Source organism: Alicyclobacillus sp. ALC3 (genome assembly GCF_028751195.1).
GTDB lineage: Bacteria > Bacillota > Bacilli > Alicyclobacillales > Alicyclobacillaceae > Alicyclobacillus_L.
Window position 1 is genome coordinate 576715 of record NZ_CP066784.1, and the last position, 230686, is coordinate 807400.

Consider the following 230686-nt stretch of genomic DNA (forward strand, 5'->3'; position numbering starts at 1 on the left):
CACGTCATGGCGTTGTCACTTCGAAGGCAGGGTATAAAACCGTGATCAGACACAGTCAACCTAACCATGCTACTCTCTTCGCAGAGTTAAGACCGTACCGTTGTTCGGGTTGCGCCAGCCTAAGTAACCGAAAGACGCTGGCGTTTGGAAGTCCTCGGTACAACCTTGACTCTTACAAAACTCATTATAGGCTTCATAGATTTCATCAAGCGTATCAGCATTAAGTTTCCTTAGCCTGCGTCCACCCATATAGACTCCAAACCGAAGCTTCGCCTTAGAGAACTTGAACAACACAGAAATCCCCTCTCGACGCCGTTGTCGAAATCAGAATACACCTCAACAACACATAATGGCGATGGCTTTTCCCCCTACAGGCCTCTCATAGTGTTGGCACGCGTTCCGCGTTGCGCCGCAACTCCAGCAGTGCCGACTCCGCGGCACGGACAACCGTCGTCTGTGACTTGACCTTCACGTGTTTCCACACGTACTGTCCTGCTTTCGCCAGTTCCCTGACTCGCCAAAACGCCCGATGACCCATCTTGGTTTCGATCGTGATAACACATGCTGCGCGACGAAGCAGGTTCTCCAACTTCTCTTGCTGCTCAAATCCGTTGTGCCAATGCACCCGCACACCTGGGCGCTCCAGCGCCATTTGATACCGGGTCGGTGAGTCTCCTCCGACAATCACGATGTCACACCCGTCCTCTCCCCGCTCAAGCGCAGTCCTACCCCCTTCTCGATTCGGATCCACTTGTGCAGTCCGCACCCGGCGCAGCGCTCGTCGGCCAGGGACTCTACGAATCGATGCGGTCCGCCCAGCAGGCCGACAGTCGAGCGGTGTGATGGCGATACTACCGTCCGACCTGTGGGTCAGTCGCACAGCGTCTCCGTCTGACACGACCATCTCCACGTCGGTTGAAACGCGGTAGACAACGTCCGTGTCGTTGATGTCCTGAAACCAGTAGTGCTCACCTTCTTGTCGCACGTACCCAAGACCCTCGTAGTCGACAGTACGGTCGTCGAAGGATGTAGCGACTTGCCCGGATGATTCAAACGTTGCTTCTCCCGCACCTGTTGAGGTCTCAGAACTGAGTCGCTCCAATGAATTTTCCGAAGCAGCTTCCGGCACCACGTCAACAGCAGTTTGGGTCAGTACGCTGCGCGCCGGTTGTTTCGCACGCAGTTCAACCACAGTCGTTTCGGCCTTAATGACCCGTACACGCATGTCCTCAAGCTCTCTCTGCAAGGCCGCAACGTGTTGCTCCGACACGAGCAGTTGCAGACGGTATTGCGCCGCGGTCTTGTCGGCCCGCTTCAGCTTACGGTTCATCGTGTCCAGTTCTCGTTGTGTCTTAGACTGCTGCTCGCGAAGAGAGAGGAGTTCTTGTTCATGATGTCGATTGATTCGGCTCAACTTGCGAATCTCCACGTCTTTGGCACTGCGCTCCTCTTGCAGCGATTCGACCGACGTTTCCAAGCTCCGAATTCGCTTCTCCAACTTTTTGACATGTTTAATGGGAACGTCTCTGCTCGCCGACTCAACCGTACTGGGCCGGTTCGATGCTTCTCGCGGTCGACATTCTTCCTCAGTTTCCTTCTGCGTACCCGTAGTTGCGTCTTGTTGCGAGATGTCCACGGCCTCGCCCCAATCCAACGCCCTCTTCCGATCGCGCCATTCCCCTCGTCCCGTTCGTGAAGTTGTGAAATTTGGTGCAGCTACGCTCAACAGGTGTGCCACCTGACGCCGGTCGTTCGCTGTCATTGTCGTTTTCATCAACCATCACCATCCTCGTAGTAGCAACATACACCCCTTGGGTGACAGCCTATGTCACCCACTTTGCGCATTGGACCGCTAACCGAAAGAAGCAGAAAGGCGCCCCACCCGCGCCTTTCTGCTTCAAGCTTGCATGCTTGATTCTACGAATGATCCCGCTATTGCCCCATGTTGCCTCCGACCTGGTCCGAAATGACCTTACCCGCGCGGGCGATGAGGACGCGGTTGTACCTCTCTCCGAGCGAGTTTGAGTAGCGGGCATAGGCAGTCGTGGACCCGAGAGCGACCTGCTTCGAGCCCGCCCCAGTCTGCATCACCGCGTAGCCTTGTATGTTTTCGTACTCACTGCTGCTGTAGAGGACGCTACCTCCCCAGGTTACCCTCTGTTTCTCCTGCATGGTCTGTGTTACGTTTGCTGGCAGCGTGAAGTTGCTCGATGTCGTGTCCTGGATGTACCCATCCGCGGCGTCCAGTGTGTACATGCTCATCGTGTGCCAATCCATCGTCGCCACGTGCTGGCCGCTGACACGCGAATCGGTGGTGACAACCTGATTCCCGTGGACGAGCCCAAAGTAATTTGCGGTCGTATTCGTCTGGTCATTTGAGAACTGCAGAGACTGCTGCACTTGCGCGGTCCACGTGCTGTGACCGGTAGTGATGGTGCCAGCGATTGTGTAGTTGCGGTTGGCTGTTTGACTGGTCAGCACGTTGCCGCTGCCGTACGCAGGAGTGTTGGTGGTCGGTGCGTTCGCTGGGAACGTGAGCGTGTCCTTTGTGACGCTGCCACTCGTCGTCACACCGGGTGCTTCTGTCAAGAACAACGACCCAGAGACCAGCCAGTAATCCGCGTTGTTCTGCACCGTCATCGTAATCGTGTGTGTCCCGCCGCTCAGCATGCCGGCAAACGGGCCCAGGTCAACTTGATAGGCGGGAATGTCCATCGTGTGGATGCCGGTGACAGGTCGCCACAACATCGGGTTCACACCGCCTGTGTAGATGTACGGTTTCGGCCAGACTATGCCTGCCGGTTTGCCGTCAATCGAAACCTCGATCTCCCGAAACGCCGGCACTTCGCCCCACCAGAACTCATCGTTAATCTGCGGAATCAAGTTGACCTTGAGGTTTGCTGCCACCAAGTCACTCGGCAGACTGACGGTGCTCGTGAAGGTGGTGTTGCCATTGCTTGGCGAGTGCAGTGTGGTCATGCTAGGGCTGGACTGCAGTGGCAGGATTTGTGTCTGAAGACCGTGAGCGAACAGAGCGCGCGGATGAATCTGAAGCGGGACGCCTACCGCGGGGACCTGCGCCCTCGCCGAGCGGTTCCATGCAGCCGGGTAAAAGTCCAGGGTGATGGAGACATCCGGTATCCCATTGTAGGTGCTGTTCGGGTAGTTGTCGACCTGGCTTGTAAACACCTGATTGCCCTGCAAAATGGGCAGGTAACTGGTGACGTCCTTTTCGACCCTCCATGCGATCCCGGCCTTCGTCGGCTCGGGAGTCACTCCGGTGAAAATTTGTGTGTTCCCAGCGATTGGGGCAGTCATTCCTACTCCGTGCCGCGCACGCTGCCGGCCCGCACCTCGTCCTGTACCTCCGTCTGTGCGCCGTTTATCCAAACAATGTTCTGAAACGGAGGCTTTAACGCACCAGTAGCAAAACGTTCCTGGAGTTTCTTATAAGCCAAGCGCTGGACCGAAAATTCACCGTAGGGCTTGCAGCTAACCGTCGCCTCGATGGTGTAATCGGACTGGTTGAGCGCATTGACACCCAGCACCTGGATGTCCCCCAACGCATTTCCGTCCTCACGCACCACTTCTTCCAACACTTCTTGCAGCGTTTCAAGAGCTTCTTCAGCGGCGGTACTGTAACTGACATTGAAACTGATAACCGCCAATGAAGGGGCTTTTGAAATGTTGATCACTTGGGAAATCGTCCCGTTGCGAATGTAGACGGTCTGCCCTGTCCACTCCTGAATCGCCGTGATGCGAGCGCCGACAATGGTCACGCTGCCTGTAATGCCGTTGATCTCCACCCAGTCACCAATGCCATATTGGTCTTCCAACAGGATGAAGAACCCCGTGAAGAAATCCTGGATCAAATTCTGAGCTCCAAAACTGATCGCGAGTCCAGCCACACCTGCACCCGCGAGTAAAGCAGCAATTTTGACGCCAAACAAGGGTAGAATGGTCATGATCAAGATGAAATAGATTGTGTATTTCACAACGTTCGTCAGCAGTGACTCGAGGGTTTTCCGCCTGCGGTCGTCGACGCTTTTACGAACCGCCAAGACCTGCCTAATCATTCGACTGGCGACGCGAATTCCAATCCACGCCGCAAGATAGATCAGAAATGCTAAAACAATGTGCCACCCAATGTGTACGAGCTGTGCTTTGTCACTGAACAAATAGTCAACAACCTGTCCCAATAACCATTTCTCCTCTCCCAGTTATGATTTAGTACATCACTAGAGAACAGCCCAAATGGTCCCGCGAGGACATCTGCCGCGTTGGCTTGGCAGTCCGAAAGGGGGGAGTTACTCCCCCGCCCGCACGTAGTTCACGCCTTCCAGGCGTACGCGGCCACTCTTCTGCAGCGAAGCAAAGACGTGCGCCAGGATGTCCCGCATGTCCTGCGTCACCCGCAAAAATCCAAGTGCACGGCCCGTGTCAGCAATGAGGTCTTCCTCCGAGTAGCCATAGGCGCGGTCGATCAGCGCCATCATAGCCGCGGCGATCTCGCTCTGTGCAATGAACTTGATCTGCTTCTCGTACGAGGGTACATCGGCCCGTGAGCGCATAGGCGTGCTGCTTTGGTTGGGAACGGACAGGATGTCGCCGTCTACCTTCACGAGCTGTTGGCGTGTCGCGTACCGCACGGCTTTGTCATAGGCCGCCCGGATGCGGTTGCCGATGCGTTTAATCCCGCACGCGTCGGCGATTCGCCGCACTACCACGTCCGTGTGAACGGGGCTTTCGGCCGCAACAACCTGAGCAATCCAGTTTGCCCACTGACCGACTGCAACCTCGTGCAACTCAACGCCGAGCGGCGGAATCTGAAGCGTCGCAGCGACGTACGGCTGCGTGACAGCGCTGACAGCTGGCGCTGCCATGACCTGCGCGACTCCCGAGCCACTTGGCAGTGACGCCGCACCTGCCTCCGCCGTGTCTCCGGCCAGCCGACGAACTTCAGCCTCTGCCGGCCCGCGGCGTTGTGGCCGTTCTGTTTGCTCCAGGCTCTCCCGCTGTGCCCACTCCTTCGCTTCATCAATTGCGGCTACCAGTTTCTCGAGTGCCTTCTTGCGATCGTGGAACCAGTCTGTGCTCCAGATTCGGTGCAGGGTCCAGCCGAGCCCCTCCAGCACCTGCTGGCGCAGCCTGTCGCGGTCGCGCGCGCTGCGTGAACTGTGGTAGGTAGCGCCGTCGCACTCAATGCCGAGGAGGTAGCGGCCGGGGGCATCCGGATGGACCACCGCCAGGTCGATGAAGAACCCGGCGGAACCGACCTGCACGTCGACCTGGTAGCCGAGCCGCACGAGTTCGTCGCGCACCGCTTCTTCAAACGGAGAGTCCATCTCCCGCCCCGTGCTATGTGGCATGTCTAATAACCCGGTCTCGCAGTAGCGCAGGAACTCTTTGAACACGCGCGTACCTTCGCCTTTCGTCCGGTGCAAATCGATGTCGTCCGAGTGCAGGTTCGTGAACACCTCGCAGCGCACACGCGCACGCGTGATGAGCACGTTCAGTCGTCGTTCGCCGCCCGCTTTCCCAAGTGGCCCAAAGCTCATCGCCAGGTAGCCGTCTTTGTCACGGCCGTAACCGACGCTGATAAAAATGACGTCGCGCTCGTCGCCCTGCACGGTCTCTAGGTTTTTGACGAAGAACTTTTCACCGGACACTGCAAAGAACGACTCGCACGAAGATTCCGCCCGGCGTAAGCGGTCGACCTCGTCTTCGATCGCGTCCGCCTGCGCGCTGCTAAACGCCACGACGCCAAGGGTTTCGTCCGTCTCGCCGTGTACGTAGGCACGCGCGTGCTCCATGACGGCCTCTGCGACTGCGCGGGCTTCGAGACGGTTGGTGCGGGACTTGCCGCGGTCGTACGCGGTGTCGTCGAGTCGGTGCAACACCAAGCCCTTAGCGGTCGACTGCCGGTCGGGACTCGGGAACACGACCAGCCGCCCGTCGTAAAACTCCGCGTTCGACAGCGCAACGAGAGACTCGTGCCGACTGCGGTAATGCCACCGCAGCATCCGCTCCGGCATCCCTTGGCTGACGCACAGGCCAAGGATGCTCTCCATGTCATTCGTGTGCACATCCGTGTCCTCGGCGTCTTCGTCGTCGTCCACTGCCGCGTCGAAGAAGTTGGTCGGCGGCAACTGCTTGCTGTCGCCAACGACCACCAACTGACGGCCGCGCAAAATGGCGCTGAAAGCATCGACCGGCTGCACTTGACTCGCTTCGTCGAACACGACGAGGTCAAAGTGCAGGCTCCCTGGCGGGAAAAAGGTCGCGACCGACATCGGGCTCGCCATAAACACCGGCTTCAGCCCCTGCACAGCGTGACCCGCGTTTGCGAGCAACCGGCGGATCGGGATGTGCCGCGCTTTCTTCTGCATCTCGCGGCGCAGGATGCCAAGTTCGCCGCCGCTCGATTCACGCGGCGGGACACGCCGCAGGTGCGCCGCTGCCGCGAGCTTCTGCGTGATCTGCGTCATTTCCTCGTCGAGCGCTCGAAACCGCTCCACTGTGCCCCATTGCGCGTTGCCCGCGAACTCCGCGAGGTTCGGGTGCCGTTTGAACACCACCTGTAGCAGTGCTTCGTACCAGCGGTACGTCACGGCATCCACGAGACTATTTCCGGCATGCCCCCACGAAGCTGCCGTGCGAACGACTGACCCCAGGCCCGCTTGGTCACAGCGAGCGGTCAACAAATTCCATCGGACCATCCCGGACAGAGTCCCCAACGCATCTTGCCATTGGCGCAACCGCTCGCTGTCCGCCGCAATGTCGCCGGTCAGCCCACCGGTCCCCGCACCGCCGGTCGGCACGCCACTCGTGGGCCCGCCGCTGCCGATGTCTGTCTGCCGGTACTGCAGCGCCTCGACGACAGACTGCACAGACGTGCGTGCCTGCTTGAGCGCTGGTTCGAGCGACGCCAACGTGCCAGTCGCAGCCGTGCGAATATCCGCCCGAGCGAGCAGGCCCAGTGTCCACGCTGGGATTTCTTCGCGCACGCGCAGTTGCTGCAGATTGACCATCCACTCGATGAGCGCAGCACACGTCAGCCAGTCCGTATCTGTTCCTCGCCACTTGTTGCCGAGCAGCTTTGTCAACGTTTCGTCGTGCCGCATCACGCGTTCCAGCGTTTGCTGGACGTAGATCACGTTGTTCAGCCACGCCAACATCTCCGCTTCCGGCTGCTTTTGCGGTACGCGCAAGCAAGCCATCGCTTGTGCACGTGCGCCTTTGTACTCACCAGACATCCGGCCAAACAATGACTGGTGCGCGACCAACTGCGCACGTACAGTGGCGAGGTCCTTTGTCCATGTGTCGGCGAGAAGGAGCGCGTCGTATTCCACCTTGAACTCGTGCACGCTGCGCATCGCTTTGATGACGTCCCGCCAAGTCGCGAAGTCGGTCCACGCAGTGTCGCGTACGTCGACGCCTGCCAAGTCTGGCGCCGTCGACAACAGGCGCAACACCTTGACCGCACCATCGATGCTAACCCAGGTGTCCTCGACCGGGATCGACAGGGACGCTTTCGCACCTTCCCACAGCGCGGCGAGGTCAGCGACGGTGTCCACAGCCTGCGCCAGAGCGCGCACCAGGGCCTCGTAGTTTGCGCCAGTCACGGTCTCAGTCAGCGCACAGCCCCAAAACGGGTGCTGCTCCGGTACGCCAAGTTCCTTCAAGAACGCCTGCACGTCGCGCAGCACGTCCCGGTGCGTGACGAACGCCTCCCGCGTCCAACCGGTGTCCACGTCAAACACCGGCCAATTCTGCGCAGTCGCGCGCTCCTGCCACTGCACGAGCTTACCCATCGCCGTGTACGGCGTCACACCCGCGTCGCCCATCGGCTGGTGGAGCACATCGATGTACTCGTTAAGCTTGCTGCGCTGCATCTTGTACTCTTGTTCGTTCGTCTCAGGCGCTCCCGCCGTTCCGCGCAACTGCCACGTACGGTCGAGTTCGGTCAGGAGCTGGCGCTTGTTCGTCTTGTTGCTGTGTAGTTCAAGGCACGCCGCGCCGAGGCCTACCTTCTCAAGGCGGCTCTTCACCACGTCCAGCGCAGCCATCTTTTCGGCCACGAAGAGGACGTTTTTGCCATCGAGGACAGCCCTTGCGATCACGTTCGTGATTGTCTGCGACTTCCCCGTTCCGGGCGGACCCTGGATGACCAAGTTACGCCCGCGCGCCACATCGACGACGGCAGTCAGCTGTGAGCTGTCCGCGTCCATGACCGTCTGCATGTCGGCGAGTGGCAGGACGTCGTCGAGGCGTGCATCCTCGCCGACGTCCGATGGTTCCTCCCGAAATCCCCCGACGAGGAGGGACGCGAGGATATCGTTGTCGAGCGGATTCGCGTCGTCCGGCCAGAGGTCCGCCTCCAGGTCGCGGAACATCAGGTACTTGCCAAACGAGAAGAAGCCGATGAGCAGGCGGTCCGCATGCACGGCCCAGCGCTTCTGCTTTGCCACAGTGTGCGAGATGGCTTCGGTGTAAGCAGACAGGCTGCTCTCGTCTGCGTCATCTAATTCCAACGCTGGCAACAGAAGCCCAAAGTCGGTCTTCAACTTGTATTGAAGCGAGAGGTTCTCGACGACCTCTTCGTCAGAGTACTTGACTGTAAAATTGTCCCGAGCCGTGTCCCGTTCTAGCGTCACGGGCACGAGCACCAGCGGCGCCATGAGCGGCTTATCGCTCGACTCCGCCTCATACCACTCAAGAAACCCCATAGCGAGAAACAACGTGTTCGCGCCTTGTTCCTCCATGGAGGTTCTCGCCGTGCGATAGCTGTGGAGCAAGCGGTTCTTCAGTTGATCCGCTGTGTACGGGGCAGACAGAATGCGCTTGCCATCGCCATTCGCCGCTCTCGCTGTGCCTCGGTCTTGCGATAAGTTGTCCGATGCCATCGCCCGAGTGCGGTGTGATTCCCCCGAAATCCCATCTTCCCCGTCGGTCTCCGCGTCATCCGCAGCCTCTTTCTCCACGGTGGTCGCAAGGAAAGTGATACTCGCGTGGTGGCGCACCAAGTGGTTGTAAACTTCGCTAATCGACTGGTCCTCGAGGTTCACACCCAAGCTTTTGGGCATGCGAAAGTTGAGCATGTTGTTGCGCAGGGTCAAATCCAACAGATCCCGCCTAGCCTCCCGCAATTTCTCCTCGACCGCGGTGCGACGGACGGGATTGGCCCCAAGAGGCCCACCGCGTCTCACGGAATCTACGCCGTGAATCGCTGATTGTCGGGCAGTAGCGCGCCGATCCGCCTCGTCCCTGATGGACTCACTTGGCACTGAACTCATCTCACCCAACGCCCCCATCCCTCTCGTCTCTCAGCAGTCTACGTTCGGTCCTTGATACGGTATGACCGATAGCGCCAAAATCCGACATTATTTGTTCCTACGCTACATGAGATTACAAGAATGGGCAAGGAGGTTGCGGAGTCACTTATTGACACAGGAGGGAGCTATCTCTTGTGGAGGGTGTTCGGCCTTTGAACAATGATTTAGCTGCATCTCTACTTTTCCAGAGCAACGCACATGCCTGTAGAAGAAGCGCAAAGGCACCCACAACTGCATGGGTGCCTTTTCATCACCTGGTTGGCATTATTGTGCTGAAGATGCTCGCAAGGCGGCAATGACGCTCTGATATGATTCTGGTAGTCGCCCCTCAAATCGTGTATTGGCTCCAAGCGACGCTGACCAGGTGAGTCTTTGAGCAGCCCCTAGTGTTGCCATGGGTTCGAGCCCCAAATCTGCAACCATATCTGCTGCCTCCAAGAGTTCGTGCGCGCGACGCTCCCCATGCATCATGTTTCTCGTGATCAAATAGTTAGCAAGCTCAGATATCGTCATGTTTCTAAAGGAAGCATCCGCGGATTCCAACACCTGTTCTGCGACACCCAATTGATCTGCAGCCAAGAGAGCCTCGAGGAACAACGCTTCATGCCTTTAATGATCACGCTGCGACACATTTTAATCCCCGCAGCAGACCCGATTTCACCGTTCACTACTTCGATGTTCATACCGAACGGCATTAATTGAGCAGCAAAGTCATCGGCGCCTGGTCCATCGGAGAGCATCGGGACTTTATGGCGTAAGGGCGGCACCGCAGACATCACAGCGACGCTTGCAAATTTGACCTTACCCTGCCCAAACACTTCCGCAATTTGCTGTTTCGTTTTCGGCGAACACGAGTTCAGATCAGCATAAACTACGTCATGTGTGACATAGGTTGCGAATTCTCTCGCGACTGGCAGAGCAGATTTTGCCGTGACCAAGGAAAGGACAAGCTCACTCAAGTCTGCCAGTCCCTGTAAGCTATCCACCAAAATTGCGCTTGCTTGTTGAACTCTATGTTGCAGTGCGTCACTTCGGTACGCGTCGTACGCATAGACCTGGTCTACTCCGGATTCACGCAACCCCGTAGCAATCGCGGAGGCTGCTTCTCCAAATCCGATGAACCCAATTCTCACGATAGTTTCCCCCATCCTAACGCGGAGTCACAACACCGCCGTCAGTTCAATCTGGACCCTCAATCCATCCCTGAGGTCCTGAACCGTGGTATGTCTTGCGGGGCGGTCATTCGCATCAGGGAACATCTTCTCCCACTCGACGTTGACGAGCCTTTTATATTCTCGATGGGTCATCAGGACGCTCAAGTGGGCAATATCACCCACGCTACCACCGGCGAGATCCATAATTTCCCTAATGTAGTGAAAGAGATTCGCAATTTCCTCTTCGACCGTCCGCGGCATTTCACCCGTGTCCGGGTCAGATCCGATGATAGCCGACGTATATACCATGTTCCCAATCTTGATTGCAGTCGGAATTGGATTTTGGTGGTTAGAGCCTTTCACATGTAAAACTTCCCTCTTCGCCATTGATCATTGCACCTTCTTCATGTGAATGGCACCAAGACCATGTTGCTTCATTCGTTCGATTCCTCGACGTAGACTACGCCGAGAGCTTTAAGCGTTGGCCTCAGATTGTAAATGTCTAATCCAAGTTCCCCAGCCGCCAAGCGAGCCCGTGTCATGTTCTCCTTCTCTACCCGCGCCTGCCCTTTCTCCACGGCTTGGGGAACGTACGCCTTTGGCACACAGACAACTCCGTCCGCGTCTGCGATGATAACGTCCCCGGGATTGATAAGAGTACCGGCACAGACAACCGGTACATTCACCGACCCTGGTGTTGCTTTGACTGTCCCCTTCGCGCTGATGGCCTTCGACCAAACGGGAAAGTTCATATCCGTAATTTCGGCTGTATCACGCACACCCGCGTCAATGACTAGGCCCCTGACTCCGTGTGCCCTAGCGGAGACGGCCAGTAGCTCACCGAACATGCCATCCGTATTGTTAGACGTCACAGTGACAACTAGTACGTCACCTGGCTGGCAGACCTCAATGGCGGCGTGAATCATCAAGTTGTCCCCAGGGTGACTCGAGATGGTCACAGCCGTTCCACACACTCTCATCTTCGGATCAACTGGCCGCAGGTACGGTGACAACAACCCTGTCCGTCCCATGGCCTCATGGACAGTTGCCACCCCGAGCTCGCCCAATTTCTCAATATCCACTTGGTTCGGTCGCGTAATGTTTTTTACAATTCTATGGCTCATACCAATTCACTTCCCACAGTTGGGTAGATGCGCTGATAAGCCTCCGCGTGCACAATGGACTTGTCGCCGCCGTTGCGCACTGCTTGGGAGCCCCGCCGCTTAGCAACGTCCGTGTAGTAGTTCCACAAGTGCTCCTGCGCCTCCATGCATTCCATCGCCTGACGCTTGAGTTCGAAAACTGACGTAATGTCGAGGAACGCTTGGATTTTGAAGTCGCACTGTTCGGGCTGATGTGGTTCATACAGAAACACCGGAGGCGCACCGATAATCGGGTGCTCGGACGGATAACCTTCCGCCTGGGCCAAAATGCGGCATTCAAGCACAAAGTTCGTTGTACGAGGGTGGTCAGCGTTGTACGGGTCTTCGAGGGAGTGCGTTAAAATAAACTTTGGCCGGTGCTGGCGAAACTCCTGAACAATGGCGTCCTGCAGTTCCTTCGTAGGTTCAAGCGGATAGTCCCCAACGTCAAAAAAGCGAATTTCAGCACCGAGTATTTCAGCTGCTTTTCGCGCCTCAGCTTCACGCTTTGCTTTGATTTCTTCCAACGTTTTTCCTAGTTTCCACAGTTTTGCGGACTCACCGCGTTCTCCATAAGAGAGACACAACACCCTGACTCGGTATCCCTTTTGATGATACAGCGCAATGGCTCCGCCTGCCCGCCATACAAAATCTGCGGAATGAGCGCTGATGACAAATACCGTCTCTTGTTGCTGGGTCATAACTTGTTCTCTCCCATCTGAAGTCAGGTAACATTGACGTTACACAATCAAGTAAATAATATAATATACTATATTGTCAACAATTTAGTACACAATGTGCCGTCCGTTGTTTTTGCACGTATCGGGACCTATTACTTCCTGTGTTATGTGATTTGCCTGAGCGTATCTGTCACATGCGACAAATGAAGTCTCATGGCTGTCTCAGCAGCCTCTCCATCCTTGTTCGCAATAGCCTCCACAATAGCGCTGTGTTCAGAAAATGACCGCTCGGGCCGACCTGGTGCCAAGATGGTCCGAAACTGAAATCGCACATTCTGCGAATTCAACATTTCCAACAACCTACTCGCCGTTGGATGCTTAGCGATTTTTACAATTTTCTTGTGCAAGGCGCTGTTGGTCTCCGAATACTTAAGCAGGTCATTGCCTTCATAGTATTTTTTCATTGTGGCCACAATCTGGCGAAGCTCACTGATATCCTCGTCAGTCGCTCTATTCGCCGCGTGACGGGCAATCATACCCTCCAGAGCTACTCGCGTCTCCAGAATCTCAACGGCTTCCTCTTGCGTGACTAGACGAACCCGTGCGCCGCGGTAACGCTCGCGTTCAACCAAGCCCTCGTGCTCCAACCTAGCTAACGCAGTGCGAATCGAAACCCGATTTACATGAAAGGCGCTCGCCAAGTCATTTTCAATAAGGTGTTGGTTTGGCAGGTACGTACCATTAATGATCAATTCTCGAAGGCGAGCGTAACACTCGTCTTCTGTCAATTTCTCTTGTCCGATTGTGTTCATGAGACCACCTTTGCCCAGACAGCTTTCGCAACGCTCGCCTACATCATACCATCAGTATGGTTAATCGACGATTGATTTACCACGCGTCTCCGGACCAAGCAGGCTACCCACTAAAATCAGCACACCGCTTACTACAAGAAGCACGATTCCCGTGTCAGCATAGGGCATGAAAGACTTTAGCCCGAGCATGTAGAACGATGAAAAGGATGGAATGACAATCCCAAGGCTATAGCCAATACCGTACCCAGAGGACCTCACCCGTGTGCTGAATCTCTCTGTGATATAGGCGCTCAGCACCCCGAATACGGAGTTAGTCAGAATGAATAGCACCGGAAGAATCACCCAAAGCGTGTCTGGCGAACTCTTCGCTGCAGACAGCATCCACAGAAATATGAACGGTGCAATAACAATATTGATTCCACCCATGATCGAAAGCATTTTCTTTCGACCAATTTTATCACTCAGATATCCTGCTAGAATGAAGGATCCGAGCATTAACATGTTCGCTACAATCTCTATCGATGTAACAAGGCTGCTAGAAACGTTGAAATCCTTTTCAAGCAAACCAGGAATCGGGACTTCAGTAGAGTTCGTCACAAACCAAACCCCCGTCATGACGATGAATACTTCGACAAGGCGGCGAAAGTGCGCGCCAGAGAACAGTTCCTTAAGAGGATACTTAATTTTCTCAGTCTCCCTCCACAGCGGGGACTCTTCGATTGTCTTATAGTAGTACGTCCAAAGGATGAGAGCTAAAATCACTTCAACAGCAAATGGTATTCTCCATCCCCACACGCTATACTGTCCGGTCGACTCCGGGAAAATGTGTAAACTGATGAGGGTGACTACCGAGATTGCTGCGAACGCAACTCCAGTCCCGCCATTAATAAATCCGCCTAACATGCCTCTTCTGCGAGAAGGAGAATTCTCCATCGCCAAAGGCGTAGCCCCCGTGTATTCCCCACCTAAAAATACACCGTCAATAAACCTCAGAACCGCCAAAAGCGCAAGTGATGCCATGCCGATGCTTCGATATCCTGGCAGGAGAGTCATGAGTAAAGTAACAATTCCAAACCCACCAACTGCCCAAAGTGTTGTTTTGCGCCTACCCCACCGATCACCCATATGGCCAAAAATAAACGAACCTAAGGGCCTTCCTAGCAGGGACGCGGCAAAAGTAACATAGAACCATGTTAACGCCGTGGAGGCAGGCATACTTTTAGCTTCGAAGTATGTCAAAGCGGGTCCAAGCGCTATCGTAGGTAGGTAGACATCAAAGATATCCACGGTAAAGCCAAAGAATGCAGCCCAAACTGTTCTACGCCCTTCTGGGGTCAGGGACTGATTTTCAGTCACTGTCGCAACAACAGAAGCCACTATTTTCACTCCTTATCAAGGTTATGTATTTTGTGAATGATATCGTTTTCACACAAAGCTATTCTAGGCTGCCCCTAGACAATCACTACCCTTTCAACGTGGCTCCACAGCATGATTCGCGGTCTGCATCATGTGGAGCAAAGCGATGGCTGAGCCGGTTTCCGACGAAGTGCGCAGCGCGAGCACCGGCTACGCCTGACAACTCCTTACCTATGAAAATCGACGCGGGACGAGGTCAGGTTCAACCATTCTCATAGTGTTTTCGACCATCATTGTCCTCACATCATCCAGAGTAAAACCCACGTCCAAAAACCGATTCGCATAGTCTACCAAGCCTGCGGAAACAGGTGGATTGATCGTCTGTCCCAAGTCAGTGGATAAAATACAATGACTCGAACCCACGGCCTTGACGGATTCGAACAACAGGTCCCACGAAGCCTTATTTGTGTAAAAGGTCGTGTAACTGTGCTCAATAAATGCCCCCATTTCGCTAAGTGCGACCTGGTCAGGTACAGACAAATTTTCCGCAGGGTAGAGGGCGTGGGTTATGATGATTCGCCGCACACCGAGGTCAACGGCGACAGGAACTAAGGCGAATATTTCGTCACGACTCAGGTGGCCAGTTGCCAGAATCATGTCGTACTCAGCGATTAACTCCAAGCAAGTTTTCACGTCTGTTCGAATATCGCCATTTTGATCGACCACTGTCAGAGGAGCTGGCGCGATGCCCCTGGAGTTAATTTGTCGCTGTATTTTGGCCCAAAATGGAAGTTTGTCCGTTACCGGCGTGTCAATTCTCCCTGCTTTTTCGTTCTCCGCATCAAAAGTCGGCATCCAAACAATTCTTCCCTTTGATCTTCCAGCGATATCTACCAAGACAGGATTAAAGCCACCCACTGTGTGGTTTAAGACCACAGAGCCGAAAACCGATATGCCGGGAACGGCCTTATTCACCACTTGGGCACGCTCCACCGTAGGGTAGTAATGAGACTTTAATACAAAACCCTTAAAGTCATTGTCCAAAAATTCCTTTGCGAGACTAATATCGTCGATGCGTCGTTCAACCAAATCAGGTGCAACATGTAGATGAAGATCATAAGCACCCTTTAGTAACTGCAGTGTCTTGTTAGAGCCATTCACGGACATCAACAACATCCTCCTCCTAAGATGGGTCCCATCATTGCCAAACAAATGTGTCCTGCTCTTATGTCACCGTTTACACTCGGGAATTGTCACACAATTGCCGGCGGATTCATTATCATATTAGTTATCTATATTGTCAACAATAAAAATAACAATTTAATTAACTTAAACAGACAACTGTACACAGAACGATTGCGTTTTCAGAGGCTCCGTTATGATCACCTATTAATAGACAACCTCCCTAGGTTCTATAAGCCCTCTTCGAGGCACCTATTGTGTAGTTGGAACCACCAATCATATACCGGCACCGGGGCTGTAACTCGTCCAATTGATTTAGTTGGAACTGAACTCCATTCTTCTTACCTGTATGGGATTGTCAGAATGGGCAAGGCAGTTGCGGAGTTACTTAATGGTACAGGAGGAAGCTATCTCGCAGGGGTTGTTTTGCCTTTGAACAATGCTGCCGCCGCATCTCTGCTTTTCCAAAGGAGGATGAGGAAGTTCCCAAGCCAAATCCAAAAGAATGCCGTGGGAGATTTCGCAATCAGTAGGTAGAGGGATAACAGCAGAAACCCGAAGGTGGTTTGCATCCCATCCTCCGTACTCGTCGCGGCCTTTCCCTTGTGGACCCTGACCACGAGGAACATCAGGGCCAAGATGATTGCGAAGCAGATAGAAGCCCGAAACATTGTGAGAGCACTCCACACGCCAAACGTGACAGCCAGGCTCTTTCCTCCCTTGAAGCGCAAAAACGGTGAAAATGCGTGGCCGATGACGGGTGCGAGGGCAATCGCGACAAGCTGATATCCCGAAGCGAGTCCAGCATGCAAAATGAGGAAGATTGGTAGATACCCCTTGACGAAGTCGAGCGCAACGCCGAGGAGACCCAACTTGAAACCGGCGCCTCTCCAGAGATTAAAGGCACCCGGATTCCCGTCTCCAACCCCACGCAGATTGACTTTCGCCAGCAAACCCAACCAGTACGAAAACATGAGTGATCCCGAAAGCAGACAGATGCAGGTCAGCACCACGGTCATAATCTGCCACCCCCGACGTGTATGTACCTGCCTTTCCAGACGACCCGCTTGCGAAACACGGCCTGGTAGGTGGAGTATCCGACAACGACGAGAAAAAACATTGTCGATAGCAAGTGGCAGACGGGATGCAAGAGACCGAAACGCCCCGCGCTCCGGTTAAAGTACAGAAATTGAATCGCATATAGCACATAGCCGACGAGCAAAAGCGGATAGTGAGCGATGTGTATAAACAGCAACGACAGTTGCGAGACAAGCAGACCGATAATCCACAAGATAACGAACAGCAGGGTGAACCCATGGAGGGAAGCCGTGCTTAAGATGGCACCCTTCGAGAATCCCTCGACCTCACTTCTCATTCCGCCGGAATACATGCGAAAGGAAACCAATCCACGACCGATATAATTCGTGACTGGAATGCCTGCGTTTTGAAACCGCGCGCCTAAATTCAAGTCATCAAGCATTTCCGACCGAATACTCTCGTGCCCGCCGATTGTCTCATAGTCCTTCCTCGAGACCACGATGCAGGCACCGTACACACCTTTCTTCGTACTTCGTCTTTCAAAGGGCGAGCCAAAAGCAAAGATGCCAAGCACATTGAATACCATAGCGAACTTCTCGTAGAACTTTTCTGCCAAATGGTATGGAACGACAGATACGACTCCCCCTTCCCGGCTTTGTCCTAACAGCAAGGACTCAACGGCCCGAGGAGCCAAGCGGACATCCGCGTCCAAAAAGACCAAAATATCTCCGTCAGCATGGAGATATCCGTTCCACAAGGCCCAGTTCTTCCCTGTCCATCCCGTTGGGAGCTCTGGTGCACGATACACTTCAACGCCGTACCTTTCGCCAATCGTAGACGTGCCATCGCTAGAGTGGTCATCCACCAAAACCGCTTGGTCAGGACGCGTTGTCTGAGTTGCCAGCGATTCAAATAGCCGAGGGAGGTTTTGTTCCTCGTTCCTCGCAGGAATGATGACGGATATTCTACCACGCGGCACAGGTCTTTCGTCGGGAATCGGCAACGACTTTCCCCTGAATAGAACCAGGCCACAAATGAGGCCCACCAAAGGCACCAGCAGTAGCGTTACGAACATATCGACCACTTCCTACTGAGAGGACATCCGGAACCACTACCGCGTTTCAAACCCGGCCTGTTCTCTATACGTTTGTATGCACCACTGCAGAAAAAGCCACGGACAATGTGGCCCGTGGTTTCAAAATTGTGGGGTGTATCCGTGGTGCGGTACTAAAACCATTATCGTTTCTTCGCCGCAGGACAAGAAGGCTCAATCGGGTCATTACCGCATGCAATGTGGACTAGTCAGTTTGTGCCATGGGATCCTTTGATCAGGTTAAGACACCTTTGATGCCCATCACCCACAGCACGATATACAGCGTCTGAAACACCGCTGACATGGAATACACCGGATATTTTAACTTGAATTTCTCTGTGAAGAGCGCCATCCCAATGTAGATGGGCACGCATTCTGCGACAAATCTTGGAACGCCCTGGTATGTCGTGTAACAGTTCGCCAGAATCGAGGTCAGTAAGAGGTATACACCCAGATATCTCAGTTGTTTATCTTTTAATATATATATGGAAACGATAACGGCAAACAGGGATGACAGGATGCTAAGAAACGGTATGGACCATCCTCCGTCTGATGTCAGGACAGGGTGACGAAACCAGTCGTAGGTTGAATGAAACGGGTACGTCAGAAACCTTCCCCATGTCGCCTGTATCTTGATAAAGGCCAAAGCATACCCAGTTGACAGGTAGCTGATGACGGTCATGGTTGCATATCCTACGGCAAACAGCGGAAGCAGGCAAGACCGTACGATTTTCCTTGCTGTTGACCACCCGGAGTCCATCCACAAGCGGTACAAAAAGGGGACAGCGAGCAACACGCCAACAGGCCGTTCCAAACTCGCGATTCCACCAACAACTGCAGCCCAAGCCCATTTTTCCTTGTCAATCAGAATGAGGCAGACCACGCTCAGAAGCATGAACAAACTCGCAGCACGATACGCCATGAAAAATGGCAAGAGTGGAACCAACCCGACGATGATGACTGACGTCATGGCGACCCGCTCCGACAACGTATCCTTCATCCACTTGTACAGCAACACCATAAATGCGAAGAAGGAGATATTGCTGATGGCCATGCCAATGGCAACCATGTGCACGGCTGGAACGAATACATGGATGAACTTTGTCAGCCATGGATAAAGCGGGAAGAAGGGCCAATTGGCTTGTTGAGCGAGTGTAAAGTGCCCGTGGTCATATCCGGATGACGCAATGGAGTAATACCACAATGAGTCGGAGACAAATAGCGTGCGGTGCAAATCATGATATAGACCGGCAGAGTCATGAGTCAGATATCCGATGAGCCAGGCGATTAGAGCATAGGAAATGCGCGGAACCATGAATATAAGGAACAGCTTATGCAAAGCATGTTTGTGCACATAGGTTAACATCGAATGAAACAACTGTTCACCTCTTCTTGAGGAGGCACTCTGTAGCTCTATGGACAAGATGGCACTTTTGGCGCCAATTCGCAAGGTCTCCCTTGGGGATGGGGATGGGGTTTGAACAGGTTGCGGACTTTCCTCGGCGAGGCTGAAAGTCCGCGTTGAAACAGTGACGTCGGCGGAGCGGGGCGCTGTCACAGACGACAGCGAGACCTCATCGGCACCTGCTGAGTCAAGTCCTTTTCTGGTTCATCCTCGCCGGCAATGGGCGTTTCATTTAAGATTGCTCGCTCAACACGCCGCTCCTCTCACACCGCGCGAAAGCGTATTCATAGCTCCGAAGATTTTAGCGTTCTCCTTGCTTCAACAGTGCCATGAAAAATTGCAGATGAAACTCGATGTACTGCTCCAGTGACAGCCATTTTCTGAGACGGTTGGAGTTCTTCAACGCCCACATGTGACCGAGACTCACCACATCAAACGCGAGTACGTCAGCGTCGACGCCCGAGTAGAACCTTCCCTGCTCTTGACCGCCACGAATGATCTGAGCAATCGCGTTCGAGGTTTCACGTTCCATGTTGAGGACTTGACGCAAGGTGTCCTTGTCGAGTGTCCCATAGTCCTCGTACATAATAATGAAGAGCTCCCAAACTTGGTCAATGGACCGATAGAGTTCACGAACCGTGTACTTGAACTGCTCAAGTGGGTCTGGAATCGCACTGCCTAGCTTGAACACTTCCTGGTAAACGCCGTTCAGGTCATCGAAGAAGCTGAGCAAAATGTCTTCCTTGTCCTTGAACACTAAAATTCTCGCGCATAGCTTGTTTGCGTAGCTAAAATGAAGAACGCTGTGCGGGCCGGCCTTCGCCATCATCAAAACGGTACCGAAAATGAGTCCAATGGTATAGGTAAACTAATCGGCCCATTCTCCGTCATGTGGAAGTCGATCGTAGTCATCCGGGTCATGCGAAAATACTACTTCCACCTGCGCAAGAGACAACTGTCGAATCCGATGATACGTTTCTGTCGCACTCTCTATACTCCAATCAAACGGCATGCAACTGAACGTGCGGTACGCGTCTTGAAGATGGGCTGCATCTGCCCCAAGTAACAATGGACCCCGGTTCTTCAATTGCAAAAGCATGGACTGGTGCCCTGGGCTATGACCAGGTGTTGCAATCAGTCGCACGGTTCCATCATGAAACAGGTCAACATCGCCATTTAGCTGGACAAATCGATAGTTACGTGTCTCCCTGTAATCATTATAGAAATAAACACCTTTCGAGAATTCATCCGGCCACCAGGCGTACTGCAACTCCTTTTTCTGTATCACGAAGGTAGCATTCGGAAAATGGCACATGCCTCCAGCATGATCAAAGTGCATGTGTGACAGTACGACCACCCTCACGTCTGCCAATTGATACCCAAGCTTGTCCAGTTGTCTGTCAATAGCCTGATCACGTTCCATTGAGCAACCCAGCGCGTCACGCAGTCCTCGTCCCCAGTAAACATCAGCTTCTTCAGGGTCCGCACCGTGGTAGTTTAAGCCCGTATCAAATAGGATGAGTCCGTGACGAGGATGCTCGATAATGTAGGCGGCAGTTGGGATGGTGATGTCCCCGCTTGCCCCTGTCATGACTACACTTCTGTCGAAGGTCATTGAACCACAGTTTACGACTGTTACTCGAAGCGTGTTCCCCACAGTGAATCGCCTCCCTTACCTTGGTCAACATGATGTTGGAATGCGCGTTAACTCCCTAGTGTATTTGCGGGTCAAGCTTATGCGACATCTTATGTAGCATAGAATTTTGGTTGATGCCCGACGCATTGTTTATTCAACCCAGATGATTGCTCCTGCACCTTGAGTCAAACCTCCGCAAATGCCACATGCGGCATAACCACCGCCGTGATTCAACAAGTTATATGCGGCCGTCATCATGATGCGAGCTCCGCTAGAGGTGTTCGGATGGCCAACAGCAATGGCACCTCCATTCACATTCAGTCTGGATTTCAAATCCTCATAGACCGCTTCGTCATTATCAAGGATTGGATTCGACGATGCCTCACTGACCATTTCCCTGTAATCGCTCTCCAGAAATCTGGGATTGGATAACAATTTAGTTGAAACCAATGGTACACAGGCAAATGCTTCATTGATCTCAATGAATTTCATATCGCTGATCGTCAACTTAGAATCGTCCAAACACCTCTTTATGGCGAATGCCGGAGATACAGGCATGATTCTCGGCTGAAGAGCCATGGTTGAAATAGACACTAAGGTATAGAGAACATCGAGCCCCAATTTCTCCGCATGTTCTCTTGTGGTCATAATTTGTGTGGCAGCCCCATCATTCAAGCCTGGCGAATTTCCTGCAGTGCAGGTTTGATTTCCAAAAATGGGTTGCAATTTGGCTAATTGTTCTGCGCTGATATCGGCTCGATATTGCTCATCTATATCTAAGGTCTCTCGTGAGATGGTGTTCCCCCTCTTGTCCGTCCGCACTATGTCAAGCGGCATCATCTCGCGTTGAAAGAAACCTGTCTGCCAAGCTTGACCATATTTCTTGTGACTCGCCAAAGCTAACTCATCCTGTTCTTCTCTGGAGACACCATACTCGATGGCAACATCACCGGAGTCAACTGCTACTGGTGCATAGTCCGCGTAGCCGAGTGGAATGATTGGGTCTTCCACAATAAAGGAAGAGTGCTTTTTCCCTTCCCACCGAAGACCGCGCAAGAAAAATGGAACTGTGCTGAAGCTAGTAGAACCACCTGTCAAAACTACCTGGGCCTCTCCGAGTCTGATACTTCGGGCACCGTACTTGACAGAACTCATGGCTGACGTGCAAGCCTGGTCAATGGTTACTGAGGGAGTTTCAGGAGCGATTCCTGCCTTCAACATGGTTTGACGGGCGACAACTGGTGTAAACGGATCTTTCGTGCTGCTGGTGTCGCCGTTCCCCCACCACACTTCATCAATGACACTTGGGTCGAGTTTAATTCTTTCCATAGCATTGTTCATGGCTATGGCACCGAGGTCATAAATATCCATGTCTTTCAATGACCCACCGAAACGGCCAAATGGAGTCCTGACTGCACTGACACAAACAATGTCATCCTTGCTCTTACGAAATTGCAACAGTTACAACTCCCTTCAGCAGCCCATCTTGATGATGTTCTGTTTGGCACATAGAAACCGTCATTTCAAACGATTAGACCGGAGCACTGCGAGCTTCGACGCGAATTATATTGTTCATCTCCAAATCTTTGATCTCCATTTCCGAAAATCCTAAATCAGCTAATATCTCTTCTGAATGCTCCCCTAGGGACGGAGGTAAGGTGGGTTCTTTGATATTACTTCCCGCGATCTTTATCGCCGTGCCTGGAACAGCAACAGCTAAGCCGTCATGCATCAATAGCGTTTGAACCATACCTCTGTGCTCAATTTGAGGATTGCTTAATACCTCCCCAAGATTATTGACCGGACTACTTGCAATGCCACTTTGCTGCAGAAGTACAAAGGCCTGTTCCTTTGTGTGTTGGAGGGTCCATTTGGAAATTTCCGAGTCCAGTACTTCCCTGTTCTCTCTTCTGCCTTGTTCGGTATAGAATTGAGAATGACTCTGAGCCCAATCACTTTTCCCGATTAACTCAGCAAATGCAGCCCATTTATTGTCAGGGGCATTGAGATATGCACCTAAAAATACATAACCGTCCTGAGTCGGAAATGCCTTCGAGACCTGAAAGCGGTCGCTCAACCCCCATCTCTGCTTGATGACTCCGTCTAGCTGTGCTTCAGCAACACTGAAACCTAGCAACGATACCAGCCCGTCAAGCATACTAATATCAACAAAGCGACCCTTTCCTGTTCGCTCCCTATGAAATAAAGCCAACATGGCACCGAGGGCACCTTGCAATCCAGCTAAGTGATCGGCGACAAAAAAACCGACGTAGGTAGGCGGTCCATCAGGGTGCCCGGATAGTTCCGCCAGTCCACTCATGGACTGAATAACGCCGTCATACGCTCCGTAGTCTTTATAAGGTCCAGTTGCCCCAAATCCAGTTATGTGCACCATGCTGATTCTTGGGTTGATCGCTGAGATTGTGTCATAGTCAAATCCTAATTTCTGAGGCACGCTTGAACCATAATTCGTCACTACAACGTCCGCCGTTTCTACCAATCGGTAAAAAATCTCCCGCCCCTTGACAGTCTTCATATCCAAAGACAGCCCTCTTTTGTTCCGGTTCTCAGAAACAAAATACAAACTAATATCGTCGTGTAGTGGCGCCGATGTGCGCCCAATTTCCCCTTCTATTCGTTCAATTTTTATGACGTCTGCGCCGTAGTCGGCGAGTATCTGACTACAATAAGGCCCAGCGATATAATGTGTTAAGTCCAACACTCGTATTCCCGACAAAATCGACATTCATCTCACCTCATTCATGTAGGATTCTGGTTGATCAGTCGCTTCCGTGTGACAATATCTATACATCGCTCCTTGCCTTCTGAGCTGGAATCGTCGCAATCGCCCTGACATTGGAACTCACAAGAGCGTTACCACTGAGTTCATTCTTCCTGAAGTTACCAGGTGAGGTACCAACAATTTTCTTAAACGAATTGATAAAATGCGAAATATTGTTATAGCCCACGGCCTGACTAATCTTTGATATGCCCCAATTCGTGTTGACCAGTAACTCTGCAGCTTTGTCAATACGTACTTTATTTAGGTAGAGATTAATGGTCATACCTGTAGTCTGTTTGAATGTTCTACAAATCCAATTTTTACTTCGACCCGCTATCTCGGATAATTGATCCAATGTGACGTCGTCTTTATAACTGTCCTGTATGTTCTGCCGAATCGTATCCACTATCTCAGACGTCCGCTTATTAGTGGCGAGCTCAATTTTTTGATAGCGAATCATGTGGTAAAGCGCGGCAATGAACGTGTGTGTAGCGACTTCCAAATACCAGGGAAGCGTCTCAATTGCTTCAGTGAACACAAGATCCAGCATTTGCTCAATATCGTCCGAGCCTTGGCATACGAGCGGGATTTGATTCAGATTTTCCTGAAGCTCAGTATCAAAGACCACATACTTCACTTCGAGCATTCGTAGAGAATCCCCGTCTACATCTCTCGTGGTAGAAATGCCGTGAATATCATCAGGTTTAGTGAAGATGTATTCTCCCTTGGTTAGGGTCATATGGTCTTTACCTATGATGAAATCTCCTTCTCCACTAATGACATAGTAAATCTGATAATAATCATGGGAATGAGGTTCAAGACTGCTCCCGGATGGGTACTCACTTTTGGCAAGCCACAGTAGGTTTACAATTTTGCCGTCCAATTATGCATTCACCTTTGGATTGAGTATTTTTTGTTCTGCCTGTTGATAAACCTTCGATACGTAAATTTCTACACGTCTGTCAAAGGCGGTTCATTGAAACCCAAGGACAAACCGCAATCGGCAGTGCTTGCCCCGACTCTAGTGCGCTATAGAGCCGACACACCTCCACTTACAATGAGGCACTGCCCTGATATGAAACTAGCCTCATCGCTGGCAAGAAACGCTACAGCATTTGCTACTTCGCTTGCCTGGCCAAGTCTTCTCATTGGTATTTGCTTTATGTGCTCAGCTACAATTTCTTGAGGTACACCTTCGTACATCTCTGTTTCAATGAAAGCAGGAGCGACACAATTTACACGAATATTTTTCGGCCCGCCCTCCTTAGCGAGCGTTTTTGAGAACCCAATTAACGCTGCCTTTGAGGCAGCGTAATTTGCTTGACCAACATTTCCAAACGCAGAAATGGATGAGATGTTGACAATCTTCCCGTAAGACTGATTACGCATGATAGGTACGACGTATTTACAGAGGTGGTATGCCCCCTTGAGGTTTACATTCAAAACTGCATCCCAAGACTCATCTGACATCTTGTGAAACATGCTATCCCGGGTGATGCCGGCATTGTTGACGAGGATGTCAATTGATCCGAATGTACTTACAGCGTGGGACACGGCCTCCTCTACTTGTTTGTCATTGGATACATCACATGGAATCGCGAGTACTTCGCTGCTTGCATGACCCAGCGTCGACACCATTGTCTCCATAGTATTCCTGTCGTAATCAAGTATCGCTACTCCTTCGAGTCCATCCGCCAAGAAGCGCTTCACAATCGCTTCGCCAATCCCTTTTCCTCCACCGGTAACAATGGCATATTTGCCAGACAATTTCCCCATGATAGTAACCTCCAAGCAGATGAGATGATTCCCCTCTATTTCACACATTACTTCATTGTTTATGTTCGTTGTGCGTTGTGTAACAGACAAGCCGTCCATCTGTCCTCTGCGATTTGAAGGAGCGTTGGATCGGTGGTCTTACATTTTTCCATCACAACTGGGCAACGTGTGTGAAAACGGCATCCGGTTGGAGGATTTGCAGGGCTGGGTAAATCTCCTTTTAAGATAATACGTTCCCTATCCCTGAGCTTTGGATCAGGCAAAGGTACGGCTGACAGTAGTGCCTTTGTATAGGGATGCTGCGGATTCTCAAAGAGCTCCTCCTTCCTTGCAAATTCGGCGACTCTACCCAAATACATAACAGCAACCTTATCGCTGACGTGTTTGACTACTTGCATCCCGTGGGCAATAAATAAATAGGAAAGTCCCATATCCCTCTGGATTTCCTTTAACAAATTCAAAATCTGAGCTTGAATTGAGACGTCTAATGCAGATACAGGTTCATCACAAATAATTAGTTTTGGCTGTAAGGCGAGAGCACGCGCTATCCCGATTCTTTGCCGCTGTCCGCCTGAAAACTCAATCGGATAGCGGCTACTGTGATAGCTAGCCAGTCCAACTCTCTCAAGCAGTTCATCCACTCTCTTCTTTCTCTCTATTTTTGTTCCGAATTTGTGAAGAACAAGCGGCTCGGCAACAATATCGGAAACGGTCATTCGCGGATCAAGCGAAGAGTACGAATCCTGGAAAATCATTTGTAGATCTCTTCCGAAGTCTTTCCCTCTTTTGTAATCAGACAGTTTTTTGCCATCGAAATAAATTTCCCCACCCGTCGGATCCGTAAGTCCAACAACCATTCTCCCTATTGTGGATTTACCGCATCCAGACTCACCGACCAGACCCACTGTCTCACCGGGATAAATATCAAGTTCCACGCCATCCACAGCTTTTATAAAGTGATTCCTCTTACCAAAAAGCCCACTACCTACGGGAAAGTACTTTTTAATGCCTCTCAGTGACAATAGTGGCTGATTCCCTGTCATGTTCCCTCTCCCTCTCCCCCTGCCGTCGTATTGGATTCCAGCATGAAACTCGGTTTCCAAAGCCTTCCTCTTGCAAACTCGGAGCAGCTTCACTGCACTTGTCCGTTGCAAAAGCACAGCGCGTGACGAAGTTGCACCCTTTGGGTAGTTCTAGCGGATTCGGAACAACCCCAGAAATTGCATTCAGACTCTCTTTGGAAGGCCCGTATAGAGGAGGAATGCTCTCCATTAACCCTTTCGTATAAGGGTGCTTGGGATTTTCAAAGACATCGCCAACGGAGCCTTCCTCCACTATTTTTCCGCAATACATGACAAGAACGCGGTCAGCAGTTTCAGCTACAACTCCGAGGTCATGAGTAATCAACAGAATGGAAATGCCAAATTCCTTCTGTAAATCTCTTAGGAGATTCAAGATTTGCGCCTGAATGGTGACATCGAGCGCAGTTGTCGGCTCATCAGCAATGAGCAGTTTTGGATTACATGCAAGTGCTGTTGCAATCATGACCCTCTGCCTCATCCCACCCGACAATTGATGAGGATAGTCATCGAGCCGTCTCTCAGCATCCGAAATGCCTACTTTATTCAATAACTCCAGAGCCGTCTTTTTTGCTCGCACGTAATTTATTTTCTTATGAAGGACCAGAGATTCTGCAATTTGTCTTCCAATTGAATGGACGGGGTTTAGGGAAGACATCGGATCTTGGAAAATCATCGCGATATCATTACCGCGAATTTTCCTAAGTTCCCGTTCTCTTGATTTAAGTAAATCTTGGCCTTCAAACAAAATAGAACTCTCCGCCTGATATTTGATGGCACTTGCATTCAACCCCATAATGGATAGAGAGGTGACACTTTTTCCACTTCCTGACTCACCGACTAACGCTACTATCTCACCTTTGCGAATGGAAAATGAAACATCATCCACAGGCTTTATCACGCCCTTCGATGACGGGATATACGCTTGTAAGTTTCTCACTTCCAGTAGTGGTGCATCGGTACTCAAATTGTCCCCTCCCATCTTCACAGCTTGCGGTATTTAGGGTCCAGCGCTACCCGAAGACCGTCCCCGAGAAAGTTTCCCGCCAAGATTGTCAGCATGATGGCAATCCCCGGATACACCATCATCCATGGGTCTACGTCCATCATTGTGTAGCCTTGCTGAATCAGGCTGCCCCAACTCACGTCAGGTGGTTGAGCACCCATACCAAGGAAGCTCAGCGTGGTCTCAATGAGAATCGCGATACTGAGATTAAACGAAGCCTGAACAATAATTGGAGGAGAAATATTAGGAATAATATGCTTGCTAATAATCCACAGAGGTCCGGAGCCCGAAATCTTCGCCACTTCTACATAAGGTTCTGACCGTATCTGCAGAGTCTGTCCCCGCGCGAGTCGAGCGAATTGCGGGGTGAATATGATACCAATCGCCATCATGGCGTTCCAAAGGTTAACTCCCAATGCACTTGTAATCCCCAAGGCCAGAATAATGGCAGGTACCGCAATGACTCCGTCCACGATTCTCATAAAAATGTCATCCATGATGCCACCAAAATAACCGCTCATAACCCCCAGCGGCACACCGATTAAGAGCGGAAACACAATGGAGAACAGTCCTGCCTTAATCGCGGTCCGGGAACCCATGATTAGTTGACTAAAAATGTCGCGCCCCAATGAATCTGTGCCTAGCCAATGCCTGGCACTTGGCGGCGACATGACCTGAGATAAGTCTTGTTGGAATGGTCCATAAGGGATAATATCAGGAGCCAGTATTGCGATGATGACGAGAATGACAAGAAAAATCAGGCTGACAAAGGCAAGTTTTTCTGCCATTAATCGCTTAAAAACAATTTTAAAACTCATGACTACGGCTCCTCTCTAGAAATCAATCCGCGGGTCCAACAGGGCATAGACAACGTCTGTAATGAAGTTGATAGCAACCACCATGACAATCATGACAAGCACTACACCTTGCACAATTGGAAAGTCGCGTTGACCAATCGCGTTGACGATGAGTTGGCCCATACCTGGAATAGCAAATATGTTTTCTACTACAACAGTCGCTCCCAACATGGTTCCGAACAAGAGACCGATTGTGGTTACTACTGGCAACATGGCATTCTGAAGACTGTGTTTGAAAATCACTCGGTAGCGACTTGCACCCTTGGAATAGGCAGTGCGAACATAGTCTGCATCCATGGTCTCCATTAACGATGATCTCAAGTGCCTTGTGATGACAGCAATGCCAACCAGGCTCAGTGAAAACCCAGGTAATAGAATTTCTTTCAAAAAGGATATCGGTCCAGCCGTAACATTCGTAAAGCCAGTCGCCGGAAGCCAATTCAGCTTCAAACTGAAAACGATGATTAGTATCATCGCAAGCAGGAAATTTGGTATGGCTGTACCTAACGTTCCAAAAAAGCGTGCGACGTAGTCCATCCAGCTGTTGGGGAAGTAAATGGACATAATAGCAAAAAACAGACCGCCCGCAACGGAAAAAATCATCCCTACGACGACCAGTTGCATCGTCACAAAAAATGTCTGTGAGACAGCCTGACTCACAAGTTCCCCGGTAAAGACAGACCTACCTAGGTTTCCGTGAATCGCATTGATCAGCCAATGGAAATACTGGATAATCACTGGTTGATTGAGTCCCAATTGACGTCGTAATTCTAAAACTTTTGAATGCGTGGCCGTCTGACCAAGCATGGCCAAAACCGGGTCGCCAGGGATTAGTAATGTTAAGGAGAATACAACCAGCGTCGAGACCAACAGCAGTGGTATGACGTACAGTAAACGCCTTAGGAGAAATTTCAAAAACATCATAACCCCACCTTAGTAGCATGGTGAAGCAGGATATCAATTCCGCTTCACCATGCAGCGTAATTTCAGTTCACCCAGAGGTTAGCAAACATTGTGGCACCTAAACTGGGCGTGAAGCCATGAATCCTCTGGTCCATCGCGTTAATATTGAGAGTCGTGAATAGAGGGATTATGAACCCCTGCTTTACAATCGCCTCGTTGTCAATTTGTCCGTACAATTTTGCAAGCTTGGCTTGATTGTAGGTAGAATTCACCTCTGACAACAGTGACTTTAGTTTTGGAGTCATGCTCTTTCCTGTATTGTAAAGACTGGTGGTCGAGAACAGTCCATCAATTGTCATTTGTGGGTCAGGTGTACCTCCCCAGTTTCCTGTCAATGAACTGTAATTCTTGTTCACAAGGAACTGCTGAACAGCCGCGTTTGGCTCCATCGTTTGCACAGTCACATTTATCCCAATATTGGCCAATTGCCCCTTGATAGCATTCGCTAAGTTTTCCCAAATGGCGATTGGGTAAGTCAGTAATGTGAACGATACATGCGTCAGACCGGCAGTTTTAAGCAATTGCTTCGATTTCTGAGGGTCATATGGAATGTTGATATTTTTATCGTACGCCCAGTATCCCTTTGGAAAGGGCTGAGATGTAGGTACCCCGAGCCCAAAGTTAATCGCATTCACAAGTTGTGACCGATTAATTCCGTACAATACAGCTAATCTAACCGCCTTGTTATTAAACGGTTTCTTGCCTGTGTCCAAGTAGAGCATCTGAAACCCTAATGAATTAGTTTCGCTCAAAACAATATTTGACTTCTTCTTCAATGCTGCAACCATTTGCGGTGCGACACCGGGAACAAAGTCAACCTGGCCTGTCATCAAGGCGTTGATTTCAGAATTGGCATCCGGTATTACTTTGACTGTGATTTGGTGAAGATACGGATGACCCTTGTCCCAGTAATGTTTGTAAGCAGTGTAAACAATTTCTCCGTTAGGAATGTGTTTAGTGACCTCGAACGGGCCAGCTCCCACAGGGTGCTGAGGATAATTATTACCATATTTTTTGATTGCTGTCGGAGAAACCATCATGCCAGCACGCTCTCCCAAGGAGAGCAAGATGGAGGAATCGGGCTGCGATAAATGAAGCTCCACAGTGTAATTATTGATAATTTGCACACTTTTTACATCATTCAATTCTGTGTCTAGGGATTGCGGTGAATTAGCACGGTCAATATTGAACTTTACTGCAGCTGCATTGAAGGGCGTTCCATCTTGAAACGTAACTCCCTTTCTGAGGTTCAGGATAATCGTCTTGCTGTTGGGCATGCTCCAGGATGTCGCAAGCTCGGGCTCTGGTTTCAACTTTGCACTCAGTTTAATGAGCGTATCATAGACCGGATAAAGCAGAGCGAAGTCATTGCCCGTAGTCCCTTTGAGCGGGTCAAAGTTAGTAATATCCACGGGATAAGCAATCGTAATTGCGCCGCCATGTTGGGGCTTGCCTGGGGAGGATTGCGTACTGTTACTTGAGGTCGAACTTGTAGAGTTGCCACATCCGGCCAACACGAACGTCAATGAGGTTATGACCAGTCCGAGCGCCAATAAACTGTTTTTCATCCTCATATACTAATTCCCCCTTGTATAGCTGGTATTTTGCAGTTCCAGACTAGGTACGTATGTAAATGTGTAGCCACTAGGCTGCCCTGTACCCTCCAGTTCATGGTTTCTCCAACCTCACCCCCTTCAAATTTCATCCGATCTGCGTACAAACGGTTACCGGTCGTCACGGTGAGCACTTCATCTATGTCTAAATACCTGTTCCCAACTCAAACGTTTCTGACAATCAGGGTCCATCACAACACCACTATTTACATCGAAAATCATTGTGGACCTGTATTGCGGGTCGTACTGCGGCCAGCTTGGCAACCCAGGCACATTAGGATCGCCATGATGCGCAAAGGCGATCCACCGTCTATGCATGTGTTCCGCAACGATGAAGCGATTCGCATCACTGCCTGTCATCCGTTCTGTCTCAGGATTACGTATTGTATTCCACACAAACGGGATCTCCAGTGCGTGATAAGCTCTAGGACTTCCATCAAGAGCAGTGCTCTCATAATCGAAGCGGTACATCCAAACCTGACCACCATTTCTCGCTTGACTTTCGCCGAAGAATATAGCCGGGTAGGTAAACACATAGTGCGTCATTGCGTCCTCATAATTTTTCCTTGTGAGTTCTCCATTTTGCATCACGGATTGATATACGGCTTCCCACAAGGATTGAAAGGAAGATTCTAATATTTTCTTCACGTTTTGTTCGTCAGTCTGGCCTTTCCATACGGGATCAAAATTAGTAAAGAGCCGCGACTCATCTAAATTTGTCCCAACTATGACAGGTATATTTGATGCGACGCCCTCAGCGAGTACTAAGTCCGGTCGCTCGGGCATGACGACACCGTCTCCGACAGGACCGAAGACCCTGCGTGGAAAAATTCCAATAGCATTCATAATGGTTTCTGCAGGCAAGTGCTCTAATTTCGATAAATTTCCCGTGTTCAACTGAAGTTCATCCAGAAGTTTCCTTGTCAGTTCGTTCGCCGTTTCGCGAGTTACATTCGCTCTCGCTGTCCCGCTCTGTAGGATTGCTTTATGGAACAGCCCTTTTGCACTTGCCATTGATAGAAGGTTGCCAACACTAACGGCTCCCGCAGATTCTCCAAAGATCGTTACATTGTCCGGGTCGCCACCAAATGCGTCGATATTCCCATTTACCCACTTCAATGCAGCCACTTGATCGAGGAGGCCACAATTTACCGAATCACGATAGTCTTCATCGCCAACCTCACCGAGGTACAGGAAGCCAAATACACCAACGCGGTAATTAATCGTTACTACAACGACGCCTTGTTCCGCAAAAAATCTCCCATCATACATGCAGCTTGAACCCGAACCATAATTGAATGACCCACCATGTATCCAGACCATCACAGGGCGTCTGTGACTATCCGCGCACGGCGACCAAACGTTCAGATATAGACAGTCCTCAGCTTGGCTTACTGGAGAGTCGAGTAAAAATTCCATCGAAGGGCTCTTCGACTGGAGAGACGCCGGTCCGAACTCCTTTGTCTCTCTCACACCCGTCCATGATTCAGGATTTTGTGGTGGATGAAACCGACGAGAATTTATGGGAGGCGCTGCATACGGTATACCTCTCCAAACACAGACGTCCCCTTCTCTTAAACCTTCCACCAAACCGAACTGAGTTCTTGCCAAGGTTCCCGACATTCCACTACCCCCATTTCTCCTTCGATGGAATGGACAATCCTGTGCTCTCATTAGAGCGCTTTCACAAATTGTAAATCGCTTTCAAGACCCACTCTCAGGTATGTAAATATAGAATAATTATTTGTAAGTAATTGAACTATCATGATGCAAACGAAATTAGAGATAATGCGGTAATTGAGCGATGTACTGCCTATTTATGCGCAAATTCTACCATCACAAACGGACTATAGTCAATATTCCGACTGAAATAATTAATGTATCATAATCATCATTATCGGATGCATATCGCTCGACAAACACCCTTACTGGACTATCCTCAAGGTTGTCCACATTCCACGAAAGCGTTGCTCAGTCACCCGCTCCCTCCTTCACAAGCTCTAGCGTCCGGCGAGTGTTGAGATGAGTCAGGCTGAAACAGCGGTAATTTCATTCCACCAATGTCCAGGAACACCACCTCTACTGGCATCTCACAATACAACTCATCGACGGCCACTTTAATCACATTGGACAGAACACGTACTCCCTCTTCCAACTCAATTAGAGCGACAATGTATGGGCAGTCATCGGTGAAGGCGGGATGAGCAGGACGGTAAGCGACAGTATATGAATACACTCTCCCATGACCCGAGGACTCAACCCAACTGATGTCACTCGACATACACCTCGGGCAGACTGCGCGTGGATAAAAGATATAATTTTCACAATGCTGGCAGCGTTGAATGACAAGTTTTTCTTGATTGCATGCGTCCCAAAATACGACCGTGTCTCCATCCGGTACAGGTAACGGTCTGGTACTAGGCGTCACACTAATCCCTCCCCAAAATGCAGGTTGAGGCTGATGACAACTGGAGACCCGTTCCGTTTACAAGAGCGATTTTGGCGTTCGGAACCTGCCTCGTACCGCACTCACCCCTCAGCTGTCTGACGGCCTCGATAATCAAGAATATTCCATACATTCCTGGATGAGCGTATGACAGACCACCACCATTCGTATTCATCGGCAGTTCCCCGCCAGGCGCCGTTCTACCTCCAGTGACAAATGGGCCCCCTTCACCAAGGCCGCAAAACCCGAGCATTTCCAAGGTTAGGAGTGCCGTGATTGTGAAGGAGTCATATATTTCGACTAAATCGACATCTTCGTGCATCACCCCGGCCATCTGGAAAGCGTTTCTTCCAGATAACTTTGCAGCTGTCTGAGTGATGTCAGGAGCGGCCTGGATGGAAGAGTGGGAGTGAGATTCCCCGTGCCCGAGTACCCATATTGGTGCTCTTCTACACGTCCTAGCTCTAGTACTCGTCGTGACCACAACTGCTCCAGCTCCATCAGTCACCAAACAGCAGTCATACAGATGGAGTGGGTCTGCAATCAGTGGAGAACTCAATACATCGGACACGCTTAGTGGCTCACGTTTCGTGGCCTGGGGATTCAAGAGCGCCCACTTACGAGTTGATACTGCAACTTCAGCTAACTGTTCGCTGGTTGTGCCATACTGATACATGTGCCGTCTGGCTGCCAGTGCATACGCTCCAATTGGTAGTGGCATTCCAAATGGAGTAACAAATTGGTCCGTTAACCCTGAGAACTTTGCCCCTAATGTGCGAGTGCGTTCGGTGAGTTGCGTACTGCCGTACAGAATTAATGCCACTTCGCACAGCCCAGCCGAAATGGCTGCCGCAGCATGTCCAACGTGTGCTTCGAAGGAAGCCCCACCTATATTGGTGGAATCAGAAAATTTGGGCTGGATGCCAAGGTATTCAGCCATTAGCATTGAAGGGAATGTGCCGGGCCCTGGAATCCCCCACATTCCCGTGGTGAGGATACCGTCCACATCCTTCAAACTAAGTCCGGCATCTTCTAAAGCGACTTTAGCGGCCATCGCTTGAATTTGTAGAACGGATTTACCAGCAGGGACCCGACCACCCTGCAAGCCTATGTCGCCGACTCCGACTATCGCCGCCATGTGTTTCAGTGTCATGACCTCTCCTCGCTCACTGTTGGTTCCATCAGCAATTCAACTTGTATCGAATCTATCAGTCTATTATTGGCGGCCGGATTGGTTTCCACCCGTCGAGTTCTACGCCTATCCCCGTGGTCCACCTGCGACATATATGACTTGCCCCGATACAAAACTTGAGTCATCACCACACAGAAATGACGCAACGCCAGCGATATCGTCAGGGTTGCCTGTTCTACGAAGTGGAATCTCATTGGCTCTACGTGACTGTAATTCATTAAAGTCGACACCCATACGCGCTGCGGTTTGTCTTGTCATATCTGTCACAATGAATCCAGGCGCGATGGCATTCACATTGATATTGTAGGGGCCTAATTCCATCGCTAGTGTCCTCGTAAAACCCTGCACTCCTGCCTTGGCAGCCGAGTAGTTTGCTTGACCGCGATTACCTAGGGCTGACGTACTACTCAAGTTAACGATTCTGCCGAACTTCCCCTCAACCATGTATCTTTGGGCAGCACGACTACAGAGGAAGTGCCCTTTGAGGTGTACGTCCATTACCGCGTCCCAATCTGCCTCCGTCATCCGAAACAATAAATTGTCCCGAATGACCCCCGCATTGTTAACGAGAATATCCAAACGCCCAAACCGCTCAACAACTGTCTCAAATGCACTGTCTACTTGTTCGGCAACGGACACATTACAGGCAATCCCCACAGCATCTCCCAATGCGTCTCTAATCTCACCCACAGTAGAACCTGCTGAGACTTCAGTCACATCCAAGACCGCGACCTTTGCCCCGTCAGCCGCAAGTCGCTTTGCGATGGCTGCTCCGATTCCGCGCCCTGCGCCCGTTACAACTGCCACACGTCCATTCAAATTCCCCATCCGACGTCTCTCCCCGTTCGATTTCATTTCAGTAATCTATAGGAACAATCACAAGCACATACAATATGAGTAGAGGAAACCAACAAATATACGATATCCATATTATGTATTATGTCTTCTGTACCGTCGCTTTCCCGAAGTTTTAGATTCGCACCACTCCCGTCGCTCCTAACTGCCGAATGGAAGTCTCGGTGTACCCCAACTCTTCCAACACTGCGCGGGTACTCTGCCCCAGTGATTCGGCAAGGGAGTGAATGTTCCCAGGAGTCTTTGAAAGTCTTGGAACAACTCCTTGAATCAACGGCGCCTCCCCTAACTCCTCGTCAAACACGCGAATCAGGTTGCCTCGCTCGTGAATGTGTTCATCTCCAATGATGTCCTGAATCGAATACACCTCTGTCGCTGCGACGCCATGCTGTTGAAGTCTGGTGCAGACCTCATTTGCCTCGAAGCGGATAAAGAAGTCCTGAAGAACCGAGTCTAGCTCACTCCGATTCTCGACTCTGACACTGTTCGTGATAAACCGCGCATCATTGGCGAGTTCCTGCTTACCGATTGCTACGCAAAGCCGTCTGAACATGTTCGGTGTTGAAGCCGGTAGCACAACCCACTTTCCATCCTTGCATCTATATAGGTCATTTGGGGCAATGTCACGATGTCTGGTACCAATCCGCTCAGGTACAAGCCCAACTTGGTCATAGCTGATGACCTGGCCCTCCATCATCTTTAGCATCGGTTCGTACAAACCGAGGTCTATCAGTTGCCCCTGCCCTGACTGACTCCTTTCATACAAAGCAAGCATCAAACTGAACGCTCCGAACACTCCCCCTACACCATCGGCAATCGGGTAACCTGAAAACATGGGTGTTCGGTCCGGGTAGCCGGTCATATAGGCCAGACCACTGTACGCTTCGGCAACCCTCGCGAACCCCGGCCTCTCACGGTACGGGCCTGTTCTACCAAACGCGGACAAGTGAAGCATCACGATATCCTGCTTTACACTACATAGTTGCTCGTAGTCCAATCCCCATTCTTTCAGTGTGGGAACCCTAAAATTCGTAACGACTGCATCGGCCTGCTTTGCAAGTCGTCGTATGATCTCTCTGCCCTGTTCATGCCGAAGGTCCACTGCCACGCTTCTCTTGTTTCGGTTGATCACCTTGTTTTGAAGGGAAATTCCACTTTTGGATGGAGCATACTGACGTACAGGGTCACCACCATCTGGTTCTTCGATTTTAATGACTGTTGCGCCGAAGTCACTCAACAGCGATGCAGTTAAGGGGGCAGCCAAGATAGTACTCATGTCAATTACCACGACATCCTTCAGTATTTGCTTCGTCATAGCTCCCACTCCTATGCGCTCACTCGTTCGGCTTCCTGATGACTTGAGTCTAGTGGTCCTTTGACATATTGATAGATTATTCCGTCTGCTCATTTACTATCATAAAAATGACTCGCATTTATGTCCAATAACAACTTTTAATACTTGCATGAATTGAATTCATTTATTATGATGGCTCAAGATGGAACATGTTGTATAATGTCAAATCATCATTTCCCAGGATATGATGTCCTCTCATGGGAGGTGCACAAGGTGCATATCGAACAACTCGAATACGTAATTGAGGTGTTAAAGACTCGTTCGTTTTCCGTTGCAGCCGAGAACCTGCACATCTCTCAGTCCGGAGTGAGTAAGGCAATTGCAAATCTTGAGGAGGAGTTAGATGTAAAGCTGTTCAATCGCTCGCGGCTAGGTACCGTACCGACCACTGAAGGCAAGATGGTCATCAAAAAAATATATGAAGCTATGGGCAAACTGGCGGAAATTAAGGAAGAGGCCCAAAGGCAGACCCCCCTGGAGAGTGGCGAATTACGGATATCAGCCATCCCGAGTATGTTTATGTCAGTATTAATAAAAGCAATATCTTCCTATAAAAATGACTATCCGAGGGTCAATGTTGAAATCACAGAACAGGGAGTACAAGACATCATCAAGGACGTAAACGACGAGAAAATCGATGTCGGACTCGTTTCCACCTTTGAAGACGGTTGGTCAGGCGATGACGAGGTGATATTTGAAAGACTGTTGCGGGGTGAAATGAACGTCTGTGTAAACCCACACTCTCCCCTAGCATTATATGAGTCAATCGCTCCCGAGGATGTAGTGAAACAGCCTGTAGTCATTTTCAATGGAAATAATATGAGGCGATTTTTGGCTGACTTTGTTTACAAATATGGACCCATGAACGTCCTATTCACATCCAATAATACGGATGTCATAAAAAGGGCCGTGGCGGAGGGATTAGCCATTACCTTCATGGTCGATCTGGGTCTACAGGACGACTACTACGTATCTAATGGCGAAATTGTTCCAATCCCTCTAGTCAACCACAATCTAACGAACATTACATTTGGCTCAATCCGCTCCCGCAAACGAGCCATGTCAAACGCCACGAGGGAATTTCTCACCTATGTCAGGCGACACGCCGCCAGCTACAACGCATAGACCCTGGGTTCGATCAACTCGAACGTAGGGTTCGTTATCTCCTCGCAATTGGGGGATATGTCCATGTAACAGTGTATACTGGTAGCAATAGCACATGGAGGGCAAAATGACACAGACCGATTCACACAATGCGGAAATACTAGAACAGATTATGGAGAACGATTGCTTGCTCCCTCCGGGGACCGACCCTTTGGCATTTTGTCTGGACCTGTTAGAGAACTTCGATTCAACGGATGCGCGCTTACGAGACGAGCTCTCTTATTCCCTTTTGGCTCGTCTACTGACAGAGTACCGCATACTACGCATCCAGGAGCGCGAAGCGTTATTGAAGGTGGCACTGGATGACCAACACTTGTTTTATCGAATTGGTGAATCAGGTACCGATTCAGTTCTTATGCGAGGTTTCTCAATTCTTGTTGTACCGTTGATTCTCGATCCCGATATAGAACACCCTCAACTGGACGCGGGTCTCGTCCACGAAACGATCGACAGGGTGTTGTCCTACGCGAGAGAGGAGAGAGACCGTCGCGGCTATGTTAACGGAAAAGGTTGGGCTCATACCATTGCACATACCTCGGATGCACTGGACAGTTGCGCTCTTCACCCACTCTGCACTGACGAGGAGCGCCTGGAAGTGCTCCATTGTATTGTTGATTTGGCGACGCTGTCCAGTCCAATCTACTTTCAAGAAGACGACAGGCTAGCATTTACAGTCAGTCGAATTCTCGAAAAGGGATGGGTCACCACCGAAGCACTAGAGGACTGGATGAACCGGTTGACTAAGCCAGAAGGCTCTGCACCGGACAGTGTCATTCGCCTGACGAACCTGGAACACTTCCTTCGCAGCCTGTACTTTCTGTTAAAGTGGAAGCACGTGGATGATGGACTGATTGAAGAACTCGAGAAACGATTGCATGCACTCAGTTGGGTAGTCCAAACTGGTTCACTCTGATGAATAAGGTGAGTACGCTTCACAATGGATACTGTCAACTAGTGTAACCTCGACAGACAAGTAGCTTACATTGAGCCGCAGTGATGAGCATCAGCGTTATCTTGCCTGCCCCATTGCGGCCTTGCGCCGATTCGGTCAGAAGGGCTGACATGTTATATTTGGAACGACCAGAGCAGTTCCCCTCTTCTAAAGGGTGACTACTACCCTAGAAACTGCCCCACTGTTTAATAGGTCAAAACCTGTATTGATGTCATTTAGTGAGATTGTCTGGGATACCAAGCGATCAATAGGCAAGAGTCCCCGCCGAAACATTGAAATGAACCTTGGGATGTCCCTCTTCGGTACACTGCTCCCCAAGTATGAGCCTTTCACGGTTCGCTCCTCCGCTGTCAGCGTGACCTGGGGTATCGAAAATTGCTCTTGGGGGTGAGGAAGGCCCGATGTAACCGTCATACCTCCCGGTCGGGTTACCGCATAGGCAACGTTCATAGCTGCAACACTTCCTGCAGTCTCAAAGGCGTACTCCACCCCTCCGCTGGATGCTTGCTTTATTTTGAGGATTACTTCGGGATCCCGAGCATCGAACACATGAGTCGCACCTAGGTTTCGCGCCAATTCCAGTTTGCTGGGATTGATATCTACAGCAAAGACTGTCTGTGCGCCACTAGCAACAGCGCCGAGAACGGCACTCAGTCCGACACCGCCCAGCCCAACAATTGCCACAGAACTCCCGAGACTCACTTTGGCAGCGTTAACGACAGCGCCAACTCCTGTAAGAACTGCGCATCCGAACAGAGCTAACTGTTCAAACGGAATGTCCTTCTCCACCTTTACGAGGGAACGGGTCGAAATTACCGCGTGCTCCGCAAAACCCGACACTCCAAGGTGATGATTGATGGTCCCGCCTTCAAAGTGAAGTCTGCTAGTGCCATCCAACAGCGTCCCCTGTTGATTCGCTTTGGCCCCGACGTCACACAAGGCAGGCCTCCCTTCCGAACAAGGAAGGCAGTGTCCACAGCTAGGAACGAAAGTACATACGACGTGATCTCCGACTTCAAATTCGTCGACACCTGGCCCGAGTTCAATGATCTCCCCGGCAGCTTCATGTCCAAGTGCCATTGGCATAGGACGGGGTCTCGTCCCGTTGATTACAGAGAGGTCCGAGTGACAAAGTCCTACGCTGCGAATCCGAACCAAAACCTCCCCCCTCGAGGGAGGATCTAAGTCGACCTCCATCAATTCAAGTGGCTGGCTATTCGCATACGGTTGGGACAGTCCCATCTGATGCAACACTGCTGCGATGGTCTTCACTGTGGCAAATCACCGACCTTTCCCGGATCAACCTCGTTCAATCCAAAGCCTTAGTTTCCATCCTATAATGTTTACGAAAGTTCTAGCCACTGCCCGTCTTTCGGCGCTTCCCAATTAGGTGCGAGATGGCGACAGCTATGATTAGCGCTCCACCGTAGAAGAGGTCTTGTACGAATGTTTGTACACCAGCCATCGTTAGACCTGTGATTCCGGTCACGAGAAAGTAAACGGCGATTAAGGCCCCCCACGGGTTAAACCGGCCTGGCGCAATTGCCGTAGAACCTAAAAATGCGGCCGCAAAGGCGGGCAATAGAAATGAAAAACCCGACGTAGGATCAGCGCCTCCGTTGGTGCCAGCGTAAAGGACTCCTGCCAGCGCACTGACGACTCCAGACAGCACCAACGAGGTAGCCCTTACTCGATTTACTCGAATGCCGCTGAGACGAGCCACTTCGCGACCTTGCCCCACAAACAGTAAACGACGTCCCCATGCTGTGTATTCAAATGTGTACCAAATGACAAAACACAGTATCAAACCGTAGTAGAATTCTAAAGGTATTTTTAGAAATTCATCGATAATCACCACATTGATTAGCCCCTGCGACACCCCGCTGATCGTTTGCGCATTGCTGATCCACGTGACCACACCTTGGAGAACTGTTCCGGTCCCCAAAGTCACAATAAACGGGTCGATGCCAATTTTAACAGCGAAGAACGCATTCACAGCGCCAATCACGGCGCCAGAAAGCAAGGCAATGAGAATTGTGAGCACAATAGGTACGTGATGCTGCGCATTCAAAATCGCAACGATCATACTTGACACCGTCAACGTACCCGCAATGGAAAGGTCATAGTCCCCCGCTCTAAGCGGAATCAATAGACCTAGCGTCAGTACGAGCAAGACCGCTTGCGACCCGAGGACCGATGACAGATTGGACATCGTGGGAAACGTTGACGGCTCAACGACTGAGAAAACGATGCATATCAATATCCAAGCTAGTACAAGCGCGGACTTCTCAAAGTACCCAGACAGACTTGCTTTGGTTTTCACAACATCATCATTCTGGGGATATTCCAATTCACTCGACGCGCGCCCCACGCATGATCCCCCCATTTTCGACAATCTTTACAACGCGTGCAGCCCACAATTGACACCCGCGGGACAACAGAGCCAAATCGTGCAATACTGTGCAGTACTCGTGAAGGGGGAATCGTTCAAACGCTCCCCCTTCTACGGAGAAATCTATTTCGAGAGACCCCAGAGTTTATTAAAGTCTTGCACATAGTTTGTTCCATACCCTTGGTTATCTTGAGCAGGTACACCAGCTTGGCTGACGTTACTCTTTGTCCAGATGTAGATCGGAATGTGCACGTTTGACGAGACCTTCAGCCCACCCAGCAGGCGCATTTCATCGTCAATGATCGTTCGGCCCATCCAATCTTCGCTTTGGCCAAGATCCATCTGAACCTTACCTTGGCTGACCATATCGAGTATCGATGGCGTCCCGTTGAACGTTGCGATATTCACTTGGTTTTGCTTGTGCTCGATGTCTATCGCCGGGACCACATACGTGCTCATACTGTCAAATACCGGAATCACATAATTGATATTAGGGTTCTGTGTTAATTCAGATTGGGTGATTGACTGAATTTTGGACGCCCACTCCGTGTTCAAGACGTCTTGATAGACAGCAGTCGCTTGCGGAAACTGAGCCATGATGTTTTTAATGCCCTGTTCCTCTGCTTGAGAAGCAGTAATTTGGTTGTCCGTAATCACCAAAATATGGGCCTTACCCTTGGTATGAACCAATGCCCATTTAGCTAGGAGTTCTCCCACCGTTTCATACTGGAACGGTATGTTGAACTTCACATCTGGAGGGGTAGGTTGGCTAGGGTCTGTTAATACAGACGTCACTACAGGGATTCCTGCAGATTTAGCCTGCTCCATTTGAGGTAGTAGATTGCTTGGATTTGGCCCCCCCAAAAGATCGATCAGATTGACATGTCTCGCAACCGCCTCGTTCATACCCTGCACATACTGAGTCTGCTGGCCCTGATTGTTGTATTCAATGAAATTGAATCCAACTTCCTTGGCAACTGCCTGCATAGCGACCTCAATGTTCTGGTCGAACGGAATTGTGCTTGCTGACGGTATGCTGAGAATCGTCTTCCCTTTCATAATTTTCTTGGCATTAAATGCAGGTCCATTCGCTACAAATTTTGGCTTTTGTGCATACGCATCCAACTGAGTCTGATATTCTGCCAGCAGTTTCGAGGTGTTAGAATTGCCTCCAGAAGCACTTGACGCCGAGTTTCCAGGGGTACTACTGCCGCCTCCGCCGGAAGAATTTGACGTCGTGTTACCACACCCAGAGACCAGCATGGCTAATCCCGCCACAGTCAGAACACCAAGCCCAATTTTCTTATACACCATCGCGACCCCCTCATATTATGCATACGTATTCATCAATGTTATCACTTATTATCTGAAATTTCAATAGCATACCAAGTATTGAAGTATTGCAAGTGTGTAGCCATCGCATCGGGACCTAAAAAACCTGCACTTTCTAACGCACACCCGCACTTACGTTGATGTCTTCGCCAGTAATCGCACTGGCATAATCAGAAGCAAGGAATAGAACCAGTTCCGCCACCTCTTCAGCCCGTACAAACCTCTTTAGGGGAGAAGCAGCCTCCATCTCCTGCCGAACCGCGTCATGACTTATCCCCCTGGCATGCCCCTGCCCATTTATAACCATTTCCATTCTATCTCCATCCACAAAACCAGGACAGATTGTGTTGACCGTTATTCCGTACGTCCCAAGCTCGGCCGCCAGACTTCTCGTGAATCCGATGAGTCCGGCTTTTGTGGCACAGTAACCCGCCCTGAATGGAAGTCCACGCTTTGCGGATATGGATGAGACGTTGATGATTCGTCCCCAACCGTTGGCTTGCATGTGCGGCACGGCGAATTTGCAGCATAGGAAAGCACTCGTCAAATTACTGTCTAACAACTCCGACCAGTCGTCTTCTGCAGTGTCTTGAATACTCCGCGTCGGACCAGCAATACCCGCATTGTTCACCAGGACATCCAAACTACCAAAGTGTTGCCGAGACACATCAATCAAGTTTTGAACATCCTTCGGCTGACTGAGGTCTGCAACGATAGGTAAGACTGAGAAGTCTTTCAGTTCTTCTCGTAGAGACTGCAAGCGACTTCCATCACGACCCGTGGCTACTACGTTGTCGCCTTTCCTGGCAAAGGCCAATGCAATGACCCGTCCAATTCCTCGAGTAGCCCCTGTGACAATGACTGTTTTGGGCTCCATGGCCGCCCCCTCGTCCGAGACCGTCAGTTTTCCGGCTCAATGTCGGAGACATCCGGTCCCAATTTGTACTGTTGTCTATGCGACATGATCTTCTTGTCCCTCCACTCCCTACGCAACTCCATTGACTTTGCTGGAAGCAATGCCCTCCTCTCTCGTTCTAACGTGGTTAGCAGTTCGTCTGAGAACGGTGACTCACAAATGGATTCACCAGCGATCTTGTACATGTCTGTAAATCTGGTCAGGTAATCTCGAATTCCTTCGGGCGCGTTCAGGTCGATGGTCTCAAACGGACCCATAAAAGCCCAACGATAGGCCAAACCGTCCTTCACAGCCAAGTCCACTTCCTCAACGGACGCAACACCACTTCTGACCAGTGATATAGCCTCGTTGACCAGCGCCACCTGGAGGCGATTGAGCACGAAACCTGCAATCTCTTTTCGAAGCAAGATTGGAGTCTGTCCAATTTCCTTCATGAGTCGCATGGCTTCCACAACAACCTCTTCCTTCGTCCAAGGAGAGGGAACCACCTCGACGAATGGAATGAGATAGGGCGGATTAACTGGATGACACACTAAACAGCGGTCGTTGAAATCTACGTCTTTGTACAATTGTGAAGGTAGAAGAGCGGACGTACTGCTTGCAACGATCGCGTTGGCCGGCAGGTCTCTGGAAACCTGACGCATCAACTCCTGCTTGACTGATAACCTTTCCGCGACACATTCCTGCACATACGCAGCACCGTGTAGTGCGTCTCCCAGCACGTTTGTGGTCACAATTCGGTTGACTAACTCTGCACCTTGAGACGCTGTCAGCAATCCGCTTGCGGCCAGCGATTCAACATTTGATTGGATTTCGTTCGAGGCACTTGTAAGTGCCGACTCCACAACGTCATATAGACGTACTTGGTACCCAGCTCTGGCAAAGGCGATAGCCCAACCACGGCCAACCAATCCTGCTCCCAATATGGAAATCATTCGGCGCACCACACCTCTCCCTGCTCTAAAGAATCAGTGGCTGACCAACCCTTCCGTAACAGCAAGGATGGCGTGTCTACTGTAGTCGAGTCTCTTACTCAACAGGATTCAAACCCTTCACTGAAGCCCGGACTACAAGTTCGCCGGGGATAAGAGATAAGGTCGGCGCCATTGGTTTTGACTGGGCGTTGGTAAGCAACTTCACTACACACTCTCGAATCATGGCATCCACAGGTTGTCGAATCGTAGTGAGAGAATATGCCGCCCAACTTGCTGCCTCGATGTCATCAAATCCGATCACTGACACATCATTTGGCACATCGAGGTTCAATGACCTAGCCGCATCAATGGTAGCCAGTGCCATGATGTCGTTTGCACAAAAGACTGCATCCGGCGCAATTTCTGAACCAAATAAACGCAAAGCTGCGCGGTATGCCTCTACGTACGAATAGTCACCATAAACGATGACTGGTATGTCTAGACCCTCAGCAACGATCCGTTTCTCAAATCCATACAGTCGGTCGGTACTCGTGGACGTGTTTTTCTTGCCGGCCATAAACGCGAGTCGAATATGCCTAGTACGGATGAGGACCTCGGCAGCCGCTTCACCACCCTGTTGATTATCACAGGTGACAGTGTTGCACGTCGTGCGGTCTAGTCTACGATTGAAAAGTACTACCGGAATGTCTTGCTCTCGCAACATCTCCACAATATCCGACGATAACTCCGCCGCCGTCACGATGACACCTTCCACCTTGTACTCTAGCAACGGCGTGATATCGTCTTCAGAAATCTCGCTGTCCCGCGCATTAATATAGAGCACAGAATAGCCTTCGTTCCTCAGTGCGGTCGCAAACTTTTCAACCACCTCTGGATAGAACGGATTTTTGATATCTGACGTAACGAGACCAACAATTCTCGACTTACCAGTAATGAGCCCACGCGCAATCACATTAGGTTGATAACTCATTTGCCTTGCAGCTTCTAGAATTACTTTGCGGGTCTTCGAAGACACCAACTCAGGGTTACTCAGGGCCCTTGACACTGTTGATTGGGAGAACCCGGTTAGTCTAGCGATATCTGTGGCAGTTACGTTTGGTTTCAAATGGCTCCCTCTTTCACGGCCTGTTCCGGTCAGCACGGATCCTATGAATGAAGCGGCCTCTCTTGACCTCCAAAACGGTTTAGTCTGATGATTGCCTGTGCCCGATGACCAGAAAAACCCTCGAGTTCACAAAGACGCTCAGCGTACTCACCGATCTGCACGCTGGCTTCGGGGGTACACCTTTGATATGTGCATGTCTTAATGAATTTACCAACCCACAATCCACCAGTGTACCTTGCAGCTGCCTTCGTCGGGAGAGTGTGATTGGTTCCTATCACCTTGTCCCCGTATGCAACGTTGGTCTCAGGGCCTAAGAATAGTGCACCATAATTGTACATGTAGTCCAGAAAATAACCAGGGTCCTCAGTTAGTACTTCGACATGCTCATAGGCCAACTCGTTGGCTACCTCAACGGCTTCCTCATAACTGTCCACCAAAATGATCTGTCCATAATCCGCCCATGACATTGACGCGATTGGAGCAGAAGGCAGCGTTTGGAGCTGCCTCTCGATCTCTTCCAGGACAGTTCTTGCAAGCTCAGCGCTTGTCGTGATGAGCGCGCTCGGAGATGTCGGACTGTGTTCAGCTTGACCCAAAATATCACATGCCACCATTTCAGCATCCGCTGTATGGTCAGCAATAATCAATACTTCTGTGGGTCCTGCCAAGAGGTCGATGCCAACCCTGCCATACAACTGCCTCTTTGCCTCAGCCACGAATGCGTTGCCCGGACCGACTAACATATCGACCGGGCGAATCGTCCCCGCCCCTAGGGCCATCGCCGCCATTGCCTGAATTCCACCTAGCAGATAAATCTCGTCTGCTCCAGCCATGGCCATCGCACATATGGTGGCGTCCGGCATCTCACCCCTGCTCGGTGGAGTGCATGCCACAATCCTCTTCACTCCGGCAACGCGAGCCGTCACAATGCTCATGTGGGCCGATGCCAACATGGGGTATCTGCCACCCGGAATATAACATCCCACACTTTCAACAGGGATGTTTTTATGCCCTAAGGTGATACCGGGCAAGGTCTCAACTTCCAATTCTTGAAGACAAGACAGTTGTTTCTCGGCAAATCCACGGATTTGGTCCTGAGCAAAGCGAATGTCTTGAATCGCCTGCTCTGAGACCCTAGAGAATGCCCCCTCAATCTCCTCATCTGAGAGACGGAACTGTGCTGGATTCCAGTTATCGAACTTTAGTGAAAGCTCCCTAATCGCTTCCTCCCCTCTTGTCTCCACATCAGCTAGAATACTTCTTACCTGGGCAGCTACATCCTCCTGTTGTTTTCGCAGATCGGACGCGTTCATACCCCGCTTGATATAAGTTCTCATAATCACCAATCCTCAGCATCAAGTGTCTACAGAATGTGTTCCAATAACTGGTGCGAAGTCATTAGATCGGCGTACTTTGCACCCAAGTCAAAGAGACTATTCTCGTGCAACACCGGATCTCTATCTCCCACGCAGTCTGTCAATACCACAGGTCTAAAACCGTACTGTAAGGCATCCACAGTTGTAGCTCGCACACATCCGCTCGTCGTGCAGCCAGTCACGACCACGGTGTCCACCCCTCTGCTCACGAGTATCGATGACAGAGATGTGCCGTAAAACGCACTTGCATACTTCTTGACAATTAAAATGTCATCGTTGTTGCGCGGGATTCGGCTGTCTAGTTCGACGGCCGGTGTCCCTTGCACGAGTTCAGCCAACGAAGGGACTTTTGCAATCCAGTATCCCGCATCAGAATAGTCACTTTGATAAGCGGTAGTCGTGAAAATGACGGGTACATTTGCGGCAACCGACTTACTCAGAAGCTGCGACACATTCTCAACTGGGTGGTCTAAGTCCCCGCCGAGTTGATACGAAGCATCCGTGAAGGCGTTGATAAAATCGACCACGAGGATCGCACACTGCTTCCCCACTCCAATGGGTTCAGAAAAACCTCGTGCCCTATACATGTCCGCGATAGACTGAAAGCGGTTCATGACTTTACCTCCTCAAACCATGGAGTATTGATCTGCGGCAAGGTCAAACATACATTCCATCTGTGCTGTCCTGGACGCCGCGTTGTTTCCTGTATTCATCGACCAGTGGGCCAAAGTGAAAGGCTGGTACATTCCCACGTTCTGCCCGCATTTCCCTCCGGAGAAGTTCCGTCTCTTCCACATCTACTTCGAAACTGCTTGCATCCATCACGACACCGTAATCTTCCTTGGCAGAATCCATGGAGACGATGCCGGCAATGACGTCAAAGCGGACTCGGTCCGCTGGGCGGTCAAGCGGGTCTCCCCATCCCCCAGCACCAGCAGTACGATAGACCAGTTGGTCTCCGGCGCTTACACGAACAAAATCCTTCTTGGACTCTAAAGACTCCTCGGTCCCATCATGCCGAACCAGTGTTTTCGATGACAGACCCCCGCATTTTCCACCAAAGATGCCCCACGGGTGGGAAACTGCGCGATCATCATTGATCGACACCTCTCCATCAGACAAGAATGTATAAACCTTCTCTATGCCCGCACCCCCACGGTGTTTCCCTGGGCCAGCAGTGTCCAAAGCGGTATCATATTTATCCACTCGAACCGGATAATAGCACTCGTTGTACTCCGCCGGTGTAGCCGTAAAGAGTGGCCACCAAGAGTGGCCATCCAGGCCATCACCGATCGGTCGTCCCGGAACCCCACCGTAGAGTAATTCCACCATTTGAAAGTATCTGCCTTCGGGGTCGTTCCCACTGTAGACAAAGTAGGGACTAGTTCCGTAGCCTGCGGCCATGGCCAGCTGTGGATTATTAATCCCTAATGCTCCGCTAATCACGTCGAACAATCTCGTATGCGTATTCAGTCGATTCCCAACCGCAGCTGGAAACTTTGGATTCAGAAGAGACCCTTCGGGGAGAACGACTTCAAACAGGTCGTAAAACCCATCGTTGAAAAGTATCTGTGGGTCGTACGCCATAATCATGTAGACGCCAATGAATAGTTTCGCCAATCCCTCATTGATGTGAAAGTTGATTGGGCCGAGTGCCTGTCCATCGGTGCCGGTGAAGTCAAAGAACGCCTTTTCACCTTCGCGCCAAATCGTCAGTTTCATCACGAACGGGCCATTGCCCAGGCCGTCGTCGTCCACGAAGTCGACAAACGATATCTTATTTTCCGGAATCATCTTGACAATGAGTTGCTTCATTGCATTTCGGGTTCTTTCAAGAAGCGAATCCAACGCGCTCAAATATCGTTCCTGACCGAACCGTTCACATAACTCAACAACTCGCTTTTCGGCCGTCCGACAACCGGCGATGAGCGCCATCAGGTCAGTCTCATTCATCTCCGGTGTACGAGTGTTGTTTAGAATGACGTCGAGGGCAGTGCGGTTCAGTTTACCACCCTCGTAGATTTTCACAGGTGGAATCTTAATGCCTTCACCAAAAATGGTGCGTGCGGCCGCAGGTTGAGACCCAGGCACCGGCCCGCCAACGTCCATCATGTGTCCAAACATAGACGTGTATCCTACCAAATCCCCGTGGAAATACACCGGTATAATCACGAGCCAGTCATTCACGTGGGATATGGAGCCCGCGCAGAGGTAGGGATCTGACAGCAGAACCACATCGCCTGGGAGTATGCCGTCCTTAAAATACTCCACAATTGACGGAATGTGCGAACCAAACTGCCCAACGACCATCCTGCCAAATCGGTCACAAATCATCGGGAACTCATCGTGTTGCTCACGTACAATAGGTGACATTGCGGCCCTATAGAGAACAGCATCCATTTCAAATCGCGCATTTTTAAGCGCATTTTCGATGATGTCCAGTGTAATTGTGTCTAAAGGTGCATGAGTTGTCATATGATTGATTACCCCCTTGGTTGAATCACGATATTTAAATACTCGTCAACGGAAGCAATGTGTTCCGGCAAAACCACCGTCGTGGTGTCGTATTGCGTTACGATTGCCGGCCCATCAATCTTGTCACCAGGTTGCAACAAAGACCGCCGATAGATAGGGGTGGACATGAATTCTCCATCGAAGTAAACTTCTTGTGTCTTTGCAATCGCTCGAGAGGCGTTGCCATCCCCGAACTCCAACTGCCTGACTGCAGGCTCTTCGACTCTCCCAACGCCAATCGCCCGCATATTCACCAATTCCAAGGCGACGCTCATCCGAAAATTGTAAAGGCGCTCGTGAGCCTCGTGAAATTCGTTCGCGATGGTATCAAATCCGTTCGCCTCTAGGTCACTCAGACTGACCTGCATAGGTAACTCAAACCCTTGCCGGTAATAGCGCAAGTCAACCTGATACTCGATGGTGCGGTCCGCCTCAGGCACTCCCTCCGATTCCAACCAGTTCATAGCGTCGTCACCGAGAGTCCGTAGTTCGCCAATGATGTCCGCGGGAGTTGTAGCATCAAGTGTGGAGATGAATGTCTTCGAGAACTCATTCTTGTGGTTCGATACATTGAATCCAAGAGCAGACAGCACACCTGGCTCAGGGGGAATAATGACGGGAAAGGCACCGCTCAAACGACCGAGTGCATTCGCATGCAGTGGACCCGCTCCTCCAAAGCCAATCAGAGCGAAGTCTCTGGGGTCATAACCCCGCTCAACTGAAACCACCCGAATCGCGCCGAACATATTCTCATTGACAATGTCGATAATTCCTTGCGCGGCCTCGTAGAGGTCCTTACCGAGGTGGTCCGCGATGCTCTGTACGGCACGCTTTGCCGCCTCGAGGTCAAGATGCATGCCTCCGTCTAGCAACTCAACGGGAAGTCTTCCTAAAACAATGTTCGCATCGCTGACTGTTGGTTCTGTACCTCCCCGTCCGTAGCATGCAGGGCCAGGTAACGCGCCTGCACTTTGAGGTCCGACACGCAACGCACCTGTAATTGCCGGAACGTGTGCGATTGAACCCCCTCCGGCCCCGATCGATACAACATCAACTGCGGGAGCCTTTACAGGGAAGAATCCAACCTGCGTGCTTCGGGTGATAGACGGTTGCCCAATAATGGTCGCCACATCTGTCGACGTCCCGCCCATATCGAACGTGATCAGGTTTCTATGTCCGCTTAGTCGGCCAATGAAGGCAGCTGCAGCCACACCCCCTGATGGTCCTGAAAGCATCGTGTGCACAGGTTGATCTGCAGCGGCTTGTACGCTCATGAGACCACCATCGGAGCGGACGATACTGAGCCTGGATTCCATCCCTGCATCCTTAATTCTCTTCTCGAAATTCGCAAGGTATCGTTGCATCTTCGGTTTCACGTACGAGTTCATCACTGTTGTCAGCGTACGCTCGTATTCCTTGAACTCCGAAAGAATCTCAGACGACACGGAAATGGGGAGCTCTGGATACAAGACACGTGCAATGTCCTTTACCATCTTCTCGTGACTCGAGTTCACATAGGAGTTTACGAGACATACAGTAAGGGACTCCGCTCCACGCTCCACCAAGCTGCGAATTTGTCTAACGACATCATCCGTATTCAGAGGCACAACAACGTCCCCATGTGAATCGATCCGCTCTGCCACGCCTACCGTCAAATCCAGCGGCGCAAGTGGGTCAGGCTTCTCGTAGATCATCCATCCGAAGAGCGGACCAGGGGTCCAGGAACGCGCGAGGTGTAGCGTCTTCTCGAAGCCTTTCGTCACAAGCAACCCAACTCGCGCGCCATCACCCTCCAAAGCGGCGTTGGTTGCAACTGTCGTGCCGTGCAGAATTTGTTCAAGTTCTGAGACGTTGATACCCGCCAGTTTACACGCCTCAAAAATCCCGTTTAGCACACCCTCAGACTGGTCATGCGGAGTGGAAGGAGTCTTAATCGGCATCATTCTGCCGCTTGAATCATCAATTAGAAGTACATCTGTAAAAGTTCCACCGACATCAATGCCCATACGATATGTCATAATTATCCTCCTATGCTAAAACCCTTCACAAGGACTTGGAAAAATTATTGTATTCGTCCAATTTCACAAACTCGAGAATCTCTTTGAAAGTATAGAATCTATCGTTTGAAAAATTCGAACTGCCCGTCCTTTTCAATTCAGCAAGTGCGTACTCCATCGCTTTCATTCCAGTTAACAGAGCCGTAATCGGCCAAATGACGAATCGAAAACCCAGTTGTCTAAGTTCGGCATTGGTCAGAACCGGTGTCTTCCCTGTCTCGGTCATGTTTACCATGAGAATGGAATCTTCCAATTCTCTGCCTATCGTCTCAAGTTCAGCCATCGACTGTGGAGCGTCTATAAACAGAATATCGGCACCCGCGTCCGCAAACATTTTCGCTCGTTCTACAGCTTCGTTCAGGTCATAAACTGCACGGGCGTCGGTTCGCGCGATGATCATAGTGTCAGACTGCCGTGCCCGTACTGCGGCTCGGATTTTTCTCACTGCGTCTTCCCTTGACACAACTTCCTTGTTCTCCATATGGCCACATTTCTTGGGCGTAACCTGATCTTCAAGCTGCAACGCTGCCACACCAGCACGCTCGTACATTTGTACTGTTCGCACCGTATTTAACTCGTTACCATATCCCGTATCAGCGTCCGCTATCACAGGGACAGACACAGTGCTAACCATATTTGCCAAGTGGTCAACCATCTCTGTTTGCGTGATCAACCCGAGATCCGGTCTGCCAATCCGAGAGGCGGAGACGCCAAATCCTGTCATATATACAGCATCGAACCCTTGCTTTTCAACCATGAGCGCAGATACACAGTCGTACGCTCCAGGCGCAACAACGATATCAGTCTCTTCAAACATTTTTCTTAGTACTGAAGCCTGTGTCACCACTTTGTTCCCCCATTTCAAGTTGTCTGTTGCCGAGAAGTCAACGCAGCGTGATATGCCTCCAACCCTCCATGCTCAAGTATCTCTTTTATAAAATCCGGAAGGGGTGCAATACTCTCGCTTTTGCCCCGCTCCGGCAAACTCACCATCCCAGTATCCAAATCAAACGCGACCTGGTCACCATCAGTTGCCTCTCCGGCTACTTCGTGACTCTCAATAAGTGGAAGACCGACATTTATCGCATTTCTGTAGAAAATCCGTGCAAATGATTGGGCCACCACGCACGATACGCCACAAGCCTTCAGTGCCATAGGCGCGTGTTCTCTGGAACTTCCACAACCAAAGTTCCGTCCGGCCACAAGTACGTCGCCGACCGAGATACGGCTGTGGAAGTTGTCAATCACGCCTTCCAAGCAATGCGCTGCTAACACGCTTTCATCTACTGTGTTGAGGTATTCGCCACTGATAATCAAGTCTGTGTCAACGTTGTCTCCCAGTCGCCACACTCTCCCAGTTCCGTTCATCATCTGGGTCTCCTCCGTTTAGTCAGTCGTAGACGGCGTGAGCCTTCCTGTTACAGCCGAGGCGGCCGCGACGGCCGGATTCGACAGCATGATTTCAGCGGTTTTATCCCCCATTCTGCCCACAAAATTCCGATTGGACGTGGACAATGCGCGCTCGCCAGGGCCTAAGACGCCGAAGTGCCCGCCAAAACAGGGTCCACATCCGGGAGAACCGACGACGGCTCCTGCATCAAGAAAGGTCTCTATCAGCCCTTCCTTCATAGCCTGCATATAAATTTCTCGAGAAGCTGGAATAACGACCATTTTGACGTCCTGATGAACTTTCTTACCTTCCAACTGCTTTGCCGCAACACGCAAATCCTCCAGCCATCCGTTCGTGCATGACCCAATGAACACTTGGTCAATCTTGTAACCAGACACCTCGCTTAAGTCACGAACATTGTCCGGAGAACTCGGCAGGGCAACCTGGGGCACAAGTTTTTCTACGTCAATTTCAATTTCAGCATCGTACACAGCTCCAGGGTCGCTCGTGTACGCCGTACCATTCTTGCCTCTCTGGCGTACGTAGTTCATTGTTTGTTCGTCGGGGTGGATATACCCATTTTTGGCTCCTGCTTCTATGGCCATGTTGCATAACGTAAACCTACCTTCAAACGGCAAATGAGCAATGGTTGAACCGGTAAATTCAATCGTCTCGTAGAGAGCACCGCTCGATCCGAGCTTCTTTAGAACTTGTAGCATGATGTCCTTCGGGTACACCCCGGGTGCGGGAACTCCGCTGAGGTTCACCTTAACTGTATTCGGAACTTTCAACCATATCTTACCTGTTGACAGTGCGACCGCTAAGTCAGCCGAACCAACACCGCATGAGAATGCACCCAACGCACCATAGGTACACGAGTGGGAATCTCCACCTACGATGAGCTCGCCCGGAACCACGTGCCCCTTCTGAGACATCACGACGTGCTCGATCCCTGTACCTTCCCGGTAGAGATACTTGACGCCTAGTTCTTCAGCCGCATGTTTGGCTTTTTTCAATAGGGTCGCAGCCTGCGGAGTGGCAGCAGGAGCAAAATGGTCAAGTACCACGACAACTCGTTCCTGATCAAACAGGGAATCGTACCCCATTTTCTTCATTCGTTGCGCAGCCAGAGGGAAAGTAATATCATTCCCCATCACCACATCCACCTGGCAATCGATAATCTCCCCGACCTCGACTTCCGACCGACCTGCATGAGCCGCAAGGATTTTTTGCGTTGCTGTCATCGGTCTCATAAACCGCACCTCCTTTGACAATCAAATACTTTGGGCGTCCATCCCATAGCACAGGGATAGCAGGTGATCCTTATTCAGGCTACTCCCTTTAGCCTCACCAGTAATTTGCCCCCTCGTAAAGACCAGAACCCGGTCGCAAATCTGGGCTAGTTGCTCAAGGTCGGCGCTCGCACACAGTACACTAACCCCACGTTTCGTCGCCTCGTCTATTAGTTCGTAGACCTGTTGACGAGCGCCGACATCAACCCCCTGGGTCGGTTCGTGCACGATTAAGACCGTTGGATCGGTCTGTAGCCACTTCCCGACCAGGACCTTTTGTTGGTTGCCACCGCTGAGCAAGCCGAGGAGGCGTTCTGGCGCATTGGGCCTGAGGTCCAATCGCTCGCCTAAACGAACCACGTCTGCAACCATCCGTTTGCGACTCAGCCCAATACCGCGTCGATACTTGGGCAACGTCAGGACGGTTGCATTATCTACGATGCTCAACGTCGCCACTCCGCTCAAAACCTGACGGTCCGCTGGTAACAGTGCAAGCCCGTGCTTCATGGCAACCGATGGAGACATCGTCGCCAACGACAAAGTTTCTCCGTTTAGTGAAATCTCACCACCCCGGGACTCTCCGGCGCCAAACAGAAGATATGGCACTTCATCGAATCCCGAACCCATCAGCCCTGTAATCCCCAAAACTTCTCCACGATGCACATCGAACCGTGTGTCTTTTAAGGTCACTCCGGATAGACCAGATACAGTAAGCGCTGTGTCTGGCCTCGAGTTATCTGACGGATGGATGACTGCAGTTTCAAGCCGTCTGCCTGCTATCGCCTCTACTAGATCTACTTTGGTAAGGTCTTGTGTACTGGCTCTCAGTGTTACGACACCGTCACGAAGGACTGTCACTCTGTCCGTTATCTCCATAACCTCGTCGAGGTCGTGCGAAACGAACAAGACACTGGTCCCATCCTTAACCACAGCTCTGATCAACTCGAAGAGTTGACGTTTTCCCTCCAGCGGGAGGAAGGCGGTTGGCTCGTCTAATACCAGTAGCCCGGTTTCTCGATTCAAGCGCACGTTTCTCTGTTGGTGAACGGCTCTGGCGATGGCTAGAAGCGCTCGTTCCGTTTGAGACAACTCTGACACTTTAGTTAGTGGGTTGATTTTCAATCCATAGCCTTCAAGTAACTTTCGAGCGGTTAGTTGTAGGTTCTTGTTCTTCAGAATGAGGTCATTCCGTGTGGCTACATCATAAACATTGAGATTGTCGGAGACCGTCATGGAAGGAACGAGCCCCAAGTCCTGATGAACAAAACTAATGCCCATCTGCAGGAATTCACCTGGAGCCAGAGGCAAGTGAATGCGCCGCCCCCCTACAAACAGTTCCGAACCGGCATCAGCCTGATGAAATCCAGCCAGGACTTTTATCAAAGTCGATTTTCCAGACCCGTTGTGTCCTAGCAACCCGTGTACTTCACCGGAAGCAACTTTCAACGACACATCTGAAAGTGCTTTTTGTCCTGAAAAGGTTTTTGAAAGGTGTTGGAACTCGAGAACGGGCGTAATGGGTGCTACCCTTGACAGGTCGGAAGAGAGCCCCTCACCATCACTCATCACGTATTCACCTCATCTTTGCATACGTATGCAAAGAATCTTATCATGTCAATTCTGAAAAATCAACCTGTTTAAATTGCGAGGCAGCGCGTAGGGGAGTACATCTTTTGCGGGAATATGATTAACATCTTAGCCAAGTACGAGGACACGAAACCTGGACCCTGCCGATTCCATCAGGATACGATTGCAAAGTATGAGACCACCTCAAGTCCATCTCCCATGGCCTTATGATGGTGAGCGCCTTCGAGGAACCCCAGACGTATATTTCTTCCACTGAATCACCCTCTTGCATGGCAGGGACGCCTCGCAGTCAACTACTCTAAATAGGGTAGGGCACCCCAAGGTGCCCTACCATCAGGAAAATATTACACGGCGTCAATCTGAGTGGAACTGTCACTCTGTCCCGAAGAGACACGGCTGCGGTTGCGTGTGAACAGCAGCAGGCCAACGCCGCTTAAGAGCGCCAAGACGATCATGACGACGAATCCACTGCTAAAACTCCCTGTCGCCTGCGAAATGAAGCCCATTACCGGAGGCGCTACAATTCCAGACAGGGCAAACGCCGCATCCACGAACCCAGCTGCAGCGGCCGGTTGTTCCGGGGCGGCGTCAATGGACACCACCCACCACAAAGGTCCTGTGACCATCCCAAAACCAATTCCCAAGGAGATGAAGGTGATTGAAGTTCCCAGCGTCGGAGACGCAATAATCGGAATGAGTGAAGCTCCGGCGAGTAGGATAGCGATGCCCATCGTGATGAATCGTGAACGAATACCTGCTCGCTTCTTGTAAAACACGTCGACCAGATAGCCTCCGACGATCGCACCGACCGTTCCTGCGGCCCAGGGCACGATGGAGAACGCGCCAACCGCGGCTAGATTTAGGTGGTACACTTGACCGAGGTATCCAGGTAGCCAGAACATGAAGGCCCAGAACATGAATCCCCAAGCGAAGTAGCCAAACGCGCTCCACCACAAGTTGCCGTTCTTAAAGATTCGACCCCATTCCGTTTTCTGCAGATGCGCCTCTTGCTCTTCGGCAATCTGCCCAGCTTCGATATAAGCCACTTCGGCTTGATTGACGCGCTTATGTTGTTGAGGCAGGTCTTTGAACACACCGATCCACAGCAACACCCACAACAAACCAACGGCACCGAGAATGATGAACGTTCCATGCCAACCAACGCCGCCTAACAAAGCGGTAATAACCGGCCCACCAATCATCAGGCTGAATGGCACACCGACACCAACAATCCACCCCAGTGCTTTGCCTCGCTCATGGCCTGGCAGCCAGCGACTCATGGCGCGAGTAACAGATGGAAATGCGGGACCTTCAGAGACGCCTAGCAGGACTCGGATGATGAACAATCCTGCAAACGATGCAGCAGCCGCGGTGATAATAGTCACAATCGACCAAACCGTTGCTGCACTGGTCCACACGCGCTTCACGCCGAACCGATCAACAATTGGGCCGCCAAGAAAAGCCAGTAACAAGTAGCCAATTGAGAACGCGCCGCCGATCAGTCCCCAACCAGCGTTGTTGATGTGCAGCGCCTGCGTGATGGGGGCCGTTGCGTAACCAACTGCTGAGCGGTCCAAGTAATTGATAAGAGTAATGAACGCGACAAACGCAACAATAACCCAACGGTACTTCGTCCGCACTTGTTTCCCCTCCTTTTCAGAAATCACAATGTTCTAACTTCACTGGTTGGAACGAGTGCTGTAGAGACTTTCATGTCTCACCCCCTACCCCCAAGGCATCGCGTTTTTTATAGGGAAGGGTCACTGCCAGTGTAGTAGTCAAAGTGGGTCCGGCAGTGACGCCAAGGCACTGTTCTACAGAGTTGCCAGCCATTCGTCGGTCGAGCGCACTGACGCAATTTCCCCCATGTCCGCCAAGGCTCTATACTTTAACTCGTCAGAAAATGCCGCAACCGCATCCGATAGGACGACGATTTCGAGGTCTCTCAGATAGGCATCACGAACTGTCGAGGCCACGCCGCCATTGGCGGTGATGCCACAAATCACGACTCTATGGATCGACATATCTCGCAACAGAATTTCGAGCGGTGTGCAATAAAACGCGCTGTGGCGCGGCTTTGTGATTTGATGTGATGGAGCCGTGACTTCTCTCGAGAATAACCGGCCGCAATCCCCGACGCGAAACCCATAATCCCGAAGAAACGGTCTGGTGTTCGCCAAGTGTGGCGCTAACAGCGCCTCTCCGTTCTCGTTTTCGAACACGGTAAACAGTGAAGCAATTTGCGGGAGGCCAGCGGCTTTCGCCCCCTGAATCGCTCGGTCCACTGTGGGGAGAATGGCGCGCGTCGCACCAATATCAAGGCCGCCACGAGCATAGGCGCCGTCTACCGCGCAGAAGTCGTCCTGGATATCGACAATAATGAGCGCTGTGGTCGCCACAAACCAACCTCCTCTACGGTAGTACCTTCCGTGAAAGTCCCTCGACGAATCCCATCCGCTCCGATAGCTCGTGCGCTGCGCGTAACAGGGCTCCAACAATGGTTCCCTCGGACTCCCGAATTCTCTCTACCGGCCCCGATACTGTGAGTCCGGCAATACAGCTCCCCTTGTGCCCAAAGATTGGAGCGGAGGCCCCAAAGGCACCCTCTACTCTGTTGCTGTAGGTCAACGCGTAGCCTTGTCTGCGGATTTGTTCGACTTCACTCAGCAAGTCGTCTCGTTGCGGTGTCTCCACGTTCGCCAAGACGCTGTCGATGCGCGGTTGTGGTAGGTGTGCAAGGAGCACCCGGCCAGAGGCACCGTGGAGCAGCGTGTTTCGTGTGCCAAGTTTTACAAAGTTTCGTATGCCGTGTGACCCCTCGACGAGTTCAATACAAATCCGTTCATCATCGTCGACAATATTGAGATTTACAGTCTCCTTAGTCTCTTTGGCCAGGCGTTCCATAACGGGCAAGGCGCCCTTGCGTAAGTCCGACGGTGCGCCCGCGATAATCCCCAGTGTGTATAAACGAAACCCGAGTCGATACAAGCCTGAGCGTTCGTCCTGCTCAATCCACTGATGGTTCCTCATCGCGGTGAGAAGTCTATAAACAGTCGGTTTCGGCAACCCCGTCGACGTTGCAATTTGCCCCAGAGACAGTTCTTCTACCTCGACCGAAAAGCAATTCAGAATAGCAATTGCCCGGTCAATGGACTGAACTCTCTCCTGCCAAGGAGAACCGTCGGCCATCTAAAACACCCCCTGACTCAGCGACAGTGGTCCGAATGATTAGATGCCCAATCTCGTCCACGGAACAGGTCATGTTGGGTTCAACGACCGTGGTCGTATCCGCTTGTTCGATGATGGCGGGACCAGTAATTGTATCGCCAAGTCGTAAACTGCTGCGTGCGTAAATGGGTGTATCTCGAAATGCCCCGTCGAAGTAGACTTGCCTTGTTTTAAATGGTTCAGGTTCGACGTTCGATACGCGATGCCCGTCTGACTGCACCAAACTGCGTAGGTCGAGGCGTGGCCGAACGCCTTTTACGGTCGCGCGCAGGGTTTGCAACCTTATCGGGATGTTCGCGAGTGTTTGAGAGAACTCGCGCTCGTACACTCTTGAGAAAGCGCTGTGAATACCTTCAACAGTGAAAGCAGTTGCGTCCAGGTCAACCAGCACCGTATGGGTCTGCCCCTCATACGCCATGTCAGCCTGATACGCGACCTGAATTTCGACGACGTCAACGTCACTTTGCTCGACGAGTGCTACTCCATCTGACCGGAACTGCTCCAAAATCCGCCGGCCCTCGTCGACGTCGAATTGATCTAATCGTTGATTGACAGTGCGTAAGAAGTCGAACTGTGCATCCGCGGCAACACAGCCGATGGCTGACGTGATGCCAGGGTAGTAAGGCACTACAGCGGTCGCGATTCCGCATTCGCGAATCAGTGCTGCTGCGTGTAACGGCCCGGCGCCTCCGAACGGAACAAGTGCAAAATTCCGTGGGTCGTGACCGCGTTCTACAGAAATCAAACGCAAAGCCCCTGCCATCTTGCTGGTTGCAACCGTTAAGATGGCCTCGGCCGCAGCGTAGACGTCCAAGCCGAGCGGTATTGCAACATCAGATTCAATCGTGCGCTTCGCCGCTTCTACGTCTAAGCGGCTACCTTTTGCACCAATCGGGTCGTCAGCGTCAATTCGTCCCAGGACGATGTTTGCATCAGTGACCGTCGGCCTCGTACCGCCTCGACCGAACGCAGCGGGCCCAGGAAACGAGCCTGCGGACTCAGGACCAATCTGGAGAAACCCAGCGCCGTCAATCCAAGCGATACTTCCTCCACCGGCGCCAATCGTCGTGATCTCAATCATGGGTGTACGCACAACCACACCAAACTCGATCTTCTGTTCGGCCTGCATGCTTGGCTTCCCATCGAGGACGAGGGATACGTCAAACGACGTTCCGCCCATATCCGCCGTGATGATATTCGGAAACCCGGAAACGGACCCGACCTGCGCAGCGGCAATGACCCCTGCTGCGGGCCCCGACAGGACGGTATTCACCGACTTGTCACGCGCAGACTGTGAAGACATGATGCCGCCGTTACTCTGGATGATGGAAACATCCTTGGTGTATCCGTGGTCAGCCAAACGGTTCCGAAGCAGACTCAGGTAGTGGTCCATTTTCGGTTGGACATAGGCATTCACAGCCGTTGTGGAAGTCCGTTCGAACTCCCTGATTTCCGGTAGGATATCGCTTGAACGGGAGACATAGCGATTTGGCCAAAACTCTCTCAACAACTGTACGGTGCGCTGTTCGTGAGCTGCGTTGGCGTAGGAATGGAGAAAGCACACAGCAATCGACTCGACCCCAGCCTCAAGCAGGGCCTTGGCAGCTGCCACAACCTCAGCCTCATTTAATGGCACACGCTCGGTTCCGTCTGCCAAGACTCTTTCGGTGACCTCATGTCGCCACTTGCGCGGTACAAGGGGTATATAATCACCCCACAGTCCCCACGTTTGAGCGCGTTCACGCCGACGCATCTCGAGGACATCTCGAAATCCCTTGGTAGTGATGAGTCCCACCTTTGCGCCCTTGCGTTCAAGGACTGCATTGGTGCCAACCGTCGTCCCGTGAATGATGCGCCTGATTTCCTTGATATCAACGCCAGATGACTGTAGGCCGCTCAAAAATCCAACGGATTGATCATCCGGTGTACTGGGTGTTTTCACAACTTTGGCAGAACCCGAACTCGTATCAAAAATCAAGATGTCTGTAAAGGTTCCACCCACGTCGACGCCCACGAGAATCGCCACGACAATCGCCCCTTTCGCATGCTGTTCTTACAGGTGGAAGCGTTCAGTTCGAAGTCAGGTACCCGTTCTCGATGTCGTTTGCCAGGGCGCTCTCGGACCGCTCCTCGACCGGGCCGTAGCCCCCGCCACCGGGTGTTTCCAGCCGAACGCGTTCGCCCTGCAGCAAATGGATATCTACAGCCTTAGAAACCATTAGCGGGATATGGTCACCGTCCTGCTTGCGGATGAGGAGACGGTTCAGCGCCGCGTTTTCCCCACCGAACAGCCCAAAGGGAGCGAATTTGCCACGGTCACCTAAAAAGAAGCCATATGCCTCGTCACCGAGAACTTCAATCTCGTAGTTCGCTCCAAGTCCGCCGCGATGCTTCCCGTTGCCTTGCGAATCCGGGCGAAGGGACCACTCCGTGAACATCAGCGGATACGCCGCTTCCACCAGCTCTAAGGGTGTAATTGCCGCCGTGGAGATTGGGTTGCTGCCGTGATTCAAGCCGTCAGACCGAGCATTTCCGCCCAGCCCGCCGCCGTAGTACATAAACATGATGTAGTTCTCTCCGGAAGCCTTTTCGCCACTGATTGCGAGGCAGTTCACGGTCCCATACGGCGCAGCGTAGCTCCTTTCCGGCGACGCTTTGCTCATGGCTCCAAACACCACACCAATCACACGCAGAATGACCTCTAAATACCCACCCACGGGTCTCGGAGGCTGCACGTTCAGTAGCGTAGTGTCCGGAATGTGGATAGTGACCGGGTCAAAGCAACCCGCGTTGGCAGGTGCTTCAGTGAACAGGTGCTTGAGCGCGACATAACAGCACGCGACCGCGGTCGAGTACGCGATATTGAGGGGCCCTCTGCACGGTCCCGACGTGCGAGAGAAGTCGAGTGTCATGCGCTCGCCGGAAATGGTCAGGTCGACAGCGATTTTGAGAGGCTCGTCGACAATGCCATCGTTGTCCAAGTAGTCTTCAAAGGAGTAGGTTCCATCCGGTATCTTCGCAATTTCGGAACGCATCAGCTGTGCAGAGCGGTTCCGCAGTTCCTTCATCACACCTGTCACGGTGTCTTTGCCATACTGCTCAAACAGTTCCCGCATCCGTCGTTCGCCAACGTCAACGGCATTCAGTTGAGCATGCAGGTCGCCATAGGCATAGCGTGGCAAGCGGCTGTTTGTGAGGAAGATGTCTGCAATGTCTTCATTGAAGACACCGGCGGACTTGATCTTTACAGGGCGCACCATAAAACCTTCTTGAAAAAACTCCGTTGCGGTTGCATTGAATCCACCCGGTACCGCGCCGCCGACATCCATCCAATGCCCCGTTCCAGCAATGTAGAAAAGGTGCTCTCCCTCGTAGAAGAAAGGCTTAACCAACTTCACATCCTGCAGGTGCGTGCCGCCAAGGTACGGATCGTTGAAGATAAACACGTCGCCTTCGTGCAAGTCGTCTCGCTGTGTCACTCGGTCAATCACAGCTTTGACTGCAAACTGCATGGAACCAACGAATATCGGCAGGCCGTTTTTGCCTTGGATGATAGTCCCGCCGCTGTCCTTCTCGTAAAAGCCATGACAAGCGTCATGTCCCTCAGCGATGACAGGGCAGAAGGCAGCGCGGTAGAGTGTGAGGTCCATTTCGTCCGCGATCTCTTCGAGTCGGCCTTTCACCACAGCTAGGGTAATCGCATCGATATCCATATCCGCTTCGCCTCCCGTCTACTTCGTCGCTACACCGTCAACGGCATACTGCTGCTGTAGCTTCGTAATCGCTTCCATACCCAGTAGCTCGTTTAGTTCTTTGAACAACATCATCTTCGGCATCAATTCTTGACTTGTTCCGTGCGACTTTAAGTGGTGCAGTCCGTCCAGCGCTTGACGGGCGATGATGCGCGTCAGCATGTTCGGGTAGATGACGAGGCCGTACCCGATGTCCTGTAACTCGGTATTGGACAGCAGAGGCGTGCGCCCACCTTCGACCATGTTGGCCAAGCAGGGAACGCAGACGCGTTCGCAAATCTTTTGCATCTGGTCGGAAGAGAGCGGCGCCTCGACAAAGACCACATCCGCACCGGCCTCTTCATACCGCAGCGCCCTGTCAAGTGCGTCTTCGAGACCAGTGACCGCAAGCGCATCTGTTCGGGCGACAATCATCGTGTTCGGGTCTTGCCGAGCTTCCACTGCGGCCTTTACTTTCATCGCCGCCTCGTCCGTAGGCAAAATCACCTTGTCGGACAGGTGCCCGCACTTCTTGGGCCAAGCCTGGTCCTCAATCTGAATCGCATAGGCCCCAGCAAGCTCGTACGCCTGTACGGTCCTACGAACATTTAATGGATTGCCATAGCCGTTATCAGCGTCGGCAATAATCGGGATGCCTACCGCAGACGCGACCTTTCGAACGCTTTCCACCATTTCTCCAAAGCTGACGAGTCCAACGTCAGGCTGCCCAAGTGTGCTGTACGAGACGCCAGCACCGCTAACATACACGGCTTCGAATCCGGAATGTTCGATGAGCTTGGCCGTCAAAGCGTCGTACGCACCCGGAGCCACCAAAATCGGTCGCCGATAGACTCGCTGCCGAAACTCCGCTCTAGTCACTGTGACCCCGGCATCATTCATGGCTCGCGCCCCCTCCCAGAAAGCGCTTTTCCAAGGCACTCACGAGTCCTCCAGCCTGAAGAATCTCCATCACAGTCGGTGGAAAGGGCTGAAAGCCGTAATTTTTTTGTTGTGTAACATCCTCAATGACCCCGTCTTCGAGGTGTACTATCAGTCGGTCCCCTTGCTCTATCTCCAAACACTCTGCACACTCGAGCACCGGCAAACCGAAATTGATGGCATTACGGTAGAAGATGCGAGCAAAGAACGGAGCAATCACTGCGGCAATGCCAGCGCCCTTCAAAACGCCCGGCGCAGTCTCACGGCTCGAGCCACAGCCAAAGTTCTTGCCAGCCACAATGAAGTCGCCGGCCTGTACGCGTTTGCCAAAGTCCGGGTCGACCCCTTCCATAGCATGCTGGACGAGGTCTGGAACGGAAAACTTGAGGTATCGCCCCGGAATGATCACGTCCGTATCAAGGTTGTCTCCATACTTCCACACTCGCCCGGATTCCGTCATGTCACCGACCCTCCATGGATATCGTGTTCGCAGGGCTCAGTCGACCGCCTTGACCGACCACCGTGTTCGGGTCGCAAATGTACCCTGCGGCCGCCGAAGCTGCAACTGTCGCGGGTGAACTTAGGTACACTTGTGATTCTCGATTGCCCATTCTGCCTGGAAAGTTCCGATTCGTAGATGATATACAAACCTCGCCCGACGCGAGAATACCGTGGCCAATGCCCGCACAAGCGCCACACCCTGAAGGAAGAAACGTCGCACCAGCGTCCATCAGTTGCGCCGCTGTCCCGTCTTCCATTGCCCGACGGAGAACCCTCACCGACGCAGGAGCGATGAGCAGCCGGACGCCAGGCGCGATTCTGCGATTCTTCAGCACATCAGCTGCAGCCCTGAGGTCGGTGTACTTCGCCCCGGTGCAAGCGCCAATGTATGCTTGATGAATCCGAACTCCTTCCTGTTCCACCGTCTTTGCCTCATCGACATTTTCAGGTGAGTGCGGCCGGGCGACGAGGGGTGTGAGCTTGGAAGCGTCAAGCTGGACTTCTTGCACGTACTCAGCATCCGGGTCAGCGTACACCGTCGAGTACTCCTCTTTGTTCACACCGCGCTCTGCCAAGTAATCAAAGACCACTTGGTTCGGAGCGATAATTCCGGCCTTTGCGCCCAACTCAATGGCCATGTTGGACAGCACCAGCCGCTCGTCCATGGACAGCGAATCTACCGTCTCACCGCCGTATTCAATCGTTTTGTAGGTTGCTCCGTCGCCACCAAGTTGAGCAATCAGTCCGAGTATCATGTCCTTCGCCATGACTTGTCGGGAGAGTGCACCCTTCCAAGCTACCTTGATGGTCTCAGGAACCTTAATCCACGTTTGTCCCGTCACCATGACGCCTAAGATGTCTGTGGAGCCAAGTCCAATCGCAAACGCCCCAAGCGCACCCGCTGTTGTACTGTGCGAGTCTCCTCCCACGTACATCATTCCTGGGCGTATGTAACCCATCTCAACCGGGACGATGTGGCAGATGCCCTCTGCTTCGTGAAACCTTTTGATGCCCTCTGCTGCGGCGAACTCACGCGTGACCCGAAGAATGTCGGCTTCAACCCCGTCATTGGCCGGGACAAAGTGGTCAGACACTAAGACAATCTTATCGGGATCCCACACGTTCCTACCAAGCCGACTCATCGTTTTGCCGATTCTGCGCGGACCACTCGAGTCATGCATCATCGCAATATCTACATTCACAAATACAATTTCGCCTGGACGTAAGCGCTCTGACCCGCTGGCTCTCGCCGCGATCTTTTGACTGATGGTTTCACCCAACGTCGCCACCTCCTACTTGAACACTGTCACCGCGCGAAAGTCTGGCGTGTGCGACTACTGTGAAGCGTGCAACCCTGCAATGTACCCCAACGTCACCGCCGAAAGCAGACCGTTGCCGGACAAATACCCTTTTGGATGCGGGCCAGACAGACCCTCAGCCGCTCCCCCGCCAGCGTACAAGTTTTTAAACACCCTGCCATCCCGTCTGATGACCTGCGCATGCTCGTTGGTCTTCAATCCACCTTGGGTGTGAAACAGTGCGGGTCCAATGCGAACGCCGTAGTACGGTGGCGCGAGCCTGCGCCGTTCCCGACGCTCAAACGGGTCGACCCCTGAAGTCGGGCGTCCATCACTGTCCAACCCATTTTGCAAAGAGGCATGATAGGCCGTGACCGTGGAACATACGGACCCGGGCGGCAAGTGAAACGCAGCTTCATACGCTTCCAGAGAGTCGAATTTTCGGACCGCCTTTGCCTCGACTGCTGTGCGAAAGTCAGAAATGGAAGAGGCGGCATCATAGCTCACCTGGTCGAACAGTTCAAAGGCCACGCTTCCGGGCAGCCTCTGAACTTCCAGCGCCATCTCCGAGTAGCCCTGTATCTCATTCGTAAATCGCTCTCCCGAGGCGTTTAGCAGGATTCCACCTGTCATGACAGTGCCCCACGTGATGAGGATTCCGTGGGGAACAGCCACGGAAGCATGACCCTGGAAACCGCTCATCGAGCCAACAGCCGCCCCAATCTCCGAAGCCATCAGGATTCCATCCCCCGTGTTCCCCGCATGGCCGAAATACAGTGCATCCGACATTGCCGGGATGTACCTCTGGACCATATCTCTGTTGCCGCCAAAGCCGTTGGAAGCAAGAATGGTAGCTTTTGCGCCGATCAACATCATCTCGTTGTTCTGAAGTATCTGAACCCCGTCGATACGAGTTCCATCGGCATCGGGCACAATCGACGTCAACGCCGCGCGCGTGGCAATGGACACGTTCTTCTGTTTTCCCACGTGTCGTTCCAAACTGATTAACAAGTCCCGCCCGGAGCGGGAAGGTGGTGCATGCATTCGGTAGTTCGAGAAACCAGGGTAGTTGAAATCAGTGCAGACAGAAAGGTCGACATGACAACCCTCGACAAGCCATTCAACGGCTCGCCATGCGTGCTCACTGACAGCCCGAGTTACCTGCTTGTCACTCGTCCCCCCGTTTTTCTTCATGATGTCTTCGAACAGAGTTTCCGGTCTGTCATCAATGCCCAAGTCCCTCTGGAAGCGCGTGCCTGCGGCAGGAATCATACCCTGGCTGAGCGACGTGTTGCCGCTTGGACTGCTCATCTTCTCAACCACAACCACGTCAAGACCCGCTTCAGCGAGTGCAGAGGCAGCAACCAATCCGCACGCCCCTGCGCCAACTATCACAACGTCAACCTCTACGTCCCACCGAGACATCGACTCACCCCCGTGTCGCACCGACAAGATGCTGAACCGGTGTAGTTGCTACAGATGACCAGACGTAGCGTGAAAGACCTCATTCCGTATTACGGAATGCGTTTTGTTTTATGGTATAAGCATAGGGGTGGCCTGTAAGCGGTGTCAACGGCTCGCGGAAAACATTCCACATCGTGAAATTTAAGTCCTGTTCGGAACCATCCTCGTCGGTACTAAGCGTTTCATTTGAGACTGCTCGCGCAACAGGCCGCTCATCGTCTCCCGGATGGCGTTCGTCTCTGCAGAGGCATACTTCGGGTCTGCGAGGTTTTTCTCCTCGAACGGGTCGTCGGTCAAATTGTACATCTCAAACTCATCGGGGACGGCCTCTGTTTTGATACGAATCACAGAACGGGAAGGCTCGGCCTCGTCGTCAACAGACGTTGCGAGCTCCGTGTACACGTCTTTGATGCCCGGATGACTCCAAAACTGCGGATTGTCGTAATAGCGGGCGTACTTCCAGGTCACGTCGCGGGTTCCCATCCGCACAACTGCTATGACACTCTCCACGTGGTTAGGCTGCTGTACCGACTCGTAAAACAGTCCCCGCGCGTTCACCTGGTGCAGACCTCGCGCCACTTCGTCGTCCGTCATGAAGTACACCGGGGCTGGCTCGGGCTGCTCGTTGTAAAGTACCAAACCTGACAAATCCCGCCCCACAAGCGAATACACATCGTTGAATCGCTGCTGCAACCCGGATTGGACTGCTTCTACGTCAATCGCGGCCATACCCAATATCGTCGGCAAAACATCCACGTGACTGGTTAGGAGTTGTGTAACACGGGCATGCGGGAAGAGGCGTGGGTTGTGGATGACGAGAGGGATGTGAATGGCCTCTTCGTAAGCGTTGTGCCACTTTTGGTGTAGACCGTGAGCGCCAAGAAGCTCGCCGTGATCGGACGTAAAGACCACGATGGTGTCCTCGTAGAAACTTGAGTTTTCCAGGGCCTCAAGCACCCGCATCATCTGCTCATCTACTCGTTTTTGAAGTGAATAGTAGACACGGCGATATAAGTCGCTGTCAAGAATCGGCTGGAACGCCTGCGGGTAAACGGATTGGTAACTAGCTTGGCAACTAGGCTTCGTGTCCAGTGCTTCATCTGCTGTTGGGGGAGCTGGGATGTGCGGTACATCGTCCGCGTGGAAGTGGAAGAGTGGGTTGTCCACAGTCATGGCACCAAACAGAGCGATATCATGTGGGTTGATGAAGGATGCCACAATCAGCCATGGCGCACTATCCCGTTCGTCCTCTGTCAACTGCTTTGCGCGGTCGAGTTGCGAAATGAGTTCGACCACCTGTCCGGCGTACACCTCATCGCGACCCTGTGAGCCTCTCCCAGAGGAAGACCCCGTGTTACGCGGATGTTTACCGTGAGGCTCGGGACCAACCCAACCATCAAACCCATATTTATCCAAGCGATTTGCCTGCTCATAGAGTTTTTCCAGTTCCGGGTCAGGAGCCCCTGTCGTCGAATCGTAGCTCGGCAGCGCAGCATGCGTGCCAGGAATCAGGATGTCCTCATCGGAAACGTGCCACTTCCCTTTGTAAAAGGTCTGGTAGCCTGCGGCCCGAAAGTAGTGCCCCATCGTGGGTACCGTGTTTGGATCGAGCCAAAACATGTTGTCATCGAAAGCCTCTTTGGCCACACCCGTCGTCTGGGAGACTCCGTGCAGCGATGGGTATTGTCCCGTAAAGAGGGTGCCTCGACTCGGACTGCACGCCGTCGCCCCCGCATAGTGGTTTTGGAACTCCAGCCCATGCTCCCGCAAGAACGTTTGAGCGGACAGGCTTTGTCTGCGCCACGCCCGCAATTCGTCATTGTCATATCCAGAGGGGTAACGCTCCTGGTCCACCACAATCACGAGAAAATTAAAGGGTTTGTCCACACTCGTCACTCCTTTAGATAGCCTAGCCTGTATAATGCCTGAATATGAGTTAAGGCCGTTCAGCTGTTACATGCGAAACCTGCGAAGCGTAGACTCATAGCGCCTGATTTGAACTCACACTTTCCAAAGACTGTGGGACTGGACGCCGCCAACTTCCTTTCATGAAGAGCAGTGCCGGAATGAACAGAAATTCCGAGATTGTCATCACGTACAGCCAAGGCGCCCAGGAATGTGCTTTTGCAGTCATCAGGGGTGCAGCGACGAGGAGGACGGTGACCATTACCCGCACGAACAGCCCAAACACACCCCACCCGCTCCCCTGCAAAGCGGGGCGAATCGACTCCATCGTCTCGGAGAACATGGCCATCCATGGTGTATAAGCCACTCCGAGGAAAATCCCCACACTGACTAGTCCCAACAGCAACGGACGATGTCCCACGTGGTGCTTCACGTCAGACGAAAGCACCAGCAGCGCGACAAACGCGCCAATTCCGCCAACCAGTGAAAAGACCTTGCGTAGCTGCAGTCGGTCTGACACATAGCTGGCGACAAATTTGAAAACAAAAAACATCAGCCACATGATGGAGAGCATGCCAGCCGCTTGTGCCGTCGAATACCGGAAGGTTTTTACGAGCATTGTCGGGCCATAGAGACTCAACGTGTAATAGGAGACCAGAAACATCGAAATACCAATTAAACTCGCCCACACGTGCGGGTACCTCAACAGCTCCGAAATGTTGTGCTTAACCGCGGGAGTAGACGCCACGTCCGCATGACGAATGGCTTTCAAACGGCTCACGTCGTCAATCACCTCTGCACGCAGGTTCGGTGAAAGGTCGGCGATGTTGAATGCGACAAGAATCGCCAGTACCAGCGAAATCGTGCCTTCAATATAAAACTGCGATTGCCAGGTATGCCACACAGGCAGTGTCCAGCCAGCCAGGCTCGTAGCCAGTAGTGCTGATCCGGTCGGCCCAAAGCCCCAAAATGCATATGCGATAGCACGACCTGACCGGGGCGAGAAGTCTCGAACAAGCCCCGCAGTTGCAGTAACTGCGCTGCCTTCCACGAGCGATAGGACGACCCGGATGACCAGCAAGCCGAGTGCAGAATGCACCAGTACCATTGCATAGACGCAAAATGCCGTGACGAATAAACTCGGCACCAGTGCAAAAACTCGCCCGCGCGAATCTGCCAGACGACCACTATAGTAGGCGCCGATTGCACCCGCAGCGGTGGACCCAGCACTGATCAAACCGTAGGTCGTCAGACTCATATGCAGTCCCGTCAGAATCAGTGGCAATACAGCGGACATTTGGCCTTCATAGTACGCGACCACGTTGGCAAGCAAGGCGATAACCAGGAGCCAGATACGATACCCACCGACCGGATAGGTGTTTAGCTCTTTAAATAATAATAATTTTCTATTTTTTCTCCCTGACACGCCCTTACCCCCTCATGAACTTGATGGCATAGACGGTTTCAAATCGGGCACCGCAACCACTGATATTGGGGATGGACTGCACAGCCTACTAACGCAACAATCAGTCTTGAAACACCGCAACCAGTTCTGCTAACACGGCCGAATCCCCAGCAAGGGCCACTCGTCCCTCCGTTACCGCGCTTTGCGGATCGACCACCCCGAGAATTAGCTCCTTCCAGTCTTGTGCCCGTACCTCCACCGTGATGAGAGGAGCGGCTTGTTGTCCTTGCCGGACTTCCGCGACGCCTTTACGTACGTTCACGATGAACCACTGGTCTACGTCCACCACGCAGACGTTCGCAGAGAGGTTTGCCATTGCACTGATATCGGGGTTGAGCCAGACCGGCATGGCAGCAAAGAAACGGTCGATGGGCATGGCTGCGGCATATGCCCGACGTGCGTTTCTGGCCACCCGTTTACCCTGAATCTGACCCGTCAACTCAAAGGCTTGGTAGAAGTAATACGACCGCGAATTGGAGTTGATGGACGCCTCACCCAACCGAAACAACGCTTCTGCCTTGAGGAACCTCACCTCCCGGCTGTCTGGAGTCAACTGGAGGATGATGTCGCTCAGTTCCGCTGCCCACTGAAAGTCGCGCCGATGCAATGCAGATGTGACCTCAGCCTCGAGGCTGGCTACTCCGCCGCTTAATTTCGCGATGCGTTGTGCCCGCTCTTTTGGTGCAAGCGGTTCCAAGTTTGTCGCATTGCCATCAAACCAGCCAAGATAACCGTCGTAAATGGCCCGCACGGCCTCCGACACTTTGCCGTACAGTTCAAGGAGTTCGGTCTGTTCAGCGAGGCTTGGTGGCAGGCGAATCTCTTCGACTAATTGGTCGGGAGTTTTACCCTGATTAGCGCCCCGAACGACGGCGTCATGGACGTATTCAATCGCGTCACGGTACCTAGTCAACAGTCCGACAATCTGGTCTCTTCCGTACAGTGGTTGAGTGTGACTTGGAACGAGGTACTCAGGCTCGAGATCCCGCATCTTGTCCAAGGATTGAATCCACTGTTGTACGGGGCGCGGCGTTGTACCTCGTATCGTATAAAGGTTAGGAAAAGCCGGGTAGTAGTTATCGGCACTCAATAGTACCTTCTCGTCAGGCACCCAGATGAAAATCTGGTCGTCCGTCTCACCGGGAGCCGCGTGCAGCACCATTTTGACGCCACCAATCTCCAATTCAAGAACATCGTCAAACACATCCGTGGGCGGCAACAAGATGGGCAACCGAGCGCGGTCAATTCGCAGGTGCGGCCCTAGACCGCTGCTCGGCACGTAGTCCGCTGGTAACAGCAGACCGAATTGTCGGCTGCCCCGCAGCGACAGAATCGGTTGCAATTGGCTGAACTGCTGTTCAAGAAACTCCTTGGTCTTACGGTGGGCGTAGATGCGGGTTTGATGGGTGGCAAACACGGCTGTTCCGTGCGTGTGGTCTTGATGTCCGTGTGTGTAAATCACGGCAGTAACGGGTTGTGGCGAGATTTTGTCAAACTCTGCTTTGACCTCCTCGGCTGCCTCTTGGCTTTCGGTTGTATCCACAATTACGTTCCCAGCGTCAGTGACAATCAGAATGCAGTTTCCGAGCGAGTAGCCAACAGCTGAATACACACGATTTGTGACTTGGTGAACCTTCTTCTCGAAATGCTGACGGTGCAACGTCAAAGCGCTGCATGGCTCAGGTGTGCCCCACAGGTCGACGGGATCAAACTCAGGACGGGATTCGCTCAACCCTCATTCTCCTCTCACTTTTTATGAAAGCGCATTCATAATACCGAAATTTTTATTGTTCTCCTTGCTTCAGCAGTGCCATGAAAAATTGTAGGTGTGACTCCGTGTACTGCTCCAGAGACAGCCATTTTCGGAGACGGTTGGACTTCTTCAAGGCCCACATGTGACCGAGACTCACCACATCAAAGGCGAGCACATCAGCGTCAACCCCTGCGTAGAACCGTCCTTGGTCTTGTCCGTCACGAATGATCTGAGCAATTGCGCTCGATGTTTCACGTTCCATGTTGAGGACCCGACGCAAGGTGTCCCTGTCGAGCGTTCCATAGTCTTTGTACATAATAATGAAGAGTTCCCAAGCCTGGTCAATGGAACGGTAGAGTTCGCGCACGGTGAACTTGAACTGCTCAAGCGGGTCTGATATCGCACTGCCTTGTTTGAACACTTCGTGGTAAACGCTGTTTAGGTCGTCGAAGAAGCTGAGCAAAATGTCTTCCTTGTCCTTGAACACGTAGTATATCGAACCGACACTCGCTTCTGAAGCGCGTGCGATATCGGGGATGGACACCCCGTGGTAGCCCTTCTCGCTAAATAACCGCTTCGCAGCATCCAGTATCTTCTGTCTTTTTCCGTCAACATCGCCACGCATGGTGTCACCTCCAACCAACTCAATTATACCTCGTATTGGAATGAACGTTCAATATGAATGTTCATTCTAAGATAAATTTGGTCAACCACGGGGCGAAGTTGAATCGTCAAAATCTCCAGCGGGACGTGACCTCGCGAGATTCAGACGTTGACAACGGGGCTACGCAGGACCTGTGGGCCTTCAGGTGTCGCGTCTCCCCAACGGGGTTCGAGCGTGATCTCGAGTTTGTTGTAGTGTTTTTGGATGTCGAGACCGATGGTGATAGCTCCATTGCCGTGGTTGCCTACAGTAAATTCCCCTAAACTGTGCCATTGTCCATTGGCTAGTCCCCAGACTCCGTAGCAACCCCATTGTGACTGAACCGGAACGTGATTCACATACACGATTAAGTTGTTGTTCTGCAGACGATGCACTTCCAGCGCCATACCCTGAGCGCGTGGATAAGTCGGGGCAGCGACCAGCCGCCACTGACCGAGCAGGTTGACCGGAGGTGTCGGCGCACGCTGCACGGAGGCATTGTGAACCAAGATGCCTGCCACCGCGAGGCATCCCACGAGTACGGCTGAAGAAACCAGCCATGTCCACCTACGCCCAATCCGCCGACTGCGCCCCAATTCACTAGACCTACTCATCGGACCGCCGTGGAACCTGGGCTTACGCCGCGAGAACGCATGGGCGAGAATTTGTGACTTTTGCTCACTAAGCCACTGGCTCGGTGCATCCGAAGACACATCTGTGAGCAGCAGCTTGTGCGATGACCACAAGGACTCGCATTCAGATTGACAGGAGTCGCATTCTGCCAGATGTTTCTCATACTCTCGCATTTGCGAATCGGTCAGTTCCCCGAGCACATACTCCGTAAGCAACGCACACATGTCATCTGTCTTGGCCACTGTTCTCCTCCTTTTCCCAAGATGCCATCGTGGCTCTCAGGTTCATGAGTCCCTGATGAAGCCTCGTTTTTACCGTGCCGACGGGAACCTGCAAGGAAGTTGCGATTTCACGTAGCGTGTATCCGAGAAAATAGGCCCGGTGAAGGATGACTTGTTGGTCTTCACGTAACTTTCCAATGGCACTGAGAAGTTCCTCTTTCAGTAGTTTTCGGTCAACGGCCATCTCTGTGGCCTCATATGTATCGGGACAGTCGCTGTAGGTCTCAACATTCGCTAGTTGGACATCCGCGTGACGTTTCTCTCTGCGCAGATGGTCAATCGCTATGCGGCGCGCGATGACGCACAACCACTGGTCGAACTCCCCATACGCAGGATACCTGGCTGACGTGGTCCACAGACGCGTAAAGACGTCCTGGACCACTTCTTGCACTTCTCGGTCGTCCTCGATCAGACGTTTAGAAATTCGATACACCATCGGTGAATAGCGATCATAGAGTAAGGACAGCGCATCGCCATCCCCCGCCTTGATCGCTTCGAACAATTCTTCATCTGACAAGACGTCCTCTCCTCTATTACCCCTTACGCCGTCACTATGTGTATTCTGTGTAGATTGTACCAGTCGAAGCGTGCCAGATGATTTTTCGGACGCTGTGAAGTTTCGCAAAGGGCCTCACCTCCCCCCTACGCCGTATCCTTCTTCGCTGCACGTGTACGTTGCAGACTGCTGCCGGTCTTTACCCGCAACGGGTCACCACCACGGCTGTTACGTATACGCCCACTCGTCGGCCCATTGCTCAATCCCGCTCACTAAATTTGCTAAAGCAACGCCCGAGTCCGTCAGCGAGTATTCAATTCGCACCGGCATCTCTGGATACACAGTCCTCATGACAATCCCGGCCTCCTCCAACTCGTACAGCCGTTTGCTGAGCGTCTTCACGCTAATCACCGGGATCAGCTTGAGCATGTCAATCTGGCGTTGCGCCCCGACAGACAGCGCCCAAATGATCAAGAGCGTTCCGTGCTTACTTAAGACATCAAACGCTGCGAGGAGTTTGTCATCGTGCGTTGTCGTGTCCATCAGCCATCCCCTTCGTGTCGTATATCTCAGTTTGCCAACACCCACAGTTGCGACACGGACGTTCGCAGAGCGCTACAAGGGTTGGACTCATAGCATGCGAACACGTTCCTTTAACCCTATAAACGCACAGAAGTAGCCTTTGGTTTTTGGTGCGTAGAGAAAATTACGTCAGGACCGTCACGGTCGGTCCTCTCTGTAAGGAGCGTCGTCGAGCGTTGACGCAAACGGCTTTGAAAACCGCTTGCGACGATACCTCGTTTTATTGGCTGAGAGGCGATATGTTCAGGGGAGCATGTCGGCAAGGCTCTCGAGAATGGGGATGAAGAGCATGACCGTAAAACGTCGGGTGCGCCATTCGAGCAGGGACTTGTGGCGAATTGCTGTCACCGCGGGTATTCTTGTACTGGTGACCGGATGCGGTGTCAACGGCGCCTCCAGTGCAACCCCCACGTCGGCTACAGGCACAACATCTCAAAATGCAGCAGCCAGTACGTCGTCGCAGCAGAGCCAAGCTATCAAGGTCACTGCCGACCATAATTTAGGGAACATTCTAACTACTCGGTCCGGAATGTCGCTGTATCACTACACCAAAGACAGCATCAACAAAAGCACATGCACTGGGGCTTGCGCCGCGCTATGGCCACCTTTCATCTGGAAAGGTTCAGGCACGCCAACAGGCGGGTCCGGAGTCACGGGTAAACTTGGACTGATGGAGCGCGCGAACGGCTCAAAGCAGGTGACATACAACGGCATCCCACTCTACACGTTCAGCGGCGACATCGCAGCGGGGCAAGTCAAAGGGCAAGGATATCGTGGCTGGTGGTACGCCGTCACTCCGTCGACGACCAGCACGGCTGCTCCCGCCTCGAATGGGGCAGGAAGCACGCACGGGTCCGGGTGGTAGCGTATGCGGCGCGGGTCGGCGCGAGTCGGCTGGCGCGGGTCGGCTGGCGCGGCCGCCCCGTTGCCGGTGCGTCAGTTTCCGCATGCTACTCATAGATGATGAACACACGAGGCAACAGGACTTCTGCTCTTCCGCAACAAGATGTCAAGCGATTCGATATCCACTGCCGAGGAAGTCTCCCATTATCCCCGCGTGCGCTCGCGAATCGCTGGCAGGAGGGCCTGAACGAACGCCACAGATTCGTCGGACATCTCCACCGCACCACTGTGTTCATCGCCGTGCCACATCTCGAGGAGCATAAACAGGCAGCCACGGACATCTGCGAGTGTGAACGTCGATGGGACAGACTGCGTTTCACTAAACATCCTCTGACCGAACTCGAACAACCACATGGGCACCGTCTGACCGCCGAACACTGCATCGGCGTCAAAAGCATGAGCAAACTTGCGCACCGCAATCTCACCATCTTCCCATGCAGGGACTGGACCAACCTCATTCGCGTCCGTATTCGGCGCGATACCTTCCTGTGCACGAAGTTCGTCATGCACGATTCGGCGCAGTTCAACTACTGCATTTCGATAGGCAGCGAACAGGAAATAGTCGTTGTCGGCTGGCAGATTGCGATAGAAACTTTGCAGGAGTTCCGTGTAATACCAGACCTGCTCATCCCGGCCACGGTTGAACCGTTTCCAGACGCCCGCGCCCTGCTTATCCAGATCGCTCAAAATACTGCGGATGTTATGGAGTTTATCAGCGCAGGACAGGCATTTGATGTCGAGCGGAGCATCAGCCAGAAACTTGATGGTGTGTTCCTTGCGCTCCTTCCAGGGAGCCGCCTTGTTCGGCTCGGATGCCGCATCGACAAGCTCTGCAACTCGCTCCCCGTACCTCTCCCGGATGCCAGCAAGCGTGACATCGGTGTCCTCCACCGTGTCGTGCAGTAGTCCCGCGATCACGACATTCTCCTCACACCCTGCCTGTTGCAGAAGCATGGCCACCGCGAACGGGTGTGTGATGTACGGGATGTCGGTGCCTTTCCGCATTTGCGTCTTGTGCGCTTTCGCCGCGAACACGATGGCATCGTCTAGTCTCGAACTTTGCATGGCGTTTCCTCCTTTGTGACGGCGCTGTGAGTTCTGCCGACACGGAAAGTATAACCTGCCTCAATGACACGGCGTGTCATAGGTACGAGTAGTTAAATCCCGCACCCGTCTCTGGCTCACTCTCCATTCCCTAGTTCGCCATCCGATCGCGATATTTGGCCGTCACGGAATACCTCTGTGCTATGTTCGTATAGGATTCCGCCTCGTCCTTGTACCGGTCAATATACGGTTCAAGCTCTGCTGCAGCTGTGTCCTTCGTCCGAAACGTGTACTTCGCCCCAGCCACTGCAGCCAAATCCGCGCCAACATCCCACAGAGTTTGCTGAACCTGATACAGCAACTTGATGATGTCGTTCTCAAGGTCATCTCGCAGGTCACTCATCGCGAGGCCGATGAAAGCCCCAGCCTCATCAACAGCCCCAAAAGCTTCAACCCTCAGGTCATCCTTGTAGCGGCGTTCCCCACCTATGAGAGCCGCCTTCCCCTTGTCTCCACCACGGGTATAAATCTTCACGCTTCCATCCTCCCTTGTCTATCATCCCTCGTCCATCATCCCTCGTCCCTTGTCCCAAGCTATTGAACGGTGGTCTCCGGGAACCATAGCTATGTGCAGATTAGCTATTCCCACTGTACACTCCCAGCAAAGCACCGGAAAACAAGAACGCGGTCTGTAAAGTCCTACTCTGATTCCGAAGCCACTCCCGATACCTATTCAAGACCACCGTAGACATCCTCTCCCCCAAAGGGCTTCTACTCTGTACACCAACAAGGCAAGCGCCGATGAGATTTGTGCCGAGACTGCGCTCTTTGACTTTCACGCGCCTACGTGTTATCCTAATCCTACTCGTCGCGGGGTGGAGCAGTTGGCAGCTCGTCGGGCTCATAACCCGAAGGTCGCAGGTTCAAGTCCTGCCCCCGCAACCACATGCAAGACACTTCTGTAATGAGGTGTCTTTTTTTGCGTTTATAAAGCCGCGTTCCGCACTTTGTTCTACACCGCAGTAAGCAAACGTCACGACGAAACACCCTCCCCATTGTGAACTTCCAATCTAACTTTGGCGGCGAGTGTCCGCCACGAAAGTTAAGGTCCTGGGGCGGGACTTGGCCGGTTCCAGAGCAGGACTTGGCCGGACATCGGTCGCGATGGTCGCAAACCCACTAACCCCCAGCGGTAACGACGCCTGCGTCGTTAATTGACCGATGATGGGCCTAGCGCAGCCGCTGAAGTGTCGAAAATGTCGCTACAGGCCTGATTTCTGCGCTGCAGCGACATTTTTTCCGTTCGCGCATTACCGCTTTTGACTACTCAGGGACCTCTCAATGGCCAGAGGCTATTGAGCAGACCGACGAAGTTAGAAACGCTAGTCCCAAATCCACACTAGCCATCCGAAGTCGACATTCGGGTGGGGCCATGCCTCCTACAACATTGAAACACAACACAGCGGCGGTTAATCTGCCGCTATCCCATCTTCATCTGCACTTGGCGGACGTGTGAAGCGCTCCCGTGCTAGCAGAAAGCTTTCCGAGGATGTGCCGTGGCTACGTATCTTGGCGAGATAGAGTCGATAGATCACAATCGCAATCAGCACGACGATAGCTGACTGGAATGCAGGTTGCAGATAAAGTGGGCTCGACGCAGATGACATCGTAATGGAGACTGAGAACCATATCGAGACCAGCATGAGGACGACTCCGAGTAGCACCTGCAGGAAGCGACTTCTTCTCATCCAAGAAGTGTTCACGTTATACAACTGCGGCGCGTGCTTTGGGAAGGTAATGAGACCAAGACCCATGAAGAAAAATACCAGCATGACGGAAAGCACCCGGATGTTCACGCCGAACACGAAACCGAGCTTAATCGACTCAATCAAACTGGCCGTGCCGAACAGTGCGCTGAGAGTCAGAGCTAAGACTGGCGTCTTGTACCTTGCGTGTGTCTTGGAGAACATCCGCGGAATCAACCCATCGTCCCCCCATGCATATACCCAGCGAGACTGTGCTAGGAAGATTGGCAAGAATGTCTTGGCGACAATCAGGGCGACACACAGATTAATTAGCGAAGCCAGCCAGGATGGCATCACGAACTGCAACAAACCGGATGAGGTGGTGTATGACGTTTGCTTCATGGCAGCTAGGCCAGAAATCACCTGCCAAGGCACCGCATGATAGACAGCCCATGCAAACAGGGTATACAGCACGCCGACGACTGTGACCGTGATGAGAACACCCTTTGCCAAAGACTTGGTGGGGTTCTTCGCTTCTCCACCAGTCTGCGTCGCAGTGGAAAGGCCGAGGTATCCGAAAAACAGGGTCGGCAGTGCGGTTGCGAATGCTGTACTCACACTTACGTGTTTAACGGGTGAGGCGGCGAGCACCGACGCCACAGACAGGTGAGTGCGCTGTGCCATCGCAGCGTCGAACGCGGCATGGTTGGTCGAGAAGCCAGTAAATATCATCACAAGTGCGACTGCAAAAACGAGAAACATGGCGATCGTCGTAAGCGTGCCGGCCAGCTTCACACCAAATACGTGGACGGCCCAAAACACCCACAAAATGACGACGCCGACAATCAGGATGCCGACATTCGAAGCGAGGAAGTTACCGAGCCCTGTCGCACCAAGCGACAAAAACGCCGTTGACAAGAACTTCGGTGCCGAGTACGCGAGAGTTCCAAGCGCCCCGGTAAACCCGAACCAAGCCAGAAAGGTAACCACGAACGCAATACCCGGACTCAACGACCGCGAGATGATGACGTACTCACCACCGGCCCCAACAAGCCCGGCCCCAAAGAAGAAGCGATACACGACGACGGTCAGGAACGTAATAATGCCACCGACAATCATCAAAAGCGGAACAAGATTACCAACCCCCGGTGAACTCTGTTGGATTTGGGTCGATACAAAGAAAAGTCCAGCGGCAATTTCGTTGGTCAGCCCAAAGGCGATGACTGCGAGTGGGCCGAGCGCTCGGTTAAGAGAGTTGTTTGTCACTTTGGCATCTCCTTTCATATGGATTCTCTGCGAGAGAGATGAATAAATCGCGCCTATTTGAACAAAAATTCTCTATTTTCCAATCAACGTTCTAACCTACCCTCAGGTCTCGCCAAGGTTTGCACGCTTACCATGCACCCGGACGGTCGCCTCGTACTGTGGCAAGATGCTCCGTGAGCCTCGCTCCTCTGCATCGGCGTTAATACCTTCCCTTACGACACGCCCACCTCTTCCAGCGCTACTCGGACTGCCGCTGCCGCGAGAATATCTGTCGAACTGAATACCAGAAACCGCTTGGCGAGCACAGCCCTTGAGTGGTCGTCCGGGAACAATATCGGCAACTCGGTGCAACCTAATAAAATGCCGTCCAGACTATCCGCCCATGGGCGGGACGCAATCCCCACAATACGTGCCATCAAGGATGCCAGCGCATCACGGTTCCCCGTGTTGCCTGCCGCTGGGTCATTGTTGACTAGGCCGTTGCGTTCTCCCTTTACAGCGCGGATGACCTTCATCACCTCAGCTTGGGAATCATCATCCGGGTACACTGCGGAAATCCCTCGGCTACGGAAAGCGTTCTCGTACACAGCGAACGTTCGCGTCGGCGTCGTCCCCAGTACGCCAATGCGCCTACACCCTTGCGAGGAGATGACATCCGCTACCTGGTCAATCAGCGATAGAATTGGCACCGGTACCTCTTGCGCTAACTGCTCTTGATAGATACTAGTGGTCGTGGACGGCAGGACAATCGCCCCCGCTCCCACCTGCACTAACTTGCCACAGACCTCGATGAGTTTCTGCAGTGGCGAATGACCGTGGCCGGACAAGTGCGCGATGCGGCTCGGTATAGTCGGATCCGACACCAATACAACCGGGATGTGGTCCTCATCACTCTGCGCTGGTGACAACTCCACCAGCCGCCGGTAAAAGTGCGCACCAGCCAGAGGGCCTAGCCCCCCAATGATGCCAATGGTTTTCATCTAGCCCACCTCTCCCCGGTGCACTCGATGAGATTGTGCATGTCAGGACACCTGTTCAATCTTTGATATATTCGGCATTTTATCACCGAGGATGGTAGGCATGTAGGCGTACAGAGCGGGTGAGCCGCCAGTATGCACGAACAGGACCTTGTCATCCCGGCTGAAGAATCCACCTCTGCTCAAACCAATCAAACCCGACATCGCCTTGCCTGTGTATACCGGATCGAGTAAAATCCCTTCCGTCTTTGCCAGCATGTTGACTGCCTCAACCATCTCTTGGGTTGGGATGGAGTACCCTGGACCGACGTATTCATCGAAGCAACGCACCGCTTCTCTCGGCAATCCACCGCGGACGCCGACGTGTTCCGCTGTGCGCAGAGCGAGGTCGTAAATCAGTGCCTCCTGCACGTCGCGGGTACGACTCACATTGATGCCAAGCACAGGAATGCCGCTATTGTTCCCGTAAAAGCCAGTGACTAGGCCAGCATGCGTGCCGCCACTGCCGCTCGCGCAGACTACGTAGTCAAAGTTCTGACCCATGTCATACATCTGACCGATAATCTCTTGTGCGCAAGCGACGTACCCAGTTGTGCCGATCTCGTTGGAACCACCGCCTGGAATGATGTAGGGGTGCTTCCCTTCGGCGATGGCTCGGTCCGCAACCCCCTGCATTTCCGCCATCATGTCGGAACCACCGGGTACAACAGTAAAGTTCTCAACACCAAGCATTCTAAAGAGAAAGTTGTTACCACTCGCATTCACATCGTAGCTGTCCTTCACGCGCTCTTCCAAGACTAAGTGACAGGCTAAGCCTTCCTTGACCGCAGCAGCAGCCGTGAGTCTGCAGTGGTTGGACTGCACTGCTCCACAAGTGATGATGGTGTCGGCTCCCTGCTCCAACGCGTCAGCCATGAGATACTCCAATTTCCGAGTTTTGTTTCCTCCTGCGGTAAGGCCCAATTGGTCGTCACGCTTGACATAGATACTCGGACCACCTACAGTCTCGGAAAACCTGCCTAGAAACTCGATTGGGGTGCTCCCCTCTGTGTATCGACGACGGTTGAACTTTGCCAGATTCACATCAACCACTCCTTGTCTCGAAACTATCCCATCCCAGACGATATACCGCAAAATCCGCATCTTATATATTTGAACATTCTGTAAAAAACCAGAGAAAGAGTGCCTTTCTTCCGGTCCTAGCGAGTCGCCGAATCAAATCTTGAGTACGATTCGGAGTAGTAACAGCCTCTATCCTCCCTCCTAGCTAACTCTTTCCACTCGCACTCTTGATGACTGATTGACCTCAGTTTATGCTAGACACATCAATGCGTAAAGCGAATTGTTATCATTATGAACATGATTAAAATTCATTATTGAGAGGAAGACAAACTTGGACCGCTACATGCGCACGTTTGTCAGCGTTGCGGAGAATCAAAGCTTTACTCGCGCGGCAGACTTGCTTCATCTGACACAGTCTGCGGTCAGCAGAGAGATTGAAACACTCGAACGCGAATACGGAGCGAAACTGCTGGATCGAACGAACAAGTTTGTCCGCCTCACGCGTGCTGGTGAAATCCTTTACTTTCATGCTAAGACCATCGTCAGTGAATATGAACGCGCACGGACTCTTATCCACGACCTCACCCATGAACCGGTTGGCCGACTGTCCATCGGGTCAAGTTACAGCTTCGGCGAATACATGCTCCCACACATCATTGCCGAGTTCAAACATCGGTACCCGCTCGTCACACCGAAGATTACGATTATGAACTCTAAACGCATCCGGATGCAGGTGGTACAGAGGCAAGCCGACCTCGGCATCATTGAAGGCACCGTCCACGAGAAGGACATGGAAGTCCGCCCGTTTGCCACAGATGAACTGGTTTTGATTGTGCCGCCTGACCACCGATTCTCAGGTGTGGATGAAATCGAGATTGGTGAATTCGAATCTGATACGTGGATCCTCCGTGAACCAGGCTCTGGCACGCGGGACAGTACGGATCAGACATTTCTCGCTCTCGGCTTCACCCCCGCATCTGTGATGGAGTTCGGGAGTACGCAAATCATTAAGGAGTCTGTCCGGGCTGGCCTTGGCGTTGCAGTCGTCTCGAAGTTTGCCATTCAGACTGACTTGCGATTTGGCTTACTGCGCGCTCTGCGGATAAAGGGGCACCCAATTCACCGCGACTTCTTTTGTGCCACCAACGCATCGCACTTCCGGACGAAGGCTCTCGATCTGTTTATCGACTATCTGTGTCAGTGGCGTTATCCACAGTAAAGGGCGGGCACACGCAGGGTACGCGGAAACAGCCATTTTCGTTGCGATAAGGTCGTGTACTCCGAGGCGTATAACCTGAGGCGAAGGTTCATCATGCGCTTACAGGGACTCCGAGTTGGCAAGCAATCGTCGGCAGTAAAAATACTACGGTGTCATCTCAGACAGAATCGAGTGTCCACCCCAAACGTTCCTTGGCAAAGCAGAGGCACTCTCTGTGTCCAAAATCCACGTCACATCACGGTGAAACTGTAGCATACTTGCCGGCAAGTCAGTGCGAACCTCTCCTTGAACAGCTTTTGCTACCGCGTCTGCCTTGCCCTTTCCAAACGCCATGAGGATTATCTTGCGAGCTTGAAGGATAGATTGAACGCCCATGGTTAAGGCACGCTTCGGGACATCCTCTACCCTGTCAAAAAATCGAGCATTAACCGAGATGGTCTCCGGTGTTAAGTGAACAACGTGTGTACGCGAAAACAACGAATGACTCGGCTCATTAAAACCAATATGACCGTTGACACCGATACCAAGCAACTGGACATCAATCGGGTACTTGTGAATGATACTATCATAACGGTCACACTCGACATCCAGGTTCGCCGCCATCCCATTTGGGATATACATTTCTTTCGGTCTTGAAGGCAAGTCGCGGAATAAAGTGTCTTCCATAAAATAGTGGTAACTTTGCGGATGTAACGGCGGTAAGCCGATATATTCGTCTAAATTAATTGTAACTGTCTTGGATAGGTCTAACCCACACCAGACCAAACCTCGCAGCGCGGCGTAGCAAGCAATCACGGTGCTTCCCGTTGCAAGTCCTAACACCGGTTGTTCCAGTGTCAGAATAGCCTCTTCCAGCAGACTTGACGCGTACAGTCCTGCCGATTGTGGACTACTAAAAACCCTGATCTTCATTGTTTGTACCTCCACCCTTTGGCTCAGGAACTGCGCGTGATTGAATTCAACTACATATATCCTCGTAATAGTCCATGTTCAAATTGACAGGAATGTCGTACCACTTTCATACTGAAACAGTGCAGTTTGAACCGTCAAATCACGAACCTCTCATCAAGTCCATCCCGCCATTCAGTCAACGAGGAGTCCACCGATGAAACGCGTGTTCAGCTCGTATTACTTCATCTTCTTTGTCGCCATGGCGGCTACCCAACCGTTTCTGAGTTTATACCTTCACGATCGCGGTATCTCGAGTGAGCACATTGGCTTTATTCTGGCCTGTGGCAACGGTGCGGGCATCTTGATTCAACCGCTCCTTGGACACTTGAATGACGTTGTTCAAGACAGCCGCCGCCTGCTTTTCTTCTCGGCGGTCTTATCTCCGATTGTCTTCGCCGGATACGCCATCTCCAGCAATACTCTGGTCCTGGTCTGCGTAGCCGTGCTATTTGCCGTCGTGCAATCGTCTGCCCCGCTCGCCGACGCCATGGCAGTGCACGAAGCCAAGCGCTCCAGCTTCACCTACGGCCAGGTCAGGCTTTGGGGAGCTCTCAGCTTTGCGTTGACAACCATGGTGGCCGGGTACGTCTATCACCTGGCCGGCATCAGCTGGGCATTCGGCATATATGCACTTTTCTCCATCCTGCTTGCGACAATCTCGTTGAAACTGCCCAAATCCTCTGCCTCTCGCCGCTCTTCTGATGCATTCTGGACAGGCCTCTGGAATGTCTCCAAAAATGCGCGTTTGCTTGTGTTTATTGTCATCTGCTTTTTTGTCGCCAGTGCCCTCACGGTGAATGCCACATATCTGCCGCTCTACTTCCAAGCCCTCCATCATCCGATGGCGTTGGTTGGATTGAACTTCACCGTTGCCGCCTTCACGGAGGTGCCGCTGTTCTATCTATCCGGTAGGTGGATGGAGCGTTTTGGCAAGATGCCAATCCTGGTTCTTGCGACTGCAACCTTAGCTGTGAAATACGCAGTGATGGCGATGAATCCGCCGACCGCTGTCATACTTTCGATTCAAGTCTTGGAAGGCATCGGTTACGCGCTGTACTGGAGTGCTGCCGTTCAGGTGGTGAGCGATCTCGCACCAAGCGAACGCTCAGGCACTGCTCAAACCTTGTATGCTGCGATTGCCAGCAGCCTCAGCGGCATCGTAGGTACGAGCGTAGGCGGTTTATTATTTGCACAGTTTGGGCCCCTTTTGACGTACGCCATCATGGCAAGTTCTGTCCTCGTCGCCCTCGCCGGATTCATCGCTTTTGCGCGCTTCGGAATGCGTCAGGCCTGGTAGACCAGTCGACCACGCACAACCGTGTGGGTCACTTGCCAGGACGCATCCACCGCGATCAGGTTGCCAGGAGCACCCACAGCAATGCGGCCGTGCGGCAGGTTCAGAAGCCTAGATTGGTTCAAGGAAGTCACCTGATTCACATCAGTCGGTTGCAGCGCTTGAATGTCGAGCAGGTTTCGAACCGCCCTGTCCACCGTGAGCGTACTACCAGCCAAGGTACCGTCTGCCAAGCGGACTGCACCGTCCTTGACGAGCACCGTGCGTCCTGCTGAGCCATACTCTCCCTCAGGCATATCTGCAGCCTTGACAGCATCCGTAATAAGCATCACATGTTCGGGACCTTTGGCCCGAATCGCCGCTCGCAGCATCAACGGATGGACGTGGATGAGGTCAGCAATCAACTCCACCATCACACGGTCGTCACCGAGCGCAGAACCAGCCAGTCCCGGTTCACGATGACCAGCAGGGCTCATGGCGTTGAATAGGTGCGTCACACTGCGTGCTCCCCACTCAATCCCCTGTGATACCTGTGCAGCCGTGGCGTTACAATGCCCCATCGCAACGATGACCCCTTGCTTCGCTGCAAGCTTGACGAGCCCTTCTGCACCCGTGACTTCGGGTGCCATCGTGACGTATCGAATCGCACCACCGGCAAGCGATTGCCATCGTTCGAACAGCTCCGTACTAGGCGCAATGATGTACTGCTGCGGCTGTGCACCCGGCTTACTGGAGTTGATGAACGGTCCTTCGAGATGGAAGCCAAGGACCTCTGCACCGTTTCGGGTCCGATTCGATTCGTAGGCACTGAAGACCTTATCCAGTGCTTCAGGAGATGCGGTGACTGTCGTTAAGAGGAGCCCCGTCGTCCCATGCTTCGCGTGGGTCAGGGCGACTTGTTCAAACGCCTCTTCCGTTGCATCCATCACTTCCGCCCCACCGCCGCCGTGGACATGCACATCGATGTAACCTGGCAGCAGGTTGCCGTCTGTCTGGATGTGCGATGCTCCCATGAAGTCGGTGCTCGTGAGCTCTCCGATAGCCGTGATAATGCCATCTTCAATCTTGACTTGCATTACCTGCCCGTCAATCTGACCACTCATAATCACTACGCTCATCGTGCACCTCCAGGAAGTGGAATATCTATTCGCAAAACCCCATATCCACTGCTTTACTGCCGCCATCCCCGTCTGTAAACTTATCTACGAATCCTCAGCTCACCTACCTGTGCTTTGTACGCTTCCAACGTTTTGGCGTTGTATTCCTTCGCGCCGTCGAGGTTGCCGCTCATGATAATCGGCGGTTGTTTCCCACGCTGTGCAATTTGCGTCGCAACTTCCGCTACGATGGCCTGGACAATGAACGTACCGACAACACTTGAAGTTGCCGCAGCCTGAACCGGGAGCCCATCGAGCGAAACCACTGCGTCACCAGGTACCCCATGATTGTCGATCACGATGTCTACTACGTCATGAAGCTTCACGTTGTCAGGGTGACGAGAACTCACGGAGTTCGTGTGTGACATGGATGTAACGCCTACAACCTGCAAGCCTCGTTTACGCGCCTCGAGAGCCATCTCGATGGGAGCTGCATTGCGACCCGAGTTGGAGAAGACAAACATGACATCGCCTGCCTTCACCGATTCACCCTCAATCAGCACCTCTGCGAGGCCCGTCAACCGTTCCATGCGACTGCTCTTTGGCGCATCAATGTGCAGCATTAAACCGCTGTCAAGAATCGGATTCACCGGCAAGAGCCCGCCCGCGCGAAAGAACATCTCCTCCGCCAACATGTGCGAATGGCCAGTCCCGAAAACATGGATGAGCCCCCCCGCCAGAATGCTGTCGGCACAGAGCGTACCCACTTGCTGAATCTTCCCGACTTCCTCATTCATCACCGTCTCTAAGATTTTCGTCACGGCGTCGTAGTACTGTTGAACTCCCATCGCGACACAGCCTTTCACATCAGTGATAAAACCGGACGGTCATCAAGACTACGATTTGACCGCCCCAGCTGTTGCGCCCTCGATGAAGTAACGTTGGAAGAACAGGAACGCAATGATGAGCGGAGCCGCTGCAATCAAGACACCAGCAGCGAGCAGTGTCCACTGGCCTGCATTGTTCCCGTAAAGGGCAAACAGTCCGCGGGACAACGGGTACAACGACGGCGTTGCCAGAAACACGACCGGCCCAATCAGGTCGTTCCAAATTTGGATACTTGCATAAATAGACATAGTCGCTAGTGCAGGCTTCGCCAAAGGAGCGACAATCGCGATGAGATAACGAATATAACCACATCCGTCGATGACGGCACTTTCATCCAACTCTTTAGGAATGGTCCGGAAGTACCCAACGAACAGAAAGAATCCAAAGACCATGGCGTCTTCAATGTGTAGAATCATGTACCCAGGACGATTGTTGTACAAATGCAGCATCCGCGACTCAATAAACAGCGGAATGAGGGCGACAGGAAAGAACATGCCAGAAGTTAGAAGTGCATGCAATTGCCTGGCACCCCGGATATACCTACGAGAAATGGGAAACGCAAGCGTCACGCTAAAAATCAGTGCGATGACAGTCGGGACCAAAGTGTACAGAATCGAATTCATAAAATACGAGCCCATCGAGGCTGTCTGCCAGGCCTGTGGGAAGTTACTCCAACTGAACGGAGCTGGAATCGACATCGAGTGCAGCAAAAACTGTTGCTGACTCTGTAAAGAGATGTTCAAGACATAAATCAGCGGACCGAAGTAGAGGATAACCACGACCAGCCCCGTCGTGATAAGTAGCCTAAGCCAGTTTTTTGATAAGTCGGCCCTTTGGAAACTCACGACATTGCTTCCTCCCTGCGTGTTAGATATCTCTGCAAGAGCAGAACCACGATGACGGTCAGGATGAACTGCAGCATGCCAATGCCGGCACCAAGCCCAAGGTTACTCGAGCCTTGGAAAGCCGTATTGAACATGTACATGCCAAGCGTGTTGGTATTGTTGGTTCCATCGGTCAATACGTAAATCAGGTCGTAGGACCGAAGCGACCCCGCAGCTGCCAAAATGACGTTGACGGTTACACTTGGAGCAATCATCGGGAAGGTCACTCGCCAGAAATTGGTCCACCCTGTTGCTCCGTCAATTTTTGCCGCCTCAGTCAGCTCCTTCGGTACCGTCTTGATACCGGCGATGAAGACCACCGTCGTGAAACCAAGATTTGCCCAAATTTGAACAAAGATGACGAGCGGCAAAGCCCAACTCGTCGATCCGAAGAATGCAGACGAAGTCCCAAACCAACCGAGCACTGATGCCGCAGGGCCGCCAGACGGAGAGAAAATCAGCGTCCACATCAGACCGATAATCGTTACACCCAGCACAGCCGGCATGAATACAAGCGTTCGAAAAAAATTGACACCCGGAAACTTTTTGCTGAGAGCGTTTGCCATCCACAATCCGAGGACGTTTTGCAGGATGGTGACGGCGCCCGCAAATAACAACGTATCTTTCACAGATTGCACGAGACCCTGGGAGTCATTCACAAAGATGTGAACATAGTTGGAAAAGCCATTGAAAGTCGTCGGCAACCCAGGAACCGCAGTGTAGTTTGTAAACGAGATAATGAGTGTCGAAATAGATGGCACAATCCCAAACAGTAAAAACACAAGCAATCCGGGAACCATTGTGAGATAGATGACAGTTCGCTGTCGACCTCTAAACACATTGCTCAATGGGGATACTCCTTACCGTAGGGATAATAGTGCGCATTTGAGACCAGAGCGGAGCCCGTCGTCATGGGCTCCGCTAATCGATAGCCTCCTACGCTTAGTTCAAGCCTGGTTTTGCGACTGCTGATATTGCTGAGCGAGCGCATTCGGGGTGATTCCGCCCTGCAACATCTTCAATTGCTCGTTCCAGAAGTTCGTGGGTTGCATGTAATATGGACCGCTAGGAATCATCCAGTCTGGAGTTTGGCTAATCACTCGGCCCGTCCCGAACCATTTGCCCATGATGGTGGCTGTCTGACTCGTGAAGGTACCCTGTTCACTTGGTGAAATGCCAGTCATCTGAACGTACTGGTCGTAGATTGGTTTTGAAGCAAAGAAGTTCAGCCATTCTTCCGCAAGGCTCTTTTGTTTGCTGTTGTTCAAGACGACCCATGTCAAGTCAGGGTTCGCGATGGACTGGTTGTTGGAAGCAGTGTTTGAGCCGGGAATCGGGAAATATCCAATCTGCATCTTCGGATTGGCTTGAAGTACCGAAGAAAGGTCCCAAGAACCGTCGAGCAACATGGCTGCCTTGCCGGCAGCAAAGTCACCGGGCATCTGTTGCCAGTTCTCACCTGCATAGTTTGGCTCCAGGTAGTTTTGCGCAAAGTTTTGTTCTCTCGTGAAGGCTTTAATCATCGTGGCGTCAGTCCACTTGACCTTCCCCGAAGCAAGCGCAGCGCTTGCACTTGCGTTGCCGAGGGTCGGTGCGAGCAGAGCCTGCATGAATGGATACATCACGAACTGTACGTAACTAGTTGCACCACCGGCAAGCCCGGTCCACACGGGAGTCACACCGTGCGACTTCAGCACCTTGCAGACGTTGAGAAACTCGCTATAGGTGGTCGGCGGCTGAAGGTTGTACTTGGCAAAAATCGCCTTGTTATAGAACAAACCGGTTTGATACACGCCAGTAACCATGCCGTAATCATTGCCCTTATATGCAGCCGCACCGAGGTCACTTGCGCTGAATTTGGAAACCCACGGCTCACTATTCAGCGGCATAAAGACATTGTTCGCAGCCCATTGCTGGACGTTTGTCATATTGTTGCTGGTCATCTTTTGCGGCATTGGATTAAACGGTTGAATCGCCATAATATCTGCCGTTCCAGCCTGAACCGCGGTTTGTTGCGCCGTTTGGTAACCGGCTGTGTCATTCGCCGTTGTCTGGAGCTGTACCTGGACCCCGTACTTGTGTTCAAACTCCGAGTCAATCTTTTTGACCGCTGCAACTGCAGGCGGGTTCACCCACATGATGATTTTGAGCGGCCCCTTATCGCTTGTTCCGGACGACTTCGTACCGTTGGTCGAAGTAGTTCCAGCTGTGCCACATCCGGCAACGAGTGCAGTTGACAAGGCTACCAAGGCGATTGGCGTAAGCGTTTTCCCGATTTTTTTAACTCCCACTAGTGTTCTCCCCCTTATTCACGATGACAAAGCGCCTGCGTTCATACCAACGTACCAGAGCCGTTCGTCACCCCCTTTAAAGATGCTGTTGCAGCCTCGCAGTCAAGACATTCTTTAACAAGCAGACTGGCTCCGACCACACCGGAACGGTCTCCCAGTTCTGCGGGGACAATTTTGATAGACTTGCTCGCTAAAGGTGACGCGTACTCAGGGAAGAATTCCCGGAGCGGTTCGAACAAGACCGGACCCGCCAGTGACACTCCACCACCAATGACGACAATCGCCGGATCAAGAATGGTGCAGTAATTCGCGAGCGCTAAAGCTAAGGTCTGAGCTGCCTCGCGAAAGACTGCGATGGCGTCTGGTTCGCCAGCTGCCGCCCGTTCAGACAAGGTCTTAGCTGTAACATCCTCGTCTCGCAGCAGCCGCCTTTGGTAAGCCGCAATAAGGCGCGGCCCAGAGACAAATGTTTCGAGGCAACCGTGTTTCCCACAAGCGCACAGGTCCCCGTCCGGATTGAGAATCGTGTGGCCAATTTCACCCGCTACAAAATGGTCTCCCTCATAGACCTGACCGTCGAGAATCATTCCGGAACCGACACCAGTACCGATAACAATGTAGAGCAGGGAGTCACTTCCCCTGGCTGCGCCAAATTCGCGCTCTGCCAAAGCCCCAACCCGAGCATCGCCTTGAACGACACAAGGGACGGAGAATTCTTTTTCGAACCACAGTTTCAAGTTGACATCATGAAGTTCAAGGTTGGATGCATGTATGACAACTCCTTCACCGGCATTCACAAACCCCGGAACGCCAATCCCGATGCCTGACAAGTCACCGATACCAAGACCACTTGCATGTTGCATGAGCTGTCTGATTGTTGCAGACATATTGGCGAGTATTTCGGCACGTGTATTTTGCATTGAATACGTTTTCACGCGGATGTCAACAAGCGACTGTGATGTACCGGTAAATACCCCGCCTTTAATCGTCGACCCGCCAACATCCAGACCGATTACGTAAGCCATCCTAGCATCGAACCTCTCTCTTGCTGTCGAATCAAAGCTGAACCTCCTGCATCGATTCGCGTTTTGAAGGTTACGTCTTAACGTGCTACCTGAAATCCATACTTATTGAGTACGGTAGTCAAACTCGAGTAGGCTATGCCTACGTATCCAGCCGTAGAGTTCAGTGAAGATATTCGGGCAGTAAAGTTGCGTTCAAGTCCCGGTAACATCGCTTCGTACAAGCCTTCCTTGATGGCTTCAAACATCACTTGGCCGCTTGTCACTGCGTCTCCGCCGAACACCACGCTGTCGCAGTTCAAGATGTTCACCGTGTTCCCAGCGACAATCCCAAGCGTGCGACCCGCGCCGAGTAGCACATCTACGGCGACGTCATCTCCAGATTCCGCACGTTCTGCCAAGTCCCGTATCGTAATGGCCTGTGTTTTTGCCGAGTTGTTGTACTTGCGAATCATCGCCGGCTCCGACACAACGGTTTCCAGACATCCTCGCTTCCCACAGCTGCATTTCTCTCCGCTGTCGCTCACGACAATGTGACCAATCTCACCCGCCATCCCTAAGGACCCTGTGTAGAGCGATCGGTCGATGATAAGTCCCGCACCCACACCAGTTCCGATGGCGATGTACAGCATGTTTCGGCCGTGCTGTTCGTTTTCGAAGCCGTACAGAAATTCTCCGTACGCAGCCGCGTTTGTATCATTCTCGACAATGACCGGGAGAGCAAACTCCTGCTCGAGCAGTTCATTCAGGTCCAAGTCATGCCAGTCAAGGTTACTTGCAGCCACAATCCGACCTGTACTGGAATCCATCAACCCAGGAGCTGCAATGCCAATACTTAAAATCTTGAAACCCTGTGTATCGCACCAGTCCCTAGCTTCCGAAAGTGCATTCACCAGTTCAATGTAGAGGCTCTGTCCACTTACGCCAGCCTTTTCTTGAAACCATTCCTTCGTCACCTGAAAGCTCAGGTCTAGTACACCAATCGCAATATTCGATCCCGTTAGGTCCGCGCAAATGAAGTATCCTCCCTCTGGATTTACCTCCAGAAGTCGCGGGCGCCTCCCCCCCGTCGATGTCGCATAGCCACACTCTCGAATAAATCCGCTGCCTTGCAACTCACTGGTAATCACCGATACCGTACTTGCTGCAAGTCCCGTCTGTTCTGAGATGTCCACCCGAGAAATCGGACCGCGGTGTTGGATCAACTTGAATATGACATTCATGTTCAAGTCTCGAAGCACTACGCTATTTGCGCCTTCCATGGCAACTCTCCTACTTACTTCGTTCGTCGACAAAAGTTAGTTATAAGTGGAGTATGCAGTTTATACAGACTATTGTCAATATCAATTTTGAGGAGTTCGAAATCCATGACGATGTGCACTGTATGTTCCAAGTCACGACGCGAATTCTCCAAGCTTGCGGGCTATTCACTCGTGTATGGAATAGGTCTCGTTCGAAGATAGGAAACTAGCCGTAGCCCATCCTCAGTACTGAGGATGGTGTGAATGGCGTCGAACACATAAGCGCCCTGTGGTTTATCATTCGAGCGTGGAATTGGTGAAGGTGGTCAAATGACCTCACAATCATCATTGTTTTTGAGTCGGTAACCCAACCCGTTTTGTGCGCTCCGCGCAACCACCGTTATATCAACATCCGTGTTGCCGCACATACACCTCTTAAATCCCGTCTCTATGTCTCCGTCCTTATTTTGTACCCCGCGCATAATGAAACGTTGGCCACACGACTGGCACTTGACGAGAACTTTTACTCTTTCATGTTTTGCGACTGTATTCTGTTCTTCTAACATGGCACCTACACCCCTTTACATGTCTGGCAACTTAAATACATTCTATACGCCGGTGTCGAACTCCTCCACGACCGTGTTTACCTTTGAGCGGCTTCACGGTCATGTCCCAATCGCTGGCACCACGTTCCGCAGCACCTTGGGATTCGTGACCGCCACTCCAAGCCTGTCGAACACCACTTGCTCTGCTACATCTGCCTTGACACCGTTGTCGCTGCACTACGTCGCGAAGCATTTGCCTTGACTTTTTTCCGAAACTGCACTAATATACATCTTTGTTTAATGGTGATGCTTATCCATGTGTGGAATTATGAGCCGTCCTTGTTGAGCCTCATAGTGGGGCACTACAGGGATGGTTTTATTTACCTACCCATGCGAACGACGTCCATGAGCAAGTATCGTCGTAGAAAGCGGGCTATCTCTTCTGGCATCGTTTGATACCGGAAGAGATAACCCGCCTTCCTTGCTGGTGAAACATTGATCGAATATAGAGGTGCACAAAGAAGGAGTTTTGACGCATGGCATTGTTTAGGGAACTAAATTTGAGTAACGAGGTACTAGGTTCTTTAGAGGAAATGGGTTTCGAATCCGCCACAACCATCCAAATGGAAGCTATACCCATCGCGCTTTCTGGCCAAGATTTAATCGGCCAGGCGCAAACCGGAACCGGGAAGACCGTGGCATTTTCAATTCCTGTCGTTGAGGCAGTCGATACAACTCAGCACAATGTCCAAGCCCTCATCCTCACCCCCACCCGAGAACTCTGCATTCAGGTGGCGGAAGAGATCGCGAAGGTGGGAGCCAAGAAGGGCGTACGGGTACTCGCTGTCTATGGCGGGCATGAGATTCAGCGCCAAATTCGGGCGCTGAAAAGTCAGCCGAACGTAATCGTTGCGACGCCAGGACGATTAATGGACCACATGAATCGGCGCACGGTTAACATGCAGCATGTCGGTATGGTTGTGCTGGATGAAGCCGACGAAATGCTGGATATGGGATTCATTGAGGATATCGAGATCATTTTGGCCGCCTGCCCAACGCAGCGACAGACATTGCTATTCTCAGCTACCATCAAGCCAGGTGTAGAAAAACTGGCCAAAAAATTCATGCGTAATTTCACGGTCGTGTCGATAAAGCCACAGGACATGATGGTTCCAACCATCGAACAGGCTTACTATGAAGTGCAAGAAAGCCACAAACTCGATGTGTTAACGAGACTATTGGACATTCAAAATCCGGAACTTGCCATCGTCTTCGGTCGCACCAAACGTCGAGTCGATGAGCTTTCAAATGCACTACAGACTCGTGGTTATGTAGCAGAGGGATTGCACGGCGACTTGAATCAGAGACAACGAGACAGTGTGATGGGCAAATTCCGTGACGGAAGTCTCGAGGTCTTAGTGGCGACCGACGTTGCGGCAAGAGGCATTGACATATCTGGAGTGACACATGTCTACAACTTTGACATCCCGCAAGATGTAGATAGTTACGTTCACAGGATTGGCAGAACAGGACGTGCCGGAAAAACCGGCATCGCATCCACGTTTGTCACGCCTCGCGAGATCGAGCACCTGCGTCAAATTGAGCGCGCCACGAAGCGGCAAATTGAACGTCGTCCAGCGCCTACCGTGATCGAGGCAAAGTACAGCAAACAAAAAGTTGCCATGGAACGATTGTTGAACAATAGCAATTTGGACAATCTCGGTGGCTTCCGTGGCCTTGCTGAGGAACTGCTTGAGCAACAGGACTCGATTTCGCTGGTCGCTGCTGCGATTCAGTTGTTGACAGTGAATACGACAGAAGTGCCCATTGAACTGACTGCGGAGCAGCCTGTTCGCGTCAAAAAGCCGACGTACCGAGATCACAAAGGTGACCGTCACCGGAGGTCTCCTCGCCCCAATGGGGGAGGACGCGGCGCTCGACGGTGATAGGACATGGGGAGTAGCACTTACAACATTTTAAATCCCCAAGTAGCTATCCTTGACATTCCAATGCACAAACAGTAGTATAATGCTATTCAGAGTGCATCGGATTAAGGGTATGCTTTCAATGTGCCGCTTTCTCTCTGCTTTCACTTCGGATCGCAGAGAAGGCGGCTTTTGTGCCTTTGGTTTTGTATGTAATTTGTGAATAAATCAGTTTGTGCCAATGGCATGAGGAGGAAATACAATGGAACAAGGAATCGTAAAGTGGTTTAATGCGGATAAGGGCTTTGGCTTTATTTCTCGCGAGAACGGTGATGACGTTTTCGTACATTTTAGCGCCATCCAAGGAAGTGGCTATCGTTCTTTGGAAGAAGGACAACGTGTGAGCTTTGACGTTGTGCAAGGGCCAAAAGGACCGCAAGCCGAAAACGTAGGTTAACTTCTTTAATAATCAAGGGACTGTCCGTAAGGTGTTGCTTACATACCTTACGGGCAGTCCCTTTTGGTATTACTTAATCGTTCGCCCATTTATAGGAAAGGAGGCATATCAATGAGCTACTTCAACAATCGAAAAAAGCCCGCTTCTGAACACGTCTATGCGAACGTTGTTATTTGGCAGTGTTCAGAATGCAATTGTTGGTCAAGACAAGAATTCGTTCATATGGCCGAACCAAATTGCCCAATGTGTAAAGGACTGATGAATAGAGAAGCAAAAAACATTCGCATTGAATAAGCTTCTTAGAGCTTGTCCGACAAGCATCCCACGACTCACTGCACGCTAGGATTGCGCTCTGCCTGTCCTATTGACGGGTACTTTCTTGTGCTTACATACTCAACTTTTTCCAGCCCCACTCCTCACGCCAGAACTCCCTGTTCTCTGCTATTTCAGCCGAAGCAACGCAGATGAAGACCATGAAGATGTACGCCGCTCGAGTCTTTGCCGATTCCACTGCCCCAGTCTGCGTTGGCGCAGTTGCCTCACCTTGTCGGCATGAACTGGCGTGAAGTGAACGAATAAGCTGCGAGTGAGGTACTACGTCATGTGGAGGAATCGGCCTGCCGTCTGGCAATGTGCGAAGATGGTCCATGAGCCTTCGCAGCTACCAGTCTCGTCTACAATCCAACTCAACTCACACTAAGGAGAAAGGAGCCCCCGAAGGGACTCCATTCTTTACTTACCCAACTTCGTCAAGCACACCCTCGGTTCGGACGATAGTTACGCATACATCCGTGTCCACTGGCCTGTGGTCGAATCATACTGGAAGTTTGCATCAAATTCATTGCCTTCTGCATCAACCAACTGACTCCACCGCGTGTCCGGCCCAAAGGTATCTCCGTTAGCTGGGGTGCCTGTCCAAGACACTGTAATGGTCTCGTTCGTCGCGTTGTAAATCGCGTGTAGGTTTGTGACTGGAGTCGGTGAAGAACTACCATATCCAAACCACGGATCTCCGTTTCCAAGAGTAAACAGATCCGTTCCATTAGGGACCAGCGTCTTCCCATCGTATAACGGTTTTGTCAACTGGAGGACAACCGAGTTGGCACTTTGTGAAGAAATGGTTGCCGTAATACCATAATCGACAATGTTACTGAGCTCCATAGGATCTGTAGTACCACCGCCCAGAATAGGCTGAATCTTAAACTGGTACGAGTCACCCGGAATGAGGCTACTGTTGTAGACATAGCTCGGCGTAGTCGTGGTTGCAATTTGACTCCAAGTAGGTGACGCCACGCTGGTGTCTTCCCAGTACACTGCATACGAAGACGGTGCTACCCCTGTGGGTGCCGCCCACGTGAGAGAAATCTGGTATACCCCCTCCACTGCATGAACCGGTGCTTGTTGAGTTCCATTCCGCGTCTATCCTTGCGAGTGCGGGTTGCCCGTCTACCCTCAGGATTTCGACCGGTCTACACCGCACGTGCGGCTTTCACCGCATACGGCGTTCCATCGGTACCCTTTGTCTATCTTTTGTGTGCTTTGCGCGGGTTAATTCTACCATATTGGATGGTTTTATCAACAACTTCCGACATTTCTCGTGCGCATTCCATCGACGCGAACAAACAATTTTATGCAAACCGTTCGGAGAGGTGACGCAAACATGTGCGAAGGTTGAGGGTGCTGCGGGCCCGTAAAGAATAGACGGTACATAATCTCCGTAACCTTATTTCTTTTCTTCCCCACAAGGACGAACCGCGTAAGCCGGTGCTGTTCCATTAGCCCTACCTCGGCAGAACCCAATTACAACCACAAATCCCCAATGGAACACGGGCCAACTTGGTGTCTACTGAGGGTATTTTCAAACCATAACCTCCATGCGTTGCCCTGGAATCAGCACAGTAGACTACCAGACCTGAAATACATCAGAGATTTCAACTGCTTCCCACAAGGATATAGTCTGGAATCCTGCATCCTCCCATACCCTCGTAGGGCAGCCTTCCCGGACAGACACCACCACTCGAACACCATGATTGCGTAGTGCCTTCGCTTGGTCAAGTGCTTCGGACGAATACCCAAGGATGGCAACCGTCTTGCCGACCAAATACCCAGGTGGCACCGTCCTCTTGATTTCCACCGGACCTATTGGCAATTGGCCTCCCTCCTCCAGTATTATTTATAGGAACATACTCAGGTTCTTAACCGCTAGAACGGTTTGATCACAGTACACTCTGCGCGCGGCAATTTTCCAGTGTCCCTCCACCCTACGGACAAGGTCCGATCGCATGCCGGTCAACTGTTCAATAGTGATTTCGGAAGCACGCGTCCGGCAAAAGAGGAAGCTACTTTGTACCTCAAACTCGTCACCACCCAAAGGTGCAACTCGGACATTGCTGATCAAGTGGCGCTGTCGTGGAGGGGGATCCTCCACCCAGGCCGTCTTGGTGTACAGGCGGTGCACGCGTGATGTCAAGGTAGCTTTTGTCTCCGCATAGTAACTCATTCCGGATGCAAAGGGTTCTCCGTCCTTACGCTCCACGGTCATACGAACTGGCATCGCGTAGTGCATGTCATCGCTAAGCAGGTTCAGCCACTTATCATACTGCTGACTGTCGAGCAGTTCCGCTTCGTAATAGAGGAAGTCCGTGATCTCTAGAACAATCTCCCAGTTCACTGATTTACCTCCTCCACGACCGATGAGATGTAGTCCAACCAAACCTGTTGAATCAAACGCGAGGTATTGTCGTTGAATCCTACGTAGGCAGTACCTGGTCCTGGGAATAACGGGTCTGGTTCAATTCTGCCGAAGCCCATGAGGTAGTTGTACACGTTGTTGTAACTGAGGTCCTTGTCTCTCGCCATCCATCCGCGGCTCGCCTGCACTACCCGTGCCCAGTTCTCTGTATCGTCCTGCTCCAGCGTTCCGGATGGGCCAAATGAACTGATATATGCCTGATATGACTCCTCCTTATAGGTGTCTGATGCCTCTTTTTCGACCATGAACCAACTCCAAATCTCGACCTTATCAGGACCGAGTGGGCGCCAGACACGGAAGTTGAGAAAGTTACGGAAGTCACCTTCGTATCCGTGGGGCGCACTGTCGAAAGACAAAGTCGGATAGATCCCGCCGGTAAAAATGGACGAACGCCTGAGCAGGTCCAATTGGATGTCATTCAGCTTTTCCCCGAATAACGACCAAAGCTCGGACGGCATGCCTTGATAGGGGTGCTCCGGCGTGTCTCGAAACACGCTGAGGTTCATCGCGTGGCCCCGTTCTAGGGCCACATGGTAGCCAATACGCGGAGGTAATTCAGCGGCACGTGGGCTGATGCCGACTTCCACCGTCGACGAGTGCGTTGTGACGACGTGGTATGGATCCCCAGCAAAGTTTTCATAGGTCACTTTCCAGTTCGCATCCACCACCCATCGGTGCGGTGCTCCGATGACTTCGACGCCTCCTGGCGTCCTGCCCACTAAGAGGTCTAGGTACCACGTCATGTCGCCCAGGTACTCCGTGAGCGATTCCGCGTCTCTACTTAGGTTTCCAAAGATCATCCCGTGGTACGACTCGACACGTGGGATTGGACGCAGACCCCACTCCTCGCGGCGCAGCTCTTCTCCGTATACTTTGTTACCAAGGGTGACACCAATTAGTGCACCGTCGGACTGGAACGTCCAGCCGTGATAAGGACAGGTAAAGGTCGAGCGGTTACCTCTATCCGCAGTGCAGAGCTGCGCCCCACGATGTGTGCAAGAGTTTAGATATGCGCGTACCTCGCCGTCTTGGGACCGTACCAACAGCACCGGGTCGTTGACCATCCATCGTGTCACGTAATCTCCTGGGTTGTTAATCTCGGACTCATGGCCGAGAAACTGCCAGGTCTTCGAGAAGATCGTTTCCATTTCAAGTTCGAAAATTGACGGGTCTGTAATTACCCATTGTGGAAACAGGCCCGACGCTATCTTGTCGCGCAACTGCGCAATGTGAGTCCTGTGAATTCCGCCACCCATGGTCTCTGCCTCCACTTCTACGCTGTCTCATTCCGAACGAGCCAGCGGATCGGGTGTCCGATGTGCCTCGCACCCGATCCGACTGAAAGAGCCTTCGTTGTCAGCTGGCGATCTCCTCGAGCTCTTTGTTTGGCTGGATCACCCGCCCAAACAGGAAGGTGATGGCACCAAGAAAGATCAAGACCGCGCAAAACACAGGCACTAGGGACGGGTGTCCGCTGGACATGATCGCTGTGAAAACGGCTGGTGCCGGCACCGCTGATAATGAGTAGATACCCCACGCGAACGTGGATCCGGTTCCGCGTACACGGGTTGGAAACGACTCCGCGACATACCGAGCGTAGCTTCCCACCGTACCGCCACCGAATAGACCAATCAGACCAGACAAGGTCCACACGAGCCCTGTGCCCCCATGAATGTGGAACAAGAAGAGCACAACAGCGCCACATGTGAGGAACGCAACCATGACGTGCCGACTTGGGATGCGGTCCGCTAGCCAGCCACAGATGATCTGTCCGAGTAGTGAGCCAATGCCCTCGAAGGCTAAGGCGTGAACAGCGGCACCAACACCTAAATGGTCGAACACGATGAAGTACTCAACCCCGAGAACAAGGATGAACGCGTTAGCAAAATTCAGGAAAAACCCTGCAAGAGAGACCACAATTGTCTGACGACGCAGGTCCTGAGTGAACAGGTGACGCCAACCTGGCTTTTGCAGATCTGGGTCATTTGACTTAGAGGCTGCTGCGTGACGGCGCTTTTCCTGCAGGTCCCTAAAGCGGACCGTTTCACGCACCGAGAACTGTGCGACAATCGCAATCAAAATCGGTGCCAAACCCAGAAGGAAGAGCAAGCGCCAGTTGCCGGAGGCCAAAATTGGAGCGCTTACAAAACTAACAAGCACCGCCGCCATTGAGAAACCAGAAACGATAATGCCCATCAAAAGTCCGCGTACCTTTGCGGGCGCGTCTTCGCCTATCAGGCACTCCGCAGCGGTCGGAATGGCGACGGCCGTACCGCCGAGAAAGTTGTAGATTCCAAACGTTAAAGCGCCAGTCGAAATTGCGGTCAATCCACTAAACACGCCGCTGACCAAGAGCAAAATTTGCAGTCCGCGCTTGCGACCGAACCGATCAATGATTGGACCGATGAGAAACTGGGAGAGACAAGTCATCAACGTGTTCCCGCTCGTGATGAGTCCCATGTTGTTCAAACTGATGTGGAGAGTATGTTGAATCGTATTAAACGACACGTTGCGGGAGATTTGATCAAAACCGCCTGTCAACACCGCGAGGGTGCCTACTACGGTAAGCAAGACGACGTATCTGCTGACCGTCTTTTGAACGCGTGGTGCCGTGCCCCTCTGTTCATCCAGTGCCATTGACACAGGTATCACTCTCTTTCCTCGAGATCGTACAAGACAAATCACACGTAAAGTTGGCCCCCAAACTCCCCACATTGTTCCCCTAACCACGAAATTTTCTGATATCTAACGGCCATTGCATGCTTATCTGACAGCGCTTACTCCACCTCCTTGTAACGTAACGATTCGGACTAGAAGCGTCCACTTTTTATCCCTCATCAGGTTCTGCCCAACCGTAAATATCCATGGTTGTGTGCCCCTGTTTGAGTCTCTCCCGGACTTCCATCTCGTGGCGTTCCCGTTCATGCGCCCGTTGCAAGGTGGCCTCTATGTTTCCATTCGGTATGACAACCACGCCATCACGGTCGCCGACGACCCAGTCTCCACTCTGTACCGGTACATCCCCGATGCAAATCGGATTCCCGATTACCCCTGAGCCGTGAGGATCCTTGGCAGTACCGCGAATACACAACCCACGTGCAAATACCGGAAATTCCAGCCCTGACAGCACCTCTCCGTCGCGCACACACCCATCAATCACCAGACCTGCCAAGCCACGCGCCATCGCGGCGTGCGTCATGATATCTCCCCAGTAGCCGTGTTCAAACACGCCACCAGTATCGACAACAAGTATCGTGCCTGGTTTCGCTGTGGCAAGAGCCTTGTGCAACCAAAGATTATCTCCCCCTGACGTGACGACTGACAAAGCGCGACCAAGCAACTTCCAAGTGGGATTCAACGGCTTGATTTGGGAAGGAAGTGCACCCTGCTGGCCAGACGCCTCGTGTAGAGTGGCCGTTGCGTAGTCCAACCGCCGGATTCCGTCAATCACTGCGGCCTCCTTCACTTCGCTCCCTCCCGCTGCTTGCTTTGGAGTTTGTGGTAGTTAAATTGTTTTCTCGCGTCATCGAGTCGTGATCCCGTGCGAACCGCACTCCGAATCTCTTCTTCCGCTTCCTCAATCTCGCGAGCAAGTTGCAGCACCGCCTGCTCGTGTTCCGCCGGGACGACCACTACACCGTCCGAATCACCGATGAGTACATCTCCCGGCCGAACCCGGGCGCCCCCGATCGACACTGGAATATTCACGCCATCCACTTGCACCCGATCCTTGCCCGTACGCATATAGGCACCTCGGCTGAAAATTGGATAATTCAATTCGAAGCTACGCGGCGAGTCTCTGCAAACACCGTCGATAACCGTACCCCCGAGCTCGCGCTGACTTGCGACGATGGTGAGGATATCACCCCACACTGTGCAATCGGTGTGTCCCCGGTTGTCAAGCACAACTACATCCCCGGGTGCAACGTCATCGATGTAGTCACCGACTGTTCCGTTCTCTGAACCGACCGGCCCATACTGAATAGTGAAAGCTCGCCCGCATAGATGGAAGTCGAGTCTCAATGGTCGAATCCCGAGGCACGTCCCCTCTAGTCCGAGACGATCCATCGAGTCTGAAATCGTAGGCGTGGAATAAGCTGACAGGGCCCGAACCATCTCATCCATCCGTCAACGCACGTCCTTCCGCCCGTCAGATTGATGCAACATCGTTTCATAGTTCCCGCCCATGACTTCTGCAGACGCTTCCCCTCTACGCAACCTCTCAGCCATCGCGGCTTCCTTTACGACGATTTGTTCAGCCGTTGGGACAACCTGTTCGACGTGATCCTGAGAAATAAAGACGACCCCCGTGCTATCCGCCACCACGTAGTCTCCAGGTCGGACCTGGACACCAGCAACCGTAACCGGCTCATTCCAGTTGTACTCCCTGACTCGGCCTCTCGCGGTACGGACGACAGCCGCCGTAGCGTACACGGGGAACCCAATATCCGTGGCCTCGTCAACATCCCGACATGCTCCGTCGACGATCACGCCACGGACACCGCGCTCCTTTGCGGCAATGCTCAAGTTTCCGCCCCATCCCCCCGCATCCGTGCGACCTTGATGAGCCACGACAATCACCTGCTCGTCAGTCGATGCGTCAATCGCCCGCGTTCCCAGGTGCGCTGTGCTCTTGTTGCCGTCGGCGGGTCCGAGAAGCACGGTCGTCACCCGTCCACACACCCGCTTACGAACGCTTACCGGCCGGATACCTTCCGCGTACCCATCATGCCCCAACATATCCATGGCGTCCGAGACCGCACAGCTGTCTATGTTCTGGAGACGTTCCAACCAAGGGTCCATTGTCTTCACCGCCTGTATCTGATCATGTTTTGGTGCGACCTGAGAGGGTCTTCCATACCCCTCAGGCGCTAGGGGCATTAGTCACGTAGTCCGTATCCTTGAGACGCAGTTCCTCTCTGGCCCCTTCTTGGAACGGAACACCCTTCGCCAAAATCACGCTCGCTGCCCTCACTCTCTGAGAGTCGCTCGTCAGCCCTGGCGGCACGGCCCCTTGCTGCAATTCCCTTGCCGCTTTCAGTAGCACTTGCCGAGCAACGATAATTGCCGTATCGCTCGTCCCTAGCCGCTCGATAGTTCGGTTTACAATGGGCCCGGCGCTTTCCTGAACAGCCGCGTCCTGCGTGGAAACGTTCGCGATGCCGGTATAGGAGCGTCCACTTGCCTGGAGATGGCGGTCGATAAGGTAGTCGTTGTCTTTGTTTTGGACAGGGCGTAGAGTGCCTGGAATCAAGTCCACGTGGTGGGCCTTTACCAGTTCCTCGTGCGCGAACGGTAACACAGGGTCCCATGTAAACGACCAATGCATACAATTCTCATCATCAATCGGCACCCACGCGTGTGTAATGCGAGCGTTCGGGTTGAACACAGGTGGGATAATTCCGTACCACGGCAGTACGTAGTGCGTGACTCTCCAGTAAGCCTCCGCTGGGTTGTCGGTCTCTCGGCGTGCGCCAATGAGGAGTCCGTATGACGTCTTCTCGACCTCAAACTTTGGCGCGGTGTACTGGTGACTGATGGTTTCGACCTGTGTCCTGTTCTCCCTCACCTCTCTGTGCAGAAAGGAGATATGGCTTGAGTCGATCCCGCCTTCGAGTGCCTGAAAGTAGTTGCACTCCTGGACGCGCTGGCTAAAGCGGCGATGCGACTGAGGTACCTGCAAGAACTCAAACGCAGGCAGTTCAGGCTTCAACTCAGGCGGGCCCATGTAAGTCCACACCACACCGGCTATTTCGTGACAAGGATAGGCACGAATCGTCACTTTCGAGCTAAAGGAACTGCCTGACGGTTCGTTTGGCATATCTACGCACTGCCCGTCGCGATCGAACTTCCAGCCGTGATACACGCAACGAATACCGCACTCCTCATTTCGGCCGAAGAAAAGAGATGCGCGACGGTGCGGACAGAATTCGTCGATAAGACTCACAGCGCCGCTGCTGTCACGAAATGCGACTAGGCGCTCGCCAAGCACCTTCACACGCTGTGGCGAGCAATCCGTGCTCGGAAGTTCGCTCGACAGCATCACCGGCACCCAATAGCGGCGCAATAACTCACCCATCGGGCTTCCCCTGCCCGTCTGTGTCAACAACGCTTGATCATCGGCTGACAACAAGGGTTAACCCTCCTCGTAATTGCCTAGTTTCCCAGACAAACAGGTTTACTCTACCGCAGCCTTCACTTCCAAACCGCAAACCCCATTCCACAGCCCGTTCCAGCCGGAGTGCGATATGCTGGGATGTAGTCCACCAGTTCCATCGTCAAGTGCTCCATCGCTCCAGCTGCCGCGATCCAGTTCTTGATTTCGGATGTGCCCGACGTCATGTGCTCCTCCGGAAGTTGTGTCAACGCCATCTCGTCCTTGACTAACATTGCCCGCAGGGCTTGCCGATCAAGCGCCTCGTCGACAACAAAGTGGCTTAACCCCCCTGAAGCCACAACCGCGATCCGAAGGTCAGTCGGGTATTGGTCGACCGCCTGCCTCAGTGCCCGGCCAAATTGAAAGCAACGACCGGACGTTGGCTGGTTAGGCGGAAAATAGGTATTAATCGTAATCGGTACCATCGGTACGTCGAGGTCGTTCTTCATCAATCGATGCTTCGTAAAAATGAAGGAGTGCCCGATACCCCGTCCTACTGCCTGACGGGTAAGCTGTGCGACGTCAAACCCGGCGCTCATCATCTGTTCGACGATGTGTCGGCCAAGGGCACTGTCCGTCGGATAGTACTCCTCCTGTTCCCCATAGTTGGCCCAGCGAGCGGGTTCGAGCGATACGTGAGGGAGTTTTGCTGGAATGCAGTGTACCTGTTCGCCCCAAAACACGGAGAACGTTGGCATACCGTCGTCCTGGAACAACTCCCGCTGGTCGTCCCCGATGACCACCAGCACATCTGGTTTCGCCTGTAGCAGCTGCTCACGCACTTGTTCCATGCGGTCCTCCCACTGCTCGTACTTGTGCATCCACTTCTCTTCGCTGCATTCGGATTCAAGGTTTTCACCTTTACGAATCCGATAGAGCTCGTCGTACTGGTAAACAGTTCCACGGTAGTGAAGTTTTTGATTTACGTGGTCGCGGTCGATGTGAAGGTTCCACTGGTCGACAGGAGTACTTAACTGTGGGCTGTGTGACGTCGCGACGCCAAAAACGATTTTCGCCATGTGGTCTACCCCGCCTTTCCTAATGAAATCCTGCGGATTACGCCAGTCGGAACAACTGCTCAGCATTCCTGTGGAAAATACCTTCTTTATCTTCTTCGCTCAGCCATTCGATACGTTCAATGATGGGGTGGGTATTGTCCATATACTGTCCTGTGTTCGGGTTGACCACGGAGGCTGTACCCGGGTTTTCCGTTCCAAACAGGCACCGATCTGGGCCGACCGTACGGAACAGTAGTTCCAGTGAATCCTGCGTGTAGAGACAGGTGTCGAAGTAGAGGCGGCGCATACTTTCCTCGAATGGCTCCGCTTTCGGGTTGCGGTAACGGCCTGCCATAAACCTTCCGATTTGGTAGGGAACAGCTCCTCCTGCGTGTGAAATAATAAGTTTCAAATTGGGGAAATCTCGGAAGACGTTAGAGTTTAACAAGGACATCACGGCGATAGTCTCTTCGTTAATGAAGTGCAGGCTGTAGCTTTCCCGTGGCGACACACAGCTCGCCGAGTGAATGAGTGCGGGCACATCGAGTTCAACCAGTTTCTCGTATAGTGGATACCAGTACTCTTCTCCCATGCCAGGCGGTGTCCCCGTTCCTTCATATGGGTCGGGGTTGATCATGCAGCCGATAAACCCGAGTTCCTTAACACAACGCTCGAGTTCTGGGAGCGTGTGGCGCACATCTGTTCCCGCTGATTGCGGTAGACCTGCAACGCCCTGAAACCTTCCGGGAAAGAGATTACATAGACGCGCTATGATATCGTTTGCTGCTTCGGTATACCAGTGAACGATACGCTCTGGCTGCATCGAGTGCATGGCGTGGAACGGACGCGGAGAAATAAACTGAACGTCTGTGCCAACACCGTTTAACAGTTCAATGTGTGTTGCGGGCTCTCCCGCACGAGCGCCCCAGACCGCTTTCATGAGCCGTTCGTCGGAGACGGAGACACCTCCTTTCCCGTGCGCACCGCGACTCGCCAAAAGTGAAGCCTGGTAGGCGTACAACTCAGGCGGGGCGACAACGTGACCGTGTACGTCGATTACCACTAGCACTACCTCCATTCACTAAACCGGATTATAATCAACCAGTTTACTATACATGAGTGAACAGTATCAAATATTCTGTATCTTGTAAACAGAAAGGTTGCATTTGTTTGTCGGATTGGAGACGCGTGGAGGCCGCAACCAGGTACATGGTAAAATGGGTTCAATGCACGCCGGGGCCCGCCACAATGACTACAGGCCCAATGGGACGGGGGAATCAGCATGGGGCAACCGGATATGAGGATTCGCGAACAGAGAGAAAAACTGTATGCGGAAAAGGCCGAGCAATTACAGGCAAAAATCCACGCCATTGTCGACAGTTACGACGTTGTCCACCCGGACTTACACAAACCCTCCACAGAGTTGTCCATTTTGGTGGCCCGCGTCTACAACATGGTCTCGACTCTACTGAATGGATACACGTCGACACATGGTTTGACGCATGCAAAGTTTACCACCCTGCTGCTCTTGTATCGCACGCCGGGTTATGAACTTCGCATGTCTGAAATTAGTGAGGAAAATCATGTGACACGAACCAATATCACAAAACTCGTGGACGGGCTCGAATCCGAAGGATATGTGCAGCGGCGGCAGGATCGTACTGACCGTCGTAGTTCCCTGATCCAATTGACGAACAAAGGGCGCTCCTATGTGGAAGACCATTTGGAGTCCTACCTCCAACTTCAGCGATTGATGTTTAATGAGCTCTCTGCCAGAGAACAAGAATCGCTAATCACCATTCTCTACAAGCTTCTGTTCAGCCTTACGTTAAAGGGTGGGGAGGGTGAACTAAAACCCGACGAGTTTCATCGTGGAGAGGCCGATTCAAACTCGGCATATAGCGACAAAGAAGTGTGACCTCGTATGAGAAGGGCGAGCAACTTGGTCGCTCGTAGCTGCCTTCGCGATTAAAGGCAGAAGAACTGCTCTGATACGCCTAGAGAAATCCCTGCGCTGTTGACGGGGACGGCTCCTCGGTCAAGGTGCAGGTCGTGTTAAGATGGCACTGAAACCGATGAGCGACTGTGCCTGTGGCAGCGTACATGCGCATCTGACGGGAACTGTAGCCACGTTCTGTAGCTACTCCTGCAGGGTGCGTCGCTTAACGTGGCCAGGCTTGTGGTTCCCCTTCCCACTCAAGGACCTGGATGATTTGAGAGATACTCCGTGGGAACCTCTCACCGTAGCAGGGTCGCCTGATTTACAGCGACTCCGGAATTGCCTCTTGCCTATGCTGGATTTTGGGCATTGGCCTTAGTCCATGGAATCCCTCCCGACGACATTTAGCCAGGTAGCGGCGAAGGGTTCGCTCCAATATACCTGTCTGCGCGCGGATCTCGGCCTTAATGTGCCGACCGCGACCAGCCGGAGGATCCAATCGTCTCCCGATATCGACCACCTTTCCCCACTGGTTGGACGCAGTTTCCGCGCGGGAATTTGAGCGCTGGTGATAATTTTGTACAGGAGTTTGACGTGCGGATGTCGAATTTCTCCCTTATCGAATTTATGTGTTGGGGATTTCCAGTTGGTCACTGACATGCGCCCCGTGGTCATGGGGGCTTCAGCACTGTGGTCTCGCCTCATCGACCAGTACGGCCGGGTGCAAATGGTCGATGAACTGGCAGGCAGGATGCGGATAAACTTTCGGTTGGCACAAGGCTCAAAGCCCTGCTCATCAACATCGGCACCGATCGCAGGGCACTCTACACGGTACAGGAGTGCTATGAGAAGCGCGACATCGAGGTTCTGCTTGGAGCCGGCGTGTCGGCAGCCGAGCCATAGTTATGATGCTGTACTATTGTGTGTCGACCAAAGCGCTAAAGCGGGGGACAGTCCATGATGAACTACCTTCCGTTTTCACCGCCGCTATGTGGTTTTGTTGATCAAAAGTTGGTCTATGCCAAAATCATATTTCGTCACTCGACGAATGTCAGGGCACCATTGAATGGGCAGTGAACAGCGCACAAACCGCACCCGTTGCACTGCTCATTAATGTCCGGAACTCCTCCTTTTAGGGACAGAGCTCCAAAAAAGCAAGAGTCCCTACAAGGTTTTACCTCGCAAGCCAAACAGACGGAGGCATCCGTCAATGCTGCACGCCGAGGGGGAAATTCAACGGTATCCTCTTCTCGTAGGCATTGCGCGGACTTACCCACAAGATCACTCAGTCTAGTGACACCTTGTTTGTCACAGTAGTTCTGTAGGCCATTCAAGATGTCGGCGACCCTACCGTATCCATGCATCATGACGCTCGACGACAGTTGCACTGAATGAGCACCCGCTAGCATAAATTCAACCGCCGATTGCCATGAATGGACCCCGTTGCCGCCAATGACAGGCCCGCCGATTTGAGCATAGATTTGTGATACCCAATATAAAGACAGGGGTGTCATCCAGGTTCCGCCGATTCCGTTGTATCCGCCCAGAGCAGGACGCTGAGTCTCCAAATCAATCATCAAACCCTGGAAGCGGTGCATCATTGTAACTCCTGCCGCTCCTGCTTTGCGAACAGCTTGTGCTAATGCGATCAAGTCTGGTGCGTGAGGACTCAGTTTTACGATGACCGGAAGGCTTGTGGCTTGCGTGACGATCCGAACAATCTGTTCCGCGCGATCCGTTGATTGACTGATCTTTGCCCCCATCGCGTTCTTGCTGTGTCTCGCATGTGGGTTCCCAAAGTTCAGCTCGAGGGCGTCAACGCCTTTCTGCTGGAGCTTGAAAGACAGATCTCCCCAACCTTCCAATGTACCCGCATTAACGCTACCAACGACCCGTACATTCATCCGTTTAGCATGCTCTATCCAGTGAGGGAGTTGTTCCGAAATTTCATCAACAGACTGTAGCGGTCCACCGCGAGAAAAGAACGTATATTCATCCGAGACTCGTGACTGCCCATTTTCGTCGTGGACTAGGAATCTCGTAATGCCGGGTTTCTGAAAATCCCGCAACTCGCTGACAGACTTCAGCACAACTGCACCTGCGCCTGAGTCTATTGCGCGGTTAATATTCCACTTGTTAGTGGCGTCACTGGCTCCCAACCAAATTGGGTTTTTGAACTTCATGCCCAATAATTCCACACCGAAATCACAATTCATTTCATCTTATTCCTCCCGCCATAGCTCCAAATAAATCAAGGACCCGCCGGCCAATCGTAAAGAAGAGTGGTCTTCGCGGGCCCTTGGCATACACCGTCAGTATCGAATCAGGAAACGCCTTTGTCTATGCGTCCTGATCGTTGAAATCCACGTGTCTGGTATCCGGACTTAGAATCCCACCAATCAGAATGAGCAGACCGCCAAAAGCAGTAATAGCAATTCCGGTATCCTTGTATGGCATCAACTTGGCCAGATCCAACATGAAGAAAGATGAAAATGACGGTATCAAAATCGCCAGACTGTAGCCAACACCGTATCCTGAGGCACGAATGCTCGTATGGAACATCTCGGTAATCCAGGACGTTAACAGCCCGAAGATCGGCACCATCAGTGCATTCAGAACTAGTACCAAGACAATCAGCTCAGCCGTGTGTTTGTATCCGCCGTTCACGAGAACATAGTATAACAACGGTGCGATTGTAACCCCGATAATACCGAAAATACTGACGACTTTGTTCCTGCCAATCTTTTGGCTGATCACGCCGACCAGAGTAAATAGGAATAGTAATACGATACCTGACAGAAGTTGAGACCACGTGATGACTCCGTGCCCTACGCCCAAAATTTTTCCGAGTATGCTTGGGTAGGCTGTCAGGAAGCCATTGGACTGAAACCAAATTCCGGACATCACAATAAAGACAATCATCAGCCGCCGCAGGGGCTGGCCTCGAAACAGTTGCTTCAGTGGGTAGGCGGACTCCTTGGTCGGCTTCCAAGCCCGCGACTCTTCGACTTTACGTAAGTAATATATGAACAGAACGAAAGAGAACGCCGCGCCGGCCACAAACGGGATCCTCCACCCCCAAACGGCATAAGGGGAATTTGGACCCGCAGATGACATGACACTCAAGAGCACCACTGTGATAATGGACATGGCAACTGAGGCAGCAGGGTAACCAGTGTTAATGAGGCCTCCGTACATACCTCTTTTGTGCTTCGCTGTATACTCCATGGCCAATGGGTTCGCTCCAGTATATTCGCCACCAAGGAATATCCCGTCTACAAACCGTAATATGGCAAGGAGAATGATGCCAGTAACGCCCCACACTTTGTATCCAGGCAGAAATGCCATGAGGAAAGTGGCCACAGTACATCCCAAGGTCGCAACAAGGGTAATCCGCTTGCGTCCCGTTTTGTCACCGTAGTGACCAAAGATGAAGGCGCCAAGCGGTCTTCCAATCAGCGAAAATGCAAAAACGAGGAACGTCATCGTCGTCTCTGTGGTGGGCGCTACCGTCTTTGGTAAGAAATATGACATAGCCGGGGCAAGCGCAACAACGGGAAGAAAAACGTCAAACATATCGACAAAAAAGGCCAGAAACGCGGCAATAAGAGCCTGACGACCGACTTCCGTCGGAACCTCCGACGTGCGCTCGTATACCAATGACACAATGCTTCCCCTCTATTCACTGTAAATTTAGAAACTTACAACCAACGTCCGCCAACTTAACATTTCATGGATGATCGCGATTCTGTATGCGCATACACAAGGGTCAATAAGTTTTCCGTAAGGTTCCGGTTTTGATATAATCCCAGAAGTTGACTCGTCTTTTACTATGGCCCCCTCTCACATTTAGGATTGAACGCCAGTCTGTACGGGTAGAATTTCTGTGTATTTGATACTATACGAAGCAGAATTGTTTCACAATAGGACTTTTAAAATTTCAGAATGTGAAATGAGGTATTGGATTGTCACAGTCATTCAGTCGAGGCTTACTCATTTTGGACATGTTCACACAGGAACGGCGTACGATAAACCTTGAAGAAATTTCTTCAGAACTGGACATTTCACCCATTACGGCATATCGCTACGTAAAAGTCTTGAATGACGCCGGAATACTACGATTCCATGACGGACAGGTCTCATTGTCCGCCAAAATACTACGATTTGTTCACCTCTTCATGGAGCAGGACAAGCTAACCGAGATCGCGAAAGGACCTGTTTCACAACTCTCCATGGATTTGAATGAAACGGTGGCGCTGTGCCAATTTGAAGCTCCAGATGTAGTGTGTACGTACCGCATGGAAAGTTCGTCCCCCTTGCGGACGTCATTCTCCATCGGACAACGAATGTCCATCTACGCTGGTGCGTTCTCACGTGCCATCATTGCATTTCTGCCAGCGCAGGAGCGCAACTCGGTGATTCGTCAAACCAAAATTTCCTCCTATACGGAGCACACCATCGCGAACCTAGAAGTTTACCTCGAGCGATTGTCCCAAATCCGCCAAGACGGTTACGACACGAGCAACCAAGAGGTCGACCCTGGGATTTACGCAATGGCCGTGCCCATTTTCGTATCCAACCGTGTTGTCGGCTGCCTGGGGATTGCCATTCCATCTGCACGCTACACCGAGTCACGCGGACCAGAGCTACTCGCAAAACTCCAACAGGCGTCCGCACATATATCGTCCACTATGCAATCGTCCGATCTACTTTTCTCCTAAGTCCCTGTCCCCTCCCACCAAAAACTGATTTCACAATGTGAAATCAGTTTTTTCTTATTGCAAAATTCATTGGGGTGTTTATATACTTTACACTAGTTGGCGAAAGCGCTGTCTTCTCACGCCAACGGATTGGAGGGTTCATGATGGCAGGATTAAGCCTTAAAGAAAAGCTTGCTTCGCGACCTTGTTTCGGCACCTTTCTGAAGCTGCCCCGTCCAGAGGTCGTACACATCCTAGCCTTAGCAGGATTCGACTTCGTCATCTGCGATATGGAACACAGTCAAACCTCCGAAGTTGAAGCTAGGGCGGTCATTCGAGAGTGTGTATCAGTCTCTCTACCAGTCGTCGTCCGCTTGCCTGACCCGTCACAAGGCGTCGTCAATCGTCTGCTTGAAGCAGGAGCTACCGGCATTCAAATGCCGAGACTTCAAACGTCGGACGATACAAGACACATGTACAAAATCACGCATTTTCCCCCGAACGGAGGACGATCGTTCGGCAATGCAAACGTGGCGGCCCAGTACGGAAGCGTATCTAACAATGCATATTTAGAATCCGAAAATACCAGAGTCTTAACCGTGGGCCAGTTCGAAACCCGCGCGATGGAATCGCCATGCGACTCGATGATGGACGGCCTAGACGTTGCCTTCATTGGTCCTCAAGATCTCAGCATTGACTATGGGGTTCCTGGCAATTTCATGGATGACAACGTCCAGGAACACATCCGTAAGGTGGAGATGGCAGCCAGAAGAACGGGAACGTTTATGGGGGCGTTCGCTGGTACCCCAGAGCAGGCAAAAATGTATATCGATGCCGACTACCGATTTATTGCTGTGGGTGGAGACATTGGGATGCTTGTAAAACAATCAAAATCATTAGTGTCAGAACTACATGGTCGTTAAAATTCCGGGCCAATATAACTACCAAGTGGAGGGGTACAGATGTACGACAAGAGCGATCCACGTGTGAGCCTCACCAATCATTCTCCGTCCTCCAAAGGAGCGCCTACAAGCTTTGCCGCCGCGGAATATGTGAAGTTCTACGAGCAAGTCCCGGACGAAAACGTTCGAGGGACACGGACTTGGTGGGCCCGATCGCAAAACTTTGTCATGTCTTTTTCCGAAGCAGTTGCCGGTGATACGCTTGTCCGTAAGGGGCAAGTCGACGAGTATGTCGCGTTGTTGCCCGACAAGACAACCAAGGCGTCCATCTACAATGCAGAGGAGGAAATCTCAATCACTGGCGGCCATATCGTCGTCGTTCCGCCAGGCGACAGTGGAATTCACATGGAAGAAAGCGGAACAGTGGTCCGCCTGTTTACCAACAAAAATGAAGATCTATTATCTCTATCAATCAATCAAGCATCCTATCAGGACCCGCACCCAAATGTAGCCCGATTCGAAGCTTGGCCCGAATCCCCTAAAGGGTTCAAAATCCGTGCTTACAGCCTAGACGTGCCGCCACAAGAAGGACGTTTTGGACGTATTTGGAGATGTTCTACCTTTATGGTCAATTTCCTGGATCCGAGCGGTCCACGTGACCCCGCAAAAATGTCTCCTCACTCACACGATGATTTTGAACAGTGCTCTCTTGTGCTCCAAGGAGATTACGTCCATCACTTGAGATACCCTTGGACGATTGATTCGAGGAAATGGCGCCCCGATGAGCACGAAACCTGCGGAACGCCATCGGTAACGGTCATTCCCCCATTCGCCATTCATACATCTCAAGCGGTCAACAGCGGCATCAACCAACTGGTTGATATATTTTGTCCACCCCGAATCGATTTTTCGCAACAAGAAGGCTGGGTACTGAATGCGAACGATTACCCCACCATCAACGACTAGACGACAAGGGAGGAAACAGTCATGTATGAGGAACTATTAGAAGGTACGTATGATCTGCATGTTCACCCAGGCCCAGACGTAAGCCCTCGGAAACTAGACGATCTGGAATATGCCGAGCGTGCACGTAAGTTGGGCATCAAGGGTTTTGGCATCAAATCTCATTACTTCTGTACCGCAGAACGGGCGAGACTGGTCCATAAGCTATACCCGGACGTACATCCTTTAGGCGCTGTGGTGCTAAATAATGCAGTCGGCGGCATCAACCCGGCTGCTGTTGAAATGGCAGCACGTGATGGTGCAAAACTTGTCTGGATGCCAACGTTTGACTCAGAAAACGAGATCCAATACCTGTTCAATAACACCGGCTATGAGGAATTGCCACCTTGGGCTAAGGTACAACTTGAGCGGAAGGAACAAGGCAAGGCACAAGCAGGTTTGTCGGTACTGGAGGAAGGCGTGATTAGTCCGAAAACCCATGAGGTCCTCGACTTGATCGCCGAAAACAACATGGTTTTATCTACTGGTCACCTCAGCAAAGTGGAAATTTTTGAATTGGTTAAATCGGCCCGTGAGCATAAGATTACAAAAATCCTCGTTACTCACCCTACGTTCTCGTCCATTGCACTGAGCAAGGAGGAGCAGAAACAGCTAGTAGAACTCGGGGCAATGATGGACGAATGCTACGGGTGTATCACACCCGGATACGGAACAACTTGGGAGAACATTTACGAACAGATCCGTTTTTTAGGGCCGGAGAACTGCGTTCTTTCGTCTGATCTCGGACAGGTCAATAACCCCTATCCCGATGAGGGTCTTGTGATGTTTGTGACCAATCTAATCCAAAACGGATTCACAAAAACGGAAATTACAACGATGACGGCAGTCAACACAAGTCTTTTAGCAGAGGAATAACCTTGCTCAGTTCTATGCCGTATAGAGCCAAGTGCCTAGCTTACTATTCAGTGGGACTGGGCACTCTGATCTCTCGTAAGAGTCCGTAACGTCTGTGCATATTCGCAACTTGGCACAATCCAAGAAAACAAGACAAGTTCCCGGCCACATTCCCGAGTACTCCTCCAATTGGAGTGCTTGCCGAAGACTCTCAGCGGGAGGTGCTCTTGTGAAGGCAGTTCCCATACAATGGTTTACTACCGTCGGCAATATATTGTGACGCCATGTTAACGGTTCTTGCCGGGCGAAACCTCATAAGAGAAGTCAAGAAAGTCTTGTTCATAAATTGCTTGGAGAATTTTAGATACCCCCAGCTGGACTATCTTGTCCTCATAGGCCGGAATTCCAAGCGGGCGCAGATCATTGCTGGCCCCTTTTGGAATGTGCGTCCTGCGTACTGGTTGTGGTCCTCCCCCGTTGGATATGCATTGTATAGGGGGTTTTTGTAGCATTGGAACCTAAAACCGGAATAGGGGCTCCATGAGATACCCGCATTCTTAGACGAGTCATCCCTGAGAGGCGGTCACAGTAACGATTATCGAAACATTTGTGGCCGAACTTCCCCCACTTCAAGCCAGTGAAGAGCCTGCCGGCACCACTCCACATAGGTTCGTTCTGTCATGATGCCTTTCCACACCACGAGCCACCGCCCAAACTCTGCCGTATTGGTACGAATCGGTCCCCCCTCTTGGTCTTGGATGAATGCCGTGAGAGATTCCTCTAGCGTTTGCAATCGTCCTTCATGATCTCTCAATTGTGATTCAAATTGGTCTCTTGCACTCTTTGCGGAAACTTCACCCATAAAGTAAGCCTTCAACATGAACTCGTCTCGCATTGTACGGGGGGTTTTTACGAAGGTGTTCAACCATTGCTGTAACACAACGTATCCTTTTGTAGTAAGCGAGTACACTTTTTTGTCAGGTTTTCCCTCTTGTTTCACTTGAACACAATTGATCAAATCGTCCTGGTGCATCTGACTGAGTTCGGGATAGACTTGACTATGCAGCGCATTCCAAAAATTACCAATAGGATGCTCAAATTCGGCGACTAGCTCATACCCCGTTCGTGATTCTTTGGAGATCAAACCCAGCAACGCGTAGCGCAAGACGCTCATAGTCATTTCCCCTTATGTCAGTATTGACATATCATACCCTAATCTATAGTGTAGTGCCAGACCCTCATATGTCTAATGTGACATATCAAGGCCTACACTATCGACACGTGTTTATCCTTGGATAGCACGCTTAATTCACGACCCACACTGAAGGAGGGCCTCCGATGAAAGCCTGGCGCGTGACGTTGAACGCATTTCGTAACTCCCCCATTATCTGGACCGGGGTATTGGTCGCGATTATTTATCCAGTGATTTTGGTCAATGTTTTTATGCCCGGTTACGGTGGAGTCTTACATCGTGTGGACCATATGCGGATGGCTGTTGTGAACCACGATGCGCACCTTGGACGAGAAATCATCGATGGGTTGCGCTCCCATCCACCGGTAGAGGTGTCCGTGTTGCCGACCATGCAGGCTGCCGAAAAGGCATTGGAGAATCGGTCGGTTCAACTCATTCTCCAGATCCCGCCGAATGCGACTCAACATATCCGGTCGTATCAACCCGCAACGCTGTCCTTTGTACTCGATAACTCAAATCCCGTGATGGTGAACGATATTATGCGTTCCGTCGGCCAGGGAATCACGCAGGCTGTGAATACGCAAGTGGCGAGCCAGATACAGCGCCGTATGTCGACAGTATCGCAGTCCCATTCCAAGGCAAATCTTATACGAACGGTGGCGCCACCGGTGGGCTTTTGGATCCACCCTATCCATACATCCTGGATATCTATTCACTCCACTGCTGGGTTCGCCCAGGAAATGATTCCCCTGATGTTCTTGATCGGATTCTCTGTGGGAGGCATGACGTTGGCCACCAATCTGGAAGCGGCCGCACTACAACTTCCGTCTGGGATTCGTAAATGGCACCCCTTTGTCTTACGTAGTGTCGCCATCATCGGAATTTCCCTGATTGTGTCTGGGGTAAGCACGTTCATGGTCTCCATGGCTACAGGACCCTTTACGCGAGGTTTTATTCCCATCTGGACGTTCGAATGGCTTGCGTCGGCATCATTCATGTACGTAGCGCAGATTGCCACTCTGTTGTTTGGACCTCGGGGCATCTTGGCGAATCTCTTGGTCTTAATTACCTCGATCGTCTCCTGTGGAGCCATTGTGCCCCCGCAACTGTTATCCGCTTATTTGCTCGGGCTGCGACGGATACTTCCTGGCACATATGCGGTAAATGGCACCTTTAATATGCTCTTCGGCGGCACCGGAACGACAGAAGACGTGGTGCGTTTGTTTTCGATTCTGATAGTTTCCATTATGTTGGGTGCCTTGATTGTCTTAGTAAAAAGAACCCCGGATGTGGGTCTGTTAGATCAAGAAATGCACCATCACCTATTGCTCGATCAGCGTTAGAGAAATGCCTATCAGAAAAATGCGGTGTTAATGTGGCCCTCACCATGACGGGTTACGACGTTTATCCCGAGGAGGAGAGATTTTAATATGGAGAGCCGTTACGTAGAAACACTCGATAATCCGCACTACCGTCCCGCGGGAAAACTTGAACACAAAATCGCCTTAATCACTGGAGGGGACAGCGTGATCGGTCAAGCGGTAGCCTTGGCATTCGCGAAAGAGGGAGCAGATATTGCTTTGTCGTACGTCGATGCTCGTGAAGAGGTCGACGAAGTGCGACATCTCATTGAGACCTATGGACGTCGTTGTCTTCTTATTCCCGGTGACATTGGGTACGAAACGCCGCACACGCAAGCAGTGATTGATGCAACGATCGATAGATTTGGGGAAATCAATATCCTCGTGAACAACGCCCGTGCCCCGCAAGGCAAGACAAATTTATTAGACATCGCATCAGACGAACGAGCTAAAATGTTCCGTACCCTAGTCTTTTCGCAGTTCATTATCACCCAAAAAGCCTTACCACACATAACCGCGGGGGGAGCCATTATCAATACGATGTCAGTCACCGCATATACCGGCAGTGCTGATTCGATTTCTCTCTCTTCCGCCAGCGGTGCTATTGTTGCGTTTACGCGGTCCTTATCCCTATCACTCGCGGCTCAGGGGATTCGTGTCAATGGTGTGGCTCCCGGGGTAATTGGGCATCAAATCACGGAAGACTCCGGGTTCCCAACTCATTCATTGCTCGTCACGCCCCCCGGAGTCACGCAGAATCGTGTGGGTTATCCTTATGAAGTGGCACCAGCCTATGTGTTTTTGGCTTCCGACGATGCGTCTTACATTTCGGGACAAGTAATTCATGTAAATGGGGGAACCATCGTCAACGAATAACGTTGTCAATGGGGGCCGCTACTATGGGTGCTTCCGTTATATCCCAGTATATTCATTACTGTCCAAGTCCAGTGTGGGAATTGCGTGTTTTGTTGGCCAGATTCTCAATAATTGACGACGCCTTGACCACAGCGGGGTGCGAGAAGATTTTTACCGATGTGGTCTCGGGGGCGACGAGCGCCCGTCCCAGCATGGATGCCGCTCTCGACGGTCTCATGGACGAGTTACGGCCGTCACCTTATCACGGCCGGCGTCCCGACTAATCTTCATGTCTTCGCCGACGGTCCGCACGCCTTTGACAGCCTGATGCCGGGACCGCCTGCACTCTGACGCTCTAACCACTACACCTCCCCTAGCTCTTTGCCCAACTGTTCGAGCCGCATCAGGCGTTTGGAGGTACGCGGATGCGTGGCGAACAGGCGGTCCCACCAGTGCTGTCGCGGTAGTGGATTGACTGAGAACATCATAGACAGTGCAGAGTGCTGCAAGAGTGGATTGTCCTGCGCCTCCATCTTTTGTAAAGCCGTCATGAGCGGCCTCGCCTTGCCCGTTAGAAGAACTGCGCCGTTGTCCGCCATGTACTCGCTTCTGCGCATCACCGCATGGAGCACAACCTGAACGATGAACCAAGACACGATGCCAAAGACAATTCCGCCAAGTACGAGTACGAATCCCAGACCAGCAGCCGATCCCTCGTTTTTCCTCTTTGGTCGCGCAGAATCTGAGGCAATAATGGTGATGCCAGCGACGACACTCACCGTGCTAACCCAGATGATCACGCCAGTCAGCGCGATCCACCAGCCGTCAAACAGGGCGTCCCGTCTTTTCAGGTGCGTGACTTCGTGTGCCAGCACCGCACTCAACTCTTCGTCGCTCAGCAGTCGCAATGCACCCTGTGTGACGCCAACGTACTGACGTCTGCGAAATACCCCTGCCGCGCAGGCATTCACTGCGGTCTCCGGAATGATGAACACGCGCGGCAACAGGACTCCTGCTTTTTCGCACAGCGGTTTTAATAGGCGAGATATGCGCTGCTCTGCTTCCGGCCAGATGCCGGTCTCGGCCCGCATGGTCCACATGAGATGAATTGTCAGGAAAACTGTGGCGTACAAGAGACAGCCACCGACCAGAGCCAGCCCAACGTAGAGCCCATCTCTAGTCGATCCCGCCCGATACCCAACCCACACTCCACCGGCGACCGTGCCCAGCCAGATGAGCACGTACCAGATCCATTGGCGGACGTCCACCTGTTTGCGGCGCCTAGCCCACCTGTCAATCGCTGACTCGTTCCCCTTGATACCCATTCGAATCACCCCTCGTTGGGGTCATTGTAGGGCACACCAGTGACAGCGAGTGTCACGAGAACGAGTGTTTGAGTAGTACCTTTTCCTACCTAGTAAGCAACTAAAGATGTGCTACATTTTCTGCGACTCCGCGTCTCATGTCCTCAAATGCGGGATCGTTCACACAATCACCTTTTCTTAATCCATTTCGCATGGCGACCGAGCTCGATACATTCGATCACGCCTTGCTTGCCCAACTCATTCAGTGTCTTCGTGATGGTCGGGCGACTGATACCGGGACACATCTCCTCAAGCTCTGCCACTGTGAAATCTGCCATGAACCCGTCCACGACCTGACGAATTCTTGCTTGTTTCCATCCTCTCTTCTGCGTCTGCTCAATGTTTCCGACTCGTTCCTGAAAACGATAATAGGACTCGAGCAGCATGGTCAGAAAATACTCAAGCCACGGAGCAAAATCATGTTCGGATTCGTGCCATCCCTGAGAAGAGCGCTCAAGCGTATCATAGTACTGAACCTTTGTGTCCTCGATGACCTTCTCCAAACTAATGTACCGTCCTACGATGTATCCGCTCTGATAGAGAAGCAGAAGGGTGAGCAGCCGTGCCATGCGACCATTTCCATCCGAGAACGGATGGATGCAGAGAAAATCGAGCACAAATCCTGCAATCAAAATCGGCATCGGGAACTGGCCGATATCCTTCGCTCGATTGAATGACTTACATAATTCATTCATAGCATCAGGCGTATTCCACGCGGGAGTCGGTGTGAACCGAACACGAGTGGTGCCGTCCGGATGCTTTTCTTCAATCGCATTGTCGGTCATCTTCCATCTGCCGCCATTCGCGCCTGTATATTTCATGAGATAACCATGCAACTGCAGAATGAAATTCGGTTCGATTTTGATGTGTTCGTAGCTCTCGTGAGTCATCGCGAGAACATCACGATATCCCGCAATCTCACCCTCAGAACGACTTTTCGGCGCGTCCATCCTATTGACGATGGATTCAAGTCGCTTCGATGAGATGACAATGCCCTCGATACGGTTCGATGACTCCGTGCTTTGAATGATTGCGCTCTGCCTGAGTGTATCGAGGACTTGAGGAATTTGTCGCTGAAACAGTTCCTGCTTTCCCCGGAACTCACCAAGCTGCGCTGCCGCACTCAGAACCTGAGGACTAATATGAAATTCAGATAGGTAACCGGAATTGAGGGTGGACAATGTTATCACCAGCCATGCAGTTTATATATATAATTTACACTATTTATGATAACATTATACAATGACATCACTGCGAAGCCAACACGTCACGGCTGCCCTCACCCCACGTGCCTACCTCATTAATTTTCACAACACCATCCGCGTACTGGTTCTCAAACATAGACCAACTATGGTATGTGGTCACAGGCGTAAGTCGCGGCTTGCTCGATCCGATACTGTTCTCAACAGCCATCCAGTCGAATGTAGTGTTCTGTCCTAGCCCTGTATCGTTCTACGTGGTGTCCGGATGCTGCGCATCCGTGTTCCAGATAATACCACAAGACAATGCATTTGTGTGTCCACGGTTGAGGGAACCTGAAGCTTTTTCTATCCAGAACACCACATTCGGAATTGACCTGTTGCGGCTCCCCGCCCCGACCGCCCGCTCAGGCCGGACTCACGCGGTGCACAAGGTCCTCTGCCCCAAAACTCACCATCGCACCGACGATTGGCATGTGAATCCAAGCTCCAATGACAGGCCTGCCTGTTGCCCGCGCTATCGCTTCGCTGTAGACGCTCAACTGAGGCAGGTACGACCGCGCCTTATCGATCCACTGGCTTTCGGGACCTGGGAACGTCTTATGGTCGATGAGCACATACCCGTCCGGTGTCTCAAGCACAAGGTCAGCCCAGCCGCTCGCCGTTTGCAAACCGCGACGCAAGTGTATCGGCCACTCCCGGTGTACGGCTGTCACGGATGGGTAGCGGTTGCGAATGAACGCTGCCAACCGGTCCCCCGCCTCTACCACGGACTCTGGCGACACCGCTGTCACACGGTAGCGCTGAAGAATCGCTGCCGCTTGCCCGATTCGCGCGTCACGAGCCCGTGCGATATTGTCGGCAGCAAGGAACGCGTGGACGGCGTCACCGAGGTCGGCCATTGCGATGCGGCCGGTGAGGGAAATGCGCTGTCCAAGTGATAATACCTCGGTGTCAGCCGCCGTGGATGACAAGCCGCCGCCGGAACCCGAAACGTCGGCCACCGCTCCCGCCTTGCTCGGTTGAAAGTGCGCAGGCAAAAATACATCAGCTACGTGTTCCGGCTCCCGCGCCAGATAGACTGCGGTCGGGATGCCCACTTCAGTGGTGCCTGTCGATCCGGATTCGTCCATCTGCTCTGGCTCAGCTAAGTCCATCAGACGCACACGGCAGCGGTAGTCAGCGTCTCCTGCCCGGATAACTCCGTAACCAGACTCGTCTGCTCCGCCCGGCAGCATGACCTGGCGGTGGCCTGCCCTGTCTGTCAGCTCTTGTAGCCAAGACGTGTGCTGGTTGTCTCGCGTCGCCAGGATGAGGTAGTCTCTGGCCCTCGTTAGGCCGACGTAGAGAACGCGGATGTTCTCCGCCTCTGCGCGCTGTTCGATGTCCGCCAGCTCCGGCATGCCTTGCACGGCCGTATCGAGACCGACCTTCGTTCTCTGCAGACCGTACGGCCAGGGCCAGTAAAAGAGGGTACGGTTTTCGAGAGGGCGTAGCGGATTAAACGCATCGTCGTGTTCGGGCATCGCCAGGACCCGGTTGAACACAGGCGGGATGGAACCCCCTCTGCTCCCGTTGTTCAGATCCGTCAGGATGACAACTGGCCATTCCAAGCCCTTCGCCCGGTGATATGTGGAGATGCGCACAGCTCCGTCGTCATCGCTGTCCGGGACCTTGTCGACATCGACGTTTCCCGCTGCCTCCCGGAAGTGCAACACAAGCCCACTCTGCGTCGCGGCCAAACCGCTCCGTTGGCAGAGGTCCTCATAGGCACGGGCCATGCCGCGGACGGCCTCGACGTTTTGCATCCGCTGTTCTCCGCCCCAGGCGGCGACGAGTTCGTGCACCTTTGCGGCACGGATGGCCGTGTCAAACGCCTCGGTCGGGCTCATATGCCTAACCCGCTTTCGCGCGGCAGAGAGCGCACTAACCCGCTCATTGTCAGCGAAGGCGTCGACCGGGTGATCCGGATCCGACTCGAACCACGTGGTGAGCCAACTGCCAGGAGCCGCGTTAGCACTCGTCAAGTGAATGAGCTCCGCCAGAGCCAGCGTGTCGCGGTCATCCACCAAATACCGATACGCAGCTTGGGCTACCAGCGCCTCAGGCGTGGTCAGGAGGCCGGCTCGAGCGAGTGACGAGCGAACGCCGCGCTTCGCCAGTTCGTCGGCGATGTCTTGGCAGTGCTGATTGCTCCTACAGAGGACTGCGACATCCCCCGCTCGGATGGGCCTCAGTTGCTTCGTCTGCTTATCCTCGACGAGGTATTCTTCGGGCCGATTGAGCAAGTTGCACACACCGATAGCGATGCTTGCCACATCGTGGTCGGCGTTCTTGGCGTCCGGCGTGTACCACGCCTCAATCGACACCGCCTGCTCCGTGTGCTCCGGACGGATGGCATCCAACCGGACACGTTCCGCTGGCAAGCCCATCCGGCCAAATGCGCCGACAACCGCGTCGTTGACGAAGTCGACGAGTGACGGTCGGGATCGGCGGGATGTGGACAACACTTCAATGTCGGACGGTGACAAGGTGTCCATCACGGCGGTCATCAGCTTCGGGTCTGTGTCTCGGAAGCCGAAAATGGCCTGCTTCACGTCGCCAACCCAGGTTGATCCGTTCGCAATGGCGAGCAGTCGTGTCACCAACGCGAGTTGCAGCGGACTGCAGTCCTGGAACTCGTCGATAAAGACATGCGAGATTCTGTCGCGAAGTGCATCCGTAAAGTCCGGATTGGCCAACAGCTTCAAGGCCAGCGCCTCTTGGTCGGTGAAGTCCAGCACGCCCCGTTTGGCCTTTTCCATCTGGTAGCGATCCATCGCGTCGGCGGCACAATCAAACACGGCGTCAATCGTCGTTCGGATATCGTCACGAAGCCCTGGGTGTCGATCGTGTAGACTCGCAACTGCCAAGAGCTCAGAGAAGGCGTCCTCGCTCTTCTTCGCTGGCTTTAGCTTGCTGAGTTTTGCCCAATCTCCCCACGTGGGTGCTCCCTGACGCCGCCATGTGCGCAGTATCTGGTCAACGTCATCGAGTGCCTTCTGGGTTGTCTTCGTCGTGTCGGTCTCCGGCACCGCAGCACGAATGTTTTCCACGGCGTGTTTGAGCCGCTCCGTCAAAGCTGGGCCGTTGGCAAGGCTCGGTGGCAGGATGGCGCTCAACTTTTGCCAAGAATAATCCGCCGCTTGGCGCACCGCGTCGGAAGCGAGGTTGTTCTTGCGCGCTTGGTCGACGATGTTTCGCACCACACCGTCCCACACGTCGTCCAGCCCCATGCGCGTAAAGACGGCTTGATACAGGCTCCCGTACTGCTCGAGCACGTCTGCCACCACGGTTTGAAAGACCGCCTTCGCGTCTTCCTCCGGCAGGATGGTCTGCGCGGGCGAAAGGCCGAGCTCAAGGGCAAACTCTCGCACCAGACGGCCAAAGACGCTGTTCATCGTGCCGACGTAGCCGTCCGTGATACGTGCGGCTGAGTCGTGACGGCCCTCTGCAATCAGCCGCTGCCGCACGCGTTCCAACAGTTCGTCGGCCGCCTTGTTCGTGAACGTGGTGGCCATGATTTGGTCAGCCGGTACACCTTCTGCGACGACGTCCGCGATGGCTTTCGAGAGCCTCCACGTCTTGCCGGCACCCGCCCCGGCGCTAATCACTTTGACGTTGTTCATCTACTTCGCCACCTCCGTCAGCCCGCAAATGGCCTGGTAGTCGCAGAAACGACACTTCGGTTTGACCAGCGCAGACGCGAGCGCCTCTGCTGTGTCAGCCGACACGATGCCCGTGGCCGTCAGTCGGCCTTCTGACAGCTCGGACAGAACGCGATCGATCTCCTGTCGAATGAGCGCCAGCGACTCGCCCTGGGACGGACCGCTCACTTGCGCGTTACGTGGCATATTGGGATGTTGGCGCGCTAACACGGTGCCGTCTGTGAGCAGGAAGTAGAACCCTGGCAGCTCTTCCGCGCGACCTTCCGCGACCAGCCACAGGTACACCGTGAGCTGAACAGACAGACGCCCGAGCAGTTCGCGGTAGTAGTTCTTGCCCCATGACCACTTGAGGTCGATCACGACGGGCTCCCCACCCTGCGCCTCACCGACGAGGTCCAGGCGCCCTTCGATGTCTACGCCCTCCCCCCAGTTTTGGACGAGGGTCGCTTCTGTTTTCTTCAATTCGATCCCGGTCTCGGCCAGCAACTCAAACAACTGCTCAATCGACGCGACAAACCTTGTCTTGGCGTCCCGCCGAAGTTTGGCGTTCTTGGGTTCGAGCAACACGGCGGCGGTGGTGGGCACAAGTTCATCGAACAGTTCCCCGGCTCGCACCCGGGCTACCTCACTCGACCAGGTCATCGATTCCTGCAACATGACGCTCAGCACTTCGTGCATCAGGGTCCCGAGCGTTTGGTTGTTACTCGGCAGAGACGCCACGTTCCCGGAGCGGACTTTGCCGGCGTAGTGCAAGCCCCACGCCAGCGAGCAACCGAGCAGCGTGTCAAGGCTAGAGGCGGATTCTTTCTCGCGCAAGGCAATCCCTGCCGGCACCTGCCAGTCGCGGATTGGACCAGGCAGGGCAGCCGGTGTTTGCGTCACTCGCCGGATTTCTGCCCCGGCAAGACGGACGGTCTCGGAGCGGCGCAGGTCCGACGCGTCGTAGGTGATAGCGGCTTCGCCAAGCCCCTGTTCGTCTGTGCAAAGCACCTGCTTGACCTCGCTCCAGAGCGGGTGGTCTGTGGTCGCTTCCCCTGCTACCCGTTTCGGGGCAACAAAGATGATGCGTTTGCCTGCGAAGTGAGCGACTCGCCGCCACGCGGCAGCTTGTCGCCGTGACGCCAGCGTGTGGTCAGGGACTTCGACACCTCGATCACGCAGCCACATCCGCTCAGCGGATGTCCACGTCCTGGTCGCCGGACCTTGCTTCGAATCGTGGAACCCCCACCAGACAACCGCGTCCGCGGGTGCCCACAACTGCCCGGGGTGCTCAACGACGCCCCACGGCGCTGCCTCTTCGCGAATCTCTGAGATGACAACGCCCCCGCCCGACACCGCATCGAGGATGCGCTGCAACTGCAGGCGGGACACGGTGGTCGTACCGAGGGCATCGGCGACGTCGGCAACTTCTGCCGCTTGCCGAGCTGCTTCCAACAACATGCCGTCATCGTCACGGTTTGCGGCGAGGCCGTGTGCCCAGACAGCGACCTGGCTGCAAATTCGTCGAAGTTCGTCAACCGGAATGCCACTGTCGGGATGGAACCGACGGTGGTCAATCCACTCACTGATTCGCTTGTCGAGCTTTGCCCGTTCACTTGCCTGTTGCTCTTGCGACAGCCCTTCTTCGGCCCAGCGCTCTGTCGATCTGCGGTAAGCAGTCTCGAGCGCCTCTGCCCATTGTCGCCCGCCAATGCCGGGTGCATTGGAAATTGCGCGAGACAGCTCATGCCGGACTCGCCTTGGAACGGGAGAGTCTTCAAGCGACAGGAACTGCAGCATCGCTTCAATGCGGACTGGCTCCCAGTACGTTTCAATGGCCAAGGGCAAGACTTGCAACACCTCGCGCCAACGAGATGGCTTTTCAACCCCTGGGCTTGGCAGTCCGCGTTGATGGAGTACCTCCCCGAGCGTGAGGCTGCCGTCGCCGCGAATGAGAACCGTGTTCTCTTCCATCCCCTTCGTGCCAAGCCACGTGGCCACAAAGTCCGCCGCTTCCCACTCGTTTTCCGCCCGCACCATCATCACACTGCTATCCCCTGATGCCAGTGCCGGCTCCCCGCCAGTCTGCGCACGCTGAAGATGGCCCAAGTCGCCCTCGGCCTCTAGCTCGCTGGACTCGCTCCACTTAAGACGCACACCGCACTTGCAGAGTTCAGCGACAAGGTCCCGCTGCCACGCCTCCCACAGCGCATCGTTCTGGTCGAGGAGTGTTATTTGATCGATTTCCACGTGCGCTGGCTCACGCAACCGCTGCAGCACTGCCCGCATTCGGTCAGCAAAACCCGGCGTCCGGTTTGTATGGCTCGCTTCCAAAGCAGTAAGCGCCTCAAGCCAGCGCCCGCCCCCCATGTGCACCGGCGCATCCCAGCCGGCAAGAACCAGTTCATCCCTGCGTCGCAGCAACTCCTTCGCCGTGTTCCAGGGGTCGACTCGGAAAGACTCCGCGAACGGGAGACTTGTATAACCACTACTCTGAATGAGCCTCACCCATTCCGCGACACGCCGCGCCTCGGAGACCGGGGGTGCCGTCAACCCCAGGATCGTCTCGAGGACTCCGACGAGACCCCGAAAACCGGTCACGACCCGTCCAACCGCAGCATCTGCCTCGCCCATCGCGTCGGGATAGGCTGCGCCATCCAACCAACTTCCCAGTAGAACCTCCATAATAACCCTCACCCCCAAACACCTCACGATTTCAACGCGTGACGGGCACAAAACGACATCTCGGGACATCTGCCCACAGGATAATTGTACCCCCTGTCAGGGGGTGTCACGGGAACGTGTGTTTGGAAGGAATGGGTACCGGCTTCTCCAACCCACCCACCCTGTGAAAAGCAACGATTAAATCAAAATGTCATCAAGTCTACTGCAAATCCGATTCCGCTCTTCACTTCCGGTCGTTGGCAGTCGCAAGAGCGGGAGACCGTACGCTGCGAAAATCCTATCCTTCATGTGGTCTCTTTCCAGCTGCTTGGGATTGTTCTCATGGTACGTGAAGCCATCAACTTCAATGGCCAGAACCGGAGCCCTATCCATCTTGTGATAGACAAGAAAATCCACCGACGCACCGTTTTGTATATATTGCCTCTCATTCGCATTCAGTTTGTTCAGGTCTCGAAAGAGGTTACGAATAAACACTTGCTCCCGAAATGACAATCCGCTATAACGCTGTTCATGCAGAATGTCTTGCATGAGGGCACGTATGATATTTTCGGTGTCGTACTTCGACTTCTTCGTCACCCTGCGCCTGAGCTCTGCCAACTTGTGTGAGTAGTCCTTGTAAAGTAAGTCGAATACCGAGACCGTCGCGCTCTCGATGATGTTTTCATCCAGAGTGTTATATTCCATGTAACGCAGGAGGTCGCCGACCTCGCTTTGCGTGTCCCGAAACATTGAGTGGTCTGTAACAAGGATGAGCCTTTCCTTCGCTCGCGACACGGCAACATTGATCATGTGCGGGTCGTTGACAAACTGCATTCCCCTTTGGCCAGCCACCGAACTATCCAGTACAGTTGACAAAATCATGACCCGCTTCTCGCGTCCTTGGTATTTGTGGATTGTATCTTTCTCAATCTCACTCGACAGTTGACCTGACGCCCTTTCCACCTGTTTGCGATACGGCGTCGTAAACCCGATGTCGTTGTAATCTAGATTGGCAGTGTGGGTACCTGCGAGCACCTCATTTTCGATCACGTCAATTTCACGTTGATTGAAACGTCCCTTACTTCCATGGCTTAGCCGACTCATGTGGTTCCCCTCTGCAGTTCGGTAGATAAGCAGAGGCGTGTCTCCCTCGGTTTCATTCTCAAACGGTATGAGTTTGCCATCATAGTACTTCTGATTGCAAAACCCGATGATTTTCGGGTGACACCGATAGTGTTCTCTAAGTAGCACACGCGGCAACGCTGCGCCATACAAACTCAACATGGAGGACAAAATATTGTGCTCGAAGTAATCATAGGGAGTCCCTACGATTCCAACAGGGCAGGAAATTTTGTCTCGGATCTTCATATCTATGATCTGGGGTAGTTGCTTCGTGTCACCCACAATAACGGCATTTTGAGCACAGGACAAAGCCAGCGCAGCCGTCACCAAATCGACCTGTGACGACTCGTCAATAATGACATAGTCAAACAGGAAGTTGTCAGGTATACAGTTGCGCAAGGAATGGGTCGTGCTGAGCACAATAGGATACGTCTTGACGAATTTCTCAAATCGTCGCTTGTAGTTCATCGACCTGAAGTCGGTGGGAGCAGGCCCACTATATTTCGCGTACAGCCGATGTCGAAATAACTTCTTTGATTTGTTTTGGTGTTGGTCTGGCAGCGATACCAAAGCCGCCTCGCTTAACTTACTGTCCAGTGATGAAATTTTCCGTTCAAGTTGTTCTATCTTTAGCCGATAATAGGTCTTCTGGATGAGTAGCAAGGAGTCTGGGTTCTGGGCCAGACGCCTGAAGTTACAAAATCCGTAGCGAAGGACGTACATAAGACGCCTCAGGAAAGGCATCTTTCCGTTGTCAACCGAGACCCGGATATCCGCTAGTAGTGAAAGTAGTTTCTCTGGAGTTGTACGTTGCAACGCTGGGGTGAGCAAATCATCCACATTGCCGCCCTTGTAAAACGTCTCAAAGTGCTCCTGCTCCAGCTTATAGACCGACACTTCATGCTGGAGCGCCGCTCTCTCACGTTCCAGTGTCATTCGACGTTCGATCCGCCGATTGAGTTCAACCAACTCTGCTCTCAGGACATCCCGTTCGTCTTCCAACACTTCCCAACCGTCAACATCTGCTTTTGGAGGGCTTTCGAAGAAGCGTTTGCGATTCGCAGCATTCCCCAGTGCAGCCACCAGAAAGTCGTACCCTTCAGAACTAAGCTTATCAAGCACGTTCTCAACCGCTGCATTGTTGCTGGATACCACGGCAACCGTCTTGTCGCCGAGTATGAGGTTGCACAGGATGTTCAGAATCGCTTGTGTCTTACCGGTCCCGGGCGGACCCTCAATAACGGAAATCCTACTGTGAAGGGCATTTTGGAGTGCTTCGCGTTGGCTCTGGTTAAACTTGAACGGGAATATAATATCGGCCGGTAGCTGTTCCTCCACGCTCGCGCGGACATCAGTTCCGTTTAGGTAAGCGGCAAGAACGCTCCGCGGGCTTACAAACAGCTTGAGTCTTTCAAACTGTTGCCCAAGAAATGTATCAGCTCCCGCTCCTCCGTCCGACACTGAGGCATGTCTTGCAATGTCGGCCCAGTGTTGAAGAACCTGGTCTGCCTCTGGCGAGTTAGTACCACTTCGTTCGATACGAATGGCCCGCGCATCGTAAACTCCTCCGCTTCCACGGTCCGACAGCAGTCGCACCCGTTCCCCGAAATCAACGACCCTTTGAATTCCCGCAATCGGCATATCGCAGTGATAGACGACTTGATTGTCTGCCACATCGAGAACACCGCGACTCTCAAAGACCTCAACATCGCGGACAGGATACCTATACTCTTTGGGTGAATCGAGGAAGGTGACGGAGACGGTCTGCCCTCTAACCTGGTAGTCGCGAACCTGAGTGGTTTTATCTTTGCCCTTCAAGAGGATCAGATACTTGGTTTCGTCCATCAGATGCCCTTTCAGTTTCGGTTATGTGTAGAACAGACTCGCTGGATACTCACGTCGCTAGATTGGATTTACATAGTACGGTGAACTTGTCCCACACTCGGCACATTCCCGATAGAAGTTAAGCCCCTCTTTACGAAGACGTTCCTTGTGTCCGACTTGTCCACATCCGATCTTTATAGGGGTGTTGCCCTCACAGGCCGCACATTTGAAGTAATATCCATAGCGACCATGCTGAATGGATAGGTTCTCGCTGCCACAATTACGACATTGGTGTTTCACCAGACTAGCCTGGACATCCGTCTGATTACCTGCGACCTTAAACCTGCCTGCATAGTCGAACTGCGCTGGCTTATGTAAGGCAATCAACTGGCCTCCGATGTCTCGTAACGTTTCCTCCGAGATTATCCGCGAGGCGTTTCCAAGAACGCCGAAGAAACCCGTTTTGTCGAATTGGCTGTCTATGGTCTTGGACAACATATCGGCCTTAATGACCTTTGACGTGTCAAGCTTCTCAGGTCTCTTAATTCGTGCATTTGAGGAAACAAGAACGTAGGAGTGAAAAACTGGAGATAGACGCATGCCGACTCTCGTTGGCATGTCGATGGCTGCGAATGCCTCTTTAAGCACTTCAATATGGCGGTCGTTTTGCTCTAGAGGTGAAGCCATACCTTCATAGGCTCTACGATACTGGTTCCACATCAGGAACTCCCCATCATCAGAGATCTTCACGCCTGCGTGGAAGTGTTTTGACTCAAGCACAAAAACGTTCAGCGTTCGGTGGATAATCAGGTGGTCAATCTGGGCCACTCTTCCTCCGACTTCGATCCGTAGGTCATGGATCACGGCCGTCTTATCCAACGCTCCATAGTGAAAGTTGATCAGGTACGCAGCCTCTTCCTCACCCTTTGCGCCCGCGCGCAACATGCGCAGCTCCCGTTCGATCCGCGGCTTCGTCTCTTCGTCTGAGCCCTCTCGCAATTTTTCAAGCTGTTCGATGTATCGCAATTTGTCGTCCGCGTTCTTCAGAATCATTTTGTGCCACCCATCTGAGCAATTCGTTATGTCTCCAGTATTCTACATTTCAAGGTCCGCTCCCTGCAAAGGCTGCCAAGGATAGCGAATTACGACGCTTGCTCCGCAGTCTCTTGCAGTTTACGTACCACAGGGCAGCAAGCGGATCCGCTATTGTTGTTGGCCTCGTGCTGCTCCTCGACCTCCTGAATGAAATCGACCACATGGAAATCTAAGCCGCGTGTGCGCTTCCATCGCTGCATTTCGCCGGCAATGCAGTCGAACGCCACGACGCGCTCGTCATCGATGGCCACCTGACTGACGAGGTGAGCGCGTCTGCGTCTGCAACAATAAGGGTGCCTTCCTGATCAAGCCAAGTACACGTTCTCGTTGTGCCACAAGAGGTAATCCTTCGAAGGCCGTTCCGCATCGCGATCCGGTAGAATCTCTAACGGTTTCCCATGCATCGCGTAGTACTCCCGCCCATTCCCATAGTCTTCCTTAATTCTGCGGCTGACCTCTATACGGAACTCCTCGTTGACAGTGATGTATCCTCGGTCGAACAGCGTATGTACGTCCTGTCGTAATAGCAGGCCGTTTGCCACGTCGTGTGGTCCTTCCAAGGAATAGGGTCGAATATGGGCTGCGTCGAGTACCGGGAGTGTTTTTTCTCCCGTTATCGCACAGCGTCTGTGGTACGCCTCCGTCACAAGGAGTCGAAATCCTCCCTGTCCAACCCGAGGGGCCACTAAGTACTCCTTGCCATACCGACCCTCTCGGCCTAATTCATGCTGACCAGCGCCCGTGGTCGGTACGCCGGTGATATGTGAAACTCGTTGGAGCACCTGATCCCGGAGATCCCTCCCGATTAACGAATCATCGTCATAGGTCTTGCCCTGGACAATGTTCGATGACCAATCACTTGGTACCGGGATCCACTGGTCTCGAGAAAAGAAGAACGGCTGAGAGAGGACAATGCAGCCAACAGTAGGGTCAGGCTCAGTTCTGGGGTCTACCTTGCGGTAGCGGAGAATGCTTTCACGAAACGAATAGTAGTTGGGGGTCCCATTCTTCTCAGCAAAGGCCTGCCAAGCGAGCGAGACGGGAAGGAAAGCGTGGCGCAAGAATACGCCACCACCGACAATGAAGTTCTTCGGACTGTGCAGCTTAAACAGGAAAAGTTCTCCCGGCTTGAGAGCCTTAAAGCCGATGCGCCCGCCTGGTTGCCAAAAGTTGACCTCGTCGGGGCGGAGGCGTGCCAGAAACTCATACCACCGTTCGTCAGTAACTCCAATATACATTCGCATCGTCATTCGCTCCACCACGCCAGATCCTTACTCTTCCATTATATCCTATGAGTTCAACACACGTCGACGTATGGACAGGGTGAAAACGCCTGCTTTGTGTGACTGGCCTTCTGGCAAGACCCGATTTTTTCTGAGAGTTGACCTGATTAACTTAGATGACCAAGTTGAACTCGGCTATCGTGTTAGCCATCTCATCTCCACATCCATCAGACTAGACCACCGAATTGGGTGTGATTGCGTCGATGCAGCCAGAACACATAGCGGCGACGACGAACTTTGTCGACAATCCGTACCGGTATCGGTTTGCAGGAGAACGCGAGCGATACCTCTGGATGACGAGGACACTCCAAAGCTGCCTACTTCACCATATCTCCGTACAAGCCCGGGCGACGCAGTCGGTAGTAGTCAATGGCATCATCTAGGTCCGCCAGTTGTGAGAGATTGAGGTCGCAGACGTACAACCCCGGCTCGGGCTGTGCCTCAATTAACCACCGGCCTGTTGGGTGCATACAGCAGGAGCCGCCGCAAAAGTCTGTGTCGAGCTCCGGGCCTAGGCGGTTGACAGTCGCAACAAAAGCTCGGTTCTCAAGCGCACGTGCCGCGGTGAACGTCTGGTGCCATGACCCGAAGGGGTGCATGTTGTCTGCCGGAAAGAGGATGATTTGGGCACCGTTGAGACCCACAATTCTAGATCCTTCTGGAAATTCGATGTCAAAGCAAATCTGCACCGCCAGACGTCCCCACGGCGTCTCCCACACCGGGAAGACGTCGCCTGGTACAAACGACTCTGCTTCGCGGCCGAACAGGTGTACCTTCGCGTAGGTTCCGACGAGCCCCTCTGGTGATACCAGAGATGCGGCGTTATACATCGGCCAGTCCAGCCCATCCCCCGTCATATTCACTCCGTAACGCGATGTTCCGTGCTCGACCGTCTCTGCGCGGTACGATGGGTGGCCAAAAATAATCCAGATGTCCTCCCGAGAAGCAGTGTCCTGCAACCGCGCCAACCAATCGAGCTCGTCTTGCGGTGTCGGACGACGTTCCCAATACTCAGGGAAGTAACCGGTGACGTACAACTCCGGATACGCCAGCAGGTTCACCTGCCGCCCGTGACGGCCTGCTTCCGCCGCATAACGCTCTATCTGAAGTAGCGTACTTTCGATGTCTCTAACCACCGGTGCATCCTGGACAAGTCCAAGGCGCATGAAAGCCGGGTTCGCCACTTTCCATCCCTCCATTGCTGAAAATGTTGACTGGGCGCACCCTAGCGGAGCGCCCAGCAACAATGCGTATCAAACTAATTCCATCGATACTGGTCATCTCATGAGATCTTCACATGTCCTATATCTGCCTTGTGAGAAGGCGGACCGCTGCGGACATCTCGTGCCCTACAAGTCCCTCAATCTGCGACTGCCGTGTTGCGTGCCGGGCGAGAAACTGTGTGCCATCGCCTGTGATCTCCTGGTGCGTCACTACCTTCAAATACGTACCTACCCACAGTCCGCCAGTGTAGCGGGCGGCGCGTTTGGTTGGCAGTGTGTGGTTCGTACCGGACACCTTGTCAGAGAACACAACAGAACTCTGTTCACCAAGAAAGAGCGACCCATAGTTCGTCAAACGTTCCACTAAGGCCCGTGGCTCCTTCGTCTGCACGTGCAAGTGCTCGATGGCATAGTCGTTGCAAATGTCGATCGCTTCGTCGAGGCTCGCTGCGACAACAACTTCCCCCATTTGTAACCAAGACGCTTGGGCTGGCCATGTCGTAGGTTGAGATGCAAGGACCCGCTCAACGGCCGTGATGGTGTCGTCTGCAAGCTGATCCGACGTTGTCACGAGAATAGCACGAGCAAAGGGATCGTGTTCCGCCTGCGCCAGCAGGTCTCGTGCAATAGTCTCTGCATCACCCGTTTCATCTGCGAGCACCAGTACTTCGCTCGGACCCGCGATGAGGTCGATCCCGACGTCGCCAAACGCCTGCCGTTTTGCCTCCGCCACAAACCGGTTGCCAGGGCCGGAGAGAAAGTCAACTGGTGCGATACCCTCCATGCCGTACGCCATCATTGCGATGGCCTGGGCGCCACCAATCGCGTAAATCTCAGTCGCCCCAGACAGCTTTAGCCCGTATAGCACGGCAGGATGAATCGAGTTGTTGTAATTCGCTGGTGAACACGCCACAATGCGCGGAACCCCTGCGACCCTCGCTGGTGCCACTACCATTGCGGCGGACGACAGTAGAGGGAACCTCCCACCAGGTACGTACGCTCCAACAGAGGCGATCGGTATGAAGCGGTGACCCAGCACAATGCCATCGTCGAACGTCTCTTCTAGTGGGTGCAAACAGTCCTTTTGCGCCTCTGCAAAGCGGATCACGCGGGCGACCGTCGTCTCGATCAGTCCCTTCGTCTCCGCATCCAGTGTGGAAATAGCGTCATCGAGCTCTTGTTCCGACACGCGCAACTGCGGGCGCTTGACTCCGCCAAACTTCTCTTCATACTTGCGAACTGCTACTTCTCCATGTTGCTGCACATCAGTGAGAATGTCCGCAACTACTGAACTGACTGAACCCTGCGTCTCAGACGCCTCTGCTGCACGTTTACGAAAATGCATTACTTTGTATGCCTCCTTAATTATTCTGCTAATGTTTGCGCCGCCACGTCGAGGACTTCCTTGTTCCTGCTTCCGAGCCACAATGAGTACAAGAGGGCAAAGACGACGATGCCAAGTACGATGTACGGAAATGCGTTGTACGGGGCCGGCTGTCCTGGCTGAATCAGCGACCAAAACGACCAGATGAGCACGACCATACCAACCACCGGCACAATCGCGTGTCGCCACCAGTTAAACTCCTTGCGGTTGTGCCGCCACATGTACACAGGGAGGGCAATGTTGCCCAACAGGTACATGAGAATGATCGGGATCGTGCCGAGGGAACCCATGTCCGCATAGAACGTCAGCGGTTGCATCTTCCAGCCGATGATAAGGATGAGCGCGAGGGCAACAAACAGGTAGGTCAACAGAGCGACATGAGGCGTGCCGTACTTCTTGTTGACTCTACCAAACACTCGCGGAATCAGACCTTCGCGTCCGGCGTGAAAGATAATGCGGGTCTGCGAGTTGCAGGCTGCGATAGTACAGGCAAACAGACTCGTGAAGCCGATGAAGTCAATTAAGAAGATGCCGAAGCCACCAAGATAGTGTTTTGCGAGCGTGTTAAAAGGTGCTGCGTCAGCTGCGAGTGTCTTCAAGTGGTTACCGCCGTATCCGACAATTGCTGCGTAGCTCGAGAAGACGTACAAAAACGCGACGATGATGATGGCCCAGAACACTGCGCGCGGGATGTTGCGCTTCGGGTTCTTGGCCTCTTCAGCGAGCGGCCCGCTGTTCTCAAAACCAACGAAACTAAATACCAACAGCGGGAAAGCCAAGCCGAGCGATTTGAAGCCACCGAGCAAGTGAGTAGGCAACAGCGGAGCAAGGCTAAGACCGTTCGCACCACCTCTAAATACGATTACGCACGAGATTAGGAGTAGCACTGCAGCCTCCGTGAAGAAGAGCCCGGCGGCCCACTGTGACGAGATCTTCAGACCACGCACAACCAGGAACGCTACGACGAACGTCCCGACAATCGTAATAGCCTGCCAAGGGATATTCACGTTGAAGTTTTGCTGAAAGACCGCCTGAATCCAACCTCCTATCTCAATAATGATCGGTGTAATCGCGATGATGTAGCCGATCGACACAGTTACCGCAATGGTAATGCCCGTATAAGCGCCAAACGTTCTGGAGATAAAAGTGACAAACGAACCGGCGCTTGGAATCTCGCGTGAAAACGACGTCAGCGTGTTTCCGACCGTCAGAATAGCGACAGCAGCGAGAAGCATACCAAACGGGGATGCGAGTCCTGTTGTGCCGGCCAAGAACGCAATACTGAAAAAGATACCTTGTGCGGGCCCCACGTTTGCAAGCGTCGCAATGATCAGATGAAACAGGCTCATCTGGCCCTTGCGTAGAACCGGCTTAGTTTCCGTCATCGGTACTGCCACAACGTCCCCTCCTATAAAAAGAGTAAAATTGCTATGTTCGTATGGTACGGACGATGTGGATCATTTTCAATATTCAATCTATACATCAAACAGGAGACGAAAGTGTGCGCATTGCACACTGCAACATCATGTACGACTAACTACTTCGAATCCCCACTAATCGACAATAGTGCAGAAAACGCGAGTACATTCTGCGGGTTAGTAAAATCGATGCCGTAACGTTCATGCCACCTCTGCAACCGCCTGTTCAGACCATTGCGATGCAGAGAAAGCACGTCCGCAGCCCGACTAACGTTGAAACTGCACGCAACGAGTGCCTGCATAGTGTCTACCATCCGCTCGCGCTCACGGTGCTGCGCTGGCAGAGCAAACTCGTCAAGGGTGTCTTTTACCATCGTCTCGCGCAATTGTTCCACAAGCACGTCCCACAGCGCCACGTCTTCGAACCAGCGCAAATCAACATCCCTCGTCTGTTGTAGCGCGGTCTGAGCCTGACGTCTACTTTTACGGATACCGATTATCCCCCTTACCTCACCACCAATGCCCGCTTTCCACATCCGGACCCCGGTCTGTTCAGCGAGCAGTTCTCGCATTCGCTTCACAAGCGCCGCGTAGCGGTCTCTCCCCTGGCTACCCGGCACCGGAATAAGCACGACAAGCGCGTCGTTTTGTGGTCGTGCTACCAGTCGTTCGTTTGGAAAATTGCGTAACACTTGTTCAGTTTGGCGAAACGAGAAATTGAACTCCTGCTCGCCCGCTGGCTGAAGTACAACTACTCGGCTAGGCGCGAGCAGATCGATACCCACGATTCTGCACTGTTCAGCCAGTTCATCATCGGTGCCCTCTTCGTCGAGAATGGCTCGAAAAGTGTCTCCAGCCATCTGCAGACGGAGGTTTTGCGTCTGTGAAAACATTGTCGTGGCAACACGAATGACCTGTATCGCCGAAGTTACACGCCTGGTTGAGACGCTACGCTCACTAAGCAAGTGGATGGTCGCAAAGCTGACAATTGCCGTACGGTTCCTCACGACAAATGCCCATACAGGGGGATCTACGCAGTAACTAACACCTTCACTGTCTGCGATGGCTGCTCGGAACTGGTCTTCTACGGCAGGGAACGTCGAAACAAGAGGTTTCTGATTCTGAGTCGGCCACTTAGCTAGGAGTGCAGTAAACGAGCGATCGTATAGTGTGACCCTCGCTTGCAACCAGTCCGCGACGTATTGCAAGGTGTTCGCTACATCGTAAACGGCTGAACGCGTCACCTCGTGCCAAAACCGCTCCAACTCAAGTGACTCTTGGAACTCTTTATCCATCAGTGTATGCATTGCCGCGTACGTGAGGTCCACGAAGCGGACTTCATCTGGTATGAGAATGAGGGGAAGACCGAGTTCATCCGCAGTCTTGCAAGCTTCATTGGACATGACGTCGTTTGCTTCAGCGACGGCGAGGGCTGCTCCTTTGACACTGTATAACTGGCGAACCAAGTGCACTAGGTTGACGTTGTGTCCTGCTCCGGAATGAATCAATATTTCCCCGCCACGCAACCAAAACGTCACGTCCGGCAAGTCGGAGATATGAACCCACCGCACAGGTCGTGAGAGTCCCTGCTGTCCTCCAACAACACGACACGATGCGAATTCCGGGAGTTGTAGAATACTCTGCACATCGACGACATCTGCCATCAACCAGCATCCCCTCTCTATTGCTGTTTAACAATTCATCGCACGCTTATCAAGCATTTAACCGATTGGGTTCAAACCCTGCAAGTCTCCCTATCTGACATTACGAGTAGAACCGTAGCGTTCTGGCCACCCACTTAAGGACGTGGCAATTTGCATATCAAATTACGTGGTGCTAGCGCTCTTTTGAACCTGCAACTTCAACTCCAATTGTCGTGTCATTGCTTTGACCTGGTCCTCAGCATCTTGAGCCGGTCTCTTTGCTACGTCCGAGGTCTGAAAGGAAGGGACGGGAACGCACTCGCACAATCTATCGCACAACAATTAAGCAAAACGGTCTCCCATCCTCCGGGTGACCGTTCCGCGTCCTTCGTCCCTATGCGGTTATACATGGATCCACCTGTCGGATTCGAACCGACGACCTGCTGATTGAGAGAGAGAGATGGCTAAGACTATTTTCACTCCATCCCCGTGGTATCAGTAAAGTTAAAAAAGCTATGTCTGGCGCGGGTTCTCCGACTTTGGGTCCTCCGCTGAGCTCCAAATACATTCATGTATTTACGTATTCTGTTGACCATTTGTTGACCATTTTTCCTTCGGTTAGCCGTGAACTATATTCCGCTCCCAAGCCGCAGAGTCGAGATGTCGCCTCGCTAATGAAAACTTCAAGGTATCTCCCGAAACAGTTGCAACGTCGGTTTGATTAATCGTTCAACAACATCTTCGCTCGTGTTGAGGTCGTAGAGACTAGTGGGCATCAGTTTCCCTCTTAGCTTCACGTTACTGTCTTCGAACGCTATATGTTCTGGGTCCTTAAACATCCTGTGTTCAACGTATTCAAATAAGCCCATGCACTGCTCTAATCTTTGGTGTTTCCTCTGCTCAAAATCATAAAGGACACCAGCATGGACAGTAGGTTCCGTTACCGATTTGTCATTTAGAACAATTCGCATGTAAATTACCCTAAGGCTTTCATTTATCGGAGTGCCCTTACTCTCGGTGTCGATAAAAGCCTCTGGCACGAAGAAAACTGCCAGTTTCCGCAGCAGCCACAAATTGACGTTGTTCACCTCAAGCCCATTTGAGCTCCGAGCAGTGATTGCGTAACCTCCGCTTGGTTTCCCAATTACGAAGGTCTCCTCCTCCTCATTAAGAGTAGATTCGACCTCCTTAATCAAGAACGATACCTCCATATACAATTTCTGTATAAAGTCGAAGGCAAGTTGCGTTTGTTCGACCAGTTTGAGTTTATTTTCCATTTGTAGACCTCCAAAAAATAGTCTTCATAGACGTAAGCGACTTCGAAGATGATCCGTCAAATCGTTTCCTTGGTTTACCAAAAATATCCTGATGCACGACGCCAATATCCCGACCTTGCAGCCGCTGGAATCCGCTGAACTTGCTACCCCTCGACGTGGCCGTCGATAATTCATGTCTTCGTCCGTGGCCGTGAAAAATCTCTTGAGGCACTACGTCGATGTCACTGGCTTGCAATCGCTCGAATCCGCCAAACGCGATCCTGATCGACGTCGCTGCTGGTGAATCATCTCGTCGTCCGTGACTGTGAAAGATCGTCTGAGGCACAGCGTTCATATTACTGACATGCAGTAGCTTAAACCCGGTGAATCTGCTCCTGCTTGATGGCCTGAAAAACACATTATCTGTTGTAGCGAAACCATCATCCACCAACGATATTCCTTGATACGATCGTAAGTTCTTCCTAACAAGCAAAGCATACAGGTCTTCAGCCATGAGGCGTACCCCAGAATTCATGTGAACCTCACTATCCAGTACAGATGAGATAACCCGTGCAACAGTTTGCCAATTGGTCCACTTTAGAATCCTTATAAACTCCGCCGGAATGTCTGTGAACTTCTCGCTCCTATAATAATAGTCTGCAGTTATGGCAACGAGGACAAATTGCAAACCCATTTCGTCTGCCTGACTCTGACCACCAGCAATCTCCCGAACCAGCTGAGACGGTGTCTTTTCATGTTCCTTACCAAAATCAGAGAAGTACTTTGCTTCAATTAGAAGATAATATTTGCCTACAATGATGACCACATCTGGCTCTGTCTTGTCACCGTAGGTGGGCCAAAATAAAAACCCCGCCTCCTGACATTCGACGTGATCAACCGTTAAGCCCGTTTCAATCAAGAAACTTTGCAGGAACAAATCTCTGGGTGCGTACTTCAGAAACGAAAAGACATTTGAAGTCAAAATATCTTCCTTGTTCTCATTCTTGCGCGATAATTTTCCATGAAGTTCTGCTAAATACATTTCATCGCCTACTTGTCACCGCGTCCTTTACCAGTCATTCTGGTGAATTCTTTGGTCTGTCAAGATGGCAAATATGTAGGATGGGGCCTGTAGATGCTGCACAGACGTGGTACTTTGAAGCGGCACGTAGTTGAGGGCCTGTTGAAAGGTGATCTTAGAAACTGACCTGTTCGTCCTACTCAGATAAATTGCATTGCCCCGAACCACGTATGTGAACTCACCGCCTCTGATTTGTCGGAACGTTTGTCCTTCGCAATCCACAATTCTCTGCCACACGCTCTCAATCAACAAGCTCACCCCTTAGACGTTCGGTACGGACACCGTATGCTTAACTTATCAATCTGTCGACTCATTCAACCACTCAAAAAACCTACGTGTTGGGATAATGACCCTGCTTCCAGCCTTTTTGCACGGTAACGTCGGGCTTCTGGCCAACTCATACACTTTGCTCTTAGACACCTTCAGTATCTCGGCTGCCCCATCTACAGTCAATGTTTCACCATACAGGTCAACTAGACTGGTACTAGTTTGCAATGACCTGAGTTCTTCGAGCAATTCTCGCTTAATCTTCTGCAGTTCTTCAGCAACGATGCCACGGATGAGATCTTCAATCATTATTATGACGCAACTTCCAGTAGGCTCTGCCACCGTCTAGCCAATGCATAAGTCTGGCTGTACTCATTGAACCGTGATACAAGGGAAAAATTCGGGTCCGTCTTGGGCAACTTTCTAATGGCATACTAGCTCATACCGAGGACCTGCGACGCCTGTTCGATTGTGAGGACTGGCCCGTACGTTTTAACCTTCGCTTGGTATTTCTCGTCTACTAATTGAGCGTTTTGCAGAATGACGTTGCGAGCGAATGAAGAAACGATTTGATAGCAGCATAACGGGCAAGAAAATCACTTTTTATGTATGGGACGTTTTGTCGTATGCGCGCTGTGTGAATATCAAACCTTCGTCTCGCCTCAAGCGCTCTTCGCCATACTGCGTGCTACGTTCGCAGCCACCGCTGATGCCAGTAAGACAATTGCATTGATGTAAGCGTAAGCCGTAACTTTCCGGATGCCTCGCAGATGCATATCGTTCATTGTGAGATGTTCTTTGAGCCGCGAGTTACATCGCTCAACGGATGTTCGCTCGTTGTAGAGCTCCTTCCAACCTCTCGTGTTTCGGTGAGGATTTGAGTAACGTCGGATATCCTCGACGATGTTCTTCTTGACTACCATTCCGTAGTTGGAGTCTGAGCAAGCTGCAATTCCAAGCGGGCAGTCAACCTTGCCGACAGCATGTGGGCAACGGAACTTTAAACGACCACTGTCTGCGCCCCAGTACACCATGTCGTATCCCATCGAGCAACGGGGTGTCCCGTCCGAAGCCATCCCGGCTGGTGGTTCCTTCTCGCCTCGCTTGTTCATTGCGACGATTGCCTGCGCACCGTAACTGCGAGTCGCTTCGTAGTTCTTGACCTGGTCGTATCCGGCATCCATCATGACGAACTTGAATCTCCAACCGTGCTGAACGATTTCTTTCATCAGAGGTACTGCCATTTCACCGTCGTATACGTTGGCAGGCGTGACATCCAAGGCAATCGGAAGTTCGCTGGCAGTATCCACCGCAAGGTGGACCTTGTACCCAAACCACGTCAGCTTGTTACCGAAGGTATCGTACTTCCCACCCCAATTGGCATCGCCGGTATGCTGACTGCGTGACTTTGGCTGCTTTTTCTCGTAAGCGCCAATCGCTGTGCTGTCGATTGCGACATGCTCACCATTGATGATGCCAGACTCTCGACACTGATTGACCAGGTCAGTGAAGAGTTCCTGCGCAAGTTCCTTTTCAACCACAGCCTGGAACACGCGACTCAGTGTGGCAATCGATGGTGCCCGCTCATCCAACCGAAAGCCGCACTGATACCGGAATCTCAGGTCCCTGTCCAGCCGGTGATGGAGACGAGTGAACGTCGATATGCCCTCCAATGGAGCCGCCAGCAGAGCACGTAAAATTGCTTCTCGATTGATGGGCTTGGCGCCATGGGGTGACGCACTTTTCAACTTGTTGGCGTAGGGTTCAAGGTCGAGTACTGTAAAGAAAAGACCCAATCGCTCACTGGACTCAATTTCTAACCATTGCTCAAAGGAAAACAGGGGCTTTTGGAGAAGATACAAGTGGACTTCCCTCCTTGAGAGTTTCTTGTTTGGTCACTTGAAATCTTCTCCAAGTTGGGGTGAAGTCCCTTTTTATGTCCTGTTATCCCTTGCCCCACAAGGGCTTATGAATCTGCAAAACGCTCAATTATCAATCTTTACAGCTTCCTGGTATATTCTCTCTAAGAGTTCATAATCTGTTTGGTCAAGTGAAGATACCTTTACGGGCTCAACGGCTTCGTCCCAGCTTCCTTCTGGTTGCAGTTCCTTCAGACACTGGCGGACTTCATCACGAACAATTTGGCGAATGAGGCCATCAAGATCCGCCACCGGATTACCACCCCCTACAGCCTGCTTCCCCTCCCACTGCTATACGTGTAAATATCAACCGAAAACAGGCAAGATTGAGAAGTTAACGAGGATTGAGGTGAGCCATGTGGAAACCGATACTGGAGAGTATTTAGTTGGCGCCTATTTGAAATTGATTACCGGGTGCCAGGTCATCGACTACAACGTCAGGCCTCCTGCGGTGGTCAGGACGGGTTGAAGGAACTGGATGTTGTTGGCTTCGACTTTGCCAACGATACCGTGTACCTCTGTGAAGTGACAACCCACCCTCAGGGAGCTTTATATGGAAACTCCGCGGACGAGACAACAAACCGCATTATTAAAAAGCACAAGTGGCAACGTCAATATGCGAAGCAATATCTTAACACGTTCAGCACGCTAAGATTCCAGTTCTGGTCGCCGTACGTCCCACTCGGAAGAACAACCAGAGCACTATCTGAAATGCAGATCTTAGAAATGATCATTAATGAAGATTATACGTCCAGAGTAAATGAGCTACGTGACCTAGCCAGAGCCACACGCCGCGACACTGGAAATCCAGTCTTTCGGACACTTCAAATTCTGGAGCACCTGCGTTGAGATATAGAAAAGCCCCCCCCAGAAGATGGGGCTTGCTCATGGCTTACCAAGGTGACGCAACTGCGTCCACCGCGTACGGTATCGCCTTAGACTTCAACGCGGACGCGCAGTCCCCACACACGGTCTTGTTCTTGAAGTACGTAACATCGTTCTATATCCGTCCCGAACTCTTCGCTCTCAAGTTGGACAAGCTGGATGCTCCGAGAATCCAATCTCACTATACACATCTCCAGGATCGTGGCCTATCATCGGCCACGATCCGGCGGGCACGCAGCGTTGCGCAATGCCTTGCGATGGGCTGTCCAATGGCAGATCCTCACTCACAATCCTGCAGATACTGTGGCCTTACCGCGGATCGAAAAGAAACAGGCGCGGCCGTTGTCGCCAGAGGAGGCTGCACGGTTTCTCGAGGCATGCGCTTACGACGAGTACGGGCCGCTATTCCAGCTTCTGTTGTTTACGGGACTGCGCCCTGGTGAGGCAACGGCACTGCGTTGGTGCGACTTGGACCTCGAGCAACATGTCGTATACGTCCGGAGAACGTACACTAAGAAGGTCGGTCAGGAACTTATCTCATCCCAGAAAACCAAGCAGGGCCCCCGTGGTGTGCCTCTTCTCGATACTAACTAGATCTCAACTCTGAGAACCTCCAAAACCCCTGCAGTCGAGAAGGCCTGGCAATCGAAGACGAGTTTACATCAGGAGAGCCTAGTGTTTACGACCTCAATTGGAACGCCGTTGCAATCTCGTAACCTCATTCTGCGCCACCTCAAGCCATTGTTAAAAGTTGCCGATATACCTGAGACTGTCCGGCTGTACGACCTGCGCCACAGTACTGCGACCCTTTTGCTCACGCTTGGGGTGCATCCGAAGGTGGTCCAGGAAATGCTCGAGCACGCGGATATCAAAATGACGCTTGACACGTATTCGCACGTCCTCCCCACTCTCACACAGGATGCTGCGAAGAAACTCGCGGACCTGTTCTCCGGAAGAGGTTGATTATCTAAGCCCGTTGAGGCTGGTCAATGGGACCAGCCTGATTTGAGGTTGCCTTCCGTTGGGAAGGTATATCCAGACGAGAGTCGTATATTGGTAGTAGAGGAAATGTGGTACTTTTGGATTGGTTCTACGACGAAAAGCAATAACCCACGGGTTTTTGTTTTTGCACTAACGGGCAGAAGTGTTGAGAAATCCAGAGAATAACCTTCCCGAAGCTGTCCCAAACAACGGGAATTGGATGCCAAACGTATTCGAAGGTTTTACCTTGGGTCGACGAGAAGGGTGTGATTGGATGAGCCACATGATACATGTTGATTGGGACGGACATCATGTTAAACTCACATGGTATCCCATGAAGCAGATATCGGACTCCATGACGGTTACAAGTGTTCAGGGGTACTGCTTTAACCAAAACAAAGTTGTGCTGGTGAACGTTCGCGGAAGAGGTTTTAACACACCGGGTGGACATATAGAGAACGGCGAAACTATCGAAGAGGCGTTTCACAGGGAAGTGTTGGAAGAAGCGAGTGTTCGGGGAGAAATTCACTACCTAGGAGTTATTGAAGTCAGTCACGAAGGAAATCCATTGTTTGTTGCTGGAGGAAAATACCCACTGGTTGGATATCAAGCGTTTTACAGAATGGATATTAGAGAGTGTCTGCCGTTCCGAGAAACCAACGAGACGTCATCACGGATTTGGGTTGAGCCTGAGCTGGTGAAACAAGTAATAAATGATCACGAACTTTCCTTGTTAGTGTTGCAACAAGCGTTGAAAAGGGATGAATGCTTATCGGACTAACGGGGGCGTTAGTTCAATAGAGGCCTCCCCCTCTACATGCGGCTAGTCACACCTATGACCTCCCAATTCAGCTGTCTGAATTCTGTTTTTCACCCCTGGCAAAGCCCTCGAAAACCGTCTCTGGACCTATTTCAGCAGAAATGTTGATCAAAAGTTGATCAAAACACCAAAACGGGAAGTTGTCCAAGCTGGACTACCTCCCGTTTTCCGCGCCACTATTGGGTTTTTCATGGAGCCACCTATCGGATTCGAACCGATGACCTGCTCATTACGAGTGAGCCGCTCTACCCCTGAGCCAAGGTGGCATGTTGGTGTAAATATGCTGGAGGAACCGCGCGTTGTACGGGGTTCTATCGAATACCCGGAGCAAAACCAGCAGGACTTAGTTTACTTGCGGCTCGCAAAAATGTCAAGACCAATTGGTTGCAAATGAGAGCTTCCGTGACAATCCAAATCGTGTCAAACGACACACCAGCAACCCCTGCATCCGGCCACCCAACGCCACGGTTTAAACAGCCTTGTCGTGAGCGCGCCACCACAAGACTCTCCTACCTCGCATGCTTCCTTAGTTCCTTCAGCGAATACCTCGTCCCTCTCCACTCAATGCCACCGCGCCGAGCTGTCAGCCATGCTCCCCGCACCAATGCGAACACCAGCAGGCACACGCCAAGCGGCAGCGTGAGCAGCCAGCCGAGTGAGAAGTGCGCCAGGCGGCCTAGCCATACGTACAATCCGGTCAGCCACGCGAAACAATAGGCAAACGCAGCCGCGGCAAGGCCAGACCCCGCGACCAAGCCCCAGACGACGCCCCCTATCGGCCCGAGGTAAAACAGCAGGCATCCGACCATCGCCATCGTAAACAGCAAGTACGAGTAGCCGAACGGCGCGAGCGAGTTCTTCTCGAGGCCGCGCAGCATGTCCGAAAAGCTCTTATACCACTCGACTTCGACGAGCCCTGGGCCTGGCACGAAGCGCTGGCGCCGGCCGGCGGAGCGGAGGCGCTGGGCAAGGTCGAGATCATCCACAGCAGACATCGCCATCGCCTTGTGCGTGCCCATCGCTTCGTACGCGTTCAGCCGCACGAGGTTGAACGCGCCAATGCCCATGCTCACCTTGGAGCCATCGAGGTTCGCGGCCTGGGGGCGGAAGACGACCATCATGTTGTATGTGAAAAACGTGACGGCTGCGCCGAGCGCAAGGCCCTTCGTTCGGATGGTCGGTGGCACGGTGATGTGGTCGGCGCCTTCCTCCACGGCTCGCGCAACGGCCTGTGCGATGGCGGTCAGGTGAAACTCGATGTCGGCGTCCGTGAACAGCAGCCATTCGCCGGTCGCGCGCCGCGATGCTTCATATAATGCGTGGTTTTTGCCGAGCCATCCGTCCGGTAGCGTCTGGACGTGCAGCACGGTCAAGGGCGGGGTGGCGGGCCAGGTGGAGGCGGCAGCGTCAAGCAGGCGGCCCGTGTCGTCCGTGGACCGGTCGTCCACCGCGATAATCTCCAGGTTCGGGTACGTCTGCCGCTGCAGGGTATCGAGGGTGTGGAGGATGGAGAACTGTTCGTTGCGGGCCGGGACGATGACGGTCACCCGCGGTAGTGAGGCATCAGCGGCGCGTAACGCGGCACTGGCCCCGTGGTGCAGCGCGGCGTCGCCCGCATCGGCAGGCTGGCCGAGCGAGGCATCGGCGCAACCGTCTGACGCTGTGGCACCGTGATCGACGACAAAGTCCCCCGTCCCCGGCTGGAGCGGCCGCGTGCGCCGCATTCCGGGCAGCGCGCGCAGACCCATGACCGTCCAGCCGAGTGCGAGGGCGATGGCAAAGATGAGCAGCAGGGTGTGTCCTGTCAACGCAGTCGCGTTAATGCGCCGATGCGACGCGGCGAATGCGGACGGCCGTGCCGTAGGCGACGATTTCTGACATCGTCTGGCCAATCTCGCTCGAGTCAAATCGCATCATCACGACGCCGTCCGCACCCATCGCCTGAGCATTCTTTTTCAGGCGGTCGATGGCGTCCTGGCGCGCATGTTCCAGGAGTTGTGTGTACTCGTGGATCTCCCCGCCGACGATGCTGCGCAGGCCCGCGACAAAGTTACCGCCGAGCCCGCGGCTGCGCACGACGACGCCGAACACTTCGCCGAGCGACTCCTCCACCTCATACCCAGGGATGCGCTCTGTTGTCACGACTACCATGCTCTCCATCTCCTCCCGTTCGAGTTGCGCTGTGTGGCTACAAACTCAGGGTTCGCGCTTGTTGTGGCGTCCATACACAGACGTTGCGCTAGGTGTTACAGCAGCGCCATTCCACCCTCATCATACACGTTCTGGACGCACCTGAATACGGTCGGCATAGGCGGCGCACTGCGGGGGGACACTGAGCGAACAGGAGAGTGATCACGGATGTCAGAAGTCGTCGTCAGCCTCACCAACTTCCTGCTCAAACTGGTCACGGTGGTTTTGGTTCTCTGGGTTGCCGGTCAGACGAACCCGCACTTTTACGTCAACACGTGGATTGCGTTCTCGACGGCCATTGCGGTGTCTCTCATCGGGGTCATCACAGACTTGACCGCGCTGCCCGCCATGGGCAACGGCCGCGCGCTCGCGCTCGATTTCATCATCAACACGCTGCTCATCTGGGGCATCCCGAACCTCGTCCACCAGGCGTCCATCACGTTCGTGGCCTCAATCATCTGCTCGGTCATCATCGCGCTCGTCGAGTACTCGACGCACATCTTCATGCTGCGCACGGAGAGGCTGATGAGCCGGCGGTAAGGTGCGGATGAAGGACATGTGGACTCAAGTGTGGACATCGCAGGAATCATTTCGTCCCGTGGTGAACCGCACGAACATGCAACATGCTGTCGCCTACATTGACTCATGTAACGTCCTGAAGCGGTTTTCCGTATCTTACCAACACATGCCACAACAGTTTTAATTCCTGAAGCACATCTTTATACGCACCCCTATCACTCCAAGTACTAGGATTCCGCTGCAAATCCATGGCCGCAGACCCGATGGTAAATGTATCGACCACACCATTTCTAGCGATGCGTTGGGCTAATGAAGGCATCAATGGTCCTCTAAAATCCAGGGGCACTTCATCCACAAAAAGCGCGAAGCCCATGTGCCAGTGCAGGGAAATTGAATACTTCAGGCACATTTGCTCCAGAATATCTCCTACGTAGGTACCCCTAAGTGATGGATCTGCCACTAGGATGTCCACATCTTCTTTCAGAAAAATGTCACCGTGAACCTGAGCTTCTATGTAGTGGTTAAGATTTCGATTTGCTTCCTTAGTGGATGGGTCTTGGAATGGGGCTTCAAGATTTACAAGCATATGGTCGATCAGCTTTCCCACGGTCAGACTTTTTTGACCAAGGGCGAACTCATTTACGAACGTATCCCTCAAGAGAGCCTCTAAAATGAGGTCGAATTCTTCGTAGGTGCCCTTTTCCTTGGGGTCTTGATGAGAATCCAAATACGTGTACGTACATCGTTGAGAAACCTGTGGGGATAGCAGGAAATAGCACGATCCAAAACGTGGAGCTGGTCCATCTGGATGCAACATGATATCAAGTGCTCCATACTTTGGTCGTTGGCTATTGGTTGAACCATTTATTTGGTATGCTCCACCGAATAACTTCTTCTCCCAACTATCACGTTCACCACCTGGGTAAGCTGACACACTCCCATTCGACAAGAACGTCTCAAACTGACTTTTGTATATTCCTTGTTCAAGCAATGCTTCAGCAATGTTTTTCATCATTGGGTCAGGTCTATCTGGGTGAAAATGCAGGGCAACTCTGGCGTGTCTCTTCAGCTTTGTGACAGCCTCTTCAAATGCGCTTCGTTCAACATTGGACATCAGAAGGATGTGCGAAATCTCTTGCTCAGCCTCATGTTTGTGGTCTCTGGCGTACTGCGTAACGTGATTTAAAGCCAGCAACTGCGACTTCGACAATGTTCCGGACAATCGACACCCCCCCTTTTGCACGATTATACAATAGGAAACGAGGGACATTTACAAGAAGAGATATTGCGCATATGACGGCTGACGGCGTTAGGACAGACGAACTCGCCGTTGCTGAGACGAGGTGCCGTGTGAGGAGATCTAACGCCGCCTGTTGCGATGAGTCGGCTCTCACTTGACTCCAGCTCATCTTTGACAGCCCTGAGCTGAAGGTGCCCCATTGTCTCCGCTGCACGTTCACTGGAGACGTCTTCTGGTCAGTTATGTCTTCTGGCAAAAGCTGAAGGACCACCTTCAACTCGGAAATGATACCGAGCGTGAGGGTGGTCCTTCAAGAGAAGGTGGAGCGCGTCGTGGTTTCGTTCAGTGATGACCTGCAAGCCGCGAACTGTCTGTGTCTGTTGTTCATTTTAGTGGTAGCGGCGGAGTGCTACCGTTGAAAAACAAGACATTGGTTGTCAGCTCCCCCTTCTAATCACCTCAACGACTCGCGCCTACGCGCCGTCAGCAACTGCGCAGCTACCTTTGTGCTTTCCTCAAAATGCTGTCTCACGTACTCATCGAGGATGTGCCCGATCAGCTGTTCAACCTGCTCCCGCAACTCCCATGACGCGAGTGCATTCTCGCGCTCAAAATACATTACTTCCTCCACCAACATCTGCAACCTACGGTAAGTCACGCGCGGCACGTCTACCGCCGGATCTCGCCAACCCATTGCACCGTCCCCCTTTTGAGGCTGTACGGACTGCGCGGCACGAATCCGGGAGCCGCGATGTCGAGCAACCGTTCCCGTCGCGCGCACTCTGTGATGAGGATACCGACTACGGGTGCGAGCGGCCTTGCGAACGCAAACGCGATGGCGTCCAACTCCCACCAGTCGTCGCGGGTGACACGTAACTTCAACCGCTCGACTCGCTCGCTCGGATGCGGCATCAGTGCGCGGATGTCCTCCGGTTTGTTCTGCCCGATCCAGCACGTCTGACCACGCTCATAGTCACGCCAGAAGTACGGCGCCAGTGCGTTCAACGTCGGTACGTCATGTGATGCTGTGAGGGCCATATGACGCGCCGCTTTGCCATCCGATGTGCGCAGGTAGCGCGCCACGTCGTGGACAACCTCCCGCACCCAGGGCGACACTAGGCACAGCACTTGCATCTGTTTGTCCGCTCTCCCCCGCTCCATGTGGCCACCTCACATTTTTGAGATTTAAGTCAGGGAGTCGCTACCAGGCTACCGCGCTAGGCCTCTCCCTCGCCTCGGGACAGCCTCACGGAACCGGACGAGCTGCGGCGGGCACCTGAACGGCGTTTGGCTCCATCTTGGGCGGCGAAAATGGCGTCTACTGCGCCGCGTAACTCGGTGACTAATGCAACTAGGTCTTGCTGCGTCTGCGACATCGGGAGCGCGTTTGCTTTGGTCTCCATTTGCGCGACGAGGAACGACACGAACCGACCTTCTAGCATGGCGAAACACCTCCATCGAAGTGATGGTTTGATGTTATGTAAACCTGTTTGTCCACTATACCTGATGTCTGAAATCAAATAACTTGGACAATCCTGCGAATGAGGTGATATTCGTGGGCTGGTTTGGGCTAGGCAGACCGCGCACAAAGTTTGGGAAGTGGATGGAAGATGAGGGCATAACGCAGGCCGAACTCGCGCAGAAAAGCGGCGTCAGCCAATCGGTGATTAGCGAGCTGGCGCACGACGCAAAAGCGAAACCAAGTTGGCGCACCAAGAAGCGATTGCGTGACACGTTAGAGGAGTATGGTGCAGAGGATATGTGGGAGGATTAACGCAATAAAAACGCCCCCGGGTGTGTGCGTCCCGAGGGCGTCTGCCGTGTACATAACCTCGTGGTAAGTGTCACCTCACTCTCGATGGTCTAAGGTGCTTGCACCGGCTGCGACGGTGTCTGTGACTGCGTGATCGCGGCTGCGCGCTGTGCCGCGTCCTGCATCGCGGGCGCTACTGCGTTGATGGCATCCATGACAGGTGTGACCGCTGCCGTGATTTGTGCGCTTGTGACGCTGATGCCAATCTTCGCGAGTGCAGCTTGCACCGTTGTCAACAGTGTACCTTTTTCGATCTCGCTCATGTCAGTCCAAGACTTACCCGACGCCGCAAGTACCTTCGCAATCTCCTGCGCAAGCGTGCTCTGAAGCAACTGGTCCGTGATGTGGTGCAACTCCACCTTCCCCGTCGCAGCTGCACCGGCAAACCACGGCGACTCAACCAGCCCGCGCACCAGTTTGCCTGCGTCATCGAGCGCAACGCCAATGCCGTGCGGCAGGGACTCTTCGACTTTCGTCACGCCTTGCGAAATCTGCGGGAAGCGCTTGGCGAACCACTTCCGGTCGTGCGCAATCTTCGCCACAAGAGCCGCCGCAACAGATGCAACAACCGTCCAATCAGTACCGTTCCAAATCATGTGTTTTCCTCCTCAAGGTTTGAGAGTGGTTGTAGAGCCATCCGCGAGATGCACGTCTACGGACTGTACCGTAGGCGCAGCTGCAGCTGGCGCCGTCTTGTCAAACGAGAAGTTCCACTCACCGTTTACATTCTTCATCTGAAAGCCCGGGATCTGTCTGTCCTCAGTCCAGAGAATGTAGGTGCTCCCGTCGTAGACTACTGCCGGGAACTCTGCGCCGTTGACCTTCACTTTGGTTGCTTGCACATCCTCACCTCCCGTTCTCGGGTACCAACCCGGGTCACTGTAAATCTCGTCAAGGTCCACCTGCAGATGCGCCACCCATGTGTCGACCTTGGACTGGTACATCGCCGTATGCGGGCTGATGACGCCACTCGACCACGCGAGCGTCTGCCAAACCCGGTCCGGTCGACCCTTCGCGTCAGGGGACAGCATGAGGTAGTTGACGATCGAGATGCCGCCGTAGACGCCGACCGCAAACTTCCCTGCGAGCACCTCTTTGACAGCTTGGAAATACTCGTCCACCACCAGAAAGTCCACCGTCTTGTATGCGTCGTAGTCGACCGAGTAGTAGACGACGATCGACGGGTCTGGATGCACGCCGAGCCACGCCAACTCTGTGAGCGTGTCGAGCGCATCCTGTCTGCCTTGTGCTGCAGAAAAGTAGCCGCGATAGTTGCTCAAGCCTTCCCAGTTGAAGATGACGCGCAGACCAGCGTCGAGATACACCTGGAGTTCCTCGGGTGTCAGCGCCTTAGTCCATCCGTGCGTCTTTGCGCCCAGATAGACAACCGCGTCATACCCTGCGGCTTTGAGCGCCTTGCAGTCTGCGGCCACGAACGGCGTGTAGCGGTCAACGGCTTGCGCGATGCGTTGCAATGGATTTCCCTCCCTTCGTCTGCACCAACATGTAGAACGCCGTGAGTGCGTCAACCATCAGCTTGCGCCTCCTGTTCTTCCTTCCCGGCACTTACCCGGTCCGCAACCCAGATTGGCTCCGGGCAGTAGTGCACGCCGCCAGACAGCCAGCCTGCGATGTGCGGATGCGGCTCACCCGGCTTGCCTGTGTGGCACGGCTGGCACAGCATCATCAGGTTGCGGATATCGTCCTCGTTCGTCATCGGCGTGTCACCCATCTTGGCCGCATAGCCGTATGGGTCGATCATCTTTGCCCGACGCAGAGCCGCGTCCCAGTCTGCGTTGTTGGCCTCGCACCATTCGACCGCGAAGTGGTGCAGCTGCAGGTCTTTGTCGTTGCGGATGCCAGCGATCGCACAGCCGAGACAGTAGCCATAGCCGTCCGCGATGATTTGTTTGCGGTTGCGTTCAAACTCAGCCGATGCGTTCTTGCGGTCGCCGTGCGTTGGTACCCACTCCGGCACGCTGATTTGTAGCGTTAGCTTGTGTGCTTCAACGGCCACGCGGTCCACTCTCCTTCGGTTTCCCTCTAAACACCCATCCCGCGACGAGTGTCAGCGTGCCAGCCAGATAGTCCGTGATAGGTGTAAGCCAGCTAAAAAACCCGTACTGGTGCTGTGCCACCAGACCGACGATAGCAATCGTGGAGAACAGGAAGTGATAGATTCCCTCGCCCATCAGCGCGTACGACAGGAGCTTTCTGAGCAAGTGCAACAGTTTTCTCTTCATCGGTCGTCTCCTTTGTGTGGCACAGCTGCGCTTCTTGCGTTGCGAGCTTCAAGGGGTTCGAGCGTCACCAGCACACTTCCGTCCGGCGCCGTCATCTCCACGATGTCTTCCACGTCCTCGCGGATGTCCTGCGCAATGGCAAGGATTGTGCGCATCATGCTCACGTGATTCTCGAGCATTTGCGTCTGCGTGTTCTGTACGTCCACCATCTGCCGCTGCATGGCCTCGAGTTTCTGCTGTGCGAGACCGGATTCAGCAGCCGAAACCGAAGACGCATAGGCCAGCACTGGTTGCGTGATGCCGCTGTAGACGGTGAGAACGTAGAGCAAGATGAATCCGTTGGGATCGATAAGCGGCCAAATGTGCTCGACGATGACCCACAAGAGCGTGAGTGCGAACGTCTGAAGAACCCCAGCCGGGCTCGCGAACCACACCGAGAATCTGTGCATCGTTTTGTTTAGCACTGCATCACCCACCCTTCGTGCGGTGTGCCTCTAGAAGTGGAGGTGCAATAGGAGCGCGACTCCAACGGACACACAAAGGCTACCTACAGCCGTGACGGCAATCTTGGCACCGTCGGGCCACCTGCGCCGGGTTTCCACCATGCGGTCGAGGCGCTTGTCTTGTTCGCTCAGGTGCGAGTCTACGGCGTCAAAGCGCTCGTCCACTCGTTTGGAGAGGCGCTGTTCCGTGGCGACAAGGTTCTGCTGCAACTCGGCCATCGCGTTGCTCAGTGCCTCTTGGTTGTGATCCAGCTCGTCCACGTCGTCCTCGACGGTGTCCACCCGTGGCAAGAGGTGCATCAGTACTTCGCGGTCTGTCAGTTTCGTGAAGTCGATAGGCGTGCGATGTCTCATGTTTGACCACCCACCGGCCACGCCTTGACCGCGAGATAGATGTCCTCCGGGCTCACGGTGATACGCTCACGAGGTCCCCACTCCGCGTCCTCGAAGTATTTGCGCAGGAACGAGCTGCAGATCTTGGCGTGTCGTTCCTCACTTTTGATAAAACGGACTGGCAGATGTACAACTCCGCAGGTGCCGTACTTGAGCGCGTCGTCGATGATGAGCCACCAGTCGTAAGGCTCCCCCACGAGTTTGTGTACTTGGGCAAGTGCCGCGTCTCTCTGTTTTGGCGGGATAGGCGGACGGAATCCCTCAAACTTGCCGTAGTCAATCGGGTTGATCGCCACCGTCTTTCCGTCGGCCTCAATCTTGTAATACGGACCGAGTGCAAGCGCCACGTGGTAGAAGTACTGCGCGTGGCCCGGGTCTTCCAGTTTCTCACCGAACTCAATCAGCCGTGTGGATAGATTTGGCGGCTTGTGGTAGAGCAAGACGTCTCCTGCTTGGCACCAGTATTCGAGCAGTTTGACCACCCCCTCAAAATAAAATGGACCCGCATCTCTACGAGTCCATCGTCTAGCATGATTTGGTTGTTAGCGACGCTTACGGCGCTGTTACGGTGACGCTGACTGACTGCGCCGACTCGCCACCGGAAGTATCCACGGCGGTCACTGCAAAGGTGTACTGCGTTCCTGTCGTGAGTCCCGGGACGCCGTCCGCGTTCGTTGTGACGTTCCGGACCTTGGTGCCGTCCTGGTACACGTTGTAGGACGCAAGGTCCGTGTCCGGATTCGCTGTCCACGCGAGCGACGCAGTACCGGCACTCGCACCTGCTGTGGCCGTCAACCCTTGTGGAACTGTCGGCGCGCTCCAGAGGACGGTCGGAATTACGGAGTCTGACACGGTTGCAATCAGCGCGTCCTTCGCCCACTGCTTGTCCTCGATAGCAGAGAGGAACGTGCGCAGTTCGCCGCTGAACGAGAAGAAATCAGTTTGAGTCGGAGACCACACGCTACCGTCAAGCGCCCGCAGGCTTTTAGGAGTCGCAGTAGAGTTCGCCTGCAGATACGCATATTCGCCTGCGAGCATCGCGACAGCAAACACATCCATCGGAAACACCTTTCCACCGGCCGTGGTAGACGTAAATCCCGTGGCGAGCGTAGCCGTGACAGCTGCCCCAATGACACCGTTCTGCGTTGCTTGCAGGTACACCGTCCACCAGTCCGCAAGGTCTGCCGAGGACGGCAACGGGTGCATGGTGGTGTTCCAGTACGTGATGACCTGGTTGCCGTATGCGTCGTTGCCGACCACAAAGCCGACACCGAGCACCATGTCCGGGTAGTGGTTCTGTACTGCTTGGACAATATCCATGTGCTAGTTTCCTCCCTCCAGCTTGTAGACTTTGGCTTGTAGGTCTTGCACAGCTCCAACCAGGTGCGCGATCACCGCGTAGAGATCGATCCCGTGACCGTCCTCGCTCTGCACCTCAATGGGCGCATCTTCCGCGATGAGGCCAACCCGCTGGCGCGTCTCACCCTTGATGACGTAGTCCTGCAGCGACAAGTCGTAGATGACTTTGATAGACTCTGCAACGTTGTGAGTGCGCACCGCTTCCTTCCACGCGCCGGACGATGCGTTGTTGAAGGCGTAGGAGTACATGCCACGAAATGCGAAGCCACTCTCACCGATGAGGTTCACGTCGTTGCTCGTTGGGATGAGTGACGCATCCCCGTTCGATGGACTCTCCCGAATCAGAAAATGATCTCCTACCGTCGTGACGGACAGGTGAAGCGCCGTGTCACCCTCGATGTAGCCGTTGCCGTTGAGCCCAACCCACAGCCGCCCCAGCAGTTCGACATCGCCGCCAGCCAAGGCGTGGCCTGCTGTCGTGGTCTGCCCGGCGGTCGCGTAGGTGAACGTAGTGGCGTCCGTATTGTTTGACATGTAGACGCCTTGCTGATTGGCAACGAGGATGGCGTATCCGGACCCGATGGCGGTCAAGTTCCAGAGCGCCAAGTTCATATTGTTCGGGCCACCAAGGTTCAGATCGCCCGTCGTGATGTTGGCCGCGTCGAGATTAGTCACGTTGACCACGGCCGCGTCCAATGTCCCGGCGTTCATTAGGCTTGCGTCGAACCCTGCGCCGGTACCGAACGTGGTATAGACGAAGTTCCCGTTCGCGTCCTTCGTGTTGCTGATGCCAAAGATACCGCCCGCTAGTTTCAACGCCTGCGTGGCATTGACCAGCGTGGACGCGTTCATGATCGTGATCCCGTTTGAATCCACCGTCACATACCCGCCAGCGGACTGAAGCGCGTTCTGGTCTGCAGATATGACACCACTTAGATACGCTGTGTCGAGCGGGCTACCCGGTTGCAGCGCGGTGCTTGCTGTGGCGCTCGCCTGGTTAGCTGTGGTGATGGCTGTGGTCGCAGACGACAGAGCGGACGTGGCCGTCGTGGTTGCACTCGTAGCGGCCGTTGTGGCTTGCGCAGCTTGAGCTGCAGCAGCCGATGCGTTTTGCAGAGCCGTGAGCGCATTGCTCGCCGTCGTGACGGTCGTCGGCCGGAAGGTGCCAAGCGTGACTTGCGTGTTGAGCGGGTTAACGAGGTCTCGCGCCAACTCAATCACGCGCATTTGTTCCTGCAACGGTGGTTGGATGCCTAAGTCAATCACGTTGACGGTGTCACCGAGTAAGACCCGTTCGTGCGCGTAGCCAGAGATTTGGGATAAGTCCGCCACGCTCATCTGATACGTCACGGTGGGCGTGTTGACGGTCTGCAGGTAGTCCCACGCCTCTTGTAAGAGCGTTGCCGCGTCCGTCTGGTTCGAGTCGGTGTAGGACGTGTAGCGATTGCGCGTGGCGCCTGCGCGTCCGTACAAAGCTAGTGCGTTCGGGTCACTCACATACGTTTGGCCGCTCGGCTTGTTGGCCGGATTGGGCGGTGTCGTCCAGGTGACGGACGCAAAGGTGAGTGGCACATTCGTCGTGTTGTTGGTCGCCCCGAAGCCATATACCGCTGTGAAGAGGTTGGTGGTATCGACCGTGCGCTGGACAGACTTGATGTCTTTGCCGAACTCGTAGCGCTTGCCTGTCACTGAGCCCACTTGTTGCACCCAGTCCACGTATCTGCCCGTGATGCTGTTTCCGCTGATGGTGATGCGGAAGGACAACTCGCCGCCCCAAGTCGTCACAAGCTGAGTCAGTGCCGCAAGGACATTCGTTTGCGTGAGCGTCAGGGATTGCGAGGTAGCCGTCACGCTGACGTTGCCTGGACTCCAGCGCGTACCGCTCAACACATCTGTGAGCGCTGTAGATGGTGTAACGGACGAGAGTGTGAGCGACGAGATGAACTCATCAATCAGTTCCGCTTGCCCAGCCTGCGTACAGGTCGCCGTTTTGTACTCGCCGCTTGACGTGTCGTATTCGTCGGTGAGCGTCACCTCAAACAACTCGTATTGACCTGCTTGCCCGAGAAACGCTATCCATGCGCCTTTGACGACGTACGCCGCGTCGGGATGGTTGGCAGGCACGTCGAACACAAGTTGATTCTGCACCTGTCCTTGTGCGGCGTTTGTGGCGTTGAATATCTGCACCGTGTGGATCGCGTTGTAAAACGGACACACCGGCGTGCCGGTTGGGGTCGCGCCGTCCTGTGGGATGAGCACGCATTCGAGCGATTCTGCTGCTGAGAAGACGTAGAGGGTAGGCGGAGGGGATTCGACTTTTGCGGTCACTTGTGCAGACAAACTGCCAACGCCTACAAATGCAGCCGTGGGGCTTTCCACAACGCCAACGGGCGCGGACAGCGTACCGATGCCAACGAATGATCCGCTGGTCGATTCTCCTTCATCTGACGTCGCGGACAGAGAACCAACGCCAAGAAACCCGCCTGCGGCTGGCTCAATCAGTTCTTCCGATGCGCTGAGCGACCCGACACCCACAAATGCGCCAGCGATGTACGGCGACTGCAATGTGACGGATGCTGCGAGGTTGCCCACGCCAGTGAAGGCGCCGGCTGTTTCTTCGGCCTCCATTGGTGCGGCTGAGAGAGATCCAACGCCGACGAACCCGCCTGACGTGGTTGTCTCCTCGACGATCGTCGGAGCTGAGAGTGAGCCAATGCCGACGAATGTACCGCTCACGTCGATTGGGGTGGTCGGGGCAAGCGTCGTGAACGGCGCCTCCGCAACAACCCACGCCCCTCCAGCCTGTGCGTTGGAGTAATAATTGGTGGAGGACGCCAATCCGGTTAGGTCCACAGAAGCAAAGCCATTCGCATCAGCCGTGACGGATGACTTATTCGCCCAAGCTGGCGGGTAAGTTCCTCCATTGCTGGTACCCCAGTAAAATACGATACTGGCCCCGGAGGAAGCACCCGACACGGACAGCGTGGCGCTGTCGCTTGTGACATTGGTCACAGATAGACTAGCTGACACTAAAAATCACCTCCCGCCCCGTTATGTCATTGCGGGAGTTTTAACCGTTGTACTGCACGAGCGAAAAGACCAGCGTACCCGACTTGATGATTATTTCGTCGTTCGCGCCGCTCGTGAGCGTTTCAGACGGGCTAGACAACACGCGCGCAATCATGTTACCGCCTGTCGCCGCATCCATCAGGCCAATAAAAGTCTCTGTCGTAGTCGCGCCTGTCCACGGTGCAAAGGTGATGTCACTCGGGTTGGACACCGAACCAGTCGAGGCAGTCGGGAACGTCACCGGCTGCCGCGCATAGCCGCCGCCGGACAATTCGTTTGTGGTGTCGCCTGCTGTCGTTGGGTCGGCAGTAAACAACGCTACGTAGAATGTGCCGCCCCCAATTGTGACCGTCGCGTTGAGCAGCGCGTTTGCGCCGTACGTCGTGAGATTGCCTTGTCCTGTTGCCAATGTGATCGCCTCCAAAGGGTTGGTTATAGCCAGCGTGGCGTCCAGTTGAGTGAGCCGGACGTGACGCCTGTTGGCGTGATGTTCAGTGTGTTTGCGCCTGGTTGCAGAGCGAAGAACTGCGACGTGATGTCAAGTGCCGTCATCGCAGGCGAACCATTGATGGACACAAGCCCGCGCGTGCAGTCGATCGTGACTGTATCCCCTGATGCAAATGAGGAGTTGAGCAGCATGAACTTGCCACTCGATGCGTGAGTGACCTTGAGTGACGTGGCAGCTGCCGTGAGTGTCAGACTGATGACCGGGTAGGTCTGATAGGTGCCAGTCACATCCGGACTCGCGCTGTCGGACGCGAAGGTCGCGGACTGCTGTGTGTCATACGCGAAGGGGTCGGCGCACATGAAGATGACTTTGCCGTTGCCGAGCGTCACCATCTGCGTGATGTCCGTGGACTGTGTGCCAGCGCCCCCACCCATGCCTTCGTCCGGCACAGCGTAGTAGGTCAGGTTTGGCTCATTGTCAAACGACAACGACTGGAGGCCACTCGCGGGACTGAGCCACGCGGCAATGTTGCGGATCTGTGTGCGCAAGTCCATATTCGAGGTCGCCGTCACAGACACGTGGACTTGAATCCAACGTGGGCCAAGGTCGGTGCGCGTGTACCATAGACCCGGACGCTTTGGCACATTCAGCGAGACACTGTTCACTGGCGGCAAGATGCCTGTCACGGTGCTTGTGGCATAGACACCGTAGGTGGACGAATGCGTGCCATTGTAGGTGAATCCGTAGACTGTCAACTGTTCACCTCCTACTCCGTGACCGTCGCCGAAACCACGGCCTCACTGGCTGCATCGTAGAAGCCGCGCAGTTTCGCTGTTTGCTTGAGCAGTGCGCCACTTCTGTCCATCGCGACTTGTTCCCAACTGCCGCTATACATCGTGATGGATAGCCAGTCAAAGGTCGTGGTGATGCTGTCCGACGTGCCGTTTTGCATGTCCGTCCACAGCCCCTCATCCTCGATGGCGAGGTTGAGCGTACACTCCACCACCACCGGGCCCGGTTGGATGCCAATCACGTCTTGGATGTTGTCGGAGTGGAGCAGCTTCATCACACGTGTGAACTTCCATGTGCCCGTTTCCACGCCTGCAACTCTCACGCCACCGACCGATATGGCACCGTCATAAGCCGCGGGTGTCGGTTCAATCGGCACGCTCGCGCCCGACCAGGACGTCGTCTGGCTCATCTTGCTCCACCACTGTGACTGGCACGTGAGACCGCCGTTCACATCCCAGTTGAGTGTCCACTGTTGGAGTCTGCCGCCCGTGTAGAGCCGAGCCGTGTTGCCGTCAAACTCCGTTAGGCTGTACGACGTAGGCACATCGGCCATGCCGAACGTGTGTACGTTCCCATTCACAGACTCGGTACCGAACATCGCGCGCAGTTCATCGAGCACCGTCGGCACGGTCGCGAAGTGTGCGCAGGTGACTTTCCCGCCTGAGTAGATGGGCGTGTTTAGGAGCGTGGACGTGATAGAGGTGGTGTTGCTGATAGACTGGTATTTAACTTCATCGGTCGCGGTAAGTGACGTGACCGGGAGCCACAGGGAAGCAGGCGCACCCTCCCCCCACGAAGACTCTGCTCCGTAGCCAAGAATGCTTTGCGAGGATAGAAGCATCAGCGTGTCACCCCGGCCGCGCGCAGTTTCTGTTGGTTGTAGAAGGCCACCTGTTGCGCAAACTTCTCCACCTGTTTCGGGTCGCTGAGGTTCGCACCGTGGAAGTGGACTTCGGTGTGAATAGTGAGCGGCCCGGAGGACGCACCCTGTTGCGCCGCGTCCTGCGCGAAGGTGGTGGCTGCCGTTTGGCCCATGGCTGCGGGGGATGCGGCTGCGGTGCCGAGGACGCCGGGATTAAGTGTCTTTTCAAGCGTCTGCGCTACTCTCATGGCTGCCCCTTGCATCTGGGGGATGCCAGCCAAGAACCCTTGCGTGTACATCTTCATAAAGTTCGGTGCCCACATGTCGGACGTTGCGCCCGGCCCCTTCTCGGTTGGCGAGCCAAAACCGAGGAACGCCTTGACTTGTCCAATGACCGCAGATGCGGCGTGCGTCACCCAGTGCAGACCGTTCAGGATGCCTTGCGCCAGCATGTGAATGAGGTTCTCACCCCACGTGAGGCCCTGCCTGATCCACTTCTGCATTTCATTCCCGATGTCCATGCCGAGTTGGCTCCAATTCAGCCGGAAGATGCCCATGAATGCCTTAAAGCCCTGTGTGATACGGTTCCACATATTGACGAAGAACTTCTCGATCGGTCGCCAGTGCGAGATGACTAAGCCTGCCAACACCAGGAACGGCGCAAAGATGGTGATGAGGATTTTGACACCAAGGCCGAGGTGGGTGAACCAGTGCCACGCCTGTTTGAGCCACGTCACTACAGCCTGCCAGTGCTTGACAACGAGAACGATGACGGCGATTAGTGCCGCGATGCCGATGATAATCAGCGCAATCGGGTTCGCGTCCATGACGGCATTCACAATGCCTTGTGCGACTGCCCACGCCCTGGTAGCAACCGACACTGCGACAGTTGCGATCTTTTGTCCTACCAAGCGGGCGGTGTTCTTGAGAAGCTCAAGTCCATACAGAGCCTGGATGCGGTATGTGAGCACAAGGCTGGAGTTCCATATCTTCTGAGCCAGCGTTGAAAGACCTGTCGCGAGCGTCCACGCCTTCTGTTCTTTTGGTAGAATGCGCAGAAACATGAGAAGTGGCCGCAGAATACCGGACGCCGCATTAAGCGCGAAGAACGCCCCTACCACAGCGCCGATGCCGGTTGCCCACTGCGTGATACGCGGGTTGAGTGTGAGCAGCCAATTCGCGAGTTTGAGGACACCTGCAGCCGCGAGAACTACGGCACCGACCAACACCCGCAACGCCGGATTCGTGCGCAACGCCGTACTGAGAACGTTTGCTAGATTCTTCACGAGCTTCAACATCTGCAACCCGACCGGAGCCACCGCGACTAGGAGTTCGCCGATAATCTTCGCGAGTCCTCCGATTGCGCCCATGGCTGCTTTCCCACTTGTGGCCGCATACGTCAGGAATTCCTTGAACCCTTTCGTGCCAGCGAGCGCATCTGTCCACTTGTAGAACTTGTGGGTCATGCTGACAAGGCCGTTCTCCATTGATTTTGCAGACGGGCTAAACGCCATCATCAGGTTTGCGAAGCCGCGCATGACGTTCCCTGCGCTATGCCCAAACGCGATGATAGCCGGGCCGGCAGTGGATGCAAGCCACTGAAAGAATTGCTTGTTGTCCCCCGACTTGAGCCCCTTGTCCATCTGCGTGAAGAGCACCGTAAACGCCTGCCCTGCTGCCGCGATGACAGGGTGCATGTCCGTCATCAGCGTTTCGACGCCTTGGAGAGCGAGTTCGAACACCGTGAACACAGGCGTCTGGAACGAGTGAGCAAAGCTGCGCCACTGGTTTTCGAAGTTTGTCAGCGTCTGCACAGCCTTCACCTGTGCCCCGTCAAGGCCGTACATGGCCTGTGCCTCTTGCTGGAGGGCTGATGTGCGTCCTGACGCGGTATTTGCCGTGGCGTAGGCTGCCTGTGCGGTATGGAGCGCCGTGGCCGCAGTAAACACCGCCTTAAGGTTGCCCATCGCGACAGCGCCGAACCCTACGACGCCAGCACCTGCAGCCGTGAATGCGGATGCGAGACCCATGATAGCGTTGCCTGCCGCCGCGCCAAGGGGAGCGATCGTGGGGAGTGCGCCAAGACCAACGGCGGCTAGGACGCCCATGCCGCCACCTGCCTTCGCCGCATTAGCCCCTGCGCCTGCTGCGCCTCCGCCGTTCAACTCACCTTCGAGCGACTTCGCCTCTCCCCGCAAGGCCGCGATTTGTGCTTGTGCTTCTTCAGTCTCGAGACTCGTCGGGATACGCGCCAAGTCCTTGCGCAGTGCGAGTGCCTCCGCCTGCAGTTTCATCGCCGCAGCCGTTGCACCCGGTGACGATAGGTCAAACGAAGCCAGTTTCTTGCCTAGTTCGTCCGCGCGCGCCTGGAACTGCTCCATTGCATCCTTGGCTTCGCCTGTGGAGAGTGCGACATGTTTGGCGTCGCCGACCATCTTGTAGAGCGCACCGCTCGCGCCAGCCCATGCTACTTCCGCTTCTCTGGCTTTTGTTGGGTCGGTTAAGTCGCCCTGGAGTGCTGTGATGAGCTGACCAAACCCGGTTGGGTCATTCTTCTTCGCCCTTTTCCCTCCGCCGAACAAACGACTCAACCACGATGCTTTTGGCGCTGTCTTGAGCGCATCTTCCGCCGCTTTGACCTGTGCGATCGCCATCAGCGCTTCCTTGTTGTTAGCGTGAATCTTGAACGAGTCGTCGCCGTGGAGTTCCACAAGGGCTGTACGCACTTCGTATATCTTGCGCAGTGCATCCTCATCGTTCACACGCATCATCAGGCTGCGCAATTGTTGTTCCAACGCCAATGCGTGTGCTTGCATGTCCTCCACTTTGTAGAGGGCACTATCATCGTTAAGGTCAATCGACACTACAATGCGGCGCAAGTCTTCCATCTGCACCTTGATCCGATCAAGTTCCGCGCGCGCCTTGTAGTCTCGCAGTTTAATTTCTGCGGTCACGTTACGGATGGAATCCATCTGATCCTTGAAAAATTTCAACTCTTCCAGCGCCCGCACATCGTCGAACTTAGCATCTACCGTTGGGTGCTTGGCTGCGAGTTCGTCGACCTGTACCTTGGTTTCTTCAACAGAACGCCCCACCTGTTGCATGGCGCGCTTGGCCTGGTCGCTCGCAATCGTAAACTCGTCGCCCATGACGGAGACACGATCCCCGATGGCAGTGAGCACCTCTTGCGCCTTCCCAGCCACAGCCGAGATGATGATCTGAAGCCTTGAATCCGCCATCGGTTACGACCTCCTTGCCGCCTCAGCTTCGCGCTCGATGCGCATAAACTCGATTTCCAGCCGCACACGCCAAGCAGGGATGACGTCCAATTCGCGTGGCGTGCATCCCCACCGTTGGCACACTTGCGACTCTTGGTACAGCAAAATATCCCCGCGTATGGGACGGCCTCTTAGGTATTGGCCGACCCGGCTGAGGAGTTTGGGTCCGGTTCCGTTGCTTCCATCGCTTCACCGAACGCCTTGTAGACGGCTTCTAGCACGATTTGGCCGGGAATCTTTTGCCACACGCTAGAGTCCACGGACGGCAGCGGCAGGATGGCGCCATCGTCGCTCTTCGGGTCCGTCAGGTTCCACTCCACGATCATCGATGTAGCGAGCGCTTGCGCCGCATCCAGGTTACCGTCTGTATCGCCGTCTGCACTCTCACTTGGTTTGAGCGCCGCCAACTGCTTCATCGTTTCAAACGGCATCAATTTCGGGTGCGGGGTGACGATGTACATGTCCTCCGCGAGCTCTTCCGGCAGGTACACGCGTTTCGTTGCTTCAACCTTCCACTTACCCATGGTTTGCCTCCTATGCGATATAATTGATATAGTAGTAGTTGAATACGTCATGAGGTGATTAGCTTGCTCAAAACGTGCGAGATATGCCAAGAGACGTTTGAGACTTACCGTAAAGAAGCTCGGTATTGCGGCATGAAATGCGTTGGTGAAGCTAGACGACGTGGAATCCTGGCCGTCCGCGAAAAGTCACCTGAAGAGGCATTCATGCGCATATGTGCGAACTGCGGCAAAACATTCCGCGTATCAAAGCCATCGATCCAACAGAAGTACTGTTCGACCGCATGCTCTGCTCCACACTCTTTGCCCAACGCGAGAAAGGCACTTCGCGAAATAGGTTTCTACCACACCCAAGATCACTACCGTCGAACGTGCCAGCAGTGCGGCACTGAGTTTTTCGATACCGCACGACGTGGCAACCGACGGTTCTGCTCTCGGGAGTGCGCTGGCGCCGCTCGAAATACACGCGTGACACTGTTTTGCCAAAGTTGTGGACGACCGTACACTGTGAAGCGATATGCCGTTCCGATTAGCAAGTTTTGCTCGTATGACTGCACGGCTGCTGGTTACCGACTACGAACAGGGCCATTGTCACCCAAATGGTCTCCTGGTTCTCGCTCGCGGACCGGCGAAGGGTACATTAGAATCGTCGCTCATTGGCACCCGCGCGCCTCGAAATCCGGCCACGTTAGCGAACACATACTAGTCGCCGAAGAATCTTTAGGGAGATTTCTTCGGCGTGGCGAAGTTGTTCACCACATCAATGGCATAAAGGACGACAACAGACCCGAAAACCTTATGGTATTGCCGTCCCAATCTGCTCATATGCGACTTCACATCGCAGAGAGGCGAGCTATGCGTCTTAGTAAGCCGTCGACTGTGAATTGATCAGGGTGAATTTCACGGGACTTATCGGGCCGCCAGTCCCGGCATCGCTGGAGTTCGCTACAGAAACTATGTCGTAGTCGACCTCCACCCACTCTTTGCTGTAGGACGTGGCTTGCTTTGTAAACGCACACTTGCTCATCTGAATGGCAAGGCTCGGGCCGCTGTTGGGAGCTTGGAGCGTCAGGACGACAGCCGGTTGTGTGTTATTGAGCAGGTAGTCCAGTTCCGTTTCGTTGTCGATCGCGAACGTCAGTTTCCCGGTTACGTCCAGTGGTCCGGCATAGACAAACGTCGGGGCCTGCGTTCCGCCTGAGGTATTCACCGGCTTCGTGGCACGCTTGCCCGTCCAGTCAAATCCGATCAATCGCGTGTTTGCGACGGTTGCGATTTGAAGCGACGCTTGCCAACCAAGAAGCGGGTTGTCAGTCGGCAACACTGGCGTGGATGTTGTACCCGAGACGGACGGGAAGCCGACCCACTTGGTAGTCGCCACCAGTGCACCGTCTGTGGCGTACTTCAGCGCTAACTCGTCAATCATGCTGCCTGGGTACTGGCGCTCGTTGTAGCCGTTGTAGACAGACAGTGTGTAAGACGGCGGCTGTGCTTCTGACAGCGTCAGAACGTGGGTGTACGGAGTCGCTGTGCCGCTCACCGCGTCTGCGCCAAGGAGTCCCATAATCGCGTGGCCGAGTGCCTCTGGGTAAAAGTTGGCGTCCCAATCGACGGTTGAGGATGCCGGGCCTGCATACTGGCCGATCGTAGCAACTGGAGCGCCCATCAGCGACTTGTCGTCAATAAAGTGGATGACGTCCTCGTTCTTGATGTTGTTCTCCACTGGTACCCAAACGGTTGGCGAAACTGGCGTGCCTTGCACGGTCTCTTTGGCGAGACCCAGGTGGACTAAACTACTCTGTAGCGGCATCTACGTCGTCGCCTCCCTTCTTCTTTTGCGTTTTGACTGCTGCAAACTGCGGGTGCTCGAAGTCGTCCGGCACCTCGATCACGTCGCCTGGTTCGGCGCTTTTGCCGAGGGTCGGCAACACGACAGGACTCGCTCCTGTGTACTTGACCTGCACGAGACCGCCTCCTATCCGTGATAGTTCACTGTGGCGATTTCGACCGCCCGCAGCGTAAATGTGATGCCGAGATACAAGGTACCCGCGTACTCGACGTGGCCGTAGTCGTAATCGACCACGCCTGCGTTGAATGTGGTACCACCAAGCGTGATATTCTGGTCGAAGAGTGCCACAATCTTGTCCACCCACGGCTTGAGTGCCTTGTCTGCGCTCGCAAGGTCGCCACCACGGCTCACGACGAGTGTCAGTGTCAAGTCATGCGTCGTCATGCGCTGGTTCGGTTTACGCGGCCATTCCAGCGTGCCTTTGTGCGGCACGATCATCGTCGCCGGGACTTGTTGGATAGCCTCAGATGCGTCCTCATGCACGCGCGCCAGGCCGCCACCGGTTAGGAGCGTCTTCAGGACGGAGTTTGCGCCGCCGATCACGGCATCGAGTCCCATCAGCGCCCCATCTCCTTTACGGCGTCCGCCACAGCTTGTTCAATGCGCCTGCGCGCCGGTTGCTCTTGGATGAGGAATGAACGCTTGATGAACGGGTTGGCTTTTGTGCCTTTCTTGCGAATGTTTGTCCAAACCGCCCACTTGTTCAGTCCTTTTTTCTCCGCCCACCTAAACACAGGCGCTCGCGGCGGCGTATGTGGACGCGTTCCTTCTTCCACGAAGATGCCCGGTTTTCGTGGGACACCGATAATGCCTCTGATCTCACTTGTCAGTGGTTCCACGTTGCTCGTAATCGCCTGTTTCAGGTGTCCGGTCACGCCGTAGGGAGCCTGTGTTTTTACTTCTCGTTCCATCGCCAGCGTCGCGTTCGTGACGGCATTCTTCAGCTTGTTGTCTAAAATTTCGCTTGCATGAAGCAACCCTTCCGGAATCTCGACCTTAATCTCGAAGTCGGACACTAAGTCCACCTCCGCCAGCGCCGCGCCATGATGTCGATGTCACCAGGGATGCCTTTCTTGTACTGAAGCAATCCCATGTCGGTGTTCGCGAGCACGTCACTGAACCCGCTGTCGCCTTCTTTGTAGAGGCGCGCGGCAAGCACGGTCGAAGCACGCACGATGTCGGACGGCAACGGGTTATAGCCGGATGTATAGGTGATGGTCACGACGAGGTGCTTCTGCCACGGTTCTGGCATAGCCGTCGATGTGCTGTTTGAGTTGGACGACCACGATGCGTACACCTGGTAGTCGTCAAACGTGCAGACTGTTGGGTCGAGCATGAACGATTGACCGCCCGGCGCATATTGCCAAGAGATGGCCGACACGCCGGTCACGTTGCGTCCTGTGACTTGCACGAGAATGCAGCCGTCCGTTGTGGCTATGCCGCGCACGGTCTCGGTGATCGTCTGCTGGCCGAATGCGCCCGCAGCGGTATACGTCGCGTCGTCCCAAAGTCTCGACCCTGCACCCACGACGTCCTGGAGGGCTGAGACTTCCTTCACGGGTGCGTCTGCGACGTGCGCCTGCGTTGTCGCGGTCACCGGCACCGTGTACGGTCCTGTGCCGGTGATGGCTCCAGTAATCTGCACCACTTCACGCACAGCCAGATTGTACTGGTCCAGCGCGAGGTACTGTCCAACGTAGAGCCCGGACGCGCCTGCAACTTGGTCAGATGTAAGCGCTAGGGAGGTTGCGCCCACTCCGACTTCGGATGCAAGCGTTGTGTCCGGCGCGAGACGCAAAGCCGCCGCTACAGCAGCTGCGTCCGTGTATGCGGCAGGCATGTTGCGTCACCTCACTTTTTCTTCGCGGCGCCGTAAATCGCGTCCACGCTTTCGACTGGTTGCAAATCGCCATCGCCGACCGGAACTTGCCCAGTGTACGGCACCCACGCGGGACCCATCGTCACCTTTGGCGCTAAGTTGTCCGGGATGCTGACGACGCCATTCACGATCGGCAGGTGAACAGGCTTCGCGCCTTCCATCACGGTCATGTGAGCTTTCGTTTCTGGACTCTGTGCAAGTCCTGCGTTGAAATAACGTCTTGCCACGTGATCAGCCTCCACAAAATAAAATCAGGAGCGCCCGAAGACGCCCCTGTCTGTCCCCTTACAATCAGCCGTTTGCGACGTTCTGAATCAGGAACCCACCAGCCGGGAAGTAGTTCTTCATGACCTCGATGCTACGAACTTCGTAGTCATACCGAGGACCGCCGTTCGCGCCCGATTGACGGCTCATGGCGTACTCAATCTGGCTGTACTCTTCCTGCGTCTCGATTTTCAGCACCGATGAAATGGTGCTGTCGGGGTACGGCAACACGTCGGTCACGCCCATGATGGTACCGGGAGGCAAATGCGGGTCAACGACAATCGGCAGCATCTGACCCTGCCACGCCTTGTTGATGTACCGCTCAATGTACGTGCCACCGGTGAGTGCGTCTTGCTTCTGACCAGCCTGCAGCATCACGCGGAACCCGCCTGTATTGAACATTTTGTCGGTCATGTTGAACGCCTCTTGCGGGTTGACGATCAATCGCGTCGGGCTGACCTGGAAGTTCTGTGCGAGATACAGGAGGACATTGTCAATCTCCTGAATCGACCCGTTGTTACCCGTCATCGTCTTGCCGTCGAGACTCGTGACGGATGCACCGCTTGCGCGGGTACCCGTTCCACGCGTGACCTGACCACCGCTCGTGTAGTCACCAACCAATGACGCGATATATCCGTTGAAGGCCTGTGCGTCAGCCGAAGCGTCAGCCGTTGGTGCGACAGGGTTGGTGTCGGGGGCAGCCGCCGTGACGGTCGCCGTGTTGGTGGTCGTGGAGACGCCGGTGTAATACAAAGACCCACCAGCACCGTTGTCCGTGTACCAGTCGTAGATGGCAGCACCAGCGACGAACGGTACCGTCAGGTCGACAGAGCCGGTGGTCGCGCCTGCTGGCACGCTGACCGTCACATCTGCACTTGCAGCGGTCTCCATGTTCCCTTGCGCCGAGTTTGGGCCGCCGTAGTGGTAGCCTTCTGTGGTACGCGCCGCGACGACAAACTTCCACGTGACCGCAGAAGCCGTGGTGTTGGTGATGGAGCCGCCGCTACTCGAGTACGTGGCGGTGGGCGCAGACAAGGATTGGAGCGCGAACGTCTGACCACCGATGGCGATCACGTCTTCGCCTGTCTTCAACTCGTACAAGGTCTTGATACCGGACTTGGCCCGCAAGTTGTCAAACCCGCGCGCTAATGTCTGAGCGTCACGCTGCACGGAATCACCAAGCGTCAAAACGGCATACGGCGCCACAAAGTCTTGCTCGACCGTCTGCACGAGACTGCCAGCGTAGCCAAACGACTGCGTCGGGCGCTGCTTCTGGTATCCGAAGCCGGTGATTGCCTTCCAGCGAGCGGCTGCCGAACCTTGTCCAGCTTTGTCGCGTGGGATGGAGTTGAGGAACGGCGTCACGAGCGGGTAGATGAGTTTCGCCACGTCCTCGAGGCCGAATCCGGTTAGACCGTCGGCGGTAGTCCAGCCAGTGGTTGTCGCGTCCTTGAACAAGTCCATGGTCTGCTGCGTAATCTTCTCCAGGTCGCTCTGCGCCTGGGCTGTTTGCATGAACTGAGTCAACTTTTCACCTCATTTTCGGCACAAAAAAGCATCCTTTTCAGGATGCCTCGGTATGCTCGGGATGTGTGTTCCTTATGCAGTGGGGCGCCGACCACTCGCCAGTCGTTGCTCAAGCACTTCGGTCGCCAAGTGACGGCCTAGTTGGTCTTTCAGCACTGGGTCCGACGTTTTGTTCAACACGTTCTGGAGGACGGACTTCTCAACATCTCCTTGCCACGGCATTGCGCCGCCAAGTCCGGGGTAGGCGCCCATAAACGGTCCGCCTGACTGTGGCTGTTCGCCAATCGCCTTCACTTGACCCTCCAGCTCGGCAATCCGCTCCGCTGCCTTGGTCAACTGCTCGGCCATCTCTGCTACAGCAGCAGCCTTTGCCAACCCAGCGCTCTCCAACGCTTGGGCCAGCACACTTGCAACGTCCGGCGCAGACTTCTGGAGCACGGACGACCCTTCAAACTTCGCGAGGACGGCCGCGGCGAATTTGTCCACGTCGACCCCGTTGTTGTCGTCTTTCATGCCCATGTGCTCTTTGTCCTCGACCTTGTCGTCCTCACCCAGAGCCGCGTGGATGTGGTCCATGGCGTGACGCAGGTGCTTGGCACGCTCGGCAGACACAGCGACGCCGCGTTTGGCGAGACGGTCCGTGATGGACTTGAGCAAACCGTGCGCTTGATGCGCCTTCTCTGCATCCTGCTTGCCTTCCTCTTCGTCGTCTTTCTTCTGTGCGGCCTTAAGTTCGGCGAGCACCTTTTCAGCAGCGGCGATCTTCTCGTCCACGGTGCCATCTTCCGGACTCTTGCCGCTCTTCTTCTCGTCCTCGGCCTGAGCGCGCTTCACAGCTTCGATGGCAGCTTCCAACTCGCGGATCTTCTCGTCAACCACCTTGTCGTTCGGGTCGACTGTCTTAGTTAGCGGGGTTTGCACGGACTTCTCAGCTCCCTTCGATGTTGAGGCAGGTTGCCACACCTGCACCACTTCTTCCGGCTTGCCGAGTTCGGCTTCACCGTCTTTGATGGTGTACGGCACTTTCCAGTTTTTGTTGTTCATCCAGTCCTCGACGATGCAGTAGTCATCGAAGACGTCACACACCCACAGGTCGCTGTTGAAGGGGTTCCCGTCGTTGACTGCTGCGTTGAGAAGACTCCGGATGTCGCTGTGGCTGAGTTCACCTCCGGTGCCAGTCCCTGCGCGTTTTTGCAGGTTACCGAAGGCGGCTTTCTCGGCATCCTTGCGCTCTTCTGACGTGTCAATCTTGCCGTCCTTGAACTCGTGACCTTCGCCGATGAGCTTGTTTGCAGCCTCGGCGATGCGCTTGCCGATGATTGCCCACTCGTCTTCCGTGTAGCCGCCCTTCTCGCGCATTTCGGGATGGTTGAAGTAGCCGACAGCGGCCTTGATGTGCGCCTCATCAATCGGGTATGCGTAGTTCGTCGGGTCGCCGTACTCAGCTGCGTCGGTCGGTTTGCCTTCGGGCGGCGTCAGATGGCCGCCTTCCCGCACCGCGATGCCATACTTCTTCGCGCGTTCCTCGGCCTCGGCGTGTAGCTTCTCGCGTTCGTCCTCCGTTGCTTTGAGCAAGTCTGGATTCACCTCCACCACACCTTTCTGCATGCGCACCAGGTCGAAGTTAGCCCCCGGTACCGCAGGATTGTCGACGAGGGATGTCTCTGCCAACTCCGGCGCGTAGCGGAAGGCCTTGGCGGTCTCGTCATACCACCGGTCGGCGTAGTTCCCGCCGATGCTGAAGCCGGTCAGGATGCCATCGTCAATCTGACCGATGGTTCGGGTCTCGTAGGACGGCACCTTAACGCCGATGTAAACGCCCTTCGCTGTCGTCCCATCCTCGAGTTTCTTCTCACCCGGCTTCCAGTCGAGCATCTTGCCCACCGCATCAGAGCCGTGCATGTAACGGATGTTGCCCTTGGACTTCCCTTGCGTGGCCTTCTCAATTTCTGAGGACCACTTGTCGAACGCTTGCACCGTGCGCTCAAAGTCGGCGATTTCACCCGTCTTGTCTTTGACTTCGAGAGAGGCGAAGCCCCAGACCTCACGGCCTCCGTCGCTGGTCGCCTCGACCTTGCTGAACGGTGCGTACATGTTGACTTTGTTGTCCGGCATGAACTCACTCCTTCCTAGTCCGCGTGCGTCGCGGGTGGTGGATTCGGGTTCGGCAACTCGGCCCCCGGTGCGAGAGTGTCTTCGTCGGGGGGAATCGGAGCGAACGAACGTACGCACCGCGGGTGTTGCAAGGGGTCTGCCTCTGCATGCGCCAACGTCCAGATGGAACCGTTCGCCGCCGCACACGCGCCGTCGTAGTCGCCGTCGAATACCTCGACGTGCATCACGCCTACGGCGCGCCACCCACCCACGCCGCCGCGATTGTACGCGGTACCCGTTTCGGTACGAGCAATCGTTTCGGCACGCGCGGACGAAAATGCGTAGTGCTCCTGGATGCCCTGCTGCAACTCAGCGATGGTCTGACCGTCTTTGACAGCCGCCACAACGTGCTCGCGGATCATATTGCGCGTCGTCTCGGGGATGGACCAACTGCCGTTGTCGACGAGCACTCCGTCCGGCAACCGTTTCTTGCCGACGAGTTCAGCCGCGCGGTCTTCGGCGTACTTGATGGCGAGCGGGTTGACGTAGTCCCACGCCAGACTCACGCCGAGCGATTGGACGCCCTCGGTGGCCGCTTGCTCGAAGATAGCCTTTAGCGACTCTTGCACCGCGTGCCCGATGTCAGCCTCGATGATGGACATCGGTAGGCCGCTGACGAGCGCCTCAACGCTTAAGCCTGTCGGAATGGGGACGCCATCCGCCGCAAGCGCACCGGTGACCGCCGCAGAACCTACACCAGCGCTTGATGCACCCGACGCGGTCGAAGAGGATGCACTTTCCGCCGTTCCTGCGCCGACTCCTGCCGCAGTCGGTACCGCGGCACCATTCGCGCCGCTCGCGCCTTGGTTCCCAGCCATCTGCAATAACTCGGCTGCAACTTGTTCGGCAACCTGCTTGCCTTCCCGTGCGAGAACAACCTCGACAGCAATCTTCAACTGTTCTTGCGTGGCCTGTAACTTCTTTTTGTTGCGGGAAACCTTCACGCCGCCGCTAATGCTTCTAGCTTCCCGCTTCGTAAAATTTGAGGCCTCACCCCCGAGCAACGTGTCGAACACGCCGCGCACATCCTCTGCTGTCTTGGTGCCTGACAACTGCATCGAGAGTGCCTTGTGCAAGTATGGGTCGATGTGCTCGGGTTGCCACGCTTTCTGCAACCGCCCATCCTTTGCACGTTTGAGCGCCGCTTGACGCCACTTGCGCAGCTCATCTTCGACAGCCTTGTTTTGTGTATCAGCAGGTTCGGCAGATGTTCCTTGCGGGTCGCTACCTGGCTTCGTGGGGGCGATGTTCGGCTTCGGTGGCGCAGGCTTGATGGCTGGTGCAACAACTGCCGAGCGCGGGTCAAGCAACTTCCCGTCGCCCTCCGGGTACCCGTTGATGCCGAGGTTGTACTCGTCGGCGAGATTGCCTTGTTTGCGCGCTGCTTCCTGACTCGCTGCGTCCACAAAAATAAGGCCTGTCCGGTCGCTGACAAAGCGTCCGACAGGTGCATCGACGTCGACGTCGTAGCCAAGTTCCTGCCGGACCTCATCCGGCGACAGCACAGCCGACGCGATGTAGATTTGCCGTGTCTGCGCGAGCTTGAGTTGGTCTTCCTCTTCCTCGATGTTGAGGTACTTAAACCGCGCATACGGCATGTTGAAGTCTTCGCGCAGAATCTTGTTGAAGATGCTCTGGTAGTACTGCACGCTTGGGATGATCGAGCGTTGGTAGGTGACCTCCCGTTGCGTCTCGCCACTGGACTTGTTGACTTTTTCCGTGAAACCAATCTGTGCCGGCTGGACCTTGAACCCTGCACACCCTTTGGCGATGAGGTGAGCCGCAAAGTTGACGTCAAAGTTTGCCTTGTTGACGGTCGTCACCTTTGCGCCTGGCGGAATCCACTTGACCTTGTGGTGACCGCCGCGCTTGCCACTCATGACAGCCTCGTAGGCATCCTGGAGAGCCTGTACCTGCTTCGGGTCCGACACATCCGGCGGCGCGTTGATAAAGGCCTCTGGTACTTCGCCCTCGGTGAAGTAGCGTAGAAAGTACCACTGCAGGCGCACGTCTGTGTTGCCAGTGAGCAAAAGCCACTCGGCCGGTGGCAATCCATAGCGCGTAGAAGGCCTCGGGTGATGCGGCTTGTAGATCACGTCGCGTTGCTTCAGCCACACCCACGGCAGACCCCACGCCCACTGCACGTATGCAGGTGCATCACCTCTCGGGATGGCACCACGTCCGTCGATGAGCGGCGAGAGTGTTGTCCCGTCGATGACCTCCAGCTCGCCGAGTTTGCCGTTGCGCGTGCGATGCCGAAACAAGCACATCGCGTCGTAGCGCAGCCAGTCGTCGGACGACATCATGACGAGGTCGTCTAGGTCCATCCCCTCGGCAGGATGAGTGAAGAAGTCCTTCGCGGCTTTGATTTCGGACTTGTAGAGGTCGGCGTTCTCGACCATGTCTTCGTCGACGACAATGTCCCAATCGAGGTTACGGATCTCGTCCTGCCGTACTTGGATGCAGAGCGTCGCGATGTCCCAGTTGCGCGTGATGCCCTTCAGTGCATCAAACCCGACGCCGTCCATTTCACGCGGCACTGCGAAGATGTTCTGCCCGACTTGGAACGGCCGCACGAGTGGCGCGGTACCGACCTCGTTGTAGGGGCTGATTGGCGCGCCTGGCGACATGGTGCCGCCTGCGGTCATCCCCTGCTGATCCATCGCGGTCTGGACCTCGGCAGGAACCTGAGACGGGGCTGCAGGCTTCTCGTTGATGAGTCTGGCTTGTGTGGCCATAGAGCGAGTGCCCGTGATGGTGTCGCGTGCTTTCGTGAGCCAGTCAGTGACGCCCATCGGCATCGCTCCTTTCTTCTACGCCGTTACGCATCGACATCAAACAAATGAAGGACAGAGTCCCCAGTCAAAATGATGGAATTGGACTTGAACGGCACGCTCGACATGCCGACATACATGTGTGGCCCAAAGATGGTAAACAACTCATGGAGTTGGAATTTACTCACCCCGTCCGCGTCCGGTTCTGTTGCGGCAGACGAGTCGCCGCATTCCGACCGCAGAATTTCCTCGCCGGTTCGTGTGAGTTTGACGTACACCACGTCATTCAGATTCAGCTTGACGTTCACACTCGTCGCTCCTTTCGGGCATTAGTGGGGTGTCGCCGCACTCTCCGGCCGTTGGTTCTGCATGCGTTCGACGTTGGCCTTCAGCGCCTCAAGGACGTCCTCGTTGGTGCAACCCAATTGCCTCGCGAACTCAAGCGATTGACCACCGATCATGATCGTTAGCCTTTGGAGCGCGGTGTACTGACTGCGGTCAATCGGCATCTCCATGTCCCCCACCCCTTTCGTCCTCTCCCAACTCTTCCGCCTGCGCGGTCAGCCAATCGACCCAGGCGCCAGGCGCTGCGTTGTTCATATCGTCTTCGCACGCATATCGCGTGGCGTCGATTGCATGATTCGCGGCGTCCTCTAGTCGGTTTTTCAAGTTGCCGTCGCGGTCCGTCTGGTAGTCGATGTCCTCGAACTCCTTGGCGGTGTTCGGTGTTCGGTGAGGGTCAATGATGATCTCGTCCAAGTCATCGAGCCACTTCTCGCCGTACTCGACAGACCCTTGACCTTTCTTCGCGCCCTTCATTTTCACGCCAAGGTCTTTCATCTCGTCGATTGACTTTGGCTCCGCGCTGTCGGCTGTGCTCATAAGTGCCGCGTAGCCTCGCTCTTTCAAGATGTCAGCCACCGCGCGGTTGGACAGCTTCACACCATAGATTTCATCCATCGCGTAGAGGCGTCGACGTGTCTTGTCATAATGCCATCGCACGAAGGCGAAAGGGTCCGCACCATATCCCCAGTCGACGCCCTGTCGGATGTTATCGAATGTGGCGATCTCATCGTCTGAAATGTCACGGAACGTCAGGTTTGTGAAAGGGATAATGCCACTGCCAATAGGCTTACCTTCAAACTCCCATTCATAGCGCATAGGGTTTTTCTTTTGAACATGTGCAGCTTCTTGTTTGAACGCCTCAGATGTGTGCGGGTTCTCGTGATATGTGGAATGGTGAATGTATGTGTTGTCCGGGACGAAGTGGCTCTCAAATTTTTTGTTCACCCAACTCTGCTTACGCTTGGGCGGATTGTAACTGAAAAAGATTTTGTATCGCAAGTCACCCGGCAATTCGGCGCGAACCACCGAGTTGACAATGGTCGAGATGTCTTCCTCCGTCAAGAACTCAGCCAGTTCTTCGACCCACATGATTGCAATCGGGTAGCGGCTTGTCTTAATGGATTTGATCTTTGCCGGGTCATCAGCACCCCGAAACAAGATATAGTTGCCGCGCGGTAGGTAGGTGAGTTTGAGTGGGCTCTTGTTGACCTTCCATAGATGTCGCACGCCTAAATAGTCAATTGCCCACAACAACTGCTCGTAGACCGATTCCTGCAACGTCTGGCCGACCTTGCGAAGACAGAGCGCATTGATGGGGTTTTTCATCATGTCCACAACTATCATGATGCTGATGTGCGTGGACTTCGACGAGTTACGTCCGCCTTTGAATACGTAGTATAGATGCTCGGCGTGTTTTACCGCGTGCCATGCGTTGCGGAATGCCGGAAGAATCTTGTCGCTCAGCCTCACGTCATTCATTGGGGACATCGTCTACGAACCGCACAAGCACATCTGCGTTCAGATTGACGTTATCCTTCCCGAACATGCCGAGGTGTCTGCCGAGCAGTTCAAGTGCGCGCATGCGGTCGTTGAGCTTAACTTCCTTGCTGACGATGCCTTTGATCTCCGTCTGCGTGATAGACTGGACAATCGTTCCGTCTACCTCATCACTCGGACGAATGCGGATATTCCGGTCATCCCACTCGACCGTGTTTTTGATGTCGGCGAACGCTATCTTCGCCAGTTGATTCAGCACCATGTCCTGCGTGATTTCGGTACGCTGCTCGCGCTTGTGCATGGCCGCCGATATAGCGTCCGAAACTCTAGTTTTGCCTAGCAATTGTGACGCAATCTTGTCTGCGTTCCTCTGACTGTAACCAGCTCGGATTGCAGCTTGGGTGGCATTGAGGTCAACGAGATACTCGCGCACGAAAGCCTGCTGTTTAGGCGTGAGCTTCCCGCTCATCTCGCTGTCACCTCCGCTAGAAATCATTCCATGCCTAAAAAGTTTGGCGCCACACGTGAGCATGACGCCGCAGTGGGAAAGGGGTTGGCGTGTGCACGATGCCTGGCACACCAACGGGAGCGCGAGCCCGGTTTACTCGCGATGCCCTTAGGCAGCTCCCGTTGCTACGTCAGATGCGTCGTGTGCGAATCACGCGCTTTGTCACTGTGTCCACATAGCCGGTCTTCGTCGCCGCCAGCACGCAGTTGCCGAACATGCACGAGCAAGTGGTTCCGGCGCGTTTGGACAGCCAGTCGCATTGGACGCCATTCTGGCACGGTAGAGTCTCAGCCATCTCGTCACCCTCACCTAAGGATGAGCGCGAACCACGCCGATCCGCGCTCAATGTATAGTTAGGTCACGCGGGTCGGGCGCGCGGCCTGGCATGCGGTTTACTCTGCAGGCGTAAAGTCGACGAAGAATTCTTTGTGCAACTCGAATTGATTGAATGCATCCGGATTCACTATTGTCATGTTGATTCCAGCGCCTGGCGTCCATTTGCCGAAAATGTGATTTTCCTCTGTGGCATTTCCTTCGCGCCCATCTTCGCTCGTGAATACACCGTACAAGGTAACTTGTTTCGCTGGCTTGCCGTCGTATTCACAATCAGCAACGCCCGCAACAAAGAATTTTGAACGCACCGCCATTCTCGACCACCCTTTCTGTTGTCATATCAACGCAAAAACGCCCGCTTTCGCGAGCGCCTCTGCAGCCTGGGTCAATGAAGTTCTTCCGAGTTCCCTCGATTGCGGACATATTTGTCCTTGTGCCCATTGTACTGCCGATTTTCCGCCCAATCCCTCGTGAGAATGTCGCTGATTTATCGTCAAAAACCCGCGTTTTCAGCAGGTTTCAAATTGCACGATCCGAAACGCCTCGGCCAGTGTCAGTACAGCCTTGGCTTTCTCCTCTTGATAGTAGGTCTCGCCGACGTACCAGCCGCTGTCCCTTAGGTGTCGATGCGTCGCTATGTCACTCGGCCTGCGTCCATCCCTGCTGCCGGGCGTGTCAGGCGTCATGTATTGATGCGTGATGATATCGCGCTGATATGCAGGCAGGTGGTCAACTCTTCGCTCGACGTCCTCGCAAAACGCGCGGTCTCGTCGGTCTTGCTCAGTCACGACACGCCATGTGCCGTCGGCCTCGGGACGGACGACGGTTGACCCACCACGCGGGGCAGAAGAGTAGACGCGACTCACGTGGATATCGTCCGGGTCCATCGCGTCCTCGTAGCCACGGCGCGCCTTTGATGGCTCGGCGTGCGGCACGATGTCCATGCTCAGCCGTAGTCGCTTTTGGCGATACACGCCGAAGTACGCCCGGACTGCGCGCCGGGTTGCTGTGCGGTCTACCCGAGGTAATCCGAGGTCAGCGTATATCTCTATCTCGATTTTCCGGGTTGCTGCCAACATGTATCACACTCCCCTATTCGTGGTACAATATTTGACAGCAATACCGTCTTCTTTGCCCCGCTTGCGCGGGGCATTTTTCTACTTAACCCCGATACTTCTCATCTCCCGCAAACCTCTGCTCCCGCTTCGGTGTCGGCATCGCGCGGTACTTCTCCAGCTCCTCCGGCGGCATCTGATACGTGTGCACCGGTGGTGTCGGCTCTTTCCTCTGCTTACTGCGCGGTACTGGTGTTGCGCGGTTGTGCGTGATGTTGCCGACTAACATAGCCTCACAGCCTTCCCGAATACGCCACCCGCGCGTGGTTGGATGCGGCCACGTCTTGCACGGTCAATCGCGAGGATTGCCACCTCGTCAGCGTCGCGCCCGAGCACCTCGGCAATCTCCGCGAGAGGCACATCGTCACGCCATGCGGCGTCAAACTTGCGGACATCGGCCACACTCCACACCAGGTCCATGTCCTCGCCTGCGAGATAGAGAGACCGGCGACTGTTCACCATCGTGCGCTCAGCGCTTCGGTCGGCACGGTTTGCGCGGTCCATAGCCGGGTCTAATGCGCTCATTCCACCACCGCCAACAGCTCCGGTGTGGCGTAGATGTCGCCGATGACTTCGATGTCCGTTGTGATGCTAGTGAGCGGATCGAAGATAATCGGCAGGCCAACAACGAAACTTGTGTCCGGCTTTGAAATGTCACGTGCTTCCCATCCTGCGCCTCGCCACTCAATAACTGCCGTGTAAGGCTCAATGGCGCTCGTTGCCATGACGACGACACGAACAATGTCACCCTCGTAAATCTCCACGCCGTTCTTGTCTCGCAGTCCGGTGTATTCACCAATGGTCTCAGGACGAACTTGGAACGCAAACGGTGCCCCGGCGCTATTTGAGATGTACGTGCCCGCCTCGACGGTTCTTCGTGGTTCCGTAACCACGCTCACGTAGCCGTAATGCCACTCGCCGTATGTGATGCCCATGCCACGAAACTTGATCTCTCTCATCCCACAACCACCTCCGTCTGCCGCAACAGCTCGTCCACTGTCGCCAAATAGTCCAACACCACGCCGCGCCCACTCTGCAGCTTGTAGCACATCACTTGCACGTCCTCGTACGGTATCGACTTACGCCCACCACTTGCACCTGCGTCCCATGCGTCAATGACCATCTTCGCCGGCGCGTAATAGATCTCGTGAAGCTGGCTGAATTCCAGAATGACAAAGCAGATTGCGCCGGCCGCCATGCAACTGCGTAGGTGTTCCACCTGGTGCGAGTGAATGTTGTCGAGCGGGAAGCGCGTCTTTTCGCGCGTCGCCTTCGCCTCAAACTCCAGTGCGTGGCCGCGGTAGACGCCACTGTAGTCGACGGTTGACTTGGCCTCGAGGAACCCGGAGATTATCCGAGTTCCCTGCGTGCGCAGAATCTTCACTGGCACCGGACGTTTGTGAATGACGGCCACGCCTCGCGCCATGTACTGCTCGTTTGCGCGGTTGAGCAGTTCCTCGAGCGCCATGCCACGGTTCGCTTGGCTTGCGCTATTCCGCGGTGTCGCTGACAGTCGCTTGCCCATCGGTCATCGCCTCCAGTTCCTTCAGCGCAAGGAGCGCGTGCTGAATCTGCGAGAATTTGCTGTTCTTCTCCGAGCGGTACAGCCACTCAAGAGCCCCCAACCTCGCCTTGTCCACCACGGCGATGCCAGCCCGTTCGAGCATCTGACTCGACCCAAGCACGACAGACGCCGCATCGAACGCTTCTCGTTCCACGTCCACCCACTGCTCCTCGTACATTTCCCAGTGCTCCAGCGCGACTTGGAGGTGTTCGCGAAGCTGGGCAATCACGGTTGTCGCATCCATTACGCCGCATCACCGCCAGGCTTCAGGCCGTCGAGAATCCTGTAGAACTGCTTGTTCCGTCGCCGTTGCCACTTGCGGGACTTGCACTTACGGAACGGCGGACAATTTTCAAGTTCCTGAGCCGCCCGAATGGCTGGCATTACATCGTCTAGACTTTCTTGTATCGCATATAGGTACGGCCAGATATGCATCACGCCGTCTCACCCCTATCCGGCCAGTGCGCCTCGCAGTATACATGGCTGCCGTCTGCATCTTCGACGAAGAAGTCCTCGCCGCGCATCTGGTCAAGCGGTCGACCGCATACGTCGCAGTGCTCGATGTCGTCCCCCTCCACGTACAAGTCCCCAATCGTCCAGCACCGTCTCGGTGGCTCAAGCCCCGGCACACCCGGGTACACATCTGCATCCACGAGTGCCAGGTCTCCGTCGCACAGCCCGTCGATGACCATTTGCCGACTGCTCCAAGGGATGGGGGTGCTCACTTGCTTGGCGTCGCGCCTGCGAATGCAGTCGTCACACAGCGTCGGGCTCATTTGCGGGTGAAACTTGCTCCCGCATTTGCGACAAGTCCATTGCCGCGGCTGAACCTTGCGTGCCTTTGGTGGTTCCATCACTTGCGCGGCAGCCGCTAGCACCATCGACGCCGCCGCAATGCCTGTCAGGGTCCGTTTCATCGTCCTCACCTCACTCCGTGATGTCCGCGTTTGTCACGGTGTGGCGCGGTGTAATGCGCGCCGAAACTCCGTCGTCCATCATGCCGTCATATACGGCCTGCGCTAAGGATCGTGTCCACGGTCCAGTTGCATGCCAGCCGTCATCACCTTTGAACCACACGACCCACAACTGCTCGTCCACGTTTGTCACTCCTCCCGCCATACAGGTATCACGCGCGGGTCAGCGGGCCGGGGCACCGTCTGCTTTTGAATTTCCTCGTGCAACTTGTAGTTGAGCCACGATGGCCCTTTCCAGTTGACAACCTCGTGTGCCCTCAGTTCCGCCAGTCGCCAGTCAGTAACCATGCCAATGGACTTTCCAGTGCTCAGTTCGTCTATCACCCAACCTGCTCCGTTGTGATACAGGCCGAAGTCGAATCCCTCGACGCTGAACTGTTTGCCGATGACTTCTTTCCACCCGGTGTCCAGGTACGTGTAGAACGCGATGGTCGTCAGTAGCTCCAGCGCTTTAAGACCTTCTTCTGCGTCTCCGAGCATGTCCATGAGCATGGCGCATTCTGTGGCAGTTGCGCCCAATTGGTCACGCAACTCGTCGCTTGTCCGTTCCACGTTTGTCACTCCCCTCAGATCGGCAACACCAGCTGCTCGCCGCCCCACTTCTGCTCCGACTCCAAGTCAATCGCGTGCGACAGGCCTTCCAGCACTTCGCGGTAGCGTAGATACTCAGGCAATGCGCCGTACCGCTCTGCATGCTGGCGTTGCATCCACTCAGGCTCTGCGAACGACACTGTTACCTTGGCTGAGAGTGCCTCCATCGCGACGTCGAGCGTGCGGTTCCAGTCGGCGGCGGTCATTCCTCATCCACCACCCAGAACTTCGCTGGCGGTTGCTCTTTGGTGAAGTAACCACCGGGCCCGCGCATACTCACGAGGGAACATAACTCTTTCGGCGTTCTCGCCTCGCGAATGAATTGCGTGTAAAGCTCTCGGTAGTACGTGGCATCCCGACGTATAGGCTGTGCAATGAACCATCCATCGTGCCCGGACCTCTGTTCAATCCAACGCATCCGACAAATTAAGGCCTCGCGTGCGTCCGGCTCAGTCTCCAACACCGTCGATTCGATGAACTTCCGAGCTTCCTGCGAGAGCGCCAGCTTGCATGACCACCCGTTTTCCTCAGCCAGAAAGTCTGCGAGGGTTGTGGTCTCTTCGATGGCCTCGCGCCATGCACTTGAGACAATCGGGTGCCACTCCAACGCGTGTTGCGGGTATTCGCTCGTAAACGACTGGTAATAGGCGAGTCGTTCCGGGAACTTCATCGTCTTGAAAGCCTCAACCAATCGCGGCTTGACGGACGCTTTGTCGGGCATCTGAAACGCCTCGTCGCGACCAAGGTAAGTCCACTGGTCGCGGTACGGGTCGAAGTGTGTCCAGTCCTCTCGACTGTCCCGGTACCCGTCCGAGTGCTTTACGTTCGACCGCCTCACCCAGTGCCATAGTCGAAACTCTTTTCGGTTGTCCCAGAACCCGCGCAGTCCTGTGCAGACGCCGTCGAATTCAACTCCGTTGTTCCAGTGGACATGGACTCTGTCGCCGAGTCTCAGCGATTCCGGGTCCGGGTTGTCCTTGGCGAGTTCCTCGCGCTCAAGCGACTCTGCATAGTCGAACAGGTCGAGTTGTACTGCCACATTCACTCACCTCGCATACTCCAATTCTCTTTCCCTCGGCTTGTCCACGCGCTGGTAGGCAATCTCCACGCCCTGGCGCCTCATCTTGCATATCTCCCGCTGCAGGCCCCATGGCGGCCGTCCAAGCGCGTACGCCAGGCTCAGCACATCGTCCTTCCCCCACCACTCCGCCAGGTACTTCAGATCCCGCTGCTTCCACGGCTTACCTGTGTTCGGGAAGTATGTAAGCCACTCGCCTGGCGCAATCTCCGAGAGGCCCGTGTACCGCTGCAGGATGCTTGCGCTGATGCGTACCGCGCGCCTTGCAACCGGCCGATGTGGCAACGGTTGACCAAGCGTGGCCTGTGTAGGCTCGCTCGGGAACAACAGCTCCATGAACGACATTTGCACACTGGTCAACTTGCCATCACCTGCCGGATTTGGTAGAGTTGCTCCGACAGGAAAACTTTCGGTCATTTCCCTCGCTCCGTAGGCGAGGGTTTTTTGTGTCTAGCCCTCTGGGAACAGGGCGTAAAAGTTCGCGTACCGCGGGTCACGCTCTGCGCCAGCTGCCTGTGCCGGGGCGCGTGGGCTACGCGCTCCGCGTGCCTTGTCGATTGACACGGCCACCTGCGCTCGGCTCTGACTCTCCGTCCAAAGGTCGAGGATGGCCCCAAGGCAGTAGCGTAGCGACCGGATTTTATCCTCCGCGTGTTTCGGCTGGTGATGATCGAATGCGGCATCTATGCCAGCCAAGATGGTCTCGCGCGGTACCCCTTCACCGAGCAACTTCTGGAGCGCCTCGTAGTCGCGCCCAAGTACCTTGTACCCCGGGTTGACCATGCGAACCTTGAGCACGCGCTCCACCTCGTTCTCGAAGTCTGGAACAGTCATGTCATCCACACGCGCTTTAGTAGTTGCTGCTAGATCTTTTTCTGGATCTGGATCTGCTTCTGCATCTGTCTCTGTTATGGGATTGCGTTCGCTATGCGTTCGCATTGCATCCGCATTACGTTCAGACTTCCCCCAACGCTTGTTTGCGGCCTTGGTGTTGTTTGCGCTTTTCTCAAGCACGGCGCGCCATTCAGCGTCCAAACGTTTGTTGCGAACGCGCCCGTCAGAAACGTGAAAAACGGCTCCAGAACCATCAAACAAAACGGAACGTAATTTTTTCCACCGCTTCAGGCTGACGTGCAAAAGTTTCGCAAGATTGGCGTCGTCGTCATCTAATGAGCAATCTTTTCCGCCATTCCACATGTACGCGAGCAGCGTGATGTAGGCGCCAGCCTCTTCAAGCGAGAGCACCTGAACGTTCCCATCTGACAGCCAATCTCTCGGATAGAACGGGAAGTATGGCGCGTCCAGTGTCGTTCCCTCCTTGCGTCACCCCGTGGAGCGGGCCGAGTAGTCCTCAAACAAGTCTGCTTGGTACGACGCATTCCTCACGGCTTGCGCGAACTGCTCGATACCCTGCTCCCACAGGCCGTGGCGTTTGATGACGTCGCTGAATTCCTCCACGTCGTGGTCACGGATGCCCCAGCTGTCTGAGTCATCAGCAGCCGTCCAAGCGTCCACCCACCCCTGTTGCTCGTCGTCGTAGTGACGCTCAGACTTGCGACTGAAGTGGCAGAGCTCGTGGTCGACAAGAGCTAGACGCTGGTCGTGCTTGAGTGCTTCCCATGCTTCTGCGTTGACGAAGACGAACAGTTGTTTCCCGGTCATGTGACGCTCGAACGCAGTGCACTTCTTTGCCTTCCCTGCCCAGTCCGAGGTGCCGTAGCGGAAGTAGAACCCAATCAAATCTTTTGCGTCTGTAAGGTGCGGATGGTGGTCGTCAATGAGCATCGCGGCCACCGCACGCACTGTCGGCGCCTCTTCAAAATCAACTCCCGGCATGAACAAAACCTCCCTCACTCGTGTTTAGACCTCTACCAGCCTCTTCGCTTGCTCAGCCAGAAACTTGCGGACGAAGTACAACTGGCCTTTGCCCGTGACCTTCGTCGTCTTGCTGACCGTCGTGTAGCCGTCTGAGTGGACGACAGGCGTTTCCTTGACCTCGAACAGCCCGAGTTCCATCGCACGCTGTGTCGGCGTGTTGCGGTCCGTTCCGGCGCGCTTGACGAGGTACCCGTGGTTGCGCAGCCAGTCGAACAGCCGCTTCTCGCCAGTGTCGATGCCGTTCTGCTTGAGGACGACGGCCAACTCGCGAATGAGGATGGTGTTTGCGCTCACTGACACCGCATCGGCGAAGATGACCTTCGGCTCCTGGAGTCGCAGCTGGTGCTGTAATTCGGCGTTGCGTTGCTCAGCCTCAAGACGTGCGAGCTCAGACTCGCGTGCCAGGTCGATGAGTTCCAGGCGGCTGAGCATGCGGGGTGCGCCGTAGCTGCCAGTCTTGCGAATCTGCGGGATGACTTCGTGCGTTATCCAGCGTTTGAACCGCTTCGCTTCATCCTTCCGGCTCCGCAGAATCAACGAGTATAGACCTGGCTCATTGACGACTGAGACCTGTTGCTTTCCGCCAAGGGTGTCCATAGTGTGGACGCCCTTTTCGTCATCATCGAGCAGCGCGAGAGACGAGCGCATGTTGCTCAGGCCCAGCACATCACACACGTCCTTGGCAACAAACCACGGCTCGCCATCGATGCTGACGACGCGCACATCGCGGTTCTCGAATTGAAACAGTTCAAGTGCCGTTTGGTTACTCACCCTGACCGCCTCCGTCTTCGTCGTCTGTCGGTTCAAATATCCAATCGCTGAATCCACACTCGCTGCACCCGTCTGTAGGCTTGTCCACATACGTCACGCCAGTCAGCGGAGTGTGTCCGCAGTTGGCGCAGAAGAACATGCCGCGTTCCTCGTCTTGGCTCACGGTTGCACCCCCGGTACATAGAACTCAGTGATATGCGGATGATGCTTGCTCACGTGTATCGGTGGTAGAGGCCGTGTAATCGCCGCAAATGCCGCTCCCATGAACATGAGGATGAGCACGAACCATCCGACCGTCTGCCACACTTTGCGCTTAGGGGAACCGCTGTTGCGCGGCTCCCACTGGTCTAGACGGGCCATGTCCTTCACCGCCCCGCGACGCGCACTTGCACGCCTGTTACCTCTTGGACCCGACGCTTGAACATTGCTTCGTCGCTGTTCGAATCGCTCAAGTGGATAAGCCAAATCTCCTGCACCTTCTTCAGGTCGTTCGCTCGCAGAAAGTCGAGTGCGTTCTCAAGGCTGAAATGCGACCGAATCAACCGTTTTTTCATGACTGCCGGCACTTTGCCAGCCGCGATGTTTGAATCCAGAATCTCGATGCTGTAGTTGGTCTCGAGCATGATGTGTGTCAGCCCCGAGAACGTGTATTTGCAGTAGAATGTGTCGGTCAGGAACACCAGCTTCTCGCCCGTTCGGTTCGCCAACAGGTACCCAAGCGGCTCTGACACATCGTGCTGCACGTCGAACGGCATCACGGTCCAGGTGCCAAGCGTGAAGGGCTCGTGTGCCTTCACCGGATGTGCTCTGTGGTGTCCGTCGAGTCTCAGCGCGTCCCACGTGCCGTAGCTGGCGTAGACATCGACACCGGCCTTCATTACCTCGCGGACGCTCTTGCTGTGGTCTCCGTGTTCGTGGGTCAAGAGGCAACCGGCGATCTCCGACATCCGAAACCCAACGCCGCGCTGAATGTCCTTGTAGCGGATACCCGCTTCCAGCAGCAGCTTGGTGTGCCCGTCGTCAATCAGATAGGCGTTCCCGGCACTGCTGCTGGCGAGCGGCTTGATGGTGAGCATCAGAACGGCACTCCGGCTTCGACTGGCTGCGGCGTATCGTCAAGATTGAGTTCTGTCTGACTTGCCGCGCTGTTTTCATCCGAAACGCCGTAGTCGATGTCAATCGTCTGGCGATTCGCATTCTCGGCAATTTCCTCGTTCACCCGCGCCTGTTCGGCATCGCCCTCCAACTGGCTCAACCGCAGATAGTCATCGTCGATTTTCTGACTGTCGATGGTGATGTCGCCGTACGCAGCTCGATAGATGGTTTTCCAAACCATCTTTTCGTACCAACCTTCAACCGTTTCCGTCCCTGTCTTTCTGTTCTTCCCCGTGTCCGGGTCTCTCTCCCAAACGTCTTTCTCTCCGCCCCAGAACTCTGTGCTTGCGTAAGTAGGTTTGCGCTTCATGATGTCCTTGAGCGATAACACGACCAGCCGGTTCTTCTCCGGTGCCTGCGAGTAAACGTGGTAGTAGAAGCCGCCTTTGATGTCGCCGCGGTCGAAGTCGTTGGTGATGCGGAACTCGTAGCCTTCGTACTTGTTCGTGGAGTCTTTCTTGATAGAACGGAACTCATCAGTGGAGTAGACGACCTCAACAATCACAGCATCAGGAACGTTGAGTCCGTACTTTGTAGCCTTGAGCTCGATGCCGCGATACCCCTCGACGAATGTGATGTCGTACTTCCCGGTGGTGTTGTTTTTGAAGGGGACCATGTTGATGTGATTCTTCTGTGCCGGGTCGAATCCGACCCGAGCGCAGGCAACAACGTCGCGGGCGAGTTTCTGCATGTTGACGTTCTCCCACGTGACAGGCACTGGGTCTCGCTTGTTTTCGTACTTCTTCATCCGCTTTTCCTCGGCCATTTTCAAGGCGGAATCCAGTGCGATGAAGTAGTTGCCGACGAGACGTTTTTGAAAGTTGGTCAGCGCCAGTTCCCCCACACCGGAACCGAATTCCGACATGACTTTCACGGTGAACGCTTCTGACGCAGGCAACCGTTTCTTCTCGAGTTGAACGGACATTATGCCGCCTCCTTCGGTTCGTGTTTGGTCTCGATACGTAGCGTTTTGTCCTTTTCAGAGACGACCAAGTTGACCACCTGCGCGTCTACGTCGATGAGTTTTGTCACAGACTCCCGGTTGTCGATGAAGATGACTGCCGTGATGCCGTAGTGCTCAGACAACGTGTTGATGATGTCGAGCCCGACGTTGATGCGTGCGGCGTTGTTTAGACCCGAACCGTACGGCACGCCATTGTAAGTCGTCTGACAGGTCTCCGACACGCCACCGTTGATTTGCGCCTCGAACAACTTGAACCGAGCAAAACGGAACTTGCCGTTGATGCGATCCTCGAGCATCTGCACCTTCGTGCGAATGAACTCTTCGGTCAGGTACAACTGCTCTTCCAGCGTCTCGTACTCTGCCGCGAGGCGCCGTTCCTCAGCGCTCAGCTGCGCGATGCGTTCGTCGAGCTTGGCGACCTGGTCGAAAGAGGCGAGTTTGGATTCGGTTGCACGCAGTTCATCACGCAGGTCCATCAGTTCACGACGCACCCTCTGCACGGCATCGAGGTTGGATGAGCGCAGTTGCAGGATGGATGCCTTGACCGCTTCCAGTTCTGCATGCTTGGCGGCGTACGCCGGGTCGTCTGTCGGGTCTGTCGCCTGCTCTTGCATGGACCGCAGTTTGTGTTCTGCCGCCTGTTGCTCGGTTTGCGCGTCGAAGAGTTCCTGTAGGATGGCGCGATGTTCCTGACCAAGGCGCTCGTTTTCCGCCTTTAGCCTCGCCGCCTCAGAAGCTGACGTCTTGCCTTGTGCGACGATTTGTTCCAGGCGATCGGACTTGTGCTGGTTGAAGTGCCCGAGTGCCTTGTCGCGGCTGGACTGTACCTGTTCTTCCGGGAGCACCTGACCGCACGCCGGGCATATGTCGTCCGTCGAGTCCGTGAACTGCTCGGCGTTCACCGTTGCCCATTCGCCGCGCAACTTCGCGGCTTCACGTTCGCGTGTGGCCAGCGCAGTCTCGTTGTCTTTAATTTGGCGCTCCATATTTCTGGCCTGGTAGTTCAGGTCGGCAGCCTTCTCTTTCCACTGCTGAACAGTTCCGTGTTGCTGTGCGATGGCAACAGACGCGCCTGCGCCCGCTTGATTCTTGATGGCAATGAGTCCGCCCTCGATTTCGCGCTGGCGCTTCTCCTGCTCCGCAATCTCGCCGCCCGTCTGAATGCGGTTCAGCTCAGATTCCTTGCTGTCGACCTCAAACCGTAGTTGGTCAATCTTCGTCTGCAGGTCCGCTTCGATCAGACCGGACGTGTCAGGTTTGGAGCGCTCAACTTCGTCGATACGCACCGGAATCTTTTGCAGTTCGTCGTTGATCTCTTTCCGACGTGCCGCAATGATTTTGCGATGGTCCTCGATGGAACGACCAGCGAGAATGTCCGGCAGCTTCGCCAGTGCGTCATTCGAAGAAATTACGTCTGCATCCGACACGTCGCCACAGACCTCGAGCAGAATCCGACGACGTTCCTGCCAACTCAATTGCTCGTTGAAATAGGACGGCGACGTGAGAAGTTTGAAGATAGGCTCGTCCACAATCGCGGCGACCCGGTCTTTGAACTCTTTGAGCTTGGCGGGTACGCCGTCGATGAAGTAGTTGGTCTCGTGGCCGGTGAACTCTGATATCGCGAACCCGCGCTTCTTCACCCACTTCTCGGCGTACACTTTGCGAAGCGTCAGCGGCCGTCCGTCGATTTCGAGCGTTGCCTCTACCTCATGGTCCAACCCCGGCAACGGATTGCCGTTCGCGTCGAGTGTCTTGATGTCGAAGTCCTTGCGGTTTGAGGAATCCTTATCGAACAACAGCCACAGGAACGCATCGAACAGCGTGGTCTTGCCAGTGGCGTTGTCGCCGAATACGTCAGTCGTGGTACCGAAGTCCGAAGTCAGGTCGCGCACGCCTTTGAAGTTGCGCAGCGTCAACCGGGTCAATGTGATATTCATGCGCTCTTCGCCGCCCTTTCTCTTTGGATGCGGTTGATGGCCATTTGTAGCCACTCGTTTATCTCTTGTAGGCTCTCTACTGCCCCATCGGCAGTTAGTTCCGCGTCTTCGTCCTCAGCCAGCGCAACCAGTTCGTCTCGGATGTACCTAGCGACGACCGACGCCTCTGCGTACCCTGGCCCCTCGAGTTCCTCGGCTAGTTCTGTCAGTTGCTCAACTAGTGGCACCCTTCGTCACGTCCCTTCGCTCAAGTTCTCGCACGGTGTGTTGCAACTGCACCCGGGCGTGTTCAATCGCCTCATGCGCTGCATCCGTGTCGCCTGCGTCAATCGCTTTGTCTGCGAGGAAAAGGAACAACTCGACCAGTTCCATGTAGACGCGCACGTTCACAGGATGCCGCCGCCGAAGGCGACCAGGTTGTCGCTCACGTCCGTATGCGTTACACTGGCCTCAATCAGTTTTTGGTTTGTGTTCTCAGTCGCCTCGCTCGCTACGGGGCGACTTACTTTGTGTGCCTGAATCTCGTCGAGAGTCTTAGCAGCCTCGCGTAACATGTCCTCGAACGATGGAATCGCCAACTTCCTCACCTCCCTCAAATCGTCGTGCGACTGTCAGCAATCTTGCGGTACAGCGTGATGACCTTCCGGTGTTTGGCGTTCCATTCAGGATGAGCCTGCATCGGGATGTGATATTGCCGTTCCATGTTGGTCATCAATAGCGACAGGGCTGCATCTCTGTCCGGGCCCAGATTCAGGTTCATCACGACCTCGTATGCGTCTTGATAAACAGCCAAACTGTTCGTCTTGTCCATCAGTCACCCCTCACATATCGCTTACCTTTCAGCCTTGCGTAATGGTCCCGACTCAGTTGCAGCATGGAGAACCCGTACTCCCTACACTGGATGCCGATGTAGGTGCTCAGTGCCACCTCGTTGTCCATGATTTGCAGCAGGTGCTGGTACCTGCGTTTGCGTTCGCCTTCGGTCTCGGCTACCGGCGGCTTGATGGTGCTCCACTGTTGTACGGCCTCGATTGATTCGTGCAGTTCTTTGAGGCACATCTCGCGGACGACCGCACGGTGCAGGTCCACATTCGGCCCGTTGAGCCACGCCGGGCCCCAGCCGCCGGACATCTCCCGCGCCAACTCCAGCAGGATCGCCGGGTCGTCGAGAGCCTGTCCAATGCGCGGCGCCATGTCGGCCGCTATCTTGCGGTTGCCGCGCTCGATTTCTGAAATCATCTGCTGCCCATACGGAGCGCCGACGGCTGACTGCGATACGCCGCGCGCCTGCCGACTCTCGTGGAGGGCTTGTGGTACGGTCACACGCACTCACCTACTTTGGTGGTATTTGGTTGAGAAGGTACGGATGGTAACTTTAGTAAAATGAATCTAGTGAGACGCGACTTGTTCTACTTCGGTGCGCACGGCCGGCTGCCCGAACACTTCCGGGAACTCTTCCTTAAGGCGGCCGAGCAAAAATCGTGCAATGAGTTGCCGTGCCTCTTCCGGGTTCGGGTGCGGCTTCTCGACGACCACCCAGTGGTCCGTCCATTCCTGTTTGCGTGTCATACAGGCTGAGCCTGCTTCTCCAAGAGCTGATGGATGAACGCTACGCCTTTCGGCGTGACCAACGTTTGCGTCTTGTTCTCGATGCCTGTTGTGAAGTGCGTGATGGTGTACTGCCGAACGCGGAAGCACCCACGGTCCATGTATTCCTGGTAGGGCTGGTTATACCGTGCGCCGCTAGACATCAGGACTTTATGGTCTCGCAGAAACGCGAACAGTTTGTTCGGTCCTATCCCTAGTTCTTTGGCAACTGAACCGATAGGTTGCGCGTTGTCCGCTGACATTGCGACATCGTAGAGTGCGACCTTTGGAGCTTGCTCTTCGAGTTGCTTCTGCATGGCCTCGTTTCTCTCGGATGACTCAGCGAGTGCTCGGAGCGCTTCCGGATAGTTTCGCGGAAGGCTGAACTGCTCAATGAGACTACGAGATTTCAGTTCGGACTCCATACGCCGAAACTCTTGGATGTACCGAACCTTGAACTGCATCGCCTCGTGGCCTGTGTAGCCCATCGCGAGAATCGTGAAGCCATCTTCCGTCAAGACGTACTTGCGGTATTCTTGTCCGTTTTGAGGGTTCGTGTAGTGGGTCTCCTCAAAATTTAGGACACCCCACTCGCCATCGACTTCAGCGAGAATACCTGCGATGTCGCGCACGACGTTGTCGTGACGTTTCCCAAACACCGTTGCCACAGTCAGACTGTCCGTCACTGGCCTGTCGTTTTGGATGAATACCAACTCGTTCACGAGGTCACCTCCTACTGCGCATACTTGCCGTACACCGTTTCGGACACCGACAGGTCGAGGCCAAACCTCTCTACCGTTGCCATCAGGTCAACCGTGTCATCGAGAACTGCTTGACGCTTAGCCAACATTTCCGGCGACATGGCTCCTTTCTTCACCATCTTGGGGTGGCCGTACAACGTCGAGACAGTCTTGTTGGCGATGGTATTGGCCTTGATGTAGTCGACCTTCACGGGTTGGCGCAACGACTCCCTGAGTCGTTCCATCGCTTCCATCTGGTGTTCCTTGTCGAGCATCCGAAAGACTTGGAAACCTTCGAGACCGGAGGCATGACGCAGCGACTCAAGAACATCGAATACCCAGTCCTGAAAGGCCGTTGCTTCCTTCTTGCGACTCTTGAACACCAGTCGGTAAATATTCTTTGGACTGACCGCATTGACTTGTTGTTCACGGCCCATCGAGTCGATGGCCTTAACAGTAGTAACCCCATCTGACGGTAGACTCTTCAATGCTCGGGTGACTTGATGCAGCTCCAACGCGCGGCAGATATCGACCGCGACGCCCCACCACTCACCGGGATGCTTGTCAACGAATCGGATGGTACTGCCGTTCCAGTTCTCTGTGCGGATGTTCACGAGGTCACCTCCTTAGGCGCTGGTGGTTGTGCCGCGGATGTTTCATCCTTAGAATCTAAGTTCTTGTCCACAAAAAAAATCATCGGATCTACATTCAACGCCTTGATACAAATGTTTTTGAACTCTTCTGCCCGCATGGGAGACGTTCCGTCAAGAATACGGTATATGCGCTTCTCGTTAATTCCGGCGCGCTTCGCCACAAATAGTTTTGTTATTCCGTGGTCTTCCAAGTACTTGCGAAGGCGCTCTTCTGTTTTCATACCTTCCCCTCCCGTCCTGTGAATCTAAGTATTTCATGTGACAAACATACTACTTAGGATATAAGGTGTCAAGCGTTTTTTCACATTATCTAAGGAAAATGTCTTAGGGATAAAGGTACAAGTTAGTATATACAGGTAGAGGTGAGAACGATCAAAACATTTCCAGCCAGGCTCCGGTCAGCACGCGAGCGCACCGGATTATCACAAACGGCAGCTGCTAAGAAAATCGGGATTAGTCCAAAAACCATGAGTGGCTACGAAAACGAAGTCAGCTCTCCGGACTACGACACGTTGGCGAAAATCGCGTCTTTGTATGGGGTGACGACGGATTTCCTTTTAGGGAGGTCCAATGTCCCATTTTTAAATGCACCACGCAAACCAACCGGGAACCAGACCCTTGCGGAACGGCTCGCGGCGGAAGGGGTTGCTCTACCAGCCCCGCAAGACACGTCCGACCTCATCGGCAGAGGCCCCCTGCGAAACATTCCTATCGTCGCGGAAATCGCGTGTGGCGAGCCTTTGTTCACTGAGGACTCTATCATCGGCTGGCAGGCTATTGATACAGGCGCTGTCAACCTGAACGGTGGCGAATACGTGTGGCTCAAAGCCAAAGGGGAGAGCATGATCGACGCCGGAATCAGAAGCGGCCAGTTGGTTTTGATTCGGCTACAGCCAGAAGTCGAACATGGAGAAATCGCGGCCGTGTGTGTAGATGCGGAGAATGCAACGCTGAAAACGGTCATGTTCGACGGGGACCAGATTGTCCTTCGACCTGAGAATAAAACAATGGTCCCCAAGACATACGACAAAGCACGCATTAGGATTGTCGGTAAGGCGGTGCCGTTGCCGTTTTGGAGCGGCGTGTGATGTCATAAAAGGGATGTGCTGAGGATGGGTGTTTCAAAAGAAGAGATCGAGAGGCAACTCGCGGAGCTTGGAAAATTCGATCGCTGGTTCACCAAGAAGGAAATCAAGTATCTTCCCGAAGTTATTGAACCTGGTGAGAAGATTCACGCCGTAACAAGCGGTATGCATGACAACTCCACATGGCTGATCGTGGCGACCCAGCGGCGGATTCTTTTCTTGGACAAGGGTATGATGGGCGGCTTGAAACAGTTGTCCATTTCCCTAGACAAGATCAGTGGCGTTCGACATCAAGCCGGGTGGATACAAGGAAAGATTGAAATTGATGCATCCGGTGTCGCTAAGAAAATAGAAAATATCTCGAAAGAAGATGTAGTCAGAGTGGCGAACGTCGTCTCGCGTCTACTGGCCGAAAGGGAAAGCAAGAACGAAGTGGCGGCATCCACGGAAAGAGACGACTCGGTATCGAAACTTGAAAGGCTTGCGAAATTAAAGGCACAAGGCGTTTTGACCGACGAGGAGTTTGCGGAAGAGAAGAAGAAAGTGTTGCGTGGTATGTGATCGGCAATTGCTGGCCCCCTACCGCATCTATGCAATAAACACAAACCCGTACCGGGTGTGTGGTGGTTGAGGTAAGGCATAGGCTAAAGAGGTAAGATTGCTCTAGGTGCGTAACTATCGCATCTATGCAATAGAGACAAACAAACAGTAGGGGTGAACCAAGATGGCAGGCAAACCGAAGAAAGCGTTATGGAAGCGTTGGTGGGTATGGGTTGGTGGATTCGTTGTCCTCATCATCATCATTGCATCCGTCGGGAATGGCGGCGCGAGTTCGACGCCAACCACGGCACCGGCAGGCAACTCCACGACTGGTGGCGCGGCAAAAACACCAAACACCACGAAGCCAGTAGCGAGCAAGCCTACAGCGCCGAAGTCGACTACACCGGTCTACAGGATCGGAACCCCGGTGACGGTTGGACATCTCACCGTGACCGTTGACAAAGTGACTTACCAGCAACAAATCACAAATGCGATCGGTAGCCTGAGTGCCAAGAGCGGGATATGGATGATTGCCGAGGTAACGGTCAAAAACAACGATACAAGCGCTCACACCATTGACTCATCTATGTTCACGTTGCTACAGGGCAAGTCGAAGTATCAGGCGTCAAACAGCGCGACGATGTACATGAACGGCGTCACTTTCTCGTATGACCAGCTGAACCCCGGACTGTCCGAGACAGGTACCTTAGCGTTCGACGTGCCTGCACAAGGGAAGTATCAGATGCAAGTCACCGGGGGCATGTTCTCTCTGTCGAGCGCGACGATAAACCTTTACTAAAGCCGCACAATTTTACAGGAGTGATACCATGCGCGCCGTTGCCTATGCACGGTACAGTTCACCACCGAATGCAAGTGACGCACAGGTGCGCGCTTTGTGGTAGGATGGACGCGGGGTGATTTCGTGGCAAAGCCCGGAGTAAAACGCGAGGACCTTAGTGGCGCGAAGTTCGGAAGATGGACAGTGTTGGGGCACGTGGGACAGACCCGGAGCCGAAAAAGCCTTTGGGAGTGTTTGTGCGACTGTGGAAGAAAGAAGATCGTCCCAGGCGATTCTCTGAAAGGCGGCCGAAGCAGGAGTTGCGGGTGCCTAACGATCGAAGCCACCATCGGCAGGACAAAACATGGAGACGCGCGGCGTGGCGCGAGCAGACGAAAAATATATAATGCGTGGTCCGGTATGCTCCAAAGGTGTGAGAACAACAACCACGGCAGTTATCGACTTTACGGAGGCCGCGGCATAAAGGTCTGCGATGAATGGCACGACTATCCGACGTTCAAGGACTGGGCGCTCCGCCACGGCTACTTCGAGGGTTGCAATATAGACCGGGTCGACCCCTCCGGCAACTACGAGCCGTCCAATTGCAGACTCGTCACACCTCTGACGAATGCGAATAACCGACGCAACAATGTGGTGCTGCAGCTATATGGCGAGAAACGCACGGTGTCCGAATGGTCTAGGTTGGTAGGGATCAACGAGAGGGCGATTCGTAGCAGACTGCATAGAGGATGGACGGTCAAGGAGGCATTGGAATGTCCTTTAGGGCAGCATGCTACGCGAGATACTCCAGCGACAGCCAGCGCCACGAGAGCATTGCCGCTCAAGCGAGGGCAATAGAAGAGTACTGCAAGCGACGGGGCTACACGCTCGTCGCTTCTTATGTTGATGAGGCACTAACGGCGACCTCCGACCGTCGCCCCCAGTTTCAGCGGATGATCGAAGACTCAAAGACGCGCACCTTCGACGTTGTTATCGTGCATAAGCTGGACCGCTTTGCGCGGGACCGTTATGACTCCGCGTACTACAAACGCCAGCTCCGCACGAACGGTGTGCGCCTCGAAAGTGTGCTCGAGAACCTCGACGACAGCCCTGAGTCTGTGGTGCTGGAGTCTGTACTTGAAGGAATGGCGGAATACTATAGTAAGAACCTTGCACGGGAGGTGCGCAAAGGGTTGAGAGAAAACGCAATGAAGGCGAAGCACACGGGTGGCCCTCCGCCGTACGGCTACCGCGTCAATCCGCAGACGAAGGAATTGGAGATCGATGAGGCGCAAGCGCCAGCTGTGCGCTACTACTTTGAGGCAATGGCGGCCGGAAAGTCGTTGCAGCAGATTACTGACGAAATCAACGGGATGGGGTACCGCACGCGGCGCGGCAATCCGTTCACCAAAAACTCATTTTGGGAGTGGAGTCAGAATCGCAAGTACATGGGAGTCTACACCTGGGATGTGCATGACGCGAAGAATCCAGACGGCACAGCGAACGGTCACCGTGTGCGCGATTGGGACAAGCAGACGGTTGTGGAGGGTGGGGTACCCCCTATCGTCACCAAAGAACTGTGGGAGCGTGTGAACGCGACTGTAGAGGGGCGCAGACGCGCGCCTGGAGAGTTCAAGGCACAGACTCCTTACCTGTTATCAGGAAAGATCCGATGTGGAGAGTGCAACGAGGCATACGTAACGATGTCAACCACCAAGACACGAGGCGAAAAGCGTTATCGCAACTCCTACTATCGCTGCCGTGGGTGCAAGGATTCGATCCCAAAGGATCGCCTCGAGGAACGTGTCATAGAGATTCTGGACGAGAAAGTGTTCAGTGCGGAAGCCCTCCAAAGAATTGTCCAAGACGTAAAGCGTGCGCTTAGCGACGAACGGCGAGCGCTGAGTCGCGACGAGAAGCCAGTGCGCAAAGAGATCGGTGAGTTGTCCAGCAAGATAGACCGCATGCTGGATGCCATTGCAGACGGCACCGTCACAACGGACTTGGTGCGTGACCGGTTGAAGGCAGCCGCAGATCGCAAGACCGTTCTCGAGGCCGAACTTGAACGAATGAACAAACTAAAGGACGTCGCTATCCCTGATGAGGTGGTCACGAGTTATCTCACCACACTGAAAGACCGCCTGCACGTCGGCAATGACACCGAGCGCAAGGCGGTCATCAGTTCTCTCGTCGAGTGGATCGAAATTTCGCACGATAGAGAGGCACGAACCCGCAGTATTAAAGCATCTGTCTTGCATTTCATTGGTAGCGGCGGAGGGATTTGAACCCCCGACACCACGGGTATGAACCGTGTGCTCTGACCAACTGAGCTACGCCGCCATGCTGGCGGAGAGAGAGGGATTCGAACCCTCGAGACGGGTTTAAACCGCCTACACGATTTCCAATCGTGCTCCTTCGACCAACTCGGACATCTCTCCGTGGCCTTGCGATCACCATGCCTCTCGACAGGCGACATGTGATATCTTAGCACGACAACCTGTCTGCAGGCAAGCGGAATCTTAAGGCAAACGCGACGTTCCATCGCGGCGGTTTTCCGCAAGTTTCCCAGAAGCCGCAAGGCAGTTGCAGGCCACGTGCCGGCGAGCTGCGATGCGGCTTCCGGGAGGCTCTTTGGGATGTCGCCGCGACGCTTCCTACAGGTTGAACAGCCCTGCGACGCCGAGCGCGTCGGAGAGGATGTGGTCGGCGCCGCGATCCTCGAAAATTGGTCGCGCCCCCTCACCTTCCAACCCTGTCAGAACGGCGGCGAAGTCGCAGCCGATGGCGCGCGCTGCGAGAAAGTCTGCGACCGAGTCGCCGACGACGAGCACCTTCTTCGCTTCGTCGGCCGGCAGCGGCAGCGGGTGCGCGAGGACCTGCTTCACGTCGCGCGTCCGCAGATAGCTGCGTAGGTAGGAAAACGGGTTCGGCTTCGAGAGCGGCGCGGCTTCCGGAATGGCGCGCTCGGTGTTCAGCACGTCGCTCGCGGTCGTGATGCGCTCGCGGTCAAAGGGCTGCAGCCAGCCGATGGCGTCGAGCGGCACCATCGTCTCGAGCTCCGGCCGTCCGGTCGCGATGCCGAGCGAGACGCCTGCGGCCTTCAGCGACTCGAGCATGGAGAGGAAGGCGGGGCGGTCGACAAGCGCGATCTCGTCGGTCAAAAACCCCTTCTTCCCCGCTTGCCGGGTCTCGTTGACGTGCGCATCGCCGACGTACCACTCCTGGAATGTCTGCTGGCAGACGTCCCAGAGGACGCGGCCGCTCCCGAATGGGGTGATGCCGGGTAGCGCCCGCTGCAACACAGCCTCGACGGCGGCGAACAGGCCGGCTTTGTCGGCGGCAGGCTCGACTTCAGCGACGAAGTCGGCAAATTTTACGGCCGCGGTGACGTGGGCGGCGGCGACGTTCGCGGCGGCGAGGTGCTGGCCGAGGGTGTGGAGGGCGGCGCGACTCCAACCGTTCGCGACGGCTGGCTCCAGCGCGGCGCGGACTTCTGCGGCTCCCGCCTGCGCGACCCAGGCCTCGACGAGGTACGCGATCTGCATCGCCGCCTGCAGGTACACCATGTCCCAGTTGGCGTTGACGCCACGGCTCTTGATGGCGTACAGCACGGCGTCGTCGGCGAACACGATGCGGCGAATGGCGCGGATGTGCTCCTCGGCGAGGTCGACGGTGAACGGGGGCAGGGCGGTTGCTTGGCTGGCGGCGGTGACGTTGGGGGCGGCTGCGTTGCCGGCCGCGGTGACGTTGGCCTCCACCGGTCGCGCCAGGTACTGCGGGCTGTGGAGAATCTCGTATACCGTCAACGCAGACGCGTCAAAGTAGCGCTCCTCACTCAGCATGACTCCATCGACGTCGAACAACACGGTCTGGTACACGGGGATGCTCCCTTCGTTTCGATAGAGTGTTGGTGCAAACTTATGGGGTGTAGATCCCGGCTGCGGCTGCTACCGGGATCGGATGCTAGGTCGGATTCGGGACCCGATTCGCGACCTTCATCGGGATCCGATTCGGGATCGCGCTAAGTGTCATTTTGAGACGGATGCCTGGACGGCGCGGCTCAGAGTGTCATTCTGACTCCTACAGCCGGGCCCGCTGCCCTCTAGGTGTCATTTTGACTCCTACAGCCGGGCCCGCTGCACGCTAAGTGTCATTTTGACTCCTACGGCGAAGGCAAGGTGGTGTAGGTGTCATTCTGACACCTACGTCTGACTGGATCCGCTCGCAAGTGTCAATTTGACACCTACAGCCGAGCCCCCCGCACGCTAAGTGTCATTCTGACACCTACAGCCGGGCCCGCTGCACGCTAAGTGTCATTTTGACACCTACAAGCCGAACCCGCTACCCGCTAGGTGTCATTTTGGCACTTACAGCCGCGTCCGCTGCCCGCTAGGTGTCATTTTGACACCTACAGCCGGGCCCGCTGCACGCTAAGTGTCATATTGACTCCTACAGCCGGGCCCACCGCCCGCTAAGTGTCATTTTGACACCTACAGCCGAGCCCGCTGCACGCTAAGTGTCATTTTGACACCTACAGCCGGGCCCGCTGCACGCTAAGTGTCATTTTGACACCTACAGCCGGGCCCGCTCCTCGCTAAGTGTCACTTTGACTCCTACAGCCGGGCCCGCTGCACGCTAAGTGTCATTCTGACACCTGCAGCCGGGTCCACCGCACGCTAATTGTCATTCTGACTCCTACAGCCGCGTCCGCTGCCCGCTAAGTGTCATTTTGACACCTACAGCCGAGCCCGCTGCCCTCTAGGTGTCATTTTGACTCCTACAGCCGGGCCCGCTGCACGCTAAGTGTCATTTTGACTCCTACAGCCGGGCCCGCTGCACGCTAAGTGTCATTTTGACACCTACAGCCGAGCCCGCTACCCGCTAAGTGTCAATTTGACTCCTACAGCCGAGCCCGCTACCCGCTAAGTGTCAAAATGACACCTACGGTCGGGCCCGCTACCCGCCAAGTGTCATTTTGACACCTACAGTCGAGCCCGCTGCCCGCTAGGTGTCATTTTGACACCTACAGCCGGGCCCGCTACCCGCCAAGTGTCATTTTGACACCTACAGCCGGGCCCGCTGCCCGCCAAGTGTCATTTTGACACCTACAGCCGGGCCCGCTGCACGCTAAGTGTCATTTTGACACCTACAGCCGGGCCCGCTCCTCGCTAAGTGTCAATTTGACACCTACAGCCGAGCCCGCTAGCCGCTAAGTGTCATTTTGACACCTACGACGAATGGCAAGGTGGTGTAGGTGTCATTCTGACACCTACGTCTGACTGGATCCGCTCGCAAGTGTCATTCTGACACCTACAGCCGAGCCCACCGCCCGCTAAGTGTCCATTTGACTCCTACCGCCGGCCCGCCGAGCCCACCGCCCACGCGGCCCCGGCCAGCCAACCAGCCGCATCCAGTAGCCTGCCCTTACCCGTTGACGCGGCGGAAGCTGTCCATGAACTCGACCAGCCGCTCGCAGGCGTCCAAGCTGACCGCGTTGTACAAGGAGGCGCGGCAGCCGCCGACCGAGCGGTGACCGCCGAGGCCGACCAGGCCGTTCTCTTCCGCGGCGGCGAGGAAGGCTTTATCCAACTCCGGCGTTGGCAGCCGGAACGTGACGTTTGTGGTGGAGCGGCCTTCCGGGACGCAGTGGCCCTGGTAGAAGCCACTGCTCGCGTCGATGGCGCCGTAGACGAGGTCCGCTTTGCGACGACCGAGATCGGCAGCGGCTTCGACGCCGCCTTGCGCAGCGAGCCACTCGAGCACGAGGCCGACCACGTAAATTGCAAACACCGGCGGCGTGTTGTACAGCGAGTCGTTCGCCGCGTACTGGTCGTACCGCAGCATGACGGACAGGTTGCGCTCGTCGGCGATGGCCGTCGACTGCTCGACAAACGACTTTTTGACGATCACGACCGTGACGCCAGCCGGGCCGAGGTTCTTCTGGGCGCCTGCATAGATCATCGCAAACTTCGAGACATCGATTGCCCGCGACAGGATGTCGCTCGACATGTCCGCGACGAGCGGCACACTGCCTGTGTCCGGGAAAGCCTTCCACTGCGACCCGACGATGGTGTTGTTCGATGTGACGTGCAGGTAGGCGTCGGACGGGTTGACGGCGATGGTGTCTGCGGGCGGGATCTGACGATACCCGTCCGGCTTGCCGTCGAACGCGACGCGGGTCGGGCCGACGCGCTTCGCTTCGTCGAGCGCCTTCTTCGACCAACTGCCAGTCAAGGCGTACGCGCCGCTGCGTTCGGGCGTCAGGTAGTTCATTGGCAGCATCGCGAACTGCAGGCTCGCGCCGCCTTGGAGGAAGAGGATGTCGTAGTCGTTCGGCACCTTCAAGAGCTGACGGAGCAGGTCCTTCGCGTTCTGGTGCACGGCGGCGTACGCCTTGGTGCGGTGGCCGAGTTCGAGCATGGAAATGCCGGTACCGTTGAAGTTGAGCAGTTCCGCCTGCGCCTTCTGCAAGGCTTCAAGCGGCAAGGCGGCTGGGCCGCCGTTAAAGTTGTCGACTCTGTCCGGATGGTTCATCCGACTCTCTCCCCTCTATCTACGCAAATATCTACGCGAAAACCGGGCCAGAAAACTAGGCTAACTACCAGGACCGGGCGCAGCCGTAAAGAGCGCCGGCACAGCGGCCGCGATCCGAACACACTCAGTCCGAACACACTCAGTCCGAACACATTCAGTCCGAACACATTCAGTCCGAACACACTCTGGCAACCCGCCTTCCGAATGCGGGCGCCATCTCTACATTACAAATCTACCGCGCGCGCTAGGTGGATGCCGTCCACGTCGGTGATGCGGGTGAGGACGTCATCCGAAATCACCTTGTCGACACACAGCACCATGACCGCTTCCCCGCCCGTTTCGCGGCGGCCGACCTGCATGGCGCCAATGTTGATCTCGGCGTCCCCGAGGATGCTCCCGATGCGGCCAATCATGCCCGGTTTGTCCGTGTGCCGGGTGAGCAGCATCTTGCCTTCTGGCGCTGCGTCCACTGTGTAGCCGTCGATTTCGACGATTCGCGGCCCGAAGCCGTTGTAGAGTGTACCGGCGACGCGGTGCTCGCCTTTGTCGGAGCGGACGGTCAAGGTGAGCAGGTTTGTGAACACTTTGCTGTGTGGCTGCTTGACTTCGCGCACGGCAATGCCGGCCTGTTCGGCGAGGAACGGCGCGTTCACGTAGTTCGCTTCGTCGCCGTAGCGGTAGCCGAGCCAGCCTTTGAGGACGGTGCGCGTGACGAAGCTCACGTCGTGGTCAGCGATGGGGCCAGCGAACGCGATCTCCACTTCTGACACGGACTCGCCCACCCACTGCCCTGCGAACAGTCCGAGCTGCTCGCCAAGGCCGAGGTACGGCTCGAGAAACGCCTTCAGCTCGCCCGACAGAGACGGCAGGTTGACGGCGTTTTGGAACGGCTTGCCTTCGAGCAGCAGGCCGACTTGTTCTGCCACGTCAATCGCGACGTTCTCCTGCGCCTCGACCGTAGATGCGCCAAGGTGCGGTGTGAGGACGACGTTGTCGAACTCGCGCAGTGGGTGATCGCTGGCGAGAGGCTCACTCTCGAACACGTCAATCGCGGCGCTCGCGACCTTGCCGGCGCGCAGTGCGTCGGCGAGTGCCTGTTCGTCGATGATGCCGCCGCGCGCGCAGTTGACGATGCGCACGCCGTCTTTCATTTTGGCGAAGGCGCTTGTGCCAAGCATGTGCTTGGTCTCTTTGGTGAGCGGCGTGTGGACGGTGATGAAGTCGGCCGCGGCAATCGCTTCGTCAAAGGAGACGCGGGTGATGCCGAGTTCTTTGGCGCGCGCTTCGGTCAGGTACGGATCAAAGCCGAGCACGGTCATGCCGAAGACTTTCGCGCGCTTCGCGACTTCCGCGCCGATGCGGCCGGTGCCAAGCACAGCGAGCGTCTTGCCGCGCAACTCGACGCCGACGAACGACTTGCGGTCCCACTTGCCGGCGCGAATCGAGCGGTCGGCGGCCGGGATCCAGCGAGACATCGCAATTAGCATCGCGAACGTGTGCTCCGCGGCGGAGATGGTGTTGCCGTCTGGCGCGTTGATCACGACGACGCCCCGGCGCGTCGCAGCCGGAATGTCGATGTTGTCGACGCCGACGCCGGCGCGGCCAATCACCTTGAGCTGGTTTGCTGCTGCGAGCACTGGTGCGGTCACTTTGGTCTGGGAGCGTACGAGGAGTGCGTCGGTGTCGCGAATCTCTTCCGTTAATTCTGCCTCTGTCATGCCGGTGCGCACACGAACAGTAGCACCCGGCAAAGCCTCCAGCTTTTCGATGCCAAGCGGAGAAATGTCGTCTGCAACGAGAATTTTCACTTTCTCTCCCACTCCTTGTCTCCCTAGTCTATCTATATTGTTTATTCAGACATCTGCTGATATGAAACGACGCCTGAACACTCCACTTCGAGTGCCCAGGCGGTCGGCGTGTCATCTGTCGCACTCCCTCGTGGTTACCCACTTCCGCCAGTCATGCAACAGGTTGATGGAGTTGTAGTAGAGCTCCGCACCCCGCGGCTCGAAGCACGCGGGACACGGGCTTGTTGGTGTTCAATATACCTGCCGCCATACAACTCGTCAAGGCATGGAAAGCGCTTCCCTCGCCAGATTCCGCGATTTTTCTACAGCGGTTTGCGATTTCTTCACAAAATTTCAGACGAAAGCGCTCTCACTCTGCGCTCATCCAGCACGGGGGCATCAATGGATAGAATTACCGCCGTTGCGGCATGCTACGGAGCGTTATGTGAATGGTGAACACAAGGGGGTTTCACGATGAAGATGAAGGCTTTGACCACGGCTGCGGCCGTAGCACTGACCTTGGCTGCGGCTGGCTGCGGCAATAATGCGGGAAACACTGTCGGCAATGCAGCGAACGCGGTCGGCAATGCAGCAGGGTACGCAGCGGACGCGACGGGCAACGCAGCGCGTGGAGTGATGAACGGGGCGGGTCGGGCTGCACAAGGCACGATGAACGCGGCAGGTGACGTCGCGCGGGGCACCGCAAACGCAGTCGGAGACGTCGGACGCGGCACCATCAACGCAGTCGGAGGCGCCGGGCGCGGGGCTGCCGACAAGGTCGGCGATGTTGGACGTGGCACGATGAACGCGGCCGGTCACGCAGCGCGCGGCACGATGAACGCCGTGACACCGCGCTAACTTTCGCTCTCCACCTGGCGGGCGCCGGCGACGCGCCAAGCATGCGAATACACATTGAACGAGTCATCGCGCACAAACCCGACTGCGGTGATACCGAGGTCGTTGGCCATGTCAATCGCGAGCGCCGTCGGCGCCGACTTCGCCAGGACAATCCCCACCCCGATTTTCGCCACCTTCAGCAGCACCTCGGAAGACAACCGACCACTGAACGTGACGACGCGGCCTGTCAGCGGCATCCGCTCGCGCAGCGCACGTCCGAACAGCTTGTCAAGCGCATTGTGGCGGCCGATGTCGGTGCGTACCAACATCTCCTCGTCCTTCCTCGGGTCGACGAGCGCAGCAATGTGAACCCCGCCGGTTTCGTGAAAGACCGTGGCGGCGTCATCGAGGTCGCGCATTACCCGGAAAATATCGTCTGATGTCACCGTCACCGGGTCGTCGACGTGCTTGGCAGTCTGTGCATCGTTCGTGAAGTAGAATGTCTGCCGCATCTTCCCGCAGCACGAGGCGATGTAGCGCTTGTTGTAAAAGTCCTGATTGAAGTTGATGTTACTCGTCGTACGCACACGCACCGTACCCCGCAGGCGGCTGAGTTGGACAGATTCCACTTGGTCGATTGACCGAATGACCCCTTCTGAGGCAAGAAAGCCAATTGCCAAGTCTTCCATGTACTCTGGCGTGCAGACGACGGTCGCGAGTTCGCGGTCATTGACGAACACAGTCAAGGCGTACTCACTGGCAACTTCATCGATATCCGGTTGAAACTCCGCGCGCCCATAGCGCACAACTTCAACCCCCGCCGTAATCGGAAGTCCATCTTCCCCCTGGCGCGATGCACGTTCTAACCCCAGTTCTGCTCTGTCCCTGGCCATGGCGAACCCCTTCCCCGGATGGTAAAAAGCCTTCGCCGAAACGGCGAAGGCATTTTGTCGTGCCGGATGCAATCGCTCCGACGCAACGGGTCATTGTCGAGCACTTGTCCGTACTGGACCTGCTTTTATAGACGCGTTACGTTTGCAGCCTGCAGCCCGCGCTGACCCTCTTCCACGTCGAACTCCACTTGGTCGCCCTCATTCAGAGTGCGGAAACCTTGGGAGTTGATGGCGGAAAAGTGAACGAACACGTCGTTACCGCCGTCCTCCGGCGTGATGAACCCATAGCCTTTTTCCGAGCTGAACCACTTAACAGTACCTCTCACTTAAAGTCCTCCTGTACGCATCCGAGCTACCATTACGAGCTACCATGACGCGCGATGAAATCTGTACTTCGACCTTATTATAGGCTTTTACTGCGAAGATTGATACACAGGCGCGCAAATTCGTCCAAAATTCTTTTCTACACGCGCTGTCGAACGCCGTCGAATCAATTCGCGTCTGCGCGCATCTCTGTCGACAATTAGTTGTTGTGTCGCAACAACCCGCGCGGGCTACTCGAGGAACGCAGCACATGGGTCACGCAGCCGCGTCACGAAGGGACAGCAACAACCCTCGCGGGTTACTCGAGGAACGCCGCGTGCAGCTCTTTGACAGCCCGCTCCACAGCGTCCGCTTGGACGATACACGACACTTTGATCTCGGAGGTGCTGACCATCGCGATCGGAATGTCCGCCCCCGCCATGACCTCGAACATCTGCGCCGCGACGCCGGGATTGCTAATCATGCCAGCTCCCACAATCGAGACTTTGCCAAGCCCAGTCTCGCAGACGATGTCGTGGAAGGAGAGCTCCGGCTGCAGTTCGCGCACAATCCGCACTGTCCGGTCCGCATCCTCTTCCTTCACGGTAAACGAGACGTCGACCACATCCGTTCCGACGACGCTTTGGACAATGACGTCGACATTGACCCCGTCTGACGCCAGCCGCTTAAACACTGTCGCCAACCCGTGGCGCTGCAGCGGCACACCGACAACTGCCACACGTGCGACTTCGCGCTCAAAGGCAATCCCTGTGACGGCCTCGCGAAGTTCAAATCCCGATGTCGCTTCCATCACAACCGTCCCTTCCTCATCGTGAAAACTCGAACGCACGACCAACCGGACGCCGAACTGTTTCGCGTTCTCGACCGCGCGCGGGTGCAGCACTTGAGCGCCGAGCGTCGCGAGTTCGAGCATCTCGTCGTACGAAATGGTCTCCAGTTTGCGCGCCGCTTTAACCACCCGCGGGTCGGTTGTGTAGACCCCTTTGACATCGGTGTAGATCTCGCACAAATCCGCCTCGAGCGCCGCCGCCACAGCGACCGCGCTGGTGTCTGACCCGCCGCGGCCAAGCGTCGTCACACGGTCGCCGCTGATGCCCTGAAAACCGGTGATAACCGGGACGATGCCCTGCCCGATGACGCGGTTCAAAGCGTCGCTGTCAATGTGGAGCAACCTGGCGTTGCCGTGCACAGGCTCGGTGAAAATCCCCGCCTGCCAGCCCGTAAACGAGCGCGCCTGCAAGCCTCGTGTTTGCAAAGCCATCGCGAGCAAGGACGCCGATACCTGCTCACCGGTCGACAACAGCGCGTCCATCTCGCGCGGGTCCGCGTCTCTGGTAATCGCTTTTGCCAAAGTGACGAGTTCGTCGGTGGTGTGTCCCATCGCGGACACGACGACGGCGCAGGAATGCCCGGCTTTAATCGTGCGCGCGACGCGGTCAGCGACGGCCTCGATGCGCTCCACCGAACCGACCGAAGTTCCCCCGTACTTCTGTACAATGAGCAAATCCGTCCACTCCCAGCTATCGCGGTCTCTTAGTCGCCGCTTTTGTCTTATCGTCGCGCCATTGGCGCAGACGGTCAAGAACCTGGTGTTGCCAGAACGGTCTTCGCAAGCTCCAGTTGAAAGCGCACAGCCTCTGGCGCTGTGCCGCCGCGCGACTTGCGCGCTGCGACGACTGCCTCTGGCGTGATGCGCTCGTAGATGTCTGACTCAAACGCCTCAGACGCAGCCTGGTAGACGGAGAAGTCGAGGTCGCCGAGCGGCTTGCCTAGCTCAATCGCCTGCAGGACGAGCTTCCCAACGACTTCGTGCGCGGTGCGAAACGGCACACCCTTTGCTGCCAGGTAGTCCGCGACATCGGTCGCGTTCGAGTAGTCGCGCGCAAACGCCTGCTGCAGGCGCGGGCGCCTGACTTCGAGCGTCGCTATCATTCCGGCAAACAGCTCGAGCGCCGGCAGCACGGTCTCGATGGTGTCGAACAAGCCTTCCTTGTCCTCCTGCAGGTCCTTGTTGTAGGCGAGCGGCAGTCCTTTCAAGACGGTAAGCAGCCCCATCAGGTGCCCGTACACGCGCCCGGACTTGCCGCGCACAACTTCTGGGACGTCCGGGTTTTTCTTCTGCGGCATCATGCTTGACCCGGTGCAGTACGCATCGGCCAGCTCGATGAAGCCAAACTCTTCACTGCTCCAGAGGATGAGCTCCTCCGACAGCCGCGACAAGTGCGTCATGAGTAAGCTCGCCGCAGACAGGAAGTCGACGAGGTAGTCGCGGTCAGACACCGCGTCGAGCGAGTTCTCGTAGAGTGACGCGAAGCCGAGCGTCTGCATCACAGATTCGCGATTTATCGGAAACGTCGTACCCGCAAGTGCGCCTGCACCGAGCGGCATCTTGTCCGCTCGTTTGGCGACGTCAGCGAACCGGTCGGCATCGCGACTGAGCATCCAGAAGTACGCCAGCAGGTGGTGCGCAAACAGTACCGGTTGCGCGCGCTGCAGGTGCGTGTAACCGGGGATGATGACGTCGAAGTTCGCCTCGGCCGAGTCGACGAGCGCCTGCTGGAGGGTGCGGATAGCCTGGCGGACGGTCTCTGCAGCGCGCTTCGTGTAGAGGTGCATATCGAGCGCGACCTGGTCGTTGCGGCTGCGTCCGGTGTGCAGCTTCCCTGCCACCGCACCGACGCGCAGCGCGAGCAGGCGCTCGACGTTCATGTGGATGTCTTCGTCCTCGACGCGAAACTCGAGGCGGCCGGCCTTCGCGGCTGCGAGGAGGTCAGTGAGTCCTTGCACGAGTGTCCGCGCGTCCTCGTCTGGTATGATCCCGCACGCCCCCAGCATCTTGGCGTGCGCGATGCTGCCTTCGATGTCGACCTCGGCGAGCCGCTGATCAAACCCAATCGAGGCCGTGTAGGCCTCGACGAGTTGGTTGGTCTGTTCCGTAAATCGGCCGCCCCAGAGCTTGCCCTGAGCGTTGTCCGCATCCGTTGCCATCAAACCCCTGCCTTTCTTGTTGCAACCGCGCTGCCGCGGCGGCTGATTCGCAAAGTCGCAGCGGCTGTGTTGCCGGTTCCGGTCGCGGCGGGCGCTGCTTCCACCCGGCGCGGTTGCCGCGACGGTGTTTTGCCGCTCCGAGCCGCCGGGCCGCGACGTGCGCGGTCGCGGCGGGCGCTCCCGGCTGATTGGTGCGCTGCCGCGGCGGGTTACAGTTGAATCGCTGCTTCGTCGGCAGTCAGGACGGACGAGTTGGCGCCACCGAGGCCGCTTGCCGGTGCCTGTGCGGTGTGGCCGAGCTTCGTCTGCACGTCGGCGTAGACGGTGGTCGGCATGCCCCACAGCTGGATGAAACCGACAGCTGCGTTGTGGTCGAAGGTGTCGCCGGTCGAATAGGTCGCGAGGTCGTGCCGGTACAGCGAATATGGCGACTTACGGCCGACAATTTGCGCCTGGCCCTTGTAGAGTTTCACGCGGACGTCGCCGGTGACGTTCTTCTGCGTCTCTTGGATAAACGCGTCGAGCGCCGTTTTCAGTGGCGAGAACCACAGTCCGTTGTAGATTAGTTTGCTGTACTCGAGCTCTACCCCCATCTTGTACTGCGCGACTTCACGCGTCAACGTCAGGGTCTCGAGCTCTTTGTGGGCGTTGACGAGCACAATGCCAGCCGGCGACTCGTAGACTTCGCGCGACTTGATGCCGACGAGGCGGTTCTCGACGTGATCAATCCGGCCCACTCCGTGCGCCCCCGCAATTGCGTTCAGCTTCAGAATCAACTGAGCAAGCGGCAGCACTTCGCCGTTCAGGGCGACAGGCACGCCTTCGTCGAACGAGACGATGACGAACTCCGCCTCATTCGGCGCGGCTTCGGCACTCACTGTCCACTCGAACGCGTCCTCTGGCGCATCGGCCCACGGGTCCTCGAGCACGCCGCACTCGATGGCCCGGCCCCACAGGTTGGCGTCGATGCTGTAGGGACTGTCAAGGGTCACCGGGATCGGCACATTGTGCTCCTTGGCGTAGGCAATTTCCTCGTCGCGCGTCCAGCCCCACTCGCGAACGGGCGCAATGACGCTGAGTTTTGGGCTCAAGGCCTTGACGGAGACTTCGAAGCGGACCTGGTCGTTGCCTTTGCCTGTGCAGCCGTGCGCGACTGCCGTCGCCCCTTCGAGCGCGGCGACTTCAGCCAGCAGCTGCGAGATGAGCGGGCGCGACAGCGCAGACGCGAGCGGGTACTTGCCTTCGTAGAGGGAGTTCGCCAGGATGGCCGGGCGCACAAACTCGTCTGCGAAGCGGTTTACGGCATCCACGCGGTAGGACTTGGAGGCGCCGACTTGCAGGGCCTTCTTCTGAACGAAGTCGAGGTTCTTGCCTTCACCGACGTCGACGCACATCGCGACGACATCGTAGCCGTATTTTTCAGTCAACCAGGTGATGGCGACCGATGTATCCAAACCGCCCGAATATGCGAGTACGAGTTTCTCTTTTGCCATGATTAAATCTCCTCCCCGAATGCGCCGGCATCTGCCATGAGCGCGGCCAAAACGGCTTTTTGTGCGTGCAAGCGGTTCTCTGCTTCATCAAAGACGGCCGAGTGATCGCCGTCGAGCACCTCTGCAGTCACCTCTTCCCCGCGGTGCGCGGGCAGGCAGTGCAGGAACAGGTAGTCTGGCTTGGCGTGACTGACGAGCTGTGCGTTAACTTGGTAGTCGCGGAAGATCTCCTTGCGCACCTCCGCCTCCTCCTCGTCGCCCATGCTCGCCCAGACATCTGTGACGATGACGTCAGCGCCTTGGACGGCGCGCACGACGTCGGTTGTCACCAGCACCTGCGAGCGGTTGACGACGGCTGCGCGCTTCGCCTCTTCGACGATCGAAGCTGGCGGCAGGAACCCGGCCGGACTTGCGACGCGGATGTTCATACCGAGTTTCGGTGCGGCCTGCAGCCAGGAATTTGCCATATTGTTGCCGTCGCCGATAAAGGCGACGGTGACACCTTTGAACGTTCCTTTGTGCTCCCAGATGGTCATCGCGTCCGCGAGCACCTGGCACGGATGGTGGTCGTCCGTGAGACCGTTCACGATCGGCACTGTCGCGTAGTGCGCTAGCTCCTGCACCATCGCGTGGGAAAACGTCCGGATCATAATGCCGTCCACATACCGCGACATCACCTGCGCTGTGTCAGCTACGGGCTCACCACGGCCCATCTGTGTGCTGCTGCCTGGCATGAACAACGCATGCCCGCCTAGCTGCAGCATCCCGACTTCAAATGACACGCGCGTCCGCGTCGACGCTTTATCGAACACCAGTGCCAGCGTCTTGCCTGGCAACAGCTCGTGGCGGAATCCGCTCTTCTGTGCTTCCTTCAGCACGAGGCCGAGTTTTAGCAGCGACTCGATCTCGTGTGGCGCATAGTCGGAGAAATCGAGCAGGTCGCGGCCTCGGAGCGACTGGTGCGCCACCATCAGCGCATTCTGCAACCGGACCGACAGGTACCCGTCTCCGAGTGGCACAATGGCCGATTCGCCCCGCCCTACACTTCCAATCGCCTTTACGACGCTCACGCCGCATTCCCCTCTCCGGTTTGAGTTTCAAATTCAATTTCGAATGACGGTGCGGCCTGGTTCAGCGGACCGCTTGGTTCGCCTGCCGCTTGGTTCGCCTGCCGCTTGGTTCGCCTGCCGCTTGGTTCGGTTGCCGCTTGGTTCGGTTGCCGCTTGGTTCGCCGGGCCGCTTGGTTCGCCTGCCGCTTGGTTCGGCCTGCCGCTTGGTTCGCCGGGCCGCTTGGTTTGGCGTTCGGTTACGCTGCGAGTTGCCTCGCGGTTCGGCTTGCTCTATCACATCAGGTTGATTGTCTCGTTCAGCTGTCCTGATTCGGCGCGGCTTGGGTGCCCATTCGGTGCCGATTCAGTGCTGATTCGGTTGCGACGATTCATCGTCGCTCTCGAATTCGATCCAACACACCGTTCGCTCTCAACCCTATCTGCATAATCACCATATGCACTAACCTCCACACGCATGATTATACATGCCAGCGAATATTTATCAAGCTGCGATTGTTAGCGCGGTGAGCGGTGAGCGGTGAGCGGTGAGCGGTGAGCGGTGAGCGGCAGTTCCCGCCGCCATAACCGCACAGGGCGGCTTATCGGCGCGATCCACCCGCATTTCCTCCCCGATAGGCTGCCGAAAACGGCCAATTCACTCTTTTGGAGGTCCAGAAGGTGGGTGATCACGTCGATAGGCGGTTCTAAGCCGCCTATTCGGCGATTCGGGGGCGGTTTTGACCCCGTTAAGCGGTCCTGTGCCGCTATTCTGCGTGGCCGCCCACAGCTCGAGCCCGTCTGCGCCTACTGAGTCGACTGCGATGCCGCAAAGGAATCGGAAGTGGCGGGCCGGCATTGATATGCGGCGCGGGAAGCGCGACGCATTCCACATAACGCCCTCAGAACGCGTTATCCGCTCCCTAGTTAACATAAAACACCCACGTAACGTCTTCAAAACGCGTTATCTCCCCTGAGATCCCGATTTTCAGCACCTCAACTCATCAATAACGCTGTTTGGGGGCGTTATCGCCGATAAAACCCGCTGTCCGGAACCGATAACGCGTTTTCAGGACGTTAGCGTTTTGGCATAGCGTGCTCCGGCCTCGTTACCCCCGGTCAATGCCAAACCGGTCCAACGTCACGTTTCGCTTAGTGAAAAATATCCGTTGTTTGCGATCGGTAGCTAGCGCTCCCCGCCAGCTTTCAGTTCTTACATGGTGTATGCCCCCGTCGCGGGGGCATACCGATTAAATTTAGTTCTAGCCCCGGCGGTGTCCGGCTCGTTCGCGCGATCCAGACTCCCCTCACACGAACGGAAAGGGCCGACCATTGAGCAGGTCGGCCCATCCAATTTGAACTCTGAGCGCCAACTGCGGCATGCGCACACGCGCGGTGACCTCCGCCGACCCAGCCGCATCGCCGCACCCGGCCGGCCCAGGCCCGCGGCCCAGCATCGCTCAGCCGCTCAGCCGCCCACCAAACTTACTCCGTCGCGATCGTCTGGTCCGTGATCTCCGCGCCAGGGCGGACCATCATGAAGTGGTCAACCGGCGCGTCAATCATCGGCTGCAGCGCGTTCGCCGCCTCCCACTGGCCGCTGTGGCGCAGTTCGCGCTGGTAGTTGGTCAGGAGTTCCTCGACGTCGCGCTCGCCGTCCTCGTCGAGGTAGCGCAGCACCACTTTCGCGCCCTTGGCGAGGCGGCGCCGGAGCACATCCTCAGTCAGGCCGATTTGCTCGCTCATGCGGACGTAGACCGAGCCGCCAGTCATGCCGGAGCAAATCCAGGGGCCGGGGTCGCCGAGAACGACCGCGCGCCCCGCCGTCATGTACTCGAACGCGAAGCCTTTCAGGTTGGCGCGCTCACCGACCCAGCCGAGTTCGTCGCGCACCGGGCGCGGTTCGCCGCCGATGACGATGTCGGCGCCAGACAGCCGAATCCCGGCGCGCGCATCCGCATCGCCCTGGATGAAGAACGTTCCGCGCTGCGCACCGTAGGCGAGACCTTTGCCGACCGAGCCGCCGCGCCAGACGCCGTCCGGACCCTGCTGTTTGAGGATCACGATTTTGCCCCCGAACGCTGCCTTGCCGACGCCGTCCTGGCCGCCGCCGTGCGCCACGGACACCATGCCTTCCGTGTGATACGCTGCGAAGCCGTTGCCGCCGACGTTGCTGGTCTCGTTCGAGATGCGCACATCGTCAGCGCCGAGGCGTACCTTCTGCCCAGCTTGGCGGGTGCCCTGCGCCCGCGGCAACCCGACAATGCCTGCAGTCTCAGCGCTGGCCGCGCCTGAATCAGAACCTCCGTCGACTTCTGCACGGCCTGACCCGGTCAACACCTTCCACAGCACACCCTTGCCGGTGCGCGACACCATAGCCTCCGGCACCGAGTCGCCACCCATCGTCACGCCCGCAACCGCTGTCTCCGTGCCAGCTGCCATCGCGAGCACTTCCGCTTCCTCTGCCGCCAACGTGTTGCCGTGGCGGGTCTGCACGTTCACGCCGAGTCCGTCGTGGCGCAGGTTGCGCTTGATCAGCCAGTTCACATCGAGCGCGTCGTGCATCGACAGCTGCGTCAACAGGTCGCTCTTGCCGACCAAATCTTGCGTCCGAGTCGCACCAAGCGCTGCCGTCAGCCGCGCGACGTGCTCGCCAATCGCCGTGAACAGCCGCTGCAGGTACCCAACCGCTTGCTCAAACTCGCGTGGTTCGAACTTCGGCAGGCCCTTCTCCTTCGCTTCCTCAAGGCTCGTCATCTGTGTCGCGATGCCGACGTGGCAGGTGTCCTTGTGGCACGCGCGGCAGGATGTGCAACCAATCGCCACCATCGCCATCGTGCCAAACCCGACGCGGTTTGCGCCTAGTAAAATCGCCTTCATGACGTCTGCACCCGATTTCATGCCGCCGTCAGCCCAAATCTCGGCCGAGTCGCGCAGCCCAGCCGCACACAGCGCCTCGTGCGCCAGTTTCACGCCAATCTCGACCGGCAACCCGACGTGGCGGATCGCGTGTGCACGCGCCGCACCGGTGCCGCCGTCAAAGCCGCTGAGCGTCACGACGTCGGCGCCGGCCTTCACGACACCAACCGCGATCGTCCCGATGTTCGGCACGACGGGCACCTTCACCGCGACCTTGGCGTGCGGGTTAATCTCGTGCAGTTCGTGTACGACCTGCGCCAAGTCCTCGATCGAGTAGATGTCGTGGTTGTTGGACGGCGAAATCAGGTCCGTGCCGAGCGACGCGTTCCGGGCTGCGGCGACTTGCTCGGTCACTTTCGATCCCGGCAGGTGACCGCCCTCGCCCGGCTTCGCGCCTTGGCCGATCTTAATTTCGAGCACGTACGCGCCGTTGCAAAGGTCCGCGTTGACGCCGAAGCGACCGGACGCGATCTGCCGACCGCGGTGGCGCGGATAGCGCGTGAGCAAGTCTTTGATCTCGCCGCCCTCCCCGTTCAAGGCGACGATGTTTGTCCGGTACCCGGCTTCCGCGTACGCGCGGTATGCGGTCTCGCTCTGCGAGCCAAACGACATCGAGCTGATGACCAGCGGGTAGCTGTGGCCGTCGATCGTCGTGTCGACTTCGGTGCTGTCGACGCTCACCTTCGCGTCTCCGCCAGCCTTCGTGTCTGCGCCGGATCCCGCTGCCTCAGCCGACACGTCCACAGCTTCGCCGCCGGTCGCACTTGCGACTGCAGCGTCGTCGATGCCCTTGAAACCGAGCACGTGGCGGATGCTGATTGGGTTCTCGCGCTCAAACGTCGCGAGCCGGTCGTAGAACGTCTCGTACTCCGCCTCTCCCATCGCGACAAGGCCGGCAGCCTTCCAGATGCGCGGGTAGAGTTGGAAGTTTTTCGCGCGCCGGAGCTGCTTCTCGTCGTCGACGTCGTACAGCGCCTGACGCAAGGCAGCCTCCGCTTCCATCGCCGCGAAGCCAAAGCCGGCTTTGCCGCCGCAGAAGGTCGGCACGCCGAGCCACTGCGAGACTTCCTCGTGTAGGCCAATCGCGCCAAACAAGCGCTCGTAGCCGCGCAACTCGTGAATGCCAAGCGTCGAAATGACTTTCTCGAGACCTTTGCAGAGCGCCGCGTGAAGGTTTTCGACGCCGGCCACACTGCCTTTTTGCGCCGCGTGTTCCCACATCAGATACGGGTCGACCGCTTCGGCGCCAAGGCCGATGGCCGTCACGATGTCGTGCAGGTTGCGCATCGCGCCGCTGCGCAACACGATGCTCGTGCGTCGGCGCAGGTGCTCGCCGCCTTGACTGGACGACGGCCGCAACAGCGCTTTGTGCACAGCTGCAACGGCGAGAAACGCGTCGATGTACGCGCCGCGGGCGAACGACAGGCGGTCGTCGAGCGCAATCACGTTGGCCCCCGCCTGCACTGCCTCGAGCGCCTCCTGTGAGAAGCGCGCGAGCGCCGCGGACACGCTCTCGCCTTCATGCCGGTGCAGCAGAATTTCCACCGTTCCGTACGGCCCCGTGTGCAGAGCTGCCAGTGCATCTTCGTAGCAGAGCGTCTCGCGGCGGTTCGCGATGGCCTCGATGTCCTCGAGCGTCACGTCCGATGCCGGCGACAGTTCTTCAAGCAGAAGCGGCGATTGGATCTCGACGCGCGGCGCATCCTGGTACAACCCATCGAGCGACGGCCGCTTGCCAAGCACGGTACGTGTGCTGAAGTGCTCGACTTCACGCTCGCGATCGATCGCTGGGTTCGTGACGACGGCGACGGTCTCGTGGACGAAATCCGGAATTGAGCGCAGTCCGGTGTCGAGCGCCGCGATGGGGCTGTCGTTGCCCAAGGACCGAATTGGCTCGACGCCTGTCTGCAGTTCGAAGTCGATGGCCTTCACGTCGTCTTCGCGCCAGCCAAACGCTGCCTGGCGAATCGCCACCGACTTGCGCCCCCGATAGGGGTGCGCTACTTCCCCGCGCTCGTGCAGCGACCCAGCGAAGCGCAGTCCGTGCGCCGCCTCGTGTCCGAACTGATAGCGCGTCATCATGCGCGCAAAGACATGGCGTTGCAGTTTCGTGTACGGGTAGAGAATCACACCGTTGGCGGTGAACTCCACCCCCATCTTCTCGCCCGGAGAGAGCGGCTTCGGGTCGGCCACCCACTGCGAGGTCGGCACGATGCCCTGTTCCGAACTGAAGGTGTAACCGTCGGCGGTCTCGACCAGCCACATCGGCCGCAGTCCGAGCGCATCGACGCCAAACACGGCCTGCGAGCCAAACCGCATCATCACCGCTGCCGGCCCCTGCGCAAACGGCCCCCACAGGGAGCGCAGGAACATGTACATGTCAGCGAGATCGGAGCGCATCTGCTTGACTTCGTTGACGATGGGCGGGAACAACGTCTCCGCCGCCTCAAACAGCGACCAGCCTTTCTTCGCTACGAAGTAGTGCAGGCTGCGGTCCACCATCTGCGAATCCGAGAACGCGGCGTCAAGCGGAATACCCGCCATGCCCGACTCTTCATAGAAACGTGCAATTGTGTTGATCTCGCCGTTGTGCCCGAGCAGCCCAAACGGCTGCACGCGGAAGAACGACGTGGTCGTGTTCGTGGAGTAGCGGGTATGCGCAAGCACAAACGCCGACGTGCAGTCTGCATCGCGAAGGTCCGGATAGAAGTTCGCGAGTGTCTCGCCGTCGCCGACAACCTTATAGACACAGGTGGACCGACTCATGGACGCGACGTGGAGTCCATTGTGGCGTTCGAGCGCCGTGATCAGGTCAATCACAGCGACGTCATCCGACTCCGGCGTCAGGCCCGCGATTTGCACAAACACGGGGTTCTCCTGGCTGCCGAGCGGACCGAGCGCCTCTTGATTCGACACGTCAACGCGCGTCAGCAGCAAATTGAAACCGGCCGACTTCAAGTCCGTGATGACCTCGTCCAGCAATTGGCCAGACTTAGCTCGGTTCAGCAGTAAGTGGGCGACGAAAAAACGCTCATCATCAACCACATCGGCGCCTTTTTGCGTCAATCCGCGTTCAATCAGCCAACGCCGCCAGAGCGCGCGCGGAATGTCGAGCAAGAGTCCGCACCCATCGCCTTCACCCTGAACGTACCCCGCCCTGTGACTGAGGGCGTTGAGCGCTTCAAGCCCGGCAACCACAGGGGTTCGGGTCGGCATCCCAGTTTTTTCGATGCGGGCGAAGATCCCACAACTGTCGTGTTCTCGGTCGATCTGCGTCGTCAATGCGTTCAAGTTCAACCTCGTCACTTCCTCTCTCGCTGAGGACGTTTCGCACCCTGGCAGGGTGCCGTTCGCCGGCAATTCAGTCGACATTTCGGCTGGCTCGGCTGGCTCGGCTGGCTCGGCTGGCTCGGCTGGCTCGGCTGGCTCGGCTGGCTCGGCCGTTTTTCACCTGCTGCCTCCTGGGGTGCCGTCCTTCTCTGAATGTATCGCTCTCCTAGCAGTGCGATTGTGATGACTCAGTATTGCGCTAAGTGCCTGGAGGCTTGTGGTACTGCTTCTGAGTGGTGCTGTTTCTAAGTGTGATTCTTCTTTCTTCTATCGAAACCTTGGCGAGAGGCCAAAGGTGCGACCGAATAGACCCGACACACTTGTGAAAAAATATACGACATATTGAATAATAATGCTATCGTATGTTATAAGTATTCATGTTGCTGCGGATAAAACCGTCACCGAGAAAGGAGGCAGCTGCCATTGGATATTCGACGGGCTACCGTGGACGACGTGCCGGCGATGCAAGAACTGATCGCGCAGTTTGCAGAGATGGGACTGATGCTGCCTCGCTCCACAAAGTCACTGTACGAAAATTTACAATGCTTCATCGTCGGAACATTGGAAGGACGCGTCGTGGGTACAGCCGGACTACATGTGCTGTGGCGCGACTTGGCGGAGATCCGTTCGCTCGCCGTAGATCCGAGAGCCCAAGGTCAAGGCGTCGGTCGCCAAATCGTCGAATACCTGTTGGCAGACGCTCAGTCGCTTGGAATCGACCAAGTGCTCTCCCTGACCTACCAGACCGTGTTCTTCGATAAACTCGGATTCCGGGTGGTCGAGAAGCATACTCTGCCACATAAGATATGGAAGGATTGCCTGTACTGTCGAAAGTATGACCATTGTGACGAAACTGCCATGGTTTATTATACACGAGTTACGTTACCTATGCATAGGCATGAAGTGGCTCAAGCGTGAATTTTCGGATTTTCGACACAGTCAGAAAACTGTTTGTCATTTCACACTCGGCGCACGATGCGCTTCTGTGATAACAAAGGCTGCCCCTAGTGGCACGGCAAAGCCACTAGGGGGCAGCCTTTGTTTGCGGGAACGGCGTTCTCCCTTCGCCGTAGTTGTCAGAATGACAACTACACCGATGCCCTGTTGGCTGTAGGTGTCAAAATGACACTTACGCTGATGCCCTGTTGGCTGTAGGTGTCAAAATGACACCTACACCGATGCCACGCCGTCTGTAGGTGTCAAAATGACAACTAGCGCGGGAGCCTGCTTGCTGTAGGTGTCAAAATGACACCTACTCCGATGCCCTGCTGTCTGTAGGTGTCAAAATGACACCTACACCGATGCCATCCTGGCTGTAGGTGTCAAAATGACACCTACTCCGATGCCCTGCTGTCTGTAGGTGTCAAAATGACACCTACTCCGATGCCCTGTTAGCTGTAGGTGTCAAAAGGACACCTACACCGATGCCTTGCTGGCTGTAGGTGTCAAAATGACACCTAGCGCGGGAGCCTGCTGGCTGTAGGTGTCAAAATGACACCTGCTCCGATGCCCTCCTGGCTGTAGGTGTCAAAATGACACTTACGCTGATGCCCTGCTGGCTGTAGGTGTCAAAATGACACTTACGCCGATGCCCTGCTGGCTGTAGGTGTCAAAATGACACCTACTCCGATGCCCTGCTGGCTGTAGGTGTCAAAATAACACCTACTCCGATGCCCTGCTGGCTGTAGGTGTCAAAATGACACCTACTCCGATGCCCCGTTGGCTGTAGGTGTCAAAATGACATCTACACCGATGCCCCGTTGGCTGTAGGTGTCAAAATGACACCTACACCGATGCCCTGTTGGCTGTAGGTGTCAAAATGACATCTACTCCGATGCCCTGTTGGCTGTAGGTGTCAAAATGACACCTACACCGATGCCCTGTTGGCTGTAGGTGTCAAAATGACACCTACACCGATGCCCTCCTGTCCGTAGGTGTCAAAATGACATCTATGCCGATGCCACGCTGACTGTAGGTGTCAAAATGACACTTAGCGAGCGTAGTTCCGTCCGTAGGTGTCAAAATGACACTTACGTAAGCGTGCTTCCACTCCTAGGTGTCAAAATGACATCTACGTCGATGCCCTCCTGGCTGCAGGTGTCAAAATGACATCTGCACGCGTAGTCCGTTTGCCGTAGGTAGGTAGGTAGGTAGGTATCAGAATGGCAACTACACCGACGCGCATCATCCAAGCGACGGCGGGTGGAGGGTGGGCGAGGTGCCCTCGCGCCGCGCGTGAAGCCCGATGCGCCAGCCTGCAGTGACACCGGTGTCACTATCCGATGCAAATCGGCCGGATCCCGTCGCCCCTGCGCCCCTGCGCCCCTGCGCCCCTGCGCCCGCGAGGAGCCCAGCCCAGCCCCCCGCGCCCCGCACGCGTCGTAGCGTCTACCTACAGACCTGCGCCGCGCAGCCGCGTCACCAAGTCCGCGATGTGCGACGATTCGATGATGAGCGGCGGCACGAAGCGCACCCGCCGTTCGCCGACCGCAGTGACGAGCACGCCCGCAGCCAGTGCCGCAGCGGCGAAGGCTTTGGCGTCGGCGACCGTGATCCCGAGCATCAGGCCCTTCCCCGACACCTCGTCGCCGAACTGGGTCAGGGCGTGCGAAAGTTCCTCCCCGCGCTGGCGAACCGCAGCCAAAAACTGCGGCTGCGACGCGATGTCCACGACCGCGTTTGCGGCGGCCATCGCCAGCGGGTTCCCGCCGAAGGTCGAGCCGTGGCTACCCGGCGTGAATGCCGCCGCGACTTCCGCGCGCGCCAGCACCGCACCGACCGGCACCCCGTTGGCCAGGCCTTTCGCCATCGTGACGATGTCCGGTTCAAGGCCGACTTCGCGAAACGCAAAGAACGACCCCGTCCGCCCGACGCCCGTCTGAACCTCGTCGACGACGAGCAGCGCGCCCACTTCGCGGCAGCGGGCGGAGATGGCGTGGAGGACATCGCGATCGATCACGTTGACACCCCCCTCGCCCTGCACCACCTCGACGAAGCAGGCCGCGGTCCGCTCGCTGATGGCATCGACGACGTCCGCAAGCGCCGGCGGCGTGAAGCAGTCCGGCAAAAGCGGGGTGAAGCCTTGGTGATAGGCCGGTTTTGGCGTGATGGAGAGGGACCCGAGGGTGCGGCCGTGGAACGCGCTCGGCAAGGTGACAATTTGCGTGCGCTCCGTCTCACCCTTCTGCCAGGCGTAGCGGCGCGACAGTTTGATCGCGGCCTCGTTCGCCTCGGCGCCGGAGTTGCAGAAAAACGCCTGCTCGAGCCCGGACAAAGCCGTCAGTTTTTCTGCCAGGCGCACTTGCCCCGGGATGAGGTACAGGTTCGAGCAGTGCACGAGCGTCTGCGCCTGGTCCGCCAAGGCCCCCGCGACAGCCGGGTGGGCGTGTCCCAGATTGCAGACCGCAATTCCGGCAGTGAAATCGAGGTACTCCTTGCCATCCGCATCGTACAGGTACGCGCCGTGCCCGCGCACGAGCTCCACCGCGCGTGATCCGTAGTTGTTCATCAAGACGTCCATAATGCGCCCCCTCCTATTCGCTCCTGTGAAACGACCCCGCCCGATAATGTGCTGGCCCGCGCATCCGGCAGGCCGCCCATGCCCTAGCCCGCTCGCCCGATCACGACACGCGTGCCAAACGTTCGCTCAGCTCCGGGGGTCTGCGCTATCTCGGCCGCTGCGGACGTGGTCGCCGCCGCGCCTGCCCCCGCCACTTCGTTCCCCGCCAACCTGTTCGGCGCTGCGTTCCCCGCCGCGTTGCCTGCCCCCGCGAACGCGCCAACCTCGTCCCCGACCGCCCACTGCAGCGCGCGCGCATCTGCGCCGTCGACCACAAACGCTGTCTGAACCCCAGCGGCGAGGGCGGAGAGGACCGCGTTGACTTTCGGGATCATGCCAGAGTGAAAGCGGCCCGCCTGCAGCAACTGCCGCAGGTGCTCCGCGGATGTGTCGGTCAGCAGCGCTTTGGCCTCGAAGTTTTCGTAAATCCCAGGCACGTCCGTCAAAAACACCACCCGGCCGGCGCCCAGCGCGCCAGCCACAGCGCCAGCAGCCAGGTCGGCGTTGATGTTGTACGACAGACCATACGCATCGCAACCAAGCGGTGCCATCACGGGCACAAGTCCGTCCACAGCCAGTCGTTCAAGCGGCTCAGTCACAACGCGCCCGACCCGCGCCGTCCGCTCACGTCCCGGCAGTGGCACCGCCTCGAGCACACCGTCCGCGCCAGACACCCCCGCCGCGGCGATGCCTGCGCTCTGCAGACTCGCGGTCAACTCGCGGTTGACGTCACGCGCCAGCACGCGCTCCACCACCGCCATGCCTGCCGCTGTCGTGACGCGCTCGCCGTCGACAAATGGCAGGTCAATCCCCGCTTCGTTCAGTGCCTGCGAAATGCGCGGTCCGCCGCCGTGCACAACCGCCACGTTCTGCCCACTCTGTTGGCACCATGCGATCGCGCTTGCGAGCGCGGCGAGTCCAGCGCCTTGGAGGGATCCGCCCATCTTTAGCACCGTCCAATCTGCCATCGGCGTCCAATCCATCGGCGTCCAATCTGCCATCACGGCGTTCCCCCTGCCTTATGGGTACAACGGCTGCGCGAGCAGCCCGTCGGTCTCCGCAAACCCGTTCATCACATTGAAGTTCTGCACCGCCTGACCAGCGGCGCCTTTTTGCAAATTGTCGATCACGCTGAACACCTGCACGACTCCCGTCCGTTCGTCGACCGCGAAGCCGATATCGCAGTAGTTCGAGCCGCGCACGTGCTTCAACTCAGGCACCCGCCCCGCCGGCAGAACGCGGATAAACGGTTCGCGATCGTAATAAAATTGGTAGAGAGACGAGAGCTCCGCTGTAGAAACGCCATCACGAGTCTGTACGTACGCACTGATGTATATGCCACGAACTGTCGGCAACAACTGTGTGTTCAATAGCACGCGGATGTCGCCTGTCCCCGACAACTGGCGCTCGATTTCCGGTGTGTGCTGGTGCCGACCGACTTTGTAGGCGTAGAAGTTCTCCGCGAGTTCACCGAGCAGCCCGCTCTGCGTCGCTTTGCGCCCGGCGCCGGAGACCCCGGACTTCGCATCAATGATGACCGGCGCGGACGGCAAGAGGATGTCGCCGTGAGATGCCGTCAGCGGCAACAGCGCCAACTCAGCAGCGGTCGCGTAGCAACCCGGGTTGGCGATGAGGTTCGCCTGGGCGATCTCGGACCGCCGCCACTCGGTCAAGCCGTAGACGGCTTCGTCGAGTCCCGCCTCGGGCAAGGCGGCGCGGCCGTACCAGCGCTCATACTCGCCGGCTGGCAGGCGCAAGTCACCAGACAGGTCAATTGCGCGCAAGCCCCGCTCGCGCAGGTCGAGCGCGATTGCCCCAGAACTGCCGGAGGGTAGCGCGACAAAGACAAAGTCGCAAGCGTCGGCGCAGGCATCCGGATGGTAGGCAGTAACCTGCAGATTGTTCGTTCCGCGCAGAAACGGTTGCTCATCCTCCAGCGCACCGGCTGCGTCTTTGCTCGCCGCGACGTAAGTCAAGTCAGCTCCTGGATGGGCCAGCAGCAGTCGCGCCAGTTCAAGGCCGGAGTATCCATTCGCGCCGACGATGCCGACGCGCACACGTGTCTGCATGAATAAACATCCTCATAAATGTATTTTAATACAGTATACGTGTGGACAAGGAACGCGGTCAAGGCAGACCGCGTCAGGCAGTGGTGTAGGATAGCGCGTGATCGGGGCTACACAAAGCAGGCGCCAGCCGTTTAGTGGCGCTACAGCGGCGGGAACGTGGCGCCACAGCGGCGAACGCGCGGCGCCACGCCGAGCCCCCGCGCTCAGCGAGAGTCCGTACTCTGCCGCGCCACTGCCGCTACATCTTCAGCGGCGCCACTGTGCCACTATGGGTTCAGCCCCGCCAACTCGCGGCGGACGGTAGGCCTGCCAGGTCTGTCGCCGAACGGACTGCGTCTCGCACAGCCGCAGCCGTCACAATTGCGGCGAGCGCACCGACGACGGTCATGTCTGCCGGCACGTCGCCGACCGACAACGCAAACATCGTGTCGCCGTCATGCGGTGTGTGGATGGGCTGAATCGATCGCGCCAGCCCGTCGTGGCTCATCTGCGCCACCTTGGCCGCTTGCGCCTTGGTCAGCCGGGCGTTCGTCCACAGACAGCCAATCGTCGTGTTTGTGCTGAGCCCGCCTGATGAGTCGTGATCACGATCGCGATCGCTAGCAGTGGCCTCTGCCCCAGCTCGCAGCAAGTCGTGCGCGCGCACATACGTGCCTGCGGTTGAACCGCGAACGCCCGCCAAGACATTGCCCGCCTCTTCGACCACCTCGCCGACAGCGTTCACGGCGATGAGTGCCTGCACCTCGAGGTCGCCCCAGCGCTCCCGCGCAAAACCGATACCGGACTTGGTGGCGCTCCCTAGGCCAGCGAGTTTGCCGACGGTGGCCCCGGTCCCAGCGCCGACGCTCCCTGTCGCGACCTCATCCGGCGCACCGAGCCCTGCCGCCAGACACGCCTGATACCCCATCTCCGCATCCGGGCGAACTGCCGCGGAGCCAACGGCGAGATCAAACAACACAGCCCCGACCACAATCGGAACTTTGGCGACTTGAGTGTCGAACCCGACGCCTTGCGCCTCCAGATAGCGCATCACGCCCGCGGCGGCGTCGAGCCCAAAGGCGCTTCCCCCGGTCAGCAGCACCGCGTGCACACACTCGACGGTGTTCAACGGGCTGAGCAGATCGGTTTCGCGCGTACCAGGTGCACCCCCGCGCACGTCGACGCCGGCTGTCGCACCACCTGGCACAACGATCACGGTGCACCCCGTAGCTGCCGCCTCATCTTGCGCGTGCCCGACCCGGATGCCAGGCAACAGCGCGAACTGATTCGTAGTCCTATCTGCTTGTGTCAACGTCGACTCCCCCTGTCGTCGGTCACACTTCACCGACACGTGCCCGCTAGCCGGGCATCCGCCCATTCCGGTGTGCCTCCGCGAGTGTCCGTACCATGCGGCATTTGTCCCAACATCTGATGAGGTATCTTTCAAAGGAGGGATAGATGATATGTACGGAGCGTTCGGTGGATACACTCGGTGGGCGGTTGTGTTCCTGATCATTTTCGTGCTCTTCTTCCTGCTGGTACCTGCTGCAGGTTGGGTTAGCGGATCCTGTGCCGGTGGCGGCGTCTCTGTCACATCGTACCACGGCTACGCAGGCCCCGTGGGCGGCATGGGCACCATGAGTATGGGCGGCGGCGGCGTCTACGGTTACGACAGCACCAGCAGTTCCTAAGCTTCACAGTTGTTAGCACTGGGCTGTCCCGAACGTGCGTGCGATCACGCACAGCGGGGCAGCCGTTTTGTGTCTTTGCGTTTTTGTGTTTTGTGTTTGCTCGCAGGCTGCTCGGCTCATTGATCCCGCCTGGTGGACTCCGCCTCATTTTGACACCTACTCCGAACCGGCTCCCGTGGCTCATGGGCTGCCGCGGCCCGCTGGCTACCGCTGTAGGTGTCATTTTGACACCTAATGTGAACCGGCTGCCGCTGTAGATGTCATTTTGACACCTACAGACAGCAGGGCATCGGTGTAGGTGTCATTTTGACACCTACAGCAAGCAGGCTCACGCTGTAGATGTCATTTTGACACCTACAGACAGCAGGGCATCGGTGTAGGTGTCATTTTGACACCTACAGACAGCAGGCTCACGCGCTAGGTGTCATTTTGACACCTACAGCAAGCAGGCTCACGCGCTAGGTGTCATTTTGACACCTACAGCAAACAGGCTCCCACGGTAGGTGTCATTTTGACACCTACAGCAAGCAGGCTCCCACGGTAGATGTCATTTTGACACCTACGGACAGCAGGGCATCGGTGTAGGTGTCATTTTGACACCTACAGCAAACAGGTCCCCACGGTAGGTGTCATTTTGACACCTACAGCAAGCAGGCTCCCGCGCTAGATGTCATTTTGACACCTACAGCAAACAGGCTCCCACGGTAGGTGTCATTTTGACACCTACAGCAAGCCGGCTCCCGCGCTAGATGTCATTTTGACACCTACAGCAAACAGGTCCCCACGGTAGGTGTCATTTTGACACCTACAGCAAGCAGGTCCCCGCGCTAGGTGTCATTTTGACATCTACACCAAACAGGCTCCCGCTACCGCTTCCCAAACACACCACTCTGCTCGAGCGCGTCGATCTTCTCGACGCTGTAGCCAAACTCCGTCAAAACGCTCCGCGTCGCAGCGCCAACCGCGTACGCACCTGCCCCGGCCCCTGCCTCGGTGCCTGCCCCAGCGCCCGCGGCCCGTCGCTCACCGGCACCTGCCCCGGCACCTGCCACAGCGCCCGCGGCCCGCCGCTCACCGGCACCTGCCACAGCGCCCGCCCCTGCACCTGGGCCGCCGCCGCCAACAGCGGCTTGGCCGCCATCCACAGCCTGGCCTCCGCCCGGCGAAGTCGCCGACACGCTGCCCAGCCCCTCCATCGGCACTGGGAACCGCACCCACGGTGCCCCATCTGGCTCAGTGTGAAACAGCTCGCGAGCGATCACCTGCTCATCCTGCACGAGGTCGGCCAAGTCGTTGACCGGTGTCACGCAGACTTCGAGGTGGCTGAGGCGTTTGACCCAGGCGTCGCGATCATCACTGGCAAACGTCGCCGCCAACCAATCGATCACCGCTTGTTGCTCCGGATGCGGCACGAACTGCTTCGCCGCGTACTCCGGTCGGCCAAGTGCGTCGCATAGGTTCTTCCAAAAGTGATTTTCGACGGCGCCCACCGCGATACTTTTGCCGTCACGCGTGTGGTACGCCCGATAGCAGGCGAAGTCGCCGCCAAGTTGCCGCTCAAGGGGCTGCGGCTGGCTGCCTGTCGCAAAGTAATCCGCGACGTTGTACGACAGCCAGGAGACGAGGCCATCGAGCATCGACACATCGAGGTACTGGCCGCGGCCAGTCCGAGTGCGCTGCAAGAGCGCCGCCAAGATACTCGTCACAGCCATCATCGCTCCCCCGCCAAGGTCACCGATCTGTATGCCGGCTGGCGTTGGCGGCGCATCATTCCGCGTCGCCATGGAGAGAATGCCGGCGACGGCGGTATAGTTAAAATCGTGGCCAACTTTGTCGCGGTAAGGGCCCGTCTGTCCATAGCCCGTGATGGAGCAGTAGATGATTCCCGGGTTCACCTTCGCGACGTCGTCGTAGGAGAACCCGAGCCGCTCCATCACGCCCGGTCGATAACCTTCCACCAAAACGTCAGCCTTTGTCGCCAAGTCCCGCACCAGTGTTTGTCCGTCCGGGTGCTTCAGGTCGATCCCGACGCTCTCCTTGCCGCGGTTCAGCCATCGGTACTTCCAGGAGACGCCGTCTGCGAGGGGCGGGAAGATGCGCACGTAGTCGCCGACGCCCGGCTCCTCCACTTTGATCACCCGAGCGCCGAGTTGCACCATCAGCATCGTGGCATAAGGTCCAGGCAAGAGGCGACTAAAGTCGAGCACTGTGACGCCGGACAGTGGCGCTTGCAGTTGAGGTGAAGGAGACGGTACTGACGTGGTCCTGTCTGACGTGGTCCGGTCTGAAGCGGTCCGGTCTGAAGCGGAGGATGCAGTTGATCGGCTCATCGAAGTCCCCCCAGTTCCAATCAGTTGATATCCAATCGGGGCAGCCGTATGATCGAGACAAACCACCAAGCTCGGAGGTGCAGATCATGTTCCAAAACCCGAATACTGATGAAATTAGAGACATCCTGAAACGTTCCAAGACGATTGCCGTGGTCGGCTTGTCAGACAACCCGAATCGCGACAGTTACGCGGTTGCGCAGCAAATGCAGCGTCACGGCTACAGAATTATCCCGGTGAACCCTACCATCGGGGAGGTGCTCGGGGAAAAGAGCTACCCCAGCCTTGCAGACATTCCGGACGACGTCGAGATCGACATCATCGACATCTTCCGCCGCAGCGATGCCTTGAAAGCAGTCGTCGAAGAGGCGGTCAAAACGGATGCGCCGGTCATTTGGGCACAAGAAGGCGTGTACGACGAAGAAGCTGCGAAGATTGCTGCCGATCACGGGAAAACCATGGTCATGGACCGCTGCATCAAGGTGATGCACAGTCTGTACGCGCGCTAACCCGTTCAGGCGCTCTGTCTATCCCGATGTCCGCGGATCGTCCCACCTTCTGTCCGCGGACCATCGCTAGCAGACGTCTGCGAACCGCGCTTACTGCACGGCCGCTAGGCCTCACAGCCGGCAGCTTGCGAGCTCGTCACACCACCCGTCACACCACCCGTCACACCACCCGTCACACCACCCGTCACACCGCTGGTCACACCACTCGTCACACCACTCGTCACACTAGCTGATTACACCGCCGGTTGACTCGCGAACAGCGTCCGGTCGAGGAACGCTGTCATCGTGTTGAGCACGTCCTCGCGCTCCGGCTCGTTATGCACTTCGTGGTACAGCCCTGGCAATTCGTGAAACTCCTTCTCGGGCGCAACGAGGCTCGAGGCAAAGTTGCGGGTGGCCGCCGGCGAGACGATGCGGTCATCCCCAGCCTGCAGAATGAGCGTGGGGATGGAAAACGCAACGGCGTTGCCGCGCGCCTCCTCCATGTTGCGGTACAGCTCCATGTACCACTTGACAGTCACTTTCGGGACCATCAAGGGGTCGGTCACATACTTTGCGACCACATCCGCATCGCGGCTGACGAGTTTGGCCGGAATGCCGCTTGACTGACTCATCGTCGGCCACATCCGTTCGAGCATCACAGCAGCTCGGTGCAGTGTGCCAGACACTTTCATGGAAAGGTCGAGACACGGCGAAGTCAGAATGACACCGCGCAGCGGCTGCTTTTGCAATTCCGAGCGCGTCTGCAGCCAACGCACCGTGATGAGACCGCCCATGCTGTGGCCGTACAGGACAATCGGCAACTCCGGGTAGAGGTCGGCGGCGCGGGTGATGACGTGATCGACCGCCTGCATGTAGTCTTCAAAACTGTCGACGTGGCCGCGGCGGCCTGGCGACTGGCCAAGTCCTGGCAAGTCAAACCCGAGTACCCCAAAGCCAGCGGCGTTGAAGTGTTTAGCGACATGATCGTAGCGGCCACAGTGTTCTGCCGCCCCATGCACCAGCACGACCACAGCTCGACCAGACACGGCCGGCCAGTGCCGCTCGTACAATGCCATGTTGCTCGCCCTCCCTGTCTCGTCCCGATCATGCACAAGATTTACAACCGATGATAGCACATCCATGCAGACCTGTCCCTGAACCGACCGTATATTTGGCTATAACTGGACATCATAAGTCGAGCGAGTGGCATGTCCAACTCACACAGGGAGGCCTTCGGATGCATCATCGTGACTTGCAACAGCGAGAAGCTTTAAGAGGGGCACATGAGGCAGGTACAAAAGTCGTGCGCAGGCGCGTCGCTGCAGCTGCCGGTGCGCTTCTATTCGCTTCGACGCTCGAACTGTGCGGTGCTCTCCCGCTCAATCAGGCCGCGGCAGCACGCGTCATTTCAGTGACGATTACGGATTCTGGCTTTAACCCGAGTCAAATCACCGCACTCTTGGACAAACCGCTCAACCTGCGCATCACCAACCAGGGACGGCGCGCACATGAGTTTGCCATTCCGGATTACTACATCTTTACGCAGAATCTGGCGCCTGGTGCCTCGACAACGGTCGGCTTTACGCCGGACAAGCCAGGGCAATTCACCATCATGAGCGACCCGTCCGGGAATGACAATCCGGAATTTACGGGCAAGCTGACCGTAACTGACGCAAAGTGAAGCGTCCCAAGGAGGAGTGAGACCATGACCAAAGGCAATCCGACAAACGAGCGCTCCCAGAGGACCCCAGGCTACCGCTACCGTCCAGTCGACGCGACGAACATGGAACAGCGCGCCGCCGACGCCGCGCACCAGTATGACACAAACGCCGATGGAGAAGCCGGCATACCCGAGCGGTCCCCCGATCCGTCCGACCCGTCCGACCCACAAAACCCGCGTAGACGCACGCCCCCGCTGTAAGTAGGCGATTTTTACGTAACGAGTCACACTCGTTGCAAACGTACACACGAGAGGGCACGGGGTTACGTATGAGTAGCCAAGTACAACTTGGAGGGAAAGCCCCGTGCCCGAACAAAACTCACCCAACATGAAGAAGTCGATGCAGGCGGAAGAATCAGCCCGCCACGGGCTATTTACGTTTCTACTCTTACTCACCCTAGTCAACCTCGACATCATGGCCAGAAAAACGAAGCGCGAGCAGCAACAGGCGACGCAGACGTGGGTTGCGTGGGGGGTCATCTTTGTCTTGCTGGCCTTCTTTGTCATCACACCTGAGCAGGAGTTGATGCAGTCCCGCGCGTGACCGTTGGTCGGTTCAGACAAGCGGCCTGCCCGTAATCCTGGCCACCTCTGGTTGCCAGGCAACTAGGTCCTCCTCACTCAGCAGAGTGAGCGATGACTTCCCCAAAGCCCGCAGCCCCTGGCGCATTTCATCGGCACAGCTGTTCAGGAAATGCGCCAAACTCTGAGCGCCTTTGTCCTCGTTGAACCGCTGCCGCACTTTCCCGTTCTCCCACGCAACCTGAGTCGGAGGTTCAAACGGAATCGCCTTCGTAATCTGCAAATGGGTCGCTGCAAACAGCGCCGCCGTGCCGATGTAGACCGCCGTGGCGCCAAGGGCAATCGCCTTCAGCATGTCTCCTGGTGTGCGAATGCCGCCGGAAATGACGATGTCTACGTTGCGCCGTCCCTGGTGAGCGCGCACAAACGGCACAGCCCGACAAAGGGCGTGGAGCGTCGGGATGCCAAAGTCGTCGACGACCATCGCCGGCGACCCGTGAGTCCCCCCTTGTGCTCCGTCGATCACGATGACATCCACGCCCGCCTTGATGGCCCACATCAAGTCCCGTTCCAGAGCTTGTCCGGCGGCCATTTTGACCGCGATGGGTGCGCCACGCGACAACTTGCGCAGGTGCTCAACCAGCCGCCGCGCTTCCCGGATGGTGTGGACGCCCGGAATGCCAGCGGGAATGTACAGCGAGTCTCCACTCGCACTCTCCGCGCCAAACTCACGCAGTAGCTCCTTGGGCATATTCTTCGTCGGAATCGTCGTTCCACAACCAGCGTTTGCGCCCTGTCCCAACCGAATCTCAATCATATCTGCGACTCGAAGCAGCGACTCCGCCGGCCGCCACGACGCGCCGTGGTACTGAACGACAAGGTGTTCGGCGAGGTCGCGCACACCCTGAACAGGCGGACCTTGCCCGACGTTGTAGGCTGTCCCAGCCAGTGTCGCGCCTTTTGCCAGAGCACGGGCGAACGACTTGTTGACCGCGACGCCGTAGCCCATGGCCGAAATCATAACAGGCAGCGCGATGTGCATCGGGCGCTTTGCCCCTGACCCGATGACAGTCGCGACGTCC

General features: G+C 54.8%; 220 protein-coding genes, 4 tRNA genes, 2 pseudogenes and 1 riboswitch (1 of these 227 cut by a window edge). Of the genes and pseudogenes, 35 read left to right on the forward strand and 191 right to left on the reverse strand.

Annotation, left to right across the window (positions count from 1 at the left end; genetic code table 11):
• Positions 1-379 precede the first annotated feature (379 nt).
• From JC200_RS02725 to JC200_RS02865, 31 genes are all read right to left on the reverse strand, one after another.
• Positions 380-1774, reverse strand: coding sequence for a DUF2325 domain-containing protein (locus tag JC200_RS02725; protein ID WP_274434655.1), 1395 nt, complete (start codon positions 1772-1774; stop codon positions 380-382).
• A gap of 158 nt (positions 1775-1932) precedes the next feature.
• Positions 1933-3318 (reverse strand): peptide-N4-asparagine amidase, encoded by a 1386-nt coding sequence (locus JC200_RS02730; RefSeq protein ID WP_274434656.1) that lies wholly within the window; start codon positions 3316-3318, stop codon positions 1933-1935.
• Positions 3319-3320: 2 nt separating this feature from the next.
• Complete coding sequence (locus JC200_RS02735) at positions 3321-4199, reverse strand: mechanosensitive ion channel family protein (protein WP_274434657.1); 879 nt, start codon at positions 4197-4199, stop codon at positions 3321-3323.
• 108 nt (positions 4200-4307) lie between these two features.
• Entirely contained in the window at positions 4308-9296 is a 4989-nt protein-coding gene (locus tag JC200_RS02740; RefSeq protein WP_274434658.1) for an anti-phage protein ProA, read from the reverse strand.
• Positions 9297-9599: 303 nt separating this feature from the next.
• Positions 9600-9848 carry a DUF1932 domain-containing protein gene (locus JC200_RS24295; protein WP_443111861.1) on the reverse strand — a complete coding sequence of 83 codons (249 nt, stop codon included), beginning with the start codon at positions 9846-9848 and terminating at the stop codon, positions 9600-9602.
• The gene (locus JC200_RS02745) at positions 9845-10468 is read right to left on the reverse strand and encodes an NAD(P)-binding domain-containing protein (protein ID WP_274434659.1); all 624 of its coding nucleotides are present in this window, start codon (positions 10466-10468) and stop codon (positions 9845-9847) included. The genes JC200_RS24295 and JC200_RS02745 overlap by 4 nt, the downstream gene beginning before the upstream one ends.
• 27 nt (positions 10469-10495) lie before the next feature.
• A complete protein-coding gene (locus JC200_RS02750; RefSeq protein WP_274434660.1) occupies positions 10496-10876 on the reverse strand; it encodes a RidA family protein in 381 nt (126 codons plus the stop codon).
• Positions 10877-10923: 47 nt separating this feature from the next.
• Positions 10924-11613 (reverse strand): 4-carboxy-4-hydroxy-2-oxoadipate aldolase/oxaloacetate decarboxylase, encoded by a 690-nt coding sequence (locus JC200_RS02755; protein WP_274434661.1) that lies wholly within the window; start codon positions 11611-11613, stop codon positions 10924-10926.
• The gene (locus JC200_RS02760; RefSeq protein ID WP_274434662.1) at positions 11610-12332 is read right to left on the reverse strand and encodes a PIG-L deacetylase family protein; all 723 of its coding nucleotides are present in this window, start codon (positions 12330-12332) and stop codon (positions 11610-11612) included. The genes JC200_RS02755 and JC200_RS02760 overlap by 4 nt, the downstream gene beginning before the upstream one ends.
• Before the next feature lie 143 nt (positions 12333-12475).
• Entirely contained in the window at positions 12476-13123 is a 648-nt protein-coding gene (locus JC200_RS02765) for a GntR family transcriptional regulator (protein WP_274434663.1), read from the reverse strand.
• 60 nt (positions 13124-13183) lie between these two features.
• A complete protein-coding gene (locus tag JC200_RS02770) occupies positions 13184-14500 on the reverse strand; it encodes an MFS transporter (RefSeq protein WP_274434664.1) in 1317 nt (438 codons plus the stop codon).
• Between the two features lie 210 nt (positions 14501-14710).
• Complete coding sequence (locus JC200_RS02775) at positions 14711-15646, reverse strand: DUF6282 family protein (protein WP_274436451.1); 936 nt, start codon at positions 15644-15646, stop codon at positions 14711-14713.
• 422 nt (positions 15647-16068) lie between these two features.
• Positions 16069-16680, reverse strand: a complete 612-nt coding sequence (locus tag JC200_RS02780; RefSeq protein ID WP_274434665.1) for a glycerol-3-phosphate acyltransferase — start codon at positions 16678-16680, stop codon at positions 16069-16071.
• Positions 16677-17774 (reverse strand): glycosyltransferase family 2 protein, encoded by a 1098-nt coding sequence (locus JC200_RS02785; RefSeq protein ID WP_274434666.1) that lies wholly within the window; start codon positions 17772-17774, stop codon positions 16677-16679. The genes JC200_RS02780 and JC200_RS02785 overlap by 4 nt, the downstream gene beginning before the upstream one ends.
• 253 nt (positions 17775-18027) lie before the next feature.
• The gene (locus tag JC200_RS02790; protein ID WP_274434667.1) at positions 18028-19170 is read right to left on the reverse strand and encodes a hypothetical protein; all 1143 of its coding nucleotides are present in this window, start codon (positions 19168-19170) and stop codon (positions 18028-18030) included.
• Positions 19171-19498: 328 nt separating this feature from the next.
• The gene (locus tag JC200_RS02795; protein WP_274434668.1) at positions 19499-19954 is read right to left on the reverse strand and encodes a TetR-type transcription factor C-terminal domain-containing protein; all 456 of its coding nucleotides are present in this window, start codon (positions 19952-19954) and stop codon (positions 19499-19501) included.
• 111 nt (positions 19955-20065) lie between these two features.
• A complete protein-coding gene (locus JC200_RS02800) occupies positions 20066-20854 on the reverse strand; it encodes an N-acyl homoserine lactonase family protein (protein WP_274434669.1) in 789 nt (262 codons plus the stop codon).
• 129 nt (positions 20855-20983) lie between these two features.
• Entirely contained in the window at positions 20984-22291 is a 1308-nt protein-coding gene (locus tag JC200_RS02805) for a thiolase family protein (protein ID WP_274434670.1), read from the reverse strand.
• Positions 22292-22364: 73 nt separating this feature from the next.
• On the reverse strand, positions 22365-23579 hold the full coding sequence (locus tag JC200_RS02810; protein WP_274434671.1) for a CaiB/BaiF CoA transferase family protein: 1215 nt from the start codon (positions 23577-23579) through the stop codon (positions 22365-22367).
• A gap of 58 nt (positions 23580-23637) precedes the next feature.
• Positions 23638-24498 (reverse strand): helix-turn-helix domain-containing protein, encoded by an 861-nt coding sequence (locus tag JC200_RS02815; RefSeq protein ID WP_274434672.1) that lies wholly within the window; start codon positions 24496-24498, stop codon positions 23638-23640.
• 146 nt (positions 24499-24644) lie between these two features.
• Positions 24645-25391 carry an SDR family oxidoreductase gene (locus JC200_RS02820; protein WP_274434673.1) on the reverse strand — a complete coding sequence of 249 codons (747 nt, stop codon included), beginning with the start codon at positions 25389-25391 and terminating at the stop codon, positions 24645-24647.
• 59 nt (positions 25392-25450) lie between these two features.
• Complete coding sequence (locus JC200_RS02825; RefSeq protein ID WP_274434674.1) at positions 25451-26434, reverse strand: ABC transporter ATP-binding protein; 984 nt, start codon at positions 26432-26434, stop codon at positions 25451-25453.
• Positions 26394-27437 (reverse strand): ABC transporter ATP-binding protein, encoded by a 1044-nt coding sequence (locus tag JC200_RS02830; protein ID WP_274434675.1) that lies wholly within the window; start codon positions 27435-27437, stop codon positions 26394-26396. Before JC200_RS02830 ends, JC200_RS02825 begins: the two co-directional genes overlap by 41 nt.
• Positions 27438-27454: 17 nt before the next feature.
• Positions 27455-28294 carry an ABC transporter permease gene (locus JC200_RS02835; RefSeq protein WP_274434676.1) on the reverse strand — a complete coding sequence of 280 codons (840 nt, stop codon included), beginning with the start codon at positions 28292-28294 and terminating at the stop codon, positions 27455-27457.
• Between the two features lie 15 nt (positions 28295-28309).
• Positions 28310-29254 carry an ABC transporter permease gene (locus JC200_RS02840; protein WP_274434677.1) on the reverse strand — a complete coding sequence of 315 codons (945 nt, stop codon included), beginning with the start codon at positions 29252-29254 and terminating at the stop codon, positions 28310-28312.
• A gap of 65 nt (positions 29255-29319) precedes the next feature.
• Positions 29320-30870, reverse strand: a complete 1551-nt coding sequence (locus JC200_RS02845; protein WP_274434678.1) for an ABC transporter substrate-binding protein — start codon at positions 30868-30870, stop codon at positions 29320-29322.
• A 174-nt stretch (positions 30871-31044) separates the two neighbouring features.
• Positions 31045-32583 (reverse strand): carboxylesterase/lipase family protein, encoded by a 1539-nt coding sequence (locus tag JC200_RS02850; protein ID WP_338000194.1) that lies wholly within the window; start codon positions 32581-32583, stop codon positions 31045-31047.
• Between the two features lie 301 nt (positions 32584-32884).
• Positions 32885-33337 (reverse strand): Zn-ribbon domain-containing OB-fold protein, encoded by a 453-nt coding sequence (locus tag JC200_RS24300; protein WP_443111862.1) that lies wholly within the window; start codon positions 33335-33337, stop codon positions 32885-32887.
• A gap of 1 nt (position 33338) precedes the next feature.
• Positions 33339-34508: an acetyl-CoA acetyltransferase gene (locus JC200_RS02855; protein WP_274434680.1), complete on the reverse strand. Its 1170-nt coding sequence runs from the start codon at positions 34506-34508 to the stop codon at positions 33339-33341.
• A gap of 105 nt (positions 34509-34613) precedes the next feature.
• Positions 34614-35375, reverse strand: a complete 762-nt coding sequence (locus JC200_RS02860) for an SDR family oxidoreductase (RefSeq protein ID WP_274434681.1) — start codon at positions 35373-35375, stop codon at positions 34614-34616.
• A 142-nt stretch (positions 35376-35517) separates the two neighbouring features.
• Positions 35518-36717 (reverse strand): CaiB/BaiF CoA transferase family protein, encoded by a 1200-nt coding sequence (locus tag JC200_RS02865; protein WP_274434682.1) that lies wholly within the window; start codon positions 36715-36717, stop codon positions 35518-35520.
• Positions 36718-36969: 252 nt separating this feature from the next.
• Between JC200_RS02865 and JC200_RS02870 the strand changes: the two genes are divergently transcribed.
• On the forward strand, positions 36970-37881 hold the full coding sequence (locus JC200_RS02870) for a LysR family transcriptional regulator (protein WP_274434683.1): 912 nt from the start codon (positions 36970-36972) through the stop codon (positions 37879-37881).
• 106 nt (positions 37882-37987) lie between these two features.
• Positions 37988-38833: a DUF2785 domain-containing protein gene (locus JC200_RS02875; protein ID WP_274434684.1), complete on the forward strand. Its 846-nt coding sequence runs from the start codon at positions 37988-37990 to the stop codon at positions 38831-38833.
• A gap of 186 nt (positions 38834-39019) precedes the next feature.
• Here JC200_RS02875 and JC200_RS02880 read toward each other — a convergent pair whose 3' ends face one another.
• From JC200_RS02880 to JC200_RS03025, 30 genes are all read right to left on the reverse strand, one after another.
• The gene (locus JC200_RS02880; protein ID WP_338000212.1) at positions 39020-40114 is read right to left on the reverse strand and encodes a zinc-dependent alcohol dehydrogenase family protein; all 1095 of its coding nucleotides are present in this window, start codon (positions 40112-40114) and stop codon (positions 39020-39022) included.
• 112 nt (positions 40115-40226) lie between these two features.
• Positions 40227-41243, reverse strand: coding sequence for an ABC transporter permease (locus JC200_RS02885; protein WP_274434686.1), 1017 nt, complete (start codon positions 41241-41243; stop codon positions 40227-40229).
• A gap of 144 nt (positions 41244-41387) precedes the next feature.
• Entirely contained in the window at positions 41388-42575 is a 1188-nt protein-coding gene (locus JC200_RS02890; protein WP_274434687.1) for a sugar ABC transporter substrate-binding protein, read from the reverse strand.
• Positions 42576-42711: 136 nt separating this feature from the next.
• Complete coding sequence (locus JC200_RS02895) at positions 42712-43473, reverse strand: SDR family NAD(P)-dependent oxidoreductase (protein WP_274434688.1); 762 nt, start codon at positions 43471-43473, stop codon at positions 42712-42714.
• Between the two features lie 23 nt (positions 43474-43496).
• Entirely contained in the window at positions 43497-44447 is a 951-nt protein-coding gene (locus tag JC200_RS02900; protein ID WP_274436452.1) for a 3-hydroxyacyl-CoA dehydrogenase, read from the reverse strand.
• 94 nt (positions 44448-44541) lie between these two features.
• Positions 44542-45552: a LacI family DNA-binding transcriptional regulator gene (locus JC200_RS02905; protein ID WP_274434689.1), complete on the reverse strand. Its 1011-nt coding sequence runs from the start codon at positions 45550-45552 to the stop codon at positions 44542-44544.
• A gap of 41 nt (positions 45553-45593) precedes the next feature.
• On the reverse strand, positions 45594-46889 hold the full coding sequence (gene hisD / locus JC200_RS02910; RefSeq protein ID WP_274436453.1) for a histidinol dehydrogenase: 1296 nt from the start codon (positions 46887-46889) through the stop codon (positions 45594-45596).
• Between the two features lie 26 nt (positions 46890-46915).
• A complete protein-coding gene (locus tag JC200_RS02915) occupies positions 46916-47542 on the reverse strand; it encodes an isochorismatase family protein (RefSeq protein WP_274434690.1) in 627 nt (208 codons plus the stop codon).
• A 43-nt stretch (positions 47543-47585) separates the two neighbouring features.
• The gene (locus JC200_RS02920; protein ID WP_274434691.1) at positions 47586-49403 is read right to left on the reverse strand and encodes a hydantoinase B/oxoprolinase family protein; all 1818 of its coding nucleotides are present in this window, start codon (positions 49401-49403) and stop codon (positions 47586-47588) included.
• A gap of 8 nt (positions 49404-49411) precedes the next feature.
• Positions 49412-51460, reverse strand: coding sequence for a hydantoinase/oxoprolinase family protein (locus JC200_RS02925; RefSeq protein WP_274434692.1), 2049 nt, complete (start codon positions 51458-51460; stop codon positions 49412-49414).
• Between the two features lie 25 nt (positions 51461-51485).
• Positions 51486-52343 carry an isocitrate lyase/PEP mutase family protein gene (locus JC200_RS02930; RefSeq protein WP_274434693.1) on the reverse strand — a complete coding sequence of 286 codons (858 nt, stop codon included), beginning with the start codon at positions 52341-52343 and terminating at the stop codon, positions 51486-51488.
• Between the two features lie 17 nt (positions 52344-52360).
• Complete coding sequence (locus JC200_RS02935) at positions 52361-52870, reverse strand: 3-isopropylmalate dehydratase small subunit (protein ID WP_274434694.1); 510 nt, start codon at positions 52868-52870, stop codon at positions 52361-52363.
• A gap of 15 nt (positions 52871-52885) precedes the next feature.
• A complete protein-coding gene (locus JC200_RS02940) occupies positions 52886-54142 on the reverse strand; it encodes a 3-isopropylmalate dehydratase large subunit (protein ID WP_274434695.1) in 1257 nt (418 codons plus the stop codon).
• Positions 54143-54163: 21 nt separating this feature from the next.
• Positions 54164-55747, reverse strand: coding sequence for a sugar ABC transporter ATP-binding protein (locus JC200_RS02945; RefSeq protein WP_274434696.1), 1584 nt, complete (start codon positions 55745-55747; stop codon positions 54164-54166).
• A gap of 365 nt (positions 55748-56112) precedes the next feature.
• The gene (locus JC200_RS02950) at positions 56113-57408 is read right to left on the reverse strand and encodes an MFS transporter (RefSeq protein WP_274434697.1); all 1296 of its coding nucleotides are present in this window, start codon (positions 57406-57408) and stop codon (positions 56113-56115) included.
• A 174-nt stretch (positions 57409-57582) separates the two neighbouring features.
• Positions 57583-58167: a cysteine hydrolase family protein gene (locus tag JC200_RS02955; protein ID WP_274434698.1), complete on the reverse strand. Its 585-nt coding sequence runs from the start codon at positions 58165-58167 to the stop codon at positions 57583-57585.
• A 13-nt stretch (positions 58168-58180) separates the two neighbouring features.
• Positions 58181-58957, reverse strand: a complete 777-nt coding sequence (locus JC200_RS02960) for an IclR family transcriptional regulator (protein ID WP_274434699.1) — start codon at positions 58955-58957, stop codon at positions 58181-58183.
• On the reverse strand, positions 58914-61022 hold the full coding sequence (locus JC200_RS02965) for a hydantoinase/oxoprolinase family protein (protein WP_274434700.1): 2109 nt from the start codon (positions 61020-61022) through the stop codon (positions 58914-58916). Before JC200_RS02965 ends, JC200_RS02960 begins: the two co-directional genes overlap by 44 nt.
• Positions 61023-61065: 43 nt before the next feature.
• Positions 61066-62709: a hydantoinase B/oxoprolinase family protein gene (locus JC200_RS02970; protein WP_274434701.1), complete on the reverse strand. Its 1644-nt coding sequence runs from the start codon at positions 62707-62709 to the stop codon at positions 61066-61068.
• 18 nt (positions 62710-62727) lie between these two features.
• Positions 62728-63627 (reverse strand): isocitrate lyase/PEP mutase family protein, encoded by a 900-nt coding sequence (locus tag JC200_RS02975; RefSeq protein WP_274434702.1) that lies wholly within the window; start codon positions 63625-63627, stop codon positions 62728-62730.
• Positions 63620-64126 (reverse strand): 3-isopropylmalate dehydratase small subunit, encoded by a 507-nt coding sequence (locus JC200_RS02980; protein ID WP_274434703.1) that lies wholly within the window; start codon positions 64124-64126, stop codon positions 63620-63622. The genes JC200_RS02975 and JC200_RS02980 overlap by 8 nt, the downstream gene beginning before the upstream one ends.
• A gap of 1 nt (position 64127) precedes the next feature.
• Positions 64128-65447, reverse strand: a complete 1320-nt coding sequence (locus JC200_RS02985) for a 3-isopropylmalate dehydratase large subunit (protein ID WP_274434704.1) — start codon at positions 65445-65447, stop codon at positions 64128-64130.
• Positions 65448-65501: 54 nt separating this feature from the next.
• Complete coding sequence (locus JC200_RS02990; RefSeq protein WP_274434705.1) at positions 65502-66890, reverse strand: FAD-dependent oxidoreductase; 1389 nt, start codon at positions 66888-66890, stop codon at positions 65502-65504.
• Between the two features lie 180 nt (positions 66891-67070).
• Positions 67071-68816, reverse strand: coding sequence for a sulfatase family protein (locus JC200_RS02995; protein WP_274434706.1), 1746 nt, complete (start codon positions 68814-68816; stop codon positions 67071-67073).
• A 94-nt stretch (positions 68817-68910) separates the two neighbouring features.
• On the reverse strand, positions 68911-70260 hold the full coding sequence (locus JC200_RS03000) for an MFS transporter (protein WP_274434707.1): 1350 nt from the start codon (positions 70258-70260) through the stop codon (positions 68911-68913).
• A 100-nt stretch (positions 70261-70360) separates the two neighbouring features.
• Positions 70361-72031 carry an alkyl sulfatase dimerization domain-containing protein gene (locus tag JC200_RS03005; RefSeq protein WP_274434708.1) on the reverse strand — a complete coding sequence of 557 codons (1671 nt, stop codon included), beginning with the start codon at positions 72029-72031 and terminating at the stop codon, positions 70361-70363.
• A gap of 52 nt (positions 72032-72083) precedes the next feature.
• Positions 72084-72677 (reverse strand): TetR/AcrR family transcriptional regulator, encoded by a 594-nt coding sequence (locus JC200_RS03010; RefSeq protein ID WP_274434709.1) that lies wholly within the window; start codon positions 72675-72677, stop codon positions 72084-72086.
• Between the two features lie 140 nt (positions 72678-72817).
• Positions 72818-73570 (reverse strand): anti-sigma factor, encoded by a 753-nt coding sequence (locus JC200_RS03015; RefSeq protein ID WP_274434710.1) that lies wholly within the window; start codon positions 73568-73570, stop codon positions 72818-72820.
• On the reverse strand, positions 73554-74126 hold the full coding sequence (locus JC200_RS03020) for an RNA polymerase sigma factor (RefSeq protein ID WP_274434711.1): 573 nt from the start codon (positions 74124-74126) through the stop codon (positions 73554-73556). Before JC200_RS03020 ends, JC200_RS03015 begins: the two co-directional genes overlap by 17 nt.
• A 207-nt stretch (positions 74127-74333) precedes the next feature.
• Positions 74334-74648, reverse strand: a complete 315-nt coding sequence (locus tag JC200_RS03025) for a winged helix-turn-helix transcriptional regulator (RefSeq protein ID WP_274434712.1) — start codon at positions 74646-74648, stop codon at positions 74334-74336.
• 328 nt (positions 74649-74976) lie between these two features.
• Here JC200_RS03025 and JC200_RS03030 point away from each other — a divergent pair, with 328 nt between their 5' ends.
• On the forward strand, positions 74977-75552 hold the full coding sequence (locus JC200_RS03030; protein ID WP_274434713.1) for a COG4315 family predicted lipoprotein: 576 nt from the start codon (positions 74977-74979) through the stop codon (positions 75550-75552).
• Between the two features lie 182 nt (positions 75553-75734).
• On the opposite strand, the gene JC200_RS03035 is transcribed toward JC200_RS03030, so the two are convergent.
• Positions 75735-76655 (reverse strand): HD domain-containing protein, encoded by a 921-nt coding sequence (locus JC200_RS03035; RefSeq protein WP_274434714.1) that lies wholly within the window; start codon positions 76653-76655, stop codon positions 75735-75737.
• A gap of 130 nt (positions 76656-76785) precedes the next feature.
• Positions 76786-77169: an ATP:cob(I)alamin adenosyltransferase gene (locus tag JC200_RS03040; protein WP_274434715.1), complete on the reverse strand. Its 384-nt coding sequence runs from the start codon at positions 77167-77169 to the stop codon at positions 76786-76788.
• A gap of 334 nt (positions 77170-77503) precedes the next feature.
• On the opposite strand from JC200_RS03040, the gene JC200_RS03045 reads away from it, so the two are divergent.
• A tRNA-Met gene (locus JC200_RS03045) sits at positions 77504-77579 on the forward strand.
• A 524-nt stretch (positions 77580-78103) separates the two neighbouring features.
• On the opposite strand, the gene JC200_RS03050 is transcribed toward JC200_RS03045, so the two are convergent.
• The 3 genes from JC200_RS03050 to JC200_RS03060 form a co-directional block, all read right to left on the reverse strand.
• Positions 78104-79645 (reverse strand): APC family permease, encoded by a 1542-nt coding sequence (locus JC200_RS03050; RefSeq protein WP_274434716.1) that lies wholly within the window; start codon positions 79643-79645, stop codon positions 78104-78106.
• Positions 79646-79857: 212 nt separating this feature from the next.
• Positions 79858-80625, reverse strand: a complete 768-nt coding sequence (locus tag JC200_RS03055) for an aspartate/glutamate racemase family protein (RefSeq protein WP_274434717.1) — start codon at positions 80623-80625, stop codon at positions 79858-79860.
• 42 nt (positions 80626-80667) lie between these two features.
• Positions 80668-81705 (reverse strand): D-cysteate sulfo-lyase, encoded by a 1038-nt coding sequence (locus tag JC200_RS03060; RefSeq protein ID WP_274434718.1) that lies wholly within the window; start codon positions 81703-81705, stop codon positions 80668-80670.
• 310 nt (positions 81706-82015) lie between these two features.
• Here JC200_RS03060 and JC200_RS03065 point away from each other — a divergent pair, with 310 nt between their 5' ends.
• Complete coding sequence (locus JC200_RS03065; protein ID WP_274434719.1) at positions 82016-82903, forward strand: LysR family transcriptional regulator; 888 nt, start codon at positions 82016-82018, stop codon at positions 82901-82903.
• Positions 82904-83047: 144 nt separating this feature from the next.
• On the opposite strand, the gene nagB is transcribed toward JC200_RS03065, so the two are convergent.
• Positions 83048-83815 (reverse strand): glucosamine-6-phosphate deaminase, encoded by a 768-nt coding sequence (gene nagB / locus JC200_RS03070; protein WP_274434720.1) that lies wholly within the window; start codon positions 83813-83815, stop codon positions 83048-83050.
• Between the two features lie 193 nt (positions 83816-84008).
• Between nagB and JC200_RS03075 the strand changes: the two genes are divergently transcribed.
• Positions 84009-85151, forward strand: a complete 1143-nt coding sequence (locus JC200_RS03075; RefSeq protein ID WP_274434721.1) for an MFS transporter — start codon at positions 84009-84011, stop codon at positions 85149-85151.
• On the opposite strand, the gene nagA is transcribed toward JC200_RS03075, so the two are convergent.
• The 7 genes from nagA to JC200_RS03110 all read right to left on the reverse strand — a co-directional run bounded on the left by nagA (position 85139) and on the right by JC200_RS03110 (position 92592).
• Positions 85139-86266 (reverse strand): N-acetylglucosamine-6-phosphate deacetylase, encoded by a 1128-nt coding sequence (gene nagA, locus JC200_RS03080; RefSeq protein ID WP_274434722.1) that lies wholly within the window; start codon positions 86264-86266, stop codon positions 85139-85141. The genes JC200_RS03075 and nagA overlap by 13 nt on opposite strands.
• 80 nt (positions 86267-86346) lie before the next feature.
• Positions 86347-87093, reverse strand: a complete 747-nt coding sequence (locus JC200_RS03085) for an SIS domain-containing protein (RefSeq protein ID WP_274434723.1) — start codon at positions 87091-87093, stop codon at positions 86347-86349.
• 48 nt (positions 87094-87141) lie between these two features.
• Positions 87142-87978 carry a carbohydrate ABC transporter permease gene (locus JC200_RS03090; RefSeq protein ID WP_274434724.1) on the reverse strand — a complete coding sequence of 279 codons (837 nt, stop codon included), beginning with the start codon at positions 87976-87978 and terminating at the stop codon, positions 87142-87144.
• Positions 87975-88856 (reverse strand): carbohydrate ABC transporter permease, encoded by an 882-nt coding sequence (locus JC200_RS03095; RefSeq protein WP_274436454.1) that lies wholly within the window; start codon positions 88854-88856, stop codon positions 87975-87977. The genes JC200_RS03090 and JC200_RS03095 overlap by 4 nt, the downstream gene beginning before the upstream one ends.
• 108 nt (positions 88857-88964) lie before the next feature.
• Positions 88965-90308, reverse strand: a complete 1344-nt coding sequence (locus JC200_RS03100) for an ABC transporter substrate-binding protein (RefSeq protein WP_274434725.1) — start codon at positions 90306-90308, stop codon at positions 88965-88967.
• 41 nt (positions 90309-90349) lie between these two features.
• On the reverse strand, positions 90350-91333 hold the full coding sequence (locus tag JC200_RS03105; protein ID WP_274434726.1) for an ROK family protein: 984 nt from the start codon (positions 91331-91333) through the stop codon (positions 90350-90352).
• A gap of 77 nt (positions 91334-91410) precedes the next feature.
• Positions 91411-92592, reverse strand: a complete 1182-nt coding sequence (locus JC200_RS03110) for an ROK family transcriptional regulator (protein WP_274434727.1) — start codon at positions 92590-92592, stop codon at positions 91411-91413.
• Positions 92593-93652: 1060 nt separating this feature from the next.
• Here JC200_RS03110 and JC200_RS03115 point away from each other — a divergent pair.
• From JC200_RS03115 to JC200_RS03125, 3 genes are all read left to right on the forward strand, one after another.
• Positions 93653-95062: a degradosome RNA helicase CshA gene (locus tag JC200_RS03115; RefSeq protein WP_274434728.1), complete on the forward strand. Its 1410-nt coding sequence runs from the start codon at positions 93653-93655 to the stop codon at positions 95060-95062.
• Between the two features lie 241 nt (positions 95063-95303).
• A complete protein-coding gene (locus JC200_RS03120; RefSeq protein WP_274434729.1) occupies positions 95304-95498 on the forward strand; it encodes a cold-shock protein in 195 nt (64 codons plus the stop codon).
• A gap of 111 nt (positions 95499-95609) precedes the next feature.
• Entirely contained in the window at positions 95610-95792 is a 183-nt protein-coding gene (locus JC200_RS03125) for a cold-inducible protein YdjO-related protein (protein ID WP_274434730.1), read from the forward strand.
• A gap of 483 nt (positions 95793-96275) precedes the next feature.
• On the opposite strand, the gene JC200_RS03130 is transcribed toward JC200_RS03125, so the two are convergent.
• The 11 genes from JC200_RS03130 to JC200_RS03180 form a co-directional block, all read right to left on the reverse strand.
• Complete coding sequence (locus JC200_RS03130) at positions 96276-96791, reverse strand: hypothetical protein (protein ID WP_274434731.1); 516 nt, start codon at positions 96789-96791, stop codon at positions 96276-96278.
• Between the two features lie 610 nt (positions 96792-97401).
• A complete protein-coding gene (locus tag JC200_RS03135; protein WP_274434732.1) occupies positions 97402-97647 on the reverse strand; it encodes a hypothetical protein in 246 nt (81 codons plus the stop codon).
• A gap of 24 nt (positions 97648-97671) precedes the next feature.
• A complete protein-coding gene (locus JC200_RS03140) occupies positions 97672-98169 on the reverse strand; it encodes an aromatic-ring-hydroxylating dioxygenase subunit beta (RefSeq protein WP_274434733.1) in 498 nt (165 codons plus the stop codon).
• Positions 98166-99506, reverse strand: coding sequence for an aromatic ring-hydroxylating oxygenase subunit alpha (locus tag JC200_RS03145; RefSeq protein WP_274434734.1), 1341 nt, complete (start codon positions 99504-99506; stop codon positions 98166-98168). Before JC200_RS03145 ends, JC200_RS03140 begins: the two co-directional genes overlap by 4 nt.
• Before the next feature lie 100 nt (positions 99507-99606).
• Positions 99607-100887, reverse strand: coding sequence for an MFS transporter (locus JC200_RS03150; protein WP_274436455.1), 1281 nt, complete (start codon positions 100885-100887; stop codon positions 99607-99609).
• A 190-nt stretch (positions 100888-101077) separates the two neighbouring features.
• Entirely contained in the window at positions 101078-101716 is a 639-nt protein-coding gene (locus JC200_RS03155; protein ID WP_274434735.1) for an RraA family protein, read from the reverse strand.
• Positions 101713-102375: an RraA family protein gene (locus JC200_RS03160; RefSeq protein WP_274434736.1), complete on the reverse strand. Its 663-nt coding sequence runs from the start codon at positions 102373-102375 to the stop codon at positions 101713-101715. The genes JC200_RS03155 and JC200_RS03160 overlap by 4 nt, the downstream gene beginning before the upstream one ends.
• A 3-nt stretch (positions 102376-102378) precedes the next feature.
• Complete coding sequence (locus JC200_RS03165) at positions 102379-103053, reverse strand: RraA family protein (RefSeq protein WP_274434737.1); 675 nt, start codon at positions 103051-103053, stop codon at positions 102379-102381.
• A 61-nt stretch (positions 103054-103114) separates the two neighbouring features.
• Entirely contained in the window at positions 103115-104383 is a 1269-nt protein-coding gene (locus tag JC200_RS03170) for a Rieske 2Fe-2S domain-containing protein (RefSeq protein WP_274434738.1), read from the reverse strand.
• Positions 104384-104445: 62 nt separating this feature from the next.
• Entirely contained in the window at positions 104446-105426 is a 981-nt protein-coding gene (locus tag JC200_RS03175) for a DODA-type extradiol aromatic ring-opening family dioxygenase (protein ID WP_274434739.1), read from the reverse strand.
• A 37-nt stretch (positions 105427-105463) separates the two neighbouring features.
• Positions 105464-106468: an amidohydrolase family protein gene (locus JC200_RS03180; protein WP_274434740.1), complete on the reverse strand. Its 1005-nt coding sequence runs from the start codon at positions 106466-106468 to the stop codon at positions 105464-105466.
• A gap of 219 nt (positions 106469-106687) precedes the next feature.
• Between JC200_RS03180 and JC200_RS03185 the strand changes: the two genes are divergently transcribed.
• Positions 106688-107323: a MarR family winged helix-turn-helix transcriptional regulator gene (locus tag JC200_RS03185; RefSeq protein WP_274434741.1), complete on the forward strand. Its 636-nt coding sequence runs from the start codon at positions 106688-106690 to the stop codon at positions 107321-107323.
• A gap of 780 nt (positions 107324-108103) precedes the next feature.
• Positions 108104-108247 (forward strand): annotated as a pseudogene (locus tag JC200_RS24305) (hypothetical protein); the annotation flags it as partial.
• Between the two features lie 134 nt (positions 108248-108381).
• Here the strand turns inward: JC200_RS24305 and JC200_RS03190 are convergent.
• Both JC200_RS03190 and JC200_RS03195 read right to left on the reverse strand, forming a co-directional pair.
• Complete coding sequence (locus JC200_RS03190) at positions 108382-109560, reverse strand: tRNA-dihydrouridine synthase (RefSeq protein WP_274434742.1); 1179 nt, start codon at positions 109558-109560, stop codon at positions 108382-108384.
• Positions 109561-109684: 124 nt separating this feature from the next.
• Complete coding sequence (locus tag JC200_RS03195; protein WP_274434743.1) at positions 109685-111010, reverse strand: MFS transporter; 1326 nt, start codon at positions 111008-111010, stop codon at positions 109685-109687.
• Between the two features lie 299 nt (positions 111011-111309).
• On the opposite strand from JC200_RS03195, the gene JC200_RS03200 reads away from it, so the two are divergent.
• From JC200_RS03200 to JC200_RS03215, 4 genes are all read left to right on the forward strand, one after another.
• Entirely contained in the window at positions 111310-112065 is a 756-nt protein-coding gene (locus JC200_RS03200; protein WP_274434744.1) for an IclR family transcriptional regulator, read from the forward strand.
• A 143-nt stretch (positions 112066-112208) separates the two neighbouring features.
• Entirely contained in the window at positions 112209-112967 is a 759-nt protein-coding gene (locus tag JC200_RS03205) for an HpcH/HpaI aldolase family protein (RefSeq protein WP_274434745.1), read from the forward strand.
• Between the two features lie 39 nt (positions 112968-113006).
• A complete protein-coding gene (locus JC200_RS03210; RefSeq protein ID WP_274434746.1) occupies positions 113007-113912 on the forward strand; it encodes a cupin domain-containing protein in 906 nt (301 codons plus the stop codon).
• Between the two features lie 21 nt (positions 113913-113933).
• Entirely contained in the window at positions 113934-114824 is an 891-nt protein-coding gene (locus JC200_RS03215) for a DUF6282 family protein (protein WP_274434747.1), read from the forward strand.
• A gap of 574 nt (positions 114825-115398) precedes the next feature.
• On the opposite strand, the gene JC200_RS03220 is transcribed toward JC200_RS03215, so the two are convergent.
• Positions 115399-115977 carry a PadR family transcriptional regulator gene (locus JC200_RS03220; protein WP_274434748.1) on the reverse strand — a complete coding sequence of 193 codons (579 nt, stop codon included), beginning with the start codon at positions 115975-115977 and terminating at the stop codon, positions 115399-115401.
• Between the two features lie 164 nt (positions 115978-116141).
• On the opposite strand from JC200_RS03220, the gene JC200_RS03225 reads away from it, so the two are divergent.
• Together JC200_RS03225 and JC200_RS03230 are read left to right on the forward strand one after the other, a co-directional pair.
• Positions 116142-117338, forward strand: coding sequence for a YhgE/Pip domain-containing protein (locus JC200_RS03225; protein ID WP_274434749.1), 1197 nt, complete (start codon positions 116142-116144; stop codon positions 117336-117338).
• A 63-nt stretch (positions 117339-117401) separates the two neighbouring features.
• Positions 117402-118232, forward strand: a complete 831-nt coding sequence (locus JC200_RS03230) for an SDR family oxidoreductase (RefSeq protein ID WP_443111895.1) — start codon at positions 117402-117404, stop codon at positions 118230-118232.
• A gap of 341 nt (positions 118233-118573) precedes the next feature.
• On the opposite strand, the gene JC200_RS03235 is transcribed toward JC200_RS03230, so the two are convergent.
• From JC200_RS03235 to JC200_RS03310, 16 genes are all read right to left on the reverse strand, one after another.
• Complete coding sequence (locus tag JC200_RS03235; RefSeq protein ID WP_274434751.1) at positions 118574-119536, reverse strand: M48 family metalloprotease; 963 nt, start codon at positions 119534-119536, stop codon at positions 118574-118576.
• Between the two features lie 167 nt (positions 119537-119703).
• On the reverse strand, positions 119704-120756 hold the full coding sequence (locus tag JC200_RS03240; protein ID WP_274434752.1) for a Fic family protein: 1053 nt from the start codon (positions 120754-120756) through the stop codon (positions 119704-119706).
• Between the two features lie 425 nt (positions 120757-121181).
• The gene (locus JC200_RS03245) at positions 121182-124442 is read right to left on the reverse strand and encodes a UvrD-helicase domain-containing protein (RefSeq protein WP_274434753.1); all 3261 of its coding nucleotides are present in this window, start codon (positions 124440-124442) and stop codon (positions 121182-121184) included.
• Entirely contained in the window at positions 124443-127145 is a 2703-nt protein-coding gene (locus tag JC200_RS03250) for a PD-(D/E)XK nuclease family protein (RefSeq protein WP_274434754.1), read from the reverse strand.
• A 177-nt stretch (positions 127146-127322) separates the two neighbouring features.
• Positions 127323-130091, reverse strand: coding sequence for an AAA domain-containing protein (locus JC200_RS03255; RefSeq protein ID WP_274434755.1), 2769 nt, complete (start codon positions 130089-130091; stop codon positions 127323-127325).
• A gap of 57 nt (positions 130092-130148) precedes the next feature.
• Positions 130149-131123 (reverse strand): nuclease-related domain-containing protein, encoded by a 975-nt coding sequence (locus JC200_RS03260; protein WP_274434756.1) that lies wholly within the window; start codon positions 131121-131123, stop codon positions 130149-130151.
• A 347-nt stretch (positions 131124-131470) separates the two neighbouring features.
• Positions 131471-132409, reverse strand: a complete 939-nt coding sequence (locus JC200_RS03265) for an HNH endonuclease (protein WP_274434757.1) — start codon at positions 132407-132409, stop codon at positions 131471-131473.
• 356 nt (positions 132410-132765) lie between these two features.
• Positions 132766-133632, reverse strand: a complete 867-nt coding sequence (locus JC200_RS03270) for a carbon-nitrogen hydrolase family protein (RefSeq protein ID WP_274434758.1) — start codon at positions 133630-133632, stop codon at positions 132766-132768.
• A gap of 118 nt (positions 133633-133750) precedes the next feature.
• Positions 133751-135016, reverse strand: a complete 1266-nt coding sequence (hisD, locus tag JC200_RS03275) for a histidinol dehydrogenase (RefSeq protein ID WP_274434759.1) — start codon at positions 135014-135016, stop codon at positions 133751-133753.
• Between the two features lie 20 nt (positions 135017-135036).
• Positions 135037-136452: an APC family permease gene (locus JC200_RS03280; RefSeq protein ID WP_274434760.1), complete on the reverse strand. Its 1416-nt coding sequence runs from the start codon at positions 136450-136452 to the stop codon at positions 135037-135039.
• 140 nt (positions 136453-136592) lie between these two features.
• Positions 136593-138137: a PucR family transcriptional regulator gene (locus JC200_RS03285; RefSeq protein ID WP_274434761.1), complete on the reverse strand. Its 1545-nt coding sequence runs from the start codon at positions 138135-138137 to the stop codon at positions 136593-136595.
• Positions 138138-138799: 662 nt separating this feature from the next.
• The gene (locus tag JC200_RS03290) at positions 138800-139393 is read right to left on the reverse strand and encodes a hypothetical protein (RefSeq protein WP_274434762.1); all 594 of its coding nucleotides are present in this window, start codon (positions 139391-139393) and stop codon (positions 138800-138802) included.
• Positions 139383-140414, reverse strand: coding sequence for a hypothetical protein (locus tag JC200_RS03295; RefSeq protein WP_274434763.1), 1032 nt, complete (start codon positions 140412-140414; stop codon positions 139383-139385). The genes JC200_RS03290 and JC200_RS03295 overlap by 11 nt, the downstream gene beginning before the upstream one ends.
• A gap of 336 nt (positions 140415-140750) precedes the next feature.
• Complete coding sequence (locus JC200_RS03300; RefSeq protein WP_274434764.1) at positions 140751-141029, reverse strand: helix-turn-helix domain-containing protein; 279 nt, start codon at positions 141027-141029, stop codon at positions 140751-140753.
• A gap of 353 nt (positions 141030-141382) precedes the next feature.
• Complete coding sequence (locus JC200_RS03305) at positions 141383-142582, reverse strand: transposase (RefSeq protein ID WP_274434765.1); 1200 nt, start codon at positions 142580-142582, stop codon at positions 141383-141385.
• Positions 142583-142705: 123 nt separating this feature from the next.
• Positions 142706-142891 carry a hypothetical protein gene (locus tag JC200_RS03310; protein ID WP_274434766.1) on the reverse strand — a complete coding sequence of 62 codons (186 nt, stop codon included), beginning with the start codon at positions 142889-142891 and terminating at the stop codon, positions 142706-142708.
• 213 nt (positions 142892-143104) lie between these two features.
• On the opposite strand from JC200_RS03310, the gene JC200_RS03315 reads away from it, so the two are divergent.
• Positions 143105-143488, forward strand: a complete 384-nt coding sequence (locus JC200_RS03315; RefSeq protein WP_274434767.1) for a hypothetical protein — start codon at positions 143105-143107, stop codon at positions 143486-143488.
• A gap of 86 nt (positions 143489-143574) precedes the next feature.
• Here JC200_RS03315 and JC200_RS03320 read toward each other — a convergent pair whose 3' ends face one another.
• Positions 143575-143706, reverse strand: a complete 132-nt coding sequence (locus JC200_RS03320) for a hypothetical protein (RefSeq protein ID WP_274436658.1) — start codon at positions 143704-143706, stop codon at positions 143575-143577.
• Here JC200_RS03320 and JC200_RS03325 point away from each other — a divergent pair.
• Both JC200_RS03325 and JC200_RS03330 read left to right on the forward strand, forming a co-directional pair.
• Positions 143684-144487 (forward strand): annotated as a pseudogene (locus tag JC200_RS03325) (tyrosine-type recombinase/integrase). The gene JC200_RS03320 and the pseudogene JC200_RS03325 sit on opposite strands and share 23 nt — an antisense overlap.
• Before the next feature lie 292 nt (positions 144488-144779).
• Positions 144780-145286: an NUDIX hydrolase gene (locus tag JC200_RS03330; protein ID WP_274434768.1), complete on the forward strand. Its 507-nt coding sequence runs from the start codon at positions 144780-144782 to the stop codon at positions 145284-145286.
• Positions 145287-145516: 230 nt separating this feature from the next.
• Here JC200_RS03330 and JC200_RS03335 read toward each other — a convergent pair.
• The 4 genes from JC200_RS03335 to JC200_RS03350 form a co-directional block, all read right to left on the reverse strand.
• A tRNA-Thr gene (locus tag JC200_RS03335) sits at positions 145517-145591 on the reverse strand.
• 45 nt (positions 145592-145636) lie between these two features.
• Positions 145637-145822, reverse strand: coding sequence for a hypothetical protein (locus JC200_RS03340; protein ID WP_274434769.1), 186 nt, complete (start codon positions 145820-145822; stop codon positions 145637-145639).
• Positions 145823-145834: 12 nt separating this feature from the next.
• Positions 145835-147232: a glycosyltransferase family 2 protein gene (locus tag JC200_RS03345; RefSeq protein WP_274434770.1), complete on the reverse strand. Its 1398-nt coding sequence runs from the start codon at positions 147230-147232 to the stop codon at positions 145835-145837.
• Positions 147144-147476 (reverse strand): YbjQ family protein, encoded by a 333-nt coding sequence (locus JC200_RS03350; RefSeq protein WP_274434771.1) that lies wholly within the window; start codon positions 147474-147476, stop codon positions 147144-147146. Before JC200_RS03350 ends, JC200_RS03345 begins: the two co-directional genes overlap by 89 nt.
• A 207-nt stretch (positions 147477-147683) precedes the next feature.
• On the opposite strand from JC200_RS03350, the gene JC200_RS03355 reads away from it, so the two are divergent.
• Positions 147684-148055 (forward strand): DUF2512 family protein, encoded by a 372-nt coding sequence (locus JC200_RS03355; RefSeq protein WP_274434772.1) that lies wholly within the window; start codon positions 147684-147686, stop codon positions 148053-148055.
• Positions 148056-148158: 103 nt separating this feature from the next.
• Here the strand turns inward: JC200_RS03355 and JC200_RS03360 are convergent, their stop codons facing one another.
• The 4 genes from JC200_RS03360 to JC200_RS03375 all read right to left on the reverse strand — a co-directional run bounded on the left by JC200_RS03360 (position 148159) and on the right by JC200_RS03375 (position 150716).
• Positions 148159-149256, reverse strand: a complete 1098-nt coding sequence (locus tag JC200_RS03360) for a DUF3626 domain-containing protein (RefSeq protein WP_443111863.1) — start codon at positions 149254-149256, stop codon at positions 148159-148161.
• A 472-nt stretch (positions 149257-149728) separates the two neighbouring features.
• Complete coding sequence (locus JC200_RS03365; RefSeq protein WP_274434774.1) at positions 149729-149968, reverse strand: hypothetical protein; 240 nt, start codon at positions 149966-149968, stop codon at positions 149729-149731.
• On the reverse strand, positions 149944-150435 hold the full coding sequence (locus JC200_RS03370; protein WP_274434775.1) for a hypothetical protein: 492 nt from the start codon (positions 150433-150435) through the stop codon (positions 149944-149946). Before JC200_RS03370 ends, JC200_RS03365 begins: the two co-directional genes overlap by 25 nt.
• Positions 150436-150491: 56 nt before the next feature.
• The gene (locus JC200_RS03375) at positions 150492-150716 is read right to left on the reverse strand and encodes a hypothetical protein (RefSeq protein ID WP_274434776.1); all 225 of its coding nucleotides are present in this window, start codon (positions 150714-150716) and stop codon (positions 150492-150494) included.
• Between the two features lie 113 nt (positions 150717-150829).
• Here JC200_RS03375 and JC200_RS03380 point away from each other — a divergent pair, with 113 nt between their 5' ends.
• Positions 150830-151048 carry a helix-turn-helix domain-containing protein gene (locus JC200_RS03380; RefSeq protein ID WP_274434778.1) on the forward strand — a complete coding sequence of 73 codons (219 nt, stop codon included), beginning with the start codon at positions 150830-150832 and terminating at the stop codon, positions 151046-151048.
• Positions 151049-151137: 89 nt separating this feature from the next.
• Here JC200_RS03380 and JC200_RS03385 read toward each other — a convergent pair whose 3' ends face one another.
• From JC200_RS03385 to JC200_RS03450, 14 genes are all read right to left on the reverse strand, one after another.
• Positions 151138-151683, reverse strand: a complete 546-nt coding sequence (locus tag JC200_RS03385) for a hypothetical protein (RefSeq protein WP_274434779.1) — start codon at positions 151681-151683, stop codon at positions 151138-151140.
• A 12-nt stretch (positions 151684-151695) separates the two neighbouring features.
• Positions 151696-152562 (reverse strand): glycoside hydrolase domain-containing protein, encoded by an 867-nt coding sequence (locus tag JC200_RS03390; RefSeq protein WP_274434780.1) that lies wholly within the window; start codon positions 152560-152562, stop codon positions 151696-151698.
• Between the two features lie 50 nt (positions 152563-152612).
• Positions 152613-153104 carry a hypothetical protein gene (locus tag JC200_RS03395; protein WP_274434781.1) on the reverse strand — a complete coding sequence of 164 codons (492 nt, stop codon included), beginning with the start codon at positions 153102-153104 and terminating at the stop codon, positions 152613-152615.
• Positions 153094-153330, reverse strand: coding sequence for a hypothetical protein (locus JC200_RS03400; protein ID WP_274434782.1), 237 nt, complete (start codon positions 153328-153330; stop codon positions 153094-153096). The genes JC200_RS03395 and JC200_RS03400 overlap by 11 nt, the downstream gene beginning before the upstream one ends.
• Positions 153327-153794 carry a hypothetical protein gene (locus JC200_RS03405; RefSeq protein ID WP_274434783.1) on the reverse strand — a complete coding sequence of 156 codons (468 nt, stop codon included), beginning with the start codon at positions 153792-153794 and terminating at the stop codon, positions 153327-153329. The genes JC200_RS03400 and JC200_RS03405 overlap by 4 nt, the downstream gene beginning before the upstream one ends.
• A 30-nt stretch (positions 153795-153824) precedes the next feature.
• Complete coding sequence (locus JC200_RS03410; RefSeq protein WP_274434784.1) at positions 153825-154187, reverse strand: hypothetical protein; 363 nt, start codon at positions 154185-154187, stop codon at positions 153825-153827.
• Positions 154184-154666, reverse strand: a complete 483-nt coding sequence (locus tag JC200_RS03415) for a hypothetical protein (RefSeq protein ID WP_274434785.1) — start codon at positions 154664-154666, stop codon at positions 154184-154186. The genes JC200_RS03410 and JC200_RS03415 overlap by 4 nt, the downstream gene beginning before the upstream one ends.
• A gap of 112 nt (positions 154667-154778) precedes the next feature.
• On the reverse strand, positions 154779-155546 hold the full coding sequence (locus JC200_RS03420; RefSeq protein ID WP_274434786.1) for an XkdW family protein: 768 nt from the start codon (positions 155544-155546) through the stop codon (positions 154779-154781).
• A gap of 3 nt (positions 155547-155549) precedes the next feature.
• A complete protein-coding gene (locus tag JC200_RS03425; RefSeq protein WP_274434787.1) occupies positions 155550-158615 on the reverse strand; it encodes a phage tail protein in 3066 nt (1021 codons plus the stop codon).
• 40 nt (positions 158616-158655) lie between these two features.
• Positions 158656-159063 (reverse strand): phage tail fiber protein, encoded by a 408-nt coding sequence (locus JC200_RS03430; RefSeq protein ID WP_274434788.1) that lies wholly within the window; start codon positions 159061-159063, stop codon positions 158656-158658.
• Positions 159064-159086: 23 nt separating this feature from the next.
• Complete coding sequence (locus JC200_RS03435) at positions 159087-159857, reverse strand: distal tail protein Dit (RefSeq protein WP_274434789.1); 771 nt, start codon at positions 159855-159857, stop codon at positions 159087-159089.
• Positions 159858-159868: 11 nt separating this feature from the next.
• Positions 159869-160735 (reverse strand): phage tail tube protein, encoded by an 867-nt coding sequence (locus JC200_RS03440; protein ID WP_274434790.1) that lies wholly within the window; start codon positions 160733-160735, stop codon positions 159869-159871.
• A complete protein-coding gene (locus JC200_RS03445) occupies positions 160735-163995 on the reverse strand; it encodes a hypothetical protein (RefSeq protein WP_274434791.1) in 3261 nt (1086 codons plus the stop codon). Before JC200_RS03445 ends, JC200_RS03440 begins: the two co-directional genes overlap by 1 nt.
• A gap of 170 nt (positions 163996-164165) precedes the next feature.
• Positions 164166-164558, reverse strand: coding sequence for a hypothetical protein (locus JC200_RS03450; RefSeq protein WP_274434792.1), 393 nt, complete (start codon positions 164556-164558; stop codon positions 164166-164168).
• 204 nt (positions 164559-164762) lie between these two features.
• On the opposite strand from JC200_RS03450, the gene JC200_RS24310 reads away from it, so the two are divergent.
• The gene (locus JC200_RS24310; RefSeq protein ID WP_443111864.1) at positions 164763-165443 is read left to right on the forward strand and encodes an HNH endonuclease signature motif containing protein; all 681 of its coding nucleotides are present in this window, start codon (positions 164763-164765) and stop codon (positions 165441-165443) included.
• Here JC200_RS24310 and JC200_RS03455 read toward each other — a convergent pair.
• The 45 genes from JC200_RS03455 to JC200_RS03675 all read right to left on the reverse strand — a co-directional run bounded on the left by JC200_RS03455 (position 165418) and on the right by JC200_RS03675 (position 192913).
• Positions 165418-166365 carry a phage tail tube protein gene (locus JC200_RS03455; RefSeq protein ID WP_274434793.1) on the reverse strand — a complete coding sequence of 316 codons (948 nt, stop codon included), beginning with the start codon at positions 166363-166365 and terminating at the stop codon, positions 165418-165420. The two genes, JC200_RS24310 and JC200_RS03455, sit on opposite strands and share 26 nt — an antisense overlap.
• Positions 166349-166519, reverse strand: a complete 171-nt coding sequence (locus JC200_RS03460) for a hypothetical protein (protein WP_274434794.1) — start codon at positions 166517-166519, stop codon at positions 166349-166351. The genes JC200_RS03455 and JC200_RS03460 overlap by 17 nt, the downstream gene beginning before the upstream one ends.
• Before the next feature lie 11 nt (positions 166520-166530).
• Complete coding sequence (locus JC200_RS03465; RefSeq protein WP_274434795.1) at positions 166531-166962, reverse strand: hypothetical protein; 432 nt, start codon at positions 166960-166962, stop codon at positions 166531-166533.
• Positions 166962-167420: a hypothetical protein gene (locus JC200_RS03470; protein ID WP_274434796.1), complete on the reverse strand. Its 459-nt coding sequence runs from the start codon at positions 167418-167420 to the stop codon at positions 166962-166964. The genes JC200_RS03465 and JC200_RS03470 overlap by 1 nt, the downstream gene beginning before the upstream one ends.
• Positions 167420-168244, reverse strand: a complete 825-nt coding sequence (locus JC200_RS03475) for a hypothetical protein (protein WP_274434797.1) — start codon at positions 168242-168244, stop codon at positions 167420-167422. Before JC200_RS03475 ends, JC200_RS03470 begins: the two co-directional genes overlap by 1 nt.
• A gap of 11 nt (positions 168245-168255) precedes the next feature.
• Positions 168256-168510: a hypothetical protein gene (locus tag JC200_RS03480; protein WP_274434798.1), complete on the reverse strand. Its 255-nt coding sequence runs from the start codon at positions 168508-168510 to the stop codon at positions 168256-168258.
• Positions 168511-168574: 64 nt separating this feature from the next.
• A complete protein-coding gene (locus tag JC200_RS03485; protein WP_274434799.1) occupies positions 168575-170074 on the reverse strand; it encodes a hypothetical protein in 1500 nt (499 codons plus the stop codon).
• Positions 170075-170146: 72 nt separating this feature from the next.
• Complete coding sequence (locus JC200_RS03490) at positions 170147-172189, reverse strand: DUF6582 domain-containing protein (RefSeq protein WP_274434800.1); 2043 nt, start codon at positions 172187-172189, stop codon at positions 170147-170149.
• A gap of 14 nt (positions 172190-172203) precedes the next feature.
• Positions 172204-175023, reverse strand: coding sequence for a phage portal protein (locus tag JC200_RS03495; RefSeq protein ID WP_274434801.1), 2820 nt, complete (start codon positions 175021-175023; stop codon positions 172204-172206).
• Positions 175024-175049: 26 nt separating this feature from the next.
• Positions 175050-175310: a hypothetical protein gene (locus tag JC200_RS03500; RefSeq protein WP_274434802.1), complete on the reverse strand. Its 261-nt coding sequence runs from the start codon at positions 175308-175310 to the stop codon at positions 175050-175052.
• A 21-nt stretch (positions 175311-175331) separates the two neighbouring features.
• On the reverse strand, positions 175332-175517 hold the full coding sequence (locus tag JC200_RS03505) for a hypothetical protein (RefSeq protein ID WP_274434803.1): 186 nt from the start codon (positions 175515-175517) through the stop codon (positions 175332-175334).
• Positions 175501-176826, reverse strand: coding sequence for a PBSX family phage terminase large subunit (locus tag JC200_RS03510; protein WP_274434804.1), 1326 nt, complete (start codon positions 176824-176826; stop codon positions 175501-175503). Before JC200_RS03510 ends, JC200_RS03505 begins: the two co-directional genes overlap by 17 nt.
• A complete protein-coding gene (locus JC200_RS03515) occupies positions 176819-177313 on the reverse strand; it encodes a terminase small subunit (RefSeq protein ID WP_274434805.1) in 495 nt (164 codons plus the stop codon). Before JC200_RS03515 ends, JC200_RS03510 begins: the two co-directional genes overlap by 8 nt.
• A 169-nt stretch (positions 177314-177482) precedes the next feature.
• Entirely contained in the window at positions 177483-177647 is a 165-nt protein-coding gene (locus JC200_RS03520) for a hypothetical protein (protein ID WP_274434806.1), read from the reverse strand.
• 97 nt (positions 177648-177744) lie between these two features.
• Positions 177745-177999: a hypothetical protein gene (locus JC200_RS03525; RefSeq protein ID WP_274434807.1), complete on the reverse strand. Its 255-nt coding sequence runs from the start codon at positions 177997-177999 to the stop codon at positions 177745-177747.
• Positions 178000-178194: 195 nt separating this feature from the next.
• Positions 178195-178764, reverse strand: coding sequence for an ArpU family phage packaging/lysis transcriptional regulator (locus JC200_RS03530; protein ID WP_274434808.1), 570 nt, complete (start codon positions 178762-178764; stop codon positions 178195-178197).
• An 82-nt stretch (positions 178765-178846) separates the two neighbouring features.
• Complete coding sequence (locus JC200_RS03535) at positions 178847-179029, reverse strand: hypothetical protein (RefSeq protein WP_274434809.1); 183 nt, start codon at positions 179027-179029, stop codon at positions 178847-178849.
• A complete protein-coding gene (locus JC200_RS03540; RefSeq protein WP_274434810.1) occupies positions 179023-179325 on the reverse strand; it encodes a helix-turn-helix domain-containing protein in 303 nt (100 codons plus the stop codon). Before JC200_RS03540 ends, JC200_RS03535 begins: the two co-directional genes overlap by 7 nt.
• The gene (locus tag JC200_RS03545) at positions 179322-179759 is read right to left on the reverse strand and encodes a YopX family protein (protein ID WP_274434811.1); all 438 of its coding nucleotides are present in this window, start codon (positions 179757-179759) and stop codon (positions 179322-179324) included. Before JC200_RS03545 ends, JC200_RS03540 begins: the two co-directional genes overlap by 4 nt.
• Positions 179756-180325, reverse strand: a complete 570-nt coding sequence (locus JC200_RS03550) for a Holliday junction resolvase RecU (RefSeq protein ID WP_274434812.1) — start codon at positions 180323-180325, stop codon at positions 179756-179758. Before JC200_RS03550 ends, JC200_RS03545 begins: the two co-directional genes overlap by 4 nt.
• Positions 180291-180608: a hypothetical protein gene (locus JC200_RS03555; protein ID WP_274434813.1), complete on the reverse strand. Its 318-nt coding sequence runs from the start codon at positions 180606-180608 to the stop codon at positions 180291-180293. Before JC200_RS03555 ends, JC200_RS03550 begins: the two co-directional genes overlap by 35 nt.
• Positions 180608-180802: a hypothetical protein gene (locus tag JC200_RS03560; protein WP_274434814.1), complete on the reverse strand. Its 195-nt coding sequence runs from the start codon at positions 180800-180802 to the stop codon at positions 180608-180610. The genes JC200_RS03555 and JC200_RS03560 overlap by 1 nt, the downstream gene beginning before the upstream one ends.
• Positions 180799-181281 carry a hypothetical protein gene (locus JC200_RS03565; RefSeq protein WP_274434815.1) on the reverse strand — a complete coding sequence of 161 codons (483 nt, stop codon included), beginning with the start codon at positions 181279-181281 and terminating at the stop codon, positions 180799-180801. Before JC200_RS03565 ends, JC200_RS03560 begins: the two co-directional genes overlap by 4 nt.
• A gap of 10 nt (positions 181282-181291) precedes the next feature.
• A complete protein-coding gene (locus JC200_RS03570; RefSeq protein WP_274434816.1) occupies positions 181292-181462 on the reverse strand; it encodes a hypothetical protein in 171 nt (56 codons plus the stop codon).
• A 5-nt stretch (positions 181463-181467) separates the two neighbouring features.
• Positions 181468-181890 (reverse strand): hypothetical protein, encoded by a 423-nt coding sequence (locus tag JC200_RS03575; RefSeq protein ID WP_274434817.1) that lies wholly within the window; start codon positions 181888-181890, stop codon positions 181468-181470.
• A gap of 14 nt (positions 181891-181904) precedes the next feature.
• Positions 181905-182135, reverse strand: a complete 231-nt coding sequence (locus tag JC200_RS03580; protein ID WP_274434818.1) for a hypothetical protein — start codon at positions 182133-182135, stop codon at positions 181905-181907.
• A complete protein-coding gene (locus JC200_RS03585) occupies positions 182132-182974 on the reverse strand; it encodes a hypothetical protein (protein WP_274434819.1) in 843 nt (280 codons plus the stop codon). The genes JC200_RS03580 and JC200_RS03585 overlap by 4 nt, the downstream gene beginning before the upstream one ends.
• Positions 182975-183424, reverse strand: coding sequence for a hypothetical protein (locus JC200_RS03590; protein WP_274434820.1), 450 nt, complete (start codon positions 183422-183424; stop codon positions 182975-182977). It abuts the gene before it with no gap.
• Positions 183425-183457: 33 nt separating this feature from the next.
• Positions 183458-184312, reverse strand: coding sequence for a DUF1376 domain-containing protein (locus tag JC200_RS03595; RefSeq protein ID WP_274436456.1), 855 nt, complete (start codon positions 184310-184312; stop codon positions 183458-183460).
• A gap of 18 nt (positions 184313-184330) precedes the next feature.
• Positions 184331-184843, reverse strand: a complete 513-nt coding sequence (locus JC200_RS03600) for a putative metallopeptidase (protein WP_274434821.1) — start codon at positions 184841-184843, stop codon at positions 184331-184333.
• Between the two features lie 24 nt (positions 184844-184867).
• Positions 184868-185656 (reverse strand): phage antirepressor, encoded by a 789-nt coding sequence (locus JC200_RS03605; RefSeq protein ID WP_274434822.1) that lies wholly within the window; start codon positions 185654-185656, stop codon positions 184868-184870.
• Positions 185649-185819 (reverse strand): hypothetical protein, encoded by a 171-nt coding sequence (locus JC200_RS03610; RefSeq protein ID WP_274434823.1) that lies wholly within the window; start codon positions 185817-185819, stop codon positions 185649-185651. Before JC200_RS03610 ends, JC200_RS03605 begins: the two co-directional genes overlap by 8 nt.
• Positions 185816-186016 carry a hypothetical protein gene (locus JC200_RS03615; RefSeq protein WP_274434824.1) on the reverse strand — a complete coding sequence of 67 codons (201 nt, stop codon included), beginning with the start codon at positions 186014-186016 and terminating at the stop codon, positions 185816-185818. Before JC200_RS03615 ends, JC200_RS03610 begins: the two co-directional genes overlap by 4 nt.
• 5 nt (positions 186017-186021) lie before the next feature.
• Positions 186022-186732, reverse strand: coding sequence for an MBL fold metallo-hydrolase (locus JC200_RS03620; protein ID WP_274434825.1), 711 nt, complete (start codon positions 186730-186732; stop codon positions 186022-186024).
• The gene (locus JC200_RS03625) at positions 186732-187736 is read right to left on the reverse strand and encodes a recombinase RecT (RefSeq protein WP_274434826.1); all 1005 of its coding nucleotides are present in this window, start codon (positions 187734-187736) and stop codon (positions 186732-186734) included. Before JC200_RS03625 ends, JC200_RS03620 begins: the two co-directional genes overlap by 1 nt.
• Positions 187736-189712, reverse strand: a complete 1977-nt coding sequence (locus tag JC200_RS03630) for an AAA family ATPase (protein WP_274434827.1) — start codon at positions 189710-189712, stop codon at positions 187736-187738. Before JC200_RS03630 ends, JC200_RS03625 begins: the two co-directional genes overlap by 1 nt.
• Positions 189709-189939, reverse strand: coding sequence for a hypothetical protein (locus JC200_RS03635; protein ID WP_274434828.1), 231 nt, complete (start codon positions 189937-189939; stop codon positions 189709-189711). The genes JC200_RS03630 and JC200_RS03635 overlap by 4 nt, the downstream gene beginning before the upstream one ends.
• The gene (locus JC200_RS03640; RefSeq protein WP_274434829.1) at positions 189926-190102 is read right to left on the reverse strand and encodes a hypothetical protein; all 177 of its coding nucleotides are present in this window, start codon (positions 190100-190102) and stop codon (positions 189926-189928) included. The genes JC200_RS03635 and JC200_RS03640 overlap by 14 nt, the downstream gene beginning before the upstream one ends.
• Positions 190099-190290 (reverse strand): hypothetical protein, encoded by a 192-nt coding sequence (locus tag JC200_RS03645; protein ID WP_274434830.1) that lies wholly within the window; start codon positions 190288-190290, stop codon positions 190099-190101. Before JC200_RS03645 ends, JC200_RS03640 begins: the two co-directional genes overlap by 4 nt.
• A gap of 14 nt (positions 190291-190304) precedes the next feature.
• Positions 190305-190523 carry a hypothetical protein gene (locus JC200_RS03650; protein WP_274434831.1) on the reverse strand — a complete coding sequence of 73 codons (219 nt, stop codon included), beginning with the start codon at positions 190521-190523 and terminating at the stop codon, positions 190305-190307.
• Positions 190523-191041, reverse strand: coding sequence for a helix-turn-helix domain-containing protein (locus JC200_RS03655; RefSeq protein WP_274434832.1), 519 nt, complete (start codon positions 191039-191041; stop codon positions 190523-190525). The genes JC200_RS03650 and JC200_RS03655 overlap by 1 nt, the downstream gene beginning before the upstream one ends.
• Positions 191042-191101: 60 nt before the next feature.
• Positions 191102-191281, reverse strand: a complete 180-nt coding sequence (locus tag JC200_RS03660) for a hypothetical protein (RefSeq protein WP_274434833.1) — start codon at positions 191279-191281, stop codon at positions 191102-191104.
• On the reverse strand, positions 191278-192021 hold the full coding sequence (locus JC200_RS03665; protein WP_274434834.1) for a Rha family transcriptional regulator: 744 nt from the start codon (positions 192019-192021) through the stop codon (positions 191278-191280). The genes JC200_RS03660 and JC200_RS03665 overlap by 4 nt, the downstream gene beginning before the upstream one ends.
• Positions 192022-192032: 11 nt before the next feature.
• Positions 192033-192653 carry a BRO-N domain-containing protein gene (locus tag JC200_RS03670; protein WP_274434835.1) on the reverse strand — a complete coding sequence of 207 codons (621 nt, stop codon included), beginning with the start codon at positions 192651-192653 and terminating at the stop codon, positions 192033-192035.
• Complete coding sequence (locus JC200_RS03675; protein WP_274434836.1) at positions 192650-192913, reverse strand: helix-turn-helix domain-containing protein; 264 nt, start codon at positions 192911-192913, stop codon at positions 192650-192652. Before JC200_RS03675 ends, JC200_RS03670 begins: the two co-directional genes overlap by 4 nt.
• A gap of 141 nt (positions 192914-193054) precedes the next feature.
• Here JC200_RS03675 and JC200_RS03680 point away from each other — a divergent pair, with 141 nt between their 5' ends.
• From JC200_RS03680 to JC200_RS03695, 4 genes are all read left to right on the forward strand, one after another.
• On the forward strand, positions 193055-193780 hold the full coding sequence (locus tag JC200_RS03680; RefSeq protein WP_274434837.1) for a helix-turn-helix domain-containing protein: 726 nt from the start codon (positions 193055-193057) through the stop codon (positions 193778-193780).
• 24 nt (positions 193781-193804) lie between these two features.
• Positions 193805-194338: a PH domain-containing protein gene (locus JC200_RS03685; protein ID WP_274434838.1), complete on the forward strand. Its 534-nt coding sequence runs from the start codon at positions 193805-193807 to the stop codon at positions 194336-194338.
• Between the two features lie 163 nt (positions 194339-194501).
• Positions 194502-195116 carry a DUF4352 domain-containing protein gene (locus JC200_RS03690; protein ID WP_274434839.1) on the forward strand — a complete coding sequence of 205 codons (615 nt, stop codon included), beginning with the start codon at positions 194502-194504 and terminating at the stop codon, positions 195114-195116.
• 752 nt (positions 195117-195868) lie between these two features.
• Complete coding sequence (locus JC200_RS03695) at positions 195869-197380, forward strand: recombinase family protein (RefSeq protein WP_274434840.1); 1512 nt, start codon at positions 195869-195871, stop codon at positions 197378-197380.
• On the opposite strand, the gene JC200_RS03700 is transcribed toward JC200_RS03695, so the two are convergent.
• From JC200_RS03700 to serA, 5 genes are all read right to left on the reverse strand, one after another.
• A tRNA-Met gene (locus JC200_RS03700) sits at positions 197359-197435 on the reverse strand. The two genes, JC200_RS03695 and JC200_RS03700, sit on opposite strands and share 22 nt — an antisense overlap.
• Before the next feature lie 4 nt (positions 197436-197439).
• Positions 197440-197533, reverse strand: a tRNA-Ser gene (locus JC200_RS03705).
• Between the two features lie 216 nt (positions 197534-197749).
• On the reverse strand, positions 197750-198973 hold the full coding sequence (locus JC200_RS03710) for an HAD family hydrolase (protein ID WP_274434841.1): 1224 nt from the start codon (positions 198971-198973) through the stop codon (positions 197750-197752).
• Positions 198974-200519: 1546 nt separating this feature from the next.
• A complete protein-coding gene (serC, locus tag JC200_RS03715; RefSeq protein ID WP_274434842.1) occupies positions 200520-201629 on the reverse strand; it encodes a 3-phosphoserine/phosphohydroxythreonine transaminase in 1110 nt (369 codons plus the stop codon).
• A gap of 224 nt (positions 201630-201853) precedes the next feature.
• Positions 201854-203437, reverse strand: coding sequence for a phosphoglycerate dehydrogenase (gene serA / locus JC200_RS03720; RefSeq protein ID WP_274434844.1), 1584 nt, complete (start codon positions 203435-203437; stop codon positions 201854-201856).
• Positions 203438-203523: 86 nt separating this feature from the next.
• Positions 203524-203602: riboswitch (ZMP/ZTP riboswitch) on the reverse strand.
• Positions 203603-203890: 288 nt separating this feature from the next.
• Here serA and JC200_RS03725 point away from each other — a divergent pair.
• Complete coding sequence (locus JC200_RS03725; protein ID WP_274434846.1) at positions 203891-204274, forward strand: hypothetical protein; 384 nt, start codon at positions 203891-203893, stop codon at positions 204272-204274.
• On the opposite strand, the gene fdhD is transcribed toward JC200_RS03725, so the two are convergent.
• From fdhD to argF, 6 genes are all read right to left on the reverse strand, one after another.
• Complete coding sequence (gene fdhD / locus JC200_RS03730) at positions 204271-205146, reverse strand: formate dehydrogenase accessory sulfurtransferase FdhD (RefSeq protein WP_274434848.1); 876 nt, start codon at positions 205144-205146, stop codon at positions 204271-204273. The genes JC200_RS03725 and fdhD overlap by 4 nt on opposite strands.
• 125 nt (positions 205147-205271) lie before the next feature.
• Positions 205272-205472, reverse strand: coding sequence for a cold shock domain-containing protein (locus tag JC200_RS03735; RefSeq protein ID WP_274434849.1), 201 nt, complete (start codon positions 205470-205472; stop codon positions 205272-205274).
• A gap of 296 nt (positions 205473-205768) precedes the next feature.
• The gene (locus tag JC200_RS03740; RefSeq protein WP_274434850.1) at positions 205769-206974 is read right to left on the reverse strand and encodes an aspartate kinase; all 1206 of its coding nucleotides are present in this window, start codon (positions 206972-206974) and stop codon (positions 205769-205771) included.
• A gap of 74 nt (positions 206975-207048) precedes the next feature.
• Complete coding sequence (gene argH, locus JC200_RS03745; RefSeq protein WP_274434851.1) at positions 207049-208458, reverse strand: argininosuccinate lyase; 1410 nt, start codon at positions 208456-208458, stop codon at positions 207049-207051.
• Between the two features lie 209 nt (positions 208459-208667).
• A complete protein-coding gene (locus tag JC200_RS03750; RefSeq protein WP_274434852.1) occupies positions 208668-209951 on the reverse strand; it encodes an argininosuccinate synthase in 1284 nt (427 codons plus the stop codon).
• Positions 209952-209953: 2 nt separating this feature from the next.
• Positions 209954-211021, reverse strand: coding sequence for an ornithine carbamoyltransferase (gene argF, locus JC200_RS03755; RefSeq protein ID WP_443111865.1), 1068 nt, complete (start codon positions 211019-211021; stop codon positions 209954-209956).
• A gap of 43 nt (positions 211022-211064) precedes the next feature.
• Here argF and JC200_RS03760 point away from each other — a divergent pair, with 43 nt between their 5' ends.
• A complete protein-coding gene (locus JC200_RS03760; protein WP_274434853.1) occupies positions 211065-211448 on the forward strand; it encodes a hypothetical protein in 384 nt (127 codons plus the stop codon).
• Positions 211449-212482: 1034 nt separating this feature from the next.
• Here the strand turns inward: JC200_RS03760 and JC200_RS03765 are convergent.
• Positions 212483-217213, reverse strand: coding sequence for a glutamate synthase-related protein (locus JC200_RS03765; RefSeq protein ID WP_274434854.1), 4731 nt, complete (start codon positions 217211-217213; stop codon positions 212483-212485).
• 456 nt (positions 217214-217669) lie between these two features.
• Between JC200_RS03765 and JC200_RS03770 the strand changes: the two genes are divergently transcribed.
• On the forward strand, positions 217670-218164 hold the full coding sequence (locus tag JC200_RS03770) for an N-acetyltransferase (RefSeq protein WP_274434855.1): 495 nt from the start codon (positions 217670-217672) through the stop codon (positions 218162-218164).
• Positions 218165-219638: 1474 nt separating this feature from the next.
• On the opposite strand, the gene JC200_RS03775 is transcribed toward JC200_RS03770, so the two are convergent.
• The 4 genes from JC200_RS03775 to JC200_RS03790 all read right to left on the reverse strand — a co-directional run bounded on the left by JC200_RS03775 (position 219639) and on the right by JC200_RS03790 (position 224165).
• Positions 219639-220766, reverse strand: coding sequence for an aspartate aminotransferase family protein (locus JC200_RS03775; RefSeq protein WP_274434856.1), 1128 nt, complete (start codon positions 220764-220766; stop codon positions 219639-219641).
• Between the two features lie 83 nt (positions 220767-220849).
• Positions 220850-221806 carry an acetylglutamate kinase gene (gene argB / locus JC200_RS03780; protein WP_274434857.1) on the reverse strand — a complete coding sequence of 319 codons (957 nt, stop codon included), beginning with the start codon at positions 221804-221806 and terminating at the stop codon, positions 220850-220852.
• 18 nt (positions 221807-221824) lie between these two features.
• The gene (argC, locus tag JC200_RS03785) at positions 221825-222874 is read right to left on the reverse strand and encodes an N-acetyl-gamma-glutamyl-phosphate reductase (RefSeq protein WP_274434858.1); all 1050 of its coding nucleotides are present in this window, start codon (positions 222872-222874) and stop codon (positions 221825-221827) included.
• Positions 222875-223148: 274 nt separating this feature from the next.
• Complete coding sequence (locus JC200_RS03790; RefSeq protein WP_274434859.1) at positions 223149-224165, reverse strand: P1 family peptidase; 1017 nt, start codon at positions 224163-224165, stop codon at positions 223149-223151.
• A 151-nt stretch (positions 224166-224316) separates the two neighbouring features.
• Here JC200_RS03790 and JC200_RS03795 point away from each other — a divergent pair, with 151 nt between their 5' ends.
• Complete coding sequence (locus tag JC200_RS03795; RefSeq protein ID WP_274436659.1) at positions 224317-224544, forward strand: hypothetical protein; 228 nt, start codon at positions 224317-224319, stop codon at positions 224542-224544.
• A gap of 866 nt (positions 224545-225410) precedes the next feature.
• Here JC200_RS03795 and JC200_RS03800 read toward each other — a convergent pair.
• Positions 225411-226874 carry a CaiB/BaiF CoA transferase family protein gene (locus JC200_RS03800; protein ID WP_274434860.1) on the reverse strand — a complete coding sequence of 488 codons (1464 nt, stop codon included), beginning with the start codon at positions 226872-226874 and terminating at the stop codon, positions 225411-225413.
• Between the two features lie 83 nt (positions 226875-226957).
• Here JC200_RS03800 and JC200_RS03805 point away from each other — a divergent pair, with 83 nt between their 5' ends.
• On the forward strand, positions 226958-227380 hold the full coding sequence (locus JC200_RS03805) for a CoA-binding protein (RefSeq protein ID WP_274436458.1): 423 nt from the start codon (positions 226958-226960) through the stop codon (positions 227378-227380).
• A 233-nt stretch (positions 227381-227613) separates the two neighbouring features.
• On the opposite strand, the gene JC200_RS03810 is transcribed toward JC200_RS03805, so the two are convergent.
• Positions 227614-228438 (reverse strand): alpha/beta hydrolase, encoded by an 825-nt coding sequence (locus JC200_RS03810; protein WP_274434861.1) that lies wholly within the window; start codon positions 228436-228438, stop codon positions 227614-227616.
• Positions 228439-228599: 161 nt separating this feature from the next.
• On the opposite strand from JC200_RS03810, the gene JC200_RS03815 reads away from it, so the two are divergent.
• The 3 genes from JC200_RS03815 to JC200_RS03825 all read left to right on the forward strand — a co-directional run bounded on the left by JC200_RS03815 (position 228600) and on the right by JC200_RS03825 (position 229626).
• Entirely contained in the window at positions 228600-229043 is a 444-nt protein-coding gene (locus JC200_RS03815) for a cupredoxin domain-containing protein (RefSeq protein WP_274434862.1), read from the forward strand.
• Between the two features lie 24 nt (positions 229044-229067).
• Positions 229068-229283 (forward strand): hypothetical protein, encoded by a 216-nt coding sequence (locus JC200_RS03820; RefSeq protein ID WP_274434863.1) that lies wholly within the window; start codon positions 229068-229070, stop codon positions 229281-229283.
• Positions 229284-229386: 103 nt separating this feature from the next.
• A complete protein-coding gene (locus tag JC200_RS03825; RefSeq protein ID WP_274434864.1) occupies positions 229387-229626 on the forward strand; it encodes a hypothetical protein in 240 nt (79 codons plus the stop codon).
• Positions 229627-229638: 12 nt separating this feature from the next.
• Here the strand turns inward: JC200_RS03825 and JC200_RS03830 are convergent, their stop codons facing one another.
• Positions 229639-230686, reverse strand: the 3' portion of a protein-coding gene (locus JC200_RS03830) for an FMN-binding glutamate synthase family protein (RefSeq protein ID WP_274434865.1). It continues 374 nt past the right edge of the window; only the last 1048 of its 1422 coding nucleotides appear in the window; its start codon lies off the right edge, out of view — the gene reads right to left on this strand; its stop codon occupies positions 229639-229641.

Excerpts from the sequence above, each read along its gene's own strand:
- JC200_RS02725 (WP_274434655.1), bottom strand. The coding sequence starts at position 1,774 with ATGAAAACGACAATGACAGCGAACGACCGGCGTCAGGTGGCACACCTG.
- JC200_RS02730 (WP_274434656.1), bottom strand. The coding sequence starts at position 3,318 with ATGACTGCCCCAATCGCTGGGAACACACAAATTTTCACCGGAGTGACT.
- JC200_RS02740 (WP_274434658.1), bottom strand. The coding sequence starts at position 9,296 with ATGAGTTCAGTGCCAAGTGAGTCCATCAGGGACGAGGCGGATCGGCGC.
- JC200_RS24295 (WP_443111861.1), bottom strand. The coding sequence starts at position 9,848 with ATGACGATATCTGAGCTTGCTAACTATTTGATCACGAGAAACATGATG.
- JC200_RS02750 (WP_274434660.1), bottom strand. The coding sequence starts at position 10,876 with ATGGCGAAGAGGGAAGTTTTACATGTGAAAGGCTCTAACCACCAAAAT.
- JC200_RS02755 (WP_274434661.1), bottom strand. The coding sequence starts at position 11,613 with ATGAGCCATAGAATTGTAAAAAACATTACGCGACCGAACCAAGTGGAT.
- JC200_RS02760 (WP_274434662.1), bottom strand. The coding sequence starts at position 12,332 with ATGACCCAGCAACAAGAGACGGTATTTGTCATCAGCGCTCATTCCGCA.
- JC200_RS02765 (WP_274434663.1), bottom strand. The coding sequence starts at position 13,123 with ATGAACACAATCGGACAAGAGAAATTGACAGAAGACGAGTGTTACGCT.
- JC200_RS02775 (WP_274436451.1), bottom strand. The coding sequence starts at position 15,646 with ATGTCCGTGAATGGCTCTAACAAGACACTGCAGTTACTAAAGGGTGCT.
- JC200_RS02780 (WP_274434665.1), bottom strand. The coding sequence starts at position 16,680 with ATGACCGTGGTGCTGACCTGCATCTGTCTGCTTTCGGGATCACTCATG.
- JC200_RS02785 (WP_274434666.1), bottom strand. The coding sequence starts at position 17,774 with ATGTTCGTAACGCTACTGCTGGTGCCTTTGGTGGGCCTCATTTGTGGC.
- JC200_RS02810 (WP_274434671.1), bottom strand. The coding sequence starts at position 23,579 with ATGTCGATTTTGTCGGGAATACGAGTGTTGGACTTAACACATTATATC.
- JC200_RS02820 (WP_274434673.1), bottom strand. The coding sequence starts at position 25,391 with ATGGGGAAATTGTCTGGCAAATATGCCATTGTTACCGGTGGAGGAAAA.
- JC200_RS02825 (WP_274434674.1), bottom strand. The coding sequence starts at position 26,434 with ATGACAGGGAATCAGCCACTATTGTCACTGAGAGGCATTAAAAAGTAC.
- JC200_RS02835 (WP_274434676.1), bottom strand. The coding sequence starts at position 28,294 with ATGAGTTTTAAAATTGTTTTTAAGCGATTAATGGCAGAAAAACTTGCC.
- JC200_RS02840 (WP_274434677.1), bottom strand. The coding sequence starts at position 29,254 with ATGTTTTTGAAATTTCTCCTAAGGCGTTTACTGTACGTCATACCACTG.
- JC200_RS02845 (WP_274434678.1), bottom strand. The coding sequence starts at position 30,870 with ATGAGGATGAAAAACAGTTTATTGGCGCTCGGACTGGTCATAACCTCA.
- JC200_RS02850 (WP_338000194.1), bottom strand. The coding sequence starts at position 32,583 with ATGAGAGCACAGGATTGTCCATTCCATCGAAGGAGAAATGGGGGTAGT.
- JC200_RS02855 (WP_274434680.1), bottom strand. The coding sequence starts at position 34,508 with ATGACACTGAAACACATGGCGGCGATAGTCGGAGTCGGCGACATAGGC.
- JC200_RS02860 (WP_274434681.1), bottom strand. The coding sequence starts at position 35,375 with ATGGGGAATTTGAATGGACGTGTGGCAGTTGTAACGGGCGCAGGGCGC.
- JC200_RS02865 (WP_274434682.1), bottom strand. The coding sequence starts at position 36,717 with ATGACGAAGCAAATACTGAAGGATGTCGTGGTAATTGACATGAGTACT.
- JC200_RS02875 (WP_274434684.1), top strand. The coding sequence starts at position 37,988 with ATGACACAGACCGATTCACACAATGCGGAAATACTAGAACAGATTATG.
- JC200_RS02880 (WP_338000212.1), bottom strand. The coding sequence starts at position 40,114 with ATGGGACTGTCCCAACCGTATGCGAATAGCCAGCCACTTGAATTGATG.
- JC200_RS02895 (WP_274434688.1), bottom strand. The coding sequence starts at position 43,473 with ATGGAGCCCAAAACAGTCATTGTCACAGGGGCTACTCGAGGAATTGGA.
- JC200_RS02900 (WP_274436452.1), bottom strand. The coding sequence starts at position 44,447 with ATGATTTCCATATTGGGAGCAGGATTGGTTGGCCGTGGTTGGGCTATC.
- hisD (WP_274436453.1), bottom strand. The coding sequence starts at position 46,889 with ATGAGAACTTATATCAAGCGGGGTATGAACGCGTCCGATCTGCGAAAA.
- JC200_RS02915 (WP_274434690.1), bottom strand. The coding sequence starts at position 47,542 with ATGAACCGCTTTCAGTCTATCGCGGACATGTATAGGGCACGAGGTTTT.
- JC200_RS02920 (WP_274434691.1), bottom strand. The coding sequence starts at position 49,403 with ATGACAACTCATGCACCTTTAGACACAATTACACTGGACATCATCGAA.
- JC200_RS02925 (WP_274434692.1), bottom strand. The coding sequence starts at position 51,460 with ATGACATATCGTATGGGCATTGATGTCGGTGGAACTTTTACAGATGTA.
- JC200_RS02935 (WP_274434694.1), bottom strand. The coding sequence starts at position 52,870 with ATGATGAACGGAACTGGGAGAGTGTGGCGACTGGGAGACAACGTTGAC.
- JC200_RS02940 (WP_274434695.1), bottom strand. The coding sequence starts at position 54,142 with ATGAGACCGATGACAGCAACGCAAAAAATCCTTGCGGCTCATGCAGGT.
- JC200_RS02945 (WP_274434696.1), bottom strand. The coding sequence starts at position 55,747 with ATGAGTGATGGTGAGGGGCTCTCTTCCGACCTGTCAAGGGTAGCACCC.
- JC200_RS02960 (WP_274434699.1), bottom strand. The coding sequence starts at position 58,957 with ATGGCCGACGGTTCTCCTTGGCAGGAGAGAGTTCAGTCCATTGACCGG.
- JC200_RS02970 (WP_274434701.1), bottom strand. The coding sequence starts at position 62,709 with ATGGATATCGATGCGATTACCCTAGCTGTGGTGAAAGGCCGACTCGAA.
- JC200_RS02975 (WP_274434702.1), bottom strand. The coding sequence starts at position 63,627 with ATGAATGATGCCGGGGTCACAGTGACTAGAGCGGAGTTTCGGCAGCGA.
- JC200_RS02980 (WP_274434703.1), bottom strand. The coding sequence starts at position 64,126 with ATGACGGAATCCGGGCGAGTGTGGAAGTATGGAGACAACCTTGATACG.
- JC200_RS02990 (WP_274434705.1), bottom strand. The coding sequence starts at position 66,890 with ATGTCTCGGTGGGACGTAGAGGTTGACGTTGTGATAGTTGGCGCAGGG.
- JC200_RS03010 (WP_274434709.1), bottom strand. The coding sequence starts at position 72,677 with ATGCGTGGCGATGTTGACGGAAAAAGACAGAAGATACTGGATGCTGCG.
- JC200_RS03025 (WP_274434712.1), bottom strand. The coding sequence starts at position 74,648 with ATGGACACGACAACGCACGATGACAAACTCCTCGCAGCGTTTGATGTC.
- JC200_RS03030 (WP_274434713.1), top strand. The coding sequence starts at position 74,977 with ATGACCGTAAAACGTCGGGTGCGCCATTCGAGCAGGGACTTGTGGCGA.
- JC200_RS03035 (WP_274434714.1), bottom strand. The coding sequence starts at position 76,655 with ATGCAAAGTTCGAGACTAGACGATGCCATCGTGTTCGCGGCGAAAGCG.
- JC200_RS03055 (WP_274434717.1), bottom strand. The coding sequence starts at position 80,625 with ATGAAAACCATTGGCATCATTGGGGGGCTAGGCCCTCTGGCTGGTGCG.
- nagB (WP_274434720.1), bottom strand. The coding sequence starts at position 83,815 with ATGAAGATCAGGGTTTTTAGTAGTCCACAATCGGCAGGACTGTACGCG.
- JC200_RS03075 (WP_274434721.1), top strand. The coding sequence starts at position 84,009 with ATGAAACGCGTGTTCAGCTCGTATTACTTCATCTTCTTTGTCGCCATG.
- nagA (WP_274434722.1), bottom strand. The coding sequence starts at position 86,266 with ATGAGCGTAGTGATTATGAGTGGTCAGATTGACGGGCAGGTAATGCAA.
- JC200_RS03085 (WP_274434723.1), bottom strand. The coding sequence starts at position 87,093 with ATGGGAGTTCAACAGTACTACGACGCCGTGACGAAAATCTTAGAGACG.
- JC200_RS03105 (WP_274434726.1), bottom strand. The coding sequence starts at position 91,333 with ATGGCTTACGTAATCGGTCTGGATGTTGGCGGGTCGACGATTAAAGGC.
- JC200_RS03110 (WP_274434727.1), bottom strand. The coding sequence starts at position 92,592 with ATGGAAGGCGCAAATAGCGTAGTGCTTCGAGACTTGAACATGAATGTC.
- JC200_RS03115 (WP_274434728.1), top strand. The coding sequence starts at position 93,653 with ATGGCATTGTTTAGGGAACTAAATTTGAGTAACGAGGTACTAGGTTCT.
- JC200_RS03120 (WP_274434729.1), top strand. The coding sequence starts at position 95,304 with ATGGAACAAGGAATCGTAAAGTGGTTTAATGCGGATAAGGGCTTTGGC.
- JC200_RS03125 (WP_274434730.1), top strand. The coding sequence starts at position 95,610 with ATGAGCTACTTCAACAATCGAAAAAAGCCCGCTTCTGAACACGTCTAT.
- JC200_RS03145 (WP_274434734.1), bottom strand. The coding sequence starts at position 99,506 with ATGGGTGGCGGAATTCACAGGACTCACATTGCGCAGTTGCGCGACAAG.
- JC200_RS03150 (WP_274436455.1), bottom strand. The coding sequence starts at position 100,887 with ATGGCACTGGATGAACAGAGGGGCACGGCACCACGCGTTCAAAAGACG.
- JC200_RS03160 (WP_274434736.1), bottom strand. The coding sequence starts at position 102,375 with ATGGATGAGATGGTTCGGGCCCTGTCAGCTTATTCCACGCCTACGATT.
- JC200_RS03165 (WP_274434737.1), bottom strand. The coding sequence starts at position 103,053 with ATGGACCCTTGGTTGGAACGTCTCCAGAACATAGACAGCTGTGCGGTC.
- JC200_RS03175 (WP_274434739.1), bottom strand. The coding sequence starts at position 105,426 with ATGGCGAAAATCGTTTTTGGCGTCGCGACGTCACACAGCCCACAGTTA.
- JC200_RS03185 (WP_274434741.1), top strand. The coding sequence starts at position 106,688 with ATGGGGCAACCGGATATGAGGATTCGCGAACAGAGAGAAAAACTGTAT.
- JC200_RS03190 (WP_274434742.1), bottom strand. The coding sequence starts at position 109,560 with ATGAATTGTGATTTCGGTGTGGAATTATTGGGCATGAAGTTCAAAAAC.
- JC200_RS03205 (WP_274434745.1), top strand. The coding sequence starts at position 112,209 with ATGGCAGGATTAAGCCTTAAAGAAAAGCTTGCTTCGCGACCTTGTTTC.
- JC200_RS03210 (WP_274434746.1), top strand. The coding sequence starts at position 113,007 with ATGTACGACAAGAGCGATCCACGTGTGAGCCTCACCAATCATTCTCCG.
- JC200_RS03215 (WP_274434747.1), top strand. The coding sequence starts at position 113,934 with ATGTATGAGGAACTATTAGAAGGTACGTATGATCTGCATGTTCACCCA.
- JC200_RS03220 (WP_274434748.1), bottom strand. The coding sequence starts at position 115,977 with ATGAGCGTCTTGCGCTACGCGTTGCTGGGTTTGATCTCCAAAGAATCA.
- JC200_RS03225 (WP_274434749.1), top strand. The coding sequence starts at position 116,142 with ATGAAAGCCTGGCGCGTGACGTTGAACGCATTTCGTAACTCCCCCATT.
- JC200_RS03235 (WP_274434751.1), bottom strand. The coding sequence starts at position 119,536 with ATGGGTATCAAGGGGAACGAGTCAGCGATTGACAGGTGGGCTAGGCGC.
- JC200_RS03245 (WP_274434753.1), bottom strand. The coding sequence starts at position 124,442 with ATGAACAACGTCAAAGTGATTAGCGCCGGGGCGGGTGCCGGCAAGACG.
- JC200_RS03250 (WP_274434754.1), bottom strand. The coding sequence starts at position 127,145 with ATGGAGGTTCTACTGGGAAGTTGGTTGGATGGCGCAGCCTATCCCGAC.
- JC200_RS03255 (WP_274434755.1), bottom strand. The coding sequence starts at position 130,091 with ATGGACGAAACCAAGTATCTGATCCTCTTGAAGGGCAAAGATAAAACC.
- JC200_RS03260 (WP_274434756.1), bottom strand. The coding sequence starts at position 131,123 with ATGATTCTGAAGAACGCGGACGACAAATTGCGATACATCGAACAGCTT.
- JC200_RS03265 (WP_274434757.1), bottom strand. The coding sequence starts at position 132,409 with ATGCGAATGTATATTGGAGTTACTGACGAACGGTGGTATGAGTTTCTG.
- hisD (WP_274434759.1), bottom strand. The coding sequence starts at position 135,016 with ATGCATTTTCGTAAACGTGCAGCAGAGGCGTCTGAGACGCAGGGTTCA.
- JC200_RS03285 (WP_274434761.1), bottom strand. The coding sequence starts at position 138,137 with ATGGCAGATGTCGTCGATGTGCAGAGTATTCTACAACTCCCGGAATTC.
- JC200_RS03290 (WP_274434762.1), bottom strand. The coding sequence starts at position 139,393 with ATGGAAAATAAACTCAAACTGGTCGAACAAACGCAACTTGCCTTCGAC.
- JC200_RS03295 (WP_274434763.1), bottom strand. The coding sequence starts at position 140,414 with ATGTATTTAGCAGAACTTCATGGAAAATTATCGCGCAAGAATGAGAAC.
- JC200_RS03300 (WP_274434764.1), bottom strand. The coding sequence starts at position 141,029 with ATGATTGAAGATCTCATCCGTGGCATCGTTGCTGAAGAACTGCAGAAG.
- JC200_RS03330 (WP_274434768.1), top strand. The coding sequence starts at position 144,780 with ATGAGCCACATGATACATGTTGATTGGGACGGACATCATGTTAAACTC.
- JC200_RS03350 (WP_274434771.1), bottom strand. The coding sequence starts at position 147,476 with ATGGTAGTCGTGACAACAGAGCGCATCCCTGGGTATGAGGTGGAGGAG.
- JC200_RS03355 (WP_274434772.1), top strand. The coding sequence starts at position 147,684 with ATGTCAGAAGTCGTCGTCAGCCTCACCAACTTCCTGCTCAAACTGGTC.
- JC200_RS03365 (WP_274434774.1), bottom strand. The coding sequence starts at position 149,968 with ATGGGTTGGCGAGATCCGGCGGTAGACGTGCCGCGCGTGACTTACCGT.
- JC200_RS03370 (WP_274434775.1), bottom strand. The coding sequence starts at position 150,435 with ATGGAGCGGGGGAGAGCGGACAAACAGATGCAAGTGCTGTGCCTAGTG.
- JC200_RS03375 (WP_274434776.1), bottom strand. The coding sequence starts at position 150,716 with ATGCTAGAAGGTCGGTTCGTGTCGTTCCTCGTCGCGCAAATGGAGACC.
- JC200_RS03385 (WP_274434779.1), bottom strand. The coding sequence starts at position 151,683 with ATGATTTGGAACGGTACTGATTGGACGGTTGTTGCATCTGTTGCGGCG.
- JC200_RS03400 (WP_274434782.1), bottom strand. The coding sequence starts at position 153,330 with ATGAAGAGAAAACTGTTGCACTTGCTCAGAAAGCTCCTGTCGTACGCG.
- JC200_RS03410 (WP_274434784.1), bottom strand. The coding sequence starts at position 154,187 with ATGAGACATCGCACGCCTATCGACTTCACGAAACTGACAGACCGCGAA.
- JC200_RS03420 (WP_274434786.1), bottom strand. The coding sequence starts at position 155,546 with ATGGATATTGTCCAAGCAGTACAGAACCACTACCCGGACATGGTGCTC.
- JC200_RS03440 (WP_274434790.1), bottom strand. The coding sequence starts at position 160,735 with ATGCTTCTATCCTCGCAAAGCATTCTTGGCTACGGAGCAGAGTCTTCG.
- JC200_RS03445 (WP_274434791.1), bottom strand. The coding sequence starts at position 163,995 with ATGGCGGATTCAAGGCTTCAGATCATCATCTCGGCTGTGGCTGGGAAG.
- JC200_RS03450 (WP_274434792.1), bottom strand. The coding sequence starts at position 164,558 with ATGGGTAAGTGGAAGGTTGAAGCAACGAAACGCGTGTACCTGCCGGAA.
- JC200_RS24310 (WP_443111864.1), top strand. The coding sequence starts at position 164,763 with ATGCGCATATGTGCGAACTGCGGCAAAACATTCCGCGTATCAAAGCCA.
- JC200_RS03455 (WP_274434793.1), bottom strand. The coding sequence starts at position 166,365 with ATGCCGCTACAGAGTAGTTTAGTCCACCTGGGTCTCGCCAAAGAGACC.
- JC200_RS03465 (WP_274434795.1), bottom strand. The coding sequence starts at position 166,962 with ATGGGACTCGATGCCGTGATCGGCGGCGCAAACTCCGTCCTGAAGACG.
- JC200_RS03475 (WP_274434797.1), bottom strand. The coding sequence starts at position 168,244 with ATGCCTGCCGCATACACGGACGCAGCTGCTGTAGCGGCGGCTTTGCGT.
- JC200_RS03490 (WP_274434800.1), bottom strand. The coding sequence starts at position 172,189 with ATGCCGGACAACAAAGTCAACATGTACGCACCGTTCAGCAAGGTCGAG.
- JC200_RS03495 (WP_274434801.1), bottom strand. The coding sequence starts at position 175,023 with ATGGGCGTCACTGACTGGCTCACGAAAGCACGCGACACCATCACGGGC.
- JC200_RS03505 (WP_274434803.1), bottom strand. The coding sequence starts at position 175,517 with ATGGAGATGCCGATTGACCGCAGTCAGTACACCGCGCTCCAAAGGCTA.
- JC200_RS03510 (WP_274434804.1), bottom strand. The coding sequence starts at position 176,826 with ATGAATGACGTGAGGCTGAGCGACAAGATTCTTCCGGCATTCCGCAAC.
- JC200_RS03515 (WP_274434805.1), bottom strand. The coding sequence starts at position 177,313 with ATGAGCGGGAAGCTCACGCCTAAACAGCAGGCTTTCGTGCGCGAGTAT.
- JC200_RS03520 (WP_274434806.1), bottom strand. The coding sequence starts at position 177,647 with ATGGCTGAGACTCTACCGTGCCAGAATGGCGTCCAATGCGACTGGCTG.
- JC200_RS03525 (WP_274434807.1), bottom strand. The coding sequence starts at position 177,999 with ATGGCGGTGCGTTCAAAATTCTTTGTTGCGGGCGTTGCTGATTGTGAA.
- JC200_RS03530 (WP_274434808.1), bottom strand. The coding sequence starts at position 178,764 with ATGTTGGCAGCAACCCGGAAAATCGAGATAGAGATATACGCTGACCTC.
- JC200_RS03535 (WP_274434809.1), bottom strand. The coding sequence starts at position 179,029 with ATGTTAGTCGGCAACATCACGCACAACCGCGCAACACCAGTACCGCGC.
- JC200_RS03540 (WP_274434810.1), bottom strand. The coding sequence starts at position 179,325 with ATGAGCGCATTAGACCCGGCTATGGACCGCGCAAACCGTGCCGACCGA.
- JC200_RS03545 (WP_274434811.1), bottom strand. The coding sequence starts at position 179,759 with ATGAGAGAGATCAAGTTTCGTGGCATGGGCATCACATACGGCGAGTGG.
- JC200_RS03550 (WP_274434812.1), bottom strand. The coding sequence starts at position 180,325 with ATGGGCAAGCGACTGTCAGCGACACCGCGGAATAGCGCAAGCCAAGCG.
- JC200_RS03555 (WP_274434813.1), bottom strand. The coding sequence starts at position 180,608 with ATGGATGCGACAACCGTGATTGCCCAGCTTCGCGAACACCTCCAAGTC.
- JC200_RS03565 (WP_274434815.1), bottom strand. The coding sequence starts at position 181,281 with ATGAAACGGACCCTGACAGGCATTGCGGCGGCGTCGATGGTGCTAGCG.
- JC200_RS03580 (WP_274434818.1), bottom strand. The coding sequence starts at position 182,135 with ATGACCGCCGCCGACTGGAACCGCACGCTCGACGTCGCGATGGAGGCA.
- JC200_RS03590 (WP_274434820.1), bottom strand. The coding sequence starts at position 183,424 with ATGACCGAAAGTTTTCCTGTCGGAGCAACTCTACCAAATCCGGCAGGT.
- JC200_RS03600 (WP_274434821.1), bottom strand. The coding sequence starts at position 184,843 with ATGCCGGGAGTTGATTTTGAAGAGGCGCCGACAGTGCGTGCGGTGGCC.
- JC200_RS03615 (WP_274434824.1), bottom strand. The coding sequence starts at position 186,016 with ATGGCCCGTCTAGACCAGTGGGAGCCGCGCAACAGCGGTTCCCCTAAG.
- JC200_RS03620 (WP_274434825.1), bottom strand. The coding sequence starts at position 186,732 with ATGCTCACCATCAAGCCGCTCGCCAGCAGCAGTGCCGGGAACGCCTAT.
- JC200_RS03625 (WP_274434826.1), bottom strand. The coding sequence starts at position 187,736 with ATGTCCGTTCAACTCGAGAAGAAACGGTTGCCTGCGTCAGAAGCGTTC.
- JC200_RS03630 (WP_274434827.1), bottom strand. The coding sequence starts at position 189,712 with ATGAATATCACATTGACCCGGTTGACGCTGCGCAACTTCAAAGGCGTG.
- JC200_RS03650 (WP_274434831.1), bottom strand. The coding sequence starts at position 190,523 with ATGGACAAGACGAACAGTTTGGCTGTTTATCAAGACGCATACGAGGTC.
- JC200_RS03660 (WP_274434833.1), bottom strand. The coding sequence starts at position 191,281 with ATGACACGCAAACAGGAATGGACGGACCACTGGGTGGTCGTCGAGAAG.
- JC200_RS03675 (WP_274434836.1), bottom strand. The coding sequence starts at position 192,913 with ATGAAAACAGAAGAGCGCCTTCGCAAGTACTTGGAAGACCACGGAATA.
- JC200_RS03685 (WP_274434838.1), top strand. The coding sequence starts at position 193,805 with ATGGGTGTTTCAAAAGAAGAGATCGAGAGGCAACTCGCGGAGCTTGGA.
- JC200_RS03690 (WP_274434839.1), top strand. The coding sequence starts at position 194,502 with ATGGCAGGCAAACCGAAGAAAGCGTTATGGAAGCGTTGGTGGGTATGG.
- JC200_RS03695 (WP_274434840.1), top strand. The coding sequence starts at position 195,869 with ATGTCCTTTAGGGCAGCATGCTACGCGAGATACTCCAGCGACAGCCAG.
- serC (WP_274434842.1), bottom strand. The coding sequence starts at position 201,629 with ATGAACCATCCGGACAGAGTCGACAACTTTAACGGCGGCCCAGCCGCC.
- JC200_RS03725 (WP_274434846.1), top strand. The coding sequence starts at position 203,891 with ATGAAGATGAAGGCTTTGACCACGGCTGCGGCCGTAGCACTGACCTTG.
- fdhD (WP_274434848.1), bottom strand. The coding sequence starts at position 205,146 with ATGGCCAGGGACAGAGCAGAACTGGGGTTAGAACGTGCATCGCGCCAG.
- argH (WP_274434851.1), bottom strand. The coding sequence starts at position 208,458 with ATGGCAACGGATGCGGACAACGCTCAGGGCAAGCTCTGGGGCGGCCGA.
- JC200_RS03750 (WP_274434852.1), bottom strand. The coding sequence starts at position 209,951 with ATGGCAAAAGAGAAACTCGTACTCGCATATTCGGGCGGTTTGGATACA.
- JC200_RS03760 (WP_274434853.1), top strand. The coding sequence starts at position 211,065 with ATGACGGTGCGGCCTGGTTCAGCGGACCGCTTGGTTCGCCTGCCGCTT.
- JC200_RS03775 (WP_274434856.1), bottom strand. The coding sequence starts at position 220,766 with ATGGACGTCTTGATGAACAACTACGGATCACGCGCGGTGGAGCTCGTG.
- argB (WP_274434857.1), bottom strand. The coding sequence starts at position 221,806 with ATGGCAGATTGGACGCCGATGGATTGGACGCCGATGGCAGATTGGACG.
- argC (WP_274434858.1), bottom strand. The coding sequence starts at position 222,874 with ATGCAGACACGTGTGCGCGTCGGCATCGTCGGCGCGAATGGATACTCC.
- JC200_RS03795 (WP_274436659.1), top strand. The coding sequence starts at position 224,317 with ATGTACGGAGCGTTCGGTGGATACACTCGGTGGGCGGTTGTGTTCCTG.
- JC200_RS03800 (WP_274434860.1), bottom strand. The coding sequence starts at position 226,874 with ATGAGCCGATCAACTGCATCCTCCGCTTCAGACCGGACCGCTTCAGAC.
- JC200_RS03810 (WP_274434861.1), bottom strand. The coding sequence starts at position 228,438 with ATGGCATTGTACGAGCGGCACTGGCCGGCCGTGTCTGGTCGAGCTGTG.
- JC200_RS03815 (WP_274434862.1), top strand. The coding sequence starts at position 228,600 with ATGCATCATCGTGACTTGCAACAGCGAGAAGCTTTAAGAGGGGCACAT.
- JC200_RS03820 (WP_274434863.1), top strand. The coding sequence starts at position 229,068 with ATGACCAAAGGCAATCCGACAAACGAGCGCTCCCAGAGGACCCCAGGC.